Origin of the sequence: Sphingomonas sp. Root241, from assembly GCF_001428865.1 — a bacterium.
In the GTDB taxonomy this organism is placed as follows: domain Bacteria; phylum Pseudomonadota; class Alphaproteobacteria; order Sphingomonadales; family Sphingomonadaceae; genus Sphingomonas.
In genome coordinates this window covers 110,376-330,687 of record NZ_LMIV01000002.1, presented here as the reverse complement: position 1 = coordinate 330,687, position 220,312 = coordinate 110,376, and the positions used below count along the sequence as shown (strand labels likewise).

Here is a 220,312-nt window from a genome sequence, read left to right as displayed (position 1 = left end):
CCAGACGATCGAGGATTACGCCTTGATCATCGAACCGCAGGGCCGCGTCTTCCCGGCCCGGGCCGAGGCGGGGCTCGCGAATGTCGTCCGGCTGGTGGTCGAGCAGCCCGCGCGCACGCTCACCATCGAAAGCCGCGCCCGCGTCCGTGTCGATCGGGCTATCCCGGTGCCTGCGCCTTCCGATCCTGCGCTCGCCCAGATCGCCGAATGGGCACGCGCCGGCCGGGATGCCTCGCCCGCGGGGCCGGCCGCCTATCTTTTCCCGTCGCCGCTGATCCCGCTCGATCGCGAGATCGCGGCATGGTGCGCGGAGGATCTCGATCCTGCGCGCGGCGTGCTAGACGCGGCAATCGCGCTGGCGTTGCGCATCCAGCGCGAATTTGACTTCGATCCCACCGCAACGCTCGTCGACACGCCGCCGCGCGAAGCATTCCTCCAGCGCGGCGGAGTCTGCCAGGATTTTGCGCAGATCATGATCTCGGGCCTGCGCGCCGCAGGGCTCCCCGCCGCTTATGCCTCGGGCTATATCCGCACTTTGCCACCCCCGGGCCAACCGCGGCTGGTAGGCGCCGATGCGACGCATGCATGGGTATTGGTCTGGGCGGGGCCGCAGCTCGGCTGGGTCGGCGTCGATCCCACCAACGGCATCTGGATGGCGGGCGATCATATCGTCGTCGCGATCGGCCGCGACTATGCCGATGTCGCCCCGATCGACGGGATCGTCCTCGGCTGGGGGGCGCAGAAGATGCAGGTTTCGGTCGATGTCGAGCCGCTTGAGCAGATCCCCGCCTGAGGCGGACTTGCGCAAAGCCCGTGCGGCAACGATGTTCGCGGGCGAAAGGCTCCTGTAAGGGGCGCTCGAATTTGGTGATTTTCGAACGGGGAAATGCGTGGCCGATCCTTATGCAACTCTAGGCGTGGCAAGGGGCGCGAGCGAGGCCGATATCAAGAAGGCCTATCGCAAGCTCGCCAAGGAGCTGCACCCTGACCGTAACAAGGACAATCCCAAGGCCGCCGAACGCTTCAGCCAGATCGCGTCGGCGTATGATCTGCTGAGCGACAAGGACAAGCGCGCGCGCTTCGATCGCGGCGAAATCGATGGCGACGGCAATCCCACCGCACCGTTTGGATATGGCGGCGGCCCGCAAGGCGGCTTTCGTCCCGGCGGCAGCGGCGGTTTCGATTTCGGCGGCGAATCGAGCGACATCGGCGATATCTTCGAGGGACTGTTCGGCGGCGGCGCGGGCCGGCGTGGCGGCGGCGGATTCAGCGGCGGCTTTGGCGGTTTCGGCCGGCGGCCGGCCGCCAAGGGCGCGAACGTTGCCTATCGCCTCGCCGTGGCATTCGAGGACGCGGCCAGGCTCGCACCCCAGCGGATCACGCTTCGCGACGGCAAGACGATCGACCTCAAGCTGCCCCCAGGCCTCGAAAACGGCACCCAGATGCGGCTCGCGGGCAAGGGCGAGGAAGGCCCGGGCGGTTTCGGCGACGCGATCGTGACGATCGACATCCAGCCGCACCGCTTCTTCGTCCGCGAGGGCGATGACGTCCGGCTCGATTTGCCGGTCAGCCTGTCCGAAGCGGTGCTCGGCGCCGAAGTGCGGGTGCCTACGCCCGATGGCGCTGTGATGCTCAAGGTTCCCAAAGGCTCGACCTCGGGCAAGGTCCTGCGCCTCAAGGGGCGCGGCTTCCACAAGAAAGGCGGCGGGCGCGGCGATCTGCTGGTCACGCTGATGGTCGACTTGCCGGTCGACGACGACGCATTGGTCGAGTTCGTGCAGGGCTGGCAGGACAAGGGGAACCCGCGTGGCCGCATGGGCGTCTGAGCCCTTGTGACAGAAGCGGAATCCGCCGGCGCCGCCGAGGCGAGGCCCGGGCTCGGTGCCCGTATTCGCGCGGCGATGGGCAAAGTCGGTTTCGGACCCCGGTTCTTCCATGTCATCGGCCGCGTCGTGACGGACACCTTCAACGAAGGGTTCACTTATGCCGGCAATTTCGCCTATCTTTCGCTCGTCACCCTTTTTCCGTTCCTGATCGTCGCGGCGGCGATCGCGCAGCTCATCGGACGCAACGCCGAAGGGATAAGGACGCTCGAGGCGTTCCTGCAGACGATGCCGCCCGACGTGGGGGAAGTGCTCCGCAAGCCCGCCGCCGACGTGCTCCAGGCGCGCACCGGCAATCTCCTGTGGTTCGGCGCGATCGTCGGGCTATGGACCACCGCGGGTTTCATCGAGACGCTGCGCGGGATTCTTCGCCAGTCCTATGGCGTCAAATCGAGCACGCCCTTCTGGCGCTATCGGCTGGGTGCGATGGGCATCAGCGTCGCCTCGGTCATCCTCGCAATGGCCGCGTTCAGCTTCCAGGTGCTCCTGACCGGAATCGAGCAATTCATCTACCGGTTGCTGCCCTGGGCGTCGCAGGCGCAGGCGATCGTCGCCGCCACCAAGGCCTTGCCGGCATTGGTGCTGTTCGGTGCGCTATACATGCTGTTCTATTCGCTGACGCCCAGCCGGTATCGCCATTCGAACTGCCCGAAATGGCCTGGTCCGGCGTTCATCACCTTGTGGTGGCTGTTCGTCACGGCGATGCTGCCGCGCGTGCTGATCACGCTCGGCAGCTACGACCTGACCTATGGCAGCCTGGCCGGCGTGATGATCGTGCTGATCTTCTTCTATCTGATCGGGCTCGGCATGGTTGCCGGCGCCGAACTCAACGCCGCCCTAGCCGAACCGGTGCCGGACGGAGTAGAGGGGGCGCGCGATAAGGAGGGCGGAGCGTAGTGACGGGATTGATGCAGGGTAAGCGCGGGCTGATCATGGGCCTGGCGAACGATCGTTCGCTGGCGTGGGGGATTGCCCGGAAGCTGCGCGAACAGGGCGCGGAACTCGCGTTCAGCTATCAGGGCGAAGCGCTCGAGAAGCGCGTGCGCCCGCTCGCCGAACAGCTCGGCAGCGATTTCCTGATCGAGTGCGACGTCTCGGACATGACCGAGCTCGACAAGACCTTCGCGACTTTGGCGGAGCGCTGGCCGACGATCGATTTCGTCGTCCATGCGATCGGCTTCTCGGACAAGAACGAGCTGCGCGGCGGCTATGTCGATACCAGCCTCGACAATTTCCTGATGACGATGAACATCAGCGTCTATTCGTTCGTCGCGGTGGCGCAGCGGGCATCGAAGATGATGCCGAACGGCGGCAGCCTGCTCACGCTCAGCTATTACGGCGCCGAGAAGGTGATCCCGCACTATAACGTGATGGGCGTCGCCAAGGCCGCGCTGGAGACCAGTGTCCAGTATCTCGCAGTCGATCTCGGCCGCGACAGTATCCGCGTCAATGCGATCTCGGCGGGCCCGATCAAGACGCTCGCGGCCTCGGGTATCGGTGATTTCCGCCTGATCCTGAAGTGGAACGAGCTCAATTCGCCGCTCAAGCGCAATGTCACGATCGAGGATGTCGGCGGCGCGGGGCTGTATCTGCTCTCGGACCTTGCTTCGGGCGTGACCGGTGAGACGCATCATGTCGATGCCGGATACAACGTCATCGGCATGAAGGCCGAGGATGCACCGGATATCGCATTGGTGTGAGCATCGCGATCCGCCCCGCGACGGGCGGGCACGTGGCCGCGATCGACGCATTGCTGCGGCGCGCCTTTCCCGCGCCCGACGAGGCCATGCTGGTCCAGCGGCTGTGCATCGACGGCGACATGGTACTGACGCTCGTTGCCGATGACGAAGAGAGCGGCGCGCTTGCCGGCGTCATCGTCTACAGTCGGATGACCGTGGAGATCGGCGGCAAGTCGATCGGGGCAGTGGCGCTCGCCCCGCTCGCGGTCGATGCCGGGCAGCGCGGCCAAGGCGTCGCCGAGGCATTGGTCCGCGCCAGTCTCGTCCAGCTTGCCGATGCCGGGGCGATGCTCGTCTTCGTGCTCGGCGATCCCGCTTATTACGAACGTTTCGGCTTTTCGGCCGATTGGGCGCGCGGATTTGCCTCGCCTTATGCGGGCGACTATCTGATGGCGCTGCCGCTCCAGGGTGGCGCCATGCCGTGCGGCGAGCGCGGAGCGGCGACGCACGCAAGGGCGTTCGCACAGCTGGGCGGGAACTCTTGAGCTTCAACACCTTCGGACGCGTCTTCCGCTTCACCACCTGGGGGGAGAGCCATGGGCCGGCGCTGGGTGCCGTGGTCGACGGCTGCCCGCCGGGGCTGACGCTGTCCGAAGCCGATATCCAGCCCTTCCTCGACAAGCGCCGCCCGGGCCAGTCGCGCTTCACCACGCAGCGGCAGGAGCCCGATCAGGTCCGCATCCTCTCGGGCGTGTTCGAGGGGCGCACCACGGGCACGCCGATCAGCCTGATGATCGAGAATGTCGACCAGCGCTCGAAGGATTATTCGGAAGTCGCGCAGGCCTATCGCCCCGGCCATGCCGATTACGCTTATGATCAGAAATACGGCTTTCGCGACTATCGCGGCGGCGGGCGTTCCTCGGCGCGCGAGACGGCGGCGCGGGTCGCAGCCGGCGCAGTGGCGCGGCTCGCCATTCCGGAGGTGAGGATACGCGCCTGGGTCGAGGCGATCGGCGGCGACGCGATCGATCCTGCGAACTTCGACGCGGCCGAGATCGACAACAATCCGTTCTTCTGCCCCGACGCCGCCGCGGCCGCGCGCTGGGAGACGCTGGTCGACGATGCGCGCAAGGCGGGTTCGTCGCTCGGCGCAGTGATCGCGTGCGAGGCTACCGGCGTGCCGCCGGGCTGGGGCGCGCCGCTTTATGCCAAGCTCGACAGCGAGCTGGCGGCCGCGTGCATGTCGATCAACGCAGTCAAGGGCGTCGAGATCGGCGACGGCTTCGCCGCGGCGACGCTGACCGGCGAGCAGAATGCCGATGCGATGCGGCCTGGGAACGACGGCGTGCACTTCCTTGCCAACCATGCGGGGGGCATCGCCGGAGGCATTTCGACGGGGCAGCCGGTGCTGGTGCGGGTCGCGTTCAAGCCGACCAGCTCGATCCTGACGCCGGTCGAGACGATCAGTCGCGAAGGCGAGGCTACCGAGATCCGGACCAAGGGGCGGCACGACCCCTGCGTCGGCATCCGCGGCGCGCCGGTGGTCGAGGCGATGGTTGCGCTGGTGCTCGCCGATCAGAAATTATTGCATCGGGCGCAGTGCGGCTGATCCCGCGATAGGGTCAGCTCGCGGTTAATCGGTTTTGTTACAGCGGCGAAGCGTCCCGCCTGCACGCAACCAGCGGCCGGCAGACCCGTTCAATTCCTGCAAGTTATCAACCTGCAGGAGTGTAAAACATGCGTAAGCTTTCGTTGTTCCTTGCCGGGGCCCTGATCTTCCCGGCCGCCGCGATGGCCCAGTCGACACCGCAGTCGACACCGAGCCAGGACCCGTCGGCGACCTCGCCCGACAGCACGACGAACCCGGATCACAAGAAGGACAAGAAAGACAAGAAGGGCGATCCGAGCGCCGACAGCACCGCACCGGCGCCCGACAGCGGCACGAGCGGGAGCGGGACCACCGAGCCGACGCCCGATCCGAACGCCAGCACCACGCCAGCGCCCGAGCCGGCCACACCGACGCCGCAGCGTTAAGCGGCGGGGCCCCGGCGGCAGTGTCGCCGGGGCCCGGCTTTCGATCAGTCCGCGAAGGGATCGCGGACCAGAATGGTGTCTTCGCGCTCGGGGCTGGTCGATACCAGAGCCACCGGACACTGGATCAGCTCTTCCACCCGACGGATATATTTGATCGCCGCGGCGGGCAGTTCGGCCCAGCTGCGCGCGCCCGCGGTCGATTCGTGCCATCCGGGCATGGTCTCGTAGACCGCCTCCACTCCCGCCTGATCCGCGGCATTTGCCGGATAATAATCCAGCGCCTCGCCGCGCAGCGTATAGCCCGTGCACACGCGGATCTCGTCGAAGCCGTCGAGGACGTCGAGCTTGGTGAGCGCGATGCCGGTGATGCCGGAGACCGCGACCGACTGGCGCAGCAGCACCGCATCGAGCCAACCGCAGCGGCGCTTGCGCCCGGTGACGGTGCCGAACTCGCGGCCGCGCGTGCCGAGCCGCTCGCCCACGTCATTGTCCTGCTCGCTCGGGAAGGGCCCCGAGCCGACGCGCGTCGTATAGGCCTTGGCGATCCCCAGCACGAAGCCGACCGCGCTCGGCCCGAGCCCCGATCCGGCCGCTGCGGTGCCCGCGACGGTGTTGGACGAGGTCACGAAGGGGTAGGTGCCGTGATCGATGTCGAGCAGCACGCCCTGCGCGCCTTCGAACAGGATGCGGCGCCCGCGTCCGCGCGCCTCGTTCAGCATCCGCCACACCGGCTCGGCGAAGGGGAGGACGAAGCCGGCGATCTCGCGCAGGTCCTTGACCAGCCGATCCCGGTCGATCGGCGGCTCGCCGAAACCGGCGCGGAGCGCGTCGTGATGCGCGGCGAGGCGATCGAGCTGCGGCCCCAATTCGTCGAGATGGGCGAGATCGCACACGCGGATCGCGCGGCGGCCGACCTTGTCCTCATAAGCCGGGCCGATGCCGCGGCGGGTGGTGCCGATCTTGCCCGCGCCGCTGGCGTCCTCGCGCAGCGCGTCGAGATCGCGGTGGAAAGGCAGGATCAGCGGGCAGGTGTCGGCGATCTTGAGCGTGTCCGGTGTGACATGGATGCCCTGGCCGCGCAGTTTCTCGATCTCGTCGCGCAGCGCCCAGGGATCGAGCACCACGCCGTTGCCGATGACGCTGGGGGTGCCGCGGACGATGCCCGAGGGCAGCAGAGAGAGCTTGTAGACCTTCTCGCCGACGACGAGGGTGTGCCCGGCATTGTGGCCGCCCTGGAAGCGCACGACGACATCGGCGCGCTCGGCGAGCCAGTCGACGATCTTGCCCTTGCCCTCATCGCCCCATTGGGCGCCGATCACTGCGACATTTGCCATGAATACAATTCTCCGCCTGCCGGGGCGGACCCAAGGCCGCCCTTCGACAGGACTCGGCGACCGGGCGGTATCGGGGCCGGGGAAGTGCCCCGAAGCCGCGGCGCCAATGGCGTCCGGCGCGGGTCGCGTCAAGTGCTTATGGGCTCGGGCGCGCGACTCAACCGCTCGACTTGGGCGTCGGCGGCCCTATGCTGATCGAAACGGGAGAGAATGGATGAAACTGGCCAGCCTGAAGCACGGCCGCGACGGCAAGCTCGTCGTGGTGTCGGACGATCTGGCGTGGTGCGCCGATGCGACCACGATTGCGCCGACGCTGCAGGCGGCGCTCGACAATTGGGATCAGGTGGAGGGTGATCTTCGCAATCTCGCCACCGATCTCGGGCACGAGACGATCCCGATGCTGCGTTTCCACGAGCGGATGGCGGCATCGCCGCTGCCGCGGGCATATCAGTGGGCGGACGGCTCGGCCTATGTGAACCATGTCGCGTTGGTCCGTCAGGCACGCGGCGCCGAGATGCCCGAGAGCTTCTGGCAGGATCCGCTGATGTACCAGGGCGGCTCGGACGGTTTCCTCGGCCCGCGCGATCCGATCCCGCTCGCCGACGAGGCCTGGGGTTGCGATCTCGAAGCCGAAGTGGTGGTGGTGACCGGCGACGTGCCGCTCGGCGCCTCGCGTGAAGAGGCGCTGGCAGCGGTGCGGCTGGTCGGCCTCACCAACGACGTGAGCTTGCGCAACCTAATCCCGGGCGAGCTCGCCAAGGGCTTCGGCTTCTTCCAATCCAAGCCGGCGAGCGCCTTCTCGCCCGTGTTCGTCACTCCCGACGCGCTCGGCGACTGGTGGCGGGACGGCAAGCTCCACCGCAAATTGATGGTCGACCTCAACGGCAAGCCCTTCGGCCGCGCCGAGGCGGGCGAGGACATGACCTTCGATTTCGGTACGCTGATCGCGCACGCCGCCAAGACGCGCGCGCTGGGAGCGGGGACGATCATCGGCTCGGGCACGGTCTCGAACCGCGATGCCGATGGTGGTCCCGGCAAGCCGGTGAGCGAGGGCGGCGTCGGCTATTCGTGCCTCGCCGAAGTGCGCACGATCGAGACGATCCGCGGCGGCAAGCCCGAAACCCCCTTCCTCAAGGTCGGCGACACCGTGCGCATCTGGGCCGAGGACGACCGGCACCACGCGATCTTCGGCGTGATCGAGCAGATTGTCGGCGGCTAGGTTGAGAGCCTATTCAACCTGTTGATTTGACTAACGGGCTTGCTCCTCTCTTCGTCATCCCCGCGAAAGCGGGGACCCATCTCCGACGGTTTCCACGAACGAGCCGGTGCATTTTGCCGCTCGCTCAGGAGATGGGGCCCCGCTTTCGCGGGGATGACGCGTTCTGAATACGAGTCCTCTCCCTAACGCTTCTTCAGCGCGTCGTTGACTTCGATCCAATAGCCGTCGGGATCCTGAAGGAAGATCTGGCGGACGCCGTCGGTGCGCGTGGCGTTGATCGCGCCCGGCGTGCCGGCGATATCGCTCCAGCCTTGGCCGTGCGCCTTGAGCCACGCCATCACCGGATCGATGCTCGCGAGCGCGATCGCCATATGGACGCGGCGCGGCTGGTTGACCGGTTCGCTGCGCCCGGGCTGGATATGCAGTTCGACTCCGTTCGCGAGATGCATCCAGCGCGGGCCGCCGGGCGGGAAGGGCGAGGGGAACTCGGTCAGGCCGAACACGGCGTGATAGAAATCGATGCTCTTCTGCATGTCCGCCGACCAGATCGCGACATGGTCGAGCCGGGCGACTGGAGCGGGCGTGTCCTGTGCGTGAGCCGGCGATGCGAGGGCGAGCAAGGCAATCAGGTACGCGCAAATCCTCATCCGATTTCTCCTTTTCCCGAAGCCTAGCAGCAAACCATTCCTGGGGAAGCCGCGTCAGTGCGGATCGAAGTCGAGGCAGCCCTGGCGCGGTTCGAGATTCCAGCTGTCCAGCAATTGATGCCCTTTGCCATGGATGCTGTTGATCAGCAGGAGTTGCCGGACTTGCCAGCTGATCGGCGAGACCAGGATGTTGCGGGGCCGCCATTCCTCGTAGGTGAGCGACGCGTGCGGCTTGAATGCATAGTCCGGCAAATCGATTCCGAACGCTTCGAGCCGCGCCGCTAGCGACCGTTGAAAATCGCGCAGGGCCTGCATCCTGCTGCCGACGAGGGCATTGCCGCTGATCCGGTTGAGCGTGACTTCGAAGGGCTCCGCTTGCAGCGATGCGGCGGCACGGCGGATCAGTTCGAGATTCTGCGGGGGGATCAGTCTGATGTCGCCGAACGGCACCAAGGTCATGTGGAAGCGATCCATGGCGTATTGGCGCGAAAGGCCATGCGTTCGGCGCAGTCCGTCCATCATCGCCGCCTGCCCTGCATAAGGCTTGATCATCAGGTAGAGCATCTGGTCGTCGCGGCGCGCCTGCTGGCCGGACACGTGCCCCCCGACAGTCGGGATCATCATCGGTCATTCTCCTAGTGAAAGTCGCGCGAGCGCACCGGGATCAGGTCCGGCGCCTTGAGGCTGCGGCGCGGCGGCCAGCTTTCGAGCGCGCGCTGGCGCGGCAGCTCGAGCCGGTCGCGCGGATCGATCGTCCCGCCATGCGTCGCGCCGTCGCCGGGCATGGTCATGTTCGGCAATTCGAGTTCGCCCACTTCGCGCAGCCACGGCGTGAGATCGGTGATCGTCTCGGCGACGACGTGGATCACGATGCCTTCGCGCTGCACCTTGCCGCGGATCGCCAGCATCGTCGCGGACATCACCGTGCGCCGGTTCGCCTCGAACCGATCGGCCCAGAGCACGGCATTGGCGATGCCGGTCTCGTCCTCGAGCGTCACGAACACCACGCCTTTGGCGCTGCCCGGCCGCTGGCGGACGAGGATGAGACCCGCGACCTCGACGCGCGCGCCGTCCTTCAGGTCCCTCAGGTCCGCGCATTTCGCGATCCGCCGCGCAGCCAGCCGTTCGCGCAGAAAGGTCACCGGATGCGCGCGCAGGCTGAGCTGCGTCGCGCGGTAATCCTCGACCACTTCGCGGCCTTCGGTCAGCGGCACCAATGCGACTTGCGGTTCCATGGCCTCGGGCACAGTCCGGCCCTCGCGCGCATCCGCGGCGCTGAACAAGTCGAGTGGCTTCTGGCCGAGCCCCTTGATCGCCCATAATGCCTGTCGCCGATTATGCCCCAGCGCCTGGAAGGCATCGGCGCGCGCCAGCCGTTCGAGCCCCGCCGGCTTGACGCCTGAGCGCCGCCAGACATCCTCGATCGAAACGAACGGCGCGCGCGCGCGGGCATCGAGGATCGCCTGGGCGTCGTCCTTCGAAAATCCCTGCACGCTCCGCATGCCGAGCCGGACCGGTTGAAGGCTCGCCCAGTCCTCGTCAGTCCCGCAGAACGCCGAATGCCGTGGCCGCGCATTCACGCCCTCGGGCACCATCCGCGTGTCCCAGTCGCTGTCGTTGATGCACACCGGCCGCGCCTCGACACCGTGTCCCCGCGCGTCGCGGATCAGCTGCGCGGGGGCGTAGAATCCCATCGGCTGCGCATTGAGCAACGCCGTGCAGAACACGTCGGGATGATGGCATTTCATCCAGCTCGATGCATAAGCGATCTTGGCGAAACTGGCGGCGTGGCTCTCTGGGAAGCCGTAGCTTCCGAACCCCTCGATCTGCTTGAAGGTCCGCTCGGCGAAATCGCGTTGATAGCCGTTGGCGACCATGCCCTCGACCATCTTGTCGCGGAAATGGGTGACGCCGCCGGTCGATTTGAACGTCGCCATCGAGCGCCGCAGCGCGTCCGCTTCCTCGGGCGTGAAGCCGGCCCCCTCGATCGCGACCTTCATCGCCTGTTCCTGGAACAGAGGCACGCCGAAGGTCTTCTCCAGCACCGCCCTGAGTTCGGGCTTGGGATATTCCGGCTTCTCCTTGCCTTCGCGGCGGCGGAGATAGGGATGGACCATGTCGCCCTGGATCGGCCCGGGCCGCACGATCGCGACCTGGATGACGAGGTCGTAGAATTCGCGGGGCTTGAGCCGCGGCAGCATCGACATCTGCGCGCGGCTCTCGATCTGGAACACGCCGAGAGTGTCGGCCTGCTGGATCATCGCGTAGGTCGGCGTGTCGTCATGCTGGAGTTCGTCCGAGGCGAGCGTCAGGTGCACGCCCTTGTGCTCGGCGAGCAGATCGAAGGCACGCCGCATGCAGCCGAGCATGCCGAGCCCGAGGACGTCGACCTTCATCAGCCCGAGCGTTTCGAGATCGTCCTTCTCCCATTCGATGACGCGGCGGTCGACCATCGCGGCAGGTTCGATCGGCACGATCTCGTCGACACGGAAGTGGGCGAGGACGAAGCCGCCGGGATGTTGCGACAAATGCCGCGGCGTGCCGATCAGCTCGCGTGCCAATTCGAGCGTCAGCGCAAGGCGCGGATCCTTGCGGTCGAGATTGAGCGCATCGGCATGTTCGTCATCGACTTGGTTCGACCAACCCCAGACCTGGCTCGACAACGCGCCGGTCAGGTCTTCGGGCAATCCCAACGCCTTGCCCACTTCGCGCAGCGCGCCGCGCGAGCGGAAACGGCTCACTACGGCGGTCATCGCGGCGTGGCGCTGGCCATAGGTCTCGTAGATCCACTGGATCACCTCCTCGCGCCGTTCATGCTCGAAATCGACGTCGATGTCGGGCGGCTCGCCGCGCGCGCCCGAGATGAAGCGCTCGAACAGCAACTGGTGCACGATCGGATCGATCGACGTGACGCCGAGCAGATAGCAGATCAGCGAATTGGCCGCGCTGCCGCGCCCCTGGCAGAGGATCTTCTGCGCGCGCGCGAACTGGACGATCGAATTGACCGTCAGGAAATAGGGCGCGTAACCGAGCCTGCCGACCAGCAGGAGCTCCTTGTCGAGCAAATCGGCATAATCGGGCGGCGTCCCGTCGGGGAATTTGAGGGTGAGCGCATCCCGGGCGAGCTTCTCCAGCGCCGCCTGCGGGGTGCGCCCGGTCATCACGACTTCGTCGGGATAGCGATAGAGCTGGCCCAGTTCGCGCAGGTCGAAAGTGCAGCGCTCGACGATCGCTTCGGCGGCGGCCAGTGCCCCGGGATAGTCGCGGTAGCGCCGTGCCATCTCGTCCGGCGACTTGAGGTGCCGATCGGCGCTGCGCTCGCGGCGGAAGCCGAGTTCGTCGATCGTGCATTTCTCGCGGATCGCAGTGACTACGTCCTGCAGCATCCTTTTGTCGGGATGGTGGTAGAGCACGTCGCCGGTCGCGAGCGGCGTCAGGCCGAAGCGCTTAGCCGTTGCATCCAGCTGGTGGATACGCAGTGCGTCGCCCGGCCGGCGATGCCAAATGAGGCAGACATGCCCGCGTGCTCCGAAAATGTCCGCCATCCAGCGCAATGCCAGCGCGTCGCCGGGATCGGCGAGCCCGGACACCAGCGCGCCGACCAGTCCCTGGGCATGCTCGGCGACGTCCTCCCAATGGAGGAAGCATTTGCCCTTCTCGCCATGCTGTGCGTCGGCCCGGCTCTTGCCGAGCGTGAGGAGGCGCGTGAGCCTGCTCCAGGCGAGGCGGTCCTCGGGCCAGACGAGCAGCGAGGTGCCGTCGACCAAATCGAGCCGGCAGCCGGGGATCATCCGGATGGCATGCCCTTGCGCACTGATCTGCTCGGCGGCGACCAGTCCGCGGACCACCCCCGCAACCGAGTTGCGATCGGTGAGACCGAGGGCGGGCATGCCCATCATTGCAGCCGTGGCGAACAGCTCCTCGCACGACGAAGCGCCGCGCAGGAACGAGAAATGACTCGTCACCTGGAGTTCGGACCAGGTCATCCGAACACGCCGTGGAGATACCAGCTGAGGTCGCCGGTCACCGGACGCTCGCCGTCCCCCGAACGGAACAGCCAGTAGCGGCGCCCGGCCTCGTCCTCGACGCGGAAATAGTCGCGCACGCTCGCGCGTTCGGCATCGCGCTTCCACCATTCGCCCTGGATGCGTTCGGGCCCGTCGGCGCGGATTACGCGATGCGATTGCCCGCGCCAGGTGAAGCGGCGCGGGGCATGGTCAGGGAGCTCGGCCATGACATGGTCGAGCCGCTCGGGCCGGGCGAGCAGCCGCGCCGGCTTGGGCCATTCGGGATGCCAGGGGTGGAGCGCCGGGCTGCGATCGAGCTGGCCGACATCGTCGATCTTCGTGCGTGTCCCAATGCGTGCCGGCGGATCGAGCACGGCCATGCGCGTCACCGATCGTTCGGGAACGTCGCTCTCGACGGGGCGGCTGCGCCACATCGCACGCATCCCGATTCGCGTCGCGAGCGTGTCGACCAGAGGCGCGAGATCGGGCGCGGCTTCCTCGTCGAGCCGCTCGGTGAAAGGTTCGGCACCCAATGGCAGCGCCCGGCGGACGTGGAGCGTGAGCGCATCCACGCCGTAACCCGGCTCGACCTGTTCGATGCGGCGGATCAGTAGCCGCAGCAAATGCGCGCCGTCGCGGCTGGGGCGGGCGAGGCCGATGCGGATGCGCTGCGGCACGCCGTCGATCCGATCGGCGATCAGCTCGATCCGAGTCGCGCCCACGCCCTTTTCCGCCAAGGCGGCCGTGAGCCGCGGGACGAGCGTGCCCAGCCAATGCTCGATCGCCTCGGCAGTCGCGATCGGCTCGGCGAAGCGCTGCGCGATTGCGATCGGTTCGGGCGGGACGACCGGATGCAGCGGCTCGGACAATCGTCCCAGCGCGCGATCGAGCTGGAGAGCGAGCCCCGTGCCGAAGCGCTTGACCAGGGGCGCGCGCGGCATTGCCGTGAGCTGCGCGATGCGCGTGACGCCGAGGCGGTGGAGCAATTCGACTGCGGCGGGATCGATGCGAAGCGCCTCGATGGGAAGGGGCGAAAGTGCTTCGGCATGCCGGCCTGACGCACAGCATCTTTCGCCGGGGTGACGATCGAAATGCGCCAGCGCCCAGGCTGCGCCCGGCGTGTCGGCGATCGCGATCCTCGCGGTATAGCCCAGCCGGGCGAGCATGCGCCGCAGCCGGGCCACCATCTGCGCCTCGCCGCCGTGGAGGTGCGCGACTCCGGTCAGATCGAGGAACAGGGTGTCGTCGCCTTCGATCGCCACGGTCGGTGTCCAGCGCCGCGCCAGTGCCACTGCGAGGCTGGCGAGATGCGCGCGATCCCCCTCCGGATCGGCATCGCGGATGTCGAGCCCGGCGACCTGCGCACGCGCCTGGGCAAGCGCCATGCCGGGCGGGAGCCCGAGCGCGCGCGCTTGCGGGCAAGCGGCGGCGATGACGATGCGATTGCCGTCGCGGATGCTGGTTACGAGGGGAGACAATTCCTCCCCGGAGCGGCCGCTATCGGGCGGCAGCGCGACATGGCCGAGCTGGTCCTCGCGCGCCCAGCGGGCGCCGGGGCGCCAGCCGCCGCCGCGCGGCACCGAACGGGCAAGTTGCTGCTCGGCAGCTGCGGGCGCGCGCGGCTCAGGCGGCGCGGCGTGCCGCTCCGCCTGCCGCAGCCTTTCGATCGGCCACATCGGCAGGAAGAGCGCAGCGACCCGTTGCATCGCATGCCTCCACTTGCATCTCGAAGGGCTCGCCGCCCTTCTGGCGCACCAGCGCCAATTGCCAGCGCGCGCGTCCCACGCCTTCCACCGGCAGCGGTGTCGACGGCGCGCAGCCCACCCGCCAGCGCGTCACCGCTGCCGAGGTCGCATTCAATGGATCGCTGCCCTCACGCGCATGCCGCCGCATCAGCAAGGCGATCGTCCGCCCGCCCTCGGCCGCGAGCTGGAGCCGGCGGCTCGCGGTCATGTCGGCGCGCTTCACTTCGCCAATCACTGCGCCCAGCCCGCGATGGCGCAGGCCTTCTTCCATCACCGCGAGCAATTCGGCATCGTCGCGTGCCTCGGCATAGATCAGTCGCTTATGATCGAGGCCCACCTGCGAGAGCCCGGGGGCGAACAAATCACGCCGCCGCACCACCCAGAGCACCGGCCCCCAGGCACGCGCGGCGATCCCCGCCATGAACAGGGTTGCGGCACAATCCTCGGCCATGTCGCTCGAAGCGGCGGCGATCTCGTGCAATGCATCGAGCCTGAGCCCGCCATTGGCCAGCCGCGAATCGAGCGCTTGCATCCCGAACGGCAGCACTGGCCGGCGACGGAAACCCTGGGTCTCCATCGCGCGCAACTGCTCGCGAAGCTGGGCAAGAACGGCGGGATCTGGCATCGGGCTGCAGCGGCTACTCACGACTCGGAAACGAGAATGTTCCTATTCTGTTCCAATGGAACAAAGAGTCAACCCGCCAGCGCTGTTGCCTTCGCGCTTCCCTGCCCCCTAGTGTGCTGCCATCCTAAAGCACGCCTTTCCGGGGGGACCGATTTTCATGACCCAAAAGCTGCGTCTCGCGTTGATCGCCACGACGGCGATCGTCACCCTTCCCGCCTTCGGAGCCGCCATGCCGCAGACCCAGACCGCACCCGCCGCTGCAGCGATCGATCCCGCGCCTTTGCTCGAGCCGTGGACCGGGCCCTATGGCGGCGTGCCGCCCTGGCAATTGGTCAAGCCGGCGATGTTCCCGCCCGCGTTCGAGGCGGCGATGGCGACGCTGCGCACCGAGATACACGCGATCCGCGATGCGAAGAGCATGCCCAGCTTCGAGACCGTGATCGTGCCCCTGCAACTCGCCGGCGACACGATGGATCGCGTCCAATCCATGTGGGGCGTCTACACCAGCAACCTCGCGACGAAGGAAGTGCAGGCGATCGACAAGGAATGGAGCCCGAAGCTCACGGCATTCTACGACGAATTGTTCCTCGATCCCAAGCTCTTCGCCCGCGTGAAGGGGGCCTATGACAGCCGCGCCTCGCAGAAGCTCGACGCGCAGCAGCTTCGGCTGCTCGAACGCACCTATCGCAGCTTCGTGCGGCGCGGCGCCGCGCTGACCGACGCACAGCGCGCCGAGGTCACCAGGCTCAATCAGGCGCTCGCCACCCAGTTCAGCGACTTCTCCCGGCGGGTGCTCGCCGACGAGGAGACGTGGATCGTGCTCGATTCGGAGGCGCAGCTCGCCGGGCTGCCCGACAGCTTCAAGGCGTCGCTCAAGGCCGCCGCCGAAGAGCGCAATCTGGCCGGCAAATGGGCGGTGGTGAACACGCGCTCCTCGGTCGCGCCGTTCCTGACCAACTCGACCGACCGGGCGCTGCGCGAGAAGGTCTGGCGCGGGTTCATCGGCCGCGGCGACAATGGAGATGCCAATGATACCAAGGCGGTAATCGCCGAGATCCTCAAGCTGCGCCAGCAGCGCGCGGTGCTGCTCGGGTTCAAGAACCACGCCTTGTACCGGATGGACGACACGATGGCCGAGACCCCCGCCAATGCGATGAAGCTGATGATGTCGGTCTGGCCCGCGGCCCGCGCGCGCGTCGGCCAGGAAGTCGCCGACATGCAGGCGCTGGCCGACGCTGAAAGTGCAAAGGGGGAAGGCGCGAAGATCACGATCGAGCCGTGGGATTACCGCTTCTACGCCGAGAAGGTGCGCAAGGCGAAATACGATCTCGATGAGAATGAAGTGAAGCCGTATCTCGAACTGAACAACATCCTGCAAGGCGCCTTCTACGCCGCGGGCCGGCTCTACGGGTTGGGCTTCAAGGAAGTGAAGGACGTGCCCGTCTTCGATCCCGCGGTGCGTACCTTCGAGGTGACCGACACCGCGACCGGCCGCAATATTGGCGTCTTCTATTTCGACGGCTATGCGCGTTCGGGCAAGCGTTCCGGCGCCTGGGCGACGCGCTATCGCGGGCAGCAGGAGCTGGGCGGCCACCGCAACACATTGGCGTCGAACAACAATAATTTCGTGAAGGGCGGCGCGGGCGAGCCGACGCTGATCAGCCTCGACGATGCGACCACCTTGTTCCACGAGTTCGGCCACGCGATCCACAGCCTGCTCCAGAACGTCACGTATCCGGGGCTGGCGGGCACGCCGCGCGACTTCGTGGAATATCCCAGCCAGGTCAACGAGAACTGGCTGCTCACTCGCGACGTACTCGACAAATATGCCAAGCATTACAAGACCGGAGCGCCGATGCCGCAGGCTTTGGTCGACAAGATCGAGAAGTCGTCGACCTTCAACCAGGGCTTCGACACGGTCGAATATCTCGCCGACGCGATCGTCGACATGCAGCTCCATGACCGCGAGACCCCGGTGACCGACGTGGCCGCGTTCGAGCGCGATGCGCTGAAGGCGCTGGGCATGCCGAAGGAGATCGCGCTGCGGCACCGGCTGCCGCAGTTCAACCACCTGTTCTCGAGCGACGCTTATTCAGCGGGTTACTACTCGTATCTCTGGTCCGAGACGATGGACGCCGACACCTGGGCGGCGTTCGAGGAGACGGGGAATGTCTGGGACAAGGCGACCGCGGATCGCTTCCGGACCACTTTGCTGTCGACCGGCAACGAGACCGATCGCAAGCTCGCCTATCGGGCGTTTCGCGGGCGCGATCCGGACGTGAAGGCATTGTTCAGGCGGCGGGGATTTCCGGTGGAGTGAGGCCGGTCTTCGCTTCTCCCCTTTTCGCACCGTGGGGAGGGAAAACGGGGAACAAATGACCGCCGAAGTTTGCACGCTCCGCGCAATCCGATTCCCCCTTTTCTCCCGTGAAAGCGGACCTAGAGCTTCTCGGCGGCCGGCAGCGTCGGTTCCTCGTCCGCAGGGGTCTTGCGGAACAAGGCGCGATCCTCGGGGCTGAAGCCGAACTTGATCATCACGAACAGGAAGGTGACGAGGATCGCCGGCATGCCGATGCTCAATTCGGCCCATTCATAATGCCGCGGCAGCGACGTGAACGCCGCGCCGACCAATGCCGCCGCGCCGATCGCGAGGAAGAAGCTGGGGCGGATGCTGACCACCGGCGCGCCGAGCAGGCGGCGGAGCATCACCGCCTTGGCCACCGAGCCGATCGTCAGCGAAAGCGCGAGCGCCACGGCAGGGCCGGCGGCCTGGACCGGCTCCGACCAGCCCTCAGCGCGCGCGACGAAGACGAAGGTGAAGCTGAGGGCGATCTGGAGCAGCAATACCGCAAGCGAGATCATCAGATTGCGGTGGCGCGCGATGTAGATCAGCCCGGTCTCGCAGACCGCCCCGGTCGAGGCGAGGACCTCGGCGACGAGCAGGATGCACATCGCCCCCGCGCCGACGACGAATTCGGGGCCGATCAGCCCCATCACGCCCCCGGCCGGAATGCCGAAGACGACCAAGCAGGCGGCCTGCGCACTGACGATCCAGAAGCCGACCTGGCGGACCTGCTTGGCGACGGCAACGCGGTCGTTGTCGGCGAGGCTGTTGGTGACGACGGGCGCGAGGATCGGATCGAAGCTCGACTTCAGCCGCTGCGGGATCGAGGCGACCTGCTGCGCCATGTAATAGATGCCGACCACGCCGGGCGCGAACAGCAGAGCGAGGATGAAGCGATCGACATTGCGCGTGCCCCATTCGATCGCGTCGGCACCCGCCAGCGGGGCATTCCGGCGGGCCAGCGCGAGGATGTCGCGCAGCCGCGGATGCCATTCGCGCGGCATGCCGTACTCGCGCACGAACGGCACCACCGACGCGGCGAGCGCGGCGAGCATCGACAGCACATAGGCATACATCAGCCCGTCGCGCGACGAGACGAAGGAGAAGCCCCAGGCAGCGATGCTGATCGTCCACGGCTCGACGATCGCGCGCGCCGTCACCGAGGCGCGGATATTGTGGCGATAGGCGAGCGCCGCGAGCGTGACGTCCGACACCGCCACCGCGAACACCACCAGAGGCAGCAGCCGTTCGAGCCCCATCACCTGGCTGTTGGGATACATCACCTGCGGGAAGGCGATCAGCACCGCGCTGGCGATCGCCGAGGCACCGCACGCCACCAGCACGCCGTCCCACACGACATGCGCGTGCGGCCGATCGGTCGAGGCCAAAGCCTGGGCGAGCCCGCGCTTGAGTCCGAGCGTGGCGAGCAGGGCGGCGACTTCGATCACCAGCACCGCGATCGCATAGCGCCCGACGATATCCGGCCCGTAGGCGCGGCCCGCGATGAACAGGAAGGGCAGCCGCGCGGCGAGGCGGAGGATGAAGCCGAGGATGTTGGTCCGCCCGCCCCTGGCGAGCGCGTTGATGTCGTCGGCCGCGGGCGCGGGTGCGGATTCAGCCATTACGTTCGCCCTGAACCTGCCGAAGGGATCCCGTTCGTCCCCGGACTAGATCCGGGGTTGTCGAAGCACGGCCATCCGCAAATGCGCCGCCTATGGCGAGGCGCCCTTCGACAAGCTCAGGGCGAACGGGATGGAGGGTCAATGCGCCGCGCCCCAGCTCGGGCCTACTCCGATCTCGACGCCGAGCGGGACGGTGAGCTTGATCGCGGGTTCGGCGGCGGTGGCCATCACGCGTTCGATCACCGGCTTCGCGCGTTCGACATCGCCTTCGGGCAGCTCGAAGACGAGCTCGTCATGGACCTGCATCAGCATCCGGACACCATCCAGCCCGGCTTCGAGCAGGGCCGGGCCCATCCGTGCCATCGCGCGCTTGATGATGTCGGCGCAGGTGCCCTGGATCGGCGCGTTGATCGCGGCGCGCTCGGAGCCCGCGCGCTCATTGGGGTTGGCCGCCTTGAGCCGCGGGAAATGCGTCTTGCGGCCGAACAAAGTGGTCGTGTAGCCGCGCGCCTTGGCCTCGTTGAGCGTGTCGGCGATGTAGCGGTTGATGCCGGGGAAGCGCTCGAAATAGCGGTTGATCATCGCCTGGGCTTCGTCCGGAGTGACGTCAAGACGCCCCGCCAGGCCCCAGCGCGAGATGCCGTAGAGGATCGCGAAGTTGATCGTCTTCGCCCTTCCACGCGTGTCGCGATTGACTTCACCGAACAGCTCCATCGCGGTCATGTTGTGGATGTCGTCACCATTCTCGAACGCGGTGCGCAAGGCCGGCACGTCGGCGATGTGCGCGGCGAGACGGAGTTCGATCTGCGAATAGTCGGCGGCGAGGATCACATTGCCCGGCTCGGCGACGAACGCGTCGCGGATCTGGCGGCCCACTTCGGTGCGGATCGGGATGTTCTGGAGATTGGGATCGGTCGAGGAGAGCCGCCCGGTCTGCGCGCCGGTGAGCGAGTAGCTGGTGTGGACGCGGCCGGTCTCGGGATTGATCTGCGCCTGCAGCGCGTCGGTATAGGTCGATTTGAGCTTCGACAGCTGTCGCCAGTCGAGCACCTTGGCCACCATCTCACGACCGGGCGAATCCTTGTCCGCGGCGATCCGCTCGAGCTCGTTGACGTCGGTCGAATAGACGCCCGATTTGCCCTTGCGGCCGCCCTTGATCCCCATCTTGTCGAACAGCACGTCGCCCAATTGCTTGGGGCTGCCGATGGTGAACTTGAACCCCGCGATGCCGTGGATTTCCTCCTCGAGCGCCGCGATCTGCTTCGAGAATTCGTCCGAGAGCCGCGAAAGCACCCCGGCATCGACCTTGACGCCGGCGCGCTCCATGCCGGCGATCACCGAGACCAGGGGTCGATCGACCATCTCGTAGACGCGCGTCGCGCTCTCATAAGCGAGCCGCGGCTTGAACCGCCGCCACAGGCGGAGCGTCACATCGGCGTCCTCGGCGGCGTAGCGCGTCGCCGCCTTGAGATCGACTTCGTGGAAGCCGAGCTGGCTCTTCCCCGTGCCGACCACGTCCTTATAGGCAATGCAGCTGTGCGACAGGTGCGTCGCGGCGAGCTCGTCCATGCCGTGGCCGTGCAGGCCGGCATCGAGATCGAAGCTCATCACGATCGAATCGTCATAGGGCGCGACGTCTATCCCGCCCAAATCCTTATAAGCTCTCCCCAGCACGATCATGTCGTATTTGAGATTGTGCCCGATCTTGAGCACCGCCGGGTCTTCGAACAGCGGCTTCAGCTTCGCGAGCACCATCGCGCGATCGAGCTGGACCGGCTTCTCGGCGAACATGTCGCTGCCGCCGTGCGCGATCGGAATGTAGCACGCCTTGTTGGGCACGAGCGCCATGCTCACGCCCACCAATTCGGCGCGGGTGGCATCGACGCCGGTGGTCTCGGTATCGATCGCGACCCAGCCCTGGTGGGTGGCCTCGGCGATCCAGCGGTCGAGGTCCGCCTCGGTGACGACAGTTTCATAGGCATCGTGATCGCAGGGCGGATCTTCCTCCAGCCCCGGCACTTCGTGGTGCTCGACCGGCGCATCCGCCACCGCCGAGAGCCGGTTGAGCAAGGTGCGGAAGCCATGATGCTCGAGGAATGCGCGGAGCGGCGCGTCGGGGATGCCCTTGAGTTCGAGCTCGTCGAGCGGATCGGGTAGCGGCACGTCGCAGCTCAGCTCGACGAGTTTGCGGGACAGCCGCGCCATTTCGGCATGCTCGATCAGATTGTCGCGCAATTTGCCGGGCTTCATCGAGGGCGCTGCGGCGAGCACCGCCTCGACATCGCCATGCTCGAGGATCAGCTTGGCGGCGGTCTTGGGGCCGACGCCGGGGACGCCGGGGACATTGTCGACGCTGTCGCCCATCAAGGCGAGGACTTCGCCGAGCTTCTCGGGCCCGACGCCGAACTTCGCCTCGGTATCCGCGGGGCCGAGGCGGCGATTGTTCATCGTATCGAGCATATCGACCGACGGATCGGTCATCAGCTGCATCAGATCCTTGTCGGAGCTGACGATCGTCACGCTCCAGCCCTGCGCCAGCGCCGCCTTGGTATAGCTCGCGATCAGGTCATCCGCCTCCCAGCCGAGCTCTTCGATGCAGGGCAGCGAGAAGGCGCGCGTCGCATCGCGAATCATCGGGAACTGGGGGACGAGATCCTCGGGCGCGGGCGGGCGGTGCGCCTTGTACTGGTCGTACATCTCGTTGCGGAAGGTGTGCTCGCTCTTGTCGAGGATCACCGCCATGTGGGTCGGGCCGTCGGCCTTGTTGAGCTCGTCGACGAGCTTCCACAGCATCGTCGTATAGCCATAGACCGCGCCGACCGGCTCGCCATGCTTGTTGGTGAGCGGGGGCAGCCGGTGATAGGCGCGGAAGATATAGCCGGAGCCGTCGACGAGATAGAGATGGGGCATCGTCGCGGGGATAGCCGAGCGGACGGGCGGAACAAAGCCCCAAGCGGCGTTCCCGCCCGCCGCGGGTTCAGGCCATCACGACATTCTGCAGCGTGAAGGCGAAGGGAGTCGCGTTGGGGCCCGCGCCGCCGCCGGTCATCACGATGTCCGCGCTGACGATGCCGAGCAGCGAGATCTCGGTGTTGATATCCGAAAGGATCGCCGAATCGATCACGTCGCCGGGATCGACTTGCGATACCACGCCGATCCAGATCGTCGGCTTGAACGTGAACACCGCCTTCTGCTGGGGCGCGAGGTCGGTCTTGATCGCGAACAACCTGCCGTCCTTGTAGATCTGCGCATTCACCGAGCCCCGGGACAGGCCGTTGAGCAGCTCGATCTGCTGCGGGGAGCTAGCCGGGCCCTGCGCTACCAATTGGTCGCCCGAGGCGGCGAGCACCATCGCGAACCGCTGGCCGAGTGGCGCATTCTGCTGCGCCGTATAATTGCCCCAGCTGTCGCTCGCGCTGATCGTCTGAGCCATCGGATAGGTGAAGGGGTGATTGTCGCCCTGACCGCAATTCTTGATCACCGTCCAGGCGATCGCGAGCTCGTCGAAGTTCGTCGCCGCGTTCTTCGCGAAGATGACGACCTCGCTATTGTTCACGTCGTTCGAAAGGTTGATGAAATTGAGCTCGATGACGGGCAAGGCATTGCTGTCCGATACGGCGAGCGACGCGGCTTCGCTCTCGAAGATGACGACCTCGCTATTATTGGTGTCGTTGGACTCGTTGATGAAATTCGGGGTGTCGCCCATCGATCTTCTCCCTGCGTGAGGTGAAGCTCTATTCACGCTATAATTGTGACGATAGCGATACAAGTGTTGGTTTACGTCGCGTCATGGAAGATGATCCCCAGCGTGTGGCGCTTCCCGATATGCACCGCGCTGACGCCGTGGCGCATCGTCACGCGATAATCGCCCTTGGCGCCACGAACCGGGCGCTGGTTGACGGCGAATATCACGGCGTCGCCCTGGGCGAGCGGCACTACGGCGGCGCGCGACTGCATGCGCGGGCGCTGCTCGGTGAGGACGAATTCGCCGCCGGCGAAGTCGCGTCCGGGTGCGGAGAGCAGGACGGCCACCTGCAGCGGGAAGACGTGGGCGCCGTACAGGTCCTGGTGCAGGCAATTATAGTCGCCGGGACCGTAGCGGAGCAGCAGCGGGGTGGGGCGGGCTTGCCCCGCGCTGTGGCATTCGGCGAGATATTCGGCATGCGCGGCGGGGAAGCGGCGTTCGAGGCCCATGCGGGCATGCCAGCGATTGGCGATCCCGGCGAGCGGCGGATAGAGCCGCGTCCGGAGCGCTTGCACCGGATCGGGCAGCGGATAGGCGAAATAGCGATATTCGCCGCGGCCGAAGCCGTGCCGCGCCATGATCACCTGGCTGCGGAAATGTTCGGGGGCGTCGTAGAGGGTGGAGACATGCTTGCAGGTGATGGGGTCGAGCAGGCCGGGCAATAGTGCCCAGCCGTTGGTGTCGAGCGCGTCGGCGGCGGCGGTCCAGTCGATGTCGTTGGTCATGGCGCGGGTCTAGAGCGCGGCGTTGCGCGGGGCGCCCCGGTGCTTGCGCTCGAAGTCGTCATCCCGGCGAAAGCCGGGACCTCAGGCGGCGGGCGAACGGCGTGTGGCACGAGATCCCGGCGTTCGCCGGGATGACGAGTAGCGATCAGCGCGAGGGGCGGCCGCCGGCCATCATCGAGCCGGAGGGCTGGTGATGCGCGACGATCGCGCGGGCCACTGCCTGCATCAGCAGCTGCCGCTCGCGGATCGGGCGCGAGGTGTCGCCGATCATCACTGCGACGGCGTAGGAGCGGCCGTCGGGTGCGGTGAGGATGCCGACATCGTTGAAGCCCGCGGTGCGGCCGCGGAGGTCCTGGCCGGTGCCGGTCTTGTGGCCGTAGAGCCAGCCGGGGGGGACCGCGCCGCGCACGCGCGCCTTGCCGGTCTTCGCGCCGTCCATCGTGGCGAGCAGCCAGGCAGTCGAATTCGCCGAGAGCAATTCGCCGCGGTACAGCCGGGCCAGCGCGTTGGCGATCGAGGCGGGCGCCGCGCCGTCGGGCGGATCCTTCACATAGGCCTCATAAGCGGCGAGCCGGACGGCGGGCGAAAGCCGCGAGCGGGCGACGGCGAAGGCATTGCCCGTGGAATATTCGGGCTTCCATTCGAGCCCCGCGGTGCCGGCCTGGAGCAGTTTCTCGCCCGGGCCGAAGCGGATCGTGCCCAATTGCTTGCGCGCGATGAAGTCGCGCACCGCCTGCGGGCCGCCGACGAGGTGGAGCAATTTGTCGTTGCAGGTATTGTCGCTCATCTGCATCGCGCGGCGCATGATCTCGCCGACGGTGCTGGTATAGCCGGCATCGCCCTTCACCAGCGCCGCGACGGGCTGGTGGAACAAGGTGAAGTCGGCGCGGGTGATGGTCAGCGGATCGTCGAGCCGGAGGACGCCGCGATCGACGGCGTCGAGCACGGTCATCGTCACCCACAGCTTGCTCACGCTCTGCTGGGGCAAGGGACGGCTGGCGGTGACGTTGCTGGCGGTCCAGCCATCCTCGATGCTGGTCACGGCCACGCCGACCAGCCCGTTGAAATTGCGAGTGATCCCGTCGAGCGAGGTCACGAGTTCGACCGGGGCCGGCACGCGCGGCCTTGCGGGCGCGGCGGCCGCGGCCGGGAAGGGCACCAAGACGCTGTAGCTCGGCGCCGGCAGATAGGCGGCGAGCTGGGTATTCTCGTGCACTGCGCAGCCGAGCAGCATCGCCGGGCCCAGCCCCGCGACGGTCAATGCCCGCTCCAGTTTCGAGAAACCCATGAATTTCTTCACAAACGCAACCCCTTGCCCTCATGCAACATGCGGCGAACGCGACTCGCAGCAAAGCCCGAGCCTGTGGCGATGCGACGAATCCGGTAACGATAGCGACGAAACGTGAAAGGAGCGGAAACCGGCATCACCATTCGTCTTAAATATAGGGCAAAACCCGATATTTCGCCATCGGGGGAAAACCCTAGGGCACCAATACGGTATCCACCGCCACATCGAGCGTCTCGGGAAAGTCGAGCGTGTAGTGCAGCCCCCGGCTCTCCTTGCGGTGGAGCGCCGAGCGGACGATCAGATCGGCGCTCTCCAGCAGGTTGCGCAGCTCGATGAGGTCGGCGGTGACGCGGAAATGGCCGTAATAGTCGTTCACTTCGCCGCGCAGCATCTGGATGCGGTGCGCGGCGCGCTCGAGCCGCTTGGTCGAGCGGACGATGCCGACATAATTCCACATGAAGCGGCGGATCTCGGTCCAGTTCTGCTTGATCACCACTTCCTCGTCGGAATCGGTGACGCGGCTCTCGTCCCATGGCCGGATCGGCGGCGGCGGCGCGAGATCGCTCCAGTTGGCGGCGATATGGTTGGCGACCGCGCCGCCGAACACGAAGCATTCGAGCAGCGAGTTCGAGGCGAGGCGATTGGCGCCGTGCAGCCCCGACTGGCTGACTTCGCCGGCGGCGTAGAGATTGGGCAGGTCGGTGCGCCCGTCGCGGTCGACCACGACGCCGCCGCAGGTATAATGCTGCGCGGGCACCACGGGGATCGGCTCGCGGGTCATGTCGATGTCGAGATCGAGCAGCCGGGCGTGGATCGTCGGGAAGTGCTGCTTCACGAAGTCGGCGCCCATATGGCTGATGTCGAGATGGACGTAATCGAGACCCAGCCGCTTGATCTCGTGATCGATCGCGCGCGCCACCACGTCGCGCGGTGCCAGCTCCAGCCGCGAGTCGAAATCGGGCATGAAGCGGTATCCGGTGCCCGGAATCTTGAGATGCCCGCCCTCGCCGCGCACCGCCTCGGTGATCAGGAAGTTCTTGACCTCGAGATTGTAGAGGCAGGTCGGGTGGAACTGCATGAACTCCATGTTGGAGATGCGGCACCCCGCGCGCCACGCCATCGCGATGCCGTCGCCGGTCGCGCCGCGCGGCGCAGTCGAGAAGAGGTACGTCCGCCCCGCACCGCCGGTCGCCAGCACGGTGGCATTGGCAGTGAACAATTCGACGCGGTTGGTGGCGCGGTTGAAGGCATAGACGCCCCAGACATTGCCCGCGCCCGAATAGCGCTGCTCGTGCCGGCTGGTGGCGAGATCGATCACCACCATGTCGGGGACCAAAGTGATGTTGGGGTTGGCGCGCGCCGCCTTGAGCAAGGCTTCCTGCACTGCCCAGCCGGTGGCGTCGTCGACATGGACGATGCGGCGATGGCTGTGGCCGCCCTCGCGGGTGAGGTGGAGCGAATTGCCGTCGGTGTTGAACGGCACGCCGAGTTCCGCCAGCCGCTGGATCGCAGCAGGGGCGTTCTCGACGACCATCTCGACGGTGGCACGGTCGTTGAGCCCCGCCCCGGCGATCATCGTGTCCTCGATATGGTTCTCGAAGCTGTCGCCGGGCTCGAGCACCGCGGCGATGCCGCCCTGCGCCCAGGCGGTCGAGCCTTCGTTTAGCCCGCCCTTGGCGAGCACCGTCACCTTGAAACGCGCGGCAAGGTTGAGCGCCGCGGTGAGCCCGGCCGCGCCCGAGCCGATGACGAGGATGTCGCTGGTGTGAGGATCGCCGGCCATATCGCTTTTGCTGGTGTCTTCCGCTGGTTGGGCCTCCGACTAGGCGCTAAGCGCGGCTGCTGGCAAATGGAGAGAGATATGCGCCGCCAAAGCCTGGGTTTCGCGGGTCTCGCGCTCGCCCTGTTCTGCGCGCCCGCCGCCGAGGCCTGCACGCTCGGTACGCCCGGCACTACCCAGCGCATCGCGATCGGCGATACCGGCCGTTCGTTGCTGCTGCATGTGCCGGCCGGGCCACGGGGCAAGGCGCCGCTCGTCTTCGTGCTCCACGGCAGCAACGGCGACGGCGCGGCGATCCTCGCCGGATCGAAGCTCGAGGCGACGAGCGACCGGCACGGCTTCCTCCTCGCCGCGCCCGACGGCGGCATCGCCGCGGGCAAGGGCTATGTCTGGAACATTCCGGGCGTCCCCACCGTCACCGGCAAGGTGCCCGGCCCCGGGGATGCCGACGACGTCGCCTTCCTGGGCGCGGCGATCGACTGGCTGGCTGGACAGGGCTGCACCGATCGCCGCCGCGTCTATGCCACCGGGCTGTCGGGCGGCGGGCGCATGGCGTCGTGGCTCGGCTGCGTCGCGGCCGACCGTTTCGCGGGAATCGCCCCGGTGGTCGGCTTGCGCGCCGGCAATCCTTCGGCCGCCGATCCGCGCTTTCCCGATCCGGCGACGTGCACGCCGTCGCGGCCGATGCCGGTGATCGCCTTCGCCGGCGGCAAGGACAATACCAACCCGATCGACGGCGGCGGGGCCGGCTATTGGCACTATCCGATGCGCCGGGCCGAGGCGCGCTGGGCCGATCTCAACGGCTGCCGCCGTCCGCTCCCCGAGCGCGTTCTCGACAGCGGGATGATCGAGCGCGGCTACACCGATTGTCGCGGCGGGGCGGAGGTGATTGCGCGGATCACGCCGGAAGCCGGGCATATGTGGACCGCGGACAACGAAGCGATGTGGGCGTTTTTCGCGCGACACCGGCGCTGAGGCCGGGCAGCGCTTCGACTGGCAATGGGGGCGAAATGGCGGATCTGATTGTGTGGTTACAGGCTCACGAGAGCTTGTCGGGGTGGGCACAGTTTTTTGGTGCGATGCTGGCGTTGATCGTTACCTATTTCACGGCGTTCGCGCCGCATTGGCAGAGGCGGCGACAGCTGAAACGTGCAGCGGGTCGGCTTTTGCTGAATGGCTACGAGGTACTTGAAAGCTACCATCGAACATCGGGGCACTTCCTGCCCACGGCGATCTCCATTCGCGCCGCAGGCCTGAGCATGATCACTGTCGCTGGCGAAATCGACCGTTTCCCGATTTTCGAGCTGTCGGACCAGGGGCCTAGATCAACAGCTCGCCACTTGGTAGCGGTTGGCGGCCAGCTAAAACTCATAAATTTGGCGCTTGAAGATATGGCTGCCAATCTTGAGGGGCGGGAAGGCACGGCAGATGATCAAGAGATAGTACGGACGTTTGTCGGCGATCAATTGAAACTCGTCGGAGCGATCATTACTGGCAAAGAACTCAAGCGGCCAGAGTGGCCGGGTCAAACTAACGTTTGAGCCCGATGTCCGTTATCTATCATTCTAAAGCCGAAGCCTGCCAGGCACCTGCCCGACACTAGGTTGAGAACCCATCAACCCGTTGATTTGACTGACGAGTTGACCCCCCTCTTCGTCATCCCCGCGAAAGCGGGGCCCCATCTCCAACAGTTTCCACGAGCGCGCCGGTGCATTTTGCTGCCCGCTCAGGAGATGGGTCCCCGCTTTCGCGGGGATGACGGATTCTGAATATGTGTCCTCAACCTAGCGGACTGCTCTAAGCGCTCGCCCGGGTCAGGTTGAGGAACACGTCCTCCAGATCGGCCTCGCGGGTCGAGACGTCGACGATGCCGTAGCCGCCGCTTTGCACCGCGCCGAGCACTTCGCCGGCATTCGCCTGATCTTTCCGGTAGGTGATCACCAGGGTGCGCCCGGCCTTGAGTTCGATCTTCTGGAAGCAGGCATTTTCGGGGAGCACCGGCACGTCGCGGTCGACGGTGACCTCGACCACTTTTTCCTGCGCCATGCCGACCAGCTCGCGCGTCGGCTTGTTGGCGATCAATTTGCCGTGGTTGATGATCGCGATCCGGTCGCAAAGTTGCTCGGCTTCCTCGAGATAATGGGTGGTCAGCACCACCGTGACGCCGCGCGCATTCAATTCGCGGACATAGGCCCAGAGCTGCTGGCGAAGCTCGACATCGACGCCTGCGGTGGGTTCGTCGAGGACGAGCACGGGCGGCGAATGGACCATCGCCTTGGCGACCATCAGCCGGCGCTTCATGCCGCCGGAGAGCGTACGCGAATAGGCCTCGGCCTTGTCCTCGAGATGCACGGCGCGCAGCAGCCCCATCGGATCGCGCTGCGCCTTTGGAACGCCGTAGAGCCCGGCCTGGATCTCCAGCGTCTCGCGCGGGGTGAAGAAGGGATCGAAGGTGATCTCCTGGTTGACGATGCCGATGCTCGCCTTGGCATTGCGCGGATGCGCGTCGACGTCGAAGCCCCAGATCGTCGCGCGGCCCTCGGTCTTGTTGACCAGACCCGCAAGGATGTTGATCAGCGTCGACTTGCCGGCGCCGTTGGGGCCGAGCAGGCCGAAGATGGTCCCTCGCGGTACATCGAAGCTCACCCCATCGAGCGCGCGCTTGCCGCCGGCGTAGGTCTTGCAAAGATTGTCGATCTCGATCGCGGCTTGAGTCATGGCCGAGCCTGTAAGCGCGTGTGCGGCGCTCGCCAAGCGCGCAACGCCGAAGTGGCGTTTGTCCTCTCCCGTTCGCGCTGAGCTTGTCGAAGCGCCGTCCTGTTCCCGCGGACAGCTCGCAGGAGGAGAACCGCCCTTCGACAAGCTCAGGGCGAACGGGGAAGTAAAGGCGCGCGTCGGAAGCAATTGAAGCGCGGCCAACCCCTTGCTATCGGCGTTCGCATGATTCCGCCGTCCGAGACGATCCGTACCAGCCATGCCCGCGTCGCCTGCGACGGCAGTGGGCCCGGCGTGCCCGCCGCGCTTGGCCATCCGCGCGTGTTCCTGCAGATCGACGAGACCGGCTATGTCGATTGCGGCTATTGCGATCGACGCTTCGTGCTGATCGGCGGACCTGCCGACGGCGCCGACCAGAGCCAATTGCCCGATCACCCGGCTGGCGCCAGCGTCTGACGCGCCTATATCGGGCGGCATGTCGATTCCGTCCGATCCCCGCGCGTTCCTGTATCGCGAACTTGACCCCGAAACCGCCACCCGCCTGACCGCCGATGCATTGGCGAACGCGGAGGACGGCGAACTCTATCTCCAATATCGCAAGTCGGAGGCGTTCGGCTTCGACGACGGCCGGCTGAAGACCGCGAGCTTCGACACCCAATCGGGCTTCGGGCTGCGCGCCGTCTCGGGCGAGACCACCGCCTTTGCGCACGCCAACGAGATCAGCCCGGCGGCGATCCGGCGCGCGGCCGAGACGATGGCGCTGATCGAGCCGGGCAAGGCCGGCAAGGCGCCGCCGCCGCAGGGCAATAACCGCCATCTCTACACCGACCAGGATCCGCTCGATCTCGTCCCCTTCGCCGACAAGGTGAATCTGTGCCAGACGATCGACGCGGCGGCGCGGGCGCGCGATCCTCGGGTCGTGCAAGTTTCGGTCGGCCTCACCGGATCCTGGGGCGTGGTCGAGATCGTCCGTCCCGACGGCTTCATCGCCACCGACGTGCGGCCGCTGGTCCGCCTCAACGTCTCGATCGTGGTCGAGGCGAACGGCCGCCGCGAGACCGGCAGCTTCGGCACCGGCGGGCGCACGCTCTATGACCGGCTGTTCGAGCCCGAAACCTGGAACCGCGCGATCGACGAGGCGCTGGCGCAGGCTTTGGTCAATCTCGACGCCGAGGACGCGCCGGCCGGCGACATGACCGTCTTGTGCGGCCCCGGCTGGCCCGGGGTGCTGCTCCACGAGGCAGTGGGCCACGGGCTCGAGGGCGATTTCAACCGCAAGGGCACCAGCGCCTTTTCGGGCCGGATCGGCGAGCGGGTCGCCGCGCCGGGCGTGACGGTGGTCGACGACGGCTCGATCCACGACCGCCGCGGCTCGCTGTCGATCGACGACGAGGGTACGCCGACGCGCGAGACGGTGCTGATCGAGGACGGCATCCTCAAGGGCTATATGCAGGACCGGCTGAACGCCCGGCTGATGGGCGTCGAGCCGACCGGCAACGGCCGCCGCGAATCGTTCCAGCACGCGCCGATGCCGCGGATGACCAACACCTTCATGAAGGGCGGCAAGGACGATCCCGCCGAGCTGATGCGCCGAGTGAAGCGCGGCATCTACGCCAAGAGCTTCGGCGGCGGGCAGGTCGACATCGTCTCGGGCAAGTTCGTCTTCTCGTGCACCGAGGCCTACCGGATCGAGAACGGCAAAATCGGCCGCCCGATCAAGGGCGCGACTTTGATCGGCGACGGGCCGTCGGTGCTGACCCGAGTCACCGGCATCGGCAATGATTTCGCGCTCGACGAGGGTGTCGGCATGTGCGGCAAGGGTGGGCAGAGCGTTCCTGCGGGGGTTGGCCAGCCGAGCCTGCTGGTCGAGGGGCTGACGGTGGGCGGCACCGCGGCGTGATCTCTAAAATCCTCCCCCGCTGAAGCGAGGGAGGAATTTTTAGCCTACCCCGAAACTGAGTCTTTCGTGCCACACCACCAGTGCTTGCGCCTGTGGATAACTTCTTGACTCAACATCTGCCCCGATGCCCGAATGTTCTGCGGCGTTAACGCTTTAGCAGCCATTTTCGTTAACCAATGTTTGCTTGACGACGGACTCCGCGTGCCCCGAATACGGGGGTTCGGGCAAGGGAGTGAGACGCAGATGGGGGTATTGGAAAAGGTGAAGGTGCGGGACCGCACGGCGAGCGCGCCGGTGCCGGTATTGCCGCTCGACACCATCCTGCGCGGCGATTGCATCGCGGCGATGCGGGCGCTGCCGGCCAAGTCGATCGACCTGATCTTCGCCGATCCGCCCTACAACCTCCAATTGGGCGGCGATCTCAATCGCCCCGACGGCAGCCATGTCGACGCGGTCACCGACGAATGGGACAAGTTCGACAGCCTCGCCGCCTATGACAAGTTCACCCGCGAATGGCTGGCCGAGGCGCGCCGCATCCTCAAGGACGACGGCTCGATCTGGGTGATCGGCAGCTATCACAACATCTTCAAGGTCGGCAGCGCGATCCAGGATCTCGGCTTCTGGATCCTCAACGACATCATCTGGCGCAAGGCCAATCCGATGCCCAATTTCAAGGGCACGCGCTTCACCAATGCGCACGAGACCCTGATCTGGGCGTCGAAGGGCGAGAAGGCGCGCTACACCTTCAATTATCGCAGCATGAAGACGCTCAACGACGAGCTGCAGATGCGCAGCGATTGGGAATTCCCGATCTGCGGCGGACAGGAGCGGCTGAAGAAGGACGGGTACAAGGTCCATCCGACCCAGAAGCCCGAAGCCCTGCTCTACCGCATCCTGCTGGCGACGACGAAGAAGGGCGACGTGGTCCTCGATCCGTTCTTCGGCACGGGCACCACCGGCGCGGTCGCCAAAAGGCTCGGCCGGCGCTGGATCGGGATCGATCGCGAAGGCGTCTATGTCGAGGCGGCGCAGGCGCGGATCGACGCGGCATTGCCGCTCGACGAATCGGCACTGACCACGATGCAGGCGCCCAAGGCGGCGCCGCGGGTGGCGTTCGGGCAGTTGGTCGAGAACGGGTATCTCGCGCCGGGGACCGTGCTCACCGATTCGAAGCGGCGGCATCGCGCGGTGGTCGGCGCGGACGGGTCGCTCAAATGCGGCGATGCCGCCGGCTCGATCCACAAGCTCGGCGCGACGCTGCAGAACGCGCCTTCCTGCAACGGCTGGACGTGGTGGCATTATGAGGACGAAGGCGTGCTCAAGCCGATCGACGCGCTCAGGCAGACATATCTGCTGGCGACGCAGCCTTAATCTTATCCTCCCCGTTCCGGGGAGGATCGAGTAGGGCAGATGCATGAACCTCCCCGCTTCCGCTCGCTTGTATCTCCGCCCCACCCAGTTCGTCGACACGCCGGTCGGGCGCGACGGTGAAGTCGTCCGGCTGGCGGGCGGTTTGTGCTGGTTCGCGGCCTATGAGCTGATCGCGGTCGAGGGCGGCCGGCGCACGCTCCAGCGGACCATTCCGGTCGCCGATCTCCCCGATGACGCGCGCCTCCAGGCGATCGCCGCGCGCCTCTCGGCGCCGCGCGTGCCGCTCAAGCTCGGCGAGCGGGTGGTGCGGCTCGATCAGCCGCAGGTGATGGGCATCCTCAACGTCACCCCCGACAGCTTTTCGGACGGCGGCCGCCACGTCGGCGATCCCGCCGCGGCGGCGCAGGTCGGCGTCGACATGACGGTTGCCGGCGCCGCGATCGTCGATGTCGGCGGCGAATCGACTCGGCCGGGCGCGGCGGCGGTGTGGGAAGGCGACGAGATCGAGCGGACCGTCCCCGTCATCGAGCGGCTGGCGCGCAGCGGCGCGGCGGTGTCGATCGACACGCGCAAGGCCGCGGTGATGGAGGCGGCGCTCGGCGCGGGGGCGCAGCTGATCAACGATGTCTCGGCCCTGCTCTATGACGATCGCGCGCTGGAGGTGGCCGTGGCGGCGGGCTGTCCGGTGGTGCTGATGCACTCGCCCGACCCCGCCAAGACCGGTCACGAAGGCGGCAATTACGGCGACGTGCTGATCGAGGTCCATGACTGGCTCGAGCGCCGGGTGGACGAAGTCGTGGCCAGGGGTGTCGATCGTGCGCGGGTGCTGATCGATCCGGGCATCGGTTTCGGCAAGTCGCTCGCGGACAATCTCGCATTGCTCAACGGCCTTGCGCTGTTCCACGGGATCGGCTGCGGCGTGGTGCTCGGTGCCAGCCGCAAGCGGATGATCGGGGCGCTGTCGAACGAGGCGCCCGCCGAGGCGCGGCTCGGCGGTTCGCTGGCGGTCGCGCTCAAGGGGGCGGAGCTCGGCGCGCAGCTGATCCGCGTCCATGACGTGTTCGAGACCGCGCAGGCGCTGCGCATATGGCGCGGGATGCGCGACGCCGCGCTGGTGACGCGGCAGGTGGTCTAGGGTGAGAACCTGTACAAGCTGTTGATTCATGGCCGGCACCGGCACGGCAGCACCGCGCTGGGAACAGACGCTTTCGGTCGATGGTGGCGCCATCTGGGAAACCAACTGGACGACGGATTTCGAACGCGCCTGAGCCGCCCCACCGCCGGCCGCTACGTCAGTCCTTGATCGTCACCATCGCGACGGGCCTGTCCTTGGTCGATGCATTGGCGGCGATCGTCTTGGTCTTCTCCGCCTTGGGCTTGCGCACTTCGCGGTTCGATTTCTTCTGGCCCTTGGCCATGGCAGGTCCTTTGGAGGCGGTGTGCCCCGCAGCACCCTAGGCCCATCCGCGCCGCCCACGCGCATCAATTCGGCACCTTCGCCAGAGCTTGCGCGTTTCGGCCCCATGATCCGCAAGCTCAAATCGGGCGAATATCGCCTCTATTCCCGGAAAAAGGACCCGGACACCGGCAAGCGCCGCAACCTCGGCACCTTCGACACCAAGGCCGCGGCGCAGCAGCACGAACGCGAAGTCCAGTATTTCAAGCGCCACTAGCCCGTATCGACATTCAGATTCCCCTCCCTCCTAGGGAGGGGTTAGGGGTGGGTAAGGAAAGCCGGGCTCGATGCCGCGCCGATGACGCGTACCCGCCGCTTTCCGGCGAGATCGCGGCGCTTCGCAGTCGCTTCCGCCGTTCACCTGCAAACGCGTGAAGTTGGTCACCCGCCCACCGTCGCTCAGCGCTTCCGCACGAACTCCGCGCGCAGGACGAGGCCCTTGATGCCTTCGTACTTGCAGTCGATTTCCTGCGGATCGCCGGTCAGCCGGATCGACTTGATCAGCGTGCCGCGCTTGAGCGTCTGTCCCGCGCCCTTGACGGTCAGGTCTTTGATCAATGTCACCTGGTCGCCGTCGGCGAGCAGATTGCCCACCGAATCCCGCACTTCTACCGCGTCCGCGGCGCCGGCCTTGGCTTTCGCCTCGGCCGCGCTGATCCATTCGCCGCTCGCTTCGTCATAAACGAAGCTGTCCTCTTCTTCTGCCATGCCCCCGTCCTAGCGGCGAGATCGGCTGGACGCCACCGCGCCGTGCGCAAAGTCGCCCAGCCCCTTGTCGGTGCTGCAGAGGCGGTCCCAGAAGCGGAAATAGAGCCCGTAATTGCATCCGTAGAGCTGGTGGTGACGCTGATGATGGCTCGCGGTGATCAGCCAAGCGCCCAGCGGCCCGCTGTGGAGGAAGCGCGGGAAGATCTCCCAGCCCATGTGATTGGTCACGCCCATCACGGTCATGATCGCCAGCACCAGCCCGAGCGCGCCGACATGGATGGGGACGAGGAAGACGAGCGCCGGGATCACCACCGCGCCGGTGATCGCCTCCACGGGGTGGAAGCTCATCGCCGCCCAGGCAGTGGGCGGGCGGCTGGCATGGTGGACGGCGTGGGCGACGCGGAACAGCGCCGGGCGGTGCATCAGCCGGTGGGTCCAGTAGAACCAGGCGTCGTGCGCGACGAGATACAGCAACACCGACACCGGCAGATACCAGAGCGGCCAGTCGCCGGCATCGGTGTAGATCCGCGTCCAGCCGCGATTCTGCCAGCCCCATGCCACCACCCCCGCGGGCACGCCATAGATCGCCGCCGAGGCGAGACTCCAGCCGATCTCCCTGCGGATCTGCCGGTCGAGCCCGGCATAGAGCGCCGGATGGCGCAGCCGGGTGGCGAAGGCGAACGCGCCGGAGGTGACGAGGTAGCGCAGCCCGACGATCAGCGTCATCGCGGCGGCGGAAAGGAAGATGGCAAGGGCCATAGGCCGCCGTCTACACTAGCCGCCTTGCCATGTCCTGACGGCATCGATCGGCCAGACCAGCATCAGCACGTTGAGCGTCAGATTGTCGCGGATGAGGGCCAGCGTGCCCAGTTCGAACACTATCCCCAGCGCAATCGTCGCCCAGGCCGGCAGCCGCGAGGCGAGCCAGAAGCCGAACGCCATCCAGCCGATATCGGACAGCGAATTGACGATGCTGTCCCCCGAATAGCCGAGCGCGATCGTCGCCTCGCGATAGCGGTTGATGATGATCGGCGAGTTTTCGAGGATTTCCCAGAACCCCTCGATCGCGGCTGCCATCGGCAGCGCCCAGCGCCGTGCCTCGCCCCGCAGCAGGAAATGCGCGGCGGCGTAGAACAGGAAGCCGTGGATGATGTGGCTGAAGCTGTACCAGTCGGCGATGTGCTGGCTGTTCTCGCTCGACTGGACGTTGCCGTGCCACAGCTTGATCGTGCCGCACGGGCAGATCGGCGGGCGGTCCATCGCCAGCAATATGCCGGCCACGGCCAGCCCGACGAGCAGGGCCGCGATCGCTGCGCCGCGCGGGATCCGCAGCGGCGGACGCAGCGCGCTCAGGACACGGGTCCCGCGACCAGGTCGATGCAATCACGAGCCACGCGCTCGAGCTCTTCGCGCGGCGCGCCGCCTCGCGCCCGCACGCTGAGCGAGTGGAGCACCGAGGCGACGAGACGGCCGTGCGCCTCGGGCGTGGGGCTGCCCGCGGCGGCGAGCAGTTCGGCGATGCGATTGTCCTCGACCGCGAGAAAGGCCGTCACTTTCTCGCGGACCTGCGGATCGGACGCGGCCTGGGTCGCCGCGGTGTTGATGATCAGGCAGCCCTCGGGGCCGTCGCTGCCGGTGAGATACAGCCCGATGCTGCCGATCAGGATGCGCTCGACCAGTTCGCGCAACGGCAGCTTCGCTTCGCCGAGCCGCTGGAACTGCCGCTCGACCCGGGCGGTAAGCCGATCGATCGCGGCGATATACAATGCGCGCTTGTCGCCGAACGCGGCGGCAAGGCTCGGGCGCGCCAGCCCGGTCGCCGCGGACAGATCGTCGAGCGATGTCCCGGCGAACCCGAAAGTGCGGAAGCGCTCGGTGGCGCGTCCCAGCGCCTCGTCGGGATCGAAGCTGCGCGGGCGGCCGCGGACCTTGGTCGACATTTTTATGCGAACCCGCAAATAATCTCTTGACCCGTCTATTTCTATGCGAGATTGTACAGAAATCAAGGGAGACCGGCCATGAAGCTCTATTTTCGCCCCTTCGCCTGCTCGCTCGCCGCGCGGATCGCGCTCGAGGAGGCCGAGCTGGATGCCGAATTCGTCGCCGTGCCCGCGGATGGACGGCTGCCCGACGGCCGCCATTTCAGCCAGATCAGCCCGATGGGCTATGTCCCCGCGATCGAGACGCGCGGCGGCTTCGTCCTCACCGAAGGCCCCGCGGTGCTCACTTACATTGCCGAGCTGGCGCCTGAAGGATCGCTCAGCTTCACCGGCTTTTCGGACGCGCATTACCGCATGCTCGCCTGGCTCAACTTCATCAGCACCGAACTGCACAAGGCCGTGTTCATCCCGCTGCTCGGAAAGACCGCCGGGCCTGAGGAGCGCGCCGCCGCACTGGCGCGCGTCGCCAAGCCGTTCGGGGTGCTGTCGCGGCATCTGGAGGGAAAGGCGTTTCTCGAAGACCGCTTCACTGTCGCCGATGCCTATCTGCTGAGCGTGCTCAATTGGTGCGAGCATTCGGGCGTGGCGATCGCCGACTGGCCGGTGCTGCTCGACTATCGCACCCGGCTGCGCACGCGGCCGTCGGTGGCGCGCGCGATGGCCGAGGAATGGCCGTTGCTCAAGGCCGCCTGAGACAAGCTCCGGGGGCGAGCCGCATCGCTCCGCTCCCGCCACACCTGCCCTCTCCGGCGCGAGCCGGGGAGGGTTTTTGTTGGAACGCCCCTTCCCCTTCGGCTAGGCCGAGGCGATGTCGGCCACGATCAGCTGCGATCTCGCCATCGTCGGCGGCGGACTTGCCGGAGGGCTGATCGCACGCGCCGTGCATGCCCGGCACCCGGCGGCCGAGCTGCGGCTGATCGAGGCCTCCTCCCATATCGGCGGCAATCATCTCTGGTCGTTCTTCGCCAGTGACATCGCCCCCGCCGATCGCTGGCTGGTCTCGCCGCTGATCAGCCATCAATGGACGCGCTACGACGTCGCCTTCCCGGCATATGCCCGCACGCTGAAATCGCCCTACCACTCGATCGACTCCCGCCATTTCGAACGCGTGGTGCTGAGCGAATTGCCCGATCGCGCCGCGATGCTCGGCCGAAAAGTGCTGGCGGCGAGCAGCACCGAAGTAATGCTCGCCGACGGCGACCGGGTCGAGGCGAAGGGTGTGATCGACTGCCGCGGCGCCGGCGATCTCGCGACGCTCGAACTCGGCTGGCAGAAATTCCTCGGCCGCGAGCTCGTCCTGCATGGGCCCCCCGCGCTCGAACGACCGGTGGTGATGGATGCGACGGTCGAGCAGATCGACGGCTATCGCTTCGCATATTGCCTGCCCTTCACCCCCGATCGCGTGTTCGTCGAGGACACCTATTACAGCGACACTCCCGATATCGACGCCGCGGCGCTCGGCGATCGGGTCCACGCTTATGCCGCCGCGCAAGGCTGGCAGGTCGACAAGGTCGCGCGCGAGGAAACGGGCGTGCTTCCGGTCGCGATCGGCGGGGATTTCGAAGCCTATTGGCGATCGAGTGGCGGCAATGTCGCCAAAGCCGGCGTGCGCGCCGGCCTCTTTCATCCGCTGACCAGCTATTCGCTGCCCGATGCGGTGCGCACCGCGGCGCTGGTCGCCAATGCCGGTATTTTCGACGGGCAGGCATTGCACGATTTCCTCCACGATCACGCGCGGCGCCTGTGGCGAAGCCGCCGTTTCTATCGGATGCTGGCGGCGATGCTGTTCCGCGCGGCCGAGCCCGCGGAACGCTATCGGATCCTCGAACGCTTCTATCGACTGGACGAAGGACTGATCGGCCGCTTCTATGCAGCCGAATCCAACCTGGGCGACAAGATCCGGGTGATGACGGGCAAGCCGCCGGTGCCGATCGGCCGGGCGGCGCGCGCGATAATGGGGGTCGAATGAAGAAAGCGGCAGTGATCGGCGCAGGAATCGGCGGGCTCGCGCTCGCGATCCGGCTGCAATCGGCGGGCGTGGACACCACGATCCTCGAGGCGCGCGACAAGCCCGGCGGGCGCGCCTATTTCTGGGAGCGCGACGGCTTCACTTTCGACGCCGGACCCACCGTGATCACCGCGCCCGACGCACTGCGCGAATTGTGGCGCATCTCCGGCCACGACATCTCCGAAGACGTGAAGCTGGTGCCGGTATCGCCTTTCTATCGCCTGTCCTGGCCCGATGGCGTCGCGTTCGACTATTCGGGCGACGATGCCCAATTGGGCGCGGAGATCGCCCGGCTCAGTCCCGAGGACGTCGCCGGCTATCGCCGTTTCCTCAAATATTCCGAAGGCGTCTATCGCGAAGGTTACGAGAAGCTCGGCCATGTCGCGTTCCTCGATTTCGGCTCGATGGTCCGCGCCGCCCCGGCGCTGATGAAATATCAGGCGTGGCGCTCGGTCTATTCGATGGTGTCGCATTACGTGAAGAACGAGAAACTGCGCCAGGCGCTGAGCTTCCATACCCTGCTGGTCGGCGGCAATCCGATGACGACGAGCGCGATCTATGCACTGATCCACAAGCTCGAGCGCGACGGCGGCGTGTGGTTCGCGCAAGGCGGCACCAACCGGCTGGTCGCCGGAATGGTCCGCCATTTCGAGCGGCTGGGGGGCGTGGTGCGGCTCGGCGACGCAGTGTCGGCGATCCACACGCTGGGCGATCGCGTGACCGGCCTGCGCGCCGAAAGCGGCTTCGAGCTCGTAGTCGACGCAGTCGCGAGCAACGCCGACATCGTTCACAGCTATCGCAACTTGCTCAAGGATTCGCGCAGCGCCCAGCGCACCGCTTCCAGCCTCGAGCAGAAGCGCTTCTCGCCTTCTCTGTTCCTCGTCCATTTCGGGTTGCGCGGCAGCTTCCCGGAGATCCCGCACCATTCGATCCTGTTCGGCCCGCGCTATCAGGGGCTGCTCGAGGACATTTACGATCATGGCGTGCTGAGCGAGGATTTCTCGCTCTATCTCCATCACCCGAGCGCGACCGACCCCGGCATGGCGCCGGAGGGGCATTCGACCTTTTATGCGCTTGCGCCGGTGCCGCATCTGGGCAAGTTCCCCGCCGACTGGAGCGAAGTCGGCCCGGTGCTCGAAGAGCGCATCCTCGCCGAAATCGCCCGACGGCTGATCCCCGACCTCAAGGACCGCATCGTGACGAAATTCTCCTACGCGCCCCCCGATTTCGCGACCGACCTCAAGGCGCATCTCGGCTCGGCATTCAGCCTCGAGCCGATCCTCACCCAGAGCGCGTATTTCCGCGCGCACAATCGCGACGCTTCGATCTCGAACCTCTATTTCGTCGGCGCGGGCACGCATCCGGGTGCCGGGATCCCCGGCGTCGTCGGGAGCGCCGAGGCCACCGCCACGCTGATGCTGGGAGACGGCCGATGAAGCGGCTCGCGGTCTATTGCGGATCGGCCTCTCCCGCCGATCCCGTCTACGTGGAATCCGCCCGCCATGTCGGGCGCAGCCTTGCCGAGCGCGGCATCGGCGTCGTCTATGGTGGGGGCAAATTGGGGCTGATGGGCGCGGTCGCCGATTCGGCGCTCGAGGCCGGCGGCGAAGTGATCGGGGTGATCCCGCAGGCATTGGTCAATGCCGAGGTCGCGCATCGCGGGCTCACCGAGCTCCACATCGTCCAGACGATGCACGAGCGCAAAGCCCTGTTCACCGATCTCGCCGACGGCTTCGTCAATTTGCCCGGCGGCACCGGCACGATGGACGAATTGTGGGAGGCACTCAGCTGGGCCCAGCTCGGCTACCATGCCGATCCCATCGGACTGCTCAACGTTGCCGGCTATTACGACAAGCTGATCGATTTCTGGGAGCATATGGGACAGGTCGGCTTCGTGCGGCCGCAGCACCAGGGGCTGCTGCTGGTCGATAGCGACCTCGCCGGGCTGCTCGACAAGATGGCGAATTTCGAGCCGGCCGTGCCGATCATCCGCATGGCGAGCGAAGAGCTGTGACACCTGCCCGCGACGCGATCGTCGCGACCGCGGGCGAATCGATCGCGCGGGGCTCGAAGAGTTTCGCCGCGGCCAGCCGGTTGTTCGACCGCGCGACGCGCGAACGGACCTGGCTGCTCTACGCCTGGTGTCGCGCGTGCGACGACCTCGCGGACGGCCAGGACCATGGCCATGCCATGGCGACGATCGCCGACCCTGCCGAACGGCTCGAAGCGATCCGGGAACGCACCGCTGCGGCGCTGGAGGGCCGATGGGTCGGCGATCCCGCCTTCGACGCCCTCCGCATCGTGGTCGCCGAGACCGTCATGCCGCACGGGCTGGTCCGGGATGTCGTCGAGGGTTTCGCGCTCGATGCCGCCGGCTGGGCGCCGGCGACCGAGGCCGACCTGATGCGCTATTGCTATCATGTCGCCGGCGCGGTCGGCTGCATGATGGCGGTGGTGATGGGGATCGCACCGACCGACGAGGAAAGGCTGGATCGCGCCTGCGAACTGGGGATCGCCTTCCAGCTCGCCAACATCGCGCGGGATATCGGCGAGGATGCCGCCGCAGGCCGTTGCTACTTGCCCGCCGATTGGCTCGCCGAGGCCGGGATCGCGCGTGACGCCGTGATGGCCGATCGAACGGCGCTTGCCGGTCTTGCACAGCGCCTTACCGGGCGGGCAGGCGAGTATGAGGCGCGCGCACGTCTCGGTGCCGCGGCCCTGCCGTTTCGCTCCGCCTGGGCGGTGCTCGCGGCCGCCGGCATCTATGGCGACATCGCCCGCCGGGTAGAGGCGCTGGGCGAATCCGCCTGGGACACGCGCGTCACGGTGCCGGCCGGCGCCAAGCTCCTGTGGATCGCACGCGCGTTCGGGCAGGCCTGGGGCCGCAAAAGGCGCGCCCCGGATCCGAGTTTCGCAACCCCAATTTGGTCAAGACCGCGTCAACCAAAAAGCGAAAGCTTTTCCTAAGCAGGCCGGCGCCAAGCGATGGAGATGACCATGCTTTCGTTCCAGCTGTCGCGCGCATTGGCGCAGGGGCGAGCCGCATCGGAGCGGCCGGAGAACCGTGCCGCGCTGCTGGTGACGCTATTGCGCAAGCGGGCCGCCGCCTACAATGCCGGCGCGCACGATCTCGAAGCGCTGCTGCGCGACCAGATCCGCTGGGCACTGCCGATCGAACGCGAACGCTAAAGTCGGATTCACCGCGTTCGAAGCTGTTCCCCGGCGAAGGCCGGGGAACACAAATGGCTGGATCAATCTCTGGTCCGGCACAGCCCACGTTCCGGCGAAACGTTGCATCGCGGCGCCCGACGCCCCAAATCGCGACGTGATGCCTCCGCAAGTTCCTGATTCCGCGCCCGAGCGGCCGCTGCTCGCGACGATGCGGCGCTTTCTGCCCTATCTGTGGCCAAAGGACTCGCCCGGGCTTCGTGCGCGGATCGTGATTTCGCTGGTCCTCGTCGTGATCTCCAAGCTCGTCCAGGTCTATGGCGCGCCGTTCGCGCTACAGGGCGCGATCGACCGGATGGCGAGCGGGTCGCGCGACGCGGTCTGGCTGGTGACCGCTCTGGTGGTCGGCTATGCCGCCGCCCGGCTGGGCGCCGTGCTGTTCGACAATCTGCGCAACGCGGTGTTCGAGAAGGTGGGTCAGGACGCGACGCGGCGGCTCGCGTCGGACGTGTTCGCGCATCTTCACCGCCTCTCGCTGCGCTTCCACCTCGAGCGCCGGACCGGCGCGATCACCAAGGTGGTCGAGCGCGGCACCAAGAGCATCGATACGATGCTCTATTTCCTGCTGTTCAACATCGCGCCGACGATCCTCGAACTGGCCTTGGTGCTCGGCATCTTCTGGACGCGCTTCGGCGTGTGGCTGGTGGTGGGCACGCTGGTGATGGTGGTCGTCTATATCGCCTTCACGCGCTGGGTGACCGACTGGCGCTCGAAGCTGCGCGAGCAGATGAACGACCTCGACACCGGCGCGGTCGCGCACGCGGTCGATTCGCTGCTCAATTTCGAGACGGTGAAGTATTTCAACGCCGAGGCACGCGAGTCCGCGCGCTACAATCGCGCGATGGCGTCGTACATGAAGGCGGCGGTCACATCCGAGAACTCGCTCGCCTGGCTCAATATCGGCCAGGCGCTTATCACCAACGCCATGCTCGGCGCGGGGATGGCGCTGATCGTCTTTGGCTGGAGCTCGGGCAAGTTCACCGCCGGCGACGTGGTCCTCGTCTCGACTCTGCTCAGCCAGCTCTTCCGCCCGCTCGACATGCTCGGCTGGGTCTATCGAACGATCCGTCAGGGCGTGATCGACATGGGGGCCATGTTCGACCTGATCGACACCCGGACCGAGATCGCCGACGCGCCGAATGCCGTGCCGCTGAACGTGGCGCGCGGCCATGTCCGTTTCGAGAATGTCGAGTTCGGCTATGATCCCGACCGCGAGATCCTGAAGGGCATCGATCTCGATATCCCGGCGGGTGCGACGGTGGCGGTGGTGGGGCCCTCCGGCGCGGGCAAGTCGACGCTCGCGCGGCTGATGTACCGTTTCTACGACGTCACCGGCGGCCGGATCACGATCGACGGACAGGACATCCGCGACGTGACGCAGACCAGCCTGCGCGCCGCGATCGGCATCGTCCCGCAGGACACGGTGCTGTTCAACGACACGATCGGCTACAACATCGCTTATGGCCGCGAAGGCGCCGGCCCCGACGAGATCGCGAATGCGGCGCGCGGTGCTGCGATCGCCGGCTTCATCCAGTCGCTCCCGGAAGGCTTCGACACGCGCGTCGGCGAGCGCGGATTGAAGCTGTCGGGCGGCGAGAAGCAGCGCGTCGCGATCGCGCGGACCCTGGTCAAGAACCCGCCGATCCTGATCCTCGACGAAGCGACCAGCGCGCTCGACAGCCGCACCGAGGCCGATATCCAGGCGACGCTGGAGGCGATCGAGCGCGGCCGCACCACGATCGTCATCGCGCACCGCCTGTCGACCGTGGTCCATGCCGATCGCATCGTCGTGCTCGAAGCCGGACGCGTCGCCGAGCAGGGCACGCATGCCGAGCTGCTCCGCCAGGGTGGCCTCTATGCCGAGATGTGGACCCGCCAGGCGCAGGAGCGCGAGGAAGGCGAGGAACTGGCGGCGGAGTAGGTGGTCTAGGACCCATATTCATTAGGCGTCATCCCCGCGAAAGCGGGGACCCATCTCCGGCAGTTTCCACAAGCGTGCCGGTGCATTTTGCCGCTCGCTCAGGAGATGGGTCCCCGCCTTCGCAGGGATGACGAATTGGGGGGTGGCCCGTTACTCAGCCCCGACCAGCAAATCCTGCCACTCAGGATGCTTCGCGATATAAGCCGCGACGAACGGGCATTGCGCACGCACCTTCAACCCGCGGCTGCGCACATCGCTGAGCGCGCCGACGATCAGCCGGCTGCCGATGCCCATTCCCTGCAGCGCCGGTGACACCACCGTGTGGGTGAACGTGATCACCTCGCCGTCTATTTCATAGGCCGAGAAGGCGAGATGGCCCTGCTCGACCAATTCATAGCGGCTGCGTTCTTCGTTGTTGCGTACGTCGGACATGCCTAGGCTCTAGCCCGGCGCGGCGGGAGAGGAAAGCGATGCTCATACCTTTGGGAGTGCTCGGGACATTCGTGCTCGGGCTCGCCGGCTGGTCGGCCTATGTCGGGCGCAAGGCCGAGGAGATGGTGCCTGCCGAGGGCAAGTTCGCCGAAGTGCCCGGCGCGCGGCTCCATTATGTCGAGCTCAACCCCGATGCCGGGGGCCCCGCGATCGTGATGGTCCACGGCCTGATGGGGCAGCTCCGCAACTTCTCGCATTCACTCGCCGGCCAGCTCGCCGCCGATCATCGCATCATCCTCGTCGATCGGCCGGGCTGGGGACATTCGTCGCTCGAGGGCGCGCGGCCCGGCATCGTCGCGCAGGCGAAGATGATCGCGGCGCTGATCGAACAGCTCGCGCTCGATAAGCCGCTGTTGGTCGGCCATTCGCTGGGCGGCGCGGTGAGCCTCGCGCTCGCGCTCGATCGGCCCGATCTGGTCCGCGGTCTCGCGCTGATCGCGCCGCTCAGCCAGGTCGTCGAGACTGCGCCCGCGCCGTTCAGGGGCCTGCTAGCGCCGCCGGTGCTGCGTCCGGTGCTGGCCTGGACGGTGGCAGTGCCGGTCGGACTGCGCAACGGCCCCCGCACTGCGGCCGCGATCTTCGCCCCCGATCCCGTTCCTGCCGACTTCGCTCTGGCCGGCGGCGGCGCGCTGGCGGTGCGGCCGAAGAGCTATATGGCGGGATCGTTCGAGCTCCGCACCGTGCCGACCGAAATGGCGGCACTCACTGCACGCTATGGCGAAATGCGTGTGCCGGTGGCGATCCTCTATGGCCGCAGCGACGCGGTGCTCGATCCCGGCCTCAACGGCGAACGCACCGCCACCGAGATTCCCGGCGCGACGATCGAGCTGATCGACGGCGGCCATATGCTGCCGGTGACGCACCCGGCAGAAACCGAGGCGTGGCTGCGGCGCGTGCTGCCGACCTAGCCGACTTCGGCAGGCTGGGTCGTCCAGCCCAGCCGCGGGATCGTGATCGAGCGCTTGCCGGCCAGATCGACGCGCGTGACGAACAACTCCTTGCTCTCGATATAGGTGAGCAGTCGGCGGACGCGGCCGAGCGAGCTGGTACCATAAGTCGCGGCGAGTTCGGTGTCGCTCGGGCAGGGCAGCCCTTCGCGCGCGGCGCGGGCGACGAGCAGGAAGGGCCCGAGCATGTCGTCGGGAAGTGCGCGCGCGGCATCGAGCGCCTGTGCCCAGTCCGCATCGGGATCGCCGTGAATGCCCGCGCGCGCCGCCGAGAGCCGGCGCACGAACCCGGAGAGATCGAGCGGCGGACGCGCCAGCCCGACCATCCGGCAGCGCACGAGGAAATCCTGATAGAGCACCGAAGGCGAGCGATAGGTCGATTCGGCATCCTCGACGATGTCGCGCAGTACGTCCGCGATGCGCTCGGCGGCTTCCTCTGGGGGCACGTCAGGCGCAGCCTCGACCGGCGTCGGCGTCGCGCGGGCGAGCGCTTCGATCAGCCGTTCGGACGGGACCGGTACCGGGGCCGCCGGTGCGGGCGGGCTCCAGCTCGGTTCCGCGGGGGCGAGCAGCAAATCCCTGAAATCCTCCGCCGGCGCCTGCGGCAGCGGCGTCAGCTTGGGGCTGGAGCTGCGCGCACTGGTCTCGACCGCGCCGATCTGGATCGCCACCGGCCGCCGCGCCACTGCCGGCCCGAGCGCGAGGAAATGGCCACGCTGCAAGTCGCGGATCGCCTCGGCCTGGCGGCGCTCCATGCCGAGCAGATCGGCGGCACGCGCCATGTCGATGTCGAGGAAGGTCCGCCCCATCAGGAAGTTCGAGGCCTCGGCCGCGACATTCTTGGCGAGCTTGGCGAGCCGCTGGGTGGCGATCACGCCGGCGAGTCCGCGCTTGCGGCCGCGGCACATCAAATTGGTCATCGCCGAGAGCGAGGCGCGGCGCACGTCCTCGGCCACTTCGCCGCCGCCGGCCGGCGCGAAAAGCTGCGCCTCGTCGACCACCACCAATGCCGGATACCAATGTTCGCGCGGCGCATCGAACAGTCCGTTCAGGAACGCGGCGGCGCATTTCATCTGGCCCTCGGCCTCGAGTCCCTCGAGGCTGAGCACCACCGACGCGCGATGCTCCCGGATGCGCGTCGCGAACCGGGCGACGTCGCGCTCGCTATGCTCCGAAGCCTCGATCGCGATATGGCCGTAGCGGTCACCCAGCGTGACGAAATCGCCTTCGGGATCGATCACAACCTGCTGGACCTGCCCGGCGGATTGCTCGAGCAGGCGGCGCAGCAAATGCGACTTGCCCGACCCCGAATTGCCCTGGACGAGCAGGCGCGTGGCCAGGAGCTCCTCGAGATCCATCGACACGGCCGCCCCGCCCGTGTCCTTCCCCATTTCCACGCGAACCGTCATTCGCCTGCCGCTTTGGCGGATGGCGCCCCCGGCAGGCAAGGCCCCGTGTGGGCGGTTCGGCGCATTGCTGTGGACGGAACTTGCCCGTTGCGGCGCGCCGGGGGATAGGGGCGGCGTGACCGACCCGCTCGACATCCTCCACAAGACGTTCGGCTTTCCCGATTTCCGCGGCGTGCAGCGCCAGGTGGTCGATCGCGTGATGGCGGGCGCCAACACGCTGGCAGTGATGCCGACGGGCGCGGGCAAGTCGCTCTGCTATCAGGTGCCGAGCCTTGCGCTCGACGGGACCTGCGTGGTCGTCTCGCCGCTGATCGCCTTGATGCACGACCAGCTTCGCGCCGCAGAAGCGGTGGGCATCCGCGCGGCGACGCTTACTTCGGTCGACGAGAATCGCGAAGAGACGATCCAGCGGTTCCGCGCGGGCGATCTCGACTTGCTCTATGTCGCGCCCGAACGCGCCTCGGGCGAAGGGTTCCGCAACCTGCTGGGGCAGGCGAAGCTCTCATTGTTCGCGATCGACGAGGCGCATTGCGTCTCCGAATGGGGGCATGATTTCCGCCCCGATTACCGGCTGTTGCGGCCGCTGCTCGACCGGTTCGGCGACGTCCCGCGGCTGGCGCTGACCGCCACCGCCGACGCGCATACCCGCGCCGACATCCTCGAGCAGCTCGGCATCCCGCAGGACGGGCTGATCATCGCCGGATTCGACCGGCCCAATATCCGCTACACGATCGTCCCGCGCGAGAACACGACGCGCCAGATCGTCGACCTGATCGCCGAGCAACCGGGCCCGGGCATCGTCTATGCCCAGACCCGCGCCGGCGTGGACAAGCTCGCCGGCAAGCTCGCCGAGACCGGGCGCAGCGTGCTGCCTTATCATGCCGGCCTCGATCCCTCGATCCGCCGCCGCAACCAGGCGGCGTTCGTGGCGAGCGAGGACATGGTGATCGTCGCCACCGTCGCGTTCGGGATGGGGATCGACAAGCCCGATGTCCGCTTCGTCGCGCATGCCGGGCTGCCCAAGTCGATCGAGGCCTATTACCAGGAAACCGGGCGCGCGGGCCGCGACGGCGATCCGGCGGTCGCGCATCTCTTCTGGGGCGCCGACGATTTCGCCCGCGCCCGCCAGCGGATCGGCGAAGTCGAGCCCGGACGGCAGACGGGCGAGCGCGCACGGCTCTCTGCGCTCGGCGCGCTGGTCGAGACCGCCGGCTGCCGGCGGCGGATCCTGCTCCGCCATTTCGGCGAGGACGCGCCGGAGAATTGCGGCAATTGCGACAATTGCCTGAGCCCGCCCGCGGCGATCGACGCCAGCGTCACAGCGCAGAAATTCCTCTCGGCGGTGTTCCGCACCGGCATGATGTTCGGCGTCGGCTATATCGAGAGCGTGCTGCTCGGCCAGTCGAGCGAGCGCAGCCTGATGAACGGGCACGAGAAACTCTCGGTGTTCGGTATCGTCGACGGCGAGGAAGCGGCATTGCTCAAGCCCGTGGCACGCGCGCTGCTGCTGCGCGACGCGCTGCGGGCCAATGCCCATGGCGGGCTCGAATTCGGCCCCGGCGCCAAGCCGATCCTCAAGGGCGAAGTCGAGGTCAAGCTCGTCCTCCCGCCCAAGCGCGAGCGGCGGTCGCGCGGGCGGGCGGCAAGCGGCGGCGTCAATCCGATCGGCAATCCGTTGTTCGAGGCCTTGCGCGCCAAGCGCCGCGAGATCGCGATGGAGGCGGGCCTGCCGCCTTATGTGATCTTCCACGATTCGGTGCTGCGCGACATGGCGATGCTCCGGCCCGGGACGCTGGATGCGCTCGGCCAGCTTTCGGGCGTTGGCGCGCGCAAGCTCGAAGCCTATGGATCGGTATTCCTGCAAGTAATTCGCGAGGCGGCATGATCCGGAAGATCGACGAGCAGATATCGGTGGCACCGCAGATCGCGCCCGAGGACGTGGCCGGCTTCGCCGATGCCGGGTTCAAGGCGATCGTCAACAATCGCCCCGAAGGCGAGGAACTCGGCCAGCCGACCGGCGACGCGGTCCGCGCCGCGGCCGAAGCCGCGGGGCTCGCTTATGCGGAGATCCCGGTCACGCATGCCGGCTTCTCGGCGACGCAGGTCGAGGCGATGGTCAAGGCGCTCGAAGCCGCCGGCGGGCCGGTGCTGGCCTATTGCCGCTCGGGCACGCGTTCGTGCAACCTCTGGGCGCTGGCCGAGGCCAGCCGCGGCGGCGACCCCGACGCGCTTACCGCCAAGGCCGCCGGTGCAGGCTATGACATTTCGGGCATCCGTCCGCTGCTCGACGCGCTTTCCGGCCGCGCATGAACTGGATGCAGCTCGGCGGCTCGGTCGCCGCCGTCCTGGTGCTGGTCCTGATCTCGTGGCTGCTCAAGCTGGGCGAAAGCCGCATCGCCGATGCCGAAACCGCCAAGCGGATGGCCGAAGATGCATTGAGCGGCTTCGTCGCGCGGGATGCGCTGGTCGGCACCAACGGCGCGGCGGCATTGGTGCTCGGCAATGACGGCATCGCCTTGCTCAAGCGCCACGGCGCCAAGGTCGCCGCACGCCGGCTGGCCCGCCCGCTCTGGCGCCGGCCCTCGCCCGAAGGGGTGACGGTCGAAAGCGGAGAGCGGATGTTCGGCCCGGTGCTGCTCTACGGGGTGCTTCCCGAGGATGTCGACAGGCTGGAAGCGCAACTTACATTGATGTAAGTCCGAGAGCATGACGCTCGCCGATCCCGTGACGCTGGCCATTCCCGCCTTCGTGCTGCTGGTGCTCGCGGAGATGGTGGTCGCGCGGATCAAGGATCGCAGCCGCTACGAACCGCGCGACACGTTGACCTCCCTGGCGCTCGGCACCGGCAGCACCGTCGCCGGCGTGCTTTCGGGCGGCATGGTCTTCGCGCTGGCGACCTGGGTGTGGCAGTTCCGGCTCTTCGAGATCGATTATGCCTGGTACTGGTTCGCCATCGCGTTCGTGCTCGACGATTTCGCTTATTATCTCTTCCACCGCTCGGCGCACCGCATCCGCTGGTTCTGGGCGAGCCATGTCATCCACCATTCGAGCCAACATTATAATCTGTCGACTGCGCTGCGGCAGACCTGGACCGGCTTCTTCAGCCTGGCTTTCCTGTTCCGGCTGCCTTTGTTCCTGATCGGCTTCCCGCCGGCGATGGTCTTCTTCGTCGCGGGGCTCAACCTGATCTACCAGTTCTGGATCCACACCGAAGTGATCGGCCGGATGCCGCGCTGGTTCGAGGCCGTGATGAACACGCCGTCGCACCACCGCGTCCACCACGCGACCAATCCGCGCTATCTCGATCGCAATTATGCCGGGGTGTTCATCGTCTGGGATCGGCTGCTCGGCACGTTCGAGCCCGAGCGCGACGACGACAAGCCGCGCTACGGCATCGTCAAGAATCTCGGCAGCTTCAACATCCTGTGGGCGGCAACCCATGAATGGGTCGGGATCGCGAAGGACGTCTGGCACGCGCCCGACTGGCGTGCCCGGCTCAACTACATGGTCCGGCCGCCGGGGTGGAGCCACGACGGCAGCAGGGACACGTCGGAAACGATAAAGGCGCGCTGGGAAGCAGCGCGCCAGGAGCGGGGGGAAATGTGGAAGAAGCCGATATCGTCGTCATCGGATGCGGATCGGGCGGGAGCGCCGTCGCGGGCCGCCTGAGCGAAGGCGGCAAATACACCGTCGCCGTGCTCGAGGCGGGCGGACGCAATACCGGCCTCAAGACGATCATGCCCGGCATGATGCCGTTCCAGACCGACAAGACCAACTGGCAGTTCGAGACCGTGCCCCAGCCCGGCCTGAATGGCCGGCGCGGCTATCAGCCGCGCGGCAAGGGGCTCGGCGGATCGAGCGCGATCAACGCGATGCTCTACATCCGCGGCCACCGGCAGGATTATGACGAATGGCGCGATCTCGGCTGCACCGGCTGGGGCTGGGACGACGTCCTGCCCTGGTTCCGGACGAGCGAGCACAACACGCGGGGCGCCGATGCCCTGCACGGCAGTGACGGCCCGCTCTGGGTCAGCGACCAGGATTTCGCCCATCCGGGCTCCTGGGCCTTCATCGAGGCGGCGTCGCGGCTGCAGATCCCGGTAAATCCCGACTTCAACGGCGCGCAGCAGGACGGCGTCGGCCTGTATCAGGTGACCCAGAAAGGGGGCGAGCGCTGGACCGCCGCGCGCGCCTATCTGCCCACCGCCGCGCGCGACAATCTGGAGATCGTCTGCGGCGCATTGGTCGATCGCATCCTGTTCACCCATGGCCGCGCCTCGGGCGTCGCCTATCGAAAGGACGGACAGGCGCGCGAAATTCGCGCCCGACGCGCAGTCGTCCTCGCCGCCGGCGCCTTCCAGACTCCGCAATTGCTGATGCTGTCGGGAATCGGCCCGGCTGCGCATCTCGCCGAAATGGGGATCGAGGTGCGGCTCGATCGTCCGGCGGTGGGTTCCGACCTTCAGGACCATATCGACTATGTCGCGGCGTTCGAGACCCAGGGCAGCTTCTTCCTCGGCCGTTCGCCGCTGGGCACGCTCAAGTCGCTTGGCGCGATGGCCCAGTGGCTGTTCACGCGCCGCGGCGGGATGACCTCGCCCTTTGCCGAGGCCGGCGGCTTCCTGCGCACCGAGCTCGCCGGCGGCCGGCCCGACGTCCAGCTCCACTTCCTCATCGCGATCGTCGAGGATCATGGCCGCACCAAGGTGAAGGGGCATGGCTATAGCTGCCACGCCTGCGTGCTCCGCCCCGAGAGCCGCGGCACCGTCCGGCTCCAGTCGCCCGATGCGGCTTCGGCGCCGCTGATCGACCCCGCTTTCCTCTCCGACCAGCGCGACATGGACGTGCTCAAGGCCGGGGTGCGGGCGATGTACCGCATCCTCGATACCCCGCCGCTGGCGGACTATAAGGGCCGCGATCGCTATCCCGTCGACCTGGCCGACGATGCCGCGCTGGAAAGCCTGATCCGCACCCGCGCCGACACTGTCTATCACCCCGTCGGCACCGCGCGGATGGGATCGGACGAAGCCGCGGTCGTCGATCCGCGGCTCAAGGTGCGCGGCGTGGACGGCCTCTACCTCGCCGACGCCTCGGTGATGCCGCGATTGATCGGCGGCAACACCAATGCCCCCAGCATCATGATCGGCGAACGCTGCGCCGCGTTCCTTGCGGAGGAATTGGGTACGTGAACCAAATCTCCCCTCCCTGTAAGGGAGGGGTCGGGGGTGGGTAGAAAAGAGCGGGCTCGATGCCCGGTCTTTTCTTTCTTCAAGGCGCATCGCAGGGCTCGCTGCGCTCGCACCCACCCCCTGCCCCTCCCTTGCAGAGAGGGGAGCAAGGAAGGTCCGCAACTGGGTCGTTAGCGACCACTCCCTTTACAGGTTCACGACCCGGCCCCTCCCGGTCGGACTCGCGCTTGCAATGTAGGATTTCGCCTGCTTGGCTAGCGGTGCGGGGCTGCGTCCCCGCCGCTCTTTGAACTTTGTGATTTGCGACATTCGCGCCGGCGCCGTGCTTGACACGCGTTGGTTGACACAGATGTCAACGCGCTATCGTGTCAACGTGTCAACCAACCTCTTGGTTGACAACCGCATCGAATCTTGCAGCAAGCATTTGTAAATTCAAACAATTCTCCGATTACATCCCGGCTTCTACGTGTCAACCGGCCCGGCGGATGCCCGAACCCGTGTCAACCGCGCGACATGCAAAAAAGAGGGCCGGCGGTTCGAAAACCACCGGCCCAGTCGTCCGCAGGAGGAACTTCGGTTGGGTGCCGCGCTGGCAGGAGAGATGCGCGGCGCCCGATCTCGTCAGTAGTTGTAGGCGCGTTCGCCATGCTCGTTGATGTCGAGCCCTTCGAGCTCGACTTCGCGGCTCGGGCGAAGGCCGATCGTGTACTTGAGTGCAAGGAACAGCACTGCCGACACGCCGCCCGAGAGCAGCAGGGTCACGCCGACAGCCTTGGTCTGGGTGAGCAATTGCGCGCCCATGTCATAGGTGCCCGCGACGGCCGGGATCACGTTGAAGTCCATGAACCCCTGGCCGCCCAGCGCCGGATTGGCGACGATCGCAGTGCCGATCGCGCCGATGATGCCGCCGATGCAGTGGACGCCGAACACGTCGAGCGTATCGTCGTACTTGAGCTTGTTCTTCACCGTGGTGACGAAGAAGAAGCACACGCCCGAAGCGACCGCGCCGAGCACGATCGACGTCATCGGATGCGCGAAGCCTGCCGCCGGCGTGATCGCCACCAGGCCGGCGACGACGCCCGAGGCCGCGCCGAGCAGCGACGGCTTCTTGTGGATGATCTGCTCGATGATCGCCCACATCGCACCTGCGGCAGCGGTTGCCACCATGGTGTTGACGAAGGCGAGCGCGGCGAACTTGTTGGCTTCGAGGTTCGATCCGGCGTTGAAGCCGAACCAGCCCACCCACAGCAGGGCCGCGCCGATCATGGTCATGGTCAGCGAGTGCGGCGGCATCGGGTCGGTCTTGTAGCCGACGCGCTTGCCGATCACGAGGCAGCCGACCAGGCCGGCGATACCCGCATTGATGTGAACGACGGTGCCGCCGGCGAAATCGAGCGCGCCCAGGCCCCAGAGATAGCCGTGATCGTCGGGCAGGCCAGGCTGGAAGTCCGGGCCCGGCCAATACCAGACCATGTGCGCCATCGGGAAATAGACGAGCGTCAGCCATGCCACCACGAAGAGGATCAGCGGGGTGAACTTGATGCGTTCGGCGAACGCACCGACGATCAGCGCCGGGGTGATCATCGCGAAGGTCATCTGGAAGACCAGGAACACGGTCTCGGGCAGATAGACGCCGTTCGAGAAGGTCGCCGCGAACGTGTTCGCGTCGACGCCCTTGAGCAGCACCTTCGAGAAGCCGCCGACGAAGCCGTTGAGGCTGCCGCCGTTGGTGAACGCCATCGAATAGCCCCAGGCGCACCAGACCAGGCCCGCGACGCAGACGATGGTGAGCACCTGCATCAGCACCGACAGCATGTTCTTGGTGCGGACGAGGCCGCCATAAAAGAGCGCGAGGCCCGGGACCGACATCATCAGCACGAATGCCGCCGAGACGAGCATCCAGGCGACGTCGCCCTTGTTGACCATGGCGTCGGTCGGCACGACCGTCGCCGCCGCGGCGGGCGCGGCATCCTGTGCCCAGGCGGGCAAAGCCGCGAACAGGGCGAGACCCGCCCCCGCGGCCAATTTGGTTGCTAGCTTCATCTGGACCCCCTTCTTCACAGCGCCGTCTCGTCGGTCTCGCCGGTGCGGATGCGCACCGCCTGGCCGAGATCGAGGACGAAAATCTTGCCGTCGCCGATCGCGCCGGTGCTGGCTGCGGCCTGGATCGCTTCGACCGCGCGGTCGACGATATCGGCGCCGCAGGCGATCTCGAGCTTGATCTTGGGCACCATGTTGGTGCTGTACTCGGCGCCGCGGTAGATTTCGGTCTGGCCCTTTTGCCGGCCGAATCCCTTGACCTCGGTGACGGTCATGCCGGTAACGCCCACTTGCGTGAGCGCCTCGCGCACCTCGTCGAGCTTGAACGGTTTTATGATGGCGATGATGAGCTTCATTTCGCCCCCTCTTGGCGGTTAACCCGGGGACCATGGAGCAAGGGCCGTGCCATTAGGCAGAATCGCGCGATTCCGCCGCACCGCCGTGCAATTAAATGTTACTTAGGCGTAAATTTTTGTGCAGATGCGAAAGTCTGCTCAAAAATCAGGCAGCCTCGTCGAGCATTTTCCGGGCGAGGTCCACATCCTCGTCGTCGACCATCACGCGCACCGGGATCAGCAGATAGCTGCCGTCGGCGATGCTCGCCCCTGCATCGAAGACGAAGCTCATGATGCCTTCGCTCTCCAGCCGCGACTGGACGATATAGGCTTCCTGCCGGTCGAAGCGGCCGAGTTCGACGAGTGCCATTATATGTTCCTCGGCTTGCGTGGGGTGCCCGGTGCGCATTCCAGCGCCGCGCGGTCCCAGTCGCCCAGCGTCGCGGCGGCTTCATAGGTCGATTGCAGGAATTCGAGCAGCGCCGCTTCGGGGTCGGATGTGGCGCGCACAGCCTCATAGTCGAGGATGAACTCGCCGAGCGCGGCATCGAAGCGCGCGCCCGCCGGGCGGACGGGCGCCTCGGCGGACCCCGGGGGTGCCGGATAGGCATAGGAATAGAAAGCGGCGCGCGGCCAAGCGTCGCTGCCCGGCCAGAAGCCCGCGCTCGATACTTCGTGACTATAGGCCTCGCGCGTCACGGCGTCGGGAAGGCCGGGGACGCCGCCCGGATGCGGCGGCGCGGCGCGTCCCGAAAAACGCGTGACGGCGAGATCGAAGCTGCCCCAGAAGAAGTGGACCGGGCTCGCCTTGCCGAGAAAGCCGGTGCGGAACTGCTTGAACACGTGATCGACGCGGACGAGCGCGTCGTGAAAGCGCTCGATCCAGTCGCGATCATAAGGCCGCGGGGCATGATCCTCGGGAAAACGGACCGGATCGGCCATCTCGTTGGGCAATGTCGCGATGGTCACCGCGATACCGAGCTCGCGCAGTGCTTCCATCACTTTGGCGTAAAAGCCCGCGACGGTGCCGGGTTCGAGAGGCAATGTTCTGATGTCCGCAACGGTGGCAATGTGCAGGACGTGCGCGCGGAGGTCGAAGTGGATCTCGAACGGGCCGGCTTCGGAGGGAATCGGCGAAGTGCCTAGCCCGCGCGGCGTGACATAGAGCGGCACGTGCCAGCCATGGTTGAGCCACGGCGTCAGCGCGATCCGCACCTTGCCGACGATCTGCGTCATCAACTGCAGATGAAGCGCGCTCTCGCGGCCGTCTTGCCAGTCCAAAGCGGGCCATGCGCGCGCGGTCATGCGGATCTCCTGCGGTGATAAATGCCGGTATCCCCGCCTCCGCGCCGAAAATCAAACGACCGGCGCGCGAACCTCCTTCGCCGCGGTGGCGATCAGCGCGATCGGAATGCCGACGAGCAGGATATGGATCGCCAGCGGCATCAGCACCGACAGGGGCGTGACCGCCGCCCCCGAGCTCGACGGCCAGCGCAGCGGAATCACGATCCAGTACATGACCAGATAGAGCAATGCGCCATAGGCCATGCCGTAGAGCAGCCGCCATTCCCGCACCCGCGGCAGCAGCCGCGCCGCCGCGACGAAGGCGGTGGCCATCACCGCCATGATCGCGAAGTGCACCGCGAGTCCGACGGCGGCGCCGATCCAGCCGACGCTCCGCGGCCATTCACCAAGCGGACCGGAGGCGACGGACTGGAGCATGCCGGCAATCGATTTGCCGTGCAGCGCAGTGGTGATCATCGCCGCGGCGATGTCGAGCGTACCCGCAACCAAGGTTGCGATCGCGATCGTCTTCCTGCGCAAGCTAGCTCTCCCCCATTTGCCGTCCACTCCATTTGCGGCTCTGCGCAATTTTCGCGGAGTACGATGCGGGCGAACGTCGCAAATCCGTCGCCGAACGTCCGGCGCCGACTGCCTCTATCTATGCGTGTTCGCGCAGCAGCTCGCGCAGCCGCCTGGCATAGACTCGTCCCGTCGCGATCCGGGTGCCGTCGCGCAGGATCACGTCGCGTCGGCCGGTGGGCGTCTGGCGCACCTGCGCGATCGCGGCGATGCGCACCAATGCGGCGCGGTGGACGCGGACGAATTTCGCCGAATCGATCCGCTCCGACAGAGCCTTGATCGAAAGCCGCAGCAGATGCGATCCCGAGGGCGTGTGCAGCCGGACATAATCATCCTCGCTGCTGACCCAGTCGACCTGGTCGAGCGCGACATGGGTCAGGCTGCCGCTGACTCCACGGATCCACAATTCGGTCTCGTAAGGAGCGGGACCGCCGGATTGGAACCCGGTGCGCAGATCGGCGACGATCCGCCGCATCTCCTCGACCTCGCGCAACGAACCATCGGCCGAAAGACGGTTTCGTGCGCGCCCGATCGCTTCCTGGAGCCGCCCGGTCTCGATGGGCTTGAGGACATAGTCCACCGCCGAGACTTCGAAGGCGCGGATCGCGAAATGATCGAATGCCGTCGTGAAGATCACCGCCGGCGACACATCGGGAGGCAATTGCTCGAGTATATCGAAGCCGGTGCCGTCGCGGAGCCGGATGTCGAGCAGGACGATATCGGGCCGAAGCTCCACGATCGCGCGGACCGCCTCGCGACAGGAAGCCGCCGATCCGACCAGCCGGACCCCGGGCAGATCCCTGAGCACGATTTCGAGCCGCCGCAGCGCCAGCGGCTCATCGTCGACGATCAGGATGCGGTCTTCGCTCATCGCGTAAAGGCCAAAGGCATCGTCACCCGCGCCTCGAACCAGCCGCGCCCCGGCGTCAGCGTGAGGCTCTGCGCGTCGCCGAAATATTCGGCGAGCCGCTGGCGGACATTGGCGGTGCCGATCCCCTCCGGTCCCGATGCCTTGCGCTCGATTTCGGGGTTGCCGGAATCGACCACCAGGATCGAGAGGCTCTCGCCGACGCGCTCCGCGGTGATCGACAGCCGCGTCGGCGGGCGCGACTTCGCGACGCCGTGCTTGACCGCATTCTCGACCAGCGGCTGGATGATCAGCGCGGGCACCGCCGCCCGCCGCAATTCCTCGGGCAGCAGGATTTCGACGGCGAGATCGGGATAGCGCATCTGCTCGATCGCGAGATAGCGCCGGTGCAGCTCGAATTCCTGCTCGAGCGACACATCGACCAGCGGATCGATCGCCAACGTCGATCGGAAGAAGGTCGACAGCCGTGCTAGCATCCGCTCCGCCTCTCCGCCGCGGCCGTCGAGAATCAGCGCCGAGATCGAATTGAGGCTGTTGAACAGGAAATGCGGATTGATCTGGCTCGACAGCGCCTTGAGCTTGGCGACGTGCGCCATGCCGCGCAGCTCGGCCGAACGCTGGGCTTCGTGCCGCGCGTCGAAATTATACTCGATCGCCAGATACAGCCCGGTCCAGGCGATGAAGAACCAGGTCCACATCGACAGCACGTACATCGCCTCGTTCCAGTCGACGACGACGAAGCGCGCGGTCCGGCCGTAGAGCGCGGCGAAGGCGAAATAATTGGCCCAGGCATAGGTCTCCGCCACGAACGGCGCGACCGCCGACACCGCAATCGCGCGCGTTCGGAACGAGCGATGAGAGAGCCGTCGCAGCAGGCGATGCAGACCGTAGCAGATGGCGATGCCGCAGGCCGACATGGCGATCCGGAGCAAGGCGCCCTCGAACGCCATGTGACTGTGCTGCAGGATCGTTCCCAGCGTGAACAGCGCACTGCTCGCGCCCCACATGCTGAGCGTGAGCACCAGCTTGGCGCGGGTTTCGGCACGCGCCTGGGGCCGCGAGTCCGGGCCCGCCTCATCGACAAGGAAGAATTCGCGTCGCGCGGCCGGATCGGGAGCATCCACGGCGCCTTGATCGCAAAAGCCCGCACGCCTGTCGACTGACGCTCGGTCGCTCGAAATCGACGTTCGGCGTGCAGTCAGCCGCGCGAGACCATCCCAGCGAATACGAGCAGGAAAGCGAGCAATGCGGCAATCCGTGCCCAGCGGATATTGTAGGTCAGGCCGAGCGCCACCACGCCGCCCGCTACCGGCGCCAGTCCGATCCATGCGAGCAGCCGCATCGGCCAGTCCGCGGACCATAAGGCCAGTATCAGCGAGGCGGCCACGAGCAGCCATCCTGCAACCTGCAGCCGATTGCCGTGCTTCGCTGCCCGCCATTGCACCGGCACCAACTGGGCATGCCGGCTCATGCTCGCCGCCAGGGTGAACAGGCCGAGATAGAGCAAGCCGGCGAAGATCATGCCGCCGCCCTTGCGCGCGCCCGGCGCGGCGCCGCGGGTGCACGGAGCGCGCGGATCTGCCGGACCACGATCAGTGCCAGCGCGGCAGCGGCGGCGAGGAGGACCAGGTCCATGCCCCATTGCGAGAAGCCGGAGATGCCGAGGCCGAGCAGCGCCGCGCCCGCGCAACCCAGCGCAAGCAGTCCCAGCAATATCGGCCAGGCGATCGTCGGACGCAAAGCGAGGCCGGCCAGGAGCGCGATCCCCGCGCTCCACAACGCGATCGACACTTCGGCATCGGCACGCGCCGGCAGGTCGAGCGGAAGCAGGCGATTTGCCCAGAGATAGGCCACGCCGCCGAGGAGCACCCCGGCGATCGCCCCGGCGTTCAGGCGCGCGAGGATGCGGTTGCCGATTGAGAGCGGCGCCCGCTCGCGGCGCTTGACCACCCACAGCACCAGCCCGGTCGCGATGGTCAGGGTCAGCATCGCGCCGCCGAGGAAATAGAGCCAGCGCAGCAGCCCGGGCGCGAAGCGGGCCATGTGGAGGCCGTAGACGGTGTTGTAGGTCTTGAGCGCCGGGCGCATCTCGGTCCAGTCGGAGAGCACCCGGCCCGTCGTGCCGTCGAAGCTGATCTCGCCGGGCGCATAGGCGATCTGGCCGGCATCGCTGCGGAACACCGTCACCACTGCCGCCGCGTCGCCCGGATTGAGGACATAGACGCGCCCGATCGCGGCGCCGCCGAAGCGGCGGCCAGCCTCGCGCAGCATCGGGGCGATCGGGGCGAGCGGCGCCTTCTTCTCTGCCAAAGGCCGATTCACCACGCCCGGAGTAAAAGCCTGGTACATCGCCGTGGGATCCTGGCCATAATTGGCGGTGATCGGCCAGGGCATGTTGAGCGACGCCAATGTCACGAGCCCGGTGAAGGTGATCATCAGGTGGAAGGGCAGCGACATGACCCCCAACGCGTTATGGCCATCCAGCCACGAGCGCTGCCCCTTGGCCGGGCGGAAGGTGAAGAAATCGCGGAAGATGCGGCGATGCGCGATGATGCCGGTGATCAGCGCCACCAGCATCATCAGCGCCGCCAGCGAGGCGAGCAGCCGTCCCCAGGGATACGGAAGCTGGAGCTCGAAATGCAGGCGATAGAAGAACTCGCCGCCCATCGTCTCGCGCGCCACCGGTGCGCCGGTCACCGGATCGAGCGCGCGGTAGAGGAAGGCGCCGCCGCTGTCATAGCTCGCCTCGACGGTGTTCATGCGGCCGTCCGGGGCGGTGAGATACCAGCCGGTGGAATCAACGGCGTTCTTGCTCAGCCAGTCGGTCGCCGCGGCGATCGCGTCGACCGGCGCGGCGGTGGCGACCGCCTCGGGGCGCATCCAGCGGCCGATCTCGGGCTTGAAGACGCTCAGCGTGCCGGCGAAGCACATGAGGAGGAGAACATGACCGAGCAGCAGTCCCGTCCAGCCGTGGAGCCAGGCCATGACCTGGCGGGCGCCCTCGCGGACCGCGCTCATGCCGGCGGTCCCGCATACCAGGCGAGCCCGGCGAGAAAAGCGGCCAGCCCGATCACGCCCGCCACAGCTCGCCACGGCCCGCGCGCCAGATAGGCCCAGACCGTCACCGCCGGGGCGACGAGGAACGCCAGCAGGGTCGCAACGACGGTCGCTTCCAGTCGCTCCATCGGCAATATGCGCGCAAGCGCCGCGCCGAACAGCGCCGCGACCACATAAGCGCCGATGGTGCCGGCGAGCGTGCGCGCGGCGACATTGGCGCGGTATCGCCAGCTCCGTCGGTCCGGTCCCCTCTGTACCGCGCCATGCATGGCGATCAGTAGGCGAAGCTGAGCGAGACGTTCGCGCTGCGTGGCGCGGCATAGAATGCCTGCCCCCACATCAGGCTCGCGAGATACTTCTCGTTGCCGACATTGCGGACATTGACCTGCACGCGCACCCGATCGAGCAGGCGGATGCTCGCCATCAGATCGACCACCGCATAGCTGCCCTGCGACACGATCACGTCGCCGGTGACGACGCCGTAATCCTGCACCCCGGCATCGGCATAGCGGATCTTGCTCTGCCAGCGCAGCTGCGCGCCGAGCTTGAGATCGTTGAGCTGCGGCGCGGCATAGGTGGTCGCGAGCTTGAGCGATTTCGTCGGCAGGAAGGTCCGCGCCTTGTTGCCGGCCTGGTCCTCGATCTCGAGCCCGGTATAGCCGCCGCTCAGCGTCCAGTTCTGCGTGACCTTGCCGGCGAGTTCGAGCTCGAAACCCTTCGAAGTCGTGTCCACGCCTTCGTAATAGCTGTCGCCATTGGGCAATACGCCCAGGAACGAGGCGAGCCCAGTCTGCTTGGCGCGGAACAGCGAAGCGGTGGCGTAGAGCCGGCCGCCGAACCAGTTGCTCTTGATGCCGCCCTCGATGCTGGTGCCCTTGGCCGGATCGAGCTTCGCGTGGTTGATGTCGACTTCGCTCTGCGGATTGAAGATGCCGGTATAGCTCGCATAGATCGAGAGATGCGGCGTCACGTCATAGACCGCGCCGATATAGGGGCTGACGCCGCTTTCCTTGCGCGACTGATCGGTGCCGTAGGACGTGCCGGTCGACTTGATCCACATCGCGCTCGCGCCGACCACCGCCTTGAGGTCATCCGTGAAATTGAGGTGCGCGGCGCCATAAGCACGGGTCAGCCGGTCGGTATAATCGGCTTCGAGAACTTCGCCCGGATAGGTCGGCTCGGCGACCTGAACGCGGCCCCAGTCCTGAACCGCCGGGAAATCGATTGCACCGAGATAGAAATCCTCCCACTCCAGCGCATCCGAGCGCGCAGTGGAGACGCCGAAGGCGAGCTGGTGCTCGCGACCGAACAACCGGAGCGGGCCCGACGCATAGAAGTCGGCGAGATACTGGTCGTAGGTCGAGGGATAGATGCCCGTCATGCCGCCCACGCCGAACCCGGTCGCCTTGTCCGGATAGCCATAAGCATAGAGCAGCTTCGAAAGCTCCTCGAAGCGCTTGTAGGTGAGCACGCTTTTGGCCGACCAGCCGCCGCCAAATCGATAGTCGAGCTCGGCGAAGGCGCTCTGGTCGGTGACGTTCCAGAACGTCCAGTCGGCCGAAGTCGACGCCGAGGCCGGATAATCGATCCGGGTGCCGTCGGTGTAGGTGAGCGGCAGCGCGCCCCAGAGCACGCCGTCCGCCTTGTTCTCCTGCCGCGAATAGCCGATCGTCGCGGTGAGATCGGGCGTGACCTTCCAGCGCAGCAGCGCGCCGTACGCGTTCCGATCGACATGGTTGTAGTCGAGATACGAATCGCGATCCTCGTGCGCGAAGATCAGCCGGGCGGCGACCGTGTCGGTGATCGGGCCGGCGACATCCGCCTCGAAGCGCTTCTGGTCCCACGAGCCGAACTGCGCCGACGCACTGGCCCTGAGCGTGTCGGTGGGGCGCTTGCGGACATAGTTGATCGTCGCCGAGGGATTGCCGACCCCGCTCATGATCGCATTGGCGCCGCGGATCGCCTCGACGCTGTCGAACAAGGCAGTGTCGAGATCGCCGAACTGGATGCCCCAGATCAGCGGCAGGCCGATGCCATCGACCTGGAAGTTGGTGATGTCGAAGCCGCGCGAATTGAAATAGGTCCGGTCGGTCTCGACCTTCTCGACATTGATGCCGACGACCTGCTCGAGCAGATCGTTGACGTTGTTGAGCGCGAAATCGTCGATCCGCTGGCGATCGACGATCGTCACCGATTGCGGCGTCTCGCGGGGAGACAAAGTGAGCCCGGTGGCCGAACTCGACTGGGTCGCCACCGATCCGGTGACGACGATCTCGGCCTTGTCCTGCGTATCCTCGTCCGCGACAGGATCGGGATCCATGGCCGCGAACGCCGGACCGGCCGGCAGGAGGAGCAATGCACTCGAGAGCAGTGCATGGCGGAAGGATCGATTCATGTTGTTCCCCAGTGCGTCCGACGCGGCTCCTAGGGAAGAGGATATTGCGAGTCAATCGCATTAGCATCACGCGGGCGGCATGTCCTCGGGGTCGGCCTAATCGGACTTCTTGCCCGCGCACTTGCTGAGGAAATACTGGCGTTTCAGGTCGACCGCTTCCTGGCGCATGGTTTCCAGTCGGCGTTGATCGTCCAGCGCGTGTTGCCGGTCGTCGAGTGCCAATTGCTTGAGCGAGAGTTCCTGATCGGAGGCGGCCGGCGCGCTTTGTCCGCTTCCAGGTGCCGCGCCTCCCTCTCGCAACGCACGCCGCTTGCCGGCAGTGGCGATCCGTTCGGCCGCGATCTGCACCTGCTCCTCATAAAAGGCTGTCACCGCCGCGCTCCGTCTGTGGGCTTCAGCCGCAAAGACCGGAAGAACGGACGCCCGGTCGCACCGCTCGATCGCCGCGTCGAGCGCGGGGAAGTCTACCGATTCGACGATTTGCGGCGTGGTGGCCGCGAGGAAGAGGAGGAAGGGCATGGCCGAGCGCCTATCCGATATGGCCTCCGAGCGCGAGAGTGGACCCTGCCAGGTCCGGCCTCATCGTACCGCTTTCGGTGGCGCGAAATCGGGCAAGTCGAACTTCGGCACCGGCAGGCTGACTTCGATCGGCAGATCGGCCGTCGCGCCGGTGCGCAGAAAGGCATGGATCGCCTGCTTTGCGGCGGGGCTTTCCCGCAATTGATAGAAGGCGCCGTCATGCCCGCCGCGGTGGACGAGGATGGCGTGGCCGTTGGGGAAATAAGGCAGCAAGCCCAGGGTGTTCTCGATCGGAGTCGACGTATCCCAGTCTCCGTGGACGAAGACGATGGGGATCGTGCTCACGCGCGGCCGCCGGACCGCGTCGCCCATGTCTGGCGTCGGCCAGTCGGGCGCCGAGGCGAAGTTCGCCTCGAAATTCCACGTGCCGAGCAGGTCGGTTGCCGGATCGGTCCGCATCAGCTGCTGGCGCTCCGCGGTGGCGCCGAGGCTGCTGTCCGCAAGCGGCCCGATCAGCTTGACCGGCCCTGCCCGGCGTTCCGCCAATGTCTCGCGCGCCCATTGATCGTAATGGCCGTGATACAGCGACAGGATGAAGGCGGGCCAATGCTCGGCTTCATCGGTATGCGACAACAAGGCGAGCTGAAGATCCTCCGCTCCCAGCGTGACCGTTTGGGGCCGGCCGGCATCGTCGTGGACGCGTACCGGGATCGGCCCCGCCGCGAACCGTCGATGCAAGGCGCGTATCGCCTCCGCCATCCCCCCTTTGGGCAGGAAAGGAGCGAGACCGGGATCACGATCCGCATCATAAGCGATCCGCTGGAGCGCCGCGAAGACGTGCGAGGGCATGTCGAATCCATTGTCGAGCGGCTCGACGCTCGAGAGCACGGCGCGCGCCACGATCTCCGGATGGAACCGCATCACGGCCAGCGACCATTGCGAGCCGAAGCTGCCGCCGAACAGGCTGATCTTGTCATAGCCGAGCGCGCGCCGCAGATCGTCGACGTCGGCGGCGAATGCCTCGATCGTATAGCCGGAAAGGTCCTTGTCGGCGTGATGCGCGACGGCGCGCCGGGCCAGCGCCTGCATCGCAAGGGCGTCGGCATGCACCGAGGCAGGCTTGTCGGATGGCGAAGCCCCGGCCATCTCCTCGAGCATCTCGCCGCGCTTCGTATAGCCGCGCTGCTCGATCACCACGAGATCGCCGACCGCTCCGAAGGTCAGCCATGAGCGCAGACGGCTTTGTGCCGCCGCATCATTGTCCGTGAAGGCGCCGAGGACGCTCAGCCCGGGGCCGCCCGGCAGCCAGAAGACCGCCGGCGCGCCCGTGGGATGGGGCGCCTTGATCCGCGCGAATCCGACCCCGATGCGGCGGCTCGTCGGCGAGCTTCGGTTCTCGGGCACGTACAAAGTGCCGATTTCGTAAGCGACGGTCTCGCCGGTCGAGAGCTTGACGGTTCCTTGCTCGGTCACGATTCGAGCGCTCGGGGACTGGGCCGAGGCTACCGAGGGGATCGCCTGGAGCGGGAGCGACACCAGCGCCCAGCCCAACAATTGCAGGATCGATCGCATAGCAACTCCCAAACAGCTTGCGGTGCACGGCGTCGAGGATATATGATTTCATGTCAAGATACTTGATATGAAGATTTCTGGAATGATCGAGGAACCACTGCCCCCTGATTTGGACAAGGATGTCGTCGACCAATTGCTCGACGACTGGCGTCGCGAGCGGCCCGATCTGGACGCATCGGCGATGGCGGTGGTCGGGCGCCTGCTGCACGTGGGAGCATTGGTGCAGACCGGGGCGGACCAGCGCCTTCGCGGACATGGGATCAGCTATACCGAGCTCGACGTGCTGGCGACCCTGCGGCGATCCGGAGCGCCGTATCGGCTCAGCCCCACTGCGCTCAGAAGGTCGGTGCTGCTCACCTCCGGAGCGATGACCGCGTGCCTCAATCGGCTGGAGCAGCGCGGCCTGATCCGCCGCAGCCCGGATGCGGCGGACCGCCGATCGCTCATGGCGACGCTGACTGCCGAGGGCGTGCACCTGATCGACGACGCGGTCGCCGCCCATTTTGCCGAGGCGGCCCGGATGATCGTCGGCCTTGCGCCGGCAGAACGCACGGAGCTCGCACATTTGCTGCGAAAGGTCCGGCTTCAGCTGGAGACTTGATCGGACATCCGGTGGCGACCTGGGAGACCGGAAAATGGCAGCCGCAGACGGCGCGCGGAATATGGGGCGCGTCTCAGCCGCAGGACCTGAGCGTGGCCAAATGGCCGAACGATGAAAAATGTCGGCATTGCTTTGCTACAGCACATGTCGTTTGAACAGGCCTCTGACTTTTGGGACGGCGCGGCGCAACTGACGATAAATCCGCCTTTTCCACACCCGCACGAACTCTCTTGAGTTCAGATGGTCCTGCGTTCCGAGCTCGCCAACTAACTGGCGAAGACGGGGCAGCATCCCGTCGGCCCACATGTATCGTTCGGTCCATGACCAGCGAGCTGTCCGGTGGATAGAAGCGGCGGAATGCGATTCTACCAGCCTTTGAACCATAAGCGGCGTCGCGGCGCGCGACCGCAATATGATCGGATCGGGAACGAGATTCGGCGACAAGCGCTCCGCGCAGCACAGCGCAGGGTAGAGAAAGGGCCACAAGCCAGCGCGGTCGCAAAGGACAGTGAAGGCCGACCAGTCGAACCCCTCACGACCACCGTGTTTACGAATCACCAAGACAATTTCATATTGCCGCTGGAGAGTCAGGCTCTCGAAAGAACTGCCTGCATGCACCAGAAGGTGCACCAAGAGTAGCGCTGGCGGGAAGATGGCACCGCCAGAGATACGCCACTTTTCGAGGGCGACGGTCGGGATGAGCGTGTCGATATCGACCCTATGCGCGCCACCGGCGAGCTTGCGTGTGATACCCTCGTGCAGGTCGATCGACCAGGGATCGTCGCGATGGACATAAGTCAGCGTGACGGGTCGCGTCGCGACATCGGGCATCGCCCAACTGCGCTGGCAGAATCCGCCCTTCCCGGGCTCATAGCCCAGCTTCGGGAGGATCGCGGCCGCAACCGGCAGTTGGTCCGGACCTATCAGCAAATCGATATCGGAGGCGATTCGCTGACCGGGTTCATCGAAATAATGATGTGCCGTGTGCATCCCTTTCATCACGATCGGGCTTGCTCCGCCTTCTGACAGGGCGTCGACGGCTGCCGTGGCCTGTGCGGTCAATCGCGCCATTCGAGCGCGATTATGCTCCAGATGGATTCCGAGAATCTCGGCATTCGCCGCAGTCGTCGTCAATTTGCCCTGCTCGATCCACGAACCCAGCAGCGGGCCGGTGCCTGAAGTGTAACAGGCGATGCTGAGCGCTACCGGATCGTCGATCAGCACGTCGTCGCTGCGGCCGAGGGTGAGCACGTCCCGCAAGGCGGTTTCGATAGTGATCACGGCTCTAGCCCAGTCCGGCTCGGCGATCTCGAACCAGAGCCACTCGGGTCGTCCGGCGCGAGCCGCCGCATGTAAACGCTGTTCGAAATCGATCACAGGCAAGAAAGAGGGAATGTTCATGCGGAAACCTCGCAGGTCGGATGAGAGATGTGATCCCGTTCCTCGATCTGGGGAGGATGCTGCTGCGAAAGATGGATCAGTCGTCCACACAAGGCGAACGCTTCCGGCCGGTGCGCTACGATGACGATCGTCGGGCGCGGATTCAGGCTGGCGAGCGTGGCCAGGATGTCTCTTTCGCTATCGGCATCGAGCGCGTTCAGCGCTTCGTCGAGCAGCAGGAGCCGGGGGCGGCGCAACAGCGCACGGGCCAGCCCGACACGCTGACGCTCCCCACCGGAGATCATCGCGCCGCGCTCGCCCAGCGGTGCATCGATTCCGCCCATGCGCTGCAACAATGCGGCGGCGCCGACGATGCACAGAGCTTTCTCCATTTCGAATGCTTCGGCGTTGCTGGACCAGGACAGGCTTTCACGAAGCGTCCGGCCTCCGAGCACCGGATCCTGCCCGACATAGGCAAGGTCGTTGGCGAAGCGCGTCGGATCCGTCCTGCCGCGTCGAATCTGCCCCGCATCGGGATCCAGGATCCCCGCCATCAGGTCGAGAAGCGTCGTTTTGCCGACGCCCGAGGGACCCGCGATTCCGACTAAGGCGCCGGACGGGATGCGGATCGAGAAGTCGCGCAGGATATCGCGCCCACGGGAGAAGGACACGTTCTCGAACCACAGGGCCGTGGTGTCGGACGGTATCACGCCAGATGCGGGGGCCGCGCGGGCGGGGCGCAATATCTCTTCCAGCGCGCGCAGCCGCTCATGGGCCGGCAAGCTGTGGATCAGTTGCTGAAGCCCGCGCTGCACTTCGCTCAGGGGGCCGCTCATCCGGCTCAGCACCAGCAACAGCGCGAAGAGGCTCGCCGCGGAAAAGCCGATCGCGACACCCGTACCGACCAGCGCGATCGCGGCGACCGCCGTCAGGCAGACGCTCAACTCCCTGGCCCGCGCGTGTATCGAGGCGAAAGCGACGCGATCCGCGATCGCGTCGTCCGACAGGAGGCGCTGCTGCCCGAGCCAGGCCGGACCGGTTCGCTCGGCGGCCACCACCTTCAGGCTGGCGAGAAAGTCGATCGCATTCTCGGTCATGCCGAAATGGCGATTGGTGATGCTTTCGCCGAGGCGCCGTATGCGGCCCAGCATCCGGCGCATCGCGAGATAGCTGAGGCCGGTGATCGCGAAGGCGATCAGCGCGGCGAGCGGAGCAACCGCCATCGCGGTCAACACCATTCCCGCCGCGATCACAGCGGCGGCAGTTGCGGCCATCAGCGAGTTCACGGCGATACCGACCTGGTGGATCTCCACGCTCATCGCCTGGACGATACGGGCATGCGACAGTTCCGCGATCCGGGCCCATGCCACTCGGGTCAGCCGATCGGCAAGGCGCAGCCGCTTCGCCTCGACGAATCCGACCTGAAGCCGGCTGGTCAGATGTTCCCGCGCCAGCACGATGACGCTGCGGATCGCGACCAGCAGTGCGAACAGCGCCAATATCGAAGAGAGGGACGTTCCTCGCGGCAGCATCGGCAAGAGACCGGCGCCCCCGCTGGCCGGCGCGAGCACACCGAGGATCGCGGGCACCAGCAGCAGGATGCCGACGCCCTCGGCCAAGGTGCCTGCCACCATCAACGCTATCGCGACGAACAGCCGGGTTCCGCCGAACGCGGCGAAATCGCGCGCGAGATGCGCCAATGCGGCGCCCGAGGATTTCATGCCGCTTTCCTGGCGTGGATGGCGCGCGCATAGAGATCGAGGAACGCCGTGGCGGTGAAATCCGCATCCTCCGCCAGCGCACGCACCTGCGCCGCATTGGCCAGCCGCAAGCGGAGTTCCTCGTCACCGGCCAGGCGGAGGATCGCCGCAGCCAGCGCGCCCGCGTCGCGCCTCGGCACCGCGATCGCCGCCTCGGGCGCATATTCCGCGACATGGCCCACCGCGGTTCCGACCGTGGGCACCCCGGCGACCGCGGCTTCCAGCATCGCGATCGGCGCACCTTCGCTGAGCGAACTGACGACCATCAGGTCCGCCTGATCGACCCAGGCGCGCAATTGGCCCTGGGGTTGGAATCCCGGTAATCGCACGCGATCTTCCAGCCTCAGCGCGGCTATCGCTGCGTGGATCTCCCCGTCGAGCGTGTCCTCGCCGACGATATCGAGCGTGAAGGACAGGCGGGCATCGCGCAGTCGCGCCGCCGCGGCCAGCAGGGTCGGCTGGTCCTTGACGCGATTGAGGCTGGCGATCTGCAGGAGCCGGAGGGGTTGGGCGAGATCGCGGCGCCGGGGCGGCGCGGCCGGCCAGCGGTCGAGCGCGACTCCCAGGGGCACGCGCAACGCGTCGACGCCCGCCGCGCGGGCGTGATCGCGCATGGTCTCGCTCGGCACGGTGATGAAGGATGCGGCGCGAAGCGACAGCGCGGTGACAGCGCGCGACTTCCAGGTCAGGTAGCCGCCGTAACCGATCTCTGGCAAGCGCACGACGTCGCCGCCCGGCAAAGTCAGTATCATAGGAATGCCCGCCAGCGCCCGGCCGCAGCCGCCGACAAGTCCCGGGATACTCGCCCAAAAAGCGTGGACGATATCGAGCGGCTTCTCGCGATGCAGCGCCAGCAGCTTGGCAACGCCGCGCAGGGATCGGGGCCGCGATCCGATATTGTGGACATCGGCATCGAGGAGCCGCCACTGATCGGGGCGCGGCTCCTGCTGGAGGGCGATGACCTGGACGTCGTGCCCGGCCTGGGTCAGCCGCTCGATCAGCCAGAGCATGCACGGAATGACCCGATGGCTGCCGGTGCGATCGACTCCGCCCGGCGTGATCAGCGCGATCCTCATGCGTGCGCGCTCCGCGCGATGACGGTCCGGTAGATATCGACGAGCCGGCGACCGACGACCGGAAATGCCAGATGCGCGTCGAAATGCCGGCGAACCGCGGTGCGGCTTTGCGCGCTTGCCTCTCGCGCCAGCGATACCAGCCCTTCAGCGAAGGCGGGCGCATCGCCGGGTGCCGCGAAACGACTCTCGGCCAGATCGCCGACCAGCGCGCGGAACGGGGCGATGTCGCTGACGACCGAAGGCAGGCCGCACGCCAGCGCCTCGATCAGCGCATAGCCCGAGCCCTCGCGGTGACTGGTGGCGAGAAGGAGATCGCAGGCCCGGCAGAGCTGCTCGACCTGCGCATGCGGCACGTGCCCGAGCGAGTGCACATGGCGGGCCAGCGCGGAATCCTCCGCGAGGCGCCGTTCGAGCGCGGGAAGCAGCGCATCCGAGCTATGGACGCACCAGAGCTCCGCCCCGGGAAGGTGCTCGCGCGCCAGGCGGAAGGCGTGGATCGCAGTCAGGGGATCCTTGTTGGCGTCCAGCCGCCCGATCCACAGGATCGCCGGATTGCCGCGCACGCCGGTTCGCACGCGCGCTTCGGCCCGGTCGCCCGGTTCGAAGCCGCTGGAGCTTTCCGGTACGGCGAAGATCGACGTCCTCGCCGGCAATTGGCGAGCAGCGCGGAACGGTTCGGCCTGCGCTTCGGCAGTGAACAGCGCGGCTGCGGCATGGGCGTGCCCCCATCGTCGCAATCGCCCGAGCCGTGGCCGGGCGGCGCGGCTGGCGTGGTCCTGCACCACCACCGGCGCCACCAAGGTAGACAGTAATCGGGCATGCAACGGGAAATCGAGGCCGTTGAGATGGATGATGTCGGGCGCCACTTCCCGCACCGCGTGCCGCAGGCGCCAAGGCGCAAGCGCGCGCGCCGTCCCGACGGGAATGAAATGGTAGCGCACACCGCGCCGCGTGAACCGGGCCCCGGCGTGGCTCACCTGCACCACCACGACTTCGGCACCCGCCCCGGCCGTCGCCTCGGCGATCGCCGGCAAGGTCGGCCAGGCAGCCAGCAACGTTTCCGGCTCGCGCCGCAGGGGATCGAGGACGCAATTCACCTGGGCGATGCGCAACCTCACGAGGAGGCATGCTCGATCAGCCGGGGCAGGTTCGCGGCGAGAAGCGCGATCGCCTCTTTCGGCTCGGCGCTGAGCGTCAGTCGCCATGCCCCGCGCCGCGTGATCCGGCACAGCCCGGCCTCGATCTCCGTCGCGAGCAGGTCGAAACCCGGCTCGAGCGGACCAAGCGCCGCAATTGCCGTCGCAGGATCCAGCCACTCCAGCGACGCACGGTCCCCGCGATGGAGCACGCACAGGGTCGCGGCGTCCGCCGTGACGGGTTGCGGCGGCGCAGGCAGGGCGATGGCGCGCTTGCGCTTGCCGTTACGGAGGCGGATCGCCGCGCCCGGCAATTGGGGAGCGTCTTCGGGGAAGAGATGCACCGGGCGTGGAATGCCCCAGACGCGCAACCTGCGCCCCGTTTCGAGATAGACGGTGTCGTCGGAAAGCAGCGGGAAACCGGCCGAATGCGCGGCCAGCGCAAGGCAGCTCTTCCCCGAACCGCTGCGCCCCGCGAGCAGGATAGCCGTCGGCCCCACGACAAAGCCCGAGGCGTGGATCGGCGTGCGTCCGTTGCGCGTGAGCAGCCACAGGATCAGGCAGTCGAGCACCTGTTCGCGAAACGCCGGGTCCTCGAATGCGCCCACATTGGCGACGCGGCACCGGGCCTGGCCGTGTCCGGCGTCGGCATGCGCTTCGACGTCGCCGCTGATCGAGAGACGAAGCCCGACGGTGTCCACCAGCGGCCCGGTGTCGTCGACCGGAACCGGACCCACCTTCAGCGACAGGTGCAATGTCGGTCCCTGCGGATCGGCAGGCGCCTCCCAGCCGCGACATGCCGCCGCGACTGCTTCGATCAGTCGCGGATGGCTGGCCTCGACGCGGAGCATCACCCCCAGCGGTGAGAAATACGCGAAGGCGCAATCGCCGGTCGGCAGCTTGTCCGTTGCTGGTGTCGTTCCGATTTCCGCGCTCATCACCCTGCGCCCCGCTTGCTCCACTTCTTGAGTGGGCCCGACGCACGCGAAGGTTCAAATCGCCCTGCCGCTTTCCTCGACCCCGCTTTGAACCTCGGCAGGCCGCACCGCCACTAACCTCAAACCAGTGCGTAGAAACGGGGTGGCAATGTGATTCTGGTCGCTCATTCCTTCTGTCTGCGGCGCGACCGCAAGCAATTCGAACGATCAAAGCCCTATGCGCCGCTTGCCACCCTGCTCGCGGCGGCAATCCTTCGCGAACGGGGGCATCCGGTCGCATTGTTCGATGCGACCTTCGAGCCCTGCGCCGATGGTTTCGGATCGCGGATCGCCGCACTCGATCCGAAGATCGTCCTGCTGGTCGAGGACAATTTCAATTACCTGACCAAGATGTGCACCGAGGATCGGCGTGCCGATGCGCTGCACATCGTCGCGGCTGCGCGCAAATCCGGTGCGCGGGTCGCCGTCAACGGGCCGGACGCCTCGGACAATCCGCGCCTGTATCTCGATGCCGGTGCCGATGCGGTGATGACGGGCGAGGGCGAGCTCGGGGCAGCGGCGATCGTCGACGCGTTCCAAAGCGGCGCTCCGCTTGGAGCGGTCCCCGGGTTGATCCTGATCGAGGCCGGGGAACTTCGCTACACGCCGCCGCGCCGGCAGGAACAGGCGCTGGATGCGCTGCCCTTTCCCGCCTGGGACCTGGTCGACGTCGCTGCGTATCGCGAGACCTGGACGCGGGCGCACGGCCATTTCTCTTGGAACATGGCGGCGTCGCGCGGCTGTCCCTATTCGTGCAACTGGTGCGCCAAGCCCACCTTCGGTCGGCGCTACACCCAGCGATCGCCATCCTCGATCGCGGAGGAAATGGCGCAGCTGAAGCGCGAGGTCGCGCCCGACCATATCTGGTTCGCCGACGACATTTTCGGGATGACCGGGGACTGGATCGCCGCGTTCGCCGAAGAGGTGCTGCGGCGTGACGCGCGCATCCCGTTCATGATGCAGTCGCGTGCCAATCTGATCACGGAACCGGTAGCGGAGGCGCTGGCCGCGGCGGGCGCGGAGGAAGTGTGGCTCGGCGTCGAATCGGGTTCGCAGCGGATCCTCGACGCGATGGACAAGGGCACGAGCGTCGAATCGGTGCGCGTCGCCACGCGGACCTTGCGCCGCCATGGGATCCGCTCCGGCTGGTTCCTCCAGCTCGGCTATCCCCCCGAGGATTGGGAGGACATCCTCCTCACTCGCGATCTGCTCCGCGACGAGCGGCCCGACGAGATCGGCGTCTCGGTCTCCTATCCGCTGCCCGGCACGGTGTTCCACGATCGCGTGGTCGCCGAGCTCGGCGCGCGCCGGAACTGGCGCGACACCGACGAACTCGCGATGCTTTTCCAGGGGACGTTCGACACTGCCTTCTACCGGCTGGTGCGCGACGCGCTGCACGCGGACGTCGATACCGGGATGGTCGACGAATTGCGCTGGCACGACCTTGCCCGGCGGGCGGACGCGCATCGATCGTCCAGTCCGGCCGGCATGGAGCTTCGCGCGTGAACGCGGCTGCGGAATTGCTGCCCGCCGGTGCGGCCTTCGATGCGATCGCCGGCAATTTCGATGCGCGGTTCGGCGACTGGCAGAGCGTCGAGGCGCAGCGGCGTGCGGTGCGCCGCGCGCTCGTCGATCTGTTTCCCGAAGGGTCGCGCCTGCTGGAGATGGGCGGCGGGACCGGAATCGATGCGGCCTGGCTGAAGGCGCACGGGCGGGAGGTGCTGCTCACCGATGCTTCGCCGGCGATGGTGGCGGAGGCGGCGCGCAAACTGGGGCCCAATTCGGCGGAAGTCATGGCGATCGAGCAGCTCGATCGCCTTGCCGAGCGCGGTGAGTGTTTCGACGGGGCCTTCTCGAACTTCGCCGGGATCAATTGCGTCTCGGACCTAGCGCCCATGGGCCCGAGCCTGGCGCGGCTGGTGCGGCCCGGCGGGCATGTCGTGCTGGTGGTTTTCGGGTGCTGCTGCCCGGGCGAGATGATCACGGAAGCGGTGCGTGGGCGCTTCCGCAATGTGTTGCGCAGGGCCGGCAAGGGCGACGTACCCGCCACACTCGCCGGGCGCGGCTTCAACGTTCGCTATCACCGCAGGGCAGCGATCGTGGCGGCGATGGCGCCGGAGTTCCACTATGCAGGGCGCACCGCGATCGGATTGTTCGTCCCGCCGAGCGCGGCCGAGCCCTGGATTTCCCGGCATCCCCGGCTCCTGGCCGGACTCGAGGCTGCCGATCGGGTCGCCGCGCGTAGGTTTGCGCCTTTCGGCGATCACATCCTTTATCGTTTCAAACGCCGCCGTGACGGGGACACCGCATGAACGCGCCGCTCTCCGACACGCTCGACCGCTTCCGTGCCGACTATGCCGCGCATCGCGCCGCCGAAGGGCGCGGGCTCGCGGAGGCGGAGCTGCTCGATCTTCCTTGGCTGCGGAGCGGACCGCTGGCGCGGCAATGGGGCGTGCGGGCCCGCACCTTCGAAGCCTTTCTCGAGCGCGTGGCCGATCCGAAGGCGCGAGGCGCGGGGCGGCCGCTGCGAGTCCTCGATCTCGGTGCCGGCAACGGATGGCTGTCCTATCGGCTCGCATTGCGCGGGCACGAATGCACTGCCGTCGACATTCGCGACGACCGGGTGGATGGTCTCGGCGCGGCCAAGGCCTTTCGCGCGCGGGTGCCGTTCGACTGTCTGGTCGCGTCTTTCGACGCGCTGCCGGTCGTCGATCGCTTTGCCGATCTCACGATCTTCAACGCCGCGCTGCACTATGCGACCGATCTGGGCGCGACGCTTGCGGAAGCCGCGCGGGCGACGCGGCGCGGCGGCACGCTCGTCATCCTCGATTCCCCCTTCTACGCGAAGGACCCGCAGGGCGCGGCGATGGTCGCCGAGAAGCATGCCCAAGCCGCCGAGCGGTTCGGCGATCGCGCGCACAGCCTGCTCGCGCTGCCGCACATCGAATATCTGACCGCCGCCCGGCTGCGCGAGGCCTCGGCGCCGCTCGGCCTCGCCTGGCGGCGGCGGCGCGTCCGCTATCCGCTCTGGTACGAATTGCGCCCGCTCGCTGCGCTTATTCGCCGAGCCCGCATGCCCTCCCGCTTCGATATCTGGACCGCGCAAATCCCATGATCCTGCTGATCAACCCCCGCGCCACCCGGCCCAAGAACCGCCGCTTCCCGCTGAGCCTGATGGCGATCGGCGCCGCGCTTCCCGAAGGCACCGACTGGGAGATACTCGACGGCAATCTGCCCGGCATGGACCTGCTCGCCGATGCGACCGCGATGATCGACGCGCGCGCCGCGACGCCGGACCCGGTGCGCGCGATCGCGCTCACGGTGATGCCGGGGCCGCAGCTCGTCAGTGCGGTGCCGCTGTCGAAGGCGCTCAAGACGCGGTATCCGGACATCCCGATCATCTGGGGCGGCTATTTCGGCAGCCTCTATCCCGCGCCGGTGCTCAACGCGCCGTATGTCGACTGGGTGATCCGCGGGCAGGGCGAACACACCTTCCTCGAGCTGCTGGAAGTGATCGAGGGCCGGCGCGATCCCACCAGCGTGAAGGGCCTTGCCTTCCGCCAGGCCGACGGGACGCACTGGATCGGGCCCGAGCGCAATTGGGTGGGGCCGGACGAACTGCGCGACCCGCCGTTCCACAAGATCCACATCGGCACCTATCTGCATCCGACCATCCTCGGCCGCCGCTCGGGCGTCTATCAGGCGTCGATCGGCTGCCCCTTCGGGTGCAGCTTCTGCGGCGTGATCTCGGTGTTCGGGCGCAAGGAGAAGGTGCAGGCAGCCGATCGCGTGGCCGCGAACCTGGCCTTTCTGGTGCGCGAGCACGGGATGGATTCGGTCCATTTCTACGACAACAACTTCTTCCTCAACGAGAAGCACGCGCGCGCGATCGGCGAGGCGTTCCTGCCGCTGGGGATAAGCTGGTGGTGCGAGGCGCGCGTCGACACGCTCTCGCGCTTCTCCGACGATACCTGGGACCTGCTCCGCCGCGCCGGGCTCAAGATGGTGTTCTGCGGCGCCGAGTCCGGATCGGACGAAGTGCTCGCCAAGATGTCGAAGGGCACCACGACCGACCAGATCCTGGCAGTCGCGGCGAAGACGCGCGAGCATCGCATCATCCCCGAATTCTCGTTCGTGTTCGGCGATCCGGACGAGCCCGAGCGCGAGACCGACAACACGCTCCGCTTCATCCGCCGCCTCAAGGCGATCAACCCCGAGATGGAGCTGATCACCTATTTCTACACGCCCACGCCCCAGCGCGCCGCGACCTATGGCGACGTCGATCCGCTCACCGGCACGCCCACCGATCTCGACGAATGGATCCAGCCCGACTGGGTCAGCTGGATGACGCACGAGGATCCGCACCTTCCGTGGATGGACCGGCGGATCAAGGCGCGGGTCGAGAATTTCGAACTGGTGCTCAAGAGCCGCTTCCCCTCGGTGCATGACGGCCGGACGCGCGCCTGGGGCAAGCTGGTCGGCCGCATCCTCGCGCTGCGCAGCTGGGCGCGCGAGGATTATCGCAACCCGGTGCTGTTGCGCAGTGTCCACCGGCTCGCCCAGCGCACCCGCGATGACCGCCAGGCTTATGGCCATCTCCGCCAAGGCGCCGACGCGCTGGACGTTGCGGCATGAGCGCGCTCCCGGTCCGCGAAGGCTATCGGCTCTGGGCACCTACCTACAGCGCCGAGAACGCCGTCTCGCAGCTCGAGGCCGCGCTGGTCGCCGAGATGACTCCGCCGCTCGCCGGGCAGCGCCTGCTCGATGCCGGATGCGGCACCGGCCGGCGCCTGCGCGACTGCGGTGCGGTCATGGCGGCCGGGATCGACCTGAGCCCCGAGATGATCGAGACCGGCCGTGCGGATCTTGATCCCGCAGTCCGCTTGCTCGTCGGCGACGTCCGGGCATTGCCGCTCCCCGATGCCGGCTTCGACCTGGTCTGGTGCCGCCTCGTGATCGGGCATTTGCCCGAATGCGAAGCGACCTATGCCGAGCTCGGACGCGTCACCGCAGCGGGCGGCCAGGTGATCGTCACCGATTTCCATCCAGCAGCACACGCGGCGGGCCATCGCCGGACTTTCCGGCACGGCGACACGGTCCATGAAGTCGAGCATTACGTCCATGCGCTGGCCACGCATCGCGAAGCCGCGCGCGCCGCGGGCCTACGGCTGATTGCGGTCCGCGAGGCCGAGATCGGCCCTTCCGTCCGGTCCTTCTACGAACGCGCCGGGCGGATCGCATTGTACGACGCGCATCACGGCTTGCCGGTGGTGCTGGCGCTTTCCTTCGTGAAGGAAGACCGATGCGGATCCTGATCCGCACGCCCGATCGCGACGTCGCGATCCATGGCGCAACGCTCGCCGAGCCGTCCGGCGATTTCGACATCCGGCTCGACTTCGCCCAGGGCCATGTCCGCCCCGGCCTGATCAACGCGCACGACCATCTCCACCGCAACCATTACGGCCGGCTCGGAGAGCCGCCTTATCCGGACGCCTATGCCTGGGCGCGGGACATCCAGCTTCGCCATGCCGACCTGATCGCCGAACGCCGCGCGCTCCCGCGCCGCGAGGCGCTGCTCGCCGGCGCGTGGAAGAACCTGTTCGCCGGCGTCACCACCGTTGTCCATCACGACCGGTGGGAAGCGGATTTCGACCGCGACTTCCCGCTGCGCGTCGCGCGCATCGCCAGCGTGGATTCGCTCGGCATGGTGTCGGACCTCGCGGTTCCCGCGGCGGCACCGCGCTTCTGCCTGCATGTCGCAGAGGGCGTCAGCGCGACCGCCACAAGCGAGGTCGACCAGCTCGACCGCATGGGCCTGCTCTCGCCCAGGCTCGTCGCCATCCACGGCGTCGGGATCGAAAGCGAGGCCATATCCCGGTTCCGCGCGTCGGGTGCGGCTTTGGTCTGGTGCCCGACGTCCAACCTGTTCCTGCTCGGCCGCACGGCGTCGCGCGAGCTGCTGGAGGACGGCCTCGACGTGCTGCTGGGCAGCGACTCGCTGCTCACCGGCGACGGCGACCTGCTCGACGAGTTGCGCCTCGCCCACCGGCTCGGTTTCCTCTCGGATGCGCGGCTTGCGGATGCGGTCGGCGCCACGGCGGCGCGGCGCCTCGGCCTTCCAACACCCTCACTCGATCCCGGCGCCCCGGCCGATATCGTCGTGCTGACCAGGCCGCTGCTCGAAGCGCGCGCCGAAGATATCGCGCTGGTGGTGGTGGGCGGCATTCCCCGCGTCGCCCGGCTCGATCTCGTGCCGGCGCTGGGCGCGCTGGCGGCCGCCGGCCGCATCCGCCGGCACGGCAACATCCGCCGCTGGACCAGCGCATCCGCGGCCGATCCCGACTTCGCGATCCCACCGCGCGGAACCGAATCTCTCTCAACTATGGGTGCACTCCAATGACGTTTGCCGCCAAGACTTCCCTGCTCGCCGCGCTGCTTCTCGCCGGCACCGGTACCGCCTGGGCCCAGACCGAGACTCCGGCCGAAACCGCGCCAGCCCCCGATGCCGCCGCCGCCACCGATCCCGCACAGGAAGAAGCGCCCGCCGACACGCCGCCGCCGCCTTCCACCGATATCCTCTCGGGCCGCACGCTCTCGATCCTGCTCGACGCGCGCCTGGTCGTCGCCAACGGCCATGAGCGCTTCTCCACCGGCGGTCCTTCGATCACGCGCTTCTCGGGCACCGACGACGGCGATTTCCGAGTCAATCCGCTGCCGATCGAGGCCGATCTGATCTGGACGCCCCGGTTCACCAATTCGCTCGCGGGCAATGTCTCGGTCGCGTGGCAGCGCGACCAGGAGAATGAAGTCGACGTGATGGAGGCGTTCCTCACCTTCCTGCCCGAGCGCTCGGGCAATGTCAGCTTCTCGGCCAAAGCGGGGCTCTATTGGCCCGAGATCTCGCTCGAACATGCCACCGGCGGCGCATGGAGCACGGTGCACACGATCACGCCCTCGGCGATCAATTCCTGGGTCGGCGAGGAAGTGAAGGTCGTCGGCGCCGAGGTCTCGATGATGGCCACGCTGGGCAAGAGCGACTTTTCGGCGACGGCCGGCGTGTTCGGGTTCAACGACACGTCGGGCACCTTGCTATCGTTCCGCGGCTGGGCGCTGCACGACATCAAGGCGACTGCCTTCGGCCATTTCGATCTGCCGCCGCTCAACGACTTCATCGTCCACCTCCAGGAGGACCGGACGCGCTCGCTGATCGAGCTCGACAATCGCGTCGGCTTCTATGGGCGCCTCGAATGGCGGCCGCCCGTGCCGGTGACGATCAATGCCTTCTATTACGACAATCGCGGCAACCCTCAGGCTTTCAAGCCCACTGGCCAATGGGGTTGGCGCACGCGCTTCGCGAATATCGGGCTCACCGCCGAGCTGGCGCCGGGGCTGCGCCTCCTCGCCCAGGCGATGGAGGGAACGACGCAGATGGGCTTCAAGACCAACGGCGTCGTCTGGGTCGATACGCGCTATCGCTCGGCCTATGCGCTGCTCGCGAAGGAGATCGGCGCGGGCGAGATATCGGGCCGGATCGAGGCGTTCGACACCAGCGAGCATGGCAGCGAGATGTCGCATGACGACGAGAAGCAGCGCGGCTGGGCGCTCACCGCGGCGGGTCGCTGGACGTTCAATCCGATGATGACCGGTTTCCTCGAATTGCTCCATGTGCGCAGCACGCGGGGCACGCGGAGAGTCTATTTCGACCTGCCGCCGACCGAATCGCAGACGGTGGTGCAGGCATCGCTGCGCATCCGGCTGTGAGATCCGCCGCGGTTCCGCCGGCGCTGCGCATCCATTCGCGGAAAGGCGCCCTTGCCCGACTGCTGCTCGCGCAGCGGGGCGCAATGCTGGCGCGGCTGCCCGTGCAGGCGCGCGGCGATCTCGCGTTGGTGCACGAGACCCGGCGCCGGACCGCACTGCTGATGACCGATGCGGCGGCGCTCCATCTCGTCGCCTGCGTGCGTGCCGCTTCCGGGCTGGACGGCGCGATGGCCGAGGCGGGGGTGCTGATGGGCGGCAGCGCCCGTCTGATCGCGGCGACCAAAAGCGCGGCGACGCTGCATCTTTTCGACGTGTTCGAGACGTTGCAGGCGGACGATGCTCCCCACACTGCGGTCGGTGCGCATTTCGGCGGCGTCCATGGGATTCTCGCCGCCGTCGAAGAGCTGCTGGCCCCCTTTGCGGACGTCCGCTTCCATCCCGGCATATTCCCGCATTCGGCGGCGGGGCTGGGGGATATGCGCTTCGCCTTCGTCCACCTCGATCTGGATCTGCCCGAAGGCACGCGCGATGCGCTCGAATTCTTCTATCCGCGCCTGCTTCCCGGCGGCATCCTGCTCGGCGACGATTATGCCGATCCGGGCGTGCGCGAAACGTTCGAGAGTTTCTTCGCCGGGAAGCCCGAGACCCTGATCGCGCTCCCCTGGAGCCAGGGGATGATCGTCAAACGCTGAAACGGCCGCGCCCGGGGCACGAGCGCGGCCGCCCCCGCCGCGTCATTGCGCGGCGACTGTAAGGGTGCCGCGCATCGCGGGATGGTAGATGCAATAGAAGGCGATGCTCCCTGCCTTCTTCACGACCATGCTGACGCTCTGGCCCTGCTGGACCCGGACGTCGAAGCTCTTGTCGCGTGCGGTGGCGGTGTGCGGCACGCTGTCGCGATTCACCCAGACGATCGTGTCGCCGACCTTCACGCCGCCCGGCAATTTGCCGAAGCTCATATTCGCCATCACCACGGTGTATTTCTGAGGCGCCGGCGATCGTGCGGTCGCCGGGGCTGCCGCCGTGGCCAGGGCGAAAGTCAGCAGCGCCGCGGCGCCGGAGATCCGCAGCAGGCCGCGGCGAGAGGGATGGGCTTTTCCTGAATCCTGCATATGCGGTCGACTCCCTTCGATGGAGTCGGCGCGGTCGGAACGGACGAACGAACACCGGGGAGCTCGCGGCCGAGGACCGACGCTCCGATCGCGCCGACATCCCGTAAGTGCCGCCCGCGCGCGGCGAGGTTCAAAAGCCGGCGATCAGAAGGGGAGCGAGGCCCCGAAGGTCAGCGCCGTGGCGCTGTGGCGCCGGCGGGAATAATAATCGCGCCCGGGGCCCGCGCCCGAGAGGCTGGCGCGCAGGTCCAGCCTGCCAAGGTCCCGGCCGAGCGTCACGCGCCAGTCATAATGCTCGTGCCGCACATAGCGCGGCGGATCACTGAGGTGGGTCAGAAGGCCGGCATGTCCGGTCAGCCGCCATTTGGGCGCCAGGCTCAGCGTGGTTTCCACCTCCCCGTAGAGCGTGTGGACTCCCGGGCGAAGATAATCGGGCGAGTAATAGACGTGCGACGAGATTCCATGCGCCGTCACGCCGAGATAAACTTCAGTATAGTGCCTGTCGCCCGCGCTGGAATGGCGCGTATACCAGCTCCGGACCGCTCCGGCGTCGATCGAGACGCTCGGGCTTATCCGCGCCGCATAGCCTGCGTTGAGCTGATAGGCGAGCAGCGCCGGATCGGACTGGTCGAAGCCGGCGGTCGCCGACCCATTCAGATAGAGACCCGATTCATGATCATAGCCGAGGTCGATCGTCGCGGCGGGATCTCCGCTGCTCAGCGAATATCCCCTGAACCGAACATCGCTTTCCACGCTGACGCTGCCGGTTATCTGGGCCTCGGCCGGCACGATCTGGCTCGTACCAGCGATCGCGATCGCCAGTCCCATACGACGAAAAGCACGGAAGAACCGGCTAGTGGCGCTTGGCGACCGCGCGCTGGAGCGAGCAGCTGCAATCGCAGTTCGTGGATATCGGCAGGAGTGTCGCGCAGGCATCAATATTCCCTCGCGCGCCGGGCGCCGTCACGATGCGGGGAGATGCCGTCCTGCGCTCTTCGCGGGTCAGGGCGAGCAGCCCGCTCACATGGGCTGCCGCGTAGGAACTGCCGTTTACGAAATACCATTTGCCCCCGGACTGTGTTGTTGGCACGTCGCGCCCAAAGGCACCGTACACCCCGGAGGGCCGCGCCGGCAAAGCCTGATCCGCAACCGCCACCACGCCCGCTTCCGAAGCGGGAAATCCTCCCTTTGGCAAGCTGGGATCATAGGCCGCCACGACGGACACATGACGCGACAGCGCGATCGAGACCAGTCGCGCCAGCAGCGGGTCGAACGGGCCGCTCAGGCTGAGATTGACAACCTTGGCGTCGCTGTCGATCGCGAAGTGCAGTGCCTTGGCGAGGCTCAGCGTGTCGCATACCGTCGGCGTGGCCGCGGCCGGCCGCATTTGCCAGCAGGCGCGGAGCGCGAGCATACGCGCACCCGGAGCCACTCCGGCAATGCCCAGCGCGTTGCCGGATTTCGCCCCGATCACTCCGGCGATGCCCGTGCCGTGCTGCTCGGCGGGCGCCGGGTGACCGACGACGAAATCGCGGTTCGCCGCGAACTGGCCGCTCAGGTCGGGATGGTCGGTCTCGACCTTGCTGTCGATCACCGCGACCGTGATCCCGCGCCCGGTGGCGACGCGGTGCAGGTCCGCGAGCCGCCAGGCGCTCGCGGCGGGCTGCACGGCATAGAGCGGATCGCCTTCGGACTGCGTGCTGCCCTGCGCGTGGTAGAGCTGCATCGGCTGCGCCCAGAGCACTTGCCGGTCGCCGTTGAGGCGCGTCAGCATGTCGTCGACGGTGTTGTCCTCCGGCACGCGCATCACGAAACAGTCGACGCCGATCAGCGGCATCGGCCAGCTGTCTTCGATGGTCAGCCCGTTGCGACGTGCGATCGCCGCCGCGATGCGGCGTCGCGCGCTTGCCGAGGCCTTGTCGCCATAGGCGCCGGAATAGCTCGTGTTGGGGCGGAAATGGGGTGCCGGTAGCCGCAGCATGACGAGGATCTGCCGGTTCGTGGTCGGCTGCTGGACCGTCGCGTCCTGTGCGCGAGCGCCGGCCGGCACCGGCAGGGCGATCGGGGCGCACAATGCCAGGACGGCACCGAACAGAGTGGCGAGACGGTTCACGGCTTGCCGTCGCCGTCCAGCGGCTCGGCAAGGGCGATGCGTGGCGAGGCGCGGAGCTGCGCGACTGCCGCGTCGCGCCGCGCGCCGTCGACGCGCAATACCCATGCGCCCGTGGTCAGCGGTCCCTCCACCACGCGGGCCTGCGCGCCGTCGAGCAGCGTGCGGATGTCGCGTTCCGCGGTCTCGGGACGGAAGACGACGACCATGTTGCCGGCCTGCGCGGGACCGGCTGCGCCGAGCGCGTGATATTCCGCGCCGTTCGGCGCCTGCCGGAGCGAACCGACGGCGACGAGAACGAGTGCCGCGGCGGCTGCCTGTCCGGCGATCGCCCAGCCCAGGGTGACGCGGCGGCGCAGGAACGGGATCACGCGCGCGGTCGGTGCCGGTGCCGCTTCCGCGGCCGCGAGCCGTTGGCGCATAGCCGCCCAGCCTTGCTCGACATCCATCGAAAGCCCTCCGATCCGACCACCCATCGCGCGTTCGAACGCCAGCTCGCCCCGGCACTCCGCGCACTCGACCAGATGCGCCTCGACCATCGCGGCCTCGGCCGTGTCGAGCGTGCCGTTGACGTACCAGGGAAGCAGCGCCTGCGTCTGCTCGTGCAGATCGCCATGGAGTTTGATGACATTGCTCAACGCGATGATCCTATATCCAGTCCGCCAGCCCGCCGCCAAGTTTACGCCGAAGTTGACGCCGAGCATGAAACATCCGCGTCTTCACCGTATCCACCGGACAATCCATGATCCCGGCAATCTCACGATATCCCATTTCGTGGAAGTAAGTGAGATCAACCACGGCCCGATGGTCCGGAGACAGCGTCGCCACCGCTTCGGCGAGCAGCGCCTGGCGGCGTTCCTGCGCCAGTTCCTCGTCGGGGCCGGCATCGAGCGAAACGAGTTCCTCACTACGATCGACCTCGACGGGCTCGTCCTGCCGGCGCAGCGCCTTGGCAGCCTTGCGATAGGCGATGGTGAAGATCCAGGTCGAAAGCCTGCTCGCGCCATTGAAGCTTCCGGCACCTTCCCAAACCACCATCATCGTGTCGTTCAAAACCTCCTCGATCACCGGCGGACGGCGCAGGAGATTGAACAGGAAACGCGACAATCGCCGGTGGTAGATGCGATAGAGTTGCTCGAACGCCTCCAGATCGCGCTCCGCCACGCGCGCGATGAGGCGAAGTTCCTCCTCGTCGCCGCCGCGCGCCGCCATTTTTGTCCCGCCTTTTGTTGAGAGCCGTTCGTTCAACGCGCCTCGTCCGTGCCGCATGGCCTGTTAGTGCAGGCTATAGGCTGCCCGGTTCAATCCGCGACCGATAGCCTCCACGTAAAGCCTGTCAGACAAAGACCTGTCGGGCAATTGCAGTATCCATCCGACGGGCTGGTTGGCGATGCACCTGCTATCTGCAATGTCCGGTTTCGCGGTTGTGCCGCCCGGGAGCAGCCGGGCAGCACCCGGCCCAATTCCGGCCATTCCGACCATCCGTTCAACGATCACGTCTGGTCCGTGTGTGGACGGCCCTCCGTTGGCAAAGGGTTTCTGATCTCTCGCAGTGCTGGTTGGTGCGGCCATGTGTTCGACCTGTGATGCGGCCTTGTCATGCGCCGCTGGCCATAATGCCATTCGCGCGGTTCAGGTCCCGATCGTTAGCTCGCGCTCGAAGTGCACGGCCCAAATGGGTTTTCCTGCTCCGGCGGTATCAACCGGCTTTGTGCATCAGCTCCTGTCCGCCCTTCCCAACATCGTCGGCGCTCGCTGCGCCTGATCCTACGCGGTTGCCACCGCGCGCTCTCGATTGCGCGAGAGACCGCGGCGGGTCATATGGAGATTCCGGCATTGACCCTCTTCTCGCCAGTGCGTTCGTACGGCGACCGCGCTGGTGCGCGGGCTGCTCGCAGGCCGCACGGTCCGCATTGTGCAACTCGGCCGAAGCTACAACCGGACCGTCGCCCAGCTACGCCGTGACGGGCGTGATGTTGCCGCGCAGCTCGCGGATTGGTGCAATTCGATGCCCGCCCAGCCTCGGACAGCGTGCTCAGCGCGATGTTCGCGTCCGGGAAGTTCGGTGTTCGTCGATCTGCTCAAATTTGAGAAATGCGCCGATGCATTGGCCGCAAGCGGCTTGGACATACGCTTCAGCCACCTGGCCGAAGGGTTGCGGGTCTCGACTCTCAAGCAAAGTTCTCACGCCTCGGCGCCATCCTCGTGGCGCCCAATTAGACTGCCTCGAAGCCGGCGATAGGCAACCCATTCGCACGCAGGTCAGCGGAGCGAGGTGGCTCAAGGCAAGCCTTTTGTTCAACTGGGAGTCTAATGTCCGCGGTTCGTCCGCACTTGGCCCCCCGCTTGATCGTATCAACTCGCATCCGAACCCAAGTTGCGGACCGGGTTGCAGAGGGCTCAAGCGAAAAATTACCCAATAAAACCAAAGCATTGTGGCGGAGCGGGAGGGATTCGAACCCTCGATACGCTTTTGGCGTATACTCACTTTCCAGGCGAGCGCCTTCGACCACTCGGCCACCGCTCCGCATTACCCGGAAGGCGCGGCCCTAGCCCGTGCAGGCAGGCTAGGCAAGCGCAGGCGCGCGTGCCAGTCTGAAGCCATGCTCAAGCCCTTGCTCGCGCTTTCCGCGCTCGCCGCCGCTGTCCCGGCCCTCGCCCAGACCGCACCCTCCGCCGCCGACGCGATCGCCGCCGATTGGCAGCCGATTCCCGACAACGAGATGCTCGTCATGACGCTGCAGGGCGGGCACCAGGTCTATATCCGGCTCGCGCCGCATTATGCGCCGGCGCACGTCACCAATATCCGCAAGCTCGCCGAGGCACATTGGTGGGACGGCACCAGCGTCTATCGCGTCCAGGACAATTACGTCACCCAATGGGGCGACGCGACCGAGAAGAAGCCGCTGCCGCCCAGCGTGATCGCGAACCCGCCCGCCGAATATGAATGGGCACGTTTCGACGGCGTGACCAGCCTCGCGCGGACCGATCCCTATGCGACGAAGACGAGCCACAGCGCCGATGGCTGGCCGCTCGCGACCGACGGCAAGGCGAGCTGGCTCACCCATTGCTACGGCATGGTCGGCGTCGCGCGCGATCTCGCGCCGAGCACCGGCAGCGGCGCCGAGCTCTATACCGTGATCGGCCATGCGCCGCGCCATCTCGACCGCAACATCGCACTGGTCGGCCGTGTCGTCGAGGGCATGCAATGGCTCTCGAGCCTGCCGCGCGGCGGCGGCGGCCTCGGCGTCTACGAGAACGAGGCCGAGCGCCTGCCGATCCTGTCAGTGCGGCTGGCCAGCCAATTGCCCGAGGACGAGCGCCCGCGCTTCCAATATCGCGCGACCGACAATGTCCGCTTCGCCGCGTGGCTGGGCGAGCGCGAGAACCGCAAGCCGCCCTTCTTTACCGTGCCCGCGGGTGGCGCCGATATCTGCAATGCGCAGGCACCGATCCGCCGCGCGCCCTAAAATGAGCGTTACTTGCCCACCCATTCCGCGACTTGCGCCGCGACCTGGTTGGCCGCATCGTTGAGCGCCGCGCCGGCCGAGGCGGCTTCGATCTCGGTCACCTGCACACGCGCCTCGAAACGGCGCTTCTCGACCACGCTTTCGGGGCCGCGGATCAGCGCGGCGTCATAAGTGACGACCGCCTCCTTCGTCTCTTCCTCCACGCCGAAGCGGCGCAGTTCGCCCATCAAATAGGCGCCGGGATCGAGCATCGACTGGCGCGAACTCAATACCAGCCGCCCGGTCTTGGCGGTGATCGTGTCGCCGAGCAGCCGCTGGAACAATTGCGACGGACGCTCGACCCATTGCGCGTCCTTGACGAAGGCGATCGCCGTCCCGCCCGAATGCACCGGGATCCGCGAGGAGGCGAGCTCCTGCGGGAGCGACGGCACCGCGATTGTGATCGTCGCCGCGACGTTCGACCGTTGCGATTCGCCGACCGGCAAGGCGGCGGCCGGGGTCAGCGTCAACAGCGATTTGGGCGGCTTGCCGCCGAACGAGATGCAGCCGCTCAGCGAGGCCGCGAGCAGCGGCGGGGCGAGGAGCAAAGCGCGCTTGTTCATCATGGGCCTCATTTGGGTTTGTAGTCGGGCAGCTTGGGCGAGCCGACCAGGCTCGATGCGCCGCCCTGATCGAGCTTCTCCGCCACCGATGCCAGGCTGGTCGACATCACGCGCAGATCCTGGACGAGTTGCCCGATCTCGGGGATCGTCTTCTTCGACAGCGCCTGGAGCCCCGGCCGCGCATCGCCGATCGTCGCGTCGAGCGTCTCCATCGACTTGCGCGCGGAAGCGATCGTGCGGTTGAGGTTGGCGATCGTCGGGCGAACGTCGTCCGCGAGTACGCCGTTGGTGGTGGTGGCGAGCTTGCCGAGTTCCTCGGTCGCCAGCCCGAACTTCTGGATCGCGAGCCGCGTCTCGGCGAGCGTCGCGGCGATCTCCGGCCCGCGATCGGCAAGCGCGTCGGTCAGCCGATTAGTGTTGGCCAGGATGCCGGCGATCGAATTCTGGTTCTTGTCGCCGAGCAGCTCGGAGAGGCGCTCGGTCAGCGTCGAGATGCGTTCGAGCAGCTGCGGCGCGGAGTTGAGCAGCGCGCCGAGACCGCCTTGCTTGGTCGGGATCACCGGCACGCCCAGCGGGCAGGCTGCGCGCGGGTTCTGCTCGGGGCAGCGGATCGACGGCGCACCCTTCACCGCGCCGTCGAGCTGCACGGTGCTCGGGCCGGTGAAGCTACCCTGGATCGAGGCGGTGGTGCCTTCGAGGATCGGCACGTCGTCGTTGACGCTGATGCGGACGCGGACGAGGCTGGGATCGGGCTTCCAGAAGCTGATCTCCTTGACCTGCCCCGAAGGCACGCCCGAGAAGCTCACCGCCGAACCGGGATTGAGCCCGTCGACCGCCTGCTTGAAGAAGATGTCGTACTGGCGCTCGTTCCCGCCGCCGAGCCGCGCCAGCCAGACGATGAACAGGGCCAGGACCGCGAGGAGGATCAGCACCACCGCGCCGACGAGTACATGGTTCGATCGCGTTTCCATCAGAGCCTCATGTCCTCGCTTGCGCCCGTTCGGCGCTGGCGACCGCGGCGCGTCCGCGCGGCCCCTTGAAATATTCCTCGATCCACGGATGATCCAGCGCGAGCAATTCGTCGATCGTCCCAACCGCGATCACGCGCTTGTCGGCGAGCACCGCGACGCGGTCGCAGATCGCATAGAGCGTGTCGAGATCGTGCGTGATCAGGAACACCGTCAGCCCCAAGGTCTTTTGGAGCGAAGCGGTGAGCTCGTCGAACGCAGCCGCGCCAATTGGATCTAGGCCGGCAGTGGGCTCGTCGAGGAACAGCAATTCGGGATCGAGCGCCAGCGCGCGCGCGAGGCCGGCGCGCTTCTTCATGCCGCCTGAAAGCTCGGCGGGGAATTTGGGGCTGGCATCGGGCGGAAGCCCGGTCATCACCACCTTGTATGCGGCGATCTCCTCGAGCAGCGCCTGATCCAGCCCAGGATAGAATTCCTTGATCGGGACCTGGACATTCTCCGAAACGGTCAGCGTCGAGAACAATGCGCCACCCTGGAACAGCACGCCCCAGCGCTTGCGGATGTTGATCGCCTCGGTTTCCTCGCGACCGATCGTGTTCTCGCCGAACACTTCGATACTGCCTTCGAGCGGGGTCTGGAGCCCAACGATCGAGCGCATCAGCACCGACTTGCCCGTACCCGACCCGCCGACCACGCCGAGGATCTCGCCGCGCCGTACCTCGAGGTCGAGCCCCTCATGGACGATCTGCTCGCCAAAGCCGTTCCTGAGGCCCTGGACGCGAATGATCACGTCTTCCTGTTCGCGGCGGACCATCATATCCAGCCCACCTCGCTGAAGAACACCGCGAAGAAGGCGTCGAGCACGATCACGAGGAAAATCGCCTGCACCACGGCGATCGTCGTGCGGTTGCCCACCTGCTCGGCATCGCCCTCGACCTGCATCCCCTGGAAGCAGCCCGAAATGGCGATGATCGCGCCGAACACCGGCGCCTTGACCAGCCCGACCCACAGATCGGTGAGCGGTACGACCTCGCGAATGCGCTGGATGAAGGTCACCGGAGGGATGTCGAGGCTGATCCAGCAGAGCAGCCCACCGCCCATGATCGCGACCAGCGACGCATAGAAACCAAGCAGCGGCATCATCAGCACCACGGCGAGCGTGCGCGGCACCACCAGGGCCTCCATCGGCGAGACGCCGATCGTGCGCATCGCGTCGATCTCTTCGGTGAGCTTCATCGTGCCGATCTGCGCGGCGAACGCCGATCCCGATCGGCCCGCGACCATGATCGCGGTCATCAGCACGCCGAGCTCGCGCAGCGTGATGCGGCCGACCAGATTGATCGTATAGACTTCGGCGCCGAACTGGCGGAGCTGCACCGCGCCCTGCTGCGCGATGACGATGCCGATCAGGAAGCTCATCAGCCCGATGATGCCGAGCGCGGAGACGCCGACGACCTCGAACCGGTGCACCGTCGCGTTGAAGCGGAAGCGGCGGGGATGGGTGAACACGTTCCAGAACGCGATCGTCGTCGCACCCATGAAGCCGAGCAGGCCATATAGCGTGTGGCCCGCGACGAAGATCGCATCGCCGACTTCGCCCAGCATCCGCGTGAACGGATCGGCGGGTTTGCGAGGAAGCTCGATCGGATGCTCGGCGGCAGCCACCTGATCGAACAGATGCTGCTCGTCTTCCTCGAGTCCTTCGACCTTCGAGCCATGGTCGCGCGCGAAACGGTGGATCAGCCAGGCGCCGACGGTGTCGATCCGCTCGACCTGGCTCAGATCGAGCCTGGCGACGTCACCCTCGATCGCATTGAGCCGCTCGGGCAGGTCGCGCAGGCAGGCGAGCGACAAATTGCCGGTGAAGCGCAGCGTCGTGGCGCCGCCCGCATCGATCTGCTCGAAATCCGCGCTTCCCCTCATCGCTGCCACCTTTCGGCGATTCGCGGTGGAACGGCAAGGATTTGCTCAGGCATGCCGACGCGGCCTAGATGCGCCAATGCGGCACCTTGCAATCTACGACATGGACAAGACGATCACTGCGACGCCCACCTGGACGCGCTTCCTGGTGCATGCGGCGCGCAGCCGGGCGCCGTGGCGGCTGGCATTTATGCCGATCGTCGGAATCGCCGGGCTGGGCTATCTGCTCAAGCTGATCGATCGCGCGGCGCTCAAGCAGCTTTCGCAGCGGCTGCTGCTCGGTCGCGCGCTCGCCCCCGCCGATCTGGAGGCCGTGGCCGGGACCTTCGCCGCAGCCGAGATCGCCGCGGGCGTACTCCACGGTGCGCGCGAACGGATCGCGGCGGACCGCGCGGCGGGCTACCGGCTGGTGATGGCGACGGCCTCGCATGGCTATTACGCCGCGGGGATCGCCCGGCTGCTGGGCTTCGACGATGTGGTCGCCACACAGGCGAAGCGCGATGGGCAAGGCCGTATTCTCTCCCTGATCGAGGGGGACAACTGTTACGGGCCCGCAAAGCTCCACATGATCGAGGCATGGATGCAAGGTGCGGGGATCGCGCGGGGCGACGTCCATGTCCGCGCCTATTCGGATCATGTCTCGGATACGCCGCTGCTCGAATGGGCCGACGAGCCGTTCGCAGTGAATGCCCATGGCCCGCTCCGCAGCCTCGCCGCCGAGCGCGGCTGGCCGCTGCTCGACTGGAGATATTAGCGGATCGGCGTCACCTGAATGTGCACTGCGCGCCATTTTCCGCCCACGCGGCGGAAAGTGTCCGCGAAACGGATGCGGCTGGCGAAGCGGTGCCCGCCCGAGGTGCCGCCCAGCGTGGTCTCGGCATTGATGATCGCGGCATCGCCGCCGAGCGGAACCACCTTGCGATCGAGCAGCGTTACCGGATCGAACCGGTCGCCCGCGCTGGTCCAGCCGGCGATGAACTCCTTCTTCCCCTGCCGCTTGCCCGATCCGTCGATGAACACGAGCTCATCGGCGACCATCTCGTTCAGCGCCGCAGCGTCCTGCGCCAGCTGCGCGCGGTCGAAGGCATCGGCGAACGCGAGGATGCCGGTATCGTCGGCCGGCGCGGCGACGGCAAAAGCGAGAAAGGCTGCAAGGATCATCGCGACGGGCTCTCTCCAGTGAGGTGATTGCCGCGAAAGGTGACAGGCGGGACCGCAGGCGTCGACCCTTAATCGGACGATCGCGCTAGCGCAGCACCGCATCCACTGCGTGGATCGCGACGCCCACCATTCCGCCCACCAGAGTGCCGTTGATCCGGATATATTGGAGGTCGCGCCCGACGGCGTTCTCCAGCCGGCCGGTCACGGTGCGCGCGTCCCAGCCGCGGATCGTGTCCGAGACCAGCCGGACGATCCCGTCGCCATAGTCCGATGCCGCGCCGACCGCAGTGCGCCGCACGAAGCGGTTGATCGTGTCGGCGAGCCGCGCGTCGCCCTGCAACGTCTCGCCGAGCTGGCGCAGCGCGCCGCCGAGATCGCCTGCCAGCACGCGATCGGGATCGCGCGCCAGCCGCAGCAGCGCCGCCCGGCCCGATTCCCACACGCCCATCCACCAATCGCCCAGCGCCGGATTGTCGAGCAGCTCGTTCTTGAACGCCTCAACCTGCGCGCGCCTGTCGGCATCGTGCTGGAGATCCTGAGCCAGCTTCGTCAGCCCCTCCTCGGCCTTGGCGCGTAGCGGGTGTTCCGGATCCTCAGCCATGTCGCCGATCAGCTTGGCGAGCCCCGCGATGATCTTGTTGGCCAGCGTCTCGTCGAGCCCGGTCCAGCGCATTACCGAGCCCGAGCGTTCGTGCACCATCTGGCGAATCATGTGCTCGTTGGCGTCGAGCACCTTGGCGGCCCAATGGACGATACCGTCGAGCAGCGGCCGGTGGCGATCCTCCTGCATCGCCGTCGCCAGCGCGCGGCCCAGCAGCGGGGCGATCTCGAGCCCGCGCAGCCGCTCGGCCAGCGCACGCTTGGCCATGCCGCCCAGCCGCTCCTGATCGAGCGCCTCCAGCATGTCGGCGGCAAGCCGGCCGATGCCCGCGCGCAGCCGTCCGCGCCCCGCTCCCGGATCGGCGAGCCAGCGCCCCGCCGCCCGCGCGACATCGACGCGCTGCATCCGCCGCGCGACCACGCTGGGGATCAGGAAATTGTCGCGCAGGAACGCCGCCAGCGTGCCTGCGATACGATCCTTGTTGCGCGGGATGATCGCAGTGTGCGGGATCGGCAGATGGAGCGGATGGCGGAACAACGCCGTCACCGCGAACCAGTCCGCCAGCCCACCGACCATCGCCGCTTCGGAAAAGGCGCGGACATAGCCGATCGCGGGATGCAGATACTGCAGTTGCCGCGCGGCGAGGAAGACCGCCGCCATCAGCACGAGCAGCCCGGTCGCGACCAGCCGCATGCGGCGCAGCCCCGGCGGCGTTGTCTCGAGCGAAAGGGGAGCGGGCGACCTGGTCACACGCTCCCCAATACCCGAACCGCGCCGAAGTTCACTCCGCAGGTTGCGGCGTATCGTCCCCGGGCTTGTGCTCGATCGTGCCGGCGCCATGCGCCTGGCCGAGCACGCGGGCGCCGTCGTCGCCCGGCTTGAAGGTGAGCAGGCGCCGCGAGAGCCGCGGTCCGAGCCAGCCTTCGAGTCCGACCGCCAGGCTGAACAAAGCCGGCACCATGACGAGCGTGAGGACGGTCGAAAGGATCAGGCCGCCGATGACGACCATGCCCATCGGCGCGCGCCACGACGAGTCGCCGCTCAGCGACATCGCCGTCGGGATCATGCCGGCGACCATCGCGATCGTGGTCATCACGATCGGCTGGGCACGCTTGTGGCCCGCATCGACGATCGCAGTGAACTTGTCGACGCCCTTCGCCATTTCCTCGAGCGCGAAATCGACCAGCAGGATCGAGTTCTTCGCGACGATGCCGAACAGCATCAGGATGCCGATGAACACCGGCAGCGACAGCGGCATGCCGAACAGCTTGAGCGCGATCAGCCCGCCGAGCGGCGCGTTGAGCAGCGACCCCATGTTGACCAGCGGCGAGACGAAGCGGCGATAGAGCAGCACCAGCACCGCGAAGACGAGGAAGATGCCCGAAGCCAGCGCGATGAAGAAGTTGTTGAGCATCTCCGCCTGCCATTTGGCCTGGCCGACGGTCATCTGACCGACGCCCTGAGGCAGGCTCTTCATGATCGGGAGCTCGTTGATCTTCTTCATCACTTCGTTGTTGACGAAGGGCTTGCCGGTCGCCGGATCCATGGCGAGGTCGGCGCCGACGACCAGGCGGCGCTGCAGGTTGAGACGTTGGATGCGCGTCGGGCCTGCGCCGAAGCCGATATCGGCGACCACCGAAAGCGGCACCGATCCGCCCATCTGGGTCTGCACCGGCATGTTCTGGATCGTCGACAGCTTGGCGCGGGCATCCTCATCGAGCGCCACCCGGATCGGGATCTGACGATCGGAGAGCGAGAATTTCGCACTGTTCTGGTCGATGTCGCCAAGCGTGGCGATACGGATCGCGCTGGAAAGCGCGGCTGTCGTCACGCCCAGATTGGCGGCGAGATCGAGCCGCGGACGGATGACGATCTCGGGGCGGTTGAGATCGCCGGCGACGCGCGGCGCCACGACTTCCTTCATCCCTTCCATCTGCTTGACGAGCTTGTTCGCGGTGTCGTTGAGCAGCGCCGGATCCTCACCGCCCAAAGTGACGGTCAGGTCGCGGCCGGACGAGCCCCAGCCGAACTGCGAACGGAAGTTCACACGTGCATCGGGGATTGCGATCAACTTGGGCGCGAGCCGCTTCTCGAACGCCGTACTCGTCTCGTCCCGCTTTTCCTTGAGCTGCGCAGTCACACGGCCATTGCCGACGAAGCTGCGGCTGTAGATATCGGTGACCATCGCTTCCTGACGCAGGATGCCGGCGACCTGCGCCACGACGCGCTCGGTATCGGCGAGCGGCGTGCCGGGGACCATCTCGATCGTCACGGTGACGTTATCCTGGTCCTGTGCCGGCTGGAAGGTCATCGGCGAGGTTGCGAACATGAGCACCGTTGCCGCGAGCGAGAGCACATAGCCGAGCACCGCCGACCAGCGATGCCGCAGCGTCCAGCGCAGCAGCCCGGTATAGGCATCCATGATCCGGCCCTCGCCATGATTGGCATGGCCCTTGGCCTTGAGGAAATAGGCCGCGATCATCGGCGTCAGCAGGCGTGCCACCGCAAGGCTCATCAGCACCGCGGCGACGACGGTCAGGCCGAAATTCTTGAAGAACTGGCCCGAAATGCCCGGCATCAGGCCGACGGGAAGGAACACCGCGACGATCGCCATCGTCGTGGCGAGCACTGCGACGCCGATCTCGTCGGCGGCGTCGATCGACGCCTGATAGGCCGATTTGCCCATGCGCATGTGCCGGACGATGTTCTCGATCTCGACGATCGCGTCGTCCACCAGCACGCCCGCGACCAGCGAAAGCGCGAGCAGGGTCATCTGGTTGAGCGTGAAGCCCAGCATGTCCATGAACCAGAAGCTGGGGATCGCCGAGAGCGGGATCGCCAGCGCCGAAATCGCCGTCGCCCGCCAGTCGCGCAGGAAAATCAGCACGACGACCACTGCGAGGGCGGCGCCCTCCAGCATCGCTTCCATTGCGGTTTCATATTGCTGCTCGGCATATTTCGAATTGTTGTTGAGCAGCTCGAACTTGACCTTCGGATTGTGCTCCTCGAGCTTCTTGAGCGCCTTTTCGGCGTCGTGGAACACCTCGACGTCCGACGCGCCTTTGGCGCGCTTGATGTCGAACGAGATCACTTGCTGGCCGTTATACTTCGCCAGGCTGCGCTGTTCGGCATAGCCGTCCTTGACCTCGGCGATGTCGGCGAGCCGCACCGTCCGTCCGCCACCGGTCGAGATCTGGGTCTGGCCGAGGCGATAGGCGTTGTCGGCATTGCCGATCACGCGCACCGACTGCTCGAAGCCCGAGATCTCGGCGCGGCCGCCCGCAGCGTTCAAATTGACCTGGCGCAGCTGCTGGTTGACCTGGCTCGCGGTGAGCCCGATCGACTGGAGCTTGGCGGGATCGAGAACCACGCGGATCTCGCGATCGACGCCGCCGTTGCGCTCGACCGCCGACATGCCCGAGACCGCGAGCAGTTCCTTGGCGACGCTGTTGTCGATGTACCAGCTGAGGTCCGCGACCGTCATGTCGGTGGCGACGGCAGTGAAGCTCGCAATGTCGTTGTCGCTAGCCGTGTCGACGCGGCCGATCTGCGGCTCGAGGATGCCGTCGGGCAAGTCGCTGCGGATCTGCTGGATCGCGCTGCGCACGTCCTCGACCGCGCGATCGATCGGCATGCCGATGTCGAGCTGGACGACGGTCTGGCTGTTGCCTTCGGAAACCGTCGAATTGATCTCGTCGATGCCTTGCAGGCTGCGGACCGCCGATTCGACCTTCTGGGTGATCTGGTTCTCGAGCTCGCTCGGCGCGGCGCCGGGCTGGCTGATCGAGATCCACACGATCGGGAAGTCGATGTCCGGATCGTTGTTGACGTCCATCCGGGCAAAGCTGACCAGCCCGGCGATCGTCAGCGCGATGAAGAGGACGATCGGCGGAACCGGATTGCGGATCGCCCAGGCGGAGATGTTCCGGAAGCTCATGGCAGCTCGCCTCGCTTACTTCGACTTCTGAAGGTTGGGGATAACCTTCTGGCCGGGGTTGAGGAAGGCGCCCGCAGTGAGCACCACGCGCTCGGTACCGTTCAGACCGCTAGTAATCGCCACGCCCGCCTCCGTCACATCGCCGGTAGTCACGCCGCGGCGCACCGCCTGGTTCTTGTCGTCGATGATGTAGACGAAATTGCCGTCATTGTCGCTCTGCACCGCCGATTGCGGCAGCATCACCGCGGTGATCCCGCCGGCGACGATGCGCGCGCTGGCAAAGCCGCCGGGGCGGAGCGCCGGATCATAATTGAGCGAGACGCGGGCGATGCCCTGGCGCGTCTGCGGATCGATCACCGGCGAGACCTGCCAGACTTCGCCCCTGAAGACCTGGGTGGTGCCCGTGGGAGTCACTTCTGCGACCGCGCCGGGATGAAGCTTCTGGAGATCGACTTCGGAAAGCTGGGTGCGCAGCTCCATCTGCCCGCCCATCGCCATGCGGAACAGCACGCCCGATCCGGCGCTGACGATCTGACCCGGCTCGACCTGGCGCGTCAGCACCAGTCCTGCCTCGGGCGCGCGGATATCGAGCCGGCGATTGCGCGCCTGCGTCTCGGAAAGCTGCGCCTGGGCGACGCGGACGCGCGCCTGCGCCTGATCGCGCGTCGCGGTCTTGCGGTCGATATCGGCCTTGGAGATGAAGCCGTTCGCGACGAGGCGTTGCGCGCGGTCGAGTTCGGCCTGCGCCAGCCGCGCATCGGCCTGCGCCACGCGAACCGAAGCGGCGAGCGATTCGGCGGTCTGCGCCTGCACGCTGCGGTCGACGGTCGCGAGCACCTGGCCCTTGCCCACCCAGCTGCCCGGCTCGACGAGCACGCGAGTCACCACACCGCCTTCGCCGGCCACGCCGACCGGCATTTCGCGCCGCGCCGCGAGGCTGCCGGTGCCGGTGATGATCGTCTGCACGGTCTTGCGGCCGGGCATCGCGACGGTCACGGTGGGGATCTGCGACTGGCTGGCGCCAGCCGGGCCGCTCTTGCCCGCCGCGCCCTTCGGCGCCTCGGTCTTCGAGCCGCTCATCATGAAGAAGGCAAGGGCTCCCACCACGAGGATCGCCACGCCGACGATCCAGATCCACCGCCTGCTCTTGCGCGTGGTTTCCTCGCCGGTGAACTCCAGCCGCTCCTGTCGTCCGAACATCCCTGCCTCATAGTTCATGTGCGAGCTTCCTGTCCGGCCGCCATGGCCGATGCCCCTCTTGATCGCACTGTATTAGATGAATAAAGCACCGGCCACAAGAGCCGTTTCGCCTCGTGCGCCGTGCAATGCCCGTTTTGAGTCCCTCTCGCAAGATCGCGATCGTTCCATTCAAGAAACGGTTGCAATCAAACCATCTTGGGACGACCCTGTTTTCCAGCGCCCTCGATCGGGCGGCAACAGGAGGGATGGCATGCCCCACGGTATCCTCGGATGGCTCCTCATCGGCCTCGTCGCAGGAGCACTCGGCAAGCTGATCATGCCCGGCCGGGATCCCGGCGGCGTGATCGTCACGATCCTCATCGGCATCGCCGGCGCGCTGCTTGCTTTCTATCTCACGCCGGTGCTGGGAATCGAAGTGCGCGACAGCACCTGGCAGGCCTATGCGGCGGCCACCGCCGGCGCCGTGGTCCTGCTGGCGCTCTATCGGATGGTGATCGCCCGGCGTATCTGAACGCCGGCCTTCGGGTTCGTTCAGCTTCGGTGTGCCCTGCATCCGGCAGGGCGCGAGGCAGGACGCTCATTGTTCCGGGAGAGTATCGATGATTCGCTTGGCCCTGTATGCAACCGCCGCCGGCCTCACGCTGGCCACCGTCTCAGCCTCCGCGCAGGAAGCGCGGCCGATGACGATGCCGATCGACGGCACCATGCTCGAGATTTCCGCCGACGGCACCAGCACGCGCGCGCCCGACCTCGCGATGATCCAGGCGGGCGTGGTCACGCAGGCTGCGACTGCAGGGGATGCGATGCGGCAGAACGGCACGCGCATGGCGACGGTGCTCGCGGCACTCAGGCGCGCGGGTGTTGCCGAACGCGATATCCAGACCTCGAGCATCGCGCTCAGCCCGCAATATCGCTATGCGCAGAATGAGCCGCCGGTGATCACCGGCTATCAGGCTTCGAACCAGGTCACGGTGCGCTTCCGCGACATCGCGAAGAGCGGCGCGATCCTCGATGCACTGGTGAAGGAGGGCGCCAACAACATCTCCGGGCCCAATCTGATGGTCGACAAACCCGAGGCCGCGCTCGACGAAGCCCGCACCGCCGCCGTGGCCACGGCGCGCGCCCGGGCCGAGCTCTATGCCAAGGCGGCTGGGTTGCGAGTCGATCGCATCCTGTCGATTTCAGAAAGCGGCGCGATGCCGGTACCGCCGCGGCCGATGATGATGATGCGTGCCGAAGCCGCGGCCGATGCGACGCAGGTCGTCGCGGGTGAAAGCGAGCTGCGCGTATCGCTCTCGGTCCGCTTCCTGCTCAAGTAAGAAGCGCACGAAAAAAGGGGCCGCCTTCGCAGGCGGTCCCTTTTTGATACTCGCCTGGCGTCTTTAGCGCACTGCGCCGCGACGGACGAGGTTGACGATCGCCAGCAGGATGATCGCACCCAGCAGCGATACCAGGAACGTCATCGGCGTGACGGCGCCGTTATTGATCGAGCCGCCGAAAAGCAGGCCGCCGATAAATGCGCCGACGATGCCGACGATGACGTTGAGGAAGATGCCCTGTTGGGCATCGGTACGCATTACGATGCTCGCCAGCCAGCCGACGACGCCGCCGATGACAAGCCAAACAAGAAGACCCACCATAGATAGTCCCTCCGTTGTTAGCCCGGCGGGCCCGGGCGACAGAGAGAAAATCCGCAAGCACTCATATTGGTTCCGTATCGATTTTTCGACACTGGGTCGGAACTTTCCGGCGTCCGGACAGTGCCGGAAAAGAAAACGGCCCGCTCCCGGGTCCTGAGAGCGAGCCGCCTTGGGCCCGATGGGAGGGCTAGATCAGTATTTCTGCTGGCGCTCGTACAGCGAACGATAATGCTGGATGCGCGTGACACGCAGCCCTGGCATGCCCGAACGGTCGATCGCCCGCTGCCAGCCGGCGAATTCCTCGACGGTAAGGCCGTAGCGCTCGCAAACCTCGTCCACGCTCAGCAGTCCGCCATTGACCGCGGCGACCACTTCGGCCTTGCGGCGCACGACCCAGCGGGTGGTGCTCGGCGGCGGCAGCGTATCGAGCGTCAGCGGCTCGCCGAGCGGCCCGATCACTTTCGCAGGACGGATCTTCTGGTTTTCAATCATCTACTTGCCTCATCGGGGCGGGGGCCCCCGTTACTCAACTTCACCACCTTTATGCCCAGCGCTTGAACAACGACTAAAACGCCTAGGTAAACGTGGGCTTCATTCCTCTTGCCACCGCGTTAGCGCCAGCGCCGCGGCGCGGTGAAAGGCGCCATGGGCGGGCGCGAGCAGGGCATCGGCCGGTGCCGCCAGTGCCAGTCGCGTCTGAACGCATGCCGTGGGGCTTGCCGCCTGTCGGGCAGCCACGCCCACCAGCAAGACCGCCAGCTCGGTCGGCATGGCGGTGACCGCCACGTCGCGATCCAGTCTGGCAAAGCTCAAATCCACGGATACAAATCCAGTCTCAACTCTCTTGGTCGACCAACTTTAGCGAAGCAGGATGAAGGGGCCGTAAAGCCGATGGGAACCCTCGCTTAACCTGCGTTGCTGATCCGTTTCCACGGACTGGACTGGATTGAAGCGGCACATGCGCCTATGTGCGCCTGGTGATTCCCGTGGATTTTCAGCTGCCGGAGCCGCTTTCGAAGCGGCGGATCGTCGTCGCCATGTCGGGCGGGGTCGATTCCTCGGTGGTGGCCGCGCTCGCCGCGCGCAGCGGCGCCGAGACGATCGGCGTCACGCTCCAGCTCTACGATCATGGCGAGGCGGTCGGCCGCGCGGGCAGCTGCTGCGCCGGCCGCGACATCCGCGACGCACGCGCCGTCTGCGACAAGCTCGGCATCGCGCATTACGTGTTCGATCACGCCTCGAGCTTCCGCGAGACGGTGATCGACGATTTCGCCGACGAGTACCTCGCCGGGCGCACTCCGATCCCATGCGTGAAGTGCAATATGGGGCCCAAATTCACCGACCTGTTCGCGCTCGCGCGCGATCTGGGTGCGGACTGTCTCGCCACCGGCCATTATGTCCGGCGCGTCGAAGGTGCCGGCGGCCCTGAACTTCACCGCGCTGCCGATCCCGCGCGCGATCAGAGTTATTTCCTGTTCGCCACGACGCAGGCGCAGCTCGACTTTCTGCGCTTCCCGCTGGGCGGCATGCCCAAGCCGCAGGTCCGTGAACTCGCCGCCGAGCTCGGTCTCGGCGTCGCGGGCAAGCCAGACAGCCAGGATATCTGCTTCGTCCCTGACGGGGATTATGCAAGCCTGGTCAAGAAGCTGCGGCCGGAGGCGGAGACCGGTGGCGACATCGTCGACGAGAGCGGCCGCAAGCTCGGCGCACACAAGGGCCTGATCCACTTCACCGTCGGCCAGCGCCGCGGGCTCGAGATCGGCGGCGCGCCCGAACCTTATTATGTGCTCCGTCTCGACCCCGCGACACGCGAAGTCGTCGTCGGCCCGAAGCGTGCGCTCGCGGTTCGCGCTGCGCGGATCGAGAACATCAACTGGCTCGGCGGCGATCACGCCGGGGAAATGACGGTCAAGGTCCGCTCGCTGGCCAAGCCGGTCCCGGCGCGGCTGGAGGCCGGTCGCGTGGTCTTCGAGACCCCCGAATATGGCGTCGCGCCCGGCCAGGCCGCAGTGCTCTATGCCGGCGACCGCGTCCTCGGCGGCGGCTGGATCGCGGATACCGAGCGCGCCGAGCTCATCGCAGCCTGAGTTCGCCTTCGATCACCGTTACGCAACTGCCGGCGAGGATCACCTTCTCACCTTCGAGCTCGCATCCGACATACCCGCCGCGGCGGCTCGCCTGGAATGCAGTGAAGGCATTCCGTCCGAACCGCGCGGCCCAATAAGGCACCAGCACTGAATGCGCCGATCCGGTCACCGGATCCTCGTCGATTCCCGCCGCCGGCGCGAAGACGCGGCTGATCACATCGGTGTCTGTGCCGGGCGCCGTGACGATATTGAGCGTATCGCCGATCGCCGCGAGTGCGCGGAAGTCGGGAGTCAGCGCCAGCACCGCCTCCGCGCTATCGAGCACGACCAGGTCATAGCCGCGCGGGTGGCGCAGCGTCTCGGCATGCGCCACGCCGAGCGCCTCCAGCAGGCCCGGCACGTCCTGCGTCTCGGGGGGAAAAGCTGGCAGCGCCATCAGATAATCGTCGCCGTGCCGCGCCACTTCGAGCACGCCGGACTTGCGCGTGCGGAAACGGACGAGGTCGCGGTCCTGTTCGCGGTCGAGCACATAATGCCCGCTCGCCAGCGTGGCATGGCCGCACAACGCCACTTCCACTGCGGGGGTGAACCAGCGCAGCTCGTACTCCGCCTCGCCGCTCGTGTCGGGAACGAAGAAGGCGGTCTCCGAGAGGTTGTTCTCCTCCGCGATCGCCTGCAGCGTCGCGTCGTCGAGCCAGGCATCGAGCGAGATCACCGCCGCCGGATTGCCGGTAAACGGCTGGTCCGCGAACGCGTCGATCTGGGCGAAAGGCAGTTTCATCGCGTGTCCTTGAGCAAATCGGTCTCGGCGAGCGGATTGCCCGGCTCGTCTATTTGGCCTTCCGGATCGACATGGATCAGCACCTCGGTGCCGGGAAATTCTTCCGCGAGTTCCTTTTCGAGCCGCTCGACCACGTCGTGCGATTCGAGCACGGTCATGTGCGGATCCATCCAGATGTGGAACTGGACGAAATCCTTCGACCCGCTGGTCCGCGTGCGCAGATCGTGCAGCCCGATCAATTCGGGGTGTCGCGCAGCCACCTCGACGAAGCGCTGGCGCTTCTCCTCGGGCCATTCCTTGTCCATCAGCTGATCGATCGCCGCGACCGAGGCGCGCCACGCGCCGAACAGCAGCCACAGCCCGATCGCGATGCCGAACACGGCATCGGCGCCCGCGATCCCGGCATAGCTTTCCAGCGCCAGCGCGACGATCACCGCACTGTTGAGGAACAGGTCCGATTCATAATGGATCCGATCGGTCCCGATGGCGATCGAGCCGGTGCGGCGGACCACCGCGCGCTGGTAGCGCGTGAGCGCCAGCGTCACGACGATCGCGATCAGCGAGACCGCGATGCCATATTCGGCCTCGACGCTGGACTGGTGTTCCATCAGCCGCTGCGAGGCGCGCAACAGGATCGCGAAGGCGGAGACGGCGATCACCGCGACCTGGAACAAAGCCGCCAGCGCCTCGGCCTTGCCGTGTCCGAAGCGGTGATCATGGTCCGCAGGCTGCGACGCCCAATGGACGCCGGCCAGGGTCACCAGCGACGCGACGAGATCGAGCACGCTGTCGGCGAGGCTGGCGAGCACCGCCACCGAACCGGTGCGCCACGCCGCCCATGCCTTGAGCGTGCCGAGCAGCACCGCGCACGCGACGCTCGCCAGCGCAGCCCGCCGCGCGAGGTTCATGGGTAAAGGAGTCCTTCGCTCCAGCCGTTCGCGGCCGGGACGAACAGCCGGCGCTCGTGGAGCCGGTGTTCGCGGTCCTGCCAGAATTCGATTGCCGAGGGGACGACGCGATACCCGCCCCAATGCGGCGGCCGCGGCACCTCGCCGCTCTCGAAGCGTGCGCGCATTTCCTCGTAGCGCGCCTCTAAGGTCGCGCGCGCATCGAGCGGGCGCGACTGTTCCGAGGCCCAGGCGCCGAGCTGCGAATCGCGGCTGCGGCTGGCGAAATAAGCGTCGCTCTCGGCATCGGTCACCTGGGCGACCGTGCCTTCGATGCGGATCTGGCGGCGCAGCGACTTCCAGTGGAACAGCAGCGCCGCCTTGGGCACAGCGGCGAGTTCGCCTGCCTTGCGGCTCTCGCGATTGGTGTAGAACACGAAACCGTCGGGTCCGTGCCCTTTGAGCAGCACCATCCGCACCGAAGGCTGGCCAGCGGCGTCGACCGTCGCCAGCGCCATCGCGTTGGAATCATTGGGCTCGCTCGCCCGCGCCTCGGCGAACCACGCGTCGAACAGCTGGAAGGGATCGGTTGTCATCGTGCCTGCCCTCTACGCCGACACCATTTTGGTGTCGAGGAACGGACTCCGGTCTGGCGAATTGAATCGGTTTCGCAACGAGGGAGTTGGAGATGGCCGCGCGCGCCTATTGGCAGGGACAGATAAGGCTGGCGCTGGTCTCGATCCCGGTCGAGATCTACTCCGCGACCAAATCGGGCGCGCAGATCAGCTTCCACCAGATCCACGAGCCGACCGGCAAGCGGATCAAATATGAGAAGGTCGCTCCCGGCGTCGGCCCGGTCGACGTAGAGGAGATCGTCAAGGGCTTCGAATATGAGAAAGGCAGCTACGTCCTGCTCGAGCAGGACGAAATCGATGCGGTAAAGCTCGAATCGAAGAAGACGCTCGAGCTCACGCAGTTCGTCGACGCCGACGAGATCGACGTGCTCTATTATGAGAAGCCTTATTTCGTCGTCCCCGCCGACGATCTCGCCGAGGAGGCGTTCATCGTGCTGCGTGAGGCGTTGAAGCGGACACGCAAGGTGGGGCTCGGCCAGCTTGCGCTCAGGGGCCGCGAATATGTCGTCAGCCTCAAGCCGTGCGGGCGCGGCATGGTGCTCGAGACGTTGCGCTACGCCGACGAAGTCAACAAGGCGCAAGGCTATTTCCGCGACATCCCCGACACTGCACCCGACCCCGAATTGCTCGGCCTCGCCGAGACGCTGATCGACAAGAAAGTCGCGAAGTTCGACCCCAAGGAATTCCACGACCGCTATGTCGACGCGCTCAAGGACCTGATCGAGCGCAAGAAGAAGGCCAAGGGCAGGAAGATCATCGAGGAAGCCGACGAAGGCGCTCCGAGCCGCGGATCGAACGTCGTGGACCTGATGGCCGCGCTCAAGAAGTCGCTCGAGCGGCCCGAGGCCAAGTCGAGCGCGGCGGTGAAGACCAAGCCCGCCAAGGCGCCTGCGAAGAAGGCGCCGGCGAGGAAGCGGGCCTGATCCGTGGCCGGTCGCGATCCCCTCGCCAAATACAACGCCAAGCGTGATTTCACTCGGACCGCCGAGCCGGCGGGGAAGATCGCACGCACCGGCGGCAATCGCTTCATGGTGCAGAAGCACGATGCGACGCGCCTCCATTGGGACTTTCGTCTCGAAGTAGACGGGGTGCTCAAGAGTTGGGCCGTCACCCGCGGCCCCAGTCTCGACCCCAACGAGAAGCGTCTCGCCGTGCGGACCGAGGATCATCCGCTCTCTTATGCCGATTTCGAAGGCACGATCCCCAAGGGCCAATATGGCGGCGGCACGGTGATGCTGTGGGACGACGGCGTCTGGGAGCCGGTCGAGGGCAAGAGCGCGAAGGACCTGGAGAAGGGCCACCTCCATTTCCGGCTCGAAGGCGAGCGGATGAAGGGCGAATGGCTGCTCATCCGCCTCAAGCCGCGCGGCAACGAGAAGAACGAGAACTGGCTGCTGCGGAAGATCGACGACGCATATGCCGGTGCCACGGATTATCTGGTCGAAACCGGGCTCACCAGCATCACGACCGGACGGACGATGCAGGAAATCGCGGAGGGCAAAAAGGCCAAGATCCTCCCCGGGACGGGGAGGATCGAAACTACCCGCCTTCCAGTCCCCCCAGCTCGCCACCCTCGTCGACAGCGTGCCCGCCGGCAACCAATGGCTCCACGAAGTCAAATATGACGGCTATCGCGCGCTGATCGCCACGGGTGCCAAGGGCCCGAAAATCTACACGCGCACGGGTCTCGACTGGACCGACAAGTTTCCGGGCATTGCCGAGGCGGCAAAGACGCTCCCTGCCCCCGCGCTGATTGACGGCGAGATCGTCGCCTACAAGGAAGGCAAGCCCGATTTCTCGACGCTGCAGGAGGCGATCGCGAACGGCGGTGAAGACCTGACTTTCTTCGCCTTCGACCTGCTCGCCGACCACGAGGATACGACCAAGCTCCCCCAGCTCGCCCGGAAAGAGCGGCTGCGCGCGCTGCTGGACGGCGCCGACGGGCGCATCCTCTTCTCCGAACATATCGTCGGCGCGGGCGAGAAGCTGTTCGAGACGATGTGCCGCGAAGGCTATGAGGGGATCGTCTCGAAGCGCGCCGATGCACCCTATCGCGGCGCGCGCACCAAGGCCTGGCTCAAGGTCAAATGCATCCATCGCCAGGAATTCCTGATCATCGGCTGGACCCCGAGCAGCGCCAAGGGCCGCGGCTTCCGCTCGCTCCTGCTCGCGCTCAACGGCCCCGATGGCCTCGTCTATGCCGGCAAGGTGGGTACGGGCTTCAACCAGGCCACGCTCCACGACCTTCGCGAACGCTTCGACAGGATTCCGGCAAAAGAAGCACCGGTGAAGGTTCCCCGCGCCGAGGCGCGCGGCGCGCAATGGCTCCAACCCAAATTGGTCGCCGAAATCGCCTTCACCGAATTCACCGCCGAGAATGTCGTGCGCCATGGCAGCTTCATCGGGCTGCGCGAGGACAAGAAGCCCAGGGACGTCGTGGCCGAAAAGCCCGCGCCGCTGCCTGAGATCCCTGCCCCCGCTCCATCGAGCATCAAGATCAGCAGCCGCGATCGGGTGATTTACCCCGAGGCCGGTCTCACCAAGGGCCAGCTTGCCGATTATTACACCGCGATCGCCCCGGTGGCGCTGCGCTGGCTGGCGAACCGCCCAATCAGCCTCGTCCGCTGCCCGCAGGGACGCGCGAAACATTGTTTCTTCCAGAAGCACGACGCCGGCAGCTTCGGCGAGCGTGTCCATCATGTCGACGTCCGCGAGAAGGACGGCTCGGTCGAACCCTATCTCTATGTCGACGATCTCGACGGGATCATGGCCTGCGTCCAGATGGGCACGATCGAGTTCCATGGCTGGGGCAGCCTCGTCGCCGATATCGAGAAGCCCGACCGGCTGGTCTTCGATCTCGATCCCGACGAGGGGCTCGATTTCGCGCAGGTCCGAAGGGCCGCCGAGGATCTGAAGGGCCATCTCGCCGATATTGGCCTGACGAGCTGGCCATTGCTGTCAGGCGGCAAGGGCGTCCATGTTGTGGTGCCGCTGCTCCCCGAGGCAGATTGGCCCGCGGTGCGCAGCTTCGCCGAGCGCTTCGCACGGGCGCTGGCGCAGGCCGAACCCGATCGCTTCACCGCCAATCTCAAAAAGGTCACCCGCAAGGGCAAGATCTTCATCGACTATCTGCGCAACCAACGCGGCGCGACTGCAGTGCTGCCTTATGTCGCGCGGGCACGCGAGAATGCGCCAGTCGCCGCACCCATCAGCTGGACCGAGCTGCGGGATCTGGAATCCGCCAAGCTCTACACGATCCGCGATGCCGCTACCTTGCTCGAACGCGCGACGAGCCGCGCGCTGCAAGGCTGGGGCGAGGCCGGGCAGGCGCTGCCCGACCTCTAGTCTCGGCTCAGTGGCCCTTCTTCTCGGCCTGGATCGCAGCCTGCGGATCCTTGGCCGGAGTGCCTTCGGCCGGCGTCGCCTCGTTGGAGACGTTGGCGGTCCCGGCACCTTCGGCGACGTTCGCCTCGGCTGCGTTGCCCGCGGCGGGTTCTTCCCCCGCGGCGGAAGCAGCCGGCAGCGGCAGGTTCGAGCCCTGGCTGTTGAGGTAGGCGATCACGTTCGCGCGATCCTGCGGGTTCGACAGGCCGGCGAAGGTCATCTTGGTGCCCGGCGCGTATTTGCGCGGAGAGGTGAGCCACGAATCGAGCGCTTCGAAGGTCCAGGTGCCGGGAACCGCCTTGAGCGCGTCCGAATAAGCGAAGCCCGGGACATGGCCGTGCGGCTTGCCGACTGCGGCATAGAGATTGGGGCCGATGCCCGACGCGCCGCCCTGATTGATCGTATGACAGGCGGTGCACTGCTTGAATATGTCGGCGCCCTTGGCGACATCGGCGGCAGCGAGGCGGGTCGCGATCGGCGCGACGGCGGCACCACCGCCTTCGCTCGTATCCTCGACGCCTTCGATCGCGTAGCCCATCTTCTCGGGCCGCTCGGAGTGGAAGACCATGCCGCTCACGATCGAAAGGCCGAGCGCCGCAATGCCGCCCGCCAGTGCCCAACCCGCAATCGTATTGAACCGATCGTCCATCACACGCCCCTAAAGGAAAGTCGTCCGCCCTTTAGGCTGCGGTTTTTGCTATCGCAAGCCGGGGTTGCCGCGGGAAACGCGCACCGCTAGCGCGCGATCCCATGGAGAATTTCGCAGCACCTGCGCGGCCCATCGTCGCGGACATGATCGCCAAGGCCTCGGCCGAGCCGGGGCGCACCGTGGCGTTCCAGGGCGCGCCGGGTGCCAATTCGCACATCGCGGTGCGCGAAGCCTTTGCCGACGGGCTGCCCTTGCCGTGCTTTTCGTTCGAGGACGCGATCGATGCCGTGAAGGAAGGCCGCGCCGACCGCGCGATGATCCCGATCGAGAATTCGCTCCACGGCCGCGTCGCCGACATCCATTTCCTGCTGCCCGAATCGGGCCTGGCGATCACCGGCGAGCATTTCCTGCCGATTCGCTACGGGCTGATGGGCACCGGCACTCTCGACCAGGTCCGCCAGGCGATGAGCCACCCGCAGGCGCTCGGCCAATGCCGTCACTGGCTCAAGGCACGCGGGATCGCGCCGGTCGCCTATCCCGACACTGCGGGTGCCGCTGCCGTGATCGCCGAGATGGCCGATCCCGCGATTGCCGCGCTAGCGCCGCCGGGAGCCGCCGAGCTTTATGGACTCAATCTGCTCGAATCGGACTTGGCGGATGCCGAGCACAACATGACGCGCTTCGTCGTGCTGGCACGCGAACCACTGGCATTGCCGATCGCGGGCCCGGTGATGACGACCTTCATTTTCGAAGTGAAGAACGTCTCGGCGGCGCTCTACAAGGCACTTGGCGGGTTCGCGACCAACGGCGTCAACATGACCAAGCTGGAGAGCTATCAGCGCGGCGGCAGCTTCGCGGCGACCGAATTCTATGCCGATATCGTCGGCGGCCCGGGCGATCCCGCAGTCGATCGCGCGCTCGAGGAACTCAAATTCCATTCGAAGTGGATGCGCGTGCTCGGCACCTACCCGCAGGCGCGCGAGCGGCCCTGACCGGCCCCGCTTGACTCATGCGATGATTCGTTGTGTATAGACAACATATCGTCGCCTGAGTCGCTGCAATGTCGCAAATCCACAATCGCATCGCTTTGTTCCGCGCCGAGCGCGGGATGAGCCGTCGCGCGCTGGCGGACGCGGCGGGCGTCAACCCGCAGACGATCGGCTATCTCGAGCGCGGCGATTACAGCCCGAGCTTGGAGCTGGCGATGAAGATCGCCCGGGTGTTCGACGTGCCGATCGAATTGCTCTTCTCCTTCGATCCCTTCGAATCCGTGGCGACGGCGCTGCGCCGCGCCGCCGAATAGGAGCCGGTCCATGACCAAGTTCAACCAACGCTTTTTCGCCAGGCTCGACGCCGCCGCCGAACATACCGGCGTCCCCGCCATCGCCAGGGGACAGGCGCGCCGGCGGCATCTGCGCTGGGTGCCGATCGTCGCGCTGGCGATGGCATCGGCGGGCATGCTGACGGGATTGATCCGCATCGATCTGGTCAATGCGGGCTATGCGCTGATCATGCTGGGCTTCGCGATCGCGGTGATGCTGCCGATCTTCGGGCCGCTCAAGCCGTGGGGGTCACCCGAACGTGTCGACGAGTTCGATCGCGCATTGCGGAGCCGCGCGATGCTCGCCGGGTTCGCCGCAGTCAGCATGGCGGCATTCGCCGGCATCTGGCTGGTGATCGGCCTCGCGCTGATCGGCGACTGGCCGCGCTTCACGATCCTCGATCAGCTGCGCTCGCTCGGCTTCTACCTGATGACGCTCCATCTGGCGGTGCCGACGCTGCATGCGAGCTGGGCGACCCAGCCCGTAGCCGACGACGATTAGCCCTCGACCCAGGCGGTCAGCAGCGTGTGCGCAATCGCATAAGGCGGCGGTGCACCGAACGGGGCCGCAGGATCGCCGGCGAGTGCCAACCGCGCCTCGTCGCGGCTGAACCAGCGGGCGTCCTCGAGCTCATGGACATCGATCGTGATCGCGTCGTCCTCGGCCTCGCCGATACAGGCGATCATCAGCGACGAGGGAAAAGGCCAGGGCTGGCTGGCGACATAGCGCACCGCGCCGACGCGGACCCCCGCTTCCTCGAATATCTCGCGGCGGACTGCTTCCTCGATCGATTCTCCGACTTCGAGGAAACCGGCCAACGCCGAGTAACGCCCCTGCGGCCATGGCGGCTGCCGGCCGAGCAGCACCTTGTCGCCGAGCTCGGCAAGCATGATCACCACCGGATCGACCCGCGGAAAATGCTCGGCATGGCAATTGGGGCAGGACCGTCCCCAGCCGGCGCGGAAGATCGCGGTGGGCGTGGCGCAGACCGCGCAATAGCCGTGGCGGGCGTGCCAATCGACGAGGCTACGCGCGGCGGCGTAGAGCGCGGCATCCTGCGCATGGAAGCGATCGAGCATCGCGAACAGGGCCGGCGAGCGCATGCCGGAGAAGACCTGGCCGCGCGGGGGTGCGGCAGCGAAGAGCGGAACACCTTCGTCAAAGCCGAGGAACAGCCGCTCGCCCGGCGCGGCATCGAGCGACGTCCAGACGAGGCGATCGGCCTCGTCGAGCTCGGGATCCAGCCCGTGGAGCACGAGCAGCTGGGCGCGCGGATCGGCTTCGGCGGCGGCGAGCAGCGCCGGTTCGTGGCGGACCCGGTCGGCACGATCGAGCGTGCCGCCGGTAAAGCCGGGCGCCCTCACCGGGCGAGATCGGCGTAGATCGCCTTCGATGTTTCGCGCTTGAGCGCCTGCTCGCTGAACGAATTGATCATCATCGTCGCGCGCAGGCGGTGCGCCGGATCGACCCAGCCGATCGACCCCGCCGCGCCGGCCCAGCCATAGGTGCCCTTGCCCGGACCGCCGGGAACGTCGGCGAGATAGACCGAGCCGCCCGCGCCGAAGCCCATCGGCGCACCGGTATCGGCGGTCATCTGCGCGAGGGTCGAGCGATCGACGCTGGGCGGAAGCAGGTCCGACATCGCCAGCCGCACCGTCTCGGGCTTGAGGATACGAGCGCCGTCGAGCTCGCCACCGTTCAGCAGCATGTGGAGGAAACGGTCATAATCGCGCGCCGACATGACGAGGCCGGCGCCGCCATAAGGGAAGCTGGGCGGCTGGAGCCATACCGAAGTAGCGCCCTGATCGATCGCGACCTTGGGCGCCATGTAATTGGTGGCGAGGATGCCGGCTTTCGCCTGCGGCACCGTCCAGAAGCTCGACTGCATCTTGAGCGGCGCGAAGATGCGCGTGTTGACGAACTGGTCGAACGGAATGCCGCCGGCGACTTCGATAACCCGGCCGAGAACATCGAGCCCGATCGAATAGCTCCATTTGGTGCCCGGATCGGCGATCAGCGGCAATGTCGCGGTGCGGTTCGCGAATTCTTCGAGAGTCGACGGCCGTGCGGCGCGCATGCCGGGCTCGAGCAATGCGTTGACCTGCGCGGGATTGATCCCGAGCCGGTTATATTCGACGAGCAGCGGACCCTTGGTGACGATGGTATAGCCGAGGCCGGCCGTGTGGGTGAGCAGGTTGCGCACCGTGATCGGGCGCGTGGCGGGACGGCTGGTCAGGTCCTTGGCTGGATCGACGAGGACCTTCATGTCCTTGAACGCCGGGATGAAATCGCTGATCGGCTGGTCGAGCCTTAGCTTGCCTTCCTCGACCAGGATCATCGCGGCGATTCCGGTGATCGGCTTGGTCATCGAATAGATGCGCCACAGGCTGTCGGCATTGGCGGCCGGGGCATCCGGCTCGATCGCGATCCGCCCCTCGGCGACCATATGGGGCATGCTGTTGCCCACCGCGCTGAGGATGACGATGCCCGGCACCTTGCCCTCGGCGACGACACGCCTGGCCAGTTCGCCCTGCGCAGTGAGGCTGCGCGAATCGGGAGAGGGCATTGGTGCGGTAGCGGTTTGGGGCCAGGCCGGGCCGGCGATCGCCAGCGCCGCGATCGATCCGAATATCCGCCAACTACGCATGCATCCTCCCGAACATCCTCGCCGCCTTCGCGAAAACGGTGGGCAGCCCCGCCGCCTCGATTTCGGCGATCGGCCACCATTCGCCCTCGGCCACGTCTGTGTGCGCCGGGATTGTTGCAGCCGCAAGCGCCACTTCCAGGTTGAAATGCGTGAAGCCGTGACGGACTTGCGTATCGAGCGCGTGCCATTCGGCGGCGATCGGCGCTCCCGCCAATCCGGGTGGTGAATCGGTCCAGGGGCCGGTTGGGAGCGCGCGCATTCCGCCGAGAAGCCCCTTGGCCGGACGCCGCACCAGCAGAACCCGGTCGTCCCGCTCGAGCCAGAACATCGTGCCGTAGCGCTGCGGCTTGGGGAGCTTGACCGTCTTGACCGGGAAGCGCTCGGGTGCGCCGCCGGCGAAGCCGTCGCATTGCCCGCGCAAGGGGCAGAGGAGGCAGCGCGGCGCGCGGGCGGTGCAGATGCTCGAGCCGAGATCCATCATCGCCTGCGCGAAATCGCCGGCGCGGGCACCGGGCGTGATCGAATCGGTGAGCGCGCGGATCCTGGGCCGAGCGCCGGGAAGCGGATCGGCCAGCGCGAACAACCGCGTCACCACGCGCTCGACATTGGCGTCGACCACTACTGCGCGCCGGCCGAAGGCGATCGCCGCGATCGCGGCGGCGGTGTAGCCCCCGATCCCGGGCAGCCCGAGCAGTTCGGCTTCGGTTTCGGGAAGCGCGCCGCGCCGCGCGACTTCGCGGGCACAGGCGAGCAGATTGCGCGCCCGGGCATAATAACCGAGCCCCGCCCAGGCGGCCATCAATTCGGCATCCGCCGCCGCCGCCAGCGCCGCGAAGCTCGGCCAGCGCGCAGTGAATTTCTCGAAATAGGGGATCACGCTGGCGACCTGGGTCTGCTGGAGCATGACCTCGCTCAGCCAAACCCGGTACGGATCGGGGGCGTTGGCGCCGGGCGGCGCGCGCCACGGCAGGTCGCGGGCATGAGCGTCGTACCATTTGAGCAGCGGAGCGGCGATTGCGCGAGGGACGTTGTCGGGCACGCCTCGCCTATGGCATGGGTAGGCCGAAATGACGACGGCCCCCGATAAACCGAAGCGCGCGACCACGCGCCAGCCCCGGCTCGAACCGCAGCGATCGAACCGTGCGCGGCCCGTTTCCGAGCTGCTGCCCGATGTCGGCCGTGCCGCGTTCCGCAAGTTCGGTTTCGTCCAGCATGCGATCGTCAGCCGCTGGAGCGAGATCGTCGGCGAGCGCTATGCCCGGGTCTCGGCACCCGAATCGATTCGCTTTCCGCAGGGCAAGCGCGCCGAGGGCGTGCTGAGCCTCGTCGTCGCGGGGGCGCACGCCCCGATGATGCAGCATATCGCCCCGGAGATCGTCGACCGGGTCAATCGCTTCTTCGGCTATCCCGCGGTGGTCCGCGTCGCGATCCGCCAGGGCGAGATCAAGCGCACCGCCAAGGCCGCGCCGCCGCCCAGCCTCAAGCCGCTGTCCGAGGCGATGGGCGACAGTCTGCGCGGCATCGCCGATCCCGAATTGAAGGCAGTGCTCGAATCGCTCGCGGCAGGCGTCGCGGCGGCGGACGAGACGCTCAAGCTCGGCAGGATCGATTGATGATGTTGCGCTTGCTTGCCGCCGCTTTGCTTCTGACGCTCGGTGCCGCCACCGCTCCTGCACAACAGGTGCGCCGTGGGCCCGCCGCGAACTGGGTGAGCGTGGTCGCCAAGACTCCCGAAGGCGGCTTTCGCCAGGGCAACCCCAATGCGCCGATCAAGCTGGTCGAATATGGATCACGCACCTGCCCGACCTGCGGCCGCTTCGCCGCCGAGGGCGTCGAGCCGCTCCGTCGCGAATGGATCGCCAGCGGAAAGCTCAGCTACGAATTCCGCGACTATCTGATCCACGGCGTGCCCGATCTGTCGCTGGCATTGCTCAACCAGTGCGTGCCCACGCCGGCCTTCTTCCGGACACTCGACGCGATGTTCGCCAACCAGCAGGCCTTCGATGCGCCCCTGCACAAGCTGATCGACAGCCAGCCCAAGCAGATCGAGGCATGGCAGGCGCTTCCGCCAGCCCAGGCCGCGACCAAATTCGCGGAGGCGCTGGGCATGATCACGTTCATGAAGGCGCGTGGGCTGCCCGAGGCGCAGGCGCGACGCTGCCTGGCCAACCCCGCGCTGATCAAGGGTGTCGCCGACACGTTCGCCGCCGGAGCAAAGGCCGGCGTCGAGGGGACGCCGAGCTTCTTCGTCAACGGCCGCCGCGTGCGCGCCTATAGCTGGGATCAACTTCAGCCCGAACTCCGCGCCGCGGACAGCTGATCGAATTTTCTTCGGAGAGACACGAATATGCGTTTTGCCCTCGCCTTGCTCCCCCTTCTCGCGCTCGCGGCCTGCGGCAGCGGTACCGAGAATGCGTCCACTCCGGTGACGTCGAGCACTCCAGTCGCCAACGTCGCGCCGCCGGCGGGCAAGCAATGGGTCGATGTGGTCAGCAAGACGCCGGAGGCCGGCTTCCGCCAGGGCAATCCCAATGCGCCGATCCAGCTCGTCGAATATGGCTCGCGCACCTGCCCGACCTGCGGCCGCTTCGCCGCCGAGGGCGTCGAGCCGCTCCGCCAGAAATATGTCTCGACCGGCAAGGTGAGCTACGAATTCCGCGATTTCCCGCTGCACGGCCCGCCCGATCTGGCGCTCGCCCTGCTCAACCAGTGCGTCGGCACGGATGCGTTCTTCCCGATGCTCGACCAGATGTTCGCCAACCAGTCAGGCTTCGGCGAGAAAATGACTGCGCTGCCGGAATCCTTCATGCAGCAGCTCCAGACGATGACGCCGCCCCAGGCCGCCGCGGCGATGGCCGAAGGAATGGGGGCGATCGAATTCGTCAAGCAGCGCGGCATTCCCGAGGCAAAGGCGCGCCAGTGCCTCGCCGATCAGGCGACGATCAAGAGCATCGCCGACGTGATGGCGGATGCCTCGAACAATCGCGGCGTCCAGGGCACGCCGAGCTTCTTCATCAACGGCAAGGCAGTCGACGCGGCGATGTGGTCGCAGGTCGAGACAGCGTTGCAGGCGGCCGGGGCCCGCTGACGACAAACCGCGGGGGGCGGCGCCGATGCAGATCAAAAGGCTGCGACTGACGGGCTTCAAGAGCTTCGTCGATCCGGCCGATCTGCGCATCGAACCCGGCCTCACGGGGATCGTCGGCCCCAATGGCTGCGGCAAATCGAACCTGCTCGAGGCGCTCCGCTGGGCGATGGGCGAGAACAGCGCCAAGTCGATGCGCGGCGCGGGCATGGAAGACGTGATCTTCGCCGGCACCGCGACCCGGCCAGCGCGCGACTTCGCCGAAGTCTCGATCCTTGCCGAACAGGCGGGCGAGGAAGACGAACTCGAAGTGGTCCGCCGGATCGAGCGCGGCACGGGTTCGGCATACCGGCTCAACGGCCGCGACGTCCGCGCCAAGGACGTCGCACTGGTCTTCGCCGATTCGGCCACAGGCGCGCATTCGCCGGCCTTGGTGAGCCAGGGGCGGATCGGATCGATCATCTCGGCCAAGCCCGCCGAGCGCCGGGCGATGCTCGAAGAAGCGGCCGGGATCGCGGGATTGCACGTCCGCCGCCGCGACGCCGAGCAGAAGCTCCGCGCGACCGAGGCGAACCTGACCCGGCTCGACGAAGTGATCGGCGATCAGGAGACGCGGGCCGCCGCGCTCAAGCGCCAGGCGCGGCAGGCCGAGCGCTATCGCGAGCTCTCCGATCGTATCCGCGTCGCCGAGGCGCGGATGATCTTCGCGCGCTGGCGCGATGCCGCCGAGGCTGCCGACGCGGCTAAGAAGGAGGCCACTGCCGCCGAAGCGTTGGTCGCTGAACGCGCGAAGGCGCACGACGCCGCTGCCGCGCGGCAACAGGCGGCGGCGGAAGCACTCGCCGGAGTGCGCGCCGATTCCCTCACTGTCCGCGACCGCGCCACCGAGGCGATGCACCGGCTGGCGACGCTCCGCAGCGAGCGCGCGGCGGTGGAGCGGCGGATCGTGGAGCTGCGCGACGCCGCGATCCGGCTCGCCGAGGACCGCAGCCGCGAAGGCGCGCTCGCGCACGATGCCGCCGAGGCACTGGCGCGGCTCGCCGAAGAGGCAAGCACGCTGGAAGCGCGGATCGCTGAGGCCGGCGCGCAAATGCCCATGCTCGACGCCGCGCTGGCCGAGGCCGAGCGCGCAGCGCGCGATGCCGAGGTGGCGCTTGCCCAGGCGCTGGCAGCGCAGGCGAGCGAGGCGGCAGACGCGCGGGTCGCGGAAGCCGCATTGATCGCGGCACGCACCCGCGCCGAGCGCTCGGCGCGCGACCAGGCGCGCGTCGATGCCGAGATCCACGCGCTGGGCGACGCCGAGCCGCTCAAGGCCGAGAAGGCGCGCGCGGCAGAGGCACGGGCGCAGGCGCTGCGGCAGGCGGAAACGGCGCGCGCGGGCCTGACCCGCGCCGATGCGAGCGAACGCAGCGCGATCGATTCGCGCGACCGGGCGCAATCCGCACGCGCCGCCGCGCATGCCGAACTGGCGCAGCTCGACAGCGAATCCGCCGCACTCGCCAAGGCGACGCGGCCGTCGGGCAAGGATCGGCTGCTCGACCGGCTCAAGGTCGACGCCGGCTATGAACGCGCGCTTGCCGCCGCGTTGGGCGACGATCTCGAAGCGGGGCTCGATGCCAGTGCCGAACGCTATTGGGCGGGCGCCGAGCCGGTACCGGGAGATCCCGCCGCACCGGCCGACACCACGCCGCTGTCGCGCCATGTCGAGGCACCTGCGGGGCTCGCCCGCCGCCTGGCGCAGGTGCTGGTGGGGGAGACCGATACCGGCCAGCCGCTCGCAGTGGGCCAGCGGCTGGTCACGCTCGGCGGCGTGCTGCGCCGCTGGGACGGTTATGTCGCCAAATCGGGCGGGGCGGCGGCGGCCGAAAGACTCGAACGGGTCAATCGGCTCGCCGCGCTGGAGAAGGCGCGCCCCGCCGCGGTGCGCGCCGTCGATGCCGCCGATATCGAGCTGGCGCGGATCGACGAGACCATCGCCGAGGCGCGCCGCGCCGCCATGGATTGCCGCCGCGTGCTCGACCATGCCGAGAATGCGGGCCGCGAGGCCGGTCGCGCCGAGGACCGCGCGACTGCGCAGCTCGAACGGCTCGAATCGCAGCGTGCCGATCTCGAATCGCGCCGCGCCCGCATCGCCGCCGAGCAGGAAGAGGCGGCGGGCGAACTCGCCCGCGCCGAAGCAGCCAAGGCCGCGTTGCCCGACGGTTCGGCGACACGCGGGCGGGTCGCGGCGCTGTCATCCGAAGCCGAGATACGCCGCGCCGCCGCCGCCAATGCGCGCAGCGAGCGGGGGACGCTGGAGCGCGAGATCGGCCAGGCGCGCGAACGGCTCGCTGCCGCGGGCGCCGAAAGCCGCAGCTGGAAATCGCGCGCGGGCGAGGCGGCGCGGCGATCGACGGAGATGGACAAGCGCGCCGCCGAACTGGCCGAGGAGAGCGAAGCGATCGCGACCCGGCCCGCCGAGCTCGACGCTGCAGTGGCCGAAGCCGAAGCGGCGACCGAGACCGCCCGCGCCGAATCGGCGGCCGCGCAGGCGGCGGAGCGCGAGGCCGAAACCGCGCTGCGTGCCACCGAAGGCGACGTTCGCGCCACCAATGAAAGCCTGGCCGAGGCGCGCGAGGCGCGTGCCGGCGCGACTGCGCGGGCGGAGAATCAGGAAGCGCGGCGGATCGAGATGGGGCGCCTCTCGGGCGAGCGCTTCGAATGCCCGCCGCCCTTGCTGCCCCAGAAGGCGGGGTTCGAGGCGGAGAGCGTGCGCAGCCCGCAGGACGAATCCGCGGCGCACGAAAAATTGAGCGCCGAGCGCGAGCGGATCGGGCCGGTCAATCTCGTCGCCGAAACCGAGCTCGCCGAGCTGGAGGCCGCCTTCACCAGCAACGCCGCCGAACGCGACGAGCTGGCGCAGGCGGTCAATCGGCTGCGGGGATCGATCGGGACGCTCAACCGCGAGGGGCGACAGCGGCTGCTCGCCGCGTTCGAGGCAGTCGACGTGCATTTCCGGCGGCTGTTCAGCACCTTGTTCAACGGCGGACAGGCGCATCTCGAACTGGTCGATTCGGACGATCCGCTCGAGGCCGGGCTCGAGATCATGGCGCAGCCGCCGGGCAAGAAGCTCCAGTCGCTGACCCTGCTCTCGGGCGGCGAGCAGGCGCTGACCGCGGTGGCGCTGATCTTCGCGCTGTTCCTCACCAACCCGGCCCCGATCTGCGTGCTCGACGAAGTCGATGCGCCGCTGGACGACGCCAATATCGAGCGCTTCTGCGACTTGCTTGAAGCGATGACCCACGAGACCGCTACGCGATACCTGATCGTCACCCACAACGCCGCGACGATGAGCCGTATGCACCGGCTGTTCGGCGTGACCATGGTCGAGCGCGGGGTGAGCCGGCTGGTGTCGGTGGACCTGGGCGGCGCGGAGACTTTGCTGGCGGCGGAGTAGGATTTCGTGGGCTTAACTTCGCACTTTGCCCGCGGTTTGTGAAAGAAACTTGCCGGGCGGCGACAGATTGTTACGCCATCCTGTTGGACGATTGATTGCTTCAAAGAGCGGCGCGTGCAGGAGCGCGCCACAGTGGAGCAGGCGAAATCCTACATTGCAAGGCTGGCTCCCTCCCTCTCCCTTTGTGGGAGAGGGGGTCAGGACAGGATCCGCTCGTATAAAGCGATGTACTTGTCGGCCATCGCCCCGACCGAGAAATGCGCTTCCACCCGGCGGCGGCAGGCGCCGCGGTCGATGCCGTCGATCTCGCCCAGTGCGGTGATGGCCTCGCCGGCCGATTTTACGAGGATGCCGGTCTCGAGCGTGATCAACTCGGGCATGCTGCCGCGATCAATCGCGATCACCGGAGTGCCGCAGGCCATGGCCTCGATCACCGACAGGCCGAAGGGCTCGTCGAAATTGATCAAATGGAGCAGCGCCTTGGCCTTGCCGAGCGCGCGCAGCCTTTGCTCGCCACCGACCGGGCCGAGATAGCGGATGCGCTCGCCATCGACGTGCGGCAGCACTTCGCGATCGAAATAGCCCTGGTCCTGGATGATGCCGTAGAGATCGAGCCGGCGACCGGTGGAAAGGGCGACATGGATCGCCTCCGCCGCGCCCTTGTCGGGATGCATGCGGCCGAAGAAGAGCAGGTCGTCGCTCCCCTCCGGATCGAACGGGAATTCGTCGAGGCGGATGCCGTGGTGGATCGTCGCGGCATATTTTAGCGAGGGGTGCCGATCGGCCTCGCTGATCGCGACAAAATGCACGCGATCCTCGAACGGCTTGTACATCGGCAGGATGCGATCCGAGGAGAAGCCGTGGATCGTCGTCACCATCGGCGTGTCGACCAGCGGCGCATAAGCGTGCGCCGGGAAATCGGCCTGGTTGTGGATCAGGTCGAATTCCTTCGCGCGGGCGAACAGATGCGACTGATGGGCATATTCCCAGACCTTGGCGTCGATCGCAGGGTCTTCCTCATAGCCGCGCGGCACCACCCCGGCGAGCTTGCCGGCGGTGATCGAGTCCTGTGTCGCGAACAGAGTGACGCCGATTCCGCGCGCGACCAGCGCCTCGGTGAGCAGGCTCGTCACCAGCTCCCATGGGCCGTAATGCCGCGGCGGCGTGCGCCACGCGATCGGCGCCAGCATCGCGATCTTCATCCGAGAATATAGCCTTCGTTCGGGCCCAATACCGCAGGATCGTCGCCGGTCCCGGTGGTGAGCAGAACCGACAAACCCTCGGCCCATTCGGGTATCGCAAAGCTTTCGGCGGCGTCGCCGAGGTTTAGCACGACCAGCAGCCGTTCGTCGCCGGCGCGACGTTCGTAGGCGAGCAGGCTGCCGGCGCATTCGATCGGCAGCCAATCGCCCACCGACAAAGCGGGACGCGCCCGCCGCAGCGCCAGCAAGTCGTGATAGAGCCGCCACATCGAGCGCGGATCCCCACGCTGGGCAGCGACGTTGCACGCGCGCCAGTCGTGATGGAGCGGAAGCCACGGCGCGGCGCTGGAGAAGCCGGCATGGGCGCTCGCATCCCATGCCATCGGCGTGCGCACCGGATCGCGGCCGAGCCCGATCCCCGGCTCGCGCAGCTCGCGCGGATCCTGCACCTGATCGGGGGGGATCGCCACGTCCGCCATGCCGATCTCGTCGCCATAATAGATCGTCGGCGTGCCCCTGAGCGTCAGCAGCAGCATCGCCGCGACCCGCGCCTGCGCTTCCCCAAAGCGCGTGGCGGCGCGCGGGCGATCGTGGTTGCCGAGCACCCAGTTCGGCCAGCCGCCCGGAGGCAGCGCGGCTTCGTATTCGGCGATCAACCGGGCGAGGCTGCGCGCCTCCCAAGGCGCCTCGATCAGCTGGAAGTTGAAGGGCAAGTGCACGCCCGCTTCGCCCCGGCCGTAATAGTGCATCAGCCGATCGACCGGCAGGTAGATCTCGCCGACCAGCACGCGTTCGGAATATGCGTCGGCGACACGGCGCATATCGGCGGCGATGCCATGGACCTCGGGCTGGTCGGTCGAGTGGAGCTGGAGCACGCGGTGCATCTCACCCATTGCGGGCGTGTATGCCGGATTGGCCGGGTTGTCGGGGAAATCCTGGTGCTTGATCATGTGCCACAGCACGTCGATCCGGAAGCCATCGACGCCCCGATCGAACCAGAAACGCAGCACGTCGAGCATCGCGCGGCGCAGTTCGGGGTTGCGCCAGTTGAGGTCGGGCTGCTCCTTCAGGAAGGCGTGGTAATAATATTGCCCGGTCGCCTCGTCATATTCCCAGGCCGATCCGCCGAAGTCGCTGATCCAGTTGTTGGGCGGGCCGCCATCGGGCGCGGCATCCCGCCAGATATACCAGTCGCGCTTCGGGCTCTCGCGCGACGCCCGGCTCTCGACGAACCAGGGATGCGCCTCCGAGCTATGGTTGGGAACCAGGTCGAGCAGCAGTTTCAGCCCTTTCGCGTGGCACGCCGCCAGCAGCGAATCGAATTCCGCCAGCGTCCCGAACTGCGGATCGATCCCGCAATAGTCGGCAACGTCGTAGCCGAAGTCGGCTTGCGGGCTGAGGAAGATCGGCGAAAGCCAGATCGCATCCACGCCTAGATCGACGAAATAGTCGAGCCGCGCCTCGATTCCGGCGAGGTCGCCGACGCCGTCGCCGTTGGAATCCTGAAAGCTGCGCGGGTAGATCTGGTAGATCACCCCGCTCTGCCACCAAAGCGCGCCGCTCATCGGCCACGCTCCCGGTCAAGCGCGAATATCAGGCGGCTGTCGTGGCGCAATCCTACCCCCGGGACATGGGCCCTCCGCTCTAGAGCAGAACCGGCCCGTTCGGCAAATCTCTCCTCGCCGAACGTCACGAGTGCGGCTCCGTTCCCGGTGCTCCGGTTAGGATCAATTCGGAGCGATCCGCTTGTCGTCTTGTGACGTGCCAGGGTCGTCGGCCGGCGCGCTGCGCTTTTCAGAAATAAATTCTCAGTATTTTGTAACTTGACTCATTATCAGCCACGGGCGCACATCGCGGTGATTAACAGGGTTAATAGATAGGTCTCAGGGTCGCACCCCAGTCCTGCGTATCTTTACCTGTTCGATACACCTTCGATCCAATTAAACGAGTCATACCTGAATAGTATCATGTTCTTCCGTCGATCGCATGACGGAGGAGTCTTCATTTGCCGCGTCCGATCGACGTCGCCGATTCCCTCCGCTTCTCAGCAAAGGAACAGCCATGCCCCTGACAATCAGCGTCAACGCCGGACCCGACGCCCAGTCGTCTACTGTCGCCGTATCGGGAACCGATCTGCACATCATCACCGACGGCGAGCGAGCTGCTTTCAGCATCGAGGACGCGAGCCTGAAGGGCGCGGTGGCGACCTATTTCGGCGAGGCTCCCGACGACGCCTTTTTGTGCAGTCCGACGCCGTGGGGGGATCTGTACGAGACCTACGGGTGGCAGCAGGTCCAGACCACATTGGCGGTGCAGAGCGCGACCATTCTCGGCGTTTCGGGCAACCCGGCGATATTGAGCTCGCAGATATTCAAGAACGACAGCAGCGTTCCCGCCGAGTTCAACACCGGCATCACCCAGGAAGTAGCCGTGGGCACGGAAAGCAATTGGACCAATTCGAGCGCGCTCGAAATCGGCCAGACGATTTCCTATGAGATCGGCTTTCTCGGCTCGGGGGCGGGCGGGGAAACGTCGATGTCGTTCACCGAGACATGGGAGCAGGGCGGATCGGAGAGCGAGACCGTGACGCTGGGCACCAGCTCGGGTGTGGTAGTGACGCTACAACCCGGCCAAGCCGTTGAGGCCGAGCTTGAAGCGAGCAAGGGCGTGCTGCAGATCCAGATCGTCTATCAGCTCACGTTGGCCGGTATGACCGCGATCAACTATGGCGACACGTACAAGGGCCACCATTTCTGGGGGCTGGACATCAACGCGGTCATGCAGGCCGCGGGGCTGCCGACTTCCATCGTCACGACCGAAACGCTCGCGATCGATTTCTACGCGAACTCGCAGATCATCCTTAAGGACACGAGCGGAAATGTCGTGAATACCCTCGTCATGGGCGCCGCGGCCGGAAAATAGGCGCAATTGGGAAGGAGCGCTTCAGCGGAAGCGCTCCTTCGGGAGATAGGTGATCCGGCACGCCAGGTCGGCCTCGCCCGATGCGACGATATAGCTGTCCCCCGCATCCGCCACACCCGTGGTAAACACCACGGGCGTCGGCAGGTACATCTGGTGGGCGATGTCGCGGGTCAGCGCCGGATCGGCCTCGAGCAGCGGCGCTTCGTCCTCCAGCCGCAATATGCTGCTCGGATCGTGGCGGTCGAGCAGCGCCCAGAAGCTGCGATATATCCCCACCGCGCCCTGCTTCTCGACGCCGTGATAGATCAGCATCCAGCCATCGGGCGTCAGCACCGGCTGGCTGCCGCCGCCGATCCGCTGGGTCGAGGTCGTGCCCTTGCGGGCGCGGATGCCGGGGGTGTCGAGCGGCTTCCAGTGAAGCCCATCGGGCGATTGCGCCATGTTGATCGCGGGGCCGCCGAGCCATTCGCTATCCTCGGGATAGGCGAAATAGACTTCGCCCAAGGGCCGGGTGAGCGCCATGTACTTGCCGTCAACCTTGCCCTCGAACAGCAGCATGTCCTTGTTCTGGTGATCGAGCACCACGCCGAGCAATCTGTAGTCGAGGCCGTTCACCGAATGGTACATCGCGGTGCAGTGGCGCTCGGCCGAGACACCGCACACGGTCATCCACCAGCTGCCGCCGACCAGGCTGATCCGCGCATCCTCGACGCCATATTCGAGGAAGCTCGCCGAGGGCCCGATCGCCTTGTCGTAATGCACCGCGACGATGCGCCGTGCGTCGCCGGTCAGCTCAACCGGGAGCAGCCACGAAAGCGAGGTCAGGCCGAGCAGGCGCGGGTTGCGGTCCCTGAGCGCGAACTGGCGCGGATCGTCCATGTGGATGCCGTGCAAGGCGTGCCGATCGAGCACATAGCCGCCCGGCGTCCAGCGGATAGCCCGTGCGCAATCGCCGGAGACCGGCTCCGCGAGCGCCTCGGCGACGCGGACCATCAACAGCAGATTGCCGTTCGGCAGCCGCGTGAAGCCGGGATTGAACGCGCCGAGGACATAGGTCGGCTCGCGGATCGACTTTCGGAGCGGCGACCGGCTGAGATCGACATCGTCGGGACGGAAGATCAGATAATCGTCAGTGCTCACCCAGCTCCCCTTCTTGCCCTGTCGAACGGTGGATGCGCGATCGTGTTCCGCACTGTCGTCACCCCCGCGAAAGCGAGGGCCATCTCCGGCAAGCGCAGCAGGCACATACCGCTGTCGTAACGCTGTAGAGTGCACGAGATGGGCCCCCGCTTTCGCGGGGGTGACGTAGATTTTATCTCCCCTGGAGCCGCTCGTGGTGGCGGATCACTTCGTCGATGATGAAGCGCAGGAACTTCTCCGAAAATTCGGGATCGAGATCGGCCTGCTTGGCCAGACCGCGAAGCCGCGCGATCTGGGCTTCCTCTCGCGAGGGATCCGCCGGGGGCAGGCCATGCGTCGCCTTATAAGCTCCCACCGCCTGGGTGACCTTGAAGCGCTCGGCGAGCATGTGGATCAGCGCGGCATCGATATTGTCGATGCTCTGGCGATAGCGGTTGAGCGTCTCGTCGGGCATGTGCCCCTTTTGCCCGCGCCGCGACGCTACGCAAGCCTTGCCTTTGCGGCTGCCACGCGCCAGAGCCGCCCCATGAGCGCCACCATCCATCGCCTGGGCTCGCGCCCCGAGCCTTCGCTGGAACCGATGCTGCAGCTGGTGGCGCACGATCTCAACCTGGTGAACGCGGTCATCCTCGACCGGATGCAATCGAACATCCCGCTGATCCCCGAGCTGGCCGGGCACCTGATCGCCGGCGGCGGCAAGCGGATGCGGCCGATGCTGACGCTCGCGAGCGCGCAGTTGCTCGGCTATTCGGGCGCGCGCCACCACAAGCTCGCCGCCGCGGTCGAGTTCATCCACACCGCGACCCTGCTCCACGACGATGTGGTCGATTCGTCCGACCTGCGTCGGGGCCGCCGCACCGCGAACATCATCTGGGGCAATCCCGCCAGCGTATTGGTCGGCGACTTCCTGTTCAGCCGCAGCTTCGAGCTGATGGTCGAGGACGGCAGCCTCAAGGTGCTCAAGATCCTGTCGAACGCCAGCGCGGTGATCGCCGAGGGCGAAGTCAACCAGCTCACCGCGGTGCGCCGGCTCGACATTTCCGAGGAACGCTATCTCGACATCATCGGCGCCAAGACCGCGGCCCTGTTCGCCGCCGCCTGCCGGATCGCCGCGGTGGTCGCCGAGCGCAACGAAGGCGAGGAGGCCGCGCTCGATACTTATGGCCGCAATCTCGGCATCGCTTTCCAGCTGGTGGACGACGCGATCGACTACATCTCCGACGCCTCGACCATGGGCAAGGATGCCGGCGACGATTTCCGCGAGGGCAAGATGACGCTGCCGGTCATCCTCGCTTACGCCCGGGGCGACGAGGCTGCGCGTACCTTCTGGAAGGATGCGATCGGAGGGCGCCGCTCCTCGGACGAGGATTTCGCCGAGGCGATCGCCCTGGTCCGCGCCAGCCGCTCGGTCGACGACACGCTCGCCCGCGCCCGCCATTACGGCCAGCGCGCGATCGACGCGCTCGGCGGCTTCGCGCCGGGGGCGGCGAAGGATGCGATGGTCGAGGCAGTCGAGTTCGCGGTGGCCCGGGCCTACTGAGGGTCCTTCCGGGCCCTATTCCTCGATTTCGGCTTCGTCCTCGTCGTCGTCGACGCCGAGAACATCCTCTTCGTCGCTGTCGAGCTGCTCCTCGATCGCCTCGACGATCAGGTCGAGTTGCTCGTATCCAGCCGTGAATTCCAGCGTTTCGCCGTCGTCGTCCTCGAGATGCAACGTATAGTCGCCGTCGCCGACGGGGGTGATCGTGAACTGTGCCAGGGTCCTTGCCATGTCTGCGTGCTCCTTGCCTCGATTGCGCCAAACCCGGCTTTGGGGAAATGGTTGCGCGCGATGAGCGAGACAATGCCGATCCACGCCATATTGCCCCGATTGCTCGCCGCATTGCGGGCCGCGAGCAACGCCGTGCTGGTAGCGCCGCCGGGTGCGGGCAAGACCACCGCGGTCGCGCCGGCCCTGCTCGCCGAACCCTGGTGCACCGGCGAAGTGCTGCTGCTCTCGCCACGGCGCCTCGCGGCGCGCGCGGCGGGCGAGCGGATGGCCGCGCTGGCAGGCGAGAGCGTCGGCAAGACCTTCGGCTATGCGACGCGGATGGACAGCAAGCGCTCGGCGGCGACGCGCGTGACGGTCGTCACCGAAGGCATTTTCGTCAATCGCATCCAGACCGATCCCGAGCTGGCGGGCGTATCGGCGGTGCTGTTCGACGAGGTCCATGAACGCAGCCTCGACAGCGATTTCGGGCTGGCGCTGGCGCTCGACGCGCAGGCGGCGCTGCGGCCCGATCTGCGGCTGGTCGCGATGTCGGCGACGCTCGACGGCGCGCGCTTCTCGACGCTGATGGGCGACGCGCCGGTGATCGAGAGCGAGGGGCGCAGCTATCCGCTCGAACTGCGCCATCTCGGCCGCGCCGCCGAGGCGCGGATCGAGGATTCGGTGGCGGCGGCGGTCCGCACTGCGCTGCGCGAGGAAGTAGGCGGGGTGCTCGCCTTCCTGCCCGGCGTCGCCGAGATCGAGCGCACTGCCGAACGGCTCGGCGATCTGAGCGGCGTGGTGCTGCACCGGCTGCACGGCAGCCTCGACCCCGGCGCCCAGCGCGCGGCGATCGCACCCGATCCGCAAGGGCGGCGCAAGCTGGTGCTGGCGACGTCGATCGCCGAGACTTCGCTGACGCTCGACGGGATCCGGGTGGTGGTCGATTCGGGGCTCGCGCGGCGGCCGCGTTACGATCGCGCCGCGGGGATGACGCGGCTGGTCACCGAGCGGGCGAGCCAGGCTTCGGTCACGCAACGTGCCGGTCGCGCGGCGCGGCAGGGGCCGGGCGTGGCGTACCGGCTGTGGGAGGAAGCGGCGACCGCGGGGCTACCGCGCTTCGACTCGCCCGAGATCCTCGAGGCCGATCTCTCGGCATTGATGCTCGATTGCGCTTTGTGGGGCGTCGCCGATCCGCGCGATCTCGCCTGGCTCGATCCGCCTCCCGAGGCGGCAGTCAACGAGGCGCGCAGGCGGCTGACCGTGCTGGAAGCGCTCGACGAAGATGGACGGCCGACCCCGCACGGCAAGGCGATCGCGCGACTGCCGCTGCCGCCGCGGCTCGGGCATATGCTGGTCCGTGCCGGGGAGATGGGGTTAGCGCGCACCGCCGCGCAGGTTGCGGTGCTGCTCGGCGAGCGGGGGCTTGGGGGGAATGATCCCGATCTCGAACTGCGGCTGCGGCGCTGGCGGAGCGAACGCGGGGTGCGGGCGGAGAATGGGCGAAAGCTGGCCGAACGCTGGAGCAAGCTTCTCCCTCTCCCCTTCAGGGGAGAGGGTCGGGGAGAGGGGCCTGAACCGCACACGCACCGCGCTCCCCCTCTCCCCAGCCCTCTCCCCGCCAGCGGGGAGAGGGAGTTGGCCACCTGCGTCGCACTCGCCTTCCCGGACCGGATCGCACGCCGCCGCGACGCTTCCGGCGAGACCTGGGCTTCGGTTGGCGGGCGCGGATTCCGGCTCGATCCGAGTTCCTCACTGGCGCGCGCGCAGTGGCTGGCGGTGGCGGAGACGCAGGGCATGGCCGCAGGTGCGCGCATCCTCTCCGCTGCCGAGATCGAAGTCGAAACGGTCGAGGCGCTGTTCGGCGAGCGGATCGAGACGCGGCGCAGCGTCCGCTTCGATCCGGCGACTGGCCGAGTCGAGGCGCTGCGTGAGCGCCGGCTCGGCGCCCTCCGGCTTTCGAGCGGGAGCGATTCGGCCGCGAGCCCCGCGGAGATCGAGGCGGCATTGCTGGAAGGCGTGCGCGAACATGGCCTCGCGCTGTTGCCCTGGTCCGAAACCGCGCAGGCGCTTCGAACGCGGGCAAATTATGCGGGAGTCGAGACGCTGAGCGACGCGGCGTTGCTGGCAAACCTCGACGACTGGCTCCCCACGGCGCTCGCGGGCAAGCGCCGGCTGGATGCCGTGGCGCCCGAAGCGCTGACCCAGGCGCTCCAGAATCTGCTCGGCTGGGAGGGGCAGAAGACCGTGGATCGTCTCGCCCCGGCGCGGTTCGATACGCCCGCCGGCTCCAGCCATGCGATCGACTATGCCGCCGAGGCGGGACCGACGGTGGAGGTTCGGGTACAGGCGCTGTTCGGACTGGCGACGCACCCGATGCTGGGCGACGGGACGCCTTTGGTGCTGAGCCTCACTTCGCCTGCCGGCCGCCCGATCCAGACGACGCGCGACTTGCCCGGCTTCTGGGGCGGAAGCTGGGCGGCGGTCGCCAAGGAAATGCGCGGGCGCTATCCCCGGCACCCCTGGCCCGACGACCCGGCAAATGCCTCGGCCACATTGCGCACCAAAAATGCTGATGCACGGAACGCCGCGCCGCGTTAAGGCACTGAGGATCCATTGGAGGCCCCAGGTGAAGACCGCCCGTATTTATCAGCGCCCGAAGAACGCGATGCAGTCGGGGCGCGCCCGCACCGATCTGTGGATGCTCGAGTTCGAGCCGCAGAAGCCGCAGGAGGCCGATCCGCTGACCGGGTGGAACGGCGGCGGCGACACGTCGAATCAGGTCCGCATCGGTTTTCCGACGCTCGAGGCGGCAAAGGAATATGCCGAACGCGAAGGCTATGCCTTTCACGTCGTCCCCGCGCCGACGCGGAAACTCAAGCTGCAGGCCTACGCCGACAATTTCCGGTGACGCCGATCGAGGTGCTCGACCGCTGGATCGCGGCATTCAATGCCGCTGATCCGGACGCCCTCGCGGCCCTGTACCATCCCGATGCCGTCAACCATCAGGTCGTGCGCGAGCCCGTTGCCGGGCGCGATGCGATCCGCGCGATGTTCGCGGCCGAATTCGCCGCGGCGGAAATGGTCTGCATCGTCGAGAACAAGTTCACCGACGGCGCGTGGGCGATCCTCGAATGGCGCGACCCGAAAGGGCTGCGCGGCTGCGGCTTCTTCCACGTCGTCGAAGGCCGGATCGTCTTCCAGCGCGGCTATTGGGACCGGCTGAGCGCGGAGATGCTCTACCCGCCCAGCAGCGACTGAGCGAGCAACAGCAGCAGCTTGACGTCGACTGCCACGCCTTCGGCACGCCGCGCGGCGACGAAATCCGGCACGTCGCGGCGCGCGATGCGGTACACCAGGATGTCCTCGCCTTCGATGCCGCCGCCGTCGCCGACCCTGGTGAGCCCGGTCGCGCGGACGAGCGTGAAGCCTTCGGTGACCAGTCCGGGCGAGGCGTGGAAGAAGCCGAGATCCTCGGCGTGCTCGCAGCGATAGCCGGTCTCTTCCTCGAGCTCGCGCCGTGCCGCGTCCATCGCGGTGTCGCCGTCGTGCGAATCGCCGATCAGGCCGGCGGGAAGCTCGAGGCAGCGCCGGCCGAGCGGCACGCGATATTGCTCGACGAGCAGGACATGATCGTCCTCGTCGACCGCGAGGATCACCGCCGCTTCGATACCGCGGGCCCGCGCGACGAACTCCCATTTGCCTTGCCGCTTGGCGACGATCCACTTGCCTTGCCAGACGGTCTCGACCGGCTCTTCGGGAATGCTCATAGGACGATCAGGCGATCCGGAAGTTCATTGGTGTCGCCTTCGCTGCGCGGGAAATGTTCCGCAAGCACCTTGCCGATCTGCGCGACGGCTTCGGCGAGGCCGTCGCCCGGTCGGCCGTCCTTCACCGCGAGGATCAGCGCGGCCATCGCCTCGCCCCACACTTCGGCGCTCACCTTCGAATGGATCGATTCATCGGCGATGATCTCGGCGCGGTGCTCGGCGAGCGACAGATAGAGCAGCACGCCGGTGGACGCCTTGGTGCGCTTTTCGGCGGCGGCGCGGAACAGCGTCAGCGCGCGGGCGTGGACGCGGCGCGACTTGGTCGCCCCCGGCGTGAGCGCGATCCTGAGCGCATCGAGCGCGAGAATGACGCGGGCGACGAGGAAGGTAACCGCCATCAGAATCAGCGCGAAGGTGAGATACCAGCGCGGCGGGGTTTCCGACCAGGCGTCGATCAGATGCGCGTGGAGCCATTCGACCGGCGCCGGCTGCCAGGCGAGCAGCGCGAGCACGAGCAGCATCGCCAGCACCGTCCAGTGGAGCGCGACATCGTGATAGGCGTCCGAGCGCCCCGCCACGACCGCGACGATCTCGCCGTCGGTGGCGAGCTCGGCCTCGGTGACTGCGGCGCTCACCCGCGCATGATCGGCTTCGGTCAGACGCATCACCAGCTCCCCGAGGCGCCACCGCCTCCGAACGATCCGCCGCCGCCGGAGAAGCCGCCGCCACCGCCGCCGCCCCAGCCGCCTCCGCCACCGTCGCCGTCACCACCACCCCATCCCGACGAGCCGCCGCCGCGGCTGATCTCGCTGGCGATGCTCCACAGGATGATCGGCAGCACGCCGCCGTCATTGCCGCCGCGATAGCGACGCGCGCCCCACGGGCCCTGCCGCTGGCGCTTGCCGAACCGGCTGAACCCGAACATCGGCAGGATGACGAAGAGGAGAATGATTCCCCAGAAGAGCAATCCGAACGGAAAGCCGCCGCCGCTGCGCCGGTTCTGCCGGTGCGTGGTGCTCGCCTTGTCGGCCTGCGCCTTGGCCTTGGCTTCGGCGGCCTCGAGCGGCAGCTTCATCTGCTCGCCGATCGCCTGCGCGCCTGCCACGATGCCGCCGGGCATGTCGCCGGCCTTGAAGCGCGGCAGGATCGTGTCCTGGATGATGCTGCTCGACATCGCGTCGGTCATGATCGGCTCGAGGCCATAGCCGACTTCGATCCGGACCTTGCGCTCCTTGGGCGCGACGATGAGGATGATGCCGTTATTGGCGTCCTTCTGCCCGATCCCCCAGGCGCGGCCGAGCTGATAGCCATAATCGGCGATGTCGTAGCCCTGAAGATCGGGAATGGTGGCGACGACGAACTGCCGCGTGGTCGCGGTGTTGATGTCCTCGGCGAGCTTGGTGATTTCCGCCTTCTGCGCATCGTTGAGCAGATTGGCGGCATCGACCACCGCCTCGCGATCGCGCTTCGGGAAATTGGGCTGCGCCTGCGCCGCCATCGGCAGCAGCAGAAGCAAGGCGAGCAGGGTCCGGAGCAACCTCATGCGCCGGCTCCCGGCCCTATCTCGCCTATGATGCCGTCGACACCGGCGGCGATACCCTTGGGCATGTCGCCCGCGCGGAATGCCGGAAGGATCGCGTCGCGCAGAATGCGGCCCGCCTCCTCGTCACGCAGCGCCTTTTCGAGGCCGTATCCCACTTCGATCCGTGCCTTTCGTTCGTTGGGCGCCACGATCAGCAGCACACCATCGTCAATATCCTTGCGTCCAACGCCCCAGCGTCGAGCCAGGTCGACGCCAAAGGTGGCGATGTCCTGTCCGTGCAGGCTGGGTATGGTGACCACGACCAGTTGGTGCCCGGTCGCCTTTTCCAGCTCCGCCGACTTCGCGGCGAGGCCCGCTTCCTGCTCGGGTGCGAGCAGGTTGGCATCATCCACCACCCGCCCTGTGAGCGCCGGCAACGCCGTCTTCGACGCCACCGGCTGGTCCGCCGGCGCTGCACTGCAGCCCGCCAGCGCAAGCGCGAAAGCGAGCCGCAGAATGATCAGCTGCCGTTCCCGAAATCGACGGTCGGGGCATTCTCCGCGCCTGCCTTCGCCTGGAACGGCGTCATCGGCTTCGAGCCATAGAAGATCTTGGCGCCGACTGCGTCGGGGAAGGTGCGGATGCGGGTGTTATAGGCCTGCACCGCGGCATTATAATCGCGGATCGAGATGGCGATGCGGTTCTCGGTACCTTCCAGCTGGTCCATCAACGTCTTGAAATTGCCCTGGCTCTGGAGCTGCGGATAGGCTTCCTGCAGGCGCTGCAGCGACAGCGACAGGCCGTTCTGCGCCTGGTTGAACGCCGAGACCTTGGCCGGATCGGTGAGGTCGTCGCCGCTCACCTGGACCTGCGTCGCCCGCGCGCGCGCGCTGACCACGTCGTTGAGGATCTTGCCTTCCGAGCCCGCGGCGCCCTTCACGGTCGCGACGAGATTGGGGACCAGATCGGCGCGGCGCTGATAGTTGGTCTGGACGTCTGCCCAGCGCGCCTTGGCGTTTTCCTCGGCAGTGGGCACGCTGTTGAGCCCGCAGGCCGAGAGCAGGGCGGCGCCGACGAGGGCGAAAACGGCACGAAACTTCATCACCTGGTGATCCTCCGGATCTTGTCGAGAAGTGTCTTATACGACGGCAACACTGGAGCCCGATAGCGAAATCGGACATGTAACGATGTCGAACGACCAGAAACGGAGATAGTGTCCATGTGGAAGGAATTCAGGACCTTCATCGCGCGCGGCAACGTGCTCGATCTCGCCGTGGGCGTGATCATCGGCGCCGCCTTCGGCACGATCACCAAGTCGCTGACCGACGATTTGATCATGCCGGTGGTCGGCGCACTCTTCGGCGGGTTGGATTTCTCGAGCTATTTCATCACATTGGGGGCGGTGCCCGCCGGCTATACCGGATCGCTGACCGATTATGCCGCGTTGAAGGCCGCGGGCGTGCCGCTGCTCGGCTTCGGCGCGTTCATCACCGTGGTGATCAACTTCCTGATCCTCGCCTTCATGATCTTCCTGCTGGTGCGCTTCGCCAACAAGGTGCTTCGCAGCAGCGCGGAGGCCGCGGCCGATCCGGCGGAAGTCGAACTGCTGCGCGAGATCCGCGACGAACTGAAGAAGCGGGGCGCGGCCTAGGCCGCGGCGAGCTCCTCCGCGACGGCATCGGCGAGGCTGGTGCCGTCGAGGATGCGCGCCGTCTCGTCGCGCACCCGCGCCATCGCGTGGCGGATCGCGCAGCTCGCCTCGTCCTTGCAGTCGTTGCACGGGCGATAGGCGGTCCGGCTGACGCAGGGGACCAAAGCGAGCGGGCCTTCGATCACGCGGATGATCTCGCCCAGCGAGATCAAATGCGGCGGGCGGGCGAGCCGATAGCCGCCCATCTTGCCGCGAGTCGACAGCAGGAAGTCCGCCTCGCGCAGATCGGCGAGGATGAGCTCGAGAAACTTTCTCGGCACATTGGCCTCGGTTGCGATGCGATTCATCGGCACCGGCCCGGTGGCGGACTGCTGCTGCGTGAGGAAAAGCATCGCTCGAAGCGCGTAACGGGAACGCTGCGTCAACATGATGCACCCTTCATGCCAAGTGATTGCCTCGGTGTGAACCCCTTAGGGGTCCCAACCTGACCTTTTCATTAAGCGATGGACGTCCTATATGGGTTTTGCCGGGTTCGCCCGGCTATGGGGATAAACGACGGCGTGCAATAGACGCAGCGGACCCGGGGGCAGTACCCGGCGGCTCCACCATAAATGGTGGTGTATCTGGACACCGTTTCTGACGGGGCCGAACCAGGATCGACGTGTGTTGAAAAGCGCCGACTATCTCTCAGCGTGGGCCACTGTGACGGTCTGAAACACAAGTGCCAACGATAACGAAGCACTCGCTATTGCGGCCTAACCCCACGGCCTAACGGCCCAAGGTTAGACTAAAATGCGCGGTTGGACCGCACCGGGCAACAGAAGCGGAATCCAGCGGTACGGGGAGCACCGGGCAACAGAAGCTCCCCACTTCCCTAATAGAATTGTCGCGGCTTCGATTGCGCCGGGCGCAGTCGTGCAGGCCTGTGCCTTTGCAATGAGCCTGAACCAGCGAGCGACATAAAAAGGGGGCCCGCGTTTCCGCGAGCCCCCTTCATCCTCTCCGAACTTTCGCCGGATATATTAGTCGCGGTCGCCGGTCAGGAACGCGGGCAGGCCGATATCGTCGCCACCCTTGTCCTCGCCGCCTTCGCGCGGAGGACGCGGACCGCGATCGCCACGGCCTTCGCCGCGCGGGCCGCGGTCACCGCCGCCTTCGCGACGCGGACCACGGTCGCGATCGCCGCCACGGCCACCGCCGCCGCCACGCTGACGGTCACCACGATCGCCGCGGTCACCGCGGTCACCGCGGTCACCGCGCGGACCACGATCGCCGCCTTCGCGGGGCTCGCGGGCCGGACGCGTGTCTTCCAGCTCTTCGCCAGTCTCCTGATCGACGACGCGCATCGACAGGCGAACCTTGCCGCGCGGATCGATCTCGAGGACCTTGACCTTGACTTCCTGGCCTTCGCTCAGGACGTCCGAGACCTTCTCGACACGCTCGTTGCGAATCTCCGAGACGTGGACGAGACCGTCCTTGCCGCCCATGAAGTTCACGAACGCGCCGAAATCGACGAGGTTGACGACCTTGCCCTGGTAGATCTTGCCGACCTCGGCCTCTTCGACCAGGCCCTTGATCCACTTGATCGCGGCTTCGATCTGCGCCGGATCCGAGGACGAGACCTTGATCACGCCTTCGTCGTCGATATCGACCTTGGCGCCGGTGGTGGCGACGATCTCGCGGATCACCTTGCCGCCGGTGCCGATCACTTCACGGATCTTCGACTTGTCGATCGTGAAGGTCTCGATGCGCGGTGCGTGCGCCGACAGCTCCTCACGGGTGTGATCGAGCGCCTTGGCCATTTCGCCCAGGATGTGCGCACGGCCTTCGCGGGCCTGCATCAGCGCGGTCTTGAAGATCTCTTCGGTGATGCCGGCGATCTTGATGTCCATCTGCATCGTGGTGATGCCTTCGGACGTGCCCGCCACCTTGAAGTCCATGTCGCCGAGATGATCCTCGTCGCCGAGGATGTCGCTGAGGACCGCGAATTCCTTGCCCTCGAGGATCAGGCCCATCGCGATGCCCGAGACCGGACGCTTGATCGGCACGCCGGCGTCCATCAACGAAAGCGAGCCGCCGCAGACCGACGCCATCGACGACGAGCCGTTCGACTCGGTGATGTCGCTGGTCAGGCGGATCGTATAGGGGAACTCTTCCTTGGTCGGCAGCACCGGGTGCAGCGCGCGCCATGCCAGCTTGCCATGGCCGACTTCGCGGCGGCCCGGCGCGCCGAAGCGGCCGACTTCACCGACCGAGTAAGGCGGGAAGTTATAGTGCAGCATGAAGTGCTGGTAGCTGAGGCCACCGAGACCATCGATCATCTGCTCGGCGTCGCGGGTGCCGAGCGTGCAGGTCGCGATCGTCTGGGTCTCGCCGCGGGTGAACAAAGCCGAGCCGTGCGCGCGCGGCAGGAAGTGCGCTTCCGCCTCGATCGGACGGATCTGCGTGGTCGAGCGGCCGTCGATGCGCTTGCCGGTCTTGAGGATCGCGGTGCGGACGATGTCCGCCTCGAGCTTCTTCACCAGCTTCAGCGAGGCGAGATAGGCCTGGGGATCGCTTTCCTTGAGGTCGGCCATGCCGTCGCGGGCCTTGGTCCGCGCGTCGTTGATCGCGGTCTGGCGGGCCTGCTTGTCGGTCAGCTTGTAGGCCGCCTCGAGGTCCTTGCCGATCAGCTTCTTGAGCTTGGCCTTCACTTCGGCCTTGTCGTCCTGGACCTTGAGCTCCCAGGGCTCCTTGGCAGCCTGCTCGGCAAGCTTGATGATCGCCTGGATCACGCGCTGCGATTCGCGATGCGCGAACATCACGGCGCCGAGCATGACTTCTTCCGAAAGCTCCTTGGCTTCGGATTCGACCATCATCACGGCGTCGTGCGTGGCGGCGACGACCAGGTCGAGAAGCCCGGCCTCGACCTGCTCGTCGGTCGGGTTGAGGATATAGTCGCTGCCGTCATAGCCGACGCGCGCAGCGCCGATCGGGCCCATGAAGGGCACGCCCGACAGCGTCATCGCAGCGGAGGCGGCGACCATCGCGAGGATGTCCGGCTCGTTCTCGCCGTCATACGAGAGCACCTGCGCGATGCAGTTGATCTCGTTGTAGAAACCTTCCGGGAACAGCGGGCGGAGCGGACGATCGATGAGGCGGGAAACCAGCGTTTCCTTCTCGGTAGCGCCGCGCTCGCGCTTGAAGAAGCCGCCCGGGATGCGACCCGCGGCAGAGAACTTCTCCTGATAATGGACAGTGAGCGGGAAGAAGTCCTGGCCTTCCTTCACATGCTTCGCCGCGGTCACTGCGCACAGCACCACGGTCTCGCCGAGCGTCGCGATCACCGCGCCGTCGGCCTGGCGGGCAACCTTGCCCGTTTCGAGAGTCAGCGTCTTGCCGCCCCACTCGATCGATACAGTCTTCTTGTCGAACATTGGATTTCCTTCACTCCCGCTGCCCAATGCGGCGGGGGCCTATGTCCGGGCTATCCGGCCCGGGCGGTTCGGGATGGTCTTCATCCCTGCCGGAACCACAAGCCGGATTGCCTGTGGCTCGAATGTCAAAAGGGCGCCGCGAGGGCGCCCTTTCAGGTTACTTGCGAAGCCCGAGCTTCGCGATGAGGTCTGCGTAGCGACCCTCGTCCTTCTTCTTCAGATAGTCGAGGAGGCTGCGGCGCTTGTTGACCATCAGCAGAAGACCGCGGCGCGAGTGATTGTCCTTCGCGTGGGTCTTGAAGTGCTCGGTCAGGTTGACGATGCGCTCGGTGAGGATCGCAATCTGCACTTCGGGGCTGCCGGTGTCGCCCTTTTCGCGGCCATGTTCCTTGACGAGCGCGTCCTTGCGCTCCTGCGAAATCGTCATGTGTCTTTATCCTACGACATCACTTTACAGGTTGAACCCGCGGATAACCCGGACGAGTCCGGATTGAGCCTCCACCAGCGCGACGGGAGTTTCCTCCAGCAGCGCGAAATATTGGCCATCTTCAGCGGCGATCCCGGCCAGAACCTGCCCCTGTCGGAGCAGCCCTGCCTGGTCGGGAGTGAGGGATAGAGCCGGGATGTCGTCCAGCCCCGCCCTCAGCGGCAGGAGGAGGTGTTCAAGCGTGCGGGCCTTAGCGGCATCGGCCAGTTTGTCCAGCGAAATCGCGGAATCCACGCCGAACGGCCCGGCCCGGGTGCGGCGAAGCATCGTGACATGGCCGACGGTGCCGAGCGCGAGCGCGATATCCCGGGCGAGGGAGCGGATGTACGTGCCCTTCGAGACGTGTGCAGTGAGGGTGATTTCCTGCAATTCCTCTCCGGCACGGGGAGGGGGACCAGCCGCAGGCTGGTGGAGGGGGCTCTCCGCGCAGGATATCGCCCGTGGCGCTCCCCCTCCACCACCGCCTTCGGCGGCGGTCCCCCTCCCCGTGCCGGGGAGGATCTGAAGCGCCTGGATCGTCACAGCCCGCGTCGCCAGCGTCACTTCCTCCCCCGCACGCGCAAGATCATAGGCCCGCGCACCGTCGACCTTGAGCGCCGAATAAGCCGGCGGCACTTGCTCGATCGGGCCGGTGAAGCGCGGCAGCACCGCCTCGACCTGCGCCAGCGTCGGCCGGACATCGGACGTGGCGATCTCGCGCCCTTCGAGATCCAGCGTGTCGGTCTGCGCGCCAAAGCCTATGGTGAATTCATAGATTTTGTCGCTGTCGAGCATCCGCCCGGCGAGCTTGGTCACCTCGCCGATCGCGATCGGCAGCACGCCGGTCGCCAGCGGATCGAGCGTGCCGCCATGCCCGACCTTGAACTTGCCATAGCCGCCTTCGCGCAGCGCACGCTTGACTGCGCTCACGCCTTGCGTCGAGCCGAGCCCGAGCGGCTTGTCGAGGATGATCCAGCCGTGCATCTCAGCCTGCCGCGCCGGTGCGCTGCATGAAGTGCCGCCGGCACAAGGCGACATAGCGCTCATTGCCGCCGATCTGTTTCTGCTCGCCCTGCCGCACCGCCCGGCCCGTATCGTCAACGCGCACGTTCATCGTCGCCTTGCGGCCGCATTCGCAGACCGACTTGATCTCGACCAGCGCGTCGGCGAGCGCGAGCAGTTCGGCCGAGCCCTCGAACAATCTCCCCTGGAAATCAGTACGCAGCCCATAAGCGAGCACGGGGATATCGTCCTCGTCACACAAGCCCGCGAGCTGGCGGACCTGCGCAGCCGACAGGAATTGCGCCTCGTCGACCAATACGCAGGCGAGCGGCGCCTCGAAATGCGCGTCCTGAGCGATCTGCTGGAGATCGGTTTCGGCCTCAAAGGGGATTGCCGGGACGCTGATGCCCAGCCGCGAATCGATCACACCCTTGCCGCCGCGATCATGCACGCCCGCCGTGAACAGCAAGGTGCGCATGCCGCGCTCGCGATAATTGAAATCGGCCTGGAGCAGGGTGGTCGATTTTCCCGCATTCATCGAGGCGTAGTAGAAATAGAGCTTGGCCATATAGCAGCCTTAGGGACCCGCAGCGGCGAAGTCAGTCCTCGGATTCGCCGAGATCCTGCGCCACCTTGGGAGCGCGCAGCAGCTGGTCGATATGCGTGCCTTCGTCGAAGCTCTCGTCGGCGAGGAATTTGAGCTTGGCGGCGTATTTCATCTTCACCCGCGCGGCGACTTCGCGCTGGAGATAGGCGGTGTTGGTGCGCAGCGCCTTGAGCACCGCTTCCTCGTCCTTGCCTAGCAACGGCTTCACGAACACCGTGGCGTGGCGCAGGTCCGGGGACATGCGGACTTCGGTGATCGAGACCATGTGGCGCGCCAGCGTCTCGTCATGCACGTCGCCGCGCTGGAGGATCTCGCTCAGTATATGGCGCACCTGCTCGCCGACGCGGAGCAGGCGGACGGAGCGTTCTTCAGGCTGGTTGTGCTTCATATGGTTCAGTCCCGCCGCGCCATCGCGCCTTCCATGACACGGCCCGTGAAGGTGCCGCGGGCGACAAGCGTGCCGCCTTCGTCAAACAATTCCGCCTCGGTGACCGCGATGGTCCTGCCGAGGCTGACCACCCGCGCCTTGCCGGTGAAGCGCCCCGGACGGGCGGGCTTCAGGCAAACGACGTGGAAGTCGATCGTCGGCGCGTAGACTGCGCCTTGGGTGGCGGCGTAGAGCGCCGGCCCCTGCGTGTCGTCGAGCATCGCCGCGAGGAAGCCGCCCTGCACCGTACCCGCCGGATTGAGGAAGCGATCATCGGCGACGAAGCCGATCTCGATCGACTGCGCCGTGACGTCCACCGCACGCACTTCCCAACCGAGCAGCTTTGCCGAGGACGGGGTGGGGAAATCGTCGAAGATCGAATTCATCGCTCCCTCTCCCCTTCAGGGGAGAGGGCTGGGGAGAGGGGCAGTGCGAACCACCCGACTTTCAGGCCCCTCTCCCCGGCCCTCTCCCCGCAAGCGGAGAGAGGGAGATTGTTACAGCGTGCGTTCGCGCATCTCGACTTCGAAGGTTTCGAGATAGTCGCCCGCCTTGATGTCGGTGAAGTTCTGCGTGAACGTGACACCGCATTCGAGGCCCGCGCGCACTTCGGGGACATCGTCCTTGAAGCGACGCAGCGACGCGATCTCGCCCTGGTAGATGATGACATCCTCCCGGGTGATGCGCGCCTTGAGCGCCTTGCGGATCGCGCCTTCGGTGACGAGCAGACCCGCCGCCTTGCCGTGCTTGCCCGCGCTGAACACTTCCTTGATCTCGGCGCGGCCGACGACCGTCTCGAACGCTTCCGGCCCGAGCTGGCCCGCCATGCCGGCGCGGATCTCGTCGGTCAGCTCGTAGATCACGTCGTAATATTTGAACGCGACCTTCTGCCGATCGGCGATCTCGCGTGCCTTGGCGTTCGGACGGACGTTGAAGCCGATGATCGGCGCGCCGCTGGCGCCGGCCAGGGTCACGTCGCTCTCGGTGATGCCGCCGACGCCTGCGTGGAGCACGCGCGCCTTGATGTCGTCGGTCGAGATCTTGTTGATCGCGGCGACGATCGCCTCGACGGTACCCTGGGTATCCGCCTTGACGACCAGCGGATATTCCATCGCCTGCTTTTCCTTGAGCGCCGAGAACATGCTCTCGAGGCTCGCGGGGGCATTCGTGGTCCGCTTCTGCTGGATCACGCCGGCACGATATTCCGCGACTTCGCGGGCGCGCGCCTCGTTCTCGACGACCTGGAGCGGATCGCCCGCCATCGGCACGCCCGACAAACCGAGGATCTCGACCGGCATCGCCGGACCGGCTTCCTTGATCTGACGGCCCTTGTCGTCGACCAAAGCGCGGATCTTGCCGCTCTCGGCGCCGACGACGAACACGTCGCCGACCTTGAGCGTGCCGCGATTGACGAGGATCGTCGCGACCGGGCCGCGGCCCTTGTCGAGCTTGGCCTCGATCACGGTGCCTTCGGCCTCGCGATTCGGGTTGGCGCGCAGTTCGAGCAGTTCGGCCTGGAGCTGGATCTTCTCGATCAGCTGGTCGAGCCCGGTCTTCTTGAGCGCCGAGACTTCGACGTCCTGAACTTCGCCGCCCATCTCCTCGACCATCACTTCATGCTCGAGCAGACGCTCGCGCACGCGCTGCGGGTTGGCGCTGTCGAGATCGACCTTGTTGATCGCCACGATCATCGGCACGCCGGCCGCCTTGGTGTGATTGATCGCCTCGATCGTCTGCGGCATCAGCCCGTCATTCGCGGCCACCACCAGCACGACGATGTCGGTGACGTTGGCGCCGCGCGCACGCATCTCGCTGAATGCCTCGTGGCCCGGCGTGTCGAGGAACGTGACCTTCGACTTGTCCTTCAGCGTGACCTGGTAGGCGCCGATATGCTGGGTGATGCCGCCGGCCTCGCCCTTGACCACATCGGTGCCGCGCAGCGCATCGAGCAGCGACGTCTTGCCGTGATCGACGTGACCCATGATCGTGACCACCGGCGGACGCGGCTGGAGCTGGTCCTCCGGATCCTCGCTGGTGTCGTGGGCGATGTCGATGTCGCTCTCGCTGACGCGCAGGATGTTGTGGCCGAACTCGGTGACGAGCAGTTCGGCGGTGTCCTGGTCGATCGTTTGCGTGATCGTGACCGGCATGCCCATCTTGAACAGCGCCTTCACGAGGTCGCTGCCCTTCTCGGCCATGCGGTTGGCGAGCTCCTGGACGGTGATCGCCTCGGGCACCACGACGTCGCGGACCTGCTTGGCCTGCGGCTCGCGCGAACCGCCATAGGAGCGGCGATGCTCCTTTTCACGCGCACGCTTGAGCGCGGCGAGCGAGCGGGCGCGGGCGCCGTCATTGTCGCCGAGCGCACGATTGACGGTGAGCTTGCCCGACTGGCGGCGATCGTCTGCCTTGCGGTCGCGCTGCTGCGGACGCGCCGGCTCGGCCGGACGCCGCGGTGCGAGACCGCCGCCCGAAGGCGCGGTGCGCGGCGCGGCCGAGCCTGCCGAAGCGGCGGGCGCGGCGGCAGCGGCTGCCGGCCGCTCCTGCGGCGCCGGCTCGAGCTTGGGCTGCGGGCGGGGGATTTCGGGACGCTGCACCGGCGTGAAGCGGCGCGGCGCGGGCCGGCTCGGATCGAGCTGGATCCCGACCGGCTGCGGCGCAGGCGCGGGTGCCGGGGTGGGCGTCGGAGCAGGCGCCGCGGGCTCGGCCGCAGGTGCGGGCTCGGGAGCCGGGGCGGCAGCTTCAGCCTCGACCTTGGGCGCATTGGCGGCTTCGACTTCGGCGCGCGCGCGTTCCTCGATGCGGCGAGCTTCGGCCTCGGCGGCCTCGACACGCTCGCGCTCCTGACGGCGACGCGCTTCCTCGAGCGCGTTCATGCGCTGTTCGTCGGCCTCGCGCAGCAGGCGGGCCTGACGCTCCTGCGCGGTTTCGTTCGAGACCGGCGGACGCGGTGCGGGGGGCGGCGGCGGTGCCTGGGGCGCAGGGGCCGCGGCAACGGGCTCGGGCGCCGGCGTCTGCTCTTCCTGCGGCGCGCCCTGCGGACCGAGGACGCGGCGGCGTTTGACCTCGACCACCACGGTGTTCGAGCGGCCATGGCTGAAGCTCTGCTTCACCTTGCCCGTCTCGACCGTGCGCTTGAGCCCCAGCGGCTGTCGCATGCCCAGTTTCGGCTTTTCGTTTTCGGTATCGCTCATGCGGCTGCTCAAAGTCCTTCAGTCGAGTTCGTCGTGTTCTGCGACCCGCTCGGCGGGAACGCCGATGCGCCCTGCGAGCCTGTTTCGCAAGGGCGAGGCGTGGGGTCGGGTCCGATAAAGTGCAGCCACCGGTCGAGCGCTTCGCTCACCCGCTTGGCCGCTTTGGCGTCGATAAGGCCGGCATGTACCACATTTTCGCGGCCCAGCGCCAAGGACAATATGGTGCGCGGGATCGGCAATGTTAACCCCTTGCGCCCGCTTCCTTCCATATCCGATCCGACGCGCCATGCCTGGGCGAGCTTGCCCGCGCCGTCCTCGCCCGCATCGGATGCGTGGAGGAGCAGGTGCAGCTTGCCCGAGCGCGCCGCCTTGTCGAGCCGCTCGCCGCCGATCGTGACATGGCCGGCCTTGGCTTCGAGGCCGAGCCGGTCGAGCAGGTTACGCTGAAGCTGCGTCTCGATCCGTTCGCCGAGATCTTCGGGAATGCGGATGTCCTGCGTCTTGAACGCACGCGACAGCGCGCCACGCAGCTTGCCCTTGGCCAATGCAGTCTCGAGCTCGGCACGCGCGACCCCGATCCACGCACCACGGCCGGGAGCCTTGGCGCGGATATCGGGAAGCACGTCGCCCTCGGGCGAGAGCGCGAGACGCACCAGCCCCTCGCGCGGCGATTCCTCACGGCTGAGGATGCAGGTGCGGGTGGGATCGCTCATGCGCGCGCCCTCCCTTCTTCGTCATGCCGGACTCGTTCCGGCATCCACCGGGCCACCAGCGAAGGCGCCTGCGAATCCGCGGCACACGGCCGCACCTTCGCGCCGCCATCGTTCGGCTGCACGGTGGACCCCGGCACGAGGCCGGGGTGGCGGAGGCTGTCGATTAGCCCCGGGGTATCATTGCTCGGAGTCCGCAACAGCGTCCTCCGCACCGGCCGGAGCCGGCTCTTCGTCCGCGAACCAATGCGCGCGGGCTGCCATGATGATCTCGTTGCCCTGCTCGTCGCTGAGGCCATACTCGGCGAGAATCCCGCCCTTGTCCTCGGCGCGTTCCGACGACTTGGCGTTCTCGGCGCGGCGGCGGGGCTCCTGGCGCTTCTTCTGGACCAGCTCGTCGGTGGCGAGATCGGCGAGGTCGTCGAGCGTCTTGATGCCCGCTCTGCCCAGCGTGACCAGCATCGCCTCGGTCAGATAGGGCATGGTCGCCAGATCGTCCTCGACGCCGAGCTCGCGGCGCAGCTGGCGATTGGCTTCCTCGCGGCGCTCGAGCGCTTCCTGCGCGCGGCTCTGCAGCTCCTGGCCAAGCTCCTCGTCGAAACCTTCGATCGAAGCGATTTCGCCGAGCTCGACATAGGCGACCTCTTCGAGGCTGCCGAAACCTTCGGCGACCAGCAGCTGGGCGAGCGTCTCGTCGACGTCGAGCTCGTTCTGGAACAGCTCGCTGTTCTGGACGAACTCCTTCTGTCGCTTCTCGCTGGCATCGGCCTCGGTGAGGATGTCGATCGCCTTGTTGGTGAGCTGCGACGCCAGCCGGACATTCTGGCCGCGGCGGCCGATCGCGAGGCTGAGCTGATCGTCGGGGACGACGACTTCGATGCGGTCATCCTCTTCGTCGATCACCACGCGGCTGACATTGGCCGGCTGGAGCGCGTTGACCACGAAGGTCGCGGTGTCGGGCGACCAGGGGATGATGTCGATCTTCTCGCCCTGCATCTCCTGCACCACCGCCTGCACGCGGCTGCCCTTCATGCCGACGCAGGCGCCGACGGGGTCGATCGACGAGTCATGCGAGATCACGCCGATCTTGGCGCGGCTGCCCGGATCGCGGGCTGCGGCCTTGATCTCGATGATGCCGTCGTAGATCTCGGGGACTTCCTGCGCGAACAGCTTCTTCATGAAGTCGGGATGCGCGCGGCTGAGGAAGATCTGCGGGCCCCGGTTCTCGCGGCGGACGTTGAGGATCAGCGAACGGACGCGATCGCCGACGCGGACGACTTCGCGCGGGATCTGCGCGTCGCGGCGGATCACGCCCTCGGCGCGGCCGAGATCGACGACGACATGGCCGAACTCGACGCGCTTGACCACGCCGGTGATGATCTCACCCATGCGGTCCTTGAATTCCTCGAACTGGCGCTCACGCTCGGCGTCGCGGACCTTCTGGAAGATGATCTGCTTCGAAGCCTGCGCCTGGATGCGGCCGAATTCGATCGGAGGCAGCGGATCGACGATGAAATCGCCGATCTTGGCGTCCTTCTGGAGCTTCTGCGCGCCCTTAAGGTCGACCTGCTTGAAATAATCGTCGACCGCCTCGACCACTTCGACGACGCGCCACAAGCGCAGATCGCCGGTGACCGGATCGAGCTTGGCGCGGATGTCGTTCTCGCTGCCGTAGCGATTCTTGGCGGCGCGCTGGATCGCGTCTTCCATCGCCTCGATGACGATCGCCTTGTCGATCAGCTTTTCCTTGGCCACCGAATCGGCGATCGCAATCAGCTCGGCCCGGTTGGCGGTAATGGCAGTGGCCATCAGTCTTGTTCCTCTGCTTCGAATTCTTCTGCGCCCTCTGCAGAGAGGGGCGCGGTTGCGGCGATGAGTGCGTCGGTCATCAGCAATTTGGCGTCCGCGACCTTGGCGAACGGCACGGTGACCTGCTTGTATTTATGGACGTCCACGCTGACCTGGTCGGCCTCGGCGCCGAGCAGCATTCCGGTCAGCTGCTTGCGGCCATCCTCGGTCGGCTCGACGAGATTGATCCGGGCCTCATGCCCCTTCCAGTCCTCGAAATCCTGGAAGCGCGTCAGCGGGCGATCGATTCCGGGCGAGCTGACTTCGAGCCGATAGGCATGCTCGATCGGATCGCGGCCGGCCGCCTCGAGCTCGTCCAGCCGATCCGAGATGCGGCGCGAGAGATCGGCGCAATCCTCGATCGTCAGCTGGCGCGTATCGGGGCGCTCGGCCATCACCTGCAGCGTCGGATCCGACTGGCCGCCGAACATCTTCACGCGCACGAGTTCCAGCCCGAGTGCCTTGGCTTCGGGTTCGATCAGGCTGGTCAGTGCGGCGATGTCCGCCATTGGATCTCCGGGCAATCAGATAAGCAGCTTCAGCGCCGGAGCCCTGCGGGCCCCGACCTCGGCATGTTTGACGATGTCGAGAAAGCACGAGCGATATACGCGCTCGCCGCCCGGCAGGCAAGTGGGACTAGGCGGGGTTGTGCGTTTCGAGGAACTTGCCGACCCGTTCGAGGAAGTCGGCATTGTCGACCGGCCCTTCCAGCGTGTGCCCCTGGCCCGGATAAGCGACATAGTCATGCGCGCGCCCTAGCCGGGTGAGTGCGTCGTGAAGGCGGATCGACTGGTCGGGCGGGACGGTCTCGTCCGCGGTGCCGTGCGCGATCAGGATCGGCATGCGCAATGTCGCTACGCGGGCGATCGGCGAGAGCGCGTCGAGCGACGGCGCATCGCCCTGGATGCGGCGCTTCCAGTTGCGATAGTCGCGCTCGTTGAAGGTCTTGCGGTCATAGGCGAGCTGGGCACCGACATCGGAGATGCCGGCGAAACTCACTGCGCAGCGATAGCGCGAATCGCTTCGCGCCGCCGCCCACATCGCCGCATAACCGCCATAGGAAGCGCCCATGATGCAGACGCGGCCGGGATCGGCGACACCCTTGCCCGCCAGCCAGTCGACGCCGTCGTCAATATCGGCCTGCATCCCCCGGCCCCATTCGCCGTCGCCCTTGGCGACGAAGCCGCGGCCGAAGCCGGTCGAGCCGCGATAATTGGGCTGGAACACGGCATAGCCGCGATCGGCGAGATACTGGACCCACGGATCATAGCCCCAGCTGTCGCGCGCGAACGGCCCGCCATGCGGCATGACGATCAGCGGCAGGCCGTGCGCGGCGCGGCCGGCCGGAAGCGTGAGATATCCGCTGATCTCGAGACCGTCGCGTGCGCGGTAACGCACCGTCTCCATCCTCGCGGGCTTGCCGGCGAGCCCGGGACTGACCGCCGCGACCAGAGTCGCCCGGCCCTCGCCAAAGACATAGAAGGCACCGGGATCGCCGGCCGATTCGCTGAACACCAGGGAGCGGCTGCGGTCGGCAGTCGTCGCAATCACGCGATTGGCGCGGCCGGGGAGCGCGGCATCGATCTGCGCCTGCCGCGCCGCCATGAACGGCTCGAACCAGCGCGTCTCCGGGCGATCGGCCGAAGTGTCGACGCCGAGCAGGCGCCCGTTTGGATCGGTCTGGAAACCGTCGAGATCGACGCGCGTGTCCTCGTAAAGCAATGCGCCCAGCTTCCCCGCGGCGAAATCATAGCTGTAGAGGCCGACTCGCCCCTCGGGCGTCTGCGCCAGCGCATAGCCGCGATCGGTGCCGCGGATGGGCACGAAACGGTCGATCCCGGAACCCGCGGCGCCCGCGCCGCGCGCCGAGCGGCTGAAACGATCATGCTCACTTTTGCGATACAGCATCCAGGAGCGCTTGCCGTCCTGCGCCATGCCCGCCCGGATCACGCCCGCCGAATCGGCGTACCAGTCCCAGACATGATCCTGCGGCGCGACGGCGAGCGTTGCGGCGCCGGTGGTGAGGTCGATGCGGTACACGCCGGGCGTGGGACGCCCCGGAACCGCCGCGCTGAGCAGCAGGAAACCGCCATTCGGAGAGACGTGGAGGATCTCGTCACCCGATTCGGCGGTTCTCGCCGGGCCGAGCTGGGTGAGCCTGCCGGTCGCGATGTCGACTCGGACGAGTCGCTTCGCGGGGGCTCCGCCTTCGAGGAGCAGGCTGACGAGCAGCCGGTCGGGCCCCAGCCAGCGATGCCATTCGAGCCGCTCGCGCTCGGGCAGGGCGATCGGGCGCACCGAAGGCGCGGCACCCGACATGTCGAAGATTGCGAGCCTCGGCCGGCCGGCGACCAGCGTACGCGCCGCCACGAGCCGCCCGTCGGGCGAGAGCGCCGCGTCCTCGATCGCAGGCTGCGCGAAATAGGCGCGGGCCGAAGGCGCGGCCGGCTGGGCCGACGCGAACGTCCCCGGCAGCAGCACGCACGCAATGACCCCGCAAAGATAGCGTCCGAACATGGACCCCCCGAATCAGTCCGGCGACCATGTCTTTGGACACAAAATTGCGCAAGGTGGTGATTTTACGCAATTTATTGATACGCAGGTGGAATGAGCGTCCGCCGCATCTGGACGGCGGAGCGCAAGCGGGGGATGAACGTTGCGTGTTCGATCAGCATCAAGGTGAAACCATGCCCAGGCTCCGCATGCTCCTTTCGGTGGCGCTGCTCGCCGCGTGCAATTCCCCGACCGGCGCAGTGGCGCAGGACGGCACGCCCACGGCGACGGCGTTTCCGTTCAAGGTGACGCCGGTCGCCGATTTCGACGCGCCCTGGGCAATGACATTCCTCCCCGACGGATCGATGCTGATCACCGAGAAAGCGGGGACGCTGCTGCTCGTTTCGCCCGACGGCAAGCAGAAGCACACGGTTGCGATCTTGCCGGTCGATGCGGCGGGACAGGGCGGACTGATGGATGTCGTCCTCGCGCCGGACTTCGCCAAGAGCCGGCATGTCTATTTGAGCTATTCAACCGCGGGCGAAGGCGGGAAAGGCGTGGTGCTGGCACGCGGCCAGCTGTCTGATAGCGATGACGTCTGTTCGACAAACAATGTTTGTTGGAGAGAACGGGAGCCGGAATTGACCGCAGTAACCGAGCTGTTCCGCGCTACCCCGTTCGTTTCGGGCAACGGCCATTATTCGGGCCGCATCGCCTTCTCGCCGGACGGCAAGTACCTGTTCTTCACCAATGGCGAGCGCCAGAAGTTCGATCCTGCGCAGGATCCCAAGGCGACGCTCGGCAAGGTGCTTCGGCTCACGCTCGACGGCAGGCCGGCTCCGGGCAACCCGCTGGCGGCGCAGGGCTTCCATCCCGCGGTGTGGTCGTACGGCCACCGCAATTTGCTCGGCATCGCCTTCGACGCCAAGGGCAATCTCTGGGAGCAGGAGATGGGGCCCAAGGGGGGCGACGAAGCCAATCTGATCCTGCCGGGGAAGAACTATGGCTACCCCAAGGTGTCGAACGGCGACCATTATGACGGCCGCGACATCCCCGATCATGCGCCCGGCGACGGCTTCGAGGCGCCCAAGGTCTGGTGGAACCCGGTGATCAGCCCGGGCGGTCTCATCGTCTATTCGGGCGCGATGTTCCCGCAGTGGAAGGGCGACTTGTTCATTGGCGGGCTGTCGAGCCAGTCGCTGGTGCGCGTCGACGTGAACGGCACCAACGCGAAGAAGGGCGATCAATGGCCGATGGGCGCGCGCATCCGCGAAGTCGAGCAAGGCCCTGACGGCGCGATCTGGCTGCTGGAGGACGGCAGCGACGGCTCGCAGGGCCGGCTGCTCAAGCTGACGGCGAACTGATCGGTCAGCGCACGATCAGATAGTTCATCCGCGCCGCGGCGATCGGGCGGTCGGGCTCGTCCTGCCACGCCACTGCTTCGACATTGGCGACGCGGGTGCCGAGCCGGGTGACGGTGCCCCGCGCGCGGGTCGGCTTGTCGCGGCCGCCGCGCATATAATCGACAGTGAGATTGATCGGCTTGATCCGCCCGCCGCCCTCCGCCGCGAGCGCCTGTTTGAGCGCGCCGACCGCCGCCATTTCGAGCAGACCGCCGATCGCGCCGCCGTGGAGGAAGCCCGGACGGCCGATCACATCGACGACGAAGGGCATGACATAGGTCGGCGCGGTTTCGCCGGGCTCGACGCTGAGCCCCAGAAGTTCGGCATAGGGGATCACCAATAGCCCTCCACCGCCATGAAGGTGCCGGCGACGTGCGCGAGCGGATCGCTCGGGTCGCCGTCATGCGCCTGGCCGCGGACGAACGCGATCGAGCGCGTGATCCGATAGCATTCGCCGCGGCCGATCACCGTGTGGCCGGGCCGCGCCGGCCGCAGATAATCGATGCGCAGATCGAGCGTGGCGTGCGCCTTGAACGCATCGAGCTTCAGCCAGACGCCGATGCTGGTCGCCATATCCATCAGCGCGAGGATCGGCCCCGAGGCGATGACTCCCGAGGCCTCGTCACCGATCAGATCGGCATGGTATGGGAGCGCGAGCTCGGACCAGTCGTCGCCGTGGTCGTGATAGACGAGCCCCAGCCGCCCGCCGTGCCCGCCGAAACGGCCGCCGAACAAGAGCTTGGGATCGAAGGCGCGCGCCCGTGGCGTCTCGCTGTCGGTCATCCGTCGCCCCTAGCGCGGCGAATCGGCCGGCGCAAACCATGGCCGGTGGCGACATTACACGCTTGTAACGTGCGCCAGTGCTTTCTGCCGATCTAGCCTGAGGCGTTCTCAAGGGGGAGATGCAGATGGTGCGGATCGATCTGGGCGATATCGTCGAGCTGGGAACGCAGGTGGCAGTGCACGGCGCGGTGCGTGCCGGCGAGATCGCCAGCGTCGACGATCTGTTCGAAATGCTCGTGGGGATCGCGGTGCTGATCTACGAGATGGCGCCGGGCTGAGCGCGATGCACGTGTCCGAGGCGACTCGCGCGGCGATCGTCGCGGCGCGGGCCGAGGCGGGTGCCGCGATCCGGAAGTGCCGTGAAGGCGCCGCCTTTCGGGCTGCGACGACTGCCTTCGCCGATTGCACGGATTTGCCGGAGCGGGCGGCGGACCGGGCCGAGCAACTGCTGGACGATCCCGATTTGGCAGCAACGCTGATCGCCCGCTTGATCGAGGCGCTGGCAGCGAATCCGCTTTTCGAACCACCGCTCAAGGCGCATCGCGACGCGCTGCGTACCGGTGCCGTCTTGTTCGACTGTCCGGCGGCATCGATCGCCGCGAGCATCACCAGCGCATCGGCGATGGCCAGGCTGCCGCCGCCACGGACGATCGTCTTCACCGGAAGGATGGCGGTCACGCGCACGATCCGCGCGGGCGGCGCGCGGCTGCGGCGCTGGCGTGCCGAGCCGATAGGGCCGCAATTCGCAGCGGCCGATGCGGCGCCGTGCACATCCTTGGCACCGGTGCGGCTGCAGGACGGCCTGGTCCGCCGCACGGACGGCCGCAGCCGGGCGCAGTTGATCTGCGATGCCGAAAGCGATGTCGTGACGCTGGTCGCGACGATCCGCGCCGGCGCGGCGCCGCTGATGCGCGAATATGACATCGACAGCGGCGCGTTGCTTCGCATCGCCGATGCCGACGATCGACCCTCGCGCACCGAGATGCTGCTGCGCTTCCTTCGCGTCGCCGGGCGCGCGGATGCCGGCGCGTGCTTCGAGGACGCGACGCATGCGCCCGGATTTCATCTGCGCTGGGCGGCGATGCGCGAATGGCTGGCGCTGGATGCGGCGGCGGCGGCGGCGCGACTTGCAGAGATGGCATGCGCCGATCCCCATGCCGAAGTGCGGACCGCGGCGGCGCGCATGCTGCCGATTGTCGAGCAGCGGCTGGCGGCGGCGCGATGCCCCGCCTGATCGAACCGGGCGCGGGGGCGGCTATCGGGCTCGACGAACTGGTCGAGGCACTCGATTCCACGCCGTTCGATGCGCGCGACGAAGAGGAATTCGCCGCGCTCGGCCCGCTGCTCGCGCGGCTCGGCCGCAACCCCGATTTCCTCGCCGAGCTGGCGATCGACGAGCTCAAGGGACGGTGTGAGACGCAGCATCGCGGCAACGGCTATGGCGCGCAGGTCTTCCTGCTGCGTCCGCCCAATGGCCGCACTGTGCTGCGCGCCAATTTCTGGCCCGCGCGCACCGATCCGGTAGTGCGCGCGAGCGGCCCGGGCGCCTTCTTCTACGATCTGCCACACGATCATAATTTCCCGTTCCTGACCTATGGCTATCTCGGCCCGGGCTATTGGAGCGACTATTTCGAATATGACGTGGCGGCGCTGGCGGGCGTACCCGGCGAAGATGCGCGCCTGCGTTTCGTCGAGCGCTCGCGGCTCGAACCGGGCAAATTGATGCTCTATCGGATGCGGCGCGACATCCACGTCCAGTTGCCGCCCGACAGCTTCTCGGTCTCGCTCAACATCCTCGGCGCCGATCCCGCCCAGCCCTGGCTCGATCAATATCGCTTCGACATCACCCGCGGCGTGATCGCGGAAGGGCTGACCTGCACCAGCGCCGAAGCACTGCTGGCCGTCGCGGTGCGCCTCGGCAACGGCGAGGATCTGGCGGCGGAATTCGCCCGGCATCATCCGTGCGACCGCATGCGCATGACCGCGCTCGACGCTTTGGCCTCGGCGAAATCGAGCCAGGCGGACGCGCTCCTCGAGACGGCAGCATCCGCCGCCAGCCGCTATGTCGCCGGCCACGCGCGGCTGCGGCTGGCGGCGCGAGATGGTCCGTAACGGAGATGCTTCAGTCCGATATGGCCGGAATGCGCGCTAGGCTGCTGCCGTGGCCGGAATCGTTGCCTGCGCGCTCGACATACCCGAGCTCCATCGGGCGGCGGGCGCGCGCGGGTTCGATCTGGTGCCGATCGCACCGGCGGCTTTGGGGGATAGCGGCGCGCAGGCGGCGATCATCGGGTTCGACGGCCGCGATCCCGCCGCCTGCGTCTCGATGGTGCGCGCGCAGGGCTGGCGCCGCCCCTTGATGCTGGTGCTCGCCCGCGGGTGCGGCGCGAGCGTCGAGGGCGCGCTCGATGCGGGAGCGGACGATGCCGTGGCGCTGCCGGTCTGCGCCGGCGAAATCGCCGCGCGGCTCGCGGCGCGACTGCGCTGCCAGCCGCCGCGGATCGCGCTGGGCGGCTTGCGGATCGATCCGGTTGATCGGCGCGTGGAGCGCGACGGACGGACGATCGCATTGCTCCCGCGCGAATATGCGCTGCTGCTGCATCTGGCCCGATGGGCGGACCGCTGCGTGGGACGCGAGGAACTGCTCGCTTCGGTCTGGGGATTACGGTTCGATCCGGGTACCAATGTCGTCGAAGTCCATGTCTCGCGGCTGCGCGCCAAGATCGACCGCGGTTTCGCGGTACCGATGCTGAGGACCGACAAGGGGCGCGGATATCGGCTCACGGCGGGCTGACCCGCGCCCCCGATTGGCGTAGCGTGGCGGCACAAGAGAGGACAGGAAATGGCCGAACAGCGCGTCAGCATCGCAATCGAGGACAATGTCGCCGACGTGCGGCTGACGCGGCCGGACAAGCTCAATGCGCTCGATCCGGCGATGTTTGCCGCCCTGATCGACGCGATCGCGCAGCTCGAAACCACGTCCGGGCTGCGCGCGGTGGTGCTGTCGGGCGAAGGGCGCGGCTTCTGCGCGGGGCTCGACATGGCGAGCATGGCGAGCGCCGGATCGGGCGTGGACCTCGCGGCGCGGACGCACGGCCTCGCCAATGATTTCCAGCAAGTCGCCTGGGGATGGCGGACATTGCCCGTGCCCGTGATCGCCGCGATCCACGGCGTCGCATTCGGCGGCGGCCTGCAAATCGCCAGCGGCGCCGACATCCGCATCGCAACGCCCGATGCCCGGCTTTCCGCAATGGAGATGAAATGGGGGATCGTCCCCGACATGGCGGGCTATGCATTGTGGCGCGGCAATGTTCGCGACGATGCGCTGCGCGAACTGATCTACACCGCCCGCGAGTTCGGCGCCGGGGAGGCGCTGGCGCTGGGCTTCGTGACGCGGATCGCCGCCGATCCGCATGCCGCGGCGATGGCGCTCGCGCACGCGATTGCCGGGCGCAACCCAGACGCGGTGCGCGCGGCGAAGCGCCTGTCGAACCTCGAAGGCGATGCCGGCGCCGTGCTGCTCGCAGAAAGCCGCGAGCAAGCCGCTTTGCTGCGTTCGCCGAACCAGATCGAGGCAGTGATGGCCAACATGCAGAAACGCGCGCCGGCCTTTACCGACTGAGTCTTGCAATCGAACGCCGCAGCCTTAGACCGGGAGCATACCCGAAACTCGAAAAGCGAGTCCCGAGCATGCGAGAGGCCGCCATTGTTTCTACTGCGCGTACCGGTGTCGGCAAGGCCGGGCGCGGCTATTTCAACGATACCGAAGCGCCGGTTCTCGCCGCGCATGTGATGAACGCGGCAGTGGCGCGCGCCGGGATCGACCCAGCGCGGATCGACGACGTCTTTTATGGCATGGGCAATCAATGGGGGACGCAGGGCGGCAACATGGCGCGGCTCGCTCTGTTCGCGGCGGGGATTCCGCACAGCGTCCCGGCGTTCAGCCTCGATCGCAAATGCGGCTCGGGCCTGACTGCGATCGCACTCGCCGCACGCTCGATCATGACCGACGAGATCGACGTCGCACTCGCGGGTGGGATGGAATCGATCAGCCTGACGATGAAGAACGCGCCGCGCGTAGTAAACCGCTCGGTGATCGAGCACGTGCCCGCGGCGTACATCCCGATGATCGAGACCGCGGAGATCGTCGCCGAGCGCTACGGGATCAGCCGCGCGGCGCAGGACGAATTCGCGGCGATGAGCCAGCAGCGCGCTATGGCGGGGCTCGAAAACGGCGTGTTCGCCGAGGAGATCGTGCCGATCACTGTCGAGAAGGCACTGTACGACAAGGAAGGCAACCGCACCGGCAGCGAGACGGTCACGGTGACGCAGGACGAGGGCATCCGCCCGGGCACCACAGCCGAAGCCCTGGCGGGGCTCAGGACGGTGTGGAAAGACGGCGAGTTCGTGCCGGAAGGTCGCAACGTCACCGCCGGCAATGCCAGCCAGCTCTCCGACGGCGCCGCCGCGCAGATCCTGATGGACCGCAAGACCGCCGAGGCGGAGGGCAGAGAGGTCCTCGGCATCTATCGCGGCTTCCAGGTGGCCGGCTGCGAGCCCGACGAGATGGGAATCGGCCCGGTCTTCGCGGTGCCCAAATTGCTCGCGCGTGCGGGGCTAGCGATCGAGGATATCGGGCTGTGGGAGATAAACGAGGCGTTCGCCAGCCAATGCCTCTATTGCCGCGACACGCTCGGCATCGATCCCGACAAGCTCAACGTCAATGGCGGCGCGATCGCAATCGGACACCCGTTCGGAATGACAGGATCGCGGCTGGTAGGCCACGCGCTGATCGAGGGCCGCAAGCGCGGCGTGCGCTATGTCGTCGTGTCGATGTGCACGGCCGGCGGCATGGGCGCCGCCGGCCTGTTTGAGATTCCTTAAGCCGGCAGCCCCAGCGCCCTGGCCGCGGCGGCCTCGGCCTGGGCGTGCAGTGCCCAGAAGCTGGCGATGTGCTTGCCCTCCAGCCGTTGCTCGAGCACGGCGAGGTGCGAGCCCCAGCCGCCGCCGAAATTGCGCGCATCGTCGGCGCCGCGCAGACCGGCATGAGTCAGCGTCAGGCGGGTGCGGTCATTGCCGATGCGATCCAGCTCGATCGTCACTTCGCCGGCCTCGCCGCCCGACCAGGTGAAGGCGATCAGCCGGGGTGGTTCGAGCTTGGTGATCGTCTCGCTCCACGCCTTGCCGTCATAGGGCGCATAGCGTTCGGGCATTGGATCGGGCTCGTCGGCAAGGTTGCCGTGCCGCATCGTCATGCCGAGCGCGCCGCCTTCATGCAGCTCGGTCGGCCCGCCCATGAACCAGCGCGCGCGCAGTTCGGGATCGACCAGATATTGCCAGACGGTCTCGACCGGCGCGGCGAGATCGCGCTCGAAGCGCAACGTTTCTGCAGTGATCGTGTCAGCCATTTCAACTCTCCAATATGCGGGCCAGGCTTTCGAGGATCATCGTCCAGCCCTTGCGGGTCTGCGCCTCATAGGCCGCCCATTGCGGGTCGATTTCGTGGGTAAGGGTAAGCGTGCAGCCATCGGCCGCATCGGTGATGTGGATCGAGACGCGGGTCCATTCGCCTTCCTCCGCGGGATCGGCGGCGAACAGGAAGACGAGGCGGCGCGGGCGATCGATTTCGAGATAGCGGCCGCGATGCTCGGCATCGCCGTCGGGACGGCGCTCGGTGAGCGTGAAGCCGCCGCCGACGCGCGGATCGATCTCGCAGCGGATCATCTCGCCGTCGGGCGTGGCGAACAGGAAACGCGCGGCATCGGCGGGATCGAGCCAGGCATCGAACACGCGCTCCGCCGGTGCGGCGAAGTCGCGTGTCACCGTGAGGACAAGCGGCGCGCTCACTGGAGGTTGATCTGCCACGACACGCCGAACTTGTCGGACACCCAGCCGAAGCGACGGCTCCAGCCGTAATTGTCGAGCGGCATCAGTACTCCGCCGCCGGCACTGAGCGCCGCGAACAGCCGGTCGGTCTCCGCCTCGTCGGCGCAATCCAGGAAGAAGGACCAGGACGGCGTGAAATCGAAGCCGTGGGTGATGAAGCTGTCATGCACCATGACCGGTTGGTCGGCGATCTCGACATGCGCCCGCAGCACCGTGCCTTCAGGACCCGGACCTTCGGCCCCGAAGCGCTCGATCGAGACGATGCGGCTACCGGGAATGGTTTCGACATAGAAATCGAGTGCCGCTTGCGCCTTGCCGTGCTGGAACATGAGGAAAGGGGTCGCTTTGGTCATTCGCGTCCTCCGATATCTTTCTGCTGGTCTTCGGCGATCAGTGCCTCGAGCCGATCGAGGCGCAGCGTCCAGAACTGCTCCCATTGGCGGAGCCATTTGTCCGCCTCGGCCAAGGGCCCGGCGTTGAGGCGGCAGAGCTGGTTGCGGCCGACCTTGCGGCGCGCGACGAGCCCGGCGCCTTCGAGCACCTTCACGTGCTTGGCCGCGCCGGCGAAGCTCATCGAAAAGGGCTCAGCCAGTTCGCCGATCGACTTCTCGCCGAGCGCTAGTGTGGCGAGCATGCCCCGCCGGGTGGGATCGGCCAGAGCGTGGAACGTCGTATCGAGTCGTTGTTCAACCATATAGTTGAACATAGGACTGGTGCCGATTTAGTCAACCAGATGGTTGAATATTACTCCGATAAGGTCGCCGCCGCCGAAGCCCGGGACGCGCGGATGCTGTCGAATGCGTAGAGCGCGCAGCCCGTCCAGATCAGCGCGAAGGTGGCGATATGGACGGTGCGCACCGGCTCGCCGAACAGCAACACTGCCTCGGCGAACTGGAGCGAGGGCGCGATATATTGGAGCAGCCCCAATGTCGCGAGCGGCATGCGGCGGGCGGCGGCGGCGAACATCAGCAGTGGCGCCGCAGTCACCGCGCCGGCAAGGATCAGCAACAGATCGAGATGCGTCGTCTGGCCGAATGCGCCGGTGCCCGCCTGACTTGCATGGACCAGCAAAGCGAGGCTGAACGGCGCGAGCAGCAATGTCTCGACAGTGAGGCCGCCGAGCGCGTCGATCGCCGCGACTTTCCGAAGCAGCCCGTAGAGGCCGAAGCTGATCGCCAGCGTGAGCGAGATCCACAACGCTCCGCCGCCGTTGATAGCGAGCACCGCCACCCCGACCGCGGCGATCGCGATCGCCACGCCCTGAGTCCGTCGCAGCCGTTCGCCCAGAAAGGCGAACCCGAGCGCGACATTGATCAGCGGGTTGATGAAATAGCCGAGGCTGGCCTCGAGCACATGATCGTTCTGGACCGCCCAGATATAGACGATCCAGTTGATCGCGATCAGCAGGGCGCTGCCGAGGAGCAGCAGCAAGGTTCGCCCGCGCGCCGCGGCGAATATCGGCCGGGCGCGCCGGAAGATCACGATGATCACCGCGAGCAGCACCAGCGACCAGAGGACGCGATGCGCGAGCACCTGCAGCGCCGGCACGCCCTTGAGCAGATGGATGTAGAGCGGGAGGACACCCCAGAGCGTGTAGGCGCCGACGCCGAGAGCGAGCCCGCCGGTATCGACGGTGGACGAAGTACGCATGCATTCCCCTTTGCCCGGCGAGCGCGAATCGGCAAGCCGCAGATGGCTTCGTCCCGGCAAAGCCGGGCTACGCCGATGCTGCGCGACCCTCTTGCGTGCCGGCGCGACTCGGTTACTTCCTGCGCTCGGGGGGAACGCATGAATCACATCGAGGAAGCGGGGCGCGAGACCCCATACGACCATCCTGTCATCGCAACCCTAATTGGCGTGGCCCTCCTCGTGCTCGCCGCTTTGCTGGCGCCGCGCCTCGTGCCGCAACAGCCGCTCGGGTCGTTGATCGGTGCAGGCGTCGTCTTGGCACTGCTGCTCTGGGCAGTCGGTTTCGTCGCGACGACGCGCTACTCGACGATAGCGTGGAAGCTCGGTTCGCTCGCCTTGCTGCTGGCGGCGGGCGCCGGCGCGGCGATGATCGCGCACGCCCAATATGAAACATTGGCGCGTGCCGATGCGAGCAGCTTCGCCGAAGTCGAGTTCGGGCCGGGCGGCGCACCCAAGGTGCCGGCGGGTGCCGCATCGCGCGGGCCGCTTTCGCGGCTGTTCGTCGAGAGCGTGACTGCCGATACGCTGGCGCAGCGCGATTTCGGCACTGCGTTCGGCCGACTCGGCGTGGCCAATCTCACCAGCCCCTATCTGCTCGAACAGGATCCGCGCGCGCTGTCGCAATGTGTGGCGATTGCCGATCTCCGGACACTGGCGCAGTCGCAAGCGGTTGACCGCAACCGCCGCGCCACGGCGATGGCGCAGGCGCTGGGTGCGGCCAATCTGCCCGCGAAGGCGAAGCAAGGCATTGCAATGATGTCCGGGCGGGAGGCATCGGCCGGCGATCCCCTGCGGGACAACCAGCTTGCAATGGTCGGCGCGACCTCCGAGCTATGCGACCTGCTGGCGAAGCGCGGCTGGTTCAACAATGGCGGCTATTTCGGCTTCCGGAGCGGCGACGACGAAGCGCGGTTCCGCGCCTTGTCGAAGCGCCGGATGGAGCTGGCCGGAGAGACGGCGCGGATCGAACGCGCGGCACAGGAGCGGATCGCTTCGGGCCGCGAAATGGTGCGCGACGTGCTGAGCCGGTCGATCTTCCTGCCGGGCTAGGCCGGCCGCACCGGATTGGCGGCTTCGGCACCGACGACGGTGTTCCAGGGCTGGACGCGCCAGCCTGTCACCAGCCCGTTCGCCACATATGGATCGGCCTCCGCAAAGGCGCGGGCGGCATCGGCGTCGGTGAACAGCAGCAGCGCCGATTCGACCGGATCGCCGACCGCGCCGCCGAGCAGTAGTGTACCGCGCCCGGCTGCCGCCCAGGCGAGCGCGAGGTGGCGCTCGCGAAATGCCCCGCGACGCTCGATATAATCGGGCACGAGATCGTAGCGGAGCAGGAAATGCGCCATCTCAGTCGGCGAAGAGCAATACGGGCGTCTCGAGCAGTTTCTTGACTGCCTGGACGTAACTCGCCGCATCCCAGCCGTCGACGACACGGTGGTCGCAGCTGATCGACAGGTTCATCAATTTGGCGCGGACGATCTCGTCACCCTGAAAGATCGGCCGCTCGACGATCTTGTTGGGGCCGATGATCGCGACTTCGGGCCGATTGATGACGGGGGTCGTGGCGATGCCACCGAGCGGGCCGAGCGATGTGACGGTGAGCGTCGAGCCGCTCAGTTCCTCGCTCTTCGCCTTGCCGGTGCGCGCGGCATCGGCGAGACGCCCGATCTCGCTCGCGAGCTGCCAGACATTCCTGTCCTGCGCATCCCGGATCACCGGCACCATCAGCCCCGCATCGGTCTGCGTCGCCATGCCGAGATGGACGCGGCCGTGGCGTGTGACCACGCCGGCCTCGTCGTCGTAGCGCGCGTTGATCATCGGAAAATCGGGGATCGTCCGGCAGATCGCGACGATCAGGAAGGGCAACATCGTCAGCTTGGGGCGATTGCCGCGATTGGCGTTCAAGTCGCCGCGCATGGCTTCGAGCGTCGTGACGTCGATCTCTTCGACATAAGTGAAATGCGGGATCGCGCGCTTCGAGGCAGCCATGTTCTCGGCGATGCGGCGGCGCATGCCGATGACCTTGACCGGTTCGTCCTCGCGGGCACGGCTCGCGTGCGGGACGTGATAGCCTTGGCCCTGGCCGTAGCGGAGATAGGCATCGAGATCGGAATGGCGCAGGCGATCGCCTTCGGCTTTCACGGCGGCGAGATCGATGCCGAGGTCGCGCGCACGGGCCCGGACCGCGGGGGAGGCGAGGACGTGCTTCTGCTCCCTCTCTCCGCTTGCGGGGAGAGGGCTGGGGAGAGGGGCCTGAACCACGGGCGCCGGGCTGGAGGAAGACTCCCCCTCTCCCAACCCTCTCCCCTGAAGGGGAGAGGGCTTTTCTTCGGCCGCTTCAACCCCCGGATTCTCCGCCTCGACCTGTTCCTCGACTTCCTCGGAAACCGCCGCTTCGTCCCCATCCGTCTCGACAACCATCAGCGCCGATCCGATCGCGACCTGATCGCCGACTTCGCCGGCAAGCTCGACCACCACGCCCGACACCGGCGATTCCATCTCGACCGTCGCCTTGTCGGTCATCATGTCGGCGACCTGCTGGTCCTCCTCGACGCGCTCGCCGACACGCACATGCCAGGCGACGATCTCGGCCTCGGCGATGCCTTCGCCGATATCCGGCAGGCGGAAAGTGAAGCGGGCCATGCGAGTCAGTCCTTCAGGAGTTTCTTGAGCGCCTCGGCAATGCGGACCGGGCCCGGGAAATAGGCCCATTCGAGGCTGTGGGGATAGGGCGTGTCGAAGCCGGTGACGCGTTCGATCGGCGCTTCGAGATGGTAGAAGCAGCGCTCCTGCACCAAAGCCGAGAGCTCGGCGCCGAAACCGCCGGTGCGGGTCGCTTCATGGACGATCATGCAGCGGCCGGTCTTCTTCACCGATTGCTCGATCGCCTCGATGTCGAGCGGCACGAGCGTGCGCAGATCGATGATCTCGGCGTCCACGCCCAGTTCCTCGATGGTGTTGGCGACGACATGGACCATCGTGCCGTAGCACAGGATCGTCACAGCCTCGCCGCTGCGGACCGTCGCCGCCTTGCCGAGTTCGACGCGGTAATGCCCCTCGGGCACTTCGCCCGCCGGATGCGCCGACCAGTTCTTCGAAGGCCGGTCGTAATGGCCGTCGAACGGGCCGTTATAGATGCGCTTGGGCTCGAGGAAGAGGACGGGATCATTGTCCTCGATCGCAGCGATCAGCAGCCCCTTGGCGTCATAGGGCGTCGACGGAATCACCGTCTTGATGCCCGAGACGTGCGTGAAGATTCCCTCGGGCGACTGCGAGTGCGTCTGCCCCCCGAAAATGCCGCCGCCATAAGGCGAGCGGACGGTGATCGGCGCAGTGAAGTCCGCCGCCGAGCGATAGCGCAGCCGCGCGGCTTCGGAGACGAGCTGGTCGAGCGCGGGATAGATGTAATCGGCGAACTGGATCTCGGGGACCGGGCGCAGGCCGTATGCGCCCATGCCTATCGCCACGCCGATGATGCCGATCTCGGTGATCGGCGTGTCGAAGGCGCGGGTCTTGCCGTACTTCGCCTGCAGCCCCGCGGTGGCGCGGAACACGCCGCCGAAATAGCCGACATCTTCGCCCATCACGACGACGTCGGGATCGCGCGCCATCATCACGTCCATGGCGGAGTTGATCGCCTGGATCATGTTCATGCGGGTGGTCGCTCCCGCTTCGTCCGCGGCGCTCATATCCCCGCAGCCTTGCGCTCGGCGATCATCTGTTCCGACTGTTCCTTGAGGTGCCACGGCATCTCTTCGAACACCCCTTCGAACATCGTCTCGAAGGGCTGGTGCATGCCATGGCCGAGGATGCCGTTCTTCTCGGCTTCCTTCTGCGCGCGCTTCACTTCCTCGGCGAGCTCGAGATCCTGCGCGGCGTGGCGCTCCTCGTCCCATTCGCCGAGCGCGATGAGGTGATCCTTCAGTCGGCGGACCGGATCGCCGAGCGGCCACGCATTGGGCTCGCCCGCCGAGCGATAGGCGGTCGGGTCATCGGACGTGGAGTGCCCCTCGGCACGATAGGTGAAATGCTCGATCAGCGTCGGGCCCTGATTGGTCCGCGCGCGTTCGGCGGCCCATTGCGTGGCTGCATAGACCGCCAGCGCGTCGTTGCCATCGACGCGCAGCCCGGCGATGCCATAGCCCACCGCGCGCGCCGCGAAGGTCGTCGCTTCGGCGCCGGCAAAGCCCGAAAAGCTGCTGATCGCCCATTGATTGTTGACGACGTTGAGGATGACTGGCGCCTTGTAGACGGTCGCGAAGGTCATCGCCGAGTGGAAGTCGCCTTCCGCGGTCGATCCCTCGCCGCACCAGGTCGCCGCGATTCGGGTATCGCCCTTCGCCGCGCTCGCCATCGCCCAGCCCACTGCCTGCGGATATTGCGTGGCGAGATTGCCCGAGATCGAGAAGAAGCCGTGGTCCTTGGCCGAATACATGATCGGCAACTGCCGGCCCTGCAGCGGATCGCCCTTGTTCGAGTAGATCTGGTTCATCATCGTGACCAGCGGATAGCCGCGCGTGATCAGGATTCCCTGCTGGCGATAGGAGGGAAAGCACATGTCGTCGCTGGCGAGCGCCATCGTCGCGGCGACCGATACGGCCTCCTCGCCGGTCGACTTCATGTAGAAGCTGGTCTTGCCCTGCCGCTGGGCGCGGAACATGCGCTCATCGAACGCGCGGACCATCGCCATCGAACGGAGCATCTTGCGGAGCACTTGCGCATCGAGTCGCGGGTTCCACGGGCCGACCGCCTGGCCCGATTCGTCGAGCACACGAACAAGCGTGTATGCGAGCTCATGAAAGTTGGCGGCGGGTTCGGCGGTGTCCGGGCGGCGGGCCGAACCTGCGGGCGGAACATCGACATCGCTGAAGTCGGCTTCGTCGCCAGGGCGGAATCTGGGTTCCGGCACATGCAGCGATAGCGGCGGCAAATTGGCGCGCGAGGCGTCCATGGTCTCTCCGAATTGCAGGCCGTGTCGCTTCGTGAACGCACGGGCCCGGTTTCCGGACGCTTGTTATAAAATTTCAAAAGCCTTGTCGAGTAGGTCAGCAAGGCTGACCTGATGACAGCGCCGGTCAGTGGCGGAAATGCCGCATTCCGGTGAACACCATTGCGAGCCCGGCTTCGTCGGCGGCGGCGATGACTTCGTCGTCGCGGATCGAGCCGCCGGGCTGGATCACGGCAGTGGCGCCGGCTTCGACCGCCGCCAGCAGGCCGTCGGCGAAGGGGAAGAAGGCATCCGAGGCGACTGCCGAGCCGATCGTCCGCGGCTGGGCCCAGCCAGCCTTGTCGGCAGCATCCTTGGCCTTCCACGCGGCGATGCGCGCCGATTCGAGACGGTTCATCTGGCCCGCGCCGATCCCGGCCGTGCTGCCGCCCTTGGCATAGACGATCGCATTCGACTTGACGTGCTTGGCCACGGTCCAGGCGAAGCGGCAATCGGCGAGCTCCTGTTCGGTCGGTGCACGCTTCGTCACCACCTTGAGTTCGCCGAGTCGGCCATTGTCGCGGGACTGAACGAGCATCCCGCCGGCGATCGACTTGAGCATCAAGCCCGGGCGGGCGGGGTCGGGCAAGTCGCCGGTGATCAGCAGGCGAAGATTCTTCTTCGTAGCGAAGACGGCGCGGGCATCCGCGTCCGCATCGGGGGCGACGACGACTTCGGTGAAGATGCCGGCCATCGCCTCGGCAGTCTCGCGGTCGAGCGTGCGGTTGACCGCGATGATGCCGCCGAACGCAGAAACCGAATCGCAGGCGAGCGCCTCGAGATAGGCTGCCTTCAGCGTATCGGCAGTGGCGACGCCGCACGGGTTGGCGTGCTTGACGATGACCACCGTGGGCGGACCGTCCTTGAACTCGGAAACCAATTCGAGCGCGGCATCGGCGTCGTTGTAATTGTTGTAGCTGAGCGCCTTGCCCTGCAGCTGCTCGGCCTGCGCGATGCCGCGCGTGCCGGTCTGGGGAAGGTAGAGCGCCGCCGACTGGTGTGGATTCTCGCCGTAGCGCAGTTCGGGGCCCTTGGTGAGGGCGACCGGCAGCGTGGCGGGGAACGCCTCACCCTGATCGGCGAAGGCGAACCAGCTCGCAATCGCGGCGTCATAAGCGGCGGTGGCGGCATAGGCCTTGGCGGCGAACTTCCGGCGCTGCTCCAGCGTCGTGCCGCCTCCGTGAACAAGCGCGTAGTCGGCGGGATCGGTTAGGATCGCGACCGATTCGTGGTTCTTCGCCGCCGAACGCACCATCGAGGGACCGCCGATATCGATATTCTCGATGATCTCCTCGCGCGCTGCACCGCGCGCCACGGTCTGGGCGAAGGGATAGAGGTTCACCACCACCAGATCGATCGCCCCGATTGCGTGTTCGTCCATCGAGGCGAGGTGCTCGGCATTGTCGCGTACGGCGAGCAGGCCGCCATGGACCTTGGGATGGAGCGTCTTGACCCGGCCGTCCATCATCTCGGGAAAGCCGGTGAGATCGGAGATGTCGCGGACCTCGAGTCCCGCGTCGCGCAGTGCCTTTGCAGTGCCGCCGGTGGAGACGAGCTCGACGCCCTGCGCCGCTAGCGCCTGCCCGAGTTCGATGATTCCAGCCTTGTCGGAAACCGAAAGGAGCGCGCGCTTGATCGTGACCTGGTCCATGGCCCGTCCTCCTAAGGATCGAGCCCCACGTCGCAACCCCTATTTCGCCCGGTGGAACAGCCAGCTGAGATTGGTCCCGCCCGCGGGGCTGGCGCCGGTGACGACGAGCTGCTGGCTGGGCAGCGGGCGACCGCGCGGATCGACCCAGAGGCTGTCCTCGATCGTGAGCTCGCCGCCCTTGCAGCGGAATTGCCAGAGATGCCCCGAGGCAGTGCGCAGGATCGCGGCGAAACCATCGGCGGTGGGCGTCACTTCGACCTGCGGGTGGAGATGGAAGCGCGCGGTGAAAGGCGTCGGAGTCTTGTGCTTGCGCCGATCAGCGGGGAGCAGCATGTCCTCACCACGGATGTCCCTGCCATCGGGCGACATCGCCACGACACGACGATGGAGATAGCCGAGACGGCGAACATAGCCGTCATGGCTCGCCTCGATCCGGCTCGCGCTGTCGGTCTCGTGCCGCGCGAGCTCGACTTCGACCACGCCGCGGCCGAGCGTGCCGTCCGAATGGATCGCCGTCGAATTGCTGTTGCTGAGCACGAGAGTGGAATGCGCGGCGGTGGTGCGCAAGCCTTCGGTGAGCGCCGCGGGGACAAGGGCATTCGCCGAGCGCGCGCCGCCGCAATTGACGACGATGCGATCCGTGCCGTCGGAGAATTCGAACGCCAAGGTCGAGGCGCAGCCGCCCTCGACCAGCCGCGCCAATGGCGGCGGCGCGGCATCCATGATCAGCACGCTCTGTCCCGCAGCGAGCCGCTGATAGCCCCATTCGCGTGCCTGCTTGAGCGGACGGGTACGCACGCCAGTCGCCTCGATCACTTGCTCGATGACGTCGCCTGCAATCGGCCCCGAGCCCTGCCAGCTCGAAAGGCCCTTGTCGCCATGGCATAGCCCGAGCAATGCGGTGACCATGCGCGCGCGCGTGGCATCGATGAAGTCCGGGGTCCGGAGCCGGCGCGAGGCATAGGCCTCTTCCAATATGGTCAGGAGCTGGATCGATTCGAGCTGCGCGGCGGGCGAGCGCGTGACACTGCCGCCATCCTCAAACACCGAATGCTCGAGCGCGCGCTTGAGTCCATTTTCGCCAAATGCGCGGCGCGGATCTCCGCCCGGCATCGACAGACCCGCTACCAGCACCCCGCACCAGGCGGCGATCCGCGCCACCCCGGGCTGAACGCGATCGGCGCTGCGATCGAGGTGCCGCGCCCCTCGGGCTAACGCATGGAGCACGCTCGACCGGTAGATCAGATTGCTGGACGAGAGGATCAGCGGGGCATGCGCGGTCCAGAACAGGATGCGCCGGCCCCATTGATCGGCGCGCCATGCCGGATCGGAGACTTTCTCGCCATGCGCCTCCAGCCAGCGCCGCATGATCTCCTCGGCGATCGGCGCGCCCTGCGCGCGGGTCGTGACGCTGGATAGATCGCGAAGCCAGGCGAAGCTCTGGAGATATTCGGCAAAGGGAGTCGACCAGCCGGGCTTGCTGAAATCGAGCTGCTCGATCGCGCGTTCCTCGCCGCGGAAGCGGACCACGCCCTGAAGCAGGCCGTTACCGCGATGGACATCGCCGAAAAAGGGATCGTCGGGGACCGCGATGAGCTTGAGCGGATGGCGTCCGCGCAGCCGCATCGCGTGGAGCGGCGTGCCCCAGGTCAGGCGCTGGAAGCGTTCGGAGATGCGCTCGGCAAGGCTCAGCCCGCGATCGCCGCCGGTGCGGATGAGCCGTTTGCCTTCCTCGACTCCGTCGGCGCCGGACCCGGGCGGTGAATCGTTCATCCGCCCCTTAACGCAGCGATGTTGTCGGCATAATGATCTCGGCCGCCGGTGAAGGTGGCGGTGCCGGCGACCAGCGCGTCGGCGCCCGCGGCGATCACGCGCGGCGCGGTATCCCGATCGACGCCGCCATCGACCTCGAGGTCGATCGCGCGGCCCGATGCGGTGATCCGCCGGCGGAGCTCGGTGATCTTGGGAAGCTGGCTCTCGATGAACTTCTGCCCGCCGAAGCCGGGATTGACGCTCATCACGAGGATCAGGTCGATCATGTCCATGACATGGTCGACGACATCGACGGGGGTCGCGGGGTTCAGCACCACGCCGGCGCGCTTGCCCAGCGCCTTGATCGTCTGGAGCGTGCGATGGAGGTGCGGGCCCGATTCCGGATGCACCGAGATGGTATCGGCGCCGGCATCGGCGAAGGCGGCGAGTAGTGGATCGACCGGCGTGATCATCAGATGGACGTCGAACGGCTTGGCGGTGTGCGGCCGGAGTGCCTTGATCACTGCAGGACCGATCGTGATGTTGGGCACGAAATGCCCGTCCATGACGTCGACATGGATCCAGTCGGCCCCCGCGGCGTCGATCGCGCGGATCTCCTCGCCGAGACGAGCGAAGTCGGCGGAAAGGATCGAGGGGGCGATGCGGACGGCGGGCATGTCGATTGCTCTAGCATGGCATGATTCGCGCGCAACCGGGGTTCACGCCGATGACGGCTTCAGCCCCTTCGTAGCCGTGCGATGAAGAAGCCGTCGAGCCCGCCTTTCTCCGCGAGCACGCCGGGCAGGAGACGGAGCGCGCCGTCTTCGCGCGGCGCGATGCCCTGCGGGAGTTCATCGGGCGATATCGGCGCAATCGCGAATTCGGGATGCTCGGCAAGGAAGCGGGTGAGCTGCGCTTCGCCTTCCTGCGGCTCGAGCGAGCAGGTGGAGAAGACCAGCGTGCCGCCGGGCTTCACCCATGAAGCGGCGCGGGCCAGCAGACCAGACTGGAGCGCGGCCATTTCGGCGATCAGCGAGGGGCGGACGCGGTGGAGCACGTCGGGGTGGCGCCGGAAGATGCCGGTGGCGCTGCACGGCGCGTCGAGCAGCACGGCATCGGCAGGCGCATCCGGCTGCCATTTAAAGAGATCGGCGGCGATCACCGTCGCGGCGAGCCCGGTGCGTGCGAGATTTTCGTGAAGTCGCGCGAGACGACTTTCAGAGACATCCACGGCGGTCACGGCCCAGCCGGCTGCGGCGAGCTGGAGCGTCTTGCCCCCGGGCGCGGCGCAAAGATCGAGTGCTGTGCCGCTGCCCTTGCCGAGCAGCCGGGCGGGGATCGAGGCGGCGAGATCCTGCACCCACCAATCGCCTTCGGCATAACCTTCGATGCCGGTGACCGCGGCCTTTTCGTCGAGGCGAAGATGGCCGGGCAGCAGGCTCTTGCCCGGCAGATCGGGTGCGTGCGCCGGATCGCGCAACGTCAGGTCGAGCGGCGGCGGGACGGCGATGGCGCGCTCTGCATCTTCGATCATCTGATCGCCCCAGGCGGCGTGCCAGCGCAGCGCCACCGAGTCGGGAAGCGTGGGAGGCTCCGGCAGACTCGCTCCCTGCCGAATCAGCGTGCCGAACACGCCGTGGACGAGTTTCCGGGGCCCGCCATCGACGAGCGGGAGAACCGTGGAGATCGCGGCATGGCCGGGGGTGCCGAGCACCAGCGCCTGGACCAAGGCGATGCGCAATGCGAAGCGCGCCTTGGCGTCATCAGGCAAGTCGCGCTGGGTAGCCGAATCGATCAGCGCATCGAGATCGGGAAGCCGGCGGAGCGTTTCGGCGGCGATCGCATGCGCGAGCCCGCGATCATTGGGCGCGAGGCCGGAGGCAGCCGAATCCAGCGCCTGTTCGAGCGCGAGGCCGCGGCGGAGTACGGCGTCGAGCAGCTTGAGCGCCGCCCGGCGCGCGGGAACGCCGGGGCCGTCGGGCTCTTGACCGCTCGGGCGGCGGGGGCGATTGGGGGCTTTACTCATTGGAGCCAGTGCCATGGGCCAGCGCCCGAGCCATGTGAAGCCCCCGCAGCATCTCTCGAAGAGCCCGCCGGTGCCCAAGCCCGCACCCGCCGCGCCGTCAACCGACCCGCTCGACCCGACGCGCTACGGCGATTGGGAGCGCAAGGGTATCGCCGTCGACTTCTAGGAGTCGAGCGCGGCGAGCAGTTTCTGCACCGTGTTCCAGTTCCGCCCGGTATTGGCCTGCGAGAGCTTCGCCTTCTGCAGCACCGGGATCAGGTTCGAGCGACCCTGGCCGTCGGGAAAATCGGTGAACAGCTCGCGGCCGACCACCACCATCCGTTCGGGGCCGTCATAGCTCTGGGCCAGCCGATCGATCGCCGCCTTGTCGACGGAATCGCGGTGGAAGCTGACGACGAGGAAGCTCGGGCGCTCACGTGCCGCTTCGGGGAAGGGATTGGCTTCGACCAGCGTGGCAAGCTCGGCGCGGCTGCGGACGAAGGCCTCGGACTTGAGCCCGGTCGCTTTCTCCAACGCGGTATGGAGATCGCGCTCGAGTGTTTCGGGTTTCGCGTCGCCCGCCTCGAAGACGACATTGCCCGAGGCGAGGATCGTCTTGACCTCGGTGAAGCCCATTCCCTCGACCACGGCCTTCAATTCGGCCGATTTGAGCTGCCGCTTGCCGAGATTGATCCCGCGCAGCATCGCCGCCCACTTCATTGGACTTCCTCCCGCAGCGGGCGGCTGAGCAGCGCCTCGATCACGTCCCGCACCGCGGCGCCTTCCAGCAAGGCGTTGACTGCCTGCGTCACCGGCATGTCGACTCCGGCTTCGGCGGCGGCCTCGCGGAGCACCGGGGCAGTGAAGGCCCCTTCGGCCACGGTCTTGCGATCGGCCATCAGCTCGGCGGCGCGCTTTCCCTGGCCGAGTCCGACGCCGAGCGAGAAATTGCGCGAATTGGTCGAGGAGCAGGTGAGGACGAGATCGCCGAGACCCGAGAGGCCGGTGAGCGTTTCGGCCTGGCCGCCACGGGCGAGGCCGAAACGCGTCATCTCGGCGAAACCGCGCGCGATCAGCGCGGCGCGGGCATTCAGACCGAGTCCGGCGCCCTCGACCACGCCGCAGGCGATCGCGAGAACGTTCTTGACCGCGCCGCCGATCTCCGCGCCGATCACGTCGGCCGAGCCATAAGTGCGGAAGGCGGGACCGGCCAGGCGCTCGGCAAGGCGCGCGCGTAGTTCCTCGTCCTCGCAGGCGAGTGTGACCGCAGTGGGCTTTCCGGCGGCGACTTCGTGCGCGAAGGTGGGGCCTGAGAGGACGGCGATCGGCGCATCGGGCGCTGCCTGGTGCGCGACTTCGCCGACGAGCAGGCGGCTGCCCGCCTCGATCCCCTTGGCGCAGAGCAGGAGCGGCGTGCTGCCGATCGGAGCGGCGGCGAGGACGGCGCGGACATGCTGGGCCGGGGCGACGACGAGCAAAGCATCATGGCCGGCGAGGTCGGCGAGGTCGCCGGTGGCACGGATCGTATCGGAAAGCGCGACGCCGGCGAGGAAGTGGCGATTCTCATGCGATTCGTTGACGCTCTCGACCACTTCGGATTCACGCGCCCAGAGCGTGACGGGTTGCCCGCCGCGCGCCGCCACCTGCGCCAATGCGGTACCCCAGGCGCCGCCGCCGATCACTCCGATCCTCATGACCGAATCCTCATGCCTTCACGCCTGCGCCGCGGACCTTTTCCGCCCCCGGATCGAGCGGCCAGCGCGGCCGCGCCGGAAAATCGAGCGGATCGGTGAGCCCGGCGGCGAATCGCTCGGCGCCGGCCCAGGCGATCATCGCGGCATTGTCGGTGCACAGCCACAGAGGCGGCGCGACGAAACGCATGCCGTGTTCGCGGGCGAGCGATTCAAGCGCGGTGCGAACGCCTGCATTCGCAGCGACTCCGCCGGCCACGACCAGGGCCGTGGCCTCGACCGATTGCAACGCCCGCCGGGTACGATCGAGCAGGCAATCGACCACTGCCTGCTGGAAAGAAGCGGCGATATCCTCGGCACTATACTGGCCGACCACGCGCGCGACGGCGCTCTTGAGCCCGGCGAACGAGAAATGCGGCTCGGCCGAGCCGACCAACGGGCGCGGCAGCGGCACGGCGCGGGGGTCACCCTGCGCCGCGGCCTTCTCGACTGCGGGACCGCCGGGAAAGCCGAGGCCGAGCAATTTGGCGGTCTTGTCGAACGCTTCTCCCGCGGCATCGTCGATCGTCGTGGCGAGCCGGCGATAGCGTCCCACTCCTTCGACCAGCAGCAACTGGCAATGCCCGCCCGAGACGAGCAGCAGCAGATAGGGGAAAGCGAGCTCGGGATCGGCGAGCCGCGGTGACAGGCCATGGCCTTCGAGATGGTTTACCGCGATCAGCGGCTTGCCGCTGGCCAGCGCGAGCGCCTTGCCGGTGACGAGGCCCACCATCACCCCGCCGATCAGCCCGGGCCCCGCAGTGGCGGCAACGGCGTCGACGTCATCGAGCGCCACTCCCGCCTCGGCGAGCGCCGCCTCGACCAGCGGACCGATCACTTCGACATGCGCGCGCGCCGCGATTTCGGGGACGACGCCGCCATAGGGCCGGTGCGCCGCCTCCTGCCCCGCGAGCTTGTGGGCGAGGATCCGGCGATCACTCGTCACCAAGGCGGCGGCGGTCTCGTCGCAGCTCGATTCAATTCCAAGGATCAGCGCCATTGCATCCAATTAGTCCACGGGGGCATTAGCACAAGCCATGCCCATCTTCCGTCTCGGCAGCCGCGGCTCGCCGCTCGCCCTCACCCAGGCCAATATGGTGCGCGATGCGCTGGTCGCCGCGCATGCGCTCGCGCCCGACGCCATCGAGATCGTCCCGATCCGCACCACCGGCGACAAAGTGCAGGACCGCGCGCTCGCCGAGATCGGCGGCAAGGCGCTGTGGACCAAGGAGCTCGACCGCGCATTGCTGGACGGCGAGATCGACTGTGCAGTGCATTCGATGAAGGACGTCGAGACGATCCGCCCCGCCGAGATCGCGATCGCGGCGATGCTGCCGCGCGCCGATGTGCAGGATCGACTGGTCGGTGCCGGCTCGATCGAGGCGCTGCGGCAGGGGGCGGTATTGGGGACGAGCTCGCCGCGGCGCGCGGCGCAGATGCGCAGATTGCGGCCCGATCTGGAGATCGTGCTGTTCCGCGGCAATGTCGACACGCGACTGGCCAGGCTCGCCGCGGGTGAGGCCGATGCGACCCTGCTCGCGGCTGCCGGGCTCGATCGGCTGGGACGCCATGACGTCGGAAGCGCGATTCCGATCAACCTGATGTTGCCCGCACCGGCACAAGGCGCAGTCGGCGTCGAGTGCCGCGCCGACGATTCGCATGCCCGGGCGATGCTCGCGAAGATCGACGATCCTCAGACCCATGCCTGCGTCCTCGCCGAGCGCGCGCTGCTCGACGCGCTTAAGGCCGATTGCCACTCGCCGGTGGCGGCGCTGGCGACGATCGAAGGCGCGATCATGACGCTCAGGGCCGAATTGCTGTCCGAAGACGGCAGCGTCCATGTCTATGCCCAAGAGGCAGGCGCGCCGTCCGATCCGGCTCTGCCGATCGCAGTTGCGCGCGACCTGCTGGTGGGCGCCCCCGAAGAGATTCGCCGGCTGTTCGGCGGATGAGCCGTCGAATCGCCGTGCTGCGCCCGGAGCCGGGCAATCGCGCCACGGCGTCGGCGATCGAGGCGCGGGGATATGACGCAATCCGGATACCGCTGTTCGAAGTGCGCGCGCTGGCATGGGATGCTCCCGACGCGGGCGCATTCGACGCGCTGATCCTGACCAGCGCCAATGCCATTCGCCACGGCGGACCGGGCCTTTCGGCGCTGCTCCGGCTGCCGGTCTATGCGGTGGGCACCGCGACGGCCGAAGCGGCACGGGGCGCCGGTTTCCGTGTCGCGTGCGTCGGGACGGAGGACGCCGAGGCGCTCGTCGCGGCGGCCGAGACGGCGGGGATTCGCCGCGCACTGCACCTGGCGGGGCGCGAACGGACGCTGGAGGCGGGCGGGATCGTGGCACGGGTGATCCCGGTCTATGCCAGCGAACCTGAGGCGCCGCAGGATGTGGCGCGCCTCGCCGGCAGCATCGCACTGGTGCAATCCGCGCGTGCGGGAGCGCGGCTCGGCCACATCGTCGATGCGGCGCGAATCGACCGAGACGGCATCCTGTTGGTGGCGGTCAGCGCCCGCGCGGCGGAAGCGGCAGGTCAAGGCTGGGAACGAGTCGTGGTGCCCGACGATCTTCGCAGCGGAGCATTGATCGAGGCCGCAATCGCGCTCGCCGATTGACCGCGCGAGCGGCGCAGCGAATAAGGGGGCATGAGCGACGAGCCCCTCGCGCCGGAGCCGGCCCGCGGCCCCGAGACGCGGCCCCCCTATCTCATTGGCGGTCTTGCCTTTGTCGGCGGCATCGCCGTGACCGCGGCAGCGTTCCAGCTTGGCGGAGGTGGGGGCACGCCCCGCCCGGTACCAAGCCTCGTGCCGGTCGAGACCGTCCAGACCGAGCCGAATCGGCCCGCCGCCTTGCCCGCGGGGACCGATGTCGCGACGCTGGGCGCACGCGAGCAGGAGCTTGCCGGCAGGCTCGACCAGCTCGAGCTGCGGCTCCGCGACATCACCGGCAGCGCGCGCAACGCATCCTCTTATGCCAGCCGCGCGGAGCAATTGCTGATCGCCGCGAGCGTGCGCCGCGCGATCGAACGCGGCCAGCCGCTGGGCCCGCTCGAAGGCCAGTTGCGCCAGCGCTTCGGCGAGAGCCATGGCGAGGCGGTGAGCATGATCCTACGCGCCTCGGCCGAGCCGGTGACGCTCGGCGATCTCCGCCTCGCGCTCGAGACGATCGCGCCGCGGCTCGCGAGCGGGGCCGACGACAGCATGTGGATGAGCGTGCGGCGTCTGCTGAGCGATCTCGTCGTGCTCCGCGAGGCCGATTCGCCGAGCCCGCGCACGTCGGACCGCCTCCGCCGCGCCCGGCTCGCGCTCGAGCATGGCGACGTCGAAACCGCGCTCGCCGAAGTGGTGCACATGCCCGGGGTCGCCAGTGCCGAGAGCTGGGCCGCGGCCGCGCGGCGCTATATCGCGGCGCGACAGGGATTGCTCGAGATCGAACGGGCCGCGCTCGACGCGCCGTCCGCCACGCCGCCGGCCGCGGCCACCGCGCGCCCGGCGAGCAGCTGAAGGAAGACACATGGCAGAGATGGGCCGGTTCGACTGGCAGGATCCGTTCGCGCTCGACGCGCAGCTGACCGACGAGGAGCGGATGGTGCAGGCCGCCGCGCGCGATTACGCGCAGGGCGAATTGCTGCCGCGCGTGACCAGCGCGTTCCTCGAGGAGCGGTTCGACCGCGAGATCATGTCCGAGATGGGGGCGCTGGGGCTGCTCGGCCCAACGATTCCCGAAAGCTATGGCGGCGCGGGCCTCGGCTATGTCGCCTATGGACTGGTCGCGCGCGAAGTCGAGCGCGTCGATTCGGGCTATCGCTCGGCGATGAGCGTGCAGAGCAGCCTCGTGATGCACCCGATCTATGCGTACGGCACCGAGGCGCAGAAGCGGAAATATTTGCCCAAGCTGGCGACCGGCGAATGGATCGGCTGCTTCGGGCTGACCGAGCCCGATGCCGGGTCCGATCCCGGCGGCATGCGCACCCGCGCCGAGAAGATCGACGGCGGCTATCGGCTGACCGGCACCAAGATGTGGATCACCAATTCGCCGATCGCCGACGTCATGGTCGTCTGGGCGAAGTCCGACGCGCATGGCGGCGGGATCAAGGGCTTCGTGCTCGAACGCGGCATGGCCGGCCTCTCGACGCCCAAGATCGAAGGCAAGCTTTCGCTCCGCGCCTCGGTGACCGGCGAGATCGTGATGGACGGCGTCGAAGTGAGCGAAGACGCGCTGTTGCCCGAGGTGCAGGGGCTGAAGGGACCGTTCGGCTGCCTCAATCGCGCGCGCTACGGCATCGCTTGGGGCACCATGGGCGCAGCCGAGGCATGCATGCACGCCGCGCGGCAATATACGCTCGATCGCGCCCAGTTCGGCAAGCCGCTGGCATCGACCCAGTTGGTGCAACTGAAGCTCGCCAACATGCAGACCGAGATCGCATTGGGGCTGCAGGCCGCCCTGCGCTGCGGGCGGATGTTCGACGAAGGCGCGCTGAGCCCCGAGGCGATCAGCATCATCAAGCGCAACAATTGCGGCAAGGCGCTCGATATCGCCCGGGTCGCGCGCGACATGCACGGCGGCAACGGCATCTCCGCCGAATTCCACGTGATGCGCCACGCGATCAACCTCGAGACGGTCAACACCTATGAGGGCACGCACGACGTGCACGGCCTGATCCTCGGCCGCGCGATCACCGGCATCGCGGCGTTCTGATGGCACCCGACCGCCAGCCGACACTCACCGGCGAACGCGTGACGTTGCGCCCGAGCACGCCGGACGATTGGGAGGCGTTGTTCGCCGTCGCTTCCGATCCTCTGATCTGGGAAGTCCATCCGGCGCATGACCGCTGGAAGGAAGACGTGTTCCGCGCCTATTTCGACGCCGGAATCGCGAGCGGCGGCGCGCTGACGATTCTCGATCGCACGACGGACAAGGTGATCGGATCGTCGCGGTTCGACAATTGGAAGCCCGAGGCCGACGAGATCGAGATCGGCTGGACCTATCTCGCGCGCGATTATTGGGGCGGGAGCTATAATCGCGAGATCAAGCGGCTGATGCTCGACCATATCCACACGCAGGTCGGCACCGTCGTCTTCACGGTCGGCGAAGGCAATGTCCGCTCGCGCAAGGCGATGGAGAAGATCGGCGGCGCGCTGCGGGCCGGGCCTCCCGAATTGCGGCTGATGGCGGGCGAGATGAAGCCCCACGTGATCTACGAGATCCGCAGGCCGTGAAGCCGCTCGAGGGGCTTCGGGTCGTCGAGCTGGCACGGATCCTCGCCGGGCCATGGTGCGGCCAGTTGCTCGCCGATCTGGGCGCCGAAGTGATCAAGGTCGAGCGGCCGGGCGCGGGCGACGACACGCGCCACTGGGGACCGCCCTTCCTCCACGGTCCGAACGGCGAGAATCTCGACGCGGCCTATTTTCATGCGTGCAATCGCGGCAAGGAGAGCCGCGGCATCGACATCGCCACGCCGGAGGGTCAGGCCGAAGCCCGCGCGCTGATCGCCGACGCCGATGTCGTGATCGAGAATTACAAGGTCGGCGGACTCGCCAAATACGGGCTCGACCCCGCTGCCTTGCGCGCCTCCGATCCACGGCTTGTGGTCTGCTCGATCACCGGTTTCGGCCAGGACGGGCCCTATGCGCACCGTGCCGGCTACGACTTCATCATCCAGGGGATGGGCGGGGCGATGTCGCTGACCGGCGAGCCGGACGGCGCGCCGCAGAAAGCCGGGGTCGCTTATGCCGACATCTTCACCGGGGTCTACTCGGCAGTGGCGATCCTCGCGGCATTGCGACGTCGTGACGCCACCGGCGAAGGCGCGCATATCGACATGGCGCTGCTCGATACGCAGGTGAGCGTGCTCGCCAATCAGGCGCTCAACTGGATGGCGAACCCGCTCAAGGTCCCCCACCGGATGGGCAACGGCCACGCCAATCTGGTCCCGTACCAAGCCTTCGAGACAAAGGACGGCGCGCTGATCGTCGCCGTGGGCAATGATTCGCAGTTCCGGAAATTGTGCGAAGTGGTCGAGCTGAATCTCGCCGACGACCCGCGTTTCGCGACCAATCCGGCACGCGTGACCAATCGGGCGGTGCTGATCCCGCTCGTCACAGCCGCCATTCGGCGCTGGGCCAAGGCCGATCTCTACGAGGCACTCGAAGCGGCGGGCGTTCCGGCGGGGCCGATCAACACGGTCGACGAAGTGTTCGCCGATCCGCAGGTGATCGCGCGGGGAATGCAGATCGAGCGTGAGGGGTTGCCGGGATTGGCGAGCCCCATCGTCATCGACGGCGAGCGGATGGTTTCGGACAAGCCGAGCCCAAGGCGGCCTTAGGCCAGCCTGCGGGTCAATTCCTGCGCCGCCGCGGGCGCGCGGACCTTGCCGCCATGGATGAAGAAGAGGAAGGTCTCACGCGGCGTCGCCGGCGGGGCCTCCGCAGTGACATAGGGCAGCCCTTCGGGACGGCCCCCGCTCGCCCAGGTTTTCGCGACCTCGGTCCAGCGCGGGAAATCCGATTCGGGATAGCAAAGCGGATTCTCGTCCTCGCCGGCCTCGAGCCGAGCATAGACGAAGTCGCCGGTGATGTCGGCAATCGCCGGATATTGCGGCGAATCGGCGTAGACGATCGCGACGCCGGCATCGCGGCACATCGCGACGAACTCGGGGACATGGAAGCTCTCGTGCCGCACCTGGACCGCGTGGCGGAGCTTCACGCCGGCCTCGTCGCGCGGGAGCAAGGCGAGAAAGGCGCGGAAATCCTCGGGCTCGAACTTCTTGGTCGCCATGAACTGCCAGAAGATCGGGCCGAGCTTGTCGCCGAGCTCGACGAGCCCCTGCGAGACGAAGCGCCGGATCGATTCGCCGCCCTCGGCAAGCACCTTTCGATTGGTGCAGAAGCGCGACGCCTTGACCGTGAAGACGAAGCCGTCGGGCGCGGTCTTCGACCAGCCTTCGAAGGTCGCCGGCTTGAAGGTGGAGTAATAGGTGCCGTTGATCTCGATCGCGCCCAGCGCGCGGCTGGCGAATTCGAGCTCCTTCTTCTGGCTCAGACCCTCCGGATAGAAGGTCCCGCGCCATGGCTCGAAGGTCCAGCCGCCGATGCCGATTCTGATGGGTGCTTGTGCCATGCCGCGCTTCTAGCCGAGAAAGCGCGCCTGGTCAGTCCGGAAGCTGCGTTCGAATTCAGGGGAGCCGCTTCCACGTCTGCGACTTGCAGATCACCCCGAACAGCACGCAGCCCTTGCCGACCATCGTGTCCGAATCGGCGAAGGTGATCGTGCCCGAGAAGGTCTTGCGGATATCGGGCACGAAGACCTTGCCGCTCCACTTGCCGGCGCCGGCGGGTTTGAGATCGCGGAACAGGCGGGCGCCGACCAGATTTTCGGTGCCGCCCTTGCGGGCATCGGCCTGGGCCTTGGCGCTCGCCCAGGTGACGGTGCCGCAGAGCTGGCCTCCACATTCGTCGATGCGGACATGGACGCTGTTGGACGGGTTGCGCCATTCGGTCGCCAGCGGCGGCGCGGGCGCTTCGTCGGCGAATGCGGGAGCGGCGGCGGGCAGCAAGGCAAGCGCGACCGCCAGCGAGTTGGAAACGATGGACTTCATCTCAGACCCTTTCGAACACCGACGATGGCTCTCCGGTGAACGACACCGAATCTGGAAATCGCAGATGTGCCGCACAAGGCGCGGATTTGGAAACGGAACGTTGGGGAATCGCGCCGCGGCAAAGCCGCGTCGTCGGACACGGCGAAGTGCCGTGCCGGCCGTGCCGCCGCCAAATGCGGTATTTAGCTTCGCTAAATCACCGCGCGGCGGCTGGAGCGGGCGAAGGGATTCGAACCCTCGACCCCGACCTTGGCAAGGTCGTGCTCTACCCCTGAGCTACGCCCGCTCTGGCGTCTTGCCCCGTCGCGACGTGTCGCTGGGGGCGGGTGAGGCGCGGCCACTAGCAGCGGGTTTCGGGCAGCGCAAGCCCCTAGTACCGATTCGGGAAAAGGCTTGGCGCACGAGGCCCGAACGCCCACATAGCGGCCGAACCCGGATCGATTTGCCAGGAGCATCCAATTGGCCACGCTAGGATTGTCCCCCGCCGAGAAGGAAGCGGTCGACGCCTTCCGCCGCGACGTCGTCGAGCCGTCGATGACCAGCCTCGTCGTCATCGATTTCTGGGCCGAATGGTGCGGGCCGTGCAAGGCACTGACCCCGCTGCTCGAAAAGGTGACCGCGGACTATGCCGCCAAGGGCGTCACCCTCGCCAAGGTCGATGTCGACGCGAACCAGTTCATCGCTGCGCAATTCCAGGTGCGATCGATCCCGACGGTCTATGCGATGTTCCAGGGCCAGCTCGTCGCCGACCTGTCGACCGCGCGGACGGAGAGCCAGCTGCGCACCATGCTCGACCAGATCCTCCGCCAGCTCCCCGTGGAGAGCGAAGAGGCGGCGGCCGAGGCAAAACTCGAACCGCTGATCGCGATGGGCGAGCAGGTATTGGCCGAAGGCGATGCCGAGCGCGCGCTCTCGGTCTTCGAGCAGATCGCCGAAATGGCGCCCGAGCATCCGCAGATCGCCGCCGGGCGCGCCCGCGCATTGCTCGCGCTCGGGCGCGCCGACGAAGCCGAGGCGGTGCTCGTCGCGCTTCCCGAAGAGGCCGCCAAGGGCCCCGAGATCGAACAGGCACGCGCCGCGCTGGCGCTCGCCCGCGAGGCCACTCCCGTCGAGGACCTGTCGGAGCTCGCCGCCAAGGCCGCGACCGGCGACATGGATGCACGCTACGAACTCGCGGGCGGACAGATGGCCGCGGGCGACCGCGACGCCGCCGCGCAGACGCTACTCGCGATGATCGCCGAGGACCGGGAATGGAACGAAGGCGCCGCCCGCGCGCGGCTGCTCAAGCTGTTCGAGGCGGTGGGGCTCGAGGATCCCTGGGTCTCGGCGCAGCGTCGGAAGCTCTCGGCGATCCTGTTCGGATGACGGCAACGCGGCTCTCGGTGTTTCCGCTGGCGGGCGCCCTGCTCTTCCCGCGGATGCACTTGCCGCTCCACATCTTCGAGCCGCGCTATAGGGCGATGATCTCCGATGCGCTCGCGCGGGATCGGCGAATCGGCATGATCCAGCCGCGCGACGCCGGCGATCCCCCGACCCTGTTCGACATCGGCTGTGTCGGCCGGATCGCCGAAGTCGAAGCATTGCCCGACGGCCGGTACGACATCGTGCTCGAGGGGCTGGCGCGCTTCACCGTGCTGCGCGAGCTCGACGTCACGACGCCGTTCCGACAAGTCGAGGCCGAACTGGAAGACACAGGTACCGGCGAAGTGCTCGCAATGGCCGAGCGCGCCTCGCTCGAAATGGAATCGCGGCGATTCGCCGATGGGCTCGGCTATGCGGTGGACTGGGAAGCCGTGACGCGGCTCGACGACGAATCGTTGGTAAACGGCATCGCCCAGATCGCGCCGTTCGACGTCGCCTCCAAACAGGCTTTGCTCGAAGCCGACGGACTCTCGGCCCGATCGGAGTTGATCGTCCAGCTGATGCAGTTCTTCGGCCGCCACGGCGAAGAGGGCGGAGCGACGCTCCAGTGAGGCTCGGGCAATGATCGATCCATGGCTACTCGAAAAGCTGGTCTGCCCCGCGACTCGCACCCCGCTGCGCTATGACGAAGCGCGGCAGGAGCTAGTGTCCGATGCGGCGGGTGTCGCCTATCCGATTCGCGACGGCGTGCCGGTATTGCTGATCGAGGAAGCCCGGCGCCTCTAGCGGCTGCGCCGATAGATGCCGGTGAACGTGACGTTCGCGCCACCGCAGGCACTATTATCGTGCGCCAGCAGATACGGGCCGACCAGGCGCAATTGTACGCGGCAGCGATACGTCTCTTCGGGTGCATCGCCGAAGGGAGGCGCCAGCGCGCCGGCTCCGGCACTCTCGTCGACCGAAAAGGCGATGCGGTCTCCATTTGCCCGCGCATCGACTGCAAACTCGCCGACATGAACGCCTCCGCGCGCCACCCGCTCGGGATCATGCCCGCCCCAGGTCGCCGAGCCTTCGACGTGCAGCGTCCCGCGAATCCGGCCGGGGGCCAGCTTGATCTCGGACTCCCACGCTTTCCACACGCCCTGCCAGTTCTTTGCCTCGGCAATCCGGATCAGGCCTGCGCTCTCCAGCCAGCCGCTGCGGGTCCGCCCGCTCGGCGTGACGAACGTGACCGAGGTGAAATTCCCGCGGACCTCGCTGGCGACGAGCATGTCCCCCGCAACGACATAAGCTCGGCTAGGTCGGGGCTTCGCGCCTTCGACATCGTCGTAGAAAGGGCGTTTGGCCCCAGGCCGCACCTGCACGAGCCATGCATCGGCAAGCGGATCGGCCGCGGTTTGCGGCGCCAGCAATGCCGCCACCAGCGCGAGCATCAAACCGTCAGCCCCTGCAGCAGTTTCGGAACATCGCCGCTTTCGCCGCGCGCCTCGGCCATGAACCAGTCCTTGAGCGGCGGCAGCTTGTCGACTGCCGAGAGGCCGAAGCGGCGGACCGCGGCTGCCGTCTTGCCCGGGATGCCGAACAGGCGGGTCAGCCCGTCGGTGGCGGCGGCGACCATGAAGGTGTCGAGCCCGCGCCAACGCTGATAGCGCGCGAGCAGCTGCGGATCGCCGAGATCCAGGCCGAGCCTTTTGCCCTCGACCAGCACTTCGACGAGCGTGGCGACGTCGCGGAAGCCGACATTGACGCCTTGGCCCGCGATCGGATGGATGCCGTGCGCGGCATCGCCGACCAAGGCGAGCCGGTTCGAAGTGATCCACGCAGCGTGATGGAAGCCGAGCGGATGGCTGAAGCGCGACGAGAGCGGGCCCAGGCGCCCGAGGAACCCGCCCATGCGCTTCTCCGCCTCGGCGAGATAGGCGCGATCGGAGATCTTGTTCATCCCCGCTGCGTCGCGCGCGTTAACCGTCCACACGATCGCCGAGCGATGGCCGTTGGCGTCGTCGAGCAACGGCAGGATCGCGAACGGCCCCTCCGGATAGAATATCTCGAAAGCGATGTTCTCGTGGCTGCGCTCATGGCCGAGCGTCGCGACCATCGCGGCATGATCGTAACTCCAGCGCGCGGTCTTGAGCCCGGCGGCGTCACGCGTCGGCGAGTTGCGCCCCTCGGCGGCGACCAGCAGCGGTGCACGGACGACGGCACCCGTATCGAGCATCGCGGTGACGCCGAACTCGCCGCGCTCGACCGAAACCGCGCGGGTCTGCATCCGGAGGTCCACCCCCGGCGCGGCCCGCGCAGCCTCGAACAGTGCCGTGCGCAGGATGCGGTTCTCGAACATATGGCCGAGCGCGCCGCCATCCGGATCGGGCGCGAAATCGAGCTTGCCCGGCGCGAGCCCGTCGCTGACGCGGATGCCCTCGATCGCACACCCCTTGCCCGCCAGCCGTGGCGCCACGCCGATCGCCTCGAACATCCGCATCGGCGCGCTGGCGATCGCCGAGGCGCGCCCGTCATGGCCGGTGGCGAGGATGGTGGCGGGATCGGCAGGGTCGACGACGATCGAAGTCAGGCCATGCGCATCGAGCGCCGTCGCCAGCGCACTGCCGACGAGTCCGCCGCCGAGGATGAGTACGTCCGCGCTATCCATGCGCCTGCCCTAACGCTGCGCCCTTCGCGCGACAATGCTTTCCTACACGTTCCTGTTCTGCTATTGTTCCGCAAATATGGAGTCGCTCGCCCTGCTGCCTTTCGTTTTACGGGTAATAAAGTTGCGTGATTGATTGCGTTTCCGCCAAGTGAGTCAATTTAAGGGCCTGGTGCACGCGGCTTGACGGCGGACTCGTCAACGGCGATGATTCGGTTTGCACCCCCTGAAATTTTTGGAGAACGGGCCATGGCGTCCCGGGCACAACCGTCGCTGTTGCGCGACACGATGAAGGCAGGCGTGCGCCGCAGCAGCGCGCTGATCGTCGGAACCCTGTTGTTCCTCGTGACGGTCGGCGTCGTGCTGGCGCTGCTCACTTATAATTCGCAGGATCCGTCGCTGAACACCGCGTCAGGCGGGCCCGCGCGCAACTTGCTGGGCCTGCCTGGCGCCTGGATCGCCGATCTGCTGCTCGCCACGCTCGGCTTGCCGGTCGCGCTGATCGCGCCCGCGGGCCTGATCATCACCAACCGGCTGTGGCTCGATCGGCCGCTGGGCGACTGGAAGAAGATGCTTCGTGGCGTCGCGATCGGCGTGGTGCTGATGGCGACGTCGCTCACTTTCTTTTCGAGCGATTCGGTCTTGTGGCTGGTCGGCGGCTGGGGCGGCGTGGTCGGGCTGTCGATCGCCGGGCTGTTCAACTGGATGATCGGCTTCATCGGCGATCCGGTGCTGATCTTCTGGATCGGGCGCGGCCTCGGGCTCGTCTTCGGGCTCGCGGGTTTGTGGATCTGGTGGCGCAGCCTCGATTTCACGCTGCCAGAGCGTGGCGGAATCGGCATGCCCCGGCTGTTCGGACCTCCAAAGACGCCGCTGCTGCGCGGACCCGATCCGCAGGAGCTGCGCGAGGCACGGGAATCGCGCGAAGCCCGCGAACCGCGGAAGTTGGTGGTGCCCGACAATCGCCCCGGCCCGGTGATCGCCGAGCCGAGCCTCAGTCCCTCGCCCGCCAAGCCCAAGCCGCCGGTGCAGAGCAGTCTCGACTTCAAGGACAGCTACAAGCTGCCGCCGCTCGACCTGCTCAAGGCTGCGCCGCCGAACCAGAATCCGGGAATCGACAAGCTCGCGCTCGAGCGCAACGCGCGGCTGCTCGAAAGCGTGCTCGACGACTTCAATGTGAAGGGCCAGATCGTCGAGGTGAAGCCCGGCCCGGTGGTCACGATGTACGAACTCGAGCCGGCCGCGGGGATCAAGGCCAGTCGCGTGATCCAGCTCGCCGACGACATCGCGCGCAACATGAGCGCGATCTCGGCACGCGTCGCGACGATCCCCGGCCGCAGCGTGATCGGCATCGAACTGCCCAACGTGAAGCGCGAATCGGTCAACCTGCACGAACTGATCGGCAGCGAGGCATTCGAGGCGCAGGGCGCGACCTTGCCTTTGGTGCTGGGCAAGAACATCGCCGGCGATCCGGTGATCGGCGATTTGGCACCGATGCCGCATCTGCTCGTCGCCGGCACCACCGGTTCGGGCAAGTCGGTCGGCCTCAATGCGATGATCCTGTCCTTGCTCTACCGGCTGACGCCGGACCAGTGCCGGATGATCATGATCGATCCCAAGATGCTCGAACTCAGCATCTACAAGGACATCCCGCATCTGCTCGCCGACGTCGTGACCGATCCGCCCAAGGCGGTACGCGCGCTCAAATGGGCGGTGGAGCAGATGGAGGACCGCTATCGGATGATGGCGTCGGTCAATGTCCGCAGCTTGGCCAGCTTCAACGACAAGGTGAGGCAGGCCAAGGCCAAGGGGCAGAAGCTCGGGCGGAAAGTCCAGGTCGGCTATGATCCCGATACCGGGCGGCCGATCTACGAGGAGGAGACGCTCGACCTTCAGCCGCTGCCGCAGATCGTGGTGATCGTCGACGAGCTCGCCGATCTGATGATGACCGCGGGCAAGGAAGTCGAATTCCTGATTCAGCGCCTCGCGCAAAAGGCGCGGGCGGCGGGCATCCACTTGATCATGGCGACCCAGCGCCCCTCGGTCGATGTCATCACCGGCGTGATCAAGGCGAATCTGCCGACCCGGATCAGCTTCCACGTCACGTCGAAGATCGATTCGCGCACCATCCTCGGCGAGCAGGGCGCCGAGCAGCTGCTCGGCAAGGGCGACATGCTCTACATGCCCGGCGGCAAGCAGATCGTCCGCGTCCACGGCCCCTTTGTCAGCGACGAGGAAGTTCAGGCGGTCGCCGATTTCTGGCGCGCGCAGGGAGCCCCCGATTACATCACCGCGGTTACCGAGGAACCCGAGGATGGCGGCTTCGCCCTGGAAGGCAGCCCCGATGGCGACGATTCGCCCGAGGACCAGCTCTATCGGCGTGCCACCCAGCTCGTCGCCGAGAGCCAGAAGGCGTCGACGTCATGGCTTCAGCGCCAATTGCGCGTCGGCTACAACTCGGCGGCGCGGCTGGTCGAGCGGATGGAGAAGGACGGGCTGGTCTCGCGCCCCGACCATGTCGGCCGCCGCGAAGTGCTGATGGACACCGACGGGCGGCCGCTCTGAGGATCGTTTGGGGAGCATGGGGGTTCAGGGGGCATTCAAACCGCGCCTCGTAGCGGTCCAGCCAAAGCATTCGGAGAAGATAGACGTGTTTGCACGACCCCTGGCCCTCACGCTGTTCGCCGCCCCCGCGCTGATCGCCGCCGCGCCCGTCGCGGGCGAGCTCGCCCAGGTGCAGCAGCACCTCGCCGGCGTTTCGAGCATGACCGCGAACTTCAGCCAGACCGATCGTAACGGCCGGGTGCTGACCGGCACGATGACGCTCAAGCGCCCCGGCAAGATCCGCTTCCAGTATCAAAAGGGCGTGCCCCAGCTGATCGTCGCCGACGGGCGCAGCCTCTATTTCATCGACTATCAGGTGCGGCAGGTTAATCGCTGGCCGATCGGCAATTCGCCGCTCGCGGTTCTGCTCAACCCCAAGCGCGACATCACCAAATTCGCCAAGCTCAACCCGACGAGCGATCCGCGGGTGGTCTCGATCGAAGTGCATGACAAAGCGCATCCCGAATATGGCCGCATCACGATGATCTTCCAGAAGAACGCGGCCGGGCCGGCGGGGCTGATCCTCCAGGGCTGGGTGGCGCTCGACTCGCAGAACAACCGCACGACGATTCGTCTCACCAATCAGCAGCTCAACGGCAACGTGTCCGACGGAGTGTTCCGTTGGAACGACCCACGGAGCCAAGGCCCGCGGAATCGCTGAGTTTTCTGAACATCGTTCATGCTGGCGACAGGTTGAGGCCATTAGAAACCAAATTGCGGATGTGGGGCGGTACCCGAGATTTTCCCCCTGTTGCTCGGGATCGAACCATTTCCCGCCTGCGTGACGAACGCTAGGTCGGCCCTCGCTCCATTGCCCCCGGAGCGGGGGCCTTTCCTTTTTGGAAAAGGTGCCGGGCTGGTGCCGGACGACAGGAGACTCTACATCGCCCCCGATGAAGATCGCCTCCTGGAACATCAACTCCGTCCGCTTCCGCATCGAGATCGTCGAGCAGTTCCTGCGCGAGGAGATGCCCGACATTCTCTGCCTGCAGGAAACCAAGGTCATCGACGGCGACTTCCCCGAGGCCCCGTTCCGCGCACTCGGCTATGATCACGTCATCAAGCACGGCCAGCGGATGCACCACGGCGTGGCGATCATCAGCCGCGTCCCGGTGGCCGAGGACGACCGCTTCGACTGGCAGGCCAATCAGGAAGCGCGGCATGTCGGCGTGCGGCTCCCCAACGGCGTGCGGCTCGAGAATGTCTATGTCCCGGCGGGCGGCGATATCCCGAACCGCGAGGTAAATCCCAAATTCGGCCAGAAGCTCGATTTCGTCGAACGGATGACGCGCTGGTCCGAGACGCTGAACGTGCCGTCGATCCTGACCGGCGACTTCAACATCGCCCCGCTCGAATGCGATGTGTGGAGCCACAAGCAATTGCTCGACGTGGTCAGCCATACGCCGATCGAAGTCGAGGCGCTGGGACGGCTGCAGGCGGCGCATGACTGGGTGGATCTCGGCCGCCGCTTCATTCCCGCGCCCGAACGCTGCTTCACCTGGTGGAGCTATCGTTCGAAGGACTGGACCGCCAATGATCGCGGGCGCCGACTCGATCATATGTGGGCGAGCCGCGAGGTCGCCGACAAGGCGACGACCCACAAGGTGTGCGAGCCGTGCCGTTCCTGGCTCAAGCCGTCGGACCATGTGCCGATCATCACCGAGTTCGACTTTTGACCGATCCGCGCGCCGTCGCCCGAGTGGTGGACGCGCTGCGTCGCGGCTGGCCGGTGGCGATTCGCGGGGCGGAAGGCACGCTGAAGCTGCTCGCGATCGAGACGGCCGATGCCGAACGACTGAAGGCATTCGATCCCGATGGCGTGGCGCCGATTCTGCTCTCGGCCGGCCGAGCGGCGACGCTCAAGCTGGCGAACCAGCGCGAGGCGGCGGCGCCCGACGGGCCGGTGCTGGTCGAACGCGTGCCCTGGCTCGATTTCGATACCGCGACAGCGTTGGCCGATCCGCAGCTCGATCTCGCAACTCCGCTCAAGGGGCCATTCCGGGCGATCTGCATAGACGCACCCGACGCGGCGGCGGCTGCGCTGCGGTTGGCGCGCGTGGCAGGGCTGCTGCCGGCGTTCTTCGCGATCACCGGCGATGCCGACGAGGCGATCACCCCCGCCGATATCGACGGGCATGAGGATGCCGACCGACTGCACATCGTCGGCCGCGCACGGCTTCCGGTCGAGGGTGCCGAAGACACCGAGATCGTCGCTTTCCGCACCGATGAGATGCCCGGCGAGCATGTCGCCCTGCTGATCGGGCAACCAAACGGCAATCTCCCCCTGGTCCGCCTCCACAGCGAATGCCTGACCGGAGACGTGCTCGGCAGCCTCAAATGCGATTGCGGGCCGCAGCTCAAGGCCGCCATCGCCGCGATCGAGGCGAGCGGCTGGGGCATCCTGCTCTATCTGCGCCAGGAAGGCCGCGGCATCGGGCTGATCAACAAGCTCAGAGCTTATGCGCTGCAGGATCAGGGCTTCGACACGGTCGACGCCAATACCCGGCTGGGTTTCGCCGTGGATGCCCGCAATTTCGCAGTGGCGGGACGGATGCTGAAGCTGCTCGGCCAGAAAACGGTACGGCTGCTCACCAACAATCCCGACAAGGTGGCGGCGCTGCAGGCTTCGGGGATCACGATCGCCGAGCGGGTGGCGCACAAGCTGCCGCCCAACCCGCACAACGAGCGCTATCTAGCCACCAAGCGCGATCGCACCGGGCACCAGCTCTGATGCGTTATTTCCTCGACACCGAGTTCAACGGCTTTGGCGGAGCGCTGATCTCGCTTGCACTTGTGCCCGAGTTGGAGGGCGCGGCGCCCTTTTACGAAGCACTGGAATGTACGCGGCCGACGGAGTGGGTGGCGACGCACGTGTTGCCGGTGCTCGGCACGGTCCCGGTCTCACGCGAGGAACTGGGCTATGGCCTGGCGCACTATCTGAGCGACGATCCCGACCCTTTGCTGGTCGCCGACTGGCCGGAAGACATAGCGCACGCATCCATGGCGCTGATCGCTGGCCCCGGTCGCCGCCACAATATCGATCGGATACGCTTTGAGTTGTGCGACGCGTTCGGGTTCGATTCGAACCTGCAGCGCGGTGCCGCACAACGCCTATCACGACGCAGTAGCGCTGCGCACACACTTGCTCGCGCGCGAGAATCGCTAGGCGATCAGCCGGGCGACTTCCTCGAAATCGGTGGCGATGGCGTGGACGCCGAGCGCGCGGAGGCGGTCGGCGTGATCGGGCGCACAGTGGTTGCCGGCGCATAGGCCGATGACCCAGGCGCCCGAGGCGACTGCGCCGGTGACGCCGACTGGCGAATCCTCGAGGATCACGCAGCGATGGATATCGACGCCGAGCGCCCTGGCGGCGTGGAGATAGACGTCGGGTTCGGGCTTGCCGCGCTCGACATGCTCGCGGCCGCTGAAGATCTTGTCGCCGAACGCGGCGCGGACGCCGAGATGATCGAGATGGCGTGTGATCCACTCGCTGCTGCTCGACGACGCGATCGCGCGAGGAAGCGCTTCGGGAAGGCTCTCGATAAAGCGGATCGCGCCGGCGACCGCGGGGAGCCCTTCCTCCAGAACGCGGCTGTCCTCCTCGGCGCGCACGGCGTGAAAGTCGTCGGGGATCGTCCGGCCGATCCAAGTCTCGATCGCCCCGAGGAAATCCGCGCCGGCCAGGCCCATGAAGTTAGCCATCGAATCCTCGGGCGTGGTCGGATGGCCGATGCTGGTGAGATATTCGGCGATCTGGCGGTTTCCCGCATATTCGCTTTCGAGCAGCACGCCGTCGAAATCGAATATGATGGCATCGAACCGTACGGACAACAGCCCGGGGGGCTGATGCCCTTCCACGCCATCGTCGAACCTCATGCCCGCGCTCCGAACAAGGCGGTCCCGACGCGAACATGGGTGGCGCCGATCGTCACCGCCGTCTCGTGATCGGACGACATGCCCATGCTGAGACCGGTGATGCCATGATCCCGGGCGAGCTTGGCGAGCAAGGCGAAATAGGGCGCGGGCTCGAGCTCGAGCGGTGGCACGCACATCAGGCCGGCTACCGGGAGATCGGCGGCACGGGCCTCGGCCAGCAGAACGGGTAAGTCGGCGACCGCGCAGCCACCCTTTTGGGGCTCGTCCCCGATATTGACCTGCACGAAGCAGGGCGGACGCTTCCCCGCCTTGTCCATCGCCCGAGCCAACGCCTCGACCAGCGAAGAGCGATCGACCGAATGGATCGCATCGAACAGCGTTACCGCTTCCTCGGCCTTGTTCGACTGGAGCTGGCCGACGAGGTGGAGCGCGATTCCTGAAGTCGTCTCGCGCAACTCGGGCCATTTGGCCACGGCCTCCTGAACGCGGTTCTCGCCGAACACGCGCTGTCCGGCATCGAGCAGCGGGCGGATTGCCGCCACGTCGTGCATCTTGGAGATGGCGATGAGCTCGACATCGGCGGGTTCGCGGCCGGCGATACGCGCCGCGCGCGCGATCTTCTCGCGGACTTCAGCGAGCCGGATTGAGGCGTCGTCCAAGGACATGCGGCGCGCTATAGGCGGGCGGATGCGACCCCGCCACCCTCTCCCGCACCTGTGGCTGATGACCGACGAGCGGATGGACGAATCTTTATGGACGGCGCTCGAACGATTGCCGCGGGGCGGCGGCGTGGTGTTCCGGCATTATGGGCTCGGACTGGCCGATCGGCGGGCGCTGTTCGCGAAAGTGGCAAGAATCGCGCGACGGCGCAGGCTGGTGTTGATTCGTGCCGGTGCCGAGCGGCTCGCGCGCGGCGAGTCGGGAGTCCACGCGCAGCGCGGTGCGGGTCTGCGGACATGGCCGGCGCATTCACGGCGCGAAGCGATGGCAGGCGTGCGCGCAGGCGCCGATCTTCTGTTCGTGTCGCCGGTATTCCCGACGCGATCGCATCCCGGGGCGCGATCGCTGGGGCAGGCACGATTGGGACTGATGATTCGGGGGTTGCCAGTGCCGATAATTGCGCTTGGCGGGATGAATGCGCGGCGTGCCGCCAGCCTGCAGCCTTTGGGGATTTACGGTTGGGCGGCGATCGATGCGTGGACGACCACGCCTTCGTCATCCCCGCGAGAGCCGGGACCCATCTCCTGAGCGAGCGACAAAATACACCGGCAAGGCCTGTGGACGGAGTCGCGAGGTGAGCCTCCGCTTTCGCGGGGGTGAGGGAATCGGGGAATATTCGAGATCCCGGCGTTCGCCGGATGACCACGCGCCTCAGAAGCGGAAGGCGGTGCCCACATAGACCGCCTGGCTGTCACGCCGATTGTCGGTCATCTTGGGCAGGCGGTCCTGCTCGCTCTTGTAGCGCACGCCCGCAGTCACATCGAGGTTGCGGGTCAGCGAATAGCTTCCGCCGACGTCGATCGAATAGCTGGGCTTGTCACCGATCAGCACCGGCGTGTCGGCCAGCGGACGCTCGGCAGCGGCCTGAACGCGGCCGGTGAGGCGGCTGCCGGTATAGCTGACGCCGATATTGGCGCGTTCAGTGCTGCCCGGCTGGGCGGCAAGCTCGATGCGAGTCACGTCGCCTGCGACCGCGAAGCGCTTCCAGCCGACCGAGACGCCGAGATTATAGGCGATCGGCGCGAGGCTGACCGGCGCGGCCGCAGCGACCAGGCTGCGATCGGCGATCGCCGTGCGAGTCGAGCGCGCCCGAACCGCCACGGTGACGGCACGGCTGCTGCGGCGCGATTCGGACGGCGTGAACCGGAAGCCGTTCTCGGGCAGGCCGCTGCGCGCGAGGATCGCGGCAAGCTTGGGATCGGCGGCGGCCGGCGTGAAAGTGCCGATGCCCCCGCGCACTGCGGTGGCGGCACGCTTGGCATAAGCGCGCTCGCCGCGGCCTTCCTGTGCCTGGAGCGCTGGCGCGACGAGAGCGCCGGCGGCGCAGATCGCCCCCAGCCCCATCAACGTCGTCCACCGTGCCAAACGCATTTTCATCCCCTTTTATATGGAGGTGCGTACCATGATTCGGAAGCTCGGTTCCACCTTCCGCTCAAATTTCGTGCCAGTGTTGCCCGATGCCCACAGATTCGGCGGCGAATCGACCCATTTTCCGGTGATTCGCCCGCGCGCTGCCGCCTTGCTCCCGCCACACGAGCCCCTATAGATGCTTTCGCTTTTCCCTTTCGCCTTTAGGAATGTGTCGATGAACCGCCTGTTGCGCACCGCGATCCTGGGGTCGCTCGCTCTTTCGATCACCGCGTGCGGCGGCAGCAAGCGCCCCGAAGCGGACCTCGCCGCGTCGAAGGTGACGACGATCGGCGTCAATTCTTATCTGTGGCGCGCAAGCCTCGACACGCTGAGCTTCATGCCGCTGCTCCAGACCGATTCGAACGGCGGCGTCATCGTCACCGACTGGTATGTGAACCCGAACACGCCGACCGAGCGGATGAAGGTGACCGTCACCGTGCTCGACCAGGACCTGCGCGCCGATGCGCTCCGCGTCGCGGCGCTGCGCGAAGTCAACCGCACCGGTCAGTGGGTCGCAGCCCCCGTTCAGGCCGCGACGGTGCAGAAGCTCGAGGACATCATCCTCACCCGCGCTCGCGATCTGCGCCGGGCCGCCATCGCGAATTAATAAGGCGCGGCGTTTGTAGCCGCTCCCGCCAGAGGAAGTTTGTAACTTGTCGCGCTTCAACCCCCTGAAGGCGGACGCGGCGTGGCAGAAGGCGTGGGAAGAACGCCGCACCTTCGCCGCCCGCGACGATTCGCCCAAACCCAAGTCGTTCGTCCTCGAGATGTTCCCCTATCCGTCGGGGCGCATCCATATGGGCCATGTCCGCAACTATACGATGGGCGACGTGCTCGCGCGCTTCCGCCGAATGAAGGGCATGGAAGTGCTCCATCCGATGGGCTGGGATGCGTTCGGCATGCCCGCCGAGAATGCGGCGATGGAAAAGAAGGTCCATCCCGGCAACTGGACCCGCCAGAACATCGCAACGATGAAGGCGCAGCTCAAGCGCCTCGGCTTCGCGCTCGACTGGACGCGCGAACTAGCGACCTGCGAGCCCGATTATTACGGGCACGAGCAGGCGATCTTCCTCGATTTCTTCGAAAACGGGCTGGTCTATCGCAAGGAAAGCGCAGTCAATTGGGATCCGGTCGACATGACCGTGCTCGCCAACGAGCAAGTGATCGACGGACGCGGCTGGCGCTCGGGCGCATTGGTCGAGCGCAAGAAGCTCAGCCAGTGGTTCTTGAAGATCACCCAGTTCGCCGACGAGTTGCTGAGCGGCGTCCAGGGGCTCGAGCATTGGCCGGACAAGGTCAAGCTGATGCAGGAGAACTGGATCGGCAAGAGCGAGGGACTGCGGTTCCGGTTCGCGCTCAGCGATGGCGGCGAAGTCCAGGTGTTCACCACGCGGCCCGACACGATCTTCGGATCGAGCTTCGTCGCGATCGCCGCAGACCATCCGATCGCGCAGAAGCTGGCGAGCGGCAATCCCGGAATCCAGGCGTTCATCGACCGTTGCAAGCAGGGCGGCACCACTGCGGCCGAGCTGGAAACGCAGGAGAAACTGGGTTTCGACACCGGGCTGCGTGCGACGCATCCTTTTGATCCTGCTTGGGAATTGCCGGTCTATATCGCGAACTTCGTGCTGATGGACTACGGCACCGGCGCAGTTTTCGGCGTGCCCGCGCATGACCAGCGCGATTTCGAGTTCGCGATCAAATATGGCCTGGGGATCCGCCGCGTTGTCTCCGACGGAGACAAGACCGCGCCTGAATTCCATGATTCCGCAGCATATAGCGGCCCGGGCACGCTGGTGAATTCGCACTTCCTCGACGGCATGGACGTGGCCGACGCCAAGCGTGCGGTGATCCAGCGGGCCGAGCAAAGCGGCTGGGGCACCGGCACGACTGTTTGGCGCCTGCGCGACTGGGGTGTCAGCCGCCAGCGCTATTGGGGCACGCCGATCCCGATCATCCATTGCGAGTCGTGCGGGCCGGTGGGCGTGCCGCGCGACCAGCTTCCGGTGGTGCTACCGGAGGACGTGTCGTTCGATGTCCCCGGCAATCCGCTCGACCGGCATCCGACCTGGAAGCATGTGAACTGCCCCAAGTGCGATGCACCGGCGCGGCGCGAGACCGACACGCTCGACACCTTTGTCGATTCGTCGTGGTATTTCATACGCTTCGCCAGCCAGCCTGCCGACAAGCCGTTCGACAAGGCAGTGGCCGAGCAATGGTTGCCGGTCGGCCAGTATATCGGCGGAGTCGAGCATGCGATCCTGCACTTGCTCTATGCGCGCTTCTTCACGCGCGCGCTCCAGCATATCGGCAAGCTCGACGTCGCCGAGCCGTTCGCGGGGCTCTTCACCCAGGGCATGGTGACGCACGAGACCTACAGGGCACAGGACGGGCGCTGGCTGTCGCCCGAGGAAATCCGCAAGGAGAGCGCCGGCGTGGTCGAAATCGCGTCGGGCGATGTCGCCGAGCTCGGCCGCATCGAGAAGATGTCCAAGTCGAAGAAGAACACCGTCGATCCTGAGCCGATCGTCGACCAGTACGGCGCGGACGCAGTGCGCTGGTTCATGCTGTCGGACAGCCCCCCCGAGCGCGATCTGGAGTGGAGCGAGAACGGCATCGAAGGCGCGTGGCGCTTCGTCCAGCGGCTTTGGCGACTGTTCGACGGGCTGGAGGATGCGACTGGTGAGGACAAGGACCTCGATCGGCGACTGCACCGCACGATCGCAGGTGTCGCCGGCGATATCGAGGCGCTGACCTTCAACAAGGCCGTGGCGCGGCTCTACGAACTGGTCAACGCAGTCGAGAAGGCGGCGCCTTCGGCCTCCCGGACGGATGCGATCCGCACGATCGTTCGGATCGTCGCCCCGATGGTGCCACATATCGCCGAGGAGGCCTGGGCCGCGATGGGCAATGTCGGATTGATCGCCGACGCGCCGTGGCCCGACGTGAATCCGGCGCTGCTCGTCGACGACGAAGTCACGATCGCAGTGCAGGTGAATGGCAAGCTGCGCGATACGCTGGTAATGCCCAAGGGCGCGCCGAAGGATGTGGTCGAGGCTGCGGCACTTGCTGCCGAGAAGATCGTTCGGTCGCTCGAAGGAAAGGCTCCGAGGAAAGTGATCATCGTTCCCGATCGACTGGTGAACATCGTCGCATGAGGGCCGCGGCGCTCCTCTGCGCAGGCGCGCTGGCGCTTTCGGCCTGCGGACTCAAGCCGCTGTACAGCGGCGGGGCCGGCGGGCCGGTGCAGACCATGCTCTCCACGGTGCAGGTCGCGCCGATCGAGGGGCAATCGGGTTGGCTCGTCTCCAACGCATTGCGCGACCGGCTGCAGGCGGGTGAGACGACGCCGCGCTATCGGCTGGAGGTGAAACTCGACGATTCGATCGCAGGACTCGGCGTGCGCAGCGACGACAGCGTCGCGCGCGAGCGGCGGACGTTGCGCGCGCGTTACCAGCTGGTCGATCTCTCCACCGGCGGTGTCGTGCTCGACGCGACGGCTGGGTCGGATGCGGGCATCGACGTGGTCGGATCCGAATATGCGACGATCGCGGCCGAGAAGACCGCGCTGGAGCGGCTGTCGGGAATCGTAGCCGACCAGATCGTCGCGCGCGTGGCGCGGTTCGCGCAATCGGGCGGCAAGCCGGCGCCGGCGCCCGCCAGCACGGGTGCTTCAGGGCAATGAAGGCCAGCGCGGCACAGATCCGCGCCGCTGTCGACAAGCCCAATCCGGCGACCCGGCTCTATCTGTTCCACGGGCCCGACGAGTCGGGCGCGGCCGAGCTCGCCGAACGGCTGGCGCGCGCGCTGGGCCCCGAAGCGGAGCGCGTCGATCTCGACATGAAATCACTGCGCGAACAACCAGGGCGGCTGGCCGATGAAGCGGCATCGATGTCGCTGTTCGGTGGCGTGCGCTATGTGCGGATCACCGGTGTGGAGGAAGGCGCCGGCGAGGCAGTCGCGCTGCTGCTGGGCGCCGAGCAAGCCGGCAATCCGGTGATAGCGATCGGACCGGGGCTCAAGGCCAGTGGCAAATTGGTCAAGACCGCGATCGCGGCGCCCACTGCGCTCACCTTCGCCTGCTATGTGCCCGAGGGGATCGACGCGGCGCGGCTGGCGACGACCGTCGCACGCGAGCACGGCCTGCGTCTCACCGGCGACGTGCCGCAGCGGATGGCAACGGCAACCGGGGGCGACCGCGCGATCCTGTCACGCGAGATCGAGAAGCTGGCGCTGTTCCTCGACGCCGCGCCCGACCGCCCGCGCGATGCCGACGGCGCGGCGCTCGACGCGATCGGCGCCGATCTTGGCGATACCGAGCTATTCCACGCCATTGAAGCCGTGCTCGACGGGCGCGTTGCGGAGATCGGCACCGAGCTGGCGCAATTGGGCGACGGCACCGCGATCCCGCTGCTGCGTCAGCTGGCACGCCGGTTGATGACATTGGCCGAGCTGCGCGGCGACATGGACAAGGGTGCGAGTATCGAGGAAGTACTTGAGAAGCATCGTATATTCTTCCGCGAAAAAGCCGCGACAGGACGAGCGCTGCGGCGCTGGAATGCCGCCCAAATCGTCCGCGCCATCGATCGCGTCCGCCAGACCGAGCGCGCATTGATGCATTCGGGAAGCGCGGGCGAAGTGCTGGCCGACGCGGAATGTATCGCGATTGCGCGCGCAGCGGCGCGGGCGCGGGGCTAGATCCGCTCGCCGGTGAGCCGCTGGCAGACCATGTCGAGCTGATCGAGGGTCGAATAAGCGAGCGTGAGACTGCCCCCTTTGGCGCCATGGACGATCTTGACGTTGAGGCCGAGAACGTCGCCGAGCTGGCGCTCGAGCGCCTGGATATCCGCATCCCGGAACGCCCCCTCCTCGCTCTTGCGCTTCGACACAGGTTTGGCGTCCCGCGCGAGCTTCTCGGTCTCGCGAACCGACAGCCCCTTCTCGGCGACAATACGCGCGAGACGCTCGGCATCGGGAGCGCCGATCAGCGCGCGGGCGTGGCCCATCTCGATCAGACCCTCAACCACCATCTGGCGGACCGGCTGGGGAAGATCTAGCAATCTCAATAGGTTGGCGACATGACTGCGCGATTTGTGCACGAGCCGACCGAGCGCTTCCTGCGTATGGCCGAACTCGCCGATCAGCCTGGCATAAGCCTCCGCCTCTTCGATCGCATTGAGATCCTCGCGCTGGATATTCTCGACCAGCGCGATTTCCATCGTCTCGGCGTCGGTGAGTTCGCGGACGATGACGGGGACTTCGTGGAGCCGGGCACGCTGCGCGGCGCGCCAGCGGCGCTCGCCGGCGACGATCTGATAGCTGTGACCGTGCGGACGGACGACGATCGGCTGGATCAGGCCGCGGGCCGCGATCGATTCGGCGAGATCGTCGAGGGCGGCCTCATCGAAATGGCGGCGCGGCTGCCCGGGATGCGGTGCCATCGCGCTGACCGGCAAAGTACGCAGCCCCGGAGTGCTGCTCGTCTCCGCTGCGCCGGAGATCGGCGCCTCGGGAACCGAATCGCCGAGCAAGGCGCTGAGGCCGCGGCCCAGGCCATGTTTGCGAGGAGCGGGTTCGGTCATGCGGCCTTCCTGAGCTTGGGCAGGCGCTCGATCACTTCGCGGGCGAGCGCGATATAGGCCTCGGAGCCGGCACAGCGATAATCGTAGATCAATGCCGGCATGCCATGGCTCGGCGCCTCGGACAAACGAACGTTGCGTGGAATCACGGTATCGAACACCACTTTCCCTAGTACAGCGCGAACATCATCTGCGACCTGGTCGGTCAGCCGGTTACGGCGATCGTACATGGTGAGCGCAACGCCGAGGATCGACAGGCCGGGATTGAAGCGGCTGCGGATGCGATCGATCGTGCTGAGCAGTTGACTGAGCCCCTCAAGCGCGAAGAACTCGCATTGCAGCGGCACGAGGAGCGCGTGCGCGGCTACCATTGCATTGATCGTCAGCAGCCCGAGCGACGGCGGACAATCGATCAGCACTACGTCCCAACGCTGTGCGGCGTGTCGGCTGATTGCCGCATCGAGGCGATGCGTACGCGCCTCGAATTCGATCAGCTCGATCTCCGCACCCGACAGATCCTGTGTGGCGGGGACGATGTCGAGCCGCGGCACCTTGGTGGCGATCGCGACCTGTTCGAGGCTGAGTTCGCTGACGAGCAAGTCGTAGCTCGATTGCACGCGGTCAGCACGGCCGATGCCAAGCCCCGTCGAAGCATTACCCTGCGGATCGAGATCGATCAGCAGCACGCGCTTCCCGGTTGCGGCAAGCGCTGTCCCGACGTTGATCGCGGTAGTGGTCTTGCCCACCCCGCCTTTCTGATTGGCGATCGCTATGCAGATCATCTGGGCCGCACCCCTCGGGCCACCACGATACCGGAATCCGGCTGTGTGATGCTTGGTTCCACGTGGAACACACCTTGCCATTTCACCTGCGCGGCTTCCACCTCTGATTGGGCGTTTCTACCCTTTGGAAGCACCCAGACTGTGGATGAATCTGTGCAGTGCGCTGTGGACGAGAGCAGTCGGGATAACTCCGCTACTGCCCGCGCCGAAACGATTGCGGCGCGATTCGTCGGACGATAGCTCTCGACTTTGCTCTGCTGCACCGTGACGCGAATCAGCCCCAGCTCAGATGCTACGCGTTGCAAGAACGAGACGCGGCGGACGCGAGGTTCGACCAGCACGACTGGGCGATCGAGCAGAATGCCCGCAACCACTCCAGGTAGGCCCGCGCCGCTGCCCACGTCGAGCCACATCCCTCGCTGCGCATTGCTGACCAAAGGAACGAGTTGCGCCGAATCGACGAAATGCCGTGCCCATAGAGTATTGAATGTGGAGGCGGCGATCAGGTTCTGGTTCCGGGCTTCCGCGCGCAAGAGCACTTCGTATCGCTCAAGCAGCGTTTCACGTGAAACACCGAAGCGTTCCCGAATCCATCCTCGAGCTTCGCCTTCGGTCACGCTACGGACTTCCTAGCGTGAAGCAGGATCGCCGACAGGGCCGCCGGGGTGATGCCGCGGATGCGCGATGCCGCTCCGATCGTTTCGGGACGCGCGGAGTTCAACCTCTCGACCATCTCGTTCGACAGTCCCGGGATCGCGGCAAAATCCAGATCCACGCGTAGACGGACATTATCATTCACGCGAAGTTGCTCGACCTCAGCCTGTTGCCGTTCGAGATACGGCGCGTAACGGGCATCTTCGACGAACTCCGCAAGGAGTCGCGGATCGGCGTCCGTCGCTTCCACGACATGCCGGAGTTCCACACCGGGAAAGCGCAACCATTCCTTCGCCGAGCGCCGCGCACCATCGAGCCCGACGGGCGCGCCAAGCGCATGGACCGCCGATGCGGTGAGCGACACGGCGAACTTTTCCTCTAGGACCGCCCGCGCGTTGCGACGTGCGGCGTAACGCGCACGCCGCTCGACACCGAGTACCCCGAGGTTCCCGGAGACCCCTTCCAATCGTGTTTCGGCATTATCGGCGCGCAGGCGGAGGCGGAACTCGGCACGGGCTGTGAGCATCCGATAAGGCTCGGTGACCCCTTGCAGGATCAGGTCGTCAACCATCACCCCGAGATAGGAAGTTGCGCGATCCAGGATCAGCGGCTCCAGTTCGCACGCGTGAGCGGCGGCATTTATCCCGGCGACGAGGCCCTGCCCTGCAGCCTCCTCATATCCGGTGGTGCCGTTGATCTGACCCGCGAAATAGAGGCCGGGAATGTCCGGCAAGCCCAAGGTCGCGCCGAGCGCGCGTGGATCGATATAGTCATATTCGACGGCATAACCGGGCGTGACGATCCGGGCGCGCTCCAGCCCCGGTATCGATGCGACCATCGTCTCCTGGACATCGACCGGCAGCGAAGTCGACATGCCGTTGGGATAGATCAGAGGCGTATCGAGGCCTTCGGGCTCAAGGAAGATCTGGTGACCGTCGCGGTCCCCGAAGCGATGAATCTTGTCTTCGATCGAGGGACAGTAACGCGGCCCCAGCGCGTCGATCGCGCCGGTGAACAGTGGCGAGCGGCTGAGGCCGCTGCGGACCGCATCGTGTGTCGCTCCAGTGGTGCGCGTCACGCCGCAGTACAGCTGGGGCAACGTGCGGCTCGCGGTAATCGGCGACATCGTCCACGGATCGTCGTCCGAAGGCTGTTCGGCGACCCGCGTCCAATCGATGGTGCGGCCGTCGAGGCGTGGCGGCGTGCCGGTCTTTAGACGCGCCATCGGAAGCGCCAATGCGCGAAGCTGCCCGGCTAGCTGTGTGGCCGCAGCTTCCCCCACCCGTCCGCCGAGCTCGCGCTCTTCTCCTCGGAAGATCCGCCCGCCGAGGAAAGTACCGGTGGCGAGCACCACTGCATTGGCCGCAAGCAATGTGCCGTCCGCTAGGCGCACGCCTGCGATCCGGCCGCCGGCGAGTTCGAGCGCGTCGGCCTCTCCTTCAACCAGTTCCAGACTGGGCTGTGCCTTGAGCATCGCCTGAATCGCTGCGGCATAGCGCACGCGATCGGCCTGGACGCGCGGTCCCTGCACCGCAGTACCCTTGCTGCGATTGAGCATCCGATAGTGGATGCCGGCAGCATCGGCTGCGCGCGCGATCAGACCGTCGAAGGCATCGACCTCGCGAACGAGATGGCCCTTGCCGAGCCCACCGATCGCCGGATTGCACGACATTGCACCGAGTTTGGTCAGGTCGAAACTCAGCAACGCGGTTCGCGCGCCGCGGCGGGCGGACGCAGCTGCAGCTTCGGTGCCGGCATGGCCCCCGCCGATCACGATGACATCAAACATTCCGCATTCGCTAGAGATTCGCGCGTGGTCCGTCAAAACGTTCCACGTGGAACATCTATTTGCCAATGCAGAATCGCGCGAAAAGCGAGTCGAGCATAGCCTCGACCCCCGCCCTTCCTGTGATTGCATCGAATGCGCGCCGCGCCGTTCGCAGTTCTTCCGCGGCCAGAAGAAGATCGTGCTGCGCCGCAGCACGATTCAGCGCATCGGCCGCGGTATCGGCGAGATCAGACTGGCGGCGATTGAGCGCGAGCAAATCCGGCGGCGGCAACAGCTTCGCGGCCAGTGCCTCGAGCCGCTCCCACAGCGAATCCATACCCGCTCCGCTGGCGGCCGAGATCGCCAAGTCCTCGTCGATCGTCGACTCCCGTCCGGGAAGATCGGCACGGGCATGCAGCCACAGCGTCACGGGATGATCGGGCGGCGGCGCGTCCCCGAGCCACAGTAAAATGTCTGCTTCCACCAGCGCGGCGCGCGCGCGATCGATGCCGATCGCTTCGATCGGGTCGACGGTCGCTTCAGCCAGGCCGGCGGTGTCGATCAGCATATATGCCGTACCATTGCGCACCACCGGCGCCTCGATTCGATCGCGCGTTGTGCCGGCGATTGGCGAGACGATCGCCGCGTCGCGTTCGATCATCGCGTTGAGTAATGTCGACTTGCCGGCATTGGGTGGGCCGGCGAGCACGACGCGCAGCCCGTCGCGGAGACGTTCGACCGGCGGCCGAGCCGTGACCTGCTTGATCTCCGCGGCAAGCGCCGCCGCGGCATCATGAAGCCCCGCCAGCGAATCCGCCCCCGCGACATCGTCCTCGTCGCTGTGATCGAGCTGCGCCTCGATCTCGGCGGCGAGCATCAGCAGGCGGTCTGACCAGTCCTCGATCTGGCGGCGCACTGCCCCCTCGGCCGATCGGACCGCAACGCGGCGCTGCGCCTCGGTTTCGGCCATCAACAGATCGCCCAGTCCCTCCGCTTCGCTCAGATCCATCCGGCCGTTGAGCAACGCGCGGCGCGTGAACTCGCCCGGTTCGGCGGGGCGCAGGCCCTCGATCGCGCCGAGCGCGGTCTCGACCGCGCGCACCACCGCGCGACCGCCATGTAGATGAAGTTCGATAAGATCCTCGCCGCTGGCACTGCGGGGGCCGGGGAAGAGCAACACGAGCCCGCGATCGAGCAACTCCCCGGTGGCCGGATCGCGCAGCGCGCGCAGCCCTGCTCGGCGGGGTGCCGGAAGATCACCCGCCAATAAAGCCGCGGCCTCGAACGCGCGCGACCCGCTCATGCGCAATATCGCGATGGCGGCGGGCGGGCCCCCGCTCGACACCGCAAAGATCGTATCCATCTCAGCCGCTTTGCTTGCCGCTTTCGAACATCGTCCGCCAGAAGCTCATCGCGCCGTCACCCATCGGTCCCCAATTGCGGATCATGTCGGCAAAACCTTCAGGAGTTCCTTGCTTTTCAATAGCTTCTACCATCATCTGGACATAACGGTCGTGCACCGGCGAGAGGTCGGGAAGCCCCATGGCACGGCGCGCCTCCTCGGGCGTGCAATCGACTTCGACATTGATCTTCATGGGCGCCGTCTCCGTTGCGCGGGCCGCCGGGCGGCTGCTAGTCTTGCGTCATGTATGCGCGCGACCATGCCCTGATCGCAACGCCCATCGGAGCGATCCGGGTCGAGGGCGATGAGACAGTGTTGACCGGAATCCGGATCGGCGGCGACGGCGCGCCATCTCCGGGCAATAATACGGCCGTGCGCGCGGCGGTCGAGCAGCTCGAGCAATGGTTCGCCAAGGAGCGGGAAGTGTTCGACTTGCCGCTCGTCCCCGCCGGCACTCCGCGCGGCGAGGAGCTGCGCGCCGGACTGATCGCGATCGGCTATGGCGATACGCTGAGCTATGGAGCGCTGGCCCGGGTGCTGGGATCGAGCCCGCGCGCGATCGGCCAGCTCTGCGCGAGAAACCCCTTCCCGATCGTCGTGCCCTGCCACCGCGTGCTCGGCAGCGGTGGCGCGCTCGGACATTATTCGGGTGGCGACGGGCCCAAGACCAAATCCTGGCTGCTCGAGCACGAGCGGCGGCATTCGAGAGAGATCTTGCTATGACGGTACGCATCGAAGCGAGCGACGGCAGCGGCAGCTTCAGCGCCTATGTCGCCGAACCCGCGGGTACACCGCGCGCCGCAATCGTTGTGATCCAGGAGATTTTCGGTGTGAACCCGGGGATCCGCCAGAAATGCGACGATTGGGCGGCAAAGGGATATCTCGCATTCGCACCCGATCTGTTCTGGCGGTTGCAGCCGGGAATCGAGCTCGATCCCGACATTCCCGAGCAATTCCAGCAAGCGCTCGGTTGGATGAACCAGTTCGACCAAACCAAGGGCATCGAGGACATCGAGTCGACAATAAAGGTGGCGCGAGCGAAGCTGGGCGGCACGGGCAAGGTCGGCGCGGTAGGCTATTGCCTCGGCGGGCGCCTCGCCTTCATGACCGCGACGCGAACCGATTCCCACGCAACCGTCGGCTATTACGGCGTCGGCATCGACAATCTGCTCGGCGAGAAACACGCGATCGCCAACCCGTTGCTGCTCCACATCGCCGGTGCCGACCATTTCGTCACCGCCGACGTCCGTGCAAAGATGCACGACGGACTCGACGACCACCCCAAAGTGACCTTGTTCGACTATCCCGGCGAGGATCACGGCTTCGCGGCGGAGATGGGCAAGCGTCGATCGGAGGCCGCGGCGCAGCTGGCGGACGACCGGACGGCAGCATTTTTCGCCGAGTATCTGGGCTGAGGCTCCTTCGTCATTTTCGCCTTCGCGGAAATGGCCAAGGTATCAGGACGCCTCAGCCGAAAAAGCTGAGGATCCCCGGCGTTTCGTGGGTGCCGACCCAGCCTTCGTAGATCATCCGGAAAGCGACAAAGACGATCACCGCGAGGCCAATATAGGCGATCCAGCGATAGCGATCGATCAGCTTGGCAATGAAGTTGGCCGCAAGGCCCATCAAGGCGACCGAGAGCAGCAGGCCGACGACGAGAATACCGGGATGTTCGCGCGCCGCGCCGGCGACGGCGAGGACGTTGTCGAGGCTCATCGACACGTCGGCGATCGCGACTGCCCAGGCGGCGCCGGCGAAGCTGCGCGCGGAACGGATTCCCGAACGTTCGTCTCCGTGAATCTCCTCCGAGCCCGGGCTCTCGCCCATGTGCCTGATCTCGCGCCAGAACTTCCAGCTCACCCAAAGCAGCAACAGCCCGCCGGCGAAGATCAGCCCGACGATGCCCATCAGCCAACTGACGATCAGCGCGAAGAAAATGCGCAGGACCAGCGCGGCGCCGATGCCGATCAGGATGACCTTCTTGCGTTGCCCGGCGGGAAGACCCGCCGCGAGCGCTCCCACGACGATCGCATTGTCTCCAGCAAGGACCAGATCGATCATCAGCACCGACCCGAACGCCGCGAGCGCTGCCGGCTCGGTGATGTTCGAGAAGTCGGCGACGATATGGTGCCAGATGTCCAGCGGAGATCCCATCCCGCCGGCTGTGGAAGCGGCGGCAGACAGCAGTGCGAACAGGCTCAAACGATCGACTCCCCGAAATATTCGACCACCGGCATCGGCTCATAGAAGCCGTGGAGCAGCCTGCGCCAGTCCTGATAACCCGCCGACGTGCGGAAACCATCGCGATGCGCGGCGATATCGGTCCAAACCACTCGCAACAGATAGAGATCCGCGCGCTCCGCAGCGGGACGAACCTCGATTGCGACGAACCCCGGCGAGGCCGCGATCAGCGGCCTTGCTTCGCGCATCGCCGCTTCGAAGGCTTCGCTCTCGCCCGAGCGGACATGGAGGAGAGCGTGTTCGACGATCATGCCGGCCTCTCCCTGTGTTCAACAAACTGCGTCGGGCAGCGAGGTTCCCAGACACGTCATCCCGGCCGAAGTGCCGGAATCCAACGGTGCCGCATGCGAAGGACTGAAGGCGCCTGCTCTTCAGCCAGCCTCACGGTGTACCTCGGCACAATGCCGGGATGACGGATAGGTTTACTGATTCATCGAATCGAAGAAGTCCTCGTTGGTCTTCGAGTCCTTCATCTTGTCGAGCAGGAACTCCATCGCGTCGATCGTGCCCATCTGCATGAGGATACGGCGGAGCACCCACATCTTGGAGAGCTTGTTCTTGTCGACGAGCAGCTCTTCCTTGCGGGTGCCGGACTTGCCGACGTCGAGCGCCGGGAAGATGCGCTTGTCCGCCACCTTGCGGTCGAGCACGATTTCCGAGTTGCCGGTGCCCTTGAACTCTTCGAAGATGACTTCGTCCATGCGGCTGCCGGTGTCGATCAGCGCCGTGGCGATGATCGAGAGCGATCCGCCCTCCTCGATGTTGCGCGCGGCACCGAAGAAGCGCTTCGGTCGCTGCAAGGCATTCGCATCGACACCGCCGGTCAGCACCTTGCCCGAGCTGGGCACCACGGTGTTGTAGGCGCGGCCGAGGCGCGTGATGGAATCGAGCAGGATCACCACGTCCTTCTTGTGCTCGACCAAGCGCTTGGCCTTTTCGATCACCATTTCGGAGACCTGCACGTGGCGCTGCGCCGGCTCGTCAAAGGTCGAGGAGATGACCTCGCCCTTCACGCTGCGCTGCATGTCGGTGACTTCCTCGGGGCGCTCGTCGATCAGCAGCACGATCAGGAAGACCTCAGGGTGGTTCTCGGTGATCGCGCGGGCGATGTTCTGGAGAAGCACCGTCTTGCCCACGCGCGGCGGCGCGACGATCAAGGCGCGCTGGCCCTTGCCCTGCGGCGCGACGATGTCGATGACCCGCGCCGACTTGTCCTTGATCGTCGGGTCGAGCGTGTCGAGCGTCAGCTTGCTCTCGGGATAGAGCGGCGTGAGATTGTCGAAATTGACGCGGTGGCGGACCGCATCGGGATCATCGAAATTAACCGAGACCAGGCGGGTCAATGCGAAATAGCGCTCGCCGTCCTTGGGGCCGCGGATCTCGCCTTCGACGGTGTCGCCGGTGCGCAGGCCGAATTTGCGGACCTGGTTGGGCGAGACATAGATGTCGTCGGGGCCGGCAAGATAATTCGCCTGCGGGCTGCGCAGGAAGCCGAAGCCGTCGGGCAGCACTTCGATCGTGCCTTCGCCCATGATCTGCTCACCATTCTCGGCCTGGGCCTTGAGGATTGCGAACAGCAGATCCTGCTTGCGCAGCGTCGACGCGCTTTCGACGCCGAGCTCTTCAGCCATGCTGACGAGTTCGGCGGGCGGGGTTTTCTTGAGTTCCTTGAGGTGCATGGGGAGTCCGGGTGCTGGGAAGCTATGGGGAGAGCGTCGGTCGGCGGATGCGCACGAGTGGCGATGCTGAAGGAGGGAACCGTCGCCCGAGGAGCGTCCGGTCTGATGTGCGAATTAGGTGTGGGTCTTCGTCAAGTCAACGGCCATCGCAACGATTTACGCGCAGGAATATTGCCGAAACTGCGGAGCCGCCGCAAAATTAGAACGGTTTGACCACCACGAGCACGACGATGAGCACGACCGCCAGCGCGGGGACCTCGCCGAGCATGCGCAGCCGGCGCGGCGAGAGACTGCCCTGCCCCTTGGCCAGCTTCTTCGAATAGCCGACCGCCCAGCCATTATAGCCGCTGAGCGCGATCACCAGCAGCAGCTTGGCATGGAGCCAGCCGAGCCCGGGCTCGCCGTCGAACAGTCCGAAATTGGTGGCGAGCGCAAGTCCGAGCAGCCAGACGATCGCCATCGACGGCACAAGAATCGTGCGGCGGAGCAAGGCCTCGCGCTTTTCCCAATCGGCGGCCTGCGGCGTGCCGAGCGCCTCCTGGTGATGAACGAGATAGCGCGGCAGCAAAAACAGGCCCGCCATCCAGAAGATCACGAAGATGATGTGGAACGCTTTGACCCAGAGATAGGCGCCACCCAAAAATCCAGTCATGCTCGCCTCCGTTCGCGGGCGGTCATTTTTCCGTCCTCACCCGCGCCAGCAGCTGCTCGACATGCGCAATCGGCGTATCGGGCAGGATGCCGTGGCCGAGATTAAACACATGCGGGCGTTCGGCGAAAGCGGCCAGAATCCGGTCGACCGCGGCATCGAGCGTCGCACCGCCGGCGATCAACGCGAGCGGATCGAGATTGCCTTGCACCGGCATGTTCGCGGGCAGCGAGGCATGCGCCCAGACGGGATCGACGGTCTCATCGACACCAATCGCATCGACGCCCGTCTCACGGGCATACGCAGGGAGCTTGCCGCCAGCGCCCTTGGGGAAGCCGATCACCGGGACGCCCGGCGCACGGGCATGAAGTGCCGCGACGATGCGCGCGGTGGGGGCAATCACCCATTGCTCGAATTGCACAGGCGAAAGGCTGCCCGACCAGCTGTCGAACAGCTGGACCGCCTCGACGCCGGCAGCGATCTGGCCGAGCAGATAATCGATCGTGCACTCGGCAATGCGATCGACCAGCGCCTGCATCAATGCGGGATCGCGATAAGCAAGGCGCCGCGCCTCGGCCTGCTCGCGGCTGCCCTGCCCGGCGATCATGTAGGTCGCGACGGTCCAGGGACTGCCTGCAAAGCCGAGGAAACTGGTCTCAGGGGGCAAGAGCGTCGCCACCTTGCGGACGGTGCCGTACACCGGTTCCAGTGCTCCTGCGTTCGTCCGGAGGCCTTCCAGCACGTCGCGGGCGGTGATCGTGGGTGCGAGCCGCGGGCCCTCACCGATTTCGAACCAGAGATCCTGCCCCAGCGCCATCGGCACGATCAGAATGTCGGAGAACAGGATCGCGCCGTCCATGCCGAAGCGGCGGATCGGTTGCAGCGTGATCTCGGCCGCCGCGTCGCTTTCCATCGCGAGCGCGAGGAAGCCGCCTTTCTCCTCCCGCAGCGCCCGATATTCGGGGAGGTAGCGGCCCGCCTGGCGCATCAGCCAGATCGGAGGAACCAGCTGTCGCGCACCCTTCAAAGTCGCGAGCAGGGGCTTGGGAGACGGGGAGCTCAGGGCCTCTATCCTAATTCTATAAGAGAAGAATCTAAGGGTTGTTGGAGATAGTAGGGGCGTGGAAGCCGGGGCTTAGGCACTCGCCCGCAAATTGCCAACAGATTGACTCCGTCGCCCCCACGGATGCCCGCGGATTCGGCTTTCATGTCCCCGCTTTCCACAGCCTGTGACCCGGAACCGGGGGCTGGGGACGGGGTTGTGGAAGAATCGCGAGCCGGAGCCCGGTTTTCGCGCGCTTGGCCGCTGCGCGCGGTTGCGCTAGCGGCTGTCCATCATGTTCTCCACAGATTCACGCACGGCCTGATGCGGCTCCATCTCCACCTTCTCTCGGACTCCACCGGCGAGACGCTGGAGAATATCGCCAAGGCCGCGCTGGCACAGTTCGACGACGTCGAGACGCTGCGCCATTTCTGGCCGATGGTGCGCAGCGAAGCGCATCTCGAGCGCATCTTGGAGGAGATCGCGCAGAATCCGGGCTTGGTGATCTTCACTTTGGTCAACAACGATGTCCGCCGCACGCTCGAGACGCGCTGCCGCGCGATGGGGCTGCCGGCGATCGCGCCGCTCGATCCGGTGAGCCACGCGCTGTCGAACCTGCTCGGGCAGGAAGCCAAGGCCCGGCCGGGGCGGCAACATACCCTGGACGCCGCCTATTTCGCGCGGGTCGACGCGATCCAGTTCACCATGGCGCATGACGACGGCATCGGCGCCGAGGATTGGGAGGAATGCGACATCGTCCTCGCCGGCGTGTCGCGCTCGTCCAAGACGCCGACGTCGATCTATCTCGCCAATCGCGGCTACAAGACCGCCAATATCCCGATCGTGGTCGAATCGCCGCCGCCGGCGGAGCTGTTCGGACTCAAGCATCCTCTGGTCGTCGGGCTCACCACCAGCGCCGACCGGCTCGTCCAGATCCGCCGCAACCGGCTGCTCTCGCTCAACCAGAGTCCCGAAACGGCCTATGTCGATCAGGATTCGGTGCAGCGCGAGATCGCTTATGCTCGCCGCATGTTCGCCGACAATGGCTGGCCGGTGATCGACGTGACGCGGCGATCGATCGAAGAGACCGCGGCGGCGATCATCCAGCTCTGCAACGAGCGGACATTGCGGGAGAAGGATGCATGAATCTGATCCTCGCCTCGCAGAGCGCGTCGCGCCGGGCGATGCTCGATGCCGCCGGCGTGCCGTATGAAGCGGTCGCGGCGCAGGTCGACGAGGCTTCGGCGAAGGAATCGCTGATCGCGGGCGGGATTTCCGCGCGCGACTTGTCGGACGCGCTCGCCGAATTGAAGGCGCTCAAGGTCTCACGCATGGCGCCGGGCGCACTGGTGCTCGGCTGCGATTCGGTGGTTGCGCTCGACGACGGCACCTTGCTCGACAAGCCGGTCAGCCGCGAGAATGCCGCCGAGCATCTGCGGATGATGTCGGGACGGCACCACGATCTCTACAGCGCCGCGGTGATCGCCGAGGGCGGTCGCGGCGTCTGGCGGCACGTCGATCGCGCGCGGATGCACGTCCGGACATTGTCGGAAGGCTTCATCGCCGAATATCTGGACAAAGAATGGCCCGCGATCGGCGGCTGTGTCGGCTGCTACCGGATGGAGGGGCCGGGTGTGCAGCTGTTCAGCCGCACCGAGGGCAGCCACTTCACCATTCTGGGAATGCCGATGCTGCCACTGCTCGATTATCTGCGCGTCCGGGGAATTCTGACGTCATGACGCTTCCCTTGCCATATGCCGAAGTGATCGGCGACCCGATCGCGCATTCGAGATCGCCGCTGATCCATGGTTTCTGGCTCGAAGCGCTGGGCATCGACGCCGAATATCGCGCGACGCACGTCACTCCCGAAGGGTTGGCCGCCTATTTCGAGTCGCGGCGGAGCGATCCCGCATGGCGCGGGACCAACATCACCATCCCGCACAAGCAGGCAGCGCTCGATCATGTCGAGGACCGCGGCGACGTGCGCGGCTCGATCGGCGCAATCAATACGGTGGTGCGCGCCGAAGACGGTGCGCTGATCGGCACCAACACCGATGCCGGCGGATTCTACGCGCCGATCGCCGGGCTCGACCTCGAAGGCCGGCATGCGGTGGTGGTCGGCGCGGGCGGTGGCGCGCGCGCGATCCTGTTTGCACTGTCGCGGGTGGGCATCGGCCGGGTGACGATCCTCAACCGCAACGTGCTCAAGGCTGCGGCCTTGCTGTCGAGCTTTGGGATCAAGGGTGACGCGGTGCCGCTCGGCAGTCCGCTCCCCCCCGCCGACCTGCTGGTCAACGCCAGCGCGCTCGGCATGGGGGGGCAACCGCCGCTCGATCTCGATCTGTCGCCGCTCCCCGAGGATGCGGTGGTCTATGACATCGTCTATTCGCCGCTCGAGACGCCGTTGCTCGCCCAGGCGCGGGCGCGCGGGCTCGATACCGTGGACGGCCTCGACATGCTGATCGGCCAGGCCGCTCTGGCATTCGAACTATTCTTCGGTGCCGCGCCGCCGCGCGACCGCGACGATGGGCTTCGGGAATTGCTGGAGAAATGATCACCGTCGGTCTCACCGGCTCGATCGGAATGGGCAAGTCGACCGTCGCGCAGATGTTCGCCGCGGAGGGCGTGCCGGTGTTCGACGCCGATGCGACCGTGCACGCGCTGCAGGGGCCCGGCGGTGCGCTGGTCGAAGCGATCGAGACAGCCTTTCCCGACACCACCGGTCCGCAAGGCGTCGATCGTACCGCGCTGCGCGAGGCGGTGTTCGGCGATGAATCGGCGTTCGCCCGACTGGAGGCGCTGGTGCATCCGGCGGTTGCGCGCGAACGCGACAGGTTCCTGGCGGCCAACGCAGGTGCGCCGATCGTCATGCTCGACGTGCCCTTGCTGTTCGAGGCGGGCGGCTGGGCGGCCGTCGACAAGATCGTCGTGGTCTCCGCTCCGGCCGAAGTACAGCGCGCCCGCGTGCTCGCGCGGCCGGGAATGACTGTCGAGCGCTTCGAATCGATCCTCGCGCGCCAGCTTTCCGATGCGGAGAAGCGCGCCCGCGCCGATTTCGTGATTTCCACCGATGGCCCGCTGGACGAAACCCGCGCGCAGGTGCGCCACGTCCTCACTTGCCTAGCCGCGCGCGCGGGAGGATAAGGCGGAATGCGCGAAATCGTGTTCGATACCGAAACGACGGGGCTCAGCTTCGCGGGCGGAGACCGGCTGGTCGAGATCGGCTGCATCGAACTGGTCAACCGGGTGCCCACCGGGCGGCATCTGCACCATTATATCAATCCCCAGCGCGACATGCCGGCCGAGGCCGAACGCGTCCATGGACTGAGCGCGCGCTTCCTCTCGGACAAGCCGCTGTTCCACGATGTGGTCGAGGATCTGATCGAATTCCTCGGCGATTGCCCGCTTGTGGCGCACAATGCGGGATTCGACTTCTCGTTCCTCAATGGCGAGCTCGGCCGCTGCGGGCGTCCGTTGATCGATCATGGCCGGATGGTCGACACGCTCGCGATCGCGCGCGTCAAGCATCCCGGTGCCAAGCACACGCTCGACGCCCTGTGCGTGCGCTACGGAATCGATCTCAGCGCGCGCACGCTCCACGGCGCGCTGCTCGACGCGCAGCTGCTGGCGCAAGTCTATGTCGAGCTGACCGGCGGGCGGCAGATCACCTTGGGCCTCGCGGTCGACGCGCCGGTGATGCGCGAGACGCCCGCCGAGGCTGCGAACCGGGTCCATGTGCGACCCGCCCGGCATTTTGCGCCATCGGCTGCGGAACTTGAGCGCCACGCAGCCTTTGTCCAGAAGTTGGAGGACCCGCTCTGGGTATCGGCGGCATCCGGTTGACCGGGTTCGCCGACACCCGTGTCGGAGCGACCTCATTTTGAAGCGGAGGTAATGTCATGGATATCCGAGTCTCTGGCCATCAGGTCGAAACCGGCGCAGCGCTCAAGACGCTGGTCACCGAACGACTCCAGGGTATCGCCGACAAATATTTCTCGCGTGCCATCTCGGCCCAGGCCACGTTCGGCAAGGGGCCGCACGACAATGGCTTCACCTGCGACATCGTCATGCACGTGATGCAGGGACTGGTGCTCAAATCCTCGAATTCGGGGATGGAGGCCAATGGCGCGTTCGACGGCGCCGCCGATCGCATCGACAAGCAGCTCCGCCGCTATACCCGGCGGCTCAAGGACCGGCAGAACGGCACCGTCAATGCGTTCGCCGAGAACGGTGCCTATGACAATGCCGGCTACACGCTGTTCGAGGAGCCGGCTCCCGAGGAGGAACCGTCCGAGGCCCCGCTGATCATCGCCGAGACGCGCGTCGACGTGCCCGAGGCGACGGTTTCCGACGCCGTGATGATGCTCGATCTGCGGCACACCAATGCGCTGCTGTTCCGCAATACCGCAACCGGAACCCACAACATGGTCTATCGCCGCGGCGACGGGACGATCGGCTGGGTTGAGCCGAACCGCACTCAGGCCTGAGGCCTCGTATTCCCTGCCCGCAATGGCCGCGACGGAGCGGATTTTGGCGCACAGGGAGGAATGAGGAGGGAGCGATGTGGAGTTCGAGGCCGGTCGTGCCCCCGGCACGACCTGAACATCGCGGGGCGATGTTCACCTCGCACTCGTGACCGACGAATGACGTGGCTGTGCGCCAAAATCCGCCCGCCGCATCGGGGTCCCCACAAAGTAGTACTTTGTGGGGTGCCCCTGCGCGGTCGTCCGGAGACGAACGCTGGACTGCGTCAGCCCGCTTGCACGGGCCACCAGCCCGCGCTGCGCGAGCTTCCTTGCCAGCGCTCGTCTCCGGACGATCCCGGCCGTTGCGGGCAGGGAATACGAGGCCTAAAGGAGAGCGCGCCCTGGGGGCGGAACGCTTTGGACAACCGATGACCGAACTCAGCGATTTGCTGACGCCCGAGGCAGTGCTTGCCGGCCTGGGCGCAGCAAACAAGAAGACATTGTTCCAGCAGCTCGGCACCGCCGCGGCGCGCGCTTATGGCGTCGACGCGAAGCTCGTGACCGATCGGCTCGGCGAACGCGAGAAGCTCGGCTCGACCGGTTTTGGCGGCGGAATCGCGATTCCGCACGGCAAATTGGACGGGCTCAAGCATGTCGCGGGCGTGTTCGTGCGGCTCAACCAGCCGATCGACTTCGCCGCGATCGACGATCTGCCGGTCGATCTGGTGTTCATGCTGCTCTCGCCGACGGGCGCGGGCGCCGAGCATCTCAAGGCGCTCGCCTGCGTGTCGCGAAAGCTGCGCGACCGCAATTTCGCCGCCAAGTTGCGCGGTGCGGGCTCGGACGACGCGCTGTTCGCATTGCTCGTCGGCGTGGAGACGCGTGACGCCGCCTGAGCCCCGCCCTGAGCCGCGGGGCGCGGAGGCGCATTTCCGCGCACTCGAATCGCTCTATGCCGCCGCGCCGATCAACCGGCTGTTCGAATCGGTGCTCGAGATCGCCGAGGGCGGAGTCGCCCGGATCCGGTTCCACATCGATTCGCGCTATTTCCACGCCGCCGGCGCGGCGCATGGGACGAGCTATTTCAAGATGCTCGACGACGCCGCTTTCTATGCCGCGAACAGCCTCGTCACCGATCGCTTCCTTCTGACCACTGCGTTCAACCTGCTCTTCACCAAGCCGCTGGGCGAAGGTCCGGTGATTGCTGAGGGCCGCTGGGTGAGCGGGCAGCGCCGGGTGTTCGTCGCCGAGGCGCGGCTGATCGACGCGAGCGGCGAGGAGGCGGCGCGCGGCACCGGCACCTTCATGCGCTCGCGGATCCCGCTCGCCTCGCTCCCCGGTTATCGGGCGGCGTGATGGCGCGGCTGACCAGCGCGGTGCTGGTGAGCGCATTGGTGCGGCGCGTGGACCAGGCGGGCGGATCGGCGATGGTGCTCGCCAAAGGCGACGCGACCGCAGGCGGAATCCTGGTTCTCGCGTACCAAAAAGGCACAAATCCGCGCTTCTTTGAACGCGGTCTTGGTCCAAAAGGGGACCCGGCGCTGATCGCTTCCGGCCCCCCCGAATTCGCCGACGAAAGCGCGGTTTCTGCCTATTGGCAGCGCCGCCGCGGCTTCGACACGGACCTGTGGGTGGTCGAACTGGATATCGCAGGGGCGGAACGCTTCGCCGCTGAAACGTTTAACATTGATTGACATTGCGCGCCCGCGCGGGGAAAGGCGGCAGACGTTCCATAGCGTTGTGCCGACCGGGGTGTGAGACCGGGCGGTTACGCAGTCGGGGGGGAAGCCCGGCAGACCAGGTTTGTTGACGGTCTGTCGCGCGCCAACCGCACAGTAATGAAGCATAATGAAGTTCATGCCACGCGCCGCGACTTTCGCGGCTGTGACTTTTTGCGCTGGCGCACTTGCGAATGCCGCCACGCTCGACGCGAACATGGTGAGCCAGGAGGCTCCGGTTCAGGCAGTCAACACTCAGGAACACCACGTTGTTCCCGCGCCGACGATCGTGGCGCAGCCGGTCCTGAAGCAGGACGGCGAGATCGTGCAGCCGCTCCCGGAAGCGGCGCTCAAGGAAGATCAGGATTTCGCGACCCTTTCCGCCGCGGTTGCCGCGCACGAGGGCGGCGCCGGCGCCGATGCCGAGCTCAATTGCCTCGCGGTCGGCGTCTATTACGAGGCGAAGAGCGAACCGCTCGCCGGCCAGCTCGCGGTTGCCGACGTCATCATCAATCGCACCAAATCGGGTCGCTTCCCCAAGTCGATCTGTTCGGTGATCACCCAGCGCGGCCAGTTCTCGTTCGTGCGCGGCGGCAAGATGCCGACCCCGCCCGCCAACGCCCAGTGGCGCAAGGCGCTCGGCGTCGCCAAGGTCGCGCAGCAGGATCTGTGGGACAGCCCCGCGGAGAACGCGCTCTATTTCCACGCGCGCTACGTGAAGCCGAGCTGGGCGCGCGCGCGCGTCGCCACGGTGGGCAATCACATTTTCTACCGTTAATTTTGGCGCTTATTCCGGCGCGGGACTTTCCCGCGTTCGTGGAATGTTCTAACAGCCGGGGATGACCTCCCCGGCTGTTTTGCCATCCGATGCTCCCCTGGTGGCGAGCGAAGTCGCCCGCGGCGTCACGCGGATGCTGCTGCGCCACGATTGCGTCGCGATCGCCGAAGTCCCGCTCGACGGCGGCCGCCGCGCCGATCTGATGGCGCTCGATTCGCGCGGCAACATCCTGATCGTCGAGATCAAGGTGTCGCGTGCCGATCTGCTCGGCGACGGCAAATGGACCGACTATCTCGCGCATTGCGACCGCTTCTTCTGGGCGGTGCCGGCGGGATTCGATCTGCGGCCGTTCGAGCAAGAAGGGTTCCTGCCGGCGCGCGCCGGGCTGATCGTCGCCGATCGCTACGACGCGGCAGTGGTGCGCGAGGCGGCGACGGTGCCGCTCGCCGCCGCCACGCGCAAGAAATGTACCCTCGCCTTCGCCCGGCGTGCGGCACGGCGCGTGACGCATCTGCTCGACCCGGAGGCCGAGCAGGTCTTCTGAGAGAAGACGAGCGTCAGTTCGCGCCGGGGCCGGTCGCGCCGGTCTTCGCGCCCGCTTTGGGAGCATCGGCCAGCAATTTGGCGATCGCCGGATAGCGCGTGTTCTCGCGGGCATAGTCGCGCGCCGATTTGCCGCTGCCGTAATCGGCGCGGTCGGGATTGGCCTTTGCGTCGAGCAACTGGCGGACGATATCGATATTGTGCATCTGCACCGCGCGGATCAGCGGCGTTTCGCCCCCGGCATTGGCAAGGTTCACGTTCGCGCGATACTTGATCAGGATGCCGACACCCTCGCTCCAGTTCTGCTCGATCGCAACGATCAGCGCGGTATTGCCGCGGGCATCCTGCAGGTTCGGGTTGATGTCGTCGGCCTGGAGCAATGCGCGCAGATAGAGCGCGTCCGAGCGCCGGGCGACGATGTGCAGCGCACCCTCGCCGCTGCCGCGCTCCTTGGTGTTGACGATGCGCAGCGAGCGATCGAGCAGGAACTTGTTGACCTTGGGCCCATCCGCATCCCGGATGGCCTTGAGGAATTCATAGCCGTCCGAAAACTGCTGCGCGACGGCAGGGACCGCAATGAGCGCCAATGCGGCGACGGCGGCTACGCGGAACACACGAAAACCCATGATGCGGCTGAACCCCTCACTGAACCCCGTTCTTGCAAGCGCTCGACTAACAGATCATGGCTGACGGCGCCATGTACAGGATGTTTCCAGCCCTCGCTTTGCTCTGCGCGATCCCGCTCGCCGGCTGCGGTACCGCCAAGCCCGAGGAGCCGCCGCTCGCCGGCGCGCGGATCGGCGGGCCGTTCACGCTCATCGACCAGAATGGCAGGACCGTGCGCGACAGTGATTTCGCCGGCCGGTACCGCATCGTCTATTTCGGCTACACCTATTGCCCCGATGTCTGCCCCACCGACATGGCCAAGATCGGCCAGGCAATGAAGATCCTCGACAAGGAAGCCCCGCGGGTCGCTGCCAAGGTCGTGCCGATCTTCATCACCGTCGATCCCGAGCGCGACACGCCGGCTGCGATCAAGCAGTTCGTGGCGAACTTCCACCCGAGTATCGTCGGCCTCACCGGCAGCCCGCAGGCGATCGCCGCAGTCGCCAAGAGCTATGCCGTCTACTTCAAGAAACAGCCGCCCGGACCCGGCGGCGGCTATATGGTCGATCACCTCGCCGTCGCCTTCCTGATGGGGCCGAATGGCGAGCCGATCACGTCGCTGCCGATCGACAAGGACGGGCAGGCGATCGCCGGGCAAGTGAAGCACTGGGTCCGATGAGCGCGCGCTTCTGGGAGGATGTGCCGCTCGCGAAGCTCGATCGCGCCCAGTGGGAAGCCCTGTGCGACGGTTGCGGCAAATGCTGCGTGCACAAGCTCGAGGACGAGGAGACCGGCGAGCTGCACGCGACCAATGTCGCCTGCCGGCTGCTCGATCGGCGGATGGGACGGTGCAGCGATTATCGCCACCGCCATGCCTATGTCAGCGAATGCGTGCGGCTCAACGCGAACAACGTCGCCGGCATCGAGTGGCTGCCCTCGACCTGTGCCTATCGGCTGCGCGCGGCGGGCGAGCAATTGCCCGAATGGCATTATCTGGTGTGCGGCGATCCCGAGGCAGTGCATGCGGCCGGCCAATCGACGCGCGGCTGGACGATCTCCGAGGACGATGCCGGAGACTTCGAGCACCATCTGGTGGACCGCGAGCTTTGAGCGGCGGGATCGAAGTCGTCCGCCATGCGCGGGCGCGCTGCATGCGGCTCGCGGTCGATCCGCGCGATGGGCGGATCCGGCTGACTTTGCCGCCGCGCGCTTCGCTCAAGAAGGGGCTCGCCTGGGCCGAGGCGCAGAGCGGCTGGATCGCGGCGCAGCAGGCGCGGCTTCCCGAGATGCGGCCGCTGGCACCGGGCGCATATTTCCCGTTCGCCGGCCGCGAGATCGAGATCGTCTCCGCACCTTCGGCGTCGCGCATCCCGAAGCTGGAGGGCGATACGCTGATCTGCGGCGGTCCGCGCGAGGGGCTCGAACGCCGCGTCGAGCGCTGGCTGCGCGCCGAAGCGTTGCGCGTGCTCAGCGCCGAGACCGCCGAATATGCCGCGCGAGCGGGCGTTATCGTGACGCGCGTATCGGTCGGCGATCCGCGCGGCCGCTGGGGTAGCTGCGCCTCGTCGGGAGCGATCCGTTACAGCTGGCGGCTGATCCTCGCCCCCCATTTCGTCCGCCGCGCGACCGTCGCGCACGAAGTCGCGCATCGCATCCACATGAACCATTCGCCGGTCTTCCACCGGCTGGTCGCCGAACTCTACGAAGCCGATCCCGGCCCTGCCCGCGAATGGCTCCGCCGCAACGGCTCGTCCTTGCACTGGGTGGGGCGCCAGGGGCTACCAGCTTAAACAGGCTGATAAGCAAATCCTCCCCCGTTTCGCGAGGGAGGAATCTTTGGGCTCAGAATCCGTCCGGATTGTTCTCGCGCGGCGGTACCCGTTCGGCCGGTTGCGGTTGGCGGCGATCGTCGCGTGGCGGCGGCTGGGTACGGGTCGGCGCTGATGGCGCCGGCGGCGCGCCTCCCGTCATCCGGTCGATCCAGTCCTGGTCGAGCCGTTCGTCGGGGGGTGTCTGTTCCTCGGTGCCGTCGCTGCGCGGCTGCTGATCGACGGGCAGCGGATTGCCGTCCTCGTCGACGAACATGCCGTTGTCCGGCGTGTAATAGGCATTGTCCTCGGGCTCGAGCTGCCATTCGGGCAAGGTGACCTGCGTTTCGAACTGCTCGACCGGGCGCTTCGCCACAGCCTTGGTCATGAACGCGGCGAAGGCGCGCGCCGGTGCGGTGCCGCCCTGCAGTCCGGGGACGACCTTGGCATCGTCGCGCCCCATCCACACGCCGGTGGTGAGCCCGCTCGAAAAGCCGATGAACCAGCCGTCCTTGTTGGAAGTGGTGGTGCCGGTCTTGCCGGCGACCGGACGGCCGATCTGCGCGGCGCGGCCGCTGCCCGCGGCGACCGCGGTCTGGAGCAGGTCGGTCATCTGTGCGGCGACATAGGGCGCGACCAGCACATGGCTGGTATCGACTTCGTGCTGGTAGATGACCGCGCCGTTGGCAGTGACGCGGGTGATGCCGTAGGGTGTCACCGCCACGCCCTTCTGCCCCACCGAGGCGAAGGCGCGGGTCATGTCGATCAGCCGGACGTTCGACGTGCCGAGCACCATCGCCGGCTGGGTATTGATCGGCGTGGTGATGCCGAAGCGGCGCGCCATGCTCGCCACCGTGCTGAAACCGACTTCCTGGCCGAGCTTCGCCGCGATCGTGTTGAGCGAATAAGCGAAGGCGGTGCGCAGCGAGACCGGGCCCGAATTGCGCCCCGAATTGTTGCGCGGGGTCCAGCCGTTGATCGTCACCGGCTCGTCGACCACGGTGTCGTCGAGCTTGTGCCCCGCCTCGAGCGCGGCGAGATAGACGAACAGCTTGAACGCAGATCCCGGCTGGCGCGTCGCCTGGGTCGCGCGATTGTAGATCGAGGCGACATAGTCCTTGCCGCCGACCATCGCGCGCACCGCGCCGTCGCGGTCGAGGCTGACCAGCGCCCCCTGGGCGTTGCCGGGCGCGTTCTTGCGGATCGCTTCGTCGGCGGCGCGCTGCATGTCGAGGTCGAGCGTGGTCCACACCTCGAGCGGCGCCTCGCTCTCGTCGATCAGCATTTCGAGCTGGGGCAGCGCCCAGTCGGTGAAGTAGCGCACGCTGTTCTGGCGCGGCTCGGGGGCGAGCTTGACGGTGCGCGGATCGGTCGCCGCCGCGGTGGCGCGGCTGATCTTGCCGGTCTCGGCCATCACGTCGAGGACGACGCTGGCGCGGCTAACCGCGGCCTCGGCGTCGGCGGTCGGCGAATAATGCGACGGCGCCTTGACGAGGCCCGCGATCACGGCGGCCTCGGCGAGGCTCAGCTCGCTGGCGGAATGGCCGAAGAACTTGCGGCTCGCCGCGTCGATGCCATAGGCGCCGCCGCCGAAATAGACCTTGTTGAGATAGAGCTCGAGGATCTGGTCCTTCGAGAATTTGCGCTCCATCGCCAGCGCGAGCACGGCTTCGCGCATCTTGCGTCCGAAATCATATTTGTTCGACAGGAAGATCGTCCGCGCCACCTGCTGGGTGATCGTCGACGCGCCTTGCAGGCGGCGGCCGGTGCCGCGATTGGCGATGCCGGTGCGCACCGCGCGCGCAAGGCCCCAGGGATCGACGCCCCAATGGTCCTCGAAGCGGCGATCCTCGACCGCGATGATCGCGTCCTTCATCACCTGCGGGATCTGGTCGTATCGGATCCACTCGCCATAGCTAGGGCCCATCGACACCAATACGGTGCCGTCGGCGGCATGGACGCGGATCATCTGGCCGTTGGGCGAGGATTTGAGCTCGTCATAGCTCGGCAGCGAATTGCGGGTCGAATAGACCGCGATCCCGAGCGCGACTGCTGCGATGAGGCCGACCGCCACGCCGGCGATCACCGTCCACAAGGCGAGGCGCTTCCATCCGGATCCGGTGCGCCACCAGGATTTCGAGCGAGCGGTTTTCGGTTTTCTGGAAGCCATCGAAGCGGTGGTTAAGCCCTAAAGCCGCGGCTCACAAGAATCAGGAGCCGGAAGGTTCGCTAACCCCATTCGGGTTGCCGCCGCGTGAACGAAAATCGAGGCTAACCGAATTCATGCAGTAACGCTGTCCCGTGGGCGGTGGCCCATCGGGGAAGACATGGCCGAGATGGCCGTCGCAGCGCGCGCAACGCACCTCGACGCGGCGCATGCCATGGCTGACATCGGCATGCTCGACGACATGATCGGGCGCGATCGGCTGCGTGAAACTCGGCCAGCCCGATCCCGAATCATATTTGTCGATGCTGTCGAACAGATCGAGCTTGCACGCGGCGCAAGCGTAGATGCCATCGGCCTTGTTGTCGTTGTAGCGCCCAGAAAAGGCGCGTTCGGTGCCGGCTTCGCGCAGCACATGGAATTGTTCGGGAGTGAGCCGCTTGCGCCACTCGGACTCGGACAGATTGAGCTGTTCCATGGACTCTGATGTGTGCTCGGGGGCGGCGCGCGTCAATCCGGGTCCATATTAACCCTGATCAAGTCGCCGCGCGCCTTGAGCCGGCGTTTGAGGATGTCGGCGCGCGGCGCCCAGAGGAATCCGAAGCTCACCGCGCCGTGCTTGCTCGCCACCGCATGATGCAGCCGGTGCGCCTGGACGATCCGCTTCATGTAGCGCGAGCGGGGCACATAACGATGCGGCAGCCGGCGATGGACGATGATGTCGTGGAAACCGAAATAGATCGCGCCATAAGCGGCGATCCCCGCACCGATCCACGTCGACCCCGGCCACCAGCCGAGCTGGACCCCACCCAGCAGCAGCACGATCGAGGGAATGGCGAAGAGCACGGCATAGAGGTCGTTGCGCTCGAACGCGCCGGTACGCGGGCGATGATGACTCGCGTGCAGGAACCAGCCAGGCCCGTGCATCACCCATCGATGGGCGACATAGGCGAAGCCTTCCATCGCCAGGATCGTTGCCAAAAACAGCAGGATGCCCAAAGCGGGATGCATATCGGCGATATAGCGAGGCGAGACGATGGTTGCGAGGTTGCTGGTTGCGGGTGCGGCATTGGTCTCGCTGGCCGGATGCGCGGTTCCCGAGGCGCGGCTGCGGACCGGTCTGACCAATGCAGGACTGCCCGAGCCGCTGTCGGCGTGCATGGCCGAGCGCATGGCCGATCGCCTCTCGCTCAAGCAGCTGATGCGAATCGCCGATCTGCCCAAGGCGCGCGGATCCGAGTCGATCGACCAGTTCCTCCACCGCGTCCGCGCGCTCGGTGATGCCGAGATTCTCGGGGTCACCTCCAGCTCGGCTGCGCTTTGCGCGACGGGGCTGGGCTAGTCGCATTAGATCCTCCCCGGCACGGGGAGGATCAAGTGGGTCGTACCCACCGCACGGGTATTATTGCGATTACCTCGCAATCGCATTTGAGCGGAAAAGATTTGGATTCATCGCAGCGCCGTGCTTAAGGCGCTCGCAAACTTCGCCGGCAACACGAGGGCGCGCCCATGAACATCCACGAATATCAGGCCAAGGAATTGCTCGCCAAGTTCGGCGTGCCCGTCCCCGCCGGCTTTGCCGCGCTCAGCGTCGAGGAGGCCGTCGAGGCCTCGAAGAAGCTTCCCGGGCCGCTCTATGTCGTCAAGGCGCAGATCCATGCCGGCGGCCGCGGCAAGGGCAAGTTCAAGGAACTGGGCCCCGATGCCAAGGGCGGCGTCCGCTTGGCCAAGACCGAGGACGAGGTCCGCGCCGCGGCGACCGACATGCTCGGCAACACGCTGGTGACGATCCAGACCGGCGAGCACGGCAAGCAGGTCAATCGCCTCTACGTCACCGACGGCGTCGACATCGCCAAGGAATTCTACCTCGCGCTTCTGGTCAATCGCGCCACCGGCCGCATCTCGATGGTCGCCTCGACCGAGGGCGGCATGGACATCGAGACCGTCGCGCACGACACGCCCGAGAAGATCCACAGCATCGACATCGACCCGGCGACCGGCTTCATGCCGCATCACGGCCGCGCCGTCGCCGCCGCGCTCGGGCTGACCGGCGATCTCGCCAAGCAGGCCGCGTCGACCGCCTCGAAGCTTTACGACGCCTTTCTCGGCACCGATGCCGAGCAGATCGAGATCAATCCGCTCGCCGTCACCGACGACGGCAAGCTTCTCGTGCTCGACGCCAAGGTCGCTTTCGACGGCAATGCGATGTTCCGCCACAAGGACCTCGCCGAGCTGCGCGACGAGACCGAAGAGGATCCGATGGAGCTCGAGGCGTCGAAATACGACCTCGCCTACATCAAGCTCGACGGCGATATCGGCTGCATGGTCAACGGCGCCGGCCTCGCCATGGCGACGATGGACATCATCAAGCTGAACGGCATGTTCCCGGCCAACTTCCTCGACGTCGGCGGCGGCGCCAACAAGGAGAAGGTCACCGCGGCGTTCAAGATCATCCTGAGCGATCCGGCGGTGAAGGGCATCCTCGTCAACATCTTCGGCGGAATCATGCGCTGCGACATCATCGCCGAGGGCATCGTCGCCGCGGCGAAGGAAGTGAACCTCTCGGTTCCCCTGGTCGTCCGCCTCGAGGGCACCAACGTCCAGCAGGGCAAGGACATCCTCGCCAATTCGGGCTTGCCGATCGTCGCCGCCAACGACCTTGGCGACGCCGCGAAGAAGATCGTCGCGGAGGTCCAGCAGGCGGCATGACCGACGCGCCCGGCATGGTGGAAGGCGGATGTCGCTGCGGGCGCGTCCGCTTCCGCCTGTCCGGTACGCCGATCTTCACCGGCGCCTGCCATTGCCGCGGCTGCCAGCGGATGAGTGCCAGTGCCTATTCGGTGAGCGGCGCCTGGCCCGCGGAACAGTTCGAAGTCATCGCCGGCGAACCGGTGATCGGCGGGCTCCACGGCGCGACGCGGCATTATTTCTGCGGCCATTGCATGAGCTGGATGTTCACCCGGCCCGAAGGCTTCGATGCCTTCGTCAATGTGCGCACCACGCTGCTCGACGTGCCGCCGGCCGACCCGCCTTTTCTCGAAAGCTTCACGTCCGAGGCTCTGCCCTGGGCCAAGACCGGAGCTACGCACAGCTTCGAGACGTTTCCGCCGCCCGAATCTTTCGAACCGCTGATAGCCGAATTCGCGCGGTCGCGCGCAGGTTGACGTTCGCGTAAACGTAAGCCAGTGGAGTTTTATTCGAGGCTCGACCTTTCCTCCCCGGAATTGGGGTGAGCCAAAGGAGAGAAGCAGATGAAGGTCCTTGTGCCGGTCAAGCGGGTGCTTGACTACAACGTGAAGCCTCGCGTGAAGGCGGACGGGACGGGGGTCGACCTCGCCAACGTCAAGATGAGCATGAACCCCTTCGACGAGATCGCCATCGAAGAGGCGGTCCGGCTGAAGGAGAAGGGCGCGGCCACCGAAGTCGTCGTCGTCACGATCGGCGTGCCCAAGGCCGAGACCGACATATTGCTCACTGCGCGCGCGATGGGCGCGGACCGCGCGATCCTGATCGCCACCGAAGACGAGATCGAGCCGCTCGGCGTCGCCAAATTGCTCGCCAAGGTCGCCGAAGAGGAGCAGCCGGGGCTGATCATCCTCGGCAAGCAGGCGATCGACGACGATTCGAACCAGACCGGCCAGATGCTCGCGGCTTTGCTCGGCTGGAGCCAGGGCACTTTCGCCTCGAAGGTCGAATTGGGCGGCAACGGCGTGAAGGTGACGCGCGAAGTCGATGGCGGGCTCGAGACGGTCGATCTCAAGCTGCCGGCGATCGTCACCACCGATCTCCGCCTCAACGAGCCGCGCTACGCCACCTTGCCCAACATCATGAAGGCCAAGTCCAAGCCGGTCGCGAAGAAGACCGTCGCCGATTACGGCGTGGACGTTTCGCCGCGATTGAAGACGCTCAAGGTCGTCGAGCCCGGCAAGCGCCAGGCAGGCATCAAGGTGGGCAGCGTCGACGAGTTGGTCGAGAAGCTCAAGGGTCTCGGCGTCGCAAAGTAACCACCCGTTCGGGCTGAGCTTGTCGAAGCCCGAGTGAGTCTCACCGCCCTTCGACAAGCTCAGGGCGAACGGAGAGAGAAGCTATGAAAACCCTGGTCTGGGTCGAACACGACAACAAGCACGTCAAGGACGCGACGCTCGCCGCCGTCACCGCCGCCTCGCAGCTGGGGGAGGTCCATCTCCTCGTCGCCGGCTTGGGCGCCGCCGCGGTGGCCGACGAAGCCGCGAAGATCGCCGGCGTGGGCAAGGTCCATCTCGCCGACGAGGCGGCCTATGAGCATGCGCTCGCCGAGAATGTCGCGCCGCTGATCGTGGGCCTGATGGACAGCCATGATGCCGTGGTGTTCCCGGCGACGACCACCGGCAAGAACATCGCGCCGCGCGTCGCCGCGGGTCTCGATGTGATGCAGATTTCCGATATCCTCTCGGTCGAGGGTCCGGACACCTTCACCCGGCCGATCTATGCCGGCAACGCGATCGCCACCGTCCAGACCAGCGACAAGAAGCTGGTGATCACCGTGCGCGGCACCGCCTTCGCCAAGGCGGCGACCAGCGGCGGCAGCGGCACGGTCGAGGCGGTGTCGGGTGCGGGTGACAAGGGTTTGTCGACCTTCGCCGGTGCCGAGATCGCCGAATCGACGCGTCCTGAGCTGACCGCCGCCAAGGTGATCGTCTCGGGCGGCCGCGCGCTGCAGAACAGCGAGAACTTCCATGCGATCATCGAACCGCTCGCCGACAAGCTCGGCGCCGCGGTCGGCGCCTCGCGCGCCGCGGTCGACGCCGGCTATGTGCCGAACGACTATCAGGTGGGCCAGACCGGCAAGATCGTCGCGCCCGAAGTCTATATCGCGATCGGCATCTCCGGCGCGATCCAGCATCTCGCCGGCATGAAGGACTCGAAGACGATCATCGCGATCAACAAGGACGAGGACGCCCCGATCTTCCAGGTCGCGGACATCGGCCTGGTCGGCGACTTGTTCAAGATCGTCCCGGAGCTGACCGAAAAGCTCTGAACGATTCGCCTCGCGGAGATCGGAAGGGCGGCCGGTGACGGTCGCCCTTCCTGCATTCAGGCAGCGCGGGCGGTGGGCTCGAGATAGCCGACCAGAAGGCGCGTGATTTCCTCGACCATCGCGGCCTGCTCGGCTGCGCTCGCTTCCGGCCGGCGGATGACGAAGTCGTGCGTGAGCGTCTCGACCGAGGTGACGCAGATATAGGTCGCGGTATCGAGGTCGCGGACCGTGATCTCGTCGTGGCGCGCTTCGAAGAATGC

Annotated in this window: 230 protein-coding genes, 2 tRNA genes, 1 other RNA gene and 1 pseudogene (2 of these 234 only partly in view); 108 read left to right on the top strand and 126 right to left on the bottom strand. The window is 66.7% G+C overall.

The window, feature by feature from the left end; all coding sequences use genetic code 11:
* The 7 genes from ASE13_RS12210 to ASE13_RS12180 all read left to right on the top strand — a co-directional run.
* A protein-coding gene (locus ASE13_RS12210) for a transglutaminase family protein (RefSeq protein WP_056616049.1) crosses the window boundary here: on the top strand, positions 1–793 show its 3' portion. It extends 98 nt beyond the left edge of the window; the window shows 793 of its 891 coding nt (coding positions 99–891); the start codon falls outside the window, past its left edge; the stop codon is at positions 791–793.
* A 97-nt stretch (positions 794–890) separates the two neighbouring features.
* The gene (locus ASE13_RS12205; RefSeq protein WP_056616047.1) at positions 891–1,826 is read left to right on the top strand and encodes a DnaJ C-terminal domain-containing protein; all 936 of its coding nucleotides are present in this window, start codon (positions 891–893) and stop codon (positions 1,824–1,826) included.
* Between the two features lie 6 nt (positions 1,827–1,832).
* Positions 1,833–2,780, top strand: a complete 948-nt coding sequence (locus ASE13_RS12200) for a YihY/virulence factor BrkB family protein (RefSeq protein WP_056616044.1) — start codon at positions 1,833–1,835, stop codon at positions 2,778–2,780.
* Positions 2,780–3,583, top strand: coding sequence for an enoyl-ACP reductase FabI (fabI, locus tag ASE13_RS12195; RefSeq protein ID WP_056616040.1), 804 nt, complete (start codon positions 2,780–2,782; stop codon positions 3,581–3,583). The genes ASE13_RS12200 and fabI overlap by 1 nt, the downstream gene beginning before the upstream one ends.
* Positions 3,580–4,107: a GNAT family N-acetyltransferase gene (locus ASE13_RS12190; RefSeq protein WP_056616037.1), complete on the top strand. Its 528-nt coding sequence runs from the start codon at positions 3,580–3,582 to the stop codon at positions 4,105–4,107. The genes fabI and ASE13_RS12190 overlap by 4 nt, the downstream gene beginning before the upstream one ends.
* The gene (gene aroC / locus ASE13_RS12185) at positions 4,104–5,171 is read left to right on the top strand and encodes a chorismate synthase (RefSeq protein ID WP_056616034.1); all 1,068 of its coding nucleotides are present in this window, start codon (positions 4,104–4,106) and stop codon (positions 5,169–5,171) included. The genes ASE13_RS12190 and aroC overlap by 4 nt, the downstream gene beginning before the upstream one ends.
* A 128-nt stretch (positions 5,172–5,299) precedes the next feature.
* Positions 5,300–5,596, top strand: coding sequence for a hypothetical protein (locus ASE13_RS12180; RefSeq protein ID WP_056616031.1), 297 nt, complete (start codon positions 5,300–5,302; stop codon positions 5,594–5,596).
* Positions 5,597–5,640: 44 nt separating this feature from the next.
* Here ASE13_RS12180 and ASE13_RS12175 read toward each other — a convergent pair whose 3' ends face one another.
* Positions 5,641–6,930 (bottom strand): adenylosuccinate synthase, encoded by a 1,290-nt coding sequence (locus tag ASE13_RS12175; protein ID WP_056616028.1) that lies wholly within the window; start codon positions 6,928–6,930, stop codon positions 5,641–5,643.
* Positions 6,931–7,144: 214 nt separating this feature from the next.
* Between ASE13_RS12175 and ASE13_RS12170 the strand changes: the two genes are divergently transcribed.
* Positions 7,145–8,149, top strand: coding sequence for a fumarylacetoacetate hydrolase family protein (locus ASE13_RS12170; protein WP_056616025.1), 1,005 nt, complete (start codon positions 7,145–7,147; stop codon positions 8,147–8,149).
* Between the two features lie 182 nt (positions 8,150–8,331).
* Here the strand turns inward: ASE13_RS12170 and ASE13_RS12165 are convergent, their stop codons facing one another.
* From ASE13_RS12165 to ASE13_RS12145, 5 genes are read right to left on the bottom strand one after another with little or no spacing between them, the layout of a single operon-like run.
* Positions 8,332–8,796: a VOC family protein gene (locus ASE13_RS12165; RefSeq protein ID WP_082596744.1), complete on the bottom strand. Its 465-nt coding sequence runs from the start codon at positions 8,794–8,796 to the stop codon at positions 8,332–8,334.
* 54 nt (positions 8,797–8,850) lie between these two features.
* Positions 8,851–9,420, bottom strand: coding sequence for a 2'-5' RNA ligase family protein (locus tag ASE13_RS12160; RefSeq protein WP_056616019.1), 570 nt, complete (start codon positions 9,418–9,420; stop codon positions 8,851–8,853).
* 11 nt (positions 9,421–9,431) lie between these two features.
* Complete coding sequence (locus ASE13_RS12155; RefSeq protein ID WP_056616016.1) at positions 9,432–12,782, bottom strand: error-prone DNA polymerase; 3,351 nt, start codon at positions 12,780–12,782, stop codon at positions 9,432–9,434.
* A complete protein-coding gene (locus ASE13_RS12150) occupies positions 12,779–14,509 on the bottom strand; it encodes a DUF6504 family protein (RefSeq protein WP_082596742.1) in 1,731 nt (576 codons plus the stop codon). The genes ASE13_RS12155 and ASE13_RS12150 overlap by 4 nt, the downstream gene beginning before the upstream one ends.
* Positions 14,427–15,173 (bottom strand): ImuA family protein, encoded by a 747-nt coding sequence (locus ASE13_RS12145; RefSeq protein ID WP_082596741.1) that lies wholly within the window; start codon positions 15,171–15,173, stop codon positions 14,427–14,429. The genes ASE13_RS12150 and ASE13_RS12145 overlap by 83 nt, the downstream gene beginning before the upstream one ends.
* Positions 15,174–15,330: 157 nt before the next feature.
* Between ASE13_RS12145 and ASE13_RS12140 the strand changes: the two genes are divergently transcribed.
* The gene (locus ASE13_RS12140) at positions 15,331–17,493 is read left to right on the top strand and encodes a M3 family metallopeptidase (RefSeq protein WP_056616010.1); all 2,163 of its coding nucleotides are present in this window, start codon (positions 15,331–15,333) and stop codon (positions 17,491–17,493) included.
* A 119-nt stretch (positions 17,494–17,612) separates the two neighbouring features.
* On the opposite strand, the gene ASE13_RS12135 is transcribed toward ASE13_RS12140, so the two are convergent.
* The 6 genes from ASE13_RS12135 to nadB all read right to left on the bottom strand — a co-directional run bounded on the left by ASE13_RS12135 (position 17,613) and on the right by nadB (position 26,680).
* Positions 17,613–19,139 carry a lipopolysaccharide biosynthesis protein gene (locus ASE13_RS12135; protein WP_056616007.1) on the bottom strand — a complete coding sequence of 509 codons (1,527 nt, stop codon included), beginning with the start codon at positions 19,137–19,139 and terminating at the stop codon, positions 17,613–17,615.
* A gap of 138 nt (positions 19,140–19,277) precedes the next feature.
* Positions 19,278–22,049, bottom strand: a complete 2,772-nt coding sequence (gene polA, locus ASE13_RS12130; RefSeq protein WP_056616004.1) for a DNA polymerase I — start codon at positions 22,047–22,049, stop codon at positions 19,278–19,280.
* 67 nt (positions 22,050–22,116) lie between these two features.
* The gene (locus ASE13_RS12125) at positions 22,117–22,845 is read right to left on the bottom strand and encodes a hypothetical protein (RefSeq protein WP_200955700.1); all 729 of its coding nucleotides are present in this window, start codon (positions 22,843–22,845) and stop codon (positions 22,117–22,119) included.
* 71 nt (positions 22,846–22,916) lie between these two features.
* On the bottom strand, positions 22,917–23,609 hold the full coding sequence (locus ASE13_RS12120) for a 2OG-Fe(II) oxygenase (RefSeq protein ID WP_056616001.1): 693 nt from the start codon (positions 23,607–23,609) through the stop codon (positions 22,917–22,919).
* Between the two features lie 145 nt (positions 23,610–23,754).
* A complete protein-coding gene (locus ASE13_RS12115; RefSeq protein WP_056617713.1) occupies positions 23,755–24,897 on the bottom strand; it encodes a serine hydrolase in 1,143 nt (380 codons plus the stop codon).
* Positions 24,898–25,090: 193 nt separating this feature from the next.
* Positions 25,091–26,680 (bottom strand): L-aspartate oxidase, encoded by a 1,590-nt coding sequence (gene nadB / locus ASE13_RS12110; RefSeq protein ID WP_056615999.1) that lies wholly within the window; start codon positions 26,678–26,680, stop codon positions 25,091–25,093.
* Positions 26,681–26,758: 78 nt separating this feature from the next.
* Here nadB and ASE13_RS12105 point away from each other — a divergent pair, with 78 nt between their 5' ends.
* Complete coding sequence (locus ASE13_RS12105; protein WP_056615996.1) at positions 26,759–27,652, top strand: alpha/beta hydrolase family esterase; 894 nt, start codon at positions 26,759–26,761, stop codon at positions 27,650–27,652.
* A gap of 35 nt (positions 27,653–27,687) precedes the next feature.
* Positions 27,688–28,218, top strand: coding sequence for a hypothetical protein (locus ASE13_RS12100; protein WP_056615994.1), 531 nt, complete (start codon positions 27,688–27,690; stop codon positions 28,216–28,218).
* Positions 28,219–28,474: 256 nt separating this feature from the next.
* On the opposite strand, the gene ASE13_RS12095 is transcribed toward ASE13_RS12100, so the two are convergent.
* Positions 28,475–29,395 (bottom strand): ABC transporter ATP-binding protein, encoded by a 921-nt coding sequence (locus ASE13_RS12095; protein WP_056615991.1) that lies wholly within the window; start codon positions 29,393–29,395, stop codon positions 28,475–28,477.
* A 222-nt stretch (positions 29,396–29,617) separates the two neighbouring features.
* On the opposite strand from ASE13_RS12095, the gene ASE13_RS12090 reads away from it, so the two are divergent.
* The 4 genes from ASE13_RS12090 (at position 29,618) to folP (ending at position 33,798) form a co-directional block, all read left to right on the top strand.
* A complete protein-coding gene (locus ASE13_RS12090; protein ID WP_056615987.1) occupies positions 29,618–29,848 on the top strand; it encodes a zinc-finger domain-containing protein in 231 nt (76 codons plus the stop codon).
* 19 nt (positions 29,849–29,867) lie between these two features.
* Positions 29,868–31,292: a metalloprotease TldD gene (tldD, locus tag ASE13_RS12085; RefSeq protein WP_056615984.1), complete on the top strand. Its 1,425-nt coding sequence runs from the start codon at positions 29,868–29,870 to the stop codon at positions 31,290–31,292.
* Positions 31,293–31,535: 243 nt separating this feature from the next.
* Positions 31,536–32,663: a site-specific DNA-methyltransferase gene (locus ASE13_RS12080; protein WP_056615981.1), complete on the top strand. Its 1,128-nt coding sequence runs from the start codon at positions 31,536–31,538 to the stop codon at positions 32,661–32,663.
* 43 nt (positions 32,664–32,706) lie between these two features.
* Positions 32,707–33,798: a dihydropteroate synthase gene (gene folP, locus ASE13_RS12075; protein WP_056615978.1), complete on the top strand. Its 1,092-nt coding sequence runs from the start codon at positions 32,707–32,709 to the stop codon at positions 33,796–33,798.
* Between the two features lie 157 nt (positions 33,799–33,955).
* Here folP and ASE13_RS20345 read toward each other — a convergent pair whose 3' ends face one another.
* Entirely contained in the window at positions 33,956–34,081 is a 126-nt protein-coding gene (locus ASE13_RS20345; protein ID WP_268801297.1) for a hypothetical protein, read from the bottom strand.
* A gap of 105 nt (positions 34,082–34,186) precedes the next feature.
* On the opposite strand from ASE13_RS20345, the gene ASE13_RS20170 reads away from it, so the two are divergent.
* Positions 34,187–34,336: a hypothetical protein gene (locus ASE13_RS20170; RefSeq protein ID WP_156404870.1), complete on the top strand. Its 150-nt coding sequence runs from the start codon at positions 34,187–34,189 to the stop codon at positions 34,334–34,336.
* A gap of 182 nt (positions 34,337–34,518) precedes the next feature.
* On the opposite strand, the gene ASE13_RS12070 is transcribed toward ASE13_RS20170, so the two are convergent.
* The 4 genes from ASE13_RS12070 to ASE13_RS12055 are packed head-to-tail and all read right to left on the bottom strand — an operon-like array spanning position 34,519 to position 36,767.
* Positions 34,519–34,827, bottom strand: coding sequence for an alkylphosphonate utilization protein (locus ASE13_RS12070; RefSeq protein WP_029724740.1), 309 nt, complete (start codon positions 34,825–34,827; stop codon positions 34,519–34,521).
* Positions 34,828–34,836: 9 nt separating this feature from the next.
* Positions 34,837–35,586: a sterol desaturase family protein gene (locus ASE13_RS12065; protein ID WP_056615975.1), complete on the bottom strand. Its 750-nt coding sequence runs from the start codon at positions 35,584–35,586 to the stop codon at positions 34,837–34,839.
* 15 nt (positions 35,587–35,601) lie between these two features.
* Complete coding sequence (locus ASE13_RS12060) at positions 35,602–36,153, bottom strand: DUF2585 domain-containing protein (RefSeq protein WP_268801304.1); 552 nt, start codon at positions 36,151–36,153, stop codon at positions 35,602–35,604.
* Positions 36,154–36,176: 23 nt separating this feature from the next.
* Entirely contained in the window at positions 36,177–36,767 is a 591-nt protein-coding gene (locus ASE13_RS12055; protein WP_056615971.1) for a TetR/AcrR family transcriptional regulator, read from the bottom strand.
* A 78-nt stretch (positions 36,768–36,845) separates the two neighbouring features.
* Between ASE13_RS12055 and ASE13_RS12050 the strand changes: the two genes are divergently transcribed.
* The 7 genes from ASE13_RS12050 to ASE13_RS12020 all read left to right on the top strand — a co-directional run bounded on the left by ASE13_RS12050 (position 36,846) and on the right by ASE13_RS12020 (position 43,924).
* On the top strand, positions 36,846–37,460 hold the full coding sequence (locus ASE13_RS12050; RefSeq protein ID WP_056615968.1) for a glutathione binding-like protein: 615 nt from the start codon (positions 36,846–36,848) through the stop codon (positions 37,458–37,460).
* A gap of 115 nt (positions 37,461–37,575) precedes the next feature.
* Positions 37,576–38,736: a lycopene beta-cyclase CrtY gene (crtY, locus tag ASE13_RS12045; protein ID WP_056615966.1), complete on the top strand. Its 1,161-nt coding sequence runs from the start codon at positions 37,576–37,578 to the stop codon at positions 38,734–38,736.
* Complete coding sequence (locus ASE13_RS12040) at positions 38,733–40,211, top strand: phytoene desaturase (protein WP_056615963.1); 1,479 nt, start codon at positions 38,733–38,735, stop codon at positions 40,209–40,211. The genes crtY and ASE13_RS12040 overlap by 4 nt, the downstream gene beginning before the upstream one ends.
* On the top strand, positions 40,208–40,789 hold the full coding sequence (locus ASE13_RS12035; RefSeq protein WP_056615960.1) for a TIGR00730 family Rossman fold protein: 582 nt from the start codon (positions 40,208–40,210) through the stop codon (positions 40,787–40,789). The genes ASE13_RS12040 and ASE13_RS12035 overlap by 4 nt, the downstream gene beginning before the upstream one ends.
* Positions 40,786–41,742, top strand: a complete 957-nt coding sequence (locus tag ASE13_RS12030; RefSeq protein ID WP_056615957.1) for a phytoene/squalene synthase family protein — start codon at positions 40,786–40,788, stop codon at positions 41,740–41,742. Before ASE13_RS12035 ends, ASE13_RS12030 begins: the two co-directional genes overlap by 4 nt.
* A gap of 30 nt (positions 41,743–41,772) precedes the next feature.
* Positions 41,773–41,964 carry a hypothetical protein gene (locus tag ASE13_RS12025; RefSeq protein WP_156404868.1) on the top strand — a complete coding sequence of 64 codons (192 nt, stop codon included), beginning with the start codon at positions 41,773–41,775 and terminating at the stop codon, positions 41,962–41,964.
* A gap of 139 nt (positions 41,965–42,103) precedes the next feature.
* Entirely contained in the window at positions 42,104–43,924 is a 1,821-nt protein-coding gene (locus tag ASE13_RS12020; RefSeq protein ID WP_056615951.1) for an ABCB family ABC transporter ATP-binding protein/permease, read from the top strand.
* 150 nt (positions 43,925–44,074) lie between these two features.
* Here ASE13_RS12020 and ASE13_RS12015 read toward each other — a convergent pair whose 3' ends face one another.
* A complete protein-coding gene (locus ASE13_RS12015; RefSeq protein WP_056615948.1) occupies positions 44,075–44,356 on the bottom strand; it encodes a GNAT family N-acetyltransferase in 282 nt (93 codons plus the stop codon).
* A 38-nt stretch (positions 44,357–44,394) separates the two neighbouring features.
* Between ASE13_RS12015 and ASE13_RS12010 the strand changes: the two genes are divergently transcribed.
* Positions 44,395–45,324: an alpha/beta fold hydrolase gene (locus tag ASE13_RS12010; protein WP_056615946.1), complete on the top strand. Its 930-nt coding sequence runs from the start codon at positions 44,395–44,397 to the stop codon at positions 45,322–45,324.
* Here ASE13_RS12010 and ASE13_RS12005 read toward each other — a convergent pair.
* Positions 45,321–46,772 (bottom strand): ATP-binding protein, encoded by a 1,452-nt coding sequence (locus ASE13_RS12005; protein WP_056615943.1) that lies wholly within the window; start codon positions 46,770–46,772, stop codon positions 45,321–45,323. The two genes, ASE13_RS12010 and ASE13_RS12005, sit on opposite strands and share 4 nt — an antisense overlap.
* Positions 46,773–46,887: 115 nt before the next feature.
* On the opposite strand from ASE13_RS12005, the gene recQ reads away from it, so the two are divergent.
* The 5 genes from recQ to ASE13_RS11980 are packed head-to-tail and all read left to right on the top strand — an operon-like array spanning position 46,888 to position 51,961.
* Positions 46,888–48,657 carry a DNA helicase RecQ gene (recQ, locus tag ASE13_RS12000; RefSeq protein ID WP_056615940.1) on the top strand — a complete coding sequence of 590 codons (1,770 nt, stop codon included), beginning with the start codon at positions 46,888–46,890 and terminating at the stop codon, positions 48,655–48,657.
* Positions 48,654–49,082 (top strand): TIGR01244 family sulfur transferase, encoded by a 429-nt coding sequence (locus ASE13_RS11995; protein WP_056615939.1) that lies wholly within the window; start codon positions 48,654–48,656, stop codon positions 49,080–49,082. Before recQ ends, ASE13_RS11995 begins: the two co-directional genes overlap by 4 nt.
* Positions 49,079–49,468: a hypothetical protein gene (locus ASE13_RS11990; protein WP_056615936.1), complete on the top strand. Its 390-nt coding sequence runs from the start codon at positions 49,079–49,081 to the stop codon at positions 49,466–49,468. The genes ASE13_RS11995 and ASE13_RS11990 overlap by 4 nt, the downstream gene beginning before the upstream one ends.
* Before the next feature lie 10 nt (positions 49,469–49,478).
* Positions 49,479–50,441 carry a sterol desaturase family protein gene (locus ASE13_RS11985; protein WP_056615933.1) on the top strand — a complete coding sequence of 321 codons (963 nt, stop codon included), beginning with the start codon at positions 49,479–49,481 and terminating at the stop codon, positions 50,439–50,441.
* Positions 50,375–51,961, top strand: a complete 1,587-nt coding sequence (locus tag ASE13_RS11980; protein ID WP_056615930.1) for a GMC family oxidoreductase — start codon at positions 50,375–50,377, stop codon at positions 51,959–51,961. The genes ASE13_RS11985 and ASE13_RS11980 overlap by 67 nt, the downstream gene beginning before the upstream one ends.
* A 621-nt stretch (positions 51,962–52,582) precedes the next feature.
* On the opposite strand, the gene ASE13_RS11975 is transcribed toward ASE13_RS11980, so the two are convergent.
* The 13 genes from ASE13_RS11975 to ASE13_RS11915 form a co-directional block, all read right to left on the bottom strand.
* Positions 52,583–54,004, bottom strand: coding sequence for an ammonium transporter (locus tag ASE13_RS11975; RefSeq protein WP_056617708.1), 1,422 nt, complete (start codon positions 54,002–54,004; stop codon positions 52,583–52,585).
* Positions 54,005–54,018: 14 nt separating this feature from the next.
* A complete protein-coding gene (locus ASE13_RS11970; protein ID WP_056615927.1) occupies positions 54,019–54,357 on the bottom strand; it encodes a P-II family nitrogen regulator in 339 nt (112 codons plus the stop codon).
* 145 nt (positions 54,358–54,502) lie between these two features.
* Complete coding sequence (locus tag ASE13_RS11965; protein ID WP_056615924.1) at positions 54,503–54,706, bottom strand: DUF2007 domain-containing protein; 204 nt, start codon at positions 54,704–54,706, stop codon at positions 54,503–54,505.
* A complete protein-coding gene (locus tag ASE13_RS11960; RefSeq protein ID WP_056615921.1) occupies positions 54,706–55,641 on the bottom strand; it encodes a DUF5996 family protein in 936 nt (311 codons plus the stop codon). Before ASE13_RS11960 ends, ASE13_RS11965 begins: the two co-directional genes overlap by 1 nt.
* A 51-nt stretch (positions 55,642–55,692) precedes the next feature.
* Positions 55,693–56,160, bottom strand: coding sequence for a hypothetical protein (locus ASE13_RS11955; RefSeq protein WP_056615917.1), 468 nt, complete (start codon positions 56,158–56,160; stop codon positions 55,693–55,695).
* A gap of 118 nt (positions 56,161–56,278) precedes the next feature.
* Entirely contained in the window at positions 56,279–57,070 is a 792-nt protein-coding gene (locus tag ASE13_RS11950) for a LytR/AlgR family response regulator transcription factor (protein ID WP_056615914.1), read from the bottom strand.
* Positions 57,067–58,191 carry a sensor histidine kinase gene (locus tag ASE13_RS11945; protein ID WP_056615911.1) on the bottom strand — a complete coding sequence of 375 codons (1,125 nt, stop codon included), beginning with the start codon at positions 58,189–58,191 and terminating at the stop codon, positions 57,067–57,069. Before ASE13_RS11945 ends, ASE13_RS11950 begins: the two co-directional genes overlap by 4 nt.
* 74 nt (positions 58,192–58,265) lie before the next feature.
* Positions 58,266–58,589: a DUF3325 domain-containing protein gene (locus ASE13_RS11940; protein ID WP_056615908.1), complete on the bottom strand. Its 324-nt coding sequence runs from the start codon at positions 58,587–58,589 to the stop codon at positions 58,266–58,268.
* Positions 58,586–60,085, bottom strand: a complete 1,500-nt coding sequence (locus ASE13_RS11935; RefSeq protein ID WP_156404866.1) for a PepSY-associated TM helix domain-containing protein — start codon at positions 60,083–60,085, stop codon at positions 58,586–58,588. Before ASE13_RS11935 ends, ASE13_RS11940 begins: the two co-directional genes overlap by 4 nt.
* Positions 60,082–60,393, bottom strand: coding sequence for a hypothetical protein (locus ASE13_RS11930; protein WP_056615905.1), 312 nt, complete (start codon positions 60,391–60,393; stop codon positions 60,082–60,084). Before ASE13_RS11930 ends, ASE13_RS11935 begins: the two co-directional genes overlap by 4 nt.
* 5 nt (positions 60,394–60,398) lie before the next feature.
* The gene (locus ASE13_RS11925) at positions 60,399–62,519 is read right to left on the bottom strand and encodes a TonB-dependent siderophore receptor (RefSeq protein WP_056615903.1); all 2,121 of its coding nucleotides are present in this window, start codon (positions 62,517–62,519) and stop codon (positions 60,399–60,401) included.
* A gap of 96 nt (positions 62,520–62,615) precedes the next feature.
* Complete coding sequence (locus ASE13_RS11920) at positions 62,616–63,038, bottom strand: hypothetical protein (RefSeq protein WP_056615900.1); 423 nt, start codon at positions 63,036–63,038, stop codon at positions 62,616–62,618.
* A 60-nt stretch (positions 63,039–63,098) separates the two neighbouring features.
* On the bottom strand, positions 63,099–64,610 hold the full coding sequence (locus ASE13_RS11915) for an alpha/beta hydrolase (protein ID WP_056615898.1): 1,512 nt from the start codon (positions 64,608–64,610) through the stop codon (positions 63,099–63,101).
* 67 nt (positions 64,611–64,677) lie between these two features.
* Between ASE13_RS11915 and ASE13_RS11910 the strand changes: the two genes are divergently transcribed.
* Positions 64,678–65,211 (top strand): MarR family winged helix-turn-helix transcriptional regulator, encoded by a 534-nt coding sequence (locus ASE13_RS11910; RefSeq protein WP_082596735.1) that lies wholly within the window; start codon positions 64,678–64,680, stop codon positions 65,209–65,211.
* Positions 65,212–65,346: 135 nt separating this feature from the next.
* Here the strand turns inward: ASE13_RS11910 and ASE13_RS11905 are convergent, their stop codons facing one another.
* From ASE13_RS11905 to ASE13_RS19855, 5 genes are read right to left on the bottom strand one after another with little or no spacing between them, the layout of a single operon-like run.
* A complete protein-coding gene (locus ASE13_RS11905) occupies positions 65,347–66,612 on the bottom strand; it encodes a nucleotidyltransferase family protein (protein WP_056615892.1) in 1,266 nt (421 codons plus the stop codon).
* Positions 66,609–68,312 carry an ATP-binding cassette domain-containing protein gene (locus tag ASE13_RS11900; protein WP_056615887.1) on the bottom strand — a complete coding sequence of 568 codons (1,704 nt, stop codon included), beginning with the start codon at positions 68,310–68,312 and terminating at the stop codon, positions 66,609–66,611. Before ASE13_RS11900 ends, ASE13_RS11905 begins: the two co-directional genes overlap by 4 nt.
* Positions 68,309–69,427 (bottom strand): glycosyltransferase family 4 protein, encoded by a 1,119-nt coding sequence (locus ASE13_RS11895; RefSeq protein WP_056615885.1) that lies wholly within the window; start codon positions 69,425–69,427, stop codon positions 68,309–68,311. The genes ASE13_RS11900 and ASE13_RS11895 overlap by 4 nt, the downstream gene beginning before the upstream one ends.
* Positions 69,424–70,545: a glycosyltransferase family 4 protein gene (locus tag ASE13_RS11890; RefSeq protein ID WP_162254691.1), complete on the bottom strand. Its 1,122-nt coding sequence runs from the start codon at positions 70,543–70,545 to the stop codon at positions 69,424–69,426. Before ASE13_RS11890 ends, ASE13_RS11895 begins: the two co-directional genes overlap by 4 nt.
* Complete coding sequence (locus tag ASE13_RS19855) at positions 70,542–71,501, bottom strand: hypothetical protein (protein ID WP_156404864.1); 960 nt, start codon at positions 71,499–71,501, stop codon at positions 70,542–70,544. Before ASE13_RS19855 ends, ASE13_RS11890 begins: the two co-directional genes overlap by 4 nt.
* Positions 71,502–71,651: 150 nt before the next feature.
* On the opposite strand from ASE13_RS19855, the gene ASE13_RS11880 reads away from it, so the two are divergent.
* Genes ASE13_RS11880 through ASE13_RS11845 form a run of 8 tightly spaced genes read left to right on the top strand, consistent with a single transcriptional unit; the run spans position 71,652 to position 79,993 of the window.
* The gene (locus ASE13_RS11880) at positions 71,652–73,046 is read left to right on the top strand and encodes a B12-binding domain-containing radical SAM protein (RefSeq protein WP_056615878.1); all 1,395 of its coding nucleotides are present in this window, start codon (positions 71,652–71,654) and stop codon (positions 73,044–73,046) included.
* The gene (locus tag ASE13_RS20050) at positions 73,043–73,852 is read left to right on the top strand and encodes a class I SAM-dependent DNA methyltransferase (RefSeq protein ID WP_056615874.1); all 810 of its coding nucleotides are present in this window, start codon (positions 73,043–73,045) and stop codon (positions 73,850–73,852) included. Before ASE13_RS11880 ends, ASE13_RS20050 begins: the two co-directional genes overlap by 4 nt.
* Positions 73,849–74,655: a class I SAM-dependent methyltransferase gene (locus tag ASE13_RS11870; protein ID WP_056615869.1), complete on the top strand. Its 807-nt coding sequence runs from the start codon at positions 73,849–73,851 to the stop codon at positions 74,653–74,655. The genes ASE13_RS20050 and ASE13_RS11870 overlap by 4 nt, the downstream gene beginning before the upstream one ends.
* Complete coding sequence (locus ASE13_RS11865; protein WP_056615866.1) at positions 74,652–76,175, top strand: B12-binding domain-containing radical SAM protein; 1,524 nt, start codon at positions 74,652–74,654, stop codon at positions 76,173–76,175. Before ASE13_RS11870 ends, ASE13_RS11865 begins: the two co-directional genes overlap by 4 nt.
* The gene (locus ASE13_RS11860; protein WP_056615863.1) at positions 76,172–76,855 is read left to right on the top strand and encodes a class I SAM-dependent methyltransferase; all 684 of its coding nucleotides are present in this window, start codon (positions 76,172–76,174) and stop codon (positions 76,853–76,855) included. The genes ASE13_RS11865 and ASE13_RS11860 overlap by 4 nt, the downstream gene beginning before the upstream one ends.
* Entirely contained in the window at positions 76,843–77,940 is a 1,098-nt protein-coding gene (locus ASE13_RS11855) for an amidohydrolase family protein (protein WP_056615861.1), read from the top strand. Before ASE13_RS11860 ends, ASE13_RS11855 begins: the two co-directional genes overlap by 13 nt.
* Positions 77,937–79,301, top strand: a complete 1,365-nt coding sequence (locus tag ASE13_RS11850) for a hypothetical protein (RefSeq protein WP_056615858.1) — start codon at positions 77,937–77,939, stop codon at positions 79,299–79,301. The genes ASE13_RS11855 and ASE13_RS11850 overlap by 4 nt, the downstream gene beginning before the upstream one ends.
* Positions 79,298–79,993, top strand: coding sequence for a TylF/MycF/NovP-related O-methyltransferase (locus ASE13_RS11845; RefSeq protein ID WP_056615855.1), 696 nt, complete (start codon positions 79,298–79,300; stop codon positions 79,991–79,993). The genes ASE13_RS11850 and ASE13_RS11845 overlap by 4 nt, the downstream gene beginning before the upstream one ends.
* 42 nt (positions 79,994–80,035) lie before the next feature.
* On the opposite strand, the gene ASE13_RS11840 is transcribed toward ASE13_RS11845, so the two are convergent.
* From ASE13_RS11840 to ASE13_RS11810, 6 genes are all read right to left on the bottom strand, one after another.
* A complete protein-coding gene (locus tag ASE13_RS11840; protein ID WP_056615852.1) occupies positions 80,036–80,413 on the bottom strand; it encodes a cupredoxin domain-containing protein in 378 nt (125 codons plus the stop codon).
* 144 nt (positions 80,414–80,557) lie between these two features.
* Positions 80,558–81,241 (bottom strand): TorF family putative porin, encoded by a 684-nt coding sequence (locus ASE13_RS11835; RefSeq protein ID WP_056615848.1) that lies wholly within the window; start codon positions 81,239–81,241, stop codon positions 80,558–80,560.
* Positions 81,242–81,266: 25 nt separating this feature from the next.
* Positions 81,267–82,526 carry a S8 family peptidase gene (locus ASE13_RS11830; protein ID WP_235536953.1) on the bottom strand — a complete coding sequence of 420 codons (1,260 nt, stop codon included), beginning with the start codon at positions 82,524–82,526 and terminating at the stop codon, positions 81,267–81,269.
* Entirely contained in the window at positions 82,523–83,161 is a 639-nt protein-coding gene (locus ASE13_RS11825) for a zf-HC2 domain-containing protein (protein ID WP_162254690.1), read from the bottom strand. Before ASE13_RS11825 ends, ASE13_RS11830 begins: the two co-directional genes overlap by 4 nt.
* A gap of 10 nt (positions 83,162–83,171) precedes the next feature.
* Positions 83,172–83,771, bottom strand: coding sequence for an RNA polymerase sigma factor (locus tag ASE13_RS11820; RefSeq protein WP_235536952.1), 600 nt, complete (start codon positions 83,769–83,771; stop codon positions 83,172–83,174).
* A gap of 1,188 nt (positions 83,772–84,959) precedes the next feature.
* Positions 84,960–85,050, bottom strand: a tRNA-Ser gene (locus ASE13_RS11810).
* Between the two features lie 76 nt (positions 85,051–85,126).
* On the opposite strand from ASE13_RS11810, the gene ASE13_RS11805 reads away from it, so the two are divergent.
* A complete protein-coding gene (locus ASE13_RS11805; protein WP_056615837.1) occupies positions 85,127–85,993 on the top strand; it encodes a peptidylprolyl isomerase in 867 nt (288 codons plus the stop codon).
* An 8-nt stretch (positions 85,994–86,001) separates the two neighbouring features.
* On the opposite strand, the gene ASE13_RS11800 is transcribed toward ASE13_RS11805, so the two are convergent.
* From ASE13_RS11800 to ASE13_RS11785, 4 genes are read right to left on the bottom strand one after another with little or no spacing between them, the layout of a single operon-like run.
* Positions 86,002–86,595 carry an ABC-type transport auxiliary lipoprotein family protein gene (locus ASE13_RS11800; RefSeq protein ID WP_235536951.1) on the bottom strand — a complete coding sequence of 198 codons (594 nt, stop codon included), beginning with the start codon at positions 86,593–86,595 and terminating at the stop codon, positions 86,002–86,004.
* Between the two features lie 8 nt (positions 86,596–86,603).
* Complete coding sequence (locus ASE13_RS11795; protein WP_056615832.1) at positions 86,604–87,566, bottom strand: MlaD family protein; 963 nt, start codon at positions 87,564–87,566, stop codon at positions 86,604–86,606.
* A 7-nt stretch (positions 87,567–87,573) separates the two neighbouring features.
* Entirely contained in the window at positions 87,574–88,380 is an 807-nt protein-coding gene (locus ASE13_RS11790) for an ABC transporter ATP-binding protein (RefSeq protein ID WP_414885315.1), read from the bottom strand.
* On the bottom strand, positions 88,377–89,486 hold the full coding sequence (locus ASE13_RS11785; protein ID WP_056615827.1) for an ABC transporter permease: 1,110 nt from the start codon (positions 89,484–89,486) through the stop codon (positions 88,377–88,379). Before ASE13_RS11785 ends, ASE13_RS11790 begins: the two co-directional genes overlap by 4 nt.
* A gap of 76 nt (positions 89,487–89,562) precedes the next feature.
* Between ASE13_RS11785 and ASE13_RS11780 the strand changes: the two genes are divergently transcribed.
* On the top strand, positions 89,563–90,237 hold the full coding sequence (locus tag ASE13_RS11780; RefSeq protein WP_056615823.1) for an HAD family hydrolase: 675 nt from the start codon (positions 89,563–89,565) through the stop codon (positions 90,235–90,237).
* Here the strand turns inward: ASE13_RS11780 and ASE13_RS11775 are convergent.
* The 4 genes from ASE13_RS11775 to ASE13_RS11760 form a co-directional block, all read right to left on the bottom strand.
* Positions 90,234–90,644 (bottom strand): nuclear transport factor 2 family protein, encoded by a 411-nt coding sequence (locus ASE13_RS11775; RefSeq protein WP_056615818.1) that lies wholly within the window; start codon positions 90,642–90,644, stop codon positions 90,234–90,236. The genes ASE13_RS11780 and ASE13_RS11775 overlap by 4 nt on opposite strands.
* Positions 90,645–90,729: 85 nt before the next feature.
* Positions 90,730–91,938, bottom strand: a complete 1,209-nt coding sequence (locus ASE13_RS11770; RefSeq protein ID WP_056615814.1) for a DUF445 domain-containing protein — start codon at positions 91,936–91,938, stop codon at positions 90,730–90,732.
* Between the two features lie 88 nt (positions 91,939–92,026).
* Positions 92,027–95,182, bottom strand: a complete 3,156-nt coding sequence (locus ASE13_RS11765; RefSeq protein WP_056615810.1) for an efflux RND transporter permease subunit — start codon at positions 95,180–95,182, stop codon at positions 92,027–92,029.
* 15 nt (positions 95,183–95,197) lie between these two features.
* A complete protein-coding gene (locus ASE13_RS11760; RefSeq protein ID WP_056615806.1) occupies positions 95,198–96,400 on the bottom strand; it encodes an efflux RND transporter periplasmic adaptor subunit in 1,203 nt (400 codons plus the stop codon).
* A gap of 232 nt (positions 96,401–96,632) precedes the next feature.
* Here ASE13_RS11760 and ASE13_RS11755 point away from each other — a divergent pair, with 232 nt between their 5' ends.
* Both ASE13_RS11755 and ASE13_RS11750 read left to right on the top strand, forming a co-directional pair.
* Positions 96,633–96,893: a GlsB/YeaQ/YmgE family stress response membrane protein gene (locus ASE13_RS11755; RefSeq protein WP_056615803.1), complete on the top strand. Its 261-nt coding sequence runs from the start codon at positions 96,633–96,635 to the stop codon at positions 96,891–96,893.
* Between the two features lie 88 nt (positions 96,894–96,981).
* Positions 96,982–97,701 carry an SIMPL domain-containing protein gene (locus ASE13_RS11750; RefSeq protein ID WP_056615800.1) on the top strand — a complete coding sequence of 240 codons (720 nt, stop codon included), beginning with the start codon at positions 96,982–96,984 and terminating at the stop codon, positions 97,699–97,701.
* A gap of 63 nt (positions 97,702–97,764) precedes the next feature.
* Here the strand turns inward: ASE13_RS11750 and ASE13_RS11745 are convergent, their stop codons facing one another.
* From ASE13_RS11745 to ASE13_RS11735, 3 genes are all read right to left on the bottom strand, one after another.
* A complete protein-coding gene (locus ASE13_RS11745) occupies positions 97,765–98,019 on the bottom strand; it encodes a GlsB/YeaQ/YmgE family stress response membrane protein (protein WP_056617702.1) in 255 nt (84 codons plus the stop codon).
* A gap of 195 nt (positions 98,020–98,214) precedes the next feature.
* Entirely contained in the window at positions 98,215–98,514 is a 300-nt protein-coding gene (locus ASE13_RS11740; RefSeq protein ID WP_029937039.1) for a DUF1153 domain-containing protein, read from the bottom strand.
* 99 nt (positions 98,515–98,613) lie between these two features.
* Positions 98,614–98,841 (bottom strand): hypothetical protein, encoded by a 228-nt coding sequence (locus ASE13_RS11735; protein ID WP_235536950.1) that lies wholly within the window; start codon positions 98,839–98,841, stop codon positions 98,614–98,616.
* Between the two features lie 158 nt (positions 98,842–98,999).
* On the opposite strand from ASE13_RS11735, the gene mnmA reads away from it, so the two are divergent.
* Entirely contained in the window at positions 99,000–100,109 is a 1,110-nt protein-coding gene (gene mnmA / locus ASE13_RS11730; RefSeq protein WP_414885314.1) for a tRNA 2-thiouridine(34) synthase MnmA, read from the top strand.
* Here mnmA and ASE13_RS11725 read toward each other — a convergent pair.
* From ASE13_RS11725 to pdxH, 3 genes are read right to left on the bottom strand one after another with little or no spacing between them, the layout of a single operon-like run.
* Entirely contained in the window at positions 100,096–100,890 is a 795-nt protein-coding gene (locus tag ASE13_RS11725) for a PhzF family phenazine biosynthesis protein (protein WP_056615797.1), read from the bottom strand. The two genes, mnmA and ASE13_RS11725, sit on opposite strands and share 14 nt — an antisense overlap.
* The gene (locus ASE13_RS11720; protein WP_056615794.1) at positions 100,887–101,798 is read right to left on the bottom strand and encodes a cation diffusion facilitator family transporter; all 912 of its coding nucleotides are present in this window, start codon (positions 101,796–101,798) and stop codon (positions 100,887–100,889) included. The genes ASE13_RS11725 and ASE13_RS11720 overlap by 4 nt, the downstream gene beginning before the upstream one ends.
* Positions 101,795–102,373 carry a pyridoxamine 5'-phosphate oxidase gene (pdxH, locus tag ASE13_RS11715; protein ID WP_056615791.1) on the bottom strand — a complete coding sequence of 193 codons (579 nt, stop codon included), beginning with the start codon at positions 102,371–102,373 and terminating at the stop codon, positions 101,795–101,797. Before pdxH ends, ASE13_RS11720 begins: the two co-directional genes overlap by 4 nt.
* A gap of 92 nt (positions 102,374–102,465) precedes the next feature.
* Between pdxH and ASE13_RS11710 the strand changes: the two genes are divergently transcribed.
* Complete coding sequence (locus ASE13_RS11710; protein WP_056615788.1) at positions 102,466–103,335, top strand: Ku protein; 870 nt, start codon at positions 102,466–102,468, stop codon at positions 103,333–103,335.
* A gap of 3 nt (positions 103,336–103,338) precedes the next feature.
* Positions 103,339–105,757: pseudogene (ligD, locus tag ASE13_RS11705) on the top strand (DNA ligase D).
* Between the two features lie 7 nt (positions 105,758–105,764).
* On the opposite strand, the gene ASE13_RS11700 reads toward ligD, so the two are convergent.
* The gene (locus tag ASE13_RS11700) at positions 105,765–106,445 is read right to left on the bottom strand and encodes a c-type cytochrome (RefSeq protein WP_056615785.1); all 681 of its coding nucleotides are present in this window, start codon (positions 106,443–106,445) and stop codon (positions 105,765–105,767) included.
* 101 nt (positions 106,446–106,546) lie between these two features.
* On the opposite strand from ASE13_RS11700, the gene ASE13_RS11695 reads away from it, so the two are divergent.
* From ASE13_RS11695 to ASE13_RS11685, 3 genes are all read left to right on the top strand, one after another.
* The gene (locus tag ASE13_RS11695) at positions 106,547–107,437 is read left to right on the top strand and encodes a prephenate dehydratase (RefSeq protein WP_056615783.1); all 891 of its coding nucleotides are present in this window, start codon (positions 106,547–106,549) and stop codon (positions 107,435–107,437) included.
* Positions 107,438–107,505: 68 nt separating this feature from the next.
* Positions 107,506–107,748, top strand: coding sequence for a helix-turn-helix transcriptional regulator (locus ASE13_RS11690; RefSeq protein ID WP_056615781.1), 243 nt, complete (start codon positions 107,506–107,508; stop codon positions 107,746–107,748).
* A 10-nt stretch (positions 107,749–107,758) separates the two neighbouring features.
* Positions 107,759–108,268 carry a hypothetical protein gene (locus ASE13_RS11685; RefSeq protein WP_056615776.1) on the top strand — a complete coding sequence of 170 codons (510 nt, stop codon included), beginning with the start codon at positions 107,759–107,761 and terminating at the stop codon, positions 108,266–108,268.
* Here ASE13_RS11685 and nudC read toward each other — a convergent pair.
* The 3 genes from nudC to ASE13_RS11670 are packed head-to-tail and all read right to left on the bottom strand — an operon-like array spanning position 108,265 to position 111,453.
* Positions 108,265–109,131 (bottom strand): NAD(+) diphosphatase, encoded by an 867-nt coding sequence (gene nudC, locus ASE13_RS11680; protein WP_056615773.1) that lies wholly within the window; start codon positions 109,129–109,131, stop codon positions 108,265–108,267. The two genes, ASE13_RS11685 and nudC, sit on opposite strands and share 4 nt — an antisense overlap.
* A complete protein-coding gene (locus tag ASE13_RS11675; RefSeq protein WP_056615768.1) occupies positions 109,128–110,414 on the bottom strand; it encodes a serine hydrolase domain-containing protein in 1,287 nt (428 codons plus the stop codon). The genes nudC and ASE13_RS11675 overlap by 4 nt, the downstream gene beginning before the upstream one ends.
* Positions 110,407–111,453, bottom strand: a complete 1,047-nt coding sequence (locus tag ASE13_RS11670; protein ID WP_056615766.1) for an A/G-specific adenine glycosylase — start codon at positions 111,451–111,453, stop codon at positions 110,407–110,409. The genes ASE13_RS11675 and ASE13_RS11670 overlap by 8 nt, the downstream gene beginning before the upstream one ends.
* A 28-nt stretch (positions 111,454–111,481) precedes the next feature.
* Between ASE13_RS11670 and ASE13_RS11665 the strand changes: the two genes are divergently transcribed.
* From ASE13_RS11665 to ASE13_RS11650, 4 genes are read left to right on the top strand one after another with little or no spacing between them, the layout of a single operon-like run.
* Entirely contained in the window at positions 111,482–112,027 is a 546-nt protein-coding gene (locus ASE13_RS11665; RefSeq protein WP_056615763.1) for a DUF721 domain-containing protein, read from the top strand.
* Positions 112,027–112,734 carry a thioredoxin domain-containing protein gene (locus ASE13_RS11660; protein WP_056615761.1) on the top strand — a complete coding sequence of 236 codons (708 nt, stop codon included), beginning with the start codon at positions 112,027–112,029 and terminating at the stop codon, positions 112,732–112,734. The genes ASE13_RS11665 and ASE13_RS11660 overlap by 1 nt, the downstream gene beginning before the upstream one ends.
* A 27-nt stretch (positions 112,735–112,761) precedes the next feature.
* Entirely contained in the window at positions 112,762–113,502 is a 741-nt protein-coding gene (locus tag ASE13_RS11655) for a DsbA family protein (RefSeq protein WP_056615759.1), read from the top strand.
* A gap of 25 nt (positions 113,503–113,527) precedes the next feature.
* Positions 113,528–116,935 carry a chromosome segregation SMC family protein gene (locus tag ASE13_RS11650; RefSeq protein WP_056615757.1) on the top strand — a complete coding sequence of 1,136 codons (3,408 nt, stop codon included), beginning with the start codon at positions 113,528–113,530 and terminating at the stop codon, positions 116,933–116,935.
* A gap of 197 nt (positions 116,936–117,132) precedes the next feature.
* Here ASE13_RS11650 and ASE13_RS11645 read toward each other — a convergent pair whose 3' ends face one another.
* Together ASE13_RS11645 and ASE13_RS11640 are read right to left on the bottom strand one after the other, a co-directional pair.
* Positions 117,133–118,137, bottom strand: coding sequence for a glycosyltransferase family 4 protein (locus tag ASE13_RS11645; protein WP_056615755.1), 1,005 nt, complete (start codon positions 118,135–118,137; stop codon positions 117,133–117,135).
* Positions 118,134–119,702: an alpha-amylase family glycosyl hydrolase gene (locus tag ASE13_RS11640; RefSeq protein WP_056615752.1), complete on the bottom strand. Its 1,569-nt coding sequence runs from the start codon at positions 119,700–119,702 to the stop codon at positions 118,134–118,136. The genes ASE13_RS11645 and ASE13_RS11640 overlap by 4 nt, the downstream gene beginning before the upstream one ends.
* A 496-nt stretch (positions 119,703–120,198) precedes the next feature.
* On the opposite strand from ASE13_RS11640, the gene ASE13_RS11635 reads away from it, so the two are divergent.
* The gene (locus ASE13_RS11635) at positions 120,199–121,059 is read left to right on the top strand and encodes a hypothetical protein (protein ID WP_056615748.1); all 861 of its coding nucleotides are present in this window, start codon (positions 120,199–120,201) and stop codon (positions 121,057–121,059) included.
* Between the two features lie 21 nt (positions 121,060–121,080).
* On the opposite strand, the gene ASE13_RS11630 is transcribed toward ASE13_RS11635, so the two are convergent.
* Positions 121,081–122,199 carry a glycosidase gene (locus ASE13_RS11630; RefSeq protein WP_056615745.1) on the bottom strand — a complete coding sequence of 373 codons (1,119 nt, stop codon included), beginning with the start codon at positions 122,197–122,199 and terminating at the stop codon, positions 121,081–121,083.
* A gap of 172 nt (positions 122,200–122,371) precedes the next feature.
* A complete protein-coding gene (locus ASE13_RS11625; protein ID WP_056615742.1) occupies positions 122,372–122,653 on the bottom strand; it encodes a chorismate mutase in 282 nt (93 codons plus the stop codon).
* A gap of 72 nt (positions 122,654–122,725) precedes the next feature.
* On the opposite strand from ASE13_RS11625, the gene ASE13_RS11620 reads away from it, so the two are divergent.
* Positions 122,726–123,739, top strand: coding sequence for a polyprenyl synthetase family protein (locus ASE13_RS11620; RefSeq protein WP_056615739.1), 1,014 nt, complete (start codon positions 122,726–122,728; stop codon positions 123,737–123,739).
* A 15-nt stretch (positions 123,740–123,754) separates the two neighbouring features.
* Here the strand turns inward: ASE13_RS11620 and ASE13_RS11615 are convergent, their stop codons facing one another.
* Complete coding sequence (locus tag ASE13_RS11615) at positions 123,755–123,970, bottom strand: hypothetical protein (protein WP_056615736.1); 216 nt, start codon at positions 123,968–123,970, stop codon at positions 123,755–123,757.
* A gap of 60 nt (positions 123,971–124,030) precedes the next feature.
* Between ASE13_RS11615 and hrpB the strand changes: the two genes are divergently transcribed.
* From hrpB to ASE13_RS11600, 3 genes are read left to right on the top strand one after another with little or no spacing between them, the layout of a single operon-like run.
* Entirely contained in the window at positions 124,031–126,547 is a 2,517-nt protein-coding gene (gene hrpB, locus ASE13_RS11610) for an ATP-dependent helicase HrpB (protein WP_056615733.1), read from the top strand.
* A 28-nt stretch (positions 126,548–126,575) separates the two neighbouring features.
* On the top strand, positions 126,576–126,857 hold the full coding sequence (locus ASE13_RS11605; RefSeq protein ID WP_056615730.1) for an ETC complex I subunit: 282 nt from the start codon (positions 126,576–126,578) through the stop codon (positions 126,855–126,857).
* Positions 126,854–127,207 (top strand): nuclear transport factor 2 family protein, encoded by a 354-nt coding sequence (locus tag ASE13_RS11600; RefSeq protein WP_056615728.1) that lies wholly within the window; start codon positions 126,854–126,856, stop codon positions 127,205–127,207. The genes ASE13_RS11605 and ASE13_RS11600 overlap by 4 nt, the downstream gene beginning before the upstream one ends.
* On the opposite strand, the gene ASE13_RS11595 is transcribed toward ASE13_RS11600, so the two are convergent.
* The 5 genes from ASE13_RS11595 to ASE13_RS11575 form a co-directional block, all read right to left on the bottom strand.
* The gene (locus ASE13_RS11595; protein WP_056615723.1) at positions 127,186–127,716 is read right to left on the bottom strand and encodes an NUDIX domain-containing protein; all 531 of its coding nucleotides are present in this window, start codon (positions 127,714–127,716) and stop codon (positions 127,186–127,188) included. The genes ASE13_RS11600 and ASE13_RS11595 overlap by 22 nt on opposite strands.
* On the bottom strand, positions 127,713–128,381 hold the full coding sequence (locus ASE13_RS11590; protein WP_056615721.1) for a TPM domain-containing protein: 669 nt from the start codon (positions 128,379–128,381) through the stop codon (positions 127,713–127,715). The genes ASE13_RS11595 and ASE13_RS11590 overlap by 4 nt, the downstream gene beginning before the upstream one ends.
* On the bottom strand, positions 128,381–129,259 hold the full coding sequence (locus ASE13_RS11585) for a TPM domain-containing protein (protein ID WP_056615718.1): 879 nt from the start codon (positions 129,257–129,259) through the stop codon (positions 128,381–128,383). Before ASE13_RS11585 ends, ASE13_RS11590 begins: the two co-directional genes overlap by 1 nt.
* Positions 129,256–129,693 (bottom strand): TPM domain-containing protein, encoded by a 438-nt coding sequence (locus tag ASE13_RS11580; RefSeq protein WP_235536949.1) that lies wholly within the window; start codon positions 129,691–129,693, stop codon positions 129,256–129,258. The genes ASE13_RS11585 and ASE13_RS11580 overlap by 4 nt, the downstream gene beginning before the upstream one ends.
* Positions 129,694–129,758: 65 nt before the next feature.
* Positions 129,759–130,340 (bottom strand): LemA family protein, encoded by a 582-nt coding sequence (locus ASE13_RS11575; protein ID WP_056615712.1) that lies wholly within the window; start codon positions 130,338–130,340, stop codon positions 129,759–129,761.
* A 117-nt stretch (positions 130,341–130,457) separates the two neighbouring features.
* Here ASE13_RS11575 and mscL point away from each other — a divergent pair, with 117 nt between their 5' ends.
* Positions 130,458–130,889 (top strand): large conductance mechanosensitive channel protein MscL, encoded by a 432-nt coding sequence (gene mscL, locus ASE13_RS11570; protein WP_056615709.1) that lies wholly within the window; start codon positions 130,458–130,460, stop codon positions 130,887–130,889.
* On the opposite strand, the gene ASE13_RS11565 is transcribed toward mscL, so the two are convergent.
* Positions 130,886–131,317, bottom strand: coding sequence for an RrF2 family transcriptional regulator (locus ASE13_RS11565; RefSeq protein ID WP_056615706.1), 432 nt, complete (start codon positions 131,315–131,317; stop codon positions 130,886–130,888). The genes mscL and ASE13_RS11565 overlap by 4 nt on opposite strands.
* A gap of 58 nt (positions 131,318–131,375) precedes the next feature.
* On the opposite strand from ASE13_RS11565, the gene ssrA reads away from it, so the two are divergent.
* Positions 131,376–131,760, top strand: a transfer-messenger RNA (tmRNA) gene (ssrA, locus tag ASE13_RS19490).
* Positions 131,761–131,911: 151 nt separating this feature from the next.
* On the opposite strand, the gene pnp is transcribed toward ssrA, so the two are convergent.
* The 11 genes from pnp to ASE13_RS11510 form a co-directional block, all read right to left on the bottom strand.
* Positions 131,912–134,305 carry a polyribonucleotide nucleotidyltransferase gene (pnp, locus tag ASE13_RS11560; protein WP_056615703.1) on the bottom strand — a complete coding sequence of 798 codons (2,394 nt, stop codon included), beginning with the start codon at positions 134,303–134,305 and terminating at the stop codon, positions 131,912–131,914.
* A 157-nt stretch (positions 134,306–134,462) separates the two neighbouring features.
* A complete protein-coding gene (gene rpsO, locus ASE13_RS11555) occupies positions 134,463–134,732 on the bottom strand; it encodes a 30S ribosomal protein S15 (protein WP_056615700.1) in 270 nt (89 codons plus the stop codon).
* Positions 134,733–134,756: 24 nt separating this feature from the next.
* A complete protein-coding gene (truB, locus tag ASE13_RS11550; RefSeq protein ID WP_056615697.1) occupies positions 134,757–135,755 on the bottom strand; it encodes a tRNA pseudouridine(55) synthase TruB in 999 nt (332 codons plus the stop codon).
* A 1-nt stretch (position 135,756) separates the two neighbouring features.
* Complete coding sequence (locus ASE13_RS11545) at positions 135,757–136,341, bottom strand: thymidine kinase (RefSeq protein WP_056615694.1); 585 nt, start codon at positions 136,339–136,341, stop codon at positions 135,757–135,759.
* Between the two features lie 31 nt (positions 136,342–136,372).
* Entirely contained in the window at positions 136,373–136,768 is a 396-nt protein-coding gene (rbfA, locus tag ASE13_RS11540; protein WP_056615690.1) for a 30S ribosome-binding factor RbfA, read from the bottom strand.
* 5 nt (positions 136,769–136,773) lie between these two features.
* The gene (locus tag ASE13_RS11535) at positions 136,774–137,193 is read right to left on the bottom strand and encodes a PaaI family thioesterase (protein ID WP_056615688.1); all 420 of its coding nucleotides are present in this window, start codon (positions 137,191–137,193) and stop codon (positions 136,774–136,776) included.
* 111 nt (positions 137,194–137,304) lie between these two features.
* Positions 137,305–140,001, bottom strand: a complete 2,697-nt coding sequence (gene infB / locus ASE13_RS11530; protein WP_056615685.1) for a translation initiation factor IF-2 — start codon at positions 139,999–140,001, stop codon at positions 137,305–137,307.
* A gap of 8 nt (positions 140,002–140,009) precedes the next feature.
* Positions 140,010–140,714 carry a DUF448 domain-containing protein gene (locus ASE13_RS11525; protein ID WP_056615681.1) on the bottom strand — a complete coding sequence of 235 codons (705 nt, stop codon included), beginning with the start codon at positions 140,712–140,714 and terminating at the stop codon, positions 140,010–140,012.
* Positions 140,715–140,891: 177 nt separating this feature from the next.
* Positions 140,892–142,520: a transcription termination factor NusA gene (gene nusA, locus ASE13_RS11520; protein WP_056615678.1), complete on the bottom strand. Its 1,629-nt coding sequence runs from the start codon at positions 142,518–142,520 to the stop codon at positions 140,892–140,894.
* A complete protein-coding gene (gene rimP, locus ASE13_RS11515) occupies positions 142,520–143,068 on the bottom strand; it encodes a ribosome maturation protein RimP (RefSeq protein ID WP_056615675.1) in 549 nt (182 codons plus the stop codon). Before rimP ends, nusA begins: the two co-directional genes overlap by 1 nt.
* A gap of 127 nt (positions 143,069–143,195) precedes the next feature.
* The gene (locus ASE13_RS11510; protein WP_082596719.1) at positions 143,196–145,076 is read right to left on the bottom strand and encodes an alpha/beta hydrolase family protein; all 1,881 of its coding nucleotides are present in this window, start codon (positions 145,074–145,076) and stop codon (positions 143,196–143,198) included.
* 170 nt (positions 145,077–145,246) lie between these two features.
* Here ASE13_RS11510 and ASE13_RS11505 point away from each other — a divergent pair, with 170 nt between their 5' ends.
* Positions 145,247–146,416 (top strand): PQQ-dependent sugar dehydrogenase, encoded by a 1,170-nt coding sequence (locus tag ASE13_RS11505; RefSeq protein WP_056615669.1) that lies wholly within the window; start codon positions 145,247–145,249, stop codon positions 146,414–146,416.
* A 4-nt stretch (positions 146,417–146,420) separates the two neighbouring features.
* Here ASE13_RS11505 and ASE13_RS11500 read toward each other — a convergent pair whose 3' ends face one another.
* Both ASE13_RS11500 and ASE13_RS11495 read right to left on the bottom strand, forming a co-directional pair.
* The gene (locus tag ASE13_RS11500) at positions 146,421–146,795 is read right to left on the bottom strand and encodes a PaaI family thioesterase (protein WP_056615666.1); all 375 of its coding nucleotides are present in this window, start codon (positions 146,793–146,795) and stop codon (positions 146,421–146,423) included.
* Positions 146,789–147,238 (bottom strand): PaaI family thioesterase, encoded by a 450-nt coding sequence (locus ASE13_RS11495; protein ID WP_082596716.1) that lies wholly within the window; start codon positions 147,236–147,238, stop codon positions 146,789–146,791. Before ASE13_RS11495 ends, ASE13_RS11500 begins: the two co-directional genes overlap by 7 nt.
* A gap of 125 nt (positions 147,239–147,363) precedes the next feature.
* On the opposite strand from ASE13_RS11495, the gene ASE13_RS19850 reads away from it, so the two are divergent.
* The 6 genes from ASE13_RS19850 (at position 147,364) to ASE13_RS11470 (ending at position 152,122) form a co-directional block, all read left to right on the top strand.
* On the top strand, positions 147,364–147,516 hold the full coding sequence (locus tag ASE13_RS19850; protein ID WP_156404862.1) for a hypothetical protein: 153 nt from the start codon (positions 147,364–147,366) through the stop codon (positions 147,514–147,516).
* Between the two features lie 5 nt (positions 147,517–147,521).
* Positions 147,522–148,472, top strand: coding sequence for a hypothetical protein (locus ASE13_RS11490; protein ID WP_056615663.1), 951 nt, complete (start codon positions 147,522–147,524; stop codon positions 148,470–148,472).
* Complete coding sequence (locus ASE13_RS11485; protein ID WP_056615660.1) at positions 148,460–149,350, top strand: hypothetical protein; 891 nt, start codon at positions 148,460–148,462, stop codon at positions 149,348–149,350. The genes ASE13_RS11490 and ASE13_RS11485 overlap by 13 nt, the downstream gene beginning before the upstream one ends.
* 49 nt (positions 149,351–149,399) lie before the next feature.
* Positions 149,400–150,032 carry a DNA-binding response regulator gene (locus tag ASE13_RS11480; RefSeq protein WP_056615657.1) on the top strand — a complete coding sequence of 211 codons (633 nt, stop codon included), beginning with the start codon at positions 149,400–149,402 and terminating at the stop codon, positions 150,030–150,032.
* Positions 150,033–150,080: 48 nt separating this feature from the next.
* The gene (locus ASE13_RS11475; protein ID WP_056615654.1) at positions 150,081–150,860 is read left to right on the top strand and encodes a crotonase/enoyl-CoA hydratase family protein; all 780 of its coding nucleotides are present in this window, start codon (positions 150,081–150,083) and stop codon (positions 150,858–150,860) included.
* 68 nt (positions 150,861–150,928) lie between these two features.
* Complete coding sequence (locus ASE13_RS11470) at positions 150,929–152,122, top strand: acetyl-CoA C-acyltransferase (protein WP_056615651.1); 1,194 nt, start codon at positions 150,929–150,931, stop codon at positions 152,120–152,122.
* Here the strand turns inward: ASE13_RS11470 and ASE13_RS11465 are convergent.
* Genes ASE13_RS11465 through rarD form a run of 5 tightly spaced genes read right to left on the bottom strand, consistent with a single transcriptional unit; the run spans position 152,119 to position 154,774 of the window.
* The gene (locus ASE13_RS11465; protein WP_056615649.1) at positions 152,119–152,646 is read right to left on the bottom strand and encodes an SRPBCC family protein; all 528 of its coding nucleotides are present in this window, start codon (positions 152,644–152,646) and stop codon (positions 152,119–152,121) included. The genes ASE13_RS11470 and ASE13_RS11465 overlap by 4 nt on opposite strands.
* A gap of 1 nt (position 152,647) precedes the next feature.
* Positions 152,648–153,085, bottom strand: a complete 438-nt coding sequence (locus ASE13_RS11460; RefSeq protein ID WP_056615645.1) for an SRPBCC family protein — start codon at positions 153,083–153,085, stop codon at positions 152,648–152,650.
* The gene (locus ASE13_RS11455) at positions 153,082–153,477 is read right to left on the bottom strand and encodes a VOC family protein (RefSeq protein ID WP_056615642.1); all 396 of its coding nucleotides are present in this window, start codon (positions 153,475–153,477) and stop codon (positions 153,082–153,084) included. The genes ASE13_RS11460 and ASE13_RS11455 overlap by 4 nt, the downstream gene beginning before the upstream one ends.
* Positions 153,474–153,818, bottom strand: a complete 345-nt coding sequence (locus ASE13_RS11450) for an ArsR/SmtB family transcription factor (RefSeq protein ID WP_200955694.1) — start codon at positions 153,816–153,818, stop codon at positions 153,474–153,476. The genes ASE13_RS11455 and ASE13_RS11450 overlap by 4 nt, the downstream gene beginning before the upstream one ends.
* A 50-nt stretch (positions 153,819–153,868) precedes the next feature.
* Complete coding sequence (gene rarD, locus ASE13_RS11445) at positions 153,869–154,774, bottom strand: EamA family transporter RarD (protein ID WP_056615636.1); 906 nt, start codon at positions 154,772–154,774, stop codon at positions 153,869–153,871.
* A 138-nt stretch (positions 154,775–154,912) separates the two neighbouring features.
* Between rarD and ASE13_RS11440 the strand changes: the two genes are divergently transcribed.
* The gene (locus ASE13_RS11440) at positions 154,913–155,863 is read left to right on the top strand and encodes a hypothetical protein (RefSeq protein WP_056615633.1); all 951 of its coding nucleotides are present in this window, start codon (positions 154,913–154,915) and stop codon (positions 155,861–155,863) included.
* Here ASE13_RS11440 and ASE13_RS11435 read toward each other — a convergent pair.
* The 8 genes from ASE13_RS11435 to ASE13_RS11400 form a co-directional block, all read right to left on the bottom strand.
* Entirely contained in the window at positions 155,860–156,159 is a 300-nt protein-coding gene (locus ASE13_RS11435; protein ID WP_056615630.1) for a YciI-like protein, read from the bottom strand. The genes ASE13_RS11440 and ASE13_RS11435 overlap by 4 nt on opposite strands.
* Position 156,160: 1 nt before the next feature.
* Entirely contained in the window at positions 156,161–157,456 is a 1,296-nt protein-coding gene (locus tag ASE13_RS11430) for a dihydrolipoamide acetyltransferase family protein (RefSeq protein ID WP_056615627.1), read from the bottom strand.
* Positions 157,457–157,461: 5 nt separating this feature from the next.
* Complete coding sequence (locus ASE13_RS11425) at positions 157,462–158,466, bottom strand: alpha-ketoacid dehydrogenase subunit beta (RefSeq protein WP_056617690.1); 1,005 nt, start codon at positions 158,464–158,466, stop codon at positions 157,462–157,464.
* A 32-nt stretch (positions 158,467–158,498) separates the two neighbouring features.
* Entirely contained in the window at positions 158,499–159,764 is a 1,266-nt protein-coding gene (locus ASE13_RS11420; RefSeq protein ID WP_056615625.1) for a 3-methyl-2-oxobutanoate dehydrogenase (2-methylpropanoyl-transferring) subunit alpha, read from the bottom strand.
* A gap of 124 nt (positions 159,765–159,888) precedes the next feature.
* Positions 159,889–161,451, bottom strand: coding sequence for a bifunctional phosphoribosylaminoimidazolecarboxamide formyltransferase/IMP cyclohydrolase (gene purH / locus ASE13_RS11415; protein WP_056615622.1), 1,563 nt, complete (start codon positions 161,449–161,451; stop codon positions 159,889–159,891).
* Positions 161,452–161,490: 39 nt separating this feature from the next.
* The gene (locus tag ASE13_RS11410; RefSeq protein WP_056615618.1) at positions 161,491–163,224 is read right to left on the bottom strand and encodes a heparinase II/III domain-containing protein; all 1,734 of its coding nucleotides are present in this window, start codon (positions 163,222–163,224) and stop codon (positions 161,491–161,493) included.
* Positions 163,221–163,880 carry a ribulose-phosphate 3-epimerase gene (gene rpe / locus ASE13_RS11405; RefSeq protein WP_056615615.1) on the bottom strand — a complete coding sequence of 220 codons (660 nt, stop codon included), beginning with the start codon at positions 163,878–163,880 and terminating at the stop codon, positions 163,221–163,223. Before rpe ends, ASE13_RS11410 begins: the two co-directional genes overlap by 4 nt.
* Before the next feature lie 59 nt (positions 163,881–163,939).
* Positions 163,940–165,229: an RsmB/NOP family class I SAM-dependent RNA methyltransferase gene (locus tag ASE13_RS11400; protein WP_056615612.1), complete on the bottom strand. Its 1,290-nt coding sequence runs from the start codon at positions 165,227–165,229 to the stop codon at positions 163,940–163,942.
* A gap of 13 nt (positions 165,230–165,242) precedes the next feature.
* Here ASE13_RS11400 and ASE13_RS19485 point away from each other — a divergent pair, with 13 nt between their 5' ends.
* Complete coding sequence (locus ASE13_RS19485; protein WP_082596713.1) at positions 165,243–165,395, top strand: DUF1674 domain-containing protein; 153 nt, start codon at positions 165,243–165,245, stop codon at positions 165,393–165,395.
* Here ASE13_RS19485 and ASE13_RS11395 read toward each other — a convergent pair.
* From ASE13_RS11395 to tsaD, 3 genes are read right to left on the bottom strand one after another with little or no spacing between them, the layout of a single operon-like run.
* Entirely contained in the window at positions 165,392–165,928 is a 537-nt protein-coding gene (locus ASE13_RS11395; protein ID WP_056615609.1) for a DUF1697 domain-containing protein, read from the bottom strand. The genes ASE13_RS19485 and ASE13_RS11395 overlap by 4 nt on opposite strands.
* Entirely contained in the window at positions 165,925–166,902 is a 978-nt protein-coding gene (locus ASE13_RS11390; protein WP_056615606.1) for an NAD(P)H-dependent glycerol-3-phosphate dehydrogenase, read from the bottom strand. Before ASE13_RS11390 ends, ASE13_RS11395 begins: the two co-directional genes overlap by 4 nt.
* A gap of 10 nt (positions 166,903–166,912) precedes the next feature.
* Positions 166,913–167,938, bottom strand: a complete 1,026-nt coding sequence (gene tsaD, locus ASE13_RS11385) for a tRNA (adenosine(37)-N6)-threonylcarbamoyltransferase complex transferase subunit TsaD (RefSeq protein ID WP_056615604.1) — start codon at positions 167,936–167,938, stop codon at positions 166,913–166,915.
* A gap of 37 nt (positions 167,939–167,975) precedes the next feature.
* Between tsaD and hemC the strand changes: the two genes are divergently transcribed.
* The 6 genes from hemC to ASE13_RS11355 are packed head-to-tail and all read left to right on the top strand — an operon-like array spanning position 167,976 to position 173,265.
* Positions 167,976–168,890 (top strand): hydroxymethylbilane synthase, encoded by a 915-nt coding sequence (hemC, locus tag ASE13_RS11380; protein WP_056615601.1) that lies wholly within the window; start codon positions 167,976–167,978, stop codon positions 168,888–168,890.
* A complete protein-coding gene (locus tag ASE13_RS11375; protein WP_056615598.1) occupies positions 168,887–169,555 on the top strand; it encodes a uroporphyrinogen-III synthase in 669 nt (222 codons plus the stop codon). Before hemC ends, ASE13_RS11375 begins: the two co-directional genes overlap by 4 nt.
* 30 nt (positions 169,556–169,585) lie before the next feature.
* Positions 169,586–170,443, top strand: coding sequence for a hypothetical protein (locus tag ASE13_RS11370; RefSeq protein WP_056615595.1), 858 nt, complete (start codon positions 169,586–169,588; stop codon positions 170,441–170,443).
* Positions 170,444–170,453: 10 nt separating this feature from the next.
* Positions 170,454–171,638 (top strand): acyl-CoA dehydrogenase, encoded by a 1,185-nt coding sequence (locus tag ASE13_RS11365; protein WP_056615591.1) that lies wholly within the window; start codon positions 170,454–170,456, stop codon positions 171,636–171,638.
* A complete protein-coding gene (locus tag ASE13_RS11360) occupies positions 171,638–172,159 on the top strand; it encodes a GNAT family N-acetyltransferase (RefSeq protein ID WP_056615589.1) in 522 nt (173 codons plus the stop codon). Before ASE13_RS11365 ends, ASE13_RS11360 begins: the two co-directional genes overlap by 1 nt.
* Complete coding sequence (locus tag ASE13_RS11355; RefSeq protein ID WP_056615586.1) at positions 172,156–173,265, top strand: CaiB/BaiF CoA transferase family protein; 1,110 nt, start codon at positions 172,156–172,158, stop codon at positions 173,263–173,265. The genes ASE13_RS11360 and ASE13_RS11355 overlap by 4 nt, the downstream gene beginning before the upstream one ends.
* Here the strand turns inward: ASE13_RS11355 and ASE13_RS11350 are convergent.
* From ASE13_RS11350 to ASE13_RS11340, 3 genes are all read right to left on the bottom strand, one after another.
* On the bottom strand, positions 173,262–174,059 hold the full coding sequence (locus ASE13_RS11350; RefSeq protein ID WP_056615583.1) for a DUF72 domain-containing protein: 798 nt from the start codon (positions 174,057–174,059) through the stop codon (positions 173,262–173,264). The two genes, ASE13_RS11355 and ASE13_RS11350, sit on opposite strands and share 4 nt — an antisense overlap.
* A 55-nt stretch (positions 174,060–174,114) precedes the next feature.
* Entirely contained in the window at positions 174,115–174,537 is a 423-nt protein-coding gene (locus ASE13_RS11345) for a DUF2147 domain-containing protein (protein WP_056615576.1), read from the bottom strand.
* 211 nt (positions 174,538–174,748) lie between these two features.
* Positions 174,749–174,823, bottom strand: a tRNA-Gly gene (locus ASE13_RS11340).
* A 188-nt stretch (positions 174,824–175,011) separates the two neighbouring features.
* Here ASE13_RS11340 and ASE13_RS11335 point away from each other — a divergent pair.
* From ASE13_RS11335 to ASE13_RS19480, 3 genes are read left to right on the top strand one after another with little or no spacing between them, the layout of a single operon-like run.
* A complete protein-coding gene (locus ASE13_RS11335; protein WP_056615572.1) occupies positions 175,012–175,902 on the top strand; it encodes a tetratricopeptide repeat protein in 891 nt (296 codons plus the stop codon).
* Positions 175,899–176,510, top strand: coding sequence for an LON peptidase substrate-binding domain-containing protein (locus ASE13_RS11330; RefSeq protein ID WP_056615567.1), 612 nt, complete (start codon positions 175,899–175,901; stop codon positions 176,508–176,510). The genes ASE13_RS11335 and ASE13_RS11330 overlap by 4 nt, the downstream gene beginning before the upstream one ends.
* Before the next feature lie 10 nt (positions 176,511–176,520).
* Positions 176,521–176,685, top strand: a complete 165-nt coding sequence (locus ASE13_RS19480; RefSeq protein WP_082596710.1) for a Trm112 family protein — start codon at positions 176,521–176,523, stop codon at positions 176,683–176,685.
* Here the strand turns inward: ASE13_RS19480 and ASE13_RS11325 are convergent.
* Together ASE13_RS11325 and ASE13_RS11320 are read right to left on the bottom strand one after the other, a co-directional pair.
* A complete protein-coding gene (locus ASE13_RS11325; protein WP_056615564.1) occupies positions 176,682–177,332 on the bottom strand; it encodes a hypothetical protein in 651 nt (216 codons plus the stop codon). The two genes, ASE13_RS19480 and ASE13_RS11325, sit on opposite strands and share 4 nt — an antisense overlap.
* Positions 177,332–178,549: a UbiH/UbiF/VisC/COQ6 family ubiquinone biosynthesis hydroxylase gene (locus ASE13_RS11320; RefSeq protein ID WP_056615561.1), complete on the bottom strand. Its 1,218-nt coding sequence runs from the start codon at positions 178,547–178,549 to the stop codon at positions 177,332–177,334. The genes ASE13_RS11325 and ASE13_RS11320 overlap by 1 nt, the downstream gene beginning before the upstream one ends.
* Positions 178,550–178,795: 246 nt before the next feature.
* Between ASE13_RS11320 and ASE13_RS11315 the strand changes: the two genes are divergently transcribed.
* The 5 genes from ASE13_RS11315 to ASE13_RS19475 all read left to right on the top strand — a co-directional run bounded on the left by ASE13_RS11315 (position 178,796) and on the right by ASE13_RS19475 (position 184,420).
* Entirely contained in the window at positions 178,796–181,111 is a 2,316-nt protein-coding gene (locus tag ASE13_RS11315; RefSeq protein ID WP_056615558.1) for an FtsK/SpoIIIE family DNA translocase, read from the top strand.
* An 85-nt stretch (positions 181,112–181,196) separates the two neighbouring features.
* Positions 181,197–181,811: a LolA family protein gene (locus tag ASE13_RS11310; RefSeq protein WP_056617686.1), complete on the top strand. Its 615-nt coding sequence runs from the start codon at positions 181,197–181,199 to the stop codon at positions 181,809–181,811.
* Positions 181,812–182,043: 232 nt separating this feature from the next.
* On the top strand, positions 182,044–182,826 hold the full coding sequence (locus ASE13_RS11305) for an exodeoxyribonuclease III (RefSeq protein ID WP_056615556.1): 783 nt from the start codon (positions 182,044–182,046) through the stop codon (positions 182,824–182,826).
* A complete protein-coding gene (ribA, locus tag ASE13_RS11300; protein WP_056615552.1) occupies positions 182,823–183,881 on the top strand; it encodes a GTP cyclohydrolase II in 1,059 nt (352 codons plus the stop codon). Before ASE13_RS11305 ends, ribA begins: the two co-directional genes overlap by 4 nt.
* Positions 183,881–184,420, top strand: a complete 540-nt coding sequence (locus ASE13_RS19475) for a hypothetical protein (RefSeq protein WP_235536948.1) — start codon at positions 183,881–183,883, stop codon at positions 184,418–184,420. Before ribA ends, ASE13_RS19475 begins: the two co-directional genes overlap by 1 nt.
* On the opposite strand, the gene ASE13_RS11290 is transcribed toward ASE13_RS19475, so the two are convergent.
* Together ASE13_RS11290 and ASE13_RS11285 are read right to left on the bottom strand one after the other, a co-directional pair.
* Positions 184,313–185,026, bottom strand: a complete 714-nt coding sequence (locus ASE13_RS11290; RefSeq protein ID WP_056615545.1) for an HAD family hydrolase — start codon at positions 185,024–185,026, stop codon at positions 184,313–184,315. The genes ASE13_RS19475 and ASE13_RS11290 overlap by 108 nt on opposite strands.
* A complete protein-coding gene (locus ASE13_RS11285; protein ID WP_056615542.1) occupies positions 185,023–185,691 on the bottom strand; it encodes a YggS family pyridoxal phosphate-dependent enzyme in 669 nt (222 codons plus the stop codon). Before ASE13_RS11285 ends, ASE13_RS11290 begins: the two co-directional genes overlap by 4 nt.
* Positions 185,692–185,749: 58 nt before the next feature.
* Here ASE13_RS11285 and ASE13_RS11280 point away from each other — a divergent pair, with 58 nt between their 5' ends.
* A complete protein-coding gene (locus tag ASE13_RS11280) occupies positions 185,750–186,274 on the top strand; it encodes a thiamine phosphate synthase (RefSeq protein ID WP_235536947.1) in 525 nt (174 codons plus the stop codon).
* Positions 186,275–186,397: 123 nt separating this feature from the next.
* On the opposite strand, the gene ASE13_RS11275 is transcribed toward ASE13_RS11280, so the two are convergent.
* The gene (locus tag ASE13_RS11275) at positions 186,398–187,117 is read right to left on the bottom strand and encodes a hypothetical protein (protein ID WP_056617683.1); all 720 of its coding nucleotides are present in this window, start codon (positions 187,115–187,117) and stop codon (positions 186,398–186,400) included.
* Between the two features lie 214 nt (positions 187,118–187,331).
* Between ASE13_RS11275 and ASE13_RS11270 the strand changes: the two genes are divergently transcribed.
* The 4 genes from ASE13_RS11270 to holA are packed head-to-tail and all read left to right on the top strand — an operon-like array spanning position 187,332 to position 191,854.
* A complete protein-coding gene (locus tag ASE13_RS11270; RefSeq protein ID WP_056615531.1) occupies positions 187,332–187,763 on the top strand; it encodes a DUF3576 domain-containing protein in 432 nt (143 codons plus the stop codon).
* Between the two features lie 46 nt (positions 187,764–187,809).
* The gene (gene leuS, locus ASE13_RS11265) at positions 187,810–190,314 is read left to right on the top strand and encodes a leucine--tRNA ligase (RefSeq protein ID WP_056615528.1); all 2,505 of its coding nucleotides are present in this window, start codon (positions 187,810–187,812) and stop codon (positions 190,312–190,314) included.
* The gene (gene lptE / locus ASE13_RS11260; RefSeq protein ID WP_056615526.1) at positions 190,311–190,841 is read left to right on the top strand and encodes an LPS assembly lipoprotein LptE; all 531 of its coding nucleotides are present in this window, start codon (positions 190,311–190,313) and stop codon (positions 190,839–190,841) included. The genes leuS and lptE overlap by 4 nt, the downstream gene beginning before the upstream one ends.
* Positions 190,838–191,854, top strand: coding sequence for a DNA polymerase III subunit delta (gene holA, locus ASE13_RS11255; RefSeq protein WP_056615524.1), 1,017 nt, complete (start codon positions 190,838–190,840; stop codon positions 191,852–191,854). The genes lptE and holA overlap by 4 nt, the downstream gene beginning before the upstream one ends.
* Here holA and ASE13_RS11250 read toward each other — a convergent pair.
* The 6 genes from ASE13_RS11250 to ASE13_RS11230 are packed head-to-tail and all read right to left on the bottom strand — an operon-like array spanning position 191,851 to position 197,534.
* Positions 191,851–192,738 (bottom strand): ParB/RepB/Spo0J family partition protein, encoded by an 888-nt coding sequence (locus ASE13_RS11250; RefSeq protein ID WP_056615519.1) that lies wholly within the window; start codon positions 192,736–192,738, stop codon positions 191,851–191,853. The genes holA and ASE13_RS11250 overlap by 4 nt on opposite strands.
* Positions 192,735–193,517 carry a ParA family protein gene (locus tag ASE13_RS11245; protein WP_056615516.1) on the bottom strand — a complete coding sequence of 261 codons (783 nt, stop codon included), beginning with the start codon at positions 193,515–193,517 and terminating at the stop codon, positions 192,735–192,737. The genes ASE13_RS11250 and ASE13_RS11245 overlap by 4 nt, the downstream gene beginning before the upstream one ends.
* The gene (rsmG, locus tag ASE13_RS19470) at positions 193,514–194,134 is read right to left on the bottom strand and encodes a 16S rRNA (guanine(527)-N(7))-methyltransferase RsmG (protein ID WP_082596705.1); all 621 of its coding nucleotides are present in this window, start codon (positions 194,132–194,134) and stop codon (positions 193,514–193,516) included. Before rsmG ends, ASE13_RS11245 begins: the two co-directional genes overlap by 4 nt.
* Complete coding sequence (gene mnmG / locus ASE13_RS11240; protein WP_056615513.1) at positions 194,131–195,960, bottom strand: tRNA uridine-5-carboxymethylaminomethyl(34) synthesis enzyme MnmG; 1,830 nt, start codon at positions 195,958–195,960, stop codon at positions 194,131–194,133. Before mnmG ends, rsmG begins: the two co-directional genes overlap by 4 nt.
* A 55-nt stretch (positions 195,961–196,015) precedes the next feature.
* A complete protein-coding gene (gene mnmE, locus ASE13_RS11235; protein WP_056615510.1) occupies positions 196,016–197,302 on the bottom strand; it encodes a tRNA uridine-5-carboxymethylaminomethyl(34) synthesis GTPase MnmE in 1,287 nt (428 codons plus the stop codon).
* 1 nt (position 197,303) lies between these two features.
* Entirely contained in the window at positions 197,304–197,534 is a 231-nt protein-coding gene (locus tag ASE13_RS11230; protein ID WP_029936938.1) for a DUF6489 family protein, read from the bottom strand.
* A gap of 50 nt (positions 197,535–197,584) precedes the next feature.
* Between ASE13_RS11230 and ASE13_RS11225 the strand changes: the two genes are divergently transcribed.
* Together ASE13_RS11225 and ASE13_RS11220 are read left to right on the top strand one after the other, a co-directional pair.
* Positions 197,585–198,064: a methylated-DNA--[protein]-cysteine S-methyltransferase gene (locus ASE13_RS11225; RefSeq protein ID WP_056615506.1), complete on the top strand. Its 480-nt coding sequence runs from the start codon at positions 197,585–197,587 to the stop codon at positions 198,062–198,064.
* Positions 198,061–198,756 (top strand): dienelactone hydrolase family protein, encoded by a 696-nt coding sequence (locus tag ASE13_RS11220; protein WP_056615503.1) that lies wholly within the window; start codon positions 198,061–198,063, stop codon positions 198,754–198,756. Before ASE13_RS11225 ends, ASE13_RS11220 begins: the two co-directional genes overlap by 4 nt.
* Positions 198,757–198,808: 52 nt before the next feature.
* Here the strand turns inward: ASE13_RS11220 and ASE13_RS11215 are convergent, their stop codons facing one another.
* From ASE13_RS11215 to hemE, 5 genes are all read right to left on the bottom strand, one after another.
* Positions 198,809–199,495 carry a TerC family protein gene (locus ASE13_RS11215; RefSeq protein WP_056615501.1) on the bottom strand — a complete coding sequence of 229 codons (687 nt, stop codon included), beginning with the start codon at positions 199,493–199,495 and terminating at the stop codon, positions 198,809–198,811.
* Positions 199,496–199,539: 44 nt separating this feature from the next.
* Positions 199,540–199,833 carry an antibiotic biosynthesis monooxygenase family protein gene (locus ASE13_RS11210; RefSeq protein ID WP_056615498.1) on the bottom strand — a complete coding sequence of 98 codons (294 nt, stop codon included), beginning with the start codon at positions 199,831–199,833 and terminating at the stop codon, positions 199,540–199,542.
* 171 nt (positions 199,834–200,004) lie between these two features.
* Positions 200,005–201,261, bottom strand: a complete 1,257-nt coding sequence (rho, locus tag ASE13_RS11205; RefSeq protein ID WP_029936932.1) for a transcription termination factor Rho — start codon at positions 201,259–201,261, stop codon at positions 200,005–200,007.
* Positions 201,262–201,460: 199 nt separating this feature from the next.
* On the bottom strand, positions 201,461–201,913 hold the full coding sequence (locus ASE13_RS11200; protein ID WP_056615495.1) for a CopD family protein: 453 nt from the start codon (positions 201,911–201,913) through the stop codon (positions 201,461–201,463).
* 22 nt (positions 201,914–201,935) lie between these two features.
* On the bottom strand, positions 201,936–202,973 hold the full coding sequence (hemE, locus tag ASE13_RS11195) for a uroporphyrinogen decarboxylase (protein ID WP_414885384.1): 1,038 nt from the start codon (positions 202,971–202,973) through the stop codon (positions 201,936–201,938).
* A gap of 303 nt (positions 202,974–203,276) precedes the next feature.
* On the opposite strand from hemE, the gene ASE13_RS11190 reads away from it, so the two are divergent.
* The 11 genes from ASE13_RS11190 to ASE13_RS11140 all read left to right on the top strand — a co-directional run bounded on the left by ASE13_RS11190 (position 203,277) and on the right by ASE13_RS11140 (position 210,458).
* A complete protein-coding gene (locus tag ASE13_RS11190) occupies positions 203,277–204,098 on the top strand; it encodes a pyruvate, water dikinase regulatory protein (RefSeq protein ID WP_200955692.1) in 822 nt (273 codons plus the stop codon).
* Entirely contained in the window at positions 204,095–204,691 is a 597-nt protein-coding gene (locus tag ASE13_RS11185) for a Maf family protein (protein ID WP_082596702.1), read from the top strand. Before ASE13_RS11190 ends, ASE13_RS11185 begins: the two co-directional genes overlap by 4 nt.
* Positions 204,688–205,506, top strand: coding sequence for a shikimate dehydrogenase family protein (locus ASE13_RS11180; protein ID WP_200955690.1), 819 nt, complete (start codon positions 204,688–204,690; stop codon positions 205,504–205,506). The genes ASE13_RS11185 and ASE13_RS11180 overlap by 4 nt, the downstream gene beginning before the upstream one ends.
* On the top strand, positions 205,503–206,096 hold the full coding sequence (coaE, locus tag ASE13_RS11175) for a dephospho-CoA kinase (protein WP_056615490.1): 594 nt from the start codon (positions 205,503–205,505) through the stop codon (positions 206,094–206,096). The genes ASE13_RS11180 and coaE overlap by 4 nt, the downstream gene beginning before the upstream one ends.
* A gap of 6 nt (positions 206,097–206,102) precedes the next feature.
* A complete protein-coding gene (gene dnaQ, locus ASE13_RS11170) occupies positions 206,103–206,795 on the top strand; it encodes a DNA polymerase III subunit epsilon (protein ID WP_056615487.1) in 693 nt (230 codons plus the stop codon).
* A gap of 56 nt (positions 206,796–206,851) precedes the next feature.
* Positions 206,852–207,439: a ribosome hibernation-promoting factor, HPF/YfiA family gene (hpf, locus tag ASE13_RS11165; protein ID WP_056615484.1), complete on the top strand. Its 588-nt coding sequence runs from the start codon at positions 206,852–206,854 to the stop codon at positions 207,437–207,439.
* 407 nt (positions 207,440–207,846) lie between these two features.
* Positions 207,847–208,314 carry a PTS sugar transporter subunit IIA gene (locus ASE13_RS11160; protein WP_056615481.1) on the top strand — a complete coding sequence of 156 codons (468 nt, stop codon included), beginning with the start codon at positions 207,847–207,849 and terminating at the stop codon, positions 208,312–208,314.
* On the top strand, positions 208,301–208,774 hold the full coding sequence (locus tag ASE13_RS11155) for a PaaI family thioesterase (protein WP_056615478.1): 474 nt from the start codon (positions 208,301–208,303) through the stop codon (positions 208,772–208,774). Before ASE13_RS11160 ends, ASE13_RS11155 begins: the two co-directional genes overlap by 14 nt.
* The gene (locus tag ASE13_RS11150) at positions 208,774–209,112 is read left to right on the top strand and encodes a DUF1491 family protein (RefSeq protein WP_056615475.1); all 339 of its coding nucleotides are present in this window, start codon (positions 208,774–208,776) and stop codon (positions 209,110–209,112) included. Before ASE13_RS11155 ends, ASE13_RS11150 begins: the two co-directional genes overlap by 1 nt.
* 154 nt (positions 209,113–209,266) lie before the next feature.
* A complete protein-coding gene (locus tag ASE13_RS11145; RefSeq protein WP_056615472.1) occupies positions 209,267–209,914 on the top strand; it encodes a cell wall hydrolase in 648 nt (215 codons plus the stop codon).
* A gap of 61 nt (positions 209,915–209,975) precedes the next feature.
* Positions 209,976–210,458, top strand: a complete 483-nt coding sequence (locus tag ASE13_RS11140) for an MmcB family DNA repair protein (protein WP_056615469.1) — start codon at positions 209,976–209,978, stop codon at positions 210,456–210,458.
* A 13-nt stretch (positions 210,459–210,471) separates the two neighbouring features.
* Here the strand turns inward: ASE13_RS11140 and ASE13_RS11135 are convergent, their stop codons facing one another.
* The gene (locus ASE13_RS11135) at positions 210,472–211,083 is read right to left on the bottom strand and encodes an ankyrin repeat domain-containing protein (RefSeq protein ID WP_056615467.1); all 612 of its coding nucleotides are present in this window, start codon (positions 211,081–211,083) and stop codon (positions 210,472–210,474) included.
* 71 nt (positions 211,084–211,154) lie between these two features.
* Between ASE13_RS11135 and ASE13_RS11130 the strand changes: the two genes are divergently transcribed.
* From ASE13_RS11130 to ASE13_RS11120, 3 genes are read left to right on the top strand one after another with little or no spacing between them, the layout of a single operon-like run.
* Positions 211,155–211,742 (top strand): SCO family protein, encoded by a 588-nt coding sequence (locus ASE13_RS11130; RefSeq protein ID WP_056617671.1) that lies wholly within the window; start codon positions 211,155–211,157, stop codon positions 211,740–211,742.
* Complete coding sequence (locus ASE13_RS11125; RefSeq protein WP_056615464.1) at positions 211,739–212,173, top strand: YcgN family cysteine cluster protein; 435 nt, start codon at positions 211,739–211,741, stop codon at positions 212,171–212,173. Before ASE13_RS11130 ends, ASE13_RS11125 begins: the two co-directional genes overlap by 4 nt.
* The gene (locus ASE13_RS11120) at positions 212,170–212,853 is read left to right on the top strand and encodes a M48 family metallopeptidase (protein ID WP_056615461.1); all 684 of its coding nucleotides are present in this window, start codon (positions 212,170–212,172) and stop codon (positions 212,851–212,853) included. The genes ASE13_RS11125 and ASE13_RS11120 overlap by 4 nt, the downstream gene beginning before the upstream one ends.
* A gap of 52 nt (positions 212,854–212,905) precedes the next feature.
* On the opposite strand, the gene ASE13_RS11115 is transcribed toward ASE13_RS11120, so the two are convergent.
* Genes ASE13_RS11115 through ASE13_RS11105 form a run of 3 tightly spaced genes read right to left on the bottom strand, consistent with a single transcriptional unit; the run spans position 212,906 to position 216,046 of the window.
* Entirely contained in the window at positions 212,906–215,041 is a 2,136-nt protein-coding gene (locus ASE13_RS11115) for a transglycosylase domain-containing protein (RefSeq protein WP_056615458.1), read from the bottom strand.
* Between the two features lie 40 nt (positions 215,042–215,081).
* Positions 215,082–215,513 carry a peptide-methionine (R)-S-oxide reductase MsrB gene (msrB, locus tag ASE13_RS11110; protein WP_056615454.1) on the bottom strand — a complete coding sequence of 144 codons (432 nt, stop codon included), beginning with the start codon at positions 215,511–215,513 and terminating at the stop codon, positions 215,082–215,084.
* Between the two features lie 32 nt (positions 215,514–215,545).
* On the bottom strand, positions 215,546–216,046 hold the full coding sequence (locus tag ASE13_RS11105; RefSeq protein ID WP_056615450.1) for a sterol desaturase family protein: 501 nt from the start codon (positions 216,044–216,046) through the stop codon (positions 215,546–215,548).
* 25 nt (positions 216,047–216,071) lie between these two features.
* Here ASE13_RS11105 and ASE13_RS11100 point away from each other — a divergent pair, with 25 nt between their 5' ends.
* The 5 genes from ASE13_RS11100 (at position 216,072) to ASE13_RS11080 (ending at position 220,052) form a co-directional block, all read left to right on the top strand.
* A complete protein-coding gene (locus ASE13_RS11100; protein WP_056615447.1) occupies positions 216,072–216,377 on the top strand; it encodes a hypothetical protein in 306 nt (101 codons plus the stop codon).
* Between the two features lie 167 nt (positions 216,378–216,544).
* Positions 216,545–217,744, top strand: coding sequence for an ADP-forming succinate--CoA ligase subunit beta (sucC, locus tag ASE13_RS11095; protein ID WP_056615444.1), 1,200 nt, complete (start codon positions 216,545–216,547; stop codon positions 217,742–217,744).
* On the top strand, positions 217,741–218,199 hold the full coding sequence (locus ASE13_RS11090) for a GFA family protein (protein WP_056615441.1): 459 nt from the start codon (positions 217,741–217,743) through the stop codon (positions 218,197–218,199). The genes sucC and ASE13_RS11090 overlap by 4 nt, the downstream gene beginning before the upstream one ends.
* An 87-nt stretch (positions 218,200–218,286) precedes the next feature.
* Entirely contained in the window at positions 218,287–219,039 is a 753-nt protein-coding gene (locus tag ASE13_RS11085) for an electron transfer flavoprotein subunit beta/FixA family protein (protein WP_056615438.1), read from the top strand.
* Positions 219,040–219,122: 83 nt separating this feature from the next.
* Complete coding sequence (locus tag ASE13_RS11080; protein ID WP_056615434.1) at positions 219,123–220,052, top strand: electron transfer flavoprotein subunit alpha/FixB family protein; 930 nt, start codon at positions 219,123–219,125, stop codon at positions 220,050–220,052.
* A 56-nt stretch (positions 220,053–220,108) separates the two neighbouring features.
* On the opposite strand, the gene ASE13_RS11075 is transcribed toward ASE13_RS11080, so the two are convergent.
* Positions 220,109–220,312, bottom strand: partial view of a TetR/AcrR family transcriptional regulator gene (locus ASE13_RS11075; protein ID WP_056615433.1) — the 3' portion only. Its footprint extends 435 nt past the window's final position; the window shows 204 of its 639 coding nt (coding positions 436–639); its start codon lies off the right edge, out of view; the stop codon is at positions 220,109–220,111.

Excerpts from the sequence above, each read along its gene's own strand:
- ASE13_RS12180 (WP_056616031.1), top strand. The coding sequence starts at position 5,300 with ATGCGTAAGCTTTCGTTGTTCCTTGCCGGGGCCCTGATCTTCCCGGCC.
- ASE13_RS12175 (WP_056616028.1), bottom strand. The coding sequence starts at position 6,930 with ATGGCAAATGTCGCAGTGATCGGCGCCCAATGGGGCGATGAGGGCAAG.
- ASE13_RS12170 (WP_056616025.1), top strand. The coding sequence starts at position 7,145 with ATGAAACTGGCCAGCCTGAAGCACGGCCGCGACGGCAAGCTCGTCGTG.
- ASE13_RS12165 (WP_082596744.1), bottom strand. The coding sequence starts at position 8,796 with ATGAGGATTTGCGCGTACCTGATTGCCTTGCTCGCCCTCGCATCGCCG.
- ASE13_RS12160 (WP_056616019.1), bottom strand. The coding sequence starts at position 9,420 with ATGATGATCCCGACTGTCGGGGGGCACGTGTCCGGCCAGCAGGCGCGC.
- ASE13_RS12155 (WP_056616016.1), bottom strand. The coding sequence starts at position 12,782 with ATGACCTGGTCCGAACTCCAGGTGACGAGTCATTTCTCGTTCCTGCGC.
- ASE13_RS12150 (WP_082596742.1), bottom strand. The coding sequence starts at position 14,509 with ATGCAACGGGTCGCTGCGCTCTTCCTGCCGATGTGGCCGATCGAAAGG.
- ASE13_RS12145 (WP_082596741.1), bottom strand. The coding sequence starts at position 15,173 with ATGCCAGATCCCGCCGTTCTTGCCCAGCTTCGCGAGCAGTTGCGCGCG.
- ASE13_RS12140 (WP_056616010.1), top strand. The coding sequence starts at position 15,331 with ATGACCCAAAAGCTGCGTCTCGCGTTGATCGCCACGACGGCGATCGTC.
- ASE13_RS12135 (WP_056616007.1), bottom strand. The coding sequence starts at position 19,139 with ATGGCTGAATCCGCACCCGCGCCCGCGGCCGACGACATCAACGCGCTC.
- polA (WP_056616004.1), bottom strand. The coding sequence starts at position 22,049 with ATGCCCCATCTCTATCTCGTCGACGGCTCCGGCTATATCTTCCGCGCC.
- ASE13_RS12125 (WP_200955700.1), bottom strand. The coding sequence starts at position 22,845 with ATGGGCGACACCCCGAATTTCATCAACGAGTCCAACGACACCAATAAT.
- ASE13_RS12120 (WP_056616001.1), bottom strand. The coding sequence starts at position 23,609 with ATGACCAACGACATCGACTGGACCGCCGCCGCCGACGCGCTCGACACC.
- ASE13_RS12115 (WP_056617713.1), bottom strand. The coding sequence starts at position 24,897 with ATGGGTTTCTCGAAACTGGAGCGGGCATTGACCGTCGCGGGGCTGGGC.
- nadB (WP_056615999.1), bottom strand. The coding sequence starts at position 26,680 with ATGGCCGGCGATCCTCACACCAGCGACATCCTCGTCATCGGCTCGGGC.
- ASE13_RS12105 (WP_056615996.1), top strand. The coding sequence starts at position 26,759 with ATGCGCCGCCAAAGCCTGGGTTTCGCGGGTCTCGCGCTCGCCCTGTTC.
- ASE13_RS12100 (WP_056615994.1), top strand. The coding sequence starts at position 27,688 with ATGGCGGATCTGATTGTGTGGTTACAGGCTCACGAGAGCTTGTCGGGG.
- ASE13_RS12095 (WP_056615991.1), bottom strand. The coding sequence starts at position 29,395 with ATGACTCAAGCCGCGATCGAGATCGACAATCTTTGCAAGACCTACGCC.
- ASE13_RS12090 (WP_056615987.1), top strand. The coding sequence starts at position 29,618 with ATGATTCCGCCGTCCGAGACGATCCGTACCAGCCATGCCCGCGTCGCC.
- tldD (WP_056615984.1), top strand. The coding sequence starts at position 29,868 with ATGTCGATTCCGTCCGATCCCCGCGCGTTCCTGTATCGCGAACTTGAC.
- ASE13_RS12080 (WP_056615981.1), top strand. The coding sequence starts at position 31,536 with ATGGGGGTATTGGAAAAGGTGAAGGTGCGGGACCGCACGGCGAGCGCG.
- folP (WP_056615978.1), top strand. The coding sequence starts at position 32,707 with ATGAACCTCCCCGCTTCCGCTCGCTTGTATCTCCGCCCCACCCAGTTC.
- ASE13_RS20345 (WP_268801297.1), bottom strand. The coding sequence starts at position 34,081 with ATGGCCAAGGGCCAGAAGAAATCGAACCGCGAAGTGCGCAAGCCCAAG.
- ASE13_RS20170 (WP_156404870.1), top strand. The coding sequence starts at position 34,187 with ATGATCCGCAAGCTCAAATCGGGCGAATATCGCCTCTATTCCCGGAAA.
- ASE13_RS12070 (WP_029724740.1), bottom strand. The coding sequence starts at position 34,827 with ATGGCAGAAGAAGAGGACAGCTTCGTTTATGACGAAGCGAGCGGCGAA.
- ASE13_RS12065 (WP_056615975.1), bottom strand. The coding sequence starts at position 35,586 with ATGGCCCTTGCCATCTTCCTTTCCGCCGCCGCGATGACGCTGATCGTC.
- ASE13_RS12055 (WP_056615971.1), bottom strand. The coding sequence starts at position 36,767 with ATGTCGACCAAGGTCCGCGGCCGCCCGCGCAGCTTCGATCCCGACGAG.
- ASE13_RS12050 (WP_056615968.1), top strand. The coding sequence starts at position 36,846 with ATGAAGCTCTATTTTCGCCCCTTCGCCTGCTCGCTCGCCGCGCGGATC.
- crtY (WP_056615966.1), top strand. The coding sequence starts at position 37,576 with ATGTCGGCCACGATCAGCTGCGATCTCGCCATCGTCGGCGGCGGACTT.
- ASE13_RS12040 (WP_056615963.1), top strand. The coding sequence starts at position 38,733 with ATGAAGAAAGCGGCAGTGATCGGCGCAGGAATCGGCGGGCTCGCGCTC.
- ASE13_RS12035 (WP_056615960.1), top strand. The coding sequence starts at position 40,208 with ATGAAGCGGCTCGCGGTCTATTGCGGATCGGCCTCTCCCGCCGATCCC.
- ASE13_RS12025 (WP_156404868.1), top strand. The coding sequence starts at position 41,773 with ATGCTTTCGTTCCAGCTGTCGCGCGCATTGGCGCAGGGGCGAGCCGCA.
- ASE13_RS12020 (WP_056615951.1), top strand. The coding sequence starts at position 42,104 with ATGCCTCCGCAAGTTCCTGATTCCGCGCCCGAGCGGCCGCTGCTCGCG.
- ASE13_RS12015 (WP_056615948.1), bottom strand. The coding sequence starts at position 44,356 with ATGTCCGACGTACGCAACAACGAAGAACGCAGCCGCTATGAATTGGTC.
- ASE13_RS12010 (WP_056615946.1), top strand. The coding sequence starts at position 44,395 with ATGCTCATACCTTTGGGAGTGCTCGGGACATTCGTGCTCGGGCTCGCC.
- ASE13_RS12005 (WP_056615943.1), bottom strand. The coding sequence starts at position 46,772 with ATGACGGTTCGCGTGGAAATGGGGAAGGACACGGGCGGGGCGGCCGTG.
- ASE13_RS11995 (WP_056615939.1), top strand. The coding sequence starts at position 48,654 with ATGATCCGGAAGATCGACGAGCAGATATCGGTGGCACCGCAGATCGCG.
- ASE13_RS11990 (WP_056615936.1), top strand. The coding sequence starts at position 49,079 with ATGAACTGGATGCAGCTCGGCGGCTCGGTCGCCGCCGTCCTGGTGCTG.
- ASE13_RS11985 (WP_056615933.1), top strand. The coding sequence starts at position 49,479 with ATGACGCTCGCCGATCCCGTGACGCTGGCCATTCCCGCCTTCGTGCTG.
- ASE13_RS11975 (WP_056617708.1), bottom strand. The coding sequence starts at position 54,004 with ATGAAGCTAGCAACCAAATTGGCCGCGGGGGCGGGTCTCGCCCTGTTC.
- ASE13_RS11970 (WP_056615927.1), bottom strand. The coding sequence starts at position 54,357 with ATGAAGCTCATCATCGCCATCATAAAACCGTTCAAGCTCGACGAGGTG.
- ASE13_RS11965 (WP_056615924.1), bottom strand. The coding sequence starts at position 54,706 with ATGGCACTCGTCGAACTCGGCCGCTTCGACCGGCAGGAAGCCTATATC.
- ASE13_RS11960 (WP_056615921.1), bottom strand. The coding sequence starts at position 55,641 with ATGACCGCGCGCGCATGGCCCGCTTTGGACTGGCAAGACGGCCGCGAG.
- ASE13_RS11950 (WP_056615914.1), bottom strand. The coding sequence starts at position 57,070 with ATGAGCGAAGACCGCATCCTGATCGTCGACGATGAGCCGCTGGCGCTG.
- ASE13_RS11940 (WP_056615908.1), bottom strand. The coding sequence starts at position 58,589 with ATGATCTTCGCCGGCTTGCTCTATCTCGGCCTGTTCACCCTGGCGGCG.
- ASE13_RS11935 (WP_156404866.1), bottom strand. The coding sequence starts at position 60,085 with ATGAGCGCGGTCCGCGAGGGCGCCCGCCAGGTCATGGCCTGGCTCCAC.
- ASE13_RS11930 (WP_056615905.1), bottom strand. The coding sequence starts at position 60,393 with ATGCATGGCGCGGTACAGAGGGGACCGGACCGACGGAGCTGGCGATAC.
- ASE13_RS11925 (WP_056615903.1), bottom strand. The coding sequence starts at position 62,519 with ATGAATCGATCCTTCCGCCATGCACTGCTCTCGAGTGCATTGCTCCTC.
- ASE13_RS11920 (WP_056615900.1), bottom strand. The coding sequence starts at position 63,038 with ATGCCCTTCCTCCTCTTCCTCGCGGCCACCACGCCGCAAATCGTCGAA.
- ASE13_RS11915 (WP_056615898.1), bottom strand. The coding sequence starts at position 64,610 with ATGCGATCGATCCTGCAATTGTTGGGCTGGGCGCTGGTGTCGCTCCCG.
- ASE13_RS11910 (WP_082596735.1), top strand. The coding sequence starts at position 64,678 with ATGAAGATTTCTGGAATGATCGAGGAACCACTGCCCCCTGATTTGGAC.
- ASE13_RS11905 (WP_056615892.1), bottom strand. The coding sequence starts at position 66,612 with ATGAACATTCCCTCTTTCTTGCCTGTGATCGATTTCGAACAGCGTTTA.
- ASE13_RS11900 (WP_056615887.1), bottom strand. The coding sequence starts at position 68,312 with ATGAAATCCTCGGGCGCCGCATTGGCGCATCTCGCGCGCGATTTCGCC.
- ASE13_RS11895 (WP_056615885.1), bottom strand. The coding sequence starts at position 69,427 with ATGAGGATCGCGCTGATCACGCCGGGCGGAGTCGATCGCACCGGCAGC.
- ASE13_RS19855 (WP_156404864.1), bottom strand. The coding sequence starts at position 71,501 with ATGAGCGCGGAAATCGGAACGACACCAGCAACGGACAAGCTGCCGACC.
- ASE13_RS11870 (WP_056615869.1), top strand. The coding sequence starts at position 73,849 with ATGAACGCGCCGCTCTCCGACACGCTCGACCGCTTCCGTGCCGACTAT.
- ASE13_RS11865 (WP_056615866.1), top strand. The coding sequence starts at position 74,652 with ATGATCCTGCTGATCAACCCCCGCGCCACCCGGCCCAAGAACCGCCGC.
- ASE13_RS11860 (WP_056615863.1), top strand. The coding sequence starts at position 76,172 with ATGAGCGCGCTCCCGGTCCGCGAAGGCTATCGGCTCTGGGCACCTACC.
- ASE13_RS11855 (WP_056615861.1), top strand. The coding sequence starts at position 76,843 with ATGCGGATCCTGATCCGCACGCCCGATCGCGACGTCGCGATCCATGGC.
- ASE13_RS11850 (WP_056615858.1), top strand. The coding sequence starts at position 77,937 with ATGACGTTTGCCGCCAAGACTTCCCTGCTCGCCGCGCTGCTTCTCGCC.
- ASE13_RS11840 (WP_056615852.1), bottom strand. The coding sequence starts at position 80,413 with ATGCAGGATTCAGGAAAAGCCCATCCCTCTCGCCGCGGCCTGCTGCGG.
- ASE13_RS11835 (WP_056615848.1), bottom strand. The coding sequence starts at position 81,241 with ATGGGACTGGCGATCGCGATCGCTGGTACGAGCCAGATCGTGCCGGCC.
- ASE13_RS11805 (WP_056615837.1), top strand. The coding sequence starts at position 85,127 with ATGCTCAAGCCCTTGCTCGCGCTTTCCGCGCTCGCCGCCGCTGTCCCG.
- ASE13_RS11800 (WP_235536951.1), bottom strand. The coding sequence starts at position 86,595 with ATGAACAAGCGCGCTTTGCTCCTCGCCCCGCCGCTGCTCGCGGCCTCG.
- ASE13_RS11795 (WP_056615832.1), bottom strand. The coding sequence starts at position 87,566 with ATGGAAACGCGATCGAACCATGTACTCGTCGGCGCGGTGGTGCTGATC.
- ASE13_RS11790 (WP_414885315.1), bottom strand. The coding sequence starts at position 88,380 with ATGATGGTCCGCCGCGAACAGGAAGACGTGATCATTCGCGTCCAGGGC.
- ASE13_RS11785 (WP_056615827.1), bottom strand. The coding sequence starts at position 89,486 with ATGAGGGGAAGCGCGGATTTCGAGCAGATCGATGCGGGCGGCGCCACG.
- ASE13_RS11780 (WP_056615823.1), top strand. The coding sequence starts at position 89,563 with ATGCGGCACCTTGCAATCTACGACATGGACAAGACGATCACTGCGACG.
- ASE13_RS11775 (WP_056615818.1), bottom strand. The coding sequence starts at position 90,644 with ATGATCCTTGCAGCCTTTCTCGCTTTTGCCGTCGCCGCGCCGGCCGAC.
- ASE13_RS11770 (WP_056615814.1), bottom strand. The coding sequence starts at position 91,938 with ATGCGGCTGGTCGCGACCGGGCTGCTCGTGCTGATGGCGGCGGTCTTC.
- ASE13_RS11765 (WP_056615810.1), bottom strand. The coding sequence starts at position 95,182 with ATGAGCTTCCGGAACATCTCCGCCTGGGCGATCCGCAATCCGGTTCCG.
- ASE13_RS11760 (WP_056615806.1), bottom strand. The coding sequence starts at position 96,400 with ATGAACTATGAGGCAGGGATGTTCGGACGACAGGAGCGGCTGGAGTTC.
- ASE13_RS11755 (WP_056615803.1), top strand. The coding sequence starts at position 96,633 with ATGCCCCACGGTATCCTCGGATGGCTCCTCATCGGCCTCGTCGCAGGA.
- ASE13_RS11750 (WP_056615800.1), top strand. The coding sequence starts at position 96,982 with ATGATTCGCTTGGCCCTGTATGCAACCGCCGCCGGCCTCACGCTGGCC.
- ASE13_RS11740 (WP_029937039.1), bottom strand. The coding sequence starts at position 98,514 with ATGATTGAAAACCAGAAGATCCGTCCTGCGAAAGTGATCGGGCCGCTC.
- ASE13_RS11725 (WP_056615797.1), bottom strand. The coding sequence starts at position 100,890 with ATGAAACTGCCTTTCGCCCAGATCGACGCGTTCGCGGACCAGCCGTTT.
- ASE13_RS11720 (WP_056615794.1), bottom strand. The coding sequence starts at position 101,798 with ATGAACCTCGCGCGGCGGGCTGCGCTGGCGAGCGTCGCGTGCGCGGTG.
- pdxH (WP_056615791.1), bottom strand. The coding sequence starts at position 102,373 with ATGACAACCGATCCCTTCCAGCTGTTCGACGCGTGGTTCGCCGAGGCG.
- ASE13_RS11710 (WP_056615788.1), top strand. The coding sequence starts at position 102,466 with ATGGCCGCGCGCGCCTATTGGCAGGGACAGATAAGGCTGGCGCTGGTC.
- ASE13_RS11700 (WP_056615785.1), bottom strand. The coding sequence starts at position 106,445 with ATGGACGATCGGTTCAATACGATTGCGGGTTGGGCACTGGCGGGCGGC.
- ASE13_RS11695 (WP_056615783.1), top strand. The coding sequence starts at position 106,547 with ATGGAGAATTTCGCAGCACCTGCGCGGCCCATCGTCGCGGACATGATC.
- ASE13_RS11690 (WP_056615781.1), top strand. The coding sequence starts at position 107,506 with ATGTCGCAAATCCACAATCGCATCGCTTTGTTCCGCGCCGAGCGCGGG.
- ASE13_RS11685 (WP_056615776.1), top strand. The coding sequence starts at position 107,759 with ATGACCAAGTTCAACCAACGCTTTTTCGCCAGGCTCGACGCCGCCGCC.
- ASE13_RS11675 (WP_056615768.1), bottom strand. The coding sequence starts at position 110,414 with ATGCGTAGTTGGCGGATATTCGGATCGATCGCGGCGCTGGCGATCGCC.
- ASE13_RS11665 (WP_056615763.1), top strand. The coding sequence starts at position 111,482 with ATGACGACGGCCCCCGATAAACCGAAGCGCGCGACCACGCGCCAGCCC.
- ASE13_RS11660 (WP_056615761.1), top strand. The coding sequence starts at position 112,027 with ATGATGTTGCGCTTGCTTGCCGCCGCTTTGCTTCTGACGCTCGGTGCC.
- ASE13_RS11655 (WP_056615759.1), top strand. The coding sequence starts at position 112,762 with ATGCGTTTTGCCCTCGCCTTGCTCCCCCTTCTCGCGCTCGCGGCCTGC.
- ASE13_RS11650 (WP_056615757.1), top strand. The coding sequence starts at position 113,528 with ATGCAGATCAAAAGGCTGCGACTGACGGGCTTCAAGAGCTTCGTCGAT.
- ASE13_RS11645 (WP_056615755.1), bottom strand. The coding sequence starts at position 118,137 with ATGAAGATCGCGATGCTGGCGCCGATCGCGTGGCGCACGCCGCCGCGG.
- ASE13_RS11640 (WP_056615752.1), bottom strand. The coding sequence starts at position 119,702 with ATGAGCGGCGCGCTTTGGTGGCAGAGCGGGGTGATCTACCAGATCTAC.
- ASE13_RS11635 (WP_056615748.1), top strand. The coding sequence starts at position 120,199 with ATGCCCCTGACAATCAGCGTCAACGCCGGACCCGACGCCCAGTCGTCT.
- ASE13_RS11625 (WP_056615742.1), bottom strand. The coding sequence starts at position 122,653 with ATGCCCGACGAGACGCTCAACCGCTATCGCCAGAGCATCGACAATATC.
- ASE13_RS11620 (WP_056615739.1), top strand. The coding sequence starts at position 122,726 with ATGAGCGCCACCATCCATCGCCTGGGCTCGCGCCCCGAGCCTTCGCTG.
- ASE13_RS11615 (WP_056615736.1), bottom strand. The coding sequence starts at position 123,970 with ATGGCAAGGACCCTGGCACAGTTCACGATCACCCCCGTCGGCGACGGC.
- hrpB (WP_056615733.1), top strand. The coding sequence starts at position 124,031 with ATGAGCGAGACAATGCCGATCCACGCCATATTGCCCCGATTGCTCGCC.
- ASE13_RS11595 (WP_056615723.1), bottom strand. The coding sequence starts at position 127,716 with ATGAGCATTCCCGAAGAGCCGGTCGAGACCGTCTGGCAAGGCAAGTGG.
- ASE13_RS11590 (WP_056615721.1), bottom strand. The coding sequence starts at position 128,381 with ATGCGTCTGACCGAAGCCGATCATGCGCGGGTGAGCGCCGCAGTCACC.
- ASE13_RS11585 (WP_056615718.1), bottom strand. The coding sequence starts at position 129,259 with ATGAGGTTGCTCCGGACCCTGCTCGCCTTGCTTCTGCTGCTGCCGATG.
- ASE13_RS11575 (WP_056615712.1), bottom strand. The coding sequence starts at position 130,340 with ATGAAGTTTCGTGCCGTTTTCGCCCTCGTCGGCGCCGCCCTGCTCTCG.
- mscL (WP_056615709.1), top strand. The coding sequence starts at position 130,458 with ATGTGGAAGGAATTCAGGACCTTCATCGCGCGCGGCAACGTGCTCGAT.
- ASE13_RS11565 (WP_056615706.1), bottom strand. The coding sequence starts at position 131,317 with ATGTTGACGCAGCGTTCCCGTTACGCGCTTCGAGCGATGCTTTTCCTC.
- pnp (WP_056615703.1), bottom strand. The coding sequence starts at position 134,305 with ATGTTCGACAAGAAGACTGTATCGATCGAGTGGGGCGGCAAGACGCTG.
- rpsO (WP_056615700.1), bottom strand. The coding sequence starts at position 134,732 with ATGACGATTTCGCAGGAGCGCAAGGACGCGCTCGTCAAGGAACATGGC.
- truB (WP_056615697.1), bottom strand. The coding sequence starts at position 135,755 with ATGCACGGCTGGATCATCCTCGACAAGCCGCTCGGGCTCGGCTCGACG.
- ASE13_RS11545 (WP_056615694.1), bottom strand. The coding sequence starts at position 136,341 with ATGGCCAAGCTCTATTTCTACTACGCCTCGATGAATGCGGGAAAATCG.
- rbfA (WP_056615690.1), bottom strand. The coding sequence starts at position 136,768 with ATGAAGCACAACCAGCCTGAAGAACGCTCCGTCCGCCTGCTCCGCGTC.
- ASE13_RS11535 (WP_056615688.1), bottom strand. The coding sequence starts at position 137,193 with ATGAATTCGATCTTCGACGATTTCCCCACCCCGTCCTCGGCAAAGCTG.
- infB (WP_056615685.1), bottom strand. The coding sequence starts at position 140,001 with ATGAGCGATACCGAAAACGAAAAGCCGAAACTGGGCATGCGACAGCCG.
- ASE13_RS11525 (WP_056615681.1), bottom strand. The coding sequence starts at position 140,714 with ATGAGCGATCCCACCCGCACCTGCATCCTCAGCCGTGAGGAATCGCCG.
- nusA (WP_056615678.1), bottom strand. The coding sequence starts at position 142,520 with ATGGCCACTGCCATTACCGCCAACCGGGCCGAGCTGATTGCGATCGCC.
- rimP (WP_056615675.1), bottom strand. The coding sequence starts at position 143,068 with ATGGCGGACATCGCCGCACTGACCAGCCTGATCGAACCCGAAGCCAAG.
- ASE13_RS11510 (WP_082596719.1), bottom strand. The coding sequence starts at position 145,076 with ATGTTCGGACGCTATCTTTGCGGGGTCATTGCGTGCGTGCTGCTGCCG.
- ASE13_RS11505 (WP_056615669.1), top strand. The coding sequence starts at position 145,247 with ATGCCCAGGCTCCGCATGCTCCTTTCGGTGGCGCTGCTCGCCGCGTGC.
- ASE13_RS11495 (WP_082596716.1), bottom strand. The coding sequence starts at position 147,238 with ATGACCGACAGCGAGACGCCACGGGCGCGCGCCTTCGATCCCAAGCTC.
- ASE13_RS19850 (WP_156404862.1), top strand. The coding sequence starts at position 147,364 with ATGGTGCGGATCGATCTGGGCGATATCGTCGAGCTGGGAACGCAGGTG.
- ASE13_RS11490 (WP_056615663.1), top strand. The coding sequence starts at position 147,522 with ATGCACGTGTCCGAGGCGACTCGCGCGGCGATCGTCGCGGCGCGGGCC.
- ASE13_RS11485 (WP_056615660.1), top strand. The coding sequence starts at position 148,460 with ATGCCCCGCCTGATCGAACCGGGCGCGGGGGCGGCTATCGGGCTCGAC.
- ASE13_RS11475 (WP_056615654.1), top strand. The coding sequence starts at position 150,081 with ATGGCCGAACAGCGCGTCAGCATCGCAATCGAGGACAATGTCGCCGAC.
- ASE13_RS11470 (WP_056615651.1), top strand. The coding sequence starts at position 150,929 with ATGCGAGAGGCCGCCATTGTTTCTACTGCGCGTACCGGTGTCGGCAAG.
- ASE13_RS11465 (WP_056615649.1), bottom strand. The coding sequence starts at position 152,646 with ATGGCTGACACGATCACTGCAGAAACGTTGCGCTTCGAGCGCGATCTC.
- ASE13_RS11455 (WP_056615642.1), bottom strand. The coding sequence starts at position 153,477 with ATGACCAAAGCGACCCCTTTCCTCATGTTCCAGCACGGCAAGGCGCAA.
- ASE13_RS11450 (WP_200955694.1), bottom strand. The coding sequence starts at position 153,818 with ATGGTTGAACAACGACTCGATACGACGTTCCACGCTCTGGCCGATCCC.
- rarD (WP_056615636.1), bottom strand. The coding sequence starts at position 154,774 with ATGCGTACTTCGTCCACCGTCGATACCGGCGGGCTCGCTCTCGGCGTC.
- ASE13_RS11440 (WP_056615633.1), top strand. The coding sequence starts at position 154,913 with ATGAATCACATCGAGGAAGCGGGGCGCGAGACCCCATACGACCATCCT.
- ASE13_RS11435 (WP_056615630.1), bottom strand. The coding sequence starts at position 156,159 with ATGGCGCATTTCCTGCTCCGCTACGATCTCGTGCCCGATTATATCGAG.
- ASE13_RS11430 (WP_056615627.1), bottom strand. The coding sequence starts at position 157,456 with ATGGCCCGCTTCACTTTCCGCCTGCCGGATATCGGCGAAGGCATCGCC.
- ASE13_RS11425 (WP_056617690.1), bottom strand. The coding sequence starts at position 158,466 with ATGAACATGATCCAGGCGATCAACTCCGCCATGGACGTGATGATGGCG.
- ASE13_RS11420 (WP_056615625.1), bottom strand. The coding sequence starts at position 159,764 with ATGGACGCCTCGCGCGCCAATTTGCCGCCGCTATCGCTGCATGTGCCG.
- purH (WP_056615622.1), bottom strand. The coding sequence starts at position 161,451 with ATGGACCAGGTCACGATCAAGCGCGCGCTCCTTTCGGTTTCCGACAAG.
- ASE13_RS11410 (WP_056615618.1), bottom strand. The coding sequence starts at position 163,224 with ATGAACGATTCACCGCCCGGGTCCGGCGCCGACGGAGTCGAGGAAGGC.
- rpe (WP_056615615.1), bottom strand. The coding sequence starts at position 163,880 with ATGCCCGCCGTCCGCATCGCCCCCTCGATCCTTTCCGCCGACTTCGCT.
- ASE13_RS11400 (WP_056615612.1), bottom strand. The coding sequence starts at position 165,229 with ATGAGTAAAGCCCCCAATCGCCCCCGCCGCCCGAGCGGTCAAGAGCCC.
- ASE13_RS19485 (WP_082596713.1), top strand. The coding sequence starts at position 165,243 with ATGGGCCAGCGCCCGAGCCATGTGAAGCCCCCGCAGCATCTCTCGAAG.
- ASE13_RS11395 (WP_056615609.1), bottom strand. The coding sequence starts at position 165,928 with ATGAAGTGGGCGGCGATGCTGCGCGGGATCAATCTCGGCAAGCGGCAG.
- ASE13_RS11390 (WP_056615606.1), bottom strand. The coding sequence starts at position 166,902 with ATGAGGATCGGAGTGATCGGCGGCGGCGCCTGGGGTACCGCATTGGCG.
- tsaD (WP_056615604.1), bottom strand. The coding sequence starts at position 167,938 with ATGGCGCTGATCCTTGGAATTGAATCGAGCTGCGACGAGACCGCCGCC.
- hemC (WP_056615601.1), top strand. The coding sequence starts at position 167,976 with ATGCCCATCTTCCGTCTCGGCAGCCGCGGCTCGCCGCTCGCCCTCACC.
- ASE13_RS11375 (WP_056615598.1), top strand. The coding sequence starts at position 168,887 with ATGAGCCGTCGAATCGCCGTGCTGCGCCCGGAGCCGGGCAATCGCGCC.
- ASE13_RS11370 (WP_056615595.1), top strand. The coding sequence starts at position 169,586 with ATGAGCGACGAGCCCCTCGCGCCGGAGCCGGCCCGCGGCCCCGAGACG.
- ASE13_RS11365 (WP_056615591.1), top strand. The coding sequence starts at position 170,454 with ATGGCAGAGATGGGCCGGTTCGACTGGCAGGATCCGTTCGCGCTCGAC.
- ASE13_RS11360 (WP_056615589.1), top strand. The coding sequence starts at position 171,638 with ATGGCACCCGACCGCCAGCCGACACTCACCGGCGAACGCGTGACGTTG.
- ASE13_RS11350 (WP_056615583.1), bottom strand. The coding sequence starts at position 174,059 with ATGGCACAAGCACCCATCAGAATCGGCATCGGCGGCTGGACCTTCGAG.
- ASE13_RS11345 (WP_056615576.1), bottom strand. The coding sequence starts at position 174,537 with ATGAAGTCCATCGTTTCCAACTCGCTGGCGGTCGCGCTTGCCTTGCTG.
- ASE13_RS11330 (WP_056615567.1), top strand. The coding sequence starts at position 175,899 with ATGACGGCAACGCGGCTCTCGGTGTTTCCGCTGGCGGGCGCCCTGCTC.
- ASE13_RS19480 (WP_082596710.1), top strand. The coding sequence starts at position 176,521 with ATGATCGATCCATGGCTACTCGAAAAGCTGGTCTGCCCCGCGACTCGC.
- ASE13_RS11325 (WP_056615564.1), bottom strand. The coding sequence starts at position 177,332 with ATGCTCGCGCTGGTGGCGGCATTGCTGGCGCCGCAAACCGCGGCCGAT.
- ASE13_RS11320 (WP_056615561.1), bottom strand. The coding sequence starts at position 178,549 with ATGGATAGCGCGGACGTACTCATCCTCGGCGGCGGACTCGTCGGCAGT.
- ASE13_RS11315 (WP_056615558.1), top strand. The coding sequence starts at position 178,796 with ATGGCGTCCCGGGCACAACCGTCGCTGTTGCGCGACACGATGAAGGCA.
- ASE13_RS11305 (WP_056615556.1), top strand. The coding sequence starts at position 182,044 with ATGAAGATCGCCTCCTGGAACATCAACTCCGTCCGCTTCCGCATCGAG.
- ASE13_RS19475 (WP_235536948.1), top strand. The coding sequence starts at position 183,881 with ATGCGTTATTTCCTCGACACCGAGTTCAACGGCTTTGGCGGAGCGCTG.
- ASE13_RS11290 (WP_056615545.1), bottom strand. The coding sequence starts at position 185,026 with ATGAGGTTCGACGATGGCGTGGAAGGGCATCAGCCCCCCGGGCTGTTG.
- ASE13_RS11285 (WP_056615542.1), bottom strand. The coding sequence starts at position 185,691 with ATGTCCTTGGACGACGCCTCAATCCGGCTCGCTGAAGTCCGCGAGAAG.
- ASE13_RS11280 (WP_235536947.1), top strand. The coding sequence starts at position 185,750 with ATGACCGACGAGCGGATGGACGAATCTTTATGGACGGCGCTCGAACGA.
- ASE13_RS11275 (WP_056617683.1), bottom strand. The coding sequence starts at position 187,117 with ATGCGTTTGGCACGGTGGACGACGTTGATGGGGCTGGGGGCGATCTGC.
- ASE13_RS11270 (WP_056615531.1), top strand. The coding sequence starts at position 187,332 with ATGAACCGCCTGTTGCGCACCGCGATCCTGGGGTCGCTCGCTCTTTCG.
- lptE (WP_056615526.1), top strand. The coding sequence starts at position 190,311 with ATGAGGGCCGCGGCGCTCCTCTGCGCAGGCGCGCTGGCGCTTTCGGCC.
- holA (WP_056615524.1), top strand. The coding sequence starts at position 190,838 with ATGAAGGCCAGCGCGGCACAGATCCGCGCCGCTGTCGACAAGCCCAAT.
- ASE13_RS11250 (WP_056615519.1), bottom strand. The coding sequence starts at position 192,738 with ATGACCGAACCCGCTCCTCGCAAACATGGCCTGGGCCGCGGCCTCAGC.
- ASE13_RS11245 (WP_056615516.1), bottom strand. The coding sequence starts at position 193,517 with ATGATCTGCATAGCGATCGCCAATCAGAAAGGCGGGGTGGGCAAGACC.
- mnmG (WP_056615513.1), bottom strand. The coding sequence starts at position 195,960 with ATGTTTGATGTCATCGTGATCGGCGGGGGCCATGCCGGCACCGAAGCT.
- mnmE (WP_056615510.1), bottom strand. The coding sequence starts at position 197,302 with ATGGATACGATCTTTGCGGTGTCGAGCGGGGGCCCGCCCGCCGCCATC.
- ASE13_RS11230 (WP_029936938.1), bottom strand. The coding sequence starts at position 197,534 with ATGAAGATCAATGTCGAAGTCGATTGCACGCCCGAGGAGGCGCGCCGT.
- ASE13_RS11225 (WP_056615506.1), top strand. The coding sequence starts at position 197,585 with ATGTATGCGCGCGACCATGCCCTGATCGCAACGCCCATCGGAGCGATC.
- ASE13_RS11220 (WP_056615503.1), top strand. The coding sequence starts at position 198,061 with ATGACGGTACGCATCGAAGCGAGCGACGGCAGCGGCAGCTTCAGCGCC.
- ASE13_RS11215 (WP_056615501.1), bottom strand. The coding sequence starts at position 199,495 with ATGGGATCTCCGCTGGACATCTGGCACCATATCGTCGCCGACTTCTCG.
- ASE13_RS11210 (WP_056615498.1), bottom strand. The coding sequence starts at position 199,833 with ATGATCGTCGAACACGCTCTCCTCCATGTCCGCTCGGGCGAGAGCGAA.
- rho (WP_029936932.1), bottom strand. The coding sequence starts at position 201,261 with ATGCACCTCAAGGAACTCAAGAAAACCCCGCCCGCCGAACTCGTCAGC.
- ASE13_RS11200 (WP_056615495.1), bottom strand. The coding sequence starts at position 201,913 with ATGACTGGATTTTTGGGTGGCGCCTATCTCTGGGTCAAAGCGTTCCAC.
- ASE13_RS11190 (WP_200955692.1), top strand. The coding sequence starts at position 203,277 with ATGCGGCTCCATCTCCACCTTCTCTCGGACTCCACCGGCGAGACGCTG.
- ASE13_RS11185 (WP_082596702.1), top strand. The coding sequence starts at position 204,095 with ATGAATCTGATCCTCGCCTCGCAGAGCGCGTCGCGCCGGGCGATGCTC.
- ASE13_RS11180 (WP_200955690.1), top strand. The coding sequence starts at position 204,688 with ATGACGCTTCCCTTGCCATATGCCGAAGTGATCGGCGACCCGATCGCG.
- coaE (WP_056615490.1), top strand. The coding sequence starts at position 205,503 with ATGATCACCGTCGGTCTCACCGGCTCGATCGGAATGGGCAAGTCGACC.
- dnaQ (WP_056615487.1), top strand. The coding sequence starts at position 206,103 with ATGCGCGAAATCGTGTTCGATACCGAAACGACGGGGCTCAGCTTCGCG.
- hpf (WP_056615484.1), top strand. The coding sequence starts at position 206,852 with ATGGATATCCGAGTCTCTGGCCATCAGGTCGAAACCGGCGCAGCGCTC.
- ASE13_RS11160 (WP_056615481.1), top strand. The coding sequence starts at position 207,847 with ATGACCGAACTCAGCGATTTGCTGACGCCCGAGGCAGTGCTTGCCGGC.
- ASE13_RS11150 (WP_056615475.1), top strand. The coding sequence starts at position 208,774 with ATGGCGCGGCTGACCAGCGCGGTGCTGGTGAGCGCATTGGTGCGGCGC.
- ASE13_RS11145 (WP_056615472.1), top strand. The coding sequence starts at position 209,267 with ATGAAGTTCATGCCACGCGCCGCGACTTTCGCGGCTGTGACTTTTTGC.
- ASE13_RS11140 (WP_056615469.1), top strand. The coding sequence starts at position 209,976 with ATGACCTCCCCGGCTGTTTTGCCATCCGATGCTCCCCTGGTGGCGAGC.
- ASE13_RS11135 (WP_056615467.1), bottom strand. The coding sequence starts at position 211,083 with ATGGGTTTTCGTGTGTTCCGCGTAGCCGCCGTCGCCGCATTGGCGCTC.
- ASE13_RS11130 (WP_056617671.1), top strand. The coding sequence starts at position 211,155 with ATGTACAGGATGTTTCCAGCCCTCGCTTTGCTCTGCGCGATCCCGCTC.
- ASE13_RS11125 (WP_056615464.1), top strand. The coding sequence starts at position 211,739 with ATGAGCGCGCGCTTCTGGGAGGATGTGCCGCTCGCGAAGCTCGATCGC.
- ASE13_RS11115 (WP_056615458.1), bottom strand. The coding sequence starts at position 215,041 with ATGGCTTCCAGAAAACCGAAAACCGCTCGCTCGAAATCCTGGTGGCGC.
- msrB (WP_056615454.1), bottom strand. The coding sequence starts at position 215,513 with ATGGAACAGCTCAATCTGTCCGAGTCCGAGTGGCGCAAGCGGCTCACT.
- ASE13_RS11105 (WP_056615450.1), bottom strand. The coding sequence starts at position 216,046 with ATGCATCCCGCTTTGGGCATCCTGCTGTTTTTGGCAACGATCCTGGCG.
- ASE13_RS11100 (WP_056615447.1), top strand. The coding sequence starts at position 216,072 with ATGGTTGCGAGGTTGCTGGTTGCGGGTGCGGCATTGGTCTCGCTGGCC.
- sucC (WP_056615444.1), top strand. The coding sequence starts at position 216,545 with ATGAACATCCACGAATATCAGGCCAAGGAATTGCTCGCCAAGTTCGGC.
- ASE13_RS11090 (WP_056615441.1), top strand. The coding sequence starts at position 217,741 with ATGACCGACGCGCCCGGCATGGTGGAAGGCGGATGTCGCTGCGGGCGC.
- ASE13_RS11085 (WP_056615438.1), top strand. The coding sequence starts at position 218,287 with ATGAAGGTCCTTGTGCCGGTCAAGCGGGTGCTTGACTACAACGTGAAG.
- ASE13_RS11080 (WP_056615434.1), top strand. The coding sequence starts at position 219,123 with ATGAAAACCCTGGTCTGGGTCGAACACGACAACAAGCACGTCAAGGAC.